Source organism: Kitasatospora sp. GP82, from assembly GCF_029892105.1.
Classification (GTDB): domain Bacteria; phylum Actinomycetota; class Actinomycetes; order Streptomycetales; family Streptomycetaceae; genus Kitasatospora.
The window spans coordinates 57,672-238,667 of the sequence record NZ_JARZAJ010000008.1 but is presented as its reverse complement, the minus strand read 5'-3'; the positions used below and the strand labels follow the sequence as shown (position 1 = coordinate 238,667).

The following is a 180,996-nucleotide window of genomic DNA, read 5'->3' as shown; positions in this document are numbered from 1 at the left end:
CCGGCGGGGGGGCCGTCAACCCCACAGATCTTCGGCCCTCCCGCGCCCGGCCCCGGGGGGGGCCCCCGCCCCGGGGAACAGCAGAGGCCGGGGTCGGCGGGAGCAAACTCCCGCCGACCCCGGCCCCAAGACTATTCACCCGACTCCGGGTCAGACGTTCACCCCGAAGTCCTGGGCGATACCGCGCAGACCGGAGGCGTAACCCTGGCCGATCGCACGGAACTTCCACTCCGCGCCATTGCGGTACAGCTCGCCGAAGACCATCGCCGTCTCGGTGGAGGCGTCCTCGGAGAGGTCGTAGCGGGCGATCTCGGCGCCGCCCGCCTGGTTCACCACGCGGATGTAGGCGTTGCGGACCTGGCCGAAGTTCTGCTGGCGGTTCTCGGCGTCGTAGATCGAGACCGGGAAGACGATCTTCGCCACATCGGCCGGCACACCGGCCAGGTTGACCTTGATGGCCTCGTCGTCGCCCTCGCCCTCACCGGTCAGGTTGTCGCCGGTGTGCTCGACCGAACCGTCCGGGCTCTTCAGGTTGTTGAAGAAGACGAAGTTGCCGTCCGAACCGACCTTGCCCCCCTCGTTGCAGAGCAGTGCGCTGGCATCGAGGTCGAAGTCGGCCCCGGTGGTGGTGCGGACGTCCCAGCCGAGGCCGACGACCACGGCGCTGAGGCCCGGAGCCTCCTTGGTGAGCGAGACATTGCCGCCCTTGCTCAGGCTGACACCCACTGGTCCTCCAAAAATCGTGCTTTCTCCGACAACGGCCCGATCGTAGGCCCGGTTCCCGTGCGGAACAGCGATCCGGCCCGGCGCGTCAGGGACGCAACGGGCCGGATCGCCACCGGCAGCCGCCGGACGCTCAGAGAGCGTCGATCGCGGCCAGGTACTCCTTCTCGTCCCGGGCGTCCGGAAGGCCGTTGACGATCGACCAGCGCACCACACCGGCCTTGTCGATCACGAAGGTGCCGCGCACCGCGCAGCCCTTCTCCTCGTCGAAGACGCCGTACGCCCTGGAGACCTCGCCGTGCGGCCAGAAGTCCGACAGCAGCGGGTACTCCAGGCCCTCCTGCTCGGCGAAGACGCGCAGGGTGAACGGCGAGTCGTTGGAGACCGCGAGGACCTGCACCGAGTCGTTCTGCAGACGGGGCAGCTCCTTCTGGATCGCGCACACCTCGCCGGTGCAGACTCCGGTGAAGGCGAACGGGTAGAAGACCAGGACGACGTTCTTCTCGCCCCGGAAGTCGGAGAGCTTGACCAGCTCGCCGTGCTGGTTCTTGAGCTCGAAGTCCGGAGCCAGGGTGGCGACCTCGATGGCCATGCTGAGACCTTCCTAACCGGATGCCGCGGCCCACACGGCCGCGCGACTAACGGCATCCTCGCATCCGCCGGGCGCGGTTCCGCCGTTCGGGTGAGCCCCGTCCCACCACGCGGGCCCGGTTTCGCCCTGGGTGAACACGGCGTCGGCCGTCGCCACAGTCCCGGCCGCCAAACGGCCGGGCCCCGCTGGAGAAAGCTCCAGCGGGGCCCGGGACAAGGCGAGGTGCCGAGATCAGCGCTTGCCGCCGGTCTTGGCCGACTTCGGCGAAGCCAGGCGGGTGCCCGACCAGTCCTTGGCCAGCGACACCGAGCTGGTGTGGGCCAGGCCGGCCGTCTTGGCGGCCTCGGCGATCTCGTGCGGCTCGACGTGGCCGTCGCGGCCCGTCTTCGGGGTCAGCAGCCAGATCAGGCCGCCCTCCGCCAGGTACTCCAGCGCATCGACGAGGACGTCGGTGAGATCGCCGTCCTCCTCGCGGTGCCACAGCAGGACGCCGTCGGCGACGTCGTCGTAGTCCTCGTCGACGAGTTCCTCGCCAGTGATCTCCTCGATGCCCTCGCGGAGCTCCTGGTCACAGTCTTCGTCGTACCCGAGCTCCTGGACGATCTGGCCTGCTTCGAAGCCGAGGCGGTGCGCCGGGTTGGACTTGTCCGCGGGGTCCGCGGTCGCGCTCACGGGAATAACCTCCAGTATTCGGCTCGGCATTCATGCCGAGGCTGTGGCCGTAGTCCACACGTGCGCGGCGGTTCGCGCAAGTACCCGACCCCCGATCCCACCCAAAGGTTGACGTGTCGGGGCGGGACACGCCGTGGAACGTGTCGGTAATCACACCGATTTGCCCTTTTCTGCACGCCCCGGGGATGCTGCGGGTCGGGCGGCCGCGCCCGCCCAGAGAGATGACCGAGATGCGAACGCATTTCGGGGTATCCACCCTGGCGGGCGTAGAGTCTCCTGTTGGCCCTCAACCCGATCGGCCGCCATCGGACGGTCGGGCATCAAGGTCGGACCACCTCTTCGTAACACCCGGTGGTGCGCGACGCAGGCAGCGATGCCCGCGCCACACACCATCCGACCTGACCGCCCTAGGGAAATCAACCCCTGGAACGGAATGGTTACCGATCGGTAGAGATGACGGATCTCCGAGTTGCGGTACACGATGGAGGCGGCGCGACACACCTCAGTTACGACCGACAGTGAAGGAACAGCGTGGCTTCCGGATCCGATCGCAACCCGATCATCATTGGCGGCCTTCCGAGTCAGGTCCCGGACTTCGATCCCGAGGAGACCGCGGAATGGCTCGAGTCGCTTGACGCGGCCATCGACGAGCGGGGGCGTGAGCGCGCCCGCTACCTGATGCTCCGCCTGATCGAGCGCGCCCGCGAGAAGCGTGTCGCCGTGCCCGAGATGCGCAGCACGGACTACGTCAACACCATCGCGACCAAGGACGAGCCCTTCTTCCCCGGCAACGAGGAGATCGAGCGCAAGATCCTCAACGCGACCCGCTGGAACGCGGCCGTGATGGTCTCGCGCGCGCAGCGCCCCGGCATCGGCGTCGGCGGCCACATCGCCACCTTCGCCTCCTCCGCGTCCCTGTACGACGTGGGCTTCAACTACTTCTTCCGCGGCAAGGACGCCGAGGGTGAGTCCGGCGACCAGATCTTCTTCCAGGGTCACGCCTCCCCCGGCATCTACGCCCGCGCCTTCCTCCTGGACCGACTGACCGAGCAGCAGCTCGACGCGTTCCGCCAGGAGAAGTCGAAGGCGCCGTACGGCCTGTCCAGCTACCCGCACCCGCGGCTGATGCCGGACTTCTGGGAGTTCCCGACCGTCTCGATGGGCCTCGGCCCGCTCGGTGCGATCTACCAGGCCCGGATGAACCGCTACCTGGAGCACCGCGGCATCAAGGACACCTCCGACTCGCACGTCTACGCCTTCCTCGGCGACGGCGAGATGGACGAGCCCGAGTCGCTCGGTCAGCTCTCGCTGGCCGCCCGTGAGGGCCTGGACAACCTGACCTTCGTGGTCAACTGCAACCTGCAGCGCCTCGACGGCCCGGTCCGCGGCAACGGCAAGATCATCCAGGAGCTGGAGTCGCAGTTCCGCGGCGCCGGCTGGAACGTCATCAAGCTGGTCTGGGACCGCAGCTGGGACCCGCTGCTCGCGCAGGACCGCGACGGCGTCCTGGTGAACAAGCTGAACACCACGGTGGACGGCCAGTTCCAGACCTACGCCACCGAGACCGGCGCGTACATCCGCGAGCACTTCTTCGGCGGCGACCTGCGCCTGCGGCAGATGGTCGAGTCCATGACCGACCAGCAGATCCAGCACCTGGGCCGTGGCGGCCACGACCACAAGAAGATCTACGCGGCGTTCAAGGCTGCCCGCGAGCACAAGGGCCAGCCGACCGTCATCCTGGCGCAGACCGTCAAGGGCTGGACGCTGGGCCCCAACTTCGAGGGCCGCAACGCCACCCACCAGATGAAGAAGCTGACGGTCGAGGACCTGAAGCGCTTCCGCGACCGTCTGCACCTGCCGATCACGGACAAGCAGCTCGACGAGGGCTACCCGCCCTACTACCACCCGGGCCGCAACTCCGAAGAGATCCAGTACATGCACGACCGCCGGAGCGAGCTCGGCGGTTACGTGCCGACCCGCAAGGTGCGGCCGCGCAAGCTGGAGCTGCCGGGCGACGACGCGTACAAGGCGGTCAAGAAGGGTTCCGGCAACCAGACCATCGCCACCACCATGGCGTTCGTCCGGGTACTCAAGGACCTGATGCGCGACAAGGGCATCGGCAACCGCTTCGTGCCGATCGCCCCGGACGAGTACCGCACCTTCGGTATGGACTCGCTCTTCCCGTCCGCCAAGATCTACAACCCGCTCGGCCAGACCTACGAGTCGGTCGACCGCGAGCTGCTGCTGGCGTACAAGGAGTCCCCGACCGGCCAGATGCTGCACGACGGCATCTCCGAGGCGGGCTGCACCGCCTCGCTGATCGCCGCCGGTTCGTCGTACGCGACGCACGGCGAGCCGCTGATCCCCGTCTACGTCTTCTACTCGATGTTCGGGTTCCAGCGCACCGGCGACCAGTTCTGGCAGATGGCGGACCAGCTGGCCCGCGGCTTCGTGATCGGCGCCACCGCCGGTCGCACCACGCTGACCGGCGAGGGCCTCCAGCACGCCGACGGCCACTCGCAGCTGCTCGCCTCGACCAACCCGGGCGTCGTCGCGTACGACCCGGCGTACGGCTTCGAGATCGCGCACATCATGCAGGACGGCATCCGCCGGATGTACGGCTCCAGCGCCGAGCACCCGCACGGCGAGGACGTCTTCTACTACATCACCGTGTACAACGAGCCGATCCAGATGCCGGCCGAGCCGGAGAACGTCGACGTCGACGGCATCCTCAAGGGTCTGTACAAGTACAAGGACGGCGAGGCGGGCCAGATCCCGGCGCAGATCCTCGCCTCGGGTGTGGCGGTGCCGTGGGCCCTGGAGGCCCAGCGCATCCTCGCCCAGGAGTGGAACGTCAAGGCCGATGTCTGGTCGGCGACCTCCTGGAACGAGCTGCGTCGCGACGCCGTCGAGGCCGAGGAGTTCAACCTGCTGCACCCGGAGGAGCCGCAGCGCGTCCCGTACGTGACGGCCAAGCTCCAGGGCGCCGAGGGCCCGTTCGTCGCCGTGTCCGACTGGATGCGTGCGGTGCCGGACCAGATCTCGCGCTGGGTGCCGGGTCAGTGGCAGTCGCTGGGCGCCGACGGCTTCGGCTTCGCCGACACCCGTGGTGCGGCCCGTCGCTTCTTCCACATCGACGCGCAGTCGGTCGTCCTCAGCGTGCTCACCGAGCTCGCCAAGCAGGGCAAGATCGAGCGTCACGTGCTGAAGGACGCGATCGACCGCTACCAGCTGCTCGACGTGACCGCGGCCGACCCGGGCGCGGCCGGCGGCGACGCCTGATCCGCCGACGGCAGACAGCCGTAAGCCCGAGGGCCGGACTCCTGCGAAGGGGTCCGGCCCTCGGGCGTTCCTGCACGAGGAACCGGGACGCACCGGGGTTGACCGGTCGAAGCCCTCATCGGGTTCAGGGGCAACGACGTTGCCGGTTCCCGGAGTTCGAGCCTGACGAGCGGGCCTCGGCCACACGGCCAGGGGCGCGGGGCTCTGTCGGTCGACAGAGCCCCGCGCCCCTTGGACCGACCGGTAATAGGGCACGCGGCGTCGCGCTCCCTATTGCCGGTCGGTCTTATTCCCTCGGGACCGCCGTCAGATGTGGACGGCGGGGCCCGCGTCCGTGGCGCCCCGCTTGGTCAGCAGACCGAGGACGGCGGCGGCGAAGGCGACCACGGCGGCCACCGCGAAGGCCATCGACATCCCGCTGACGAAGGAGGAGTGCACGGCGTTCGCCATCGCGTGCACCACCGGCTCCGGGGTGCCCTGCGGGGCCGGGGAGATGCCGAGCTGGGCAGCCTGCTTGAGCTGCTCGGCCTGGGCGCCCTCGACCGGCGGCAGACCGGCCTTGGCCCAGTTGCCCGGCAGCACACCGGTGACCTTGGAGGCCATCACAGCGCCGAGCACGGCGGTGCCCAGACTGCCGCCGACCTGCATCGCGGCCTGCTGAAGACCACCGGCCACACCGGACAGCTCCAGCGGGGCGTTGCCGACGATGACCTCGGTGGCACCGACCATGACCGGGCTGATGCCCAGGCCCATCAGGACGAACCAGAGCGACATGATGCCGGTGCCCGAGTCGGTGCCCAGGGTGGACATCCCGTACATCGCGACGGTGGTGAGCAGCATGCCCGTGACGATGGGGATGCGCGGGCCGACCTTGCCGATCGCGGCTCCGGCCGCCGGGGCACCGACGATCATCATCCCGGTCATCGGCAGCAGGTGGACACCGGCCTGGACCGGGGTCATCGCGTGCACGTTCTGCAGGTAGAAGGTCACGAAGAAGATCGCGCCGAAGAAGGCGAAGGCCATCAGGACCATCAGCAGGGTGCCCGCCGACAGCGGCACGGAGCGGAACAGGCCGAGCGGGATCAGCGGCTCCTCGGCCCGGTTCTGCCAGAACGCGAAGGCCACCATGGCGAGTACGGCGCCGCCGAGGAAGAGCAGTGTGGCGGGGTCGCCCCAGCCCCAGGTCGGGGCCTTGATGATGCCCCAGACCAGCGCGAACATCGCAGCCGAGAGCAGCAGGATGCCGGGGATGTCGAACGACTTGGCGGCGTTCTCCGCCCGTACGTCGCGCAGGATCCACAGGCCGAGTGCCAGTGCGACCGCGCCGACCGGCACATTGATGAAGAAGACCGACTGCCAGCTGACGTGCTCGACCAGCAGGCCGCCGACGATGGGCCCGGCGGCGGTGGAGGCACCGATCACGCCCGCCCAGATACCGATCGCCATGTTCAGCTTCTCCGCCGGGAAGGCGCCGCGCAGCAGGCCGAGCGCGGCGGGCTGGAGCAGTGCACCGAACAGGCCCTGGAGGACGCGGAAGGCGATCACCGTCTGGATGTTGGTGGCGAAGCCGATCGCGGCCGAGGTGGCGGCGAAGCCGGCCGCGCCGACCAGGAAGGTCGCCCTGTGGCCGAAGCGGTCACCGATCTTTCCCGCGGTGATCAGGAAGACCGCGAGCGCCAGCAGGTAGCCGCTGGTGACCCACTGGATGTCGGCGGGCGAGGCGCCGAGGTCGGTCTGGATGGCCGGGTTGGCGATGGCGACGACGGTGCCGTCGAGGGCCACCATCATCACGCCGACGGCGACGGTGAGCAGGGTCAGCCAGGGATGGCCCCGCAGGCCGCGCCGCTCCCCGGGCGGGCCGCTGCACTGCGGCGGCAGGTCCGCCTTCTCGGTGTTGACGACGGACTGACTCATAACCGGCCCTCCGGAGCCCAGGAGACATGGCAAGTGGCGCCCCGGCCCACCCGTCCCCACGAGTCGTCCGGCCCGACGGGCGCCACCGTCAGTGAGATTATGACAGTCACTGACATTCGGCAAACAGTGCCTTGTGCGCATACCTGACATTTGGCAGAACGCTATCGTGGTGATGCCGGCCACTCCCCTCCCGTCGAAAGGCACCCACGTATGCCCGCCCAGCTCACCGAAGCGACCACCGCCCCCGGTTGCCGGGTCCTCGGGCTGCGTGAACGCAAGAAGCAGCGCACCAGGGACTCGCTCGTCGACGCGGCCCACCGCCTCTTCAGCAGCCAGGGCTACGCCCGCACCACCGTGGACGAGATCGCCGCCGCCGTGGACGTCTCCCAGCGCACCTTCTTCCGCTACTTCGAGAACAAGGAGGAGGTCGCACTGGCCGTCATGGCCGATGCCGAGGACTTCTTCATCGACTGCCTGCGCCGGCGCCCCGCCGAGGAGAACCCGCTGCAGGCCATGCGCGCCTCCATCACCGAGGCCTGGCGCAGCCTCGGCGGCATGGAGCAGGTCGGCCCCGGCAGCGTCACCGCCGCCCTGGAGCTCTTCGAACTCATCGAGACCACCCCCACGCTGCTCGCCGCCCACCTGCGGCGCACCACCGAGCAGGAGCGCGTGGTGGCCGGCATCCTCGCCGAGCGCGAAGGGCTCGACCCCGCCACCGACCTGCGCCCGCGCGTGCTGGCCGCGGTCTTCGGCGCGGTGGTCCGGATCTCCCACCTCTCCTGGACCTCGGACGCCGCCGCCCACGAGGCCGGTCCCGACGGCATGATCGCCCTGATCGAGCGTCACTTCGACCAGCTCGGACCCGCCCTGGCCGGCTCCTGGCAGCGCTGAACCCGGCCTCGGCCAGGACCGGGTCATACCCAGGTACTACGAGCAGGACAGCTCTCCCGTACGACGCCCTCGCACCGCCGCGCCCCTACCCTGGGCCAGGATGAAAAGCCGACTGCCCGCCTCCGTTCCGACCACCGTGACCGCGGTGCGCTCCGCCCTGACCGCCGCCCTGCGCGCGCTCGGACTCGCTCTGGCCTCGCTCGGTCCCGACCTGGTCACCTCCAGCAGCGACCACGCCCCCCTGCTCGGCGGCTCGTCCCGCCGCTGGGTACGCATGGCGCCGTACGGCGTGGCGCTCGCGACCGTCGCGACCCTGATCCCGACCGGCATCGTGCACCTGCACACCGCGTACGGCGTCAGCGCGCCGATCGCGGCGGCGCTCGCCATCGCCCAGTGCGTACCACTGCTCGCGGCGGTCACCCGGCCACTGGCGGCATGGTGGGTGATGTTCCCCGCCGCCGTCGCCGGGGCCGTCATGACCGTGGACACCCCGTCGGGCGCCGGCCCCTGGCCGTGGCCGGTCACCACGCTGATCGGATACCTCTTCCTGATGCTGGCGCTGGCACTGCGCGAGAGCGGGCGCACCCTGCTGGCCGTCTGGCTGGTCACCATGCTGGCGACCGCAGGGACGGGCGCCGCCTTCACCCGGGTCGGCGGGGCCGGCGGGCCGCTGCCGGTCGTGCTCTGCGGCGCGGTACTGGTGCTCGGCTGGAGCCTGCGCGGACGCGGCGAGGCCCGGCGGCTGCTCGCCGAGCAGGAGCAGATCAGCGAGGCCGAGCGCGGTCGGCGCACGCTCCTGGAGGAGCGGGCCAGGATCGCCCGCGAGCTGCACGACGTGGTGGCGCACCACATGTCGGTGATCACCGTGCAGGCCGACAGCGCGCCGTACCGGATCACCGGGCTGCCGCCCGAGGCGGCCGAGGAGTTCGGCACCATCGCCGCCGCCGCCCGCAGTTCGCTCGCCGAGATGCGGCGCCTGCTCGGCGTACTGCGCAGCGAGGAGAGTACTCCCGACCGCACCCCGCAGCCCGGCCTGGACCGGATCCCCGAACTGGTAGACACCGTTGCCCGGGCCGGGGTGCAGGCCGAGCTGACCGTCGCCGAGGAGGTCGGCGCACTCGGCGAACTGCCGCAGGCCGTGGGCCTGTCCACCTACCGGATCGTGCAGGAGGCCCTGGCCAACGTGGTCCGGCACGCGCCCGGATCGACGGCCTGGGTCTCACTCGCCGCCGAGGACGACACCCTGCGGATCACCGTGGTCAACACCGCCCCGCCGCACGGCGCGACGGAGGGCGGCATCGAGGCCGCGGAGGGCACCGGGCACGGGCTGGTGGGGATGCGTGAACGCGTCCGCCTGCTGGGTGGCAGGCTGGACACCGGACCGCTGCCGGACGGCGGCTTCCGAGTGGCCGCCGTCCTGCCCGTCAACCAGCTTGAGGAGAGCCCCACATGACCATCCGCGTACTCATCGTCGACGACCAGGCGATGGTGCGGGCCGGGTTCGCGGCGCTGCTCAACGCGCAGAGTGACATCGACGTCGTCGGCGACGCGGCCGACGGGAAACAGGCCCTGGAGGTCAGTGGGCGCACCCACCCCGACGTGGTCCTGATGGACGTCAGGATGCCCGAGATGGACGGCCTGGAGGCTGCCCGCAGGCTCCTCGACCCCCCACGCGGAGTCGTCCACCGCCCCAGGGTCCTGATGCTGACCACCTTCGACGTCGACGACTACGTGTACGAGGCGCTGCGCGCCGGGGCCAGCGGCTTCCTGCTCAAGGACGCGCCACCCGCCGACCTGATCGCCGCCGTCCGCGTGGTCGCGGCCGGCGAGGCCCTGCTGGCGCCGTCCGTCACCCGCCGCCTGATCGAGGACTTCGCGCGCAACCGACCCGCGCCCCGCCGCGACCCCCGGCTGCGCCTGAGCGGACTCACCCCGCGCGAGACCGAGGTCCTCGAACTCATCGCCCGCGGCCTCTCCAACCAGGAGATCGCCGACCGCCTGGTCGTCGCCGAACAGACCGTCAAGACCCACATCGGCCGCATCCTCGCCAAACTCGACCTCCGCGACCGCGCCCAAGCCGTCGTCCTCGCCTACGAATCCGGCCTGGTAACCCCGGGTCAGTAACCCACCCCCGCCCAACCACCCCAGGTGCGCGAGGGGTCGCTTTCCAGGAGCGCGGGGAGCTGCGCCGCTACTCGTGAGGCGCGAGCAATGGTTTCCCGCGCCCCTGAGAAGCAAGCCCTCGCGCCCCGCAAGAGCCGCGCCCGCCGAAAAGCAACCCCACGGTATGACGCCGTAGTTGGCCCTGCGGTGTGATGCCTGACGAGGCGTCGCGTTCCTACCTTCCTCTCCGTCCGACCACAGGAGAGGGAGCGGAAGATGCTGGGGCGTTTCAGGCGGGGACTGGTGGCGGCTGCGGTGGCGGCCGCGGTGCTGGCAGGGGCAGGCGGGTGGGCGGCAGCGGACAGTCAGACGCCGGTGACCGGGCCGCCGGAGGGAAGTGCGGCCTGGATGGCCGACGGGGTGCTGGGGGTGCGGCTGCCGGACCCCGGGAGGGCCTCGGCCAGAGAGGTCGCGCGGTTCTTCGCGGACCTGACCGAGGCCCAGCGCCTGGCGCTGGCCGAGCGCCACCCGCTGGTCGTGGGCAATCTGGACGGCGCGCCGGTCGAACTGCGCTACCGGGCCAACACGCTCGCCCTGGCCGAGGAGCGGCGCCGTGAGCTGGCCCGGGCGGCCGACCCCGCACTCGGCCCCCAGGAGCAGCGGGCCGCCGCCGGACGGGCCCGGCGCTACGCCTCTCTCGCGGACCGTCGGATTCTGGCCTTCGACCCGCGCGGCCGGGGCCAGATCGCCGAGGTGTACGGGGATCTCACCAAGGCCACCCGTACGGCGGTGGTGGTCCCCGGCTCGGACGTCGACCTGATGTCCTTCGACCGCGCCGGCGACCCGTACGGCACCCCGGCCGGGATGGCCGGGGCCCTGCGGCAGGCCACCGGCGACCGGGTCGCGGTGGTCGCCTGGACCGGGTACACCACGCCGGTCGGGGTCGGGATCGACGCGGCGACCACCGGGCTGGCGCAGGCGGGCGCGTCCCGGCTGAGCAGCTTCCTGGACGGGCTGGCGCCGGTCACCGGACCGGTCTCGCTGTTCTGCCACAGCTACGGCTCGGCGGTCTGCGGGCTGGCCGGGCCGAGCCCGGCGCAGGTCTCGGACCTGGTGGTACTCGGATCGCCCGGGATGGACATCGCCGACGCCCGGGCCCTGCGGGTACCGCTCTGGGCCACCGAGCGCAACGGCTCGGACTGGATCGGCAACGTCCCCCATGTCTCGGTGCTCGGCCTCGGCCACGGCGCCGATCCGACTGCCGCGGACTTCGGCGCCCGCGTGGTCGGTTCGGCCGGCTCGCACGGCCACAGCGGCTACTTCGCCCCCGGGACCGCCTCACTCGCCAACTTCGCCGCCATCGCACTCGGCGAGCCCGCGCAGGTCCGCTGCGCCGACACCGGCCGGGAGTGCCGCGATGCCCGCTGACCGCGACCCCCACCGGCCCGAGAGCCACCGACCCGAGTACAGCAGGCCGACACCCGTCAGGAGCGTCCCCATGCTCGTCGTCCACCGCCTTCGCCGGACGGCCGCCCAGGTGGCGGCCGGGACCCCCGCCGACCGCGACCGTGCCCTGGACGGGCTGCGCGCGCTCGCCCTGCTCGCCGTCCCCCTCGGCCACTGGATGCTCGGCGGGCTCACCCCGGGCGGCGGTGTGCTGCACAACACCAGCCCGCTCGCGACGCTCGGCTTCTTCGCCCCGCTCAGCTGGGGGCTGCAACTGCTCGGCGTCTTCTTCCTGGTCGGCGGCTACTCCTCGGTGCGCTCGCTGGAGCGGGCCCGAGCACGCGGGGTGGGCACGCTCGGCTGGCTGCGCGGCCGCTCGGTACGGCTGCTGCGCCCGGTGCTCGGGGTGGCCGCAGTCTGGGCGGCCCTGATCCCGCTGCTGGGCGCGCTCGGCGTGCCGCAGGGCACGGTACGGACCGGAACGGTGCTGGTGGTGCAGCCGCTCTGGTACATCGGGGTGTATCTGGGGCTGACCGCCCTCACCCCGTACTGCGTGGCCGCCGGGCGGCGGCTGGGCGGCTGGGCGGCCGCGCCGCTTCTGGCCGTCGTCGCGGTGGTGGACCTGCTGCGGTACGGGTCCTGGGCCGAGGCGATGCCCTCCTGGCTGGCGCTGGTGAACCTGGTGCCGGGCTGGATGTTCGGCTACCAGTTGGGCGTGTGCTGGGCGCAGGGCCGGATCGGGCGGGCCGGGGCCCGGACGCTGCTGCTGGGCGGGGCGGCGCTGTTCGCCGTACTGCTGCTGCTCTTCCACTACCCGGCCAGCATGGTGGGCGTCCCCGGCCAGGAGCGGACCAACTCGCACCCGCCGTCCCTGCTGGTGCTCGCGCTGGCGGCACTCCAGTGCGGGGCCGCGATGCTGCTGCGCGAGCGGATCGCGCGGCTGCTGCGGCGGCCGCTGCTCTGGCTGCCCGTGGTGGTGGTCAACCTCTCCGCGATGACGATCTTCTGCTGGCACCAGACCGCGATGTACTCGGTCGCGCTGACCGGTTCGCTGCTGGGCGGCGTACCCGGGCTGACCACCGCGCCGGACTCCCTCGGCTGGGCGCTGGCCCGACTGGCCTGGCTGCCGGTCTTCGGCCTGGTGCTGGCCGTGATCGGACGGTACGCGCGGCGCTTCGACGGGCCGTGGGGGTGGCGAGGGCCGCTCAAGGCGGCCGCCGGCGCGGGGGCCGCGCTGTTCGCGGTGTACGCCCTGGGGGTGGTCTGAGGCGATGCCCTCGGCCGTTGTCAGTAGTCCCGCCTACGCTGGCGCAATGGTGACGTTCGATCAGTTCCTGAAGCTGGGCCTGGCCCTTCCGCACACCACCGAGCGGCTCACTTGGGAGACGGAGGTGACGCTGCGGGTCGGCGAGAAGATCTTCGCCATGGGCAACCCCGACAGTGGCTCGGTCTGCGTCAAGGCCCGCAAGGAGGACCAGGCCGAGCTGCTGGCCGCCGACCCCGGGACGTACTCGGTGGCGCCCTACGTCGGACGCCACGGCTGGGTGCTGGTCCGCCTCGCCACGGTGGACGCGGAGGAGCTGCGCGACCTGATGACGGACGCCTGGCGAAGCATCGCCCCGAAGCGACTGATCAAGGATTTCGAGGCGGAGAACGGGGCCATGTGATTCATCGCACAGTTTGGACTCTGCACACCCTTCGCTCCGAGCCCCTAACCTGGCTGCTGACGAGTAGTTGGCGGTCGTTCCACCATCGGGCCCGGCCCGCTGTGACGGTCACGGGTCCGAGGGAGTTGACGCCATGCGGCGCAGGCTGACAAAGCGCAGGCTCGCCCAGTACACGGCAGCGCGCCGTAGGCGTATCAAACGTGTGCTGATAGGAGCCTTCGCGGGCTGCGCCGTCCTGGTGGACGCCGGAGCGGCGGCGGCGCAGGCTGCCGCCGCCAACGAGCAGCTGGCCATCTCCACGCCACCGGCCGGCAGTGCCGAGTGGGTGGCCGACCACTCGCTGGGCCGGGCCCTGCCCGACCCGGCCACCGCCGACGCCCGTACGGTCTCGGCCTTCTTTGCCTCGCTCACACCCGAGCAGGCCACCCGGCTCGTGGTCCGCTACCCGCTGGTGATCGGCAACCTCGACGGTGCGCCGCTCAAGCTGCGCTACCAGGCCAACCGGCTGGCCATCACCGCCGAGATGGACAGGGCCCGCAACCGCGCCGACGACCCGAAGCTGAGCGAGAGCGACCGTGCCATCGCCAAGTCCCGGGCCGACAACAGTGCGGAGCTGCTGGCACCCGGCCGCCAGATCCTGGCCTTCGACCCCCGCGGCCGCGGCCTGGTCAGCGAGGTCTACGGCGACCTCGCCTCGGCCGACCGGATCGCCGTGCTGGTCCCGGGCTCGGACGCCGACCTCGCCCACTTCGACCAGCCCACCGATCCGCTGCGCTCCCCCTCCGGGATGGCCCGCGCCCTGCTCGACGAGGAGCACAAGCAGTCCCCCGACTCCCGGACGGCCGTGATCGCCTGGACGGGGTACGTCACCCCCTCCGGCCTCGGTCCGGACGCCGTCACCTCGCGTCTCGCCGAGGTTGCCGCCCCCCGGCTGGAGCGCCTGCTCGACGGCCTGGGCGCGACCAGCCACCCGGTTGCCCCGCCGGCGCTGTTCTGCCACTCGTACGGATCGGTGGTCTGCGGCATCGCCGCGCCGAAGATCCATACGGACCGGACGACCGACATGGTCGTCTTCGGCAGCCCCGGGATGGGCGTGCAGAAGGCCTCCGAGCTGGGCAGCGGCGTCCGGCTCTGGGCGGCCCGCAACCCCACCGACTGGATCGGCAACGTCCCGTACCTGGAGGTCGGTGGTCTCGGCCACGGGGCCGACCCGACCGGCGAGGACTTCGGCGCGATCCGGATCGCCTCCACCGGTGCGGCCGGCCACACCGGCTACTTCGCGCCGAACACCTCCAGCCTGCACAACTTCGGCGACATCGCCCTCGGCCTGTACGGCAGCGTCAGCCACCCGCCGACCACGGCCTGACGCTCGGTCACATACCGCCGGGGCGGGGGCCGTAGAGCTCGGCGATCTCTGCGGCCGCCCGGGCGAGTTCGGCCCGGGCCTCGGGCGGGGCGAGCACCTCGACCTCCGAGCCGAAGGCGAGCAGCGAGCGCGCCTCGGCCAGTGTGCGAAAGCCCAGCTCCAGCTCCGTCCACTCGCCGTCGGCCGTCGCCGGGGAGCCGATCAGCTCGGGATCCAGCAGCGCGGAGCCGATCAGCTGGGTGGGGACCACCTGGGCGCCGTGGATCTGCTGGAGCTGCTCCAGCCGTCGCCGGTGCACCCGCACGGCGACCCTGACCTCGATGGCCGGCCGCTCGACCTGCTCGCGCAACGCACTCCAGACCTCCGCCAGGGCGAGCTCGGGCCGCCGCCGCACCGGCTCCTCCAGGGTCTCCGCCGCCAGCACCCGGCAGACCCGGAAGAGCCTCGGCTCGGCGGCGAGATCGGCGATCAGATACCAGACCCCCGCCTTGTTCACCAGCCCGTACGGGTCGACGGTGTACTCGCTCGGCCCGTCCGCGCCGCTGTGCCCGTAGGCCAGTCGGAGCCGCCGGTCGGCGAAGACCGCGCGCTGCAGCTCGGCCAGGTCCACGGTTGCGGGCTCACCCCGCATCCAGTGGGTGGGGTCGACCAGGATCCGCTCGAAGGTCCGTTCCGCAGCCGGGCGGTGGACGGACGGCAGAGCAGCCATCACCTTGCGCAGCGCCGAGCCGAGCGCGGTGCCCAGACCGAGGGCGTCGTGCGCGTCCGGCGCGAGCAGCACGAAGAGCGCGCGGGCCTCCTCGGCGGTGAGCCCGGTGACATCGGTGCGGTAGCCCTGGATCAGATTGACCCCGCCGTGCCGCCCGCGCTCCGACCAGACCGGCACCCCGGCGGCCGACAGCGCCTCCACGTCCCGGTAGATGGTGCGGATGGACACCTCCATCCGCTCGGCCAGCTCGGCCGCCGGGATCCGGCCCCGGGTCTGGAGCAGCAGCAGTATCGAGAGCAGCCGGTCAGCCTTCACGGCGCCAGAGCCTATCCAGGCCGGACATAAATCCTGACAGTGGGTGTCAGGATTCCCCGGGAGAGTGCCCTCGATACGTATAACCTCCGACGAACGGATCCGCCCGCATGGACTCCACCGACGATCCCCGCCTGCTCTACCAACGCGCCCTGGACCAGCTGGAGAAGCTGTTCCCGGTGGTGACGGCGGAACTGCTCGCCTCGCCGACGCCGTGCAGCGAGTACGACCTGCGGGCGCTGCTGGGCCACACCGTCGGCGGCATCCACCGGATCGCGTACGTCGGTGAGGGCGGGCGCGCCGAGGAGGTGCCCTCCTCGGCGGAGGGGATCGAGGACGCCGAGTGGGCGGACGCCCTCATGCTGGCGCGGGCCCGGTTCACCGCCGCCTGGGCGGACGACTCGGCGCTCGACCGGATCGCGGTGGTGCCCTGGGACGAGCTGCCCGGCCGGGCAGCTCTGGACGGGTACATGGTGGAGGCCACCGCCCACTCCTGGGACATCGCCCAGGTCGTCGCACCCGGAATCGCCCTGGACGAGGGGCTCGCCCGCGCCGCCCTCCCCCTCGCCCGCCGCTTCGCCCCTGGCGAACGACGCGGCGGCAAGGCCCCGTTCGGCCCGGTCCAGGCCGTCCCGCCCGGCGCCGGGGCCTACACCCGCCTGGCCGCCTGGCTGGGTCGCCGGACCTGACGCCGCGACCCTGAAGCGGCGCCAAAGAGGACACATCCCCTGAATACCCACCAGAACCGATACAGCCAGGGAGCTTTGGCGACATATCGCTTATCAAATCGGGATCTGACGAGCCGAAATTATGTTGAACAGGCAAATCAAGTTCAGCTAAAGTGCGTTGCCGTGCCACGGTGGGACGATCGGATATCCGAAGTCAGTGGCCGCAGCACAAAGGGGGCTGGCATGCGACCGGGCGCCATCACGGCAGCAGTCGACATCGCCGTCCTCGCACTCGGTCGGGCCGCGCCTGCGCAGGCCCCGCCGACGGCGTACGCGCGGATGTGACGACGCTCCCATCCGCCCGACCCGCCACCGAGCCGACCTCGCCAAGTCCATCGGCGAGACCACCGCTTCCACCACGGCGGGCGGATCACCCGCCCCCTTCGACCGACACCTTGAGGGCAACCTGTCACTCTGACTGGTTGTCATACGCGGTGCCGGTGAAACGATTCGGCAAATATCGCGGCGCAGTCCATCCGACGTGCCGCACCTTTTCACCTATTACGGGAGAACTGCGTGGCCCTTTTTTCTGGTCGTATGAGCAGCCGTGTGCTGGCCGGGCTCGCGACCGCAGTGCTCGCCGCCACCGTGGCCGGTGCAGCTGATGGAACCGCCGTGGCAAGCACCCACTCGCCGGAGCAGGGTGCGGCGACGAAGGACTTCGCCTCCCGCCTGCACACGGCCCCGAAGGCCGCCGCCGCTCCGCGGGCCGCCGTGGCCGGAGACGTCAACACCCCGACGTTCGCCATGGGCGCCGTTGACTACGACGGAAGCCTGTTCGTCTACGCCCCGGACGGCAAGGGCGGGCTCCAGGCCCGCAAGAAGGTCTTCGACGGCGCCGACGTCCAGGCGTACAAGTACCTCACGACTGCGTCGGAGGTCGACAACAACAAGGACGGCCGGTCGGACGGGCTTTACACCTGGTGGCCCGACGGCAACATGGACTTCACCTCCACGCTGAGCGGGTCGGCGCAGACCATCACCGTCGGCAGCGGCTGGGAGATCTACGACATGGTCCTGTCGCCGGGCAACCTGGCCGGCGGCAAGGAGTCCGACATCATCGCCCGTGACAGCGACGGTGTGCTGTGGCTCTACCTGGCCTACCCCGACGGCCGGGTCACCCCGCGAATCAGGATCGGCAGCGGCTGGGACGCCTACACCCAGATCGCGGGCCAGGGCGACCTGACCGGTGACGGCAAGGCCGACATCGTCGCGCGCGACAAGTCGGGCGTGCTGTGGCTCTACAAGGGAACCGGCGACTACCGCGCTCCGTTCGAGCCGCGCCAGCGGATCGGCGCCGGCTGGAACATGTTCGACAAGCTGGTCTCCATCGGCGACATGGACGGCGACGGCAAGGCCGATCTGCTGGCCCGCACCCCCAGCGGCGACCTCTACTTCTACAAGGGCACCGGTAACGCGAGCGCTCCGTACGCCCCGGCTGTCAAGATCGGCTGGGGTTACGACACCTACCGTCTGCTGCTGCCCTGAGCCTGGGACCTGCCGAGCCGGTGGCTCGACCCGGTCGGCCGACCGGGTGACTGATACATCGGCTGTCGCCCAGCAGTGAGCGGGGGACGTCCAGGAGATCAGGCGGATGCGCGAGCGCATCCGATCCGATCGTCCCTGGACGTCCCCCGCTCGCCTGGGGGCTCCCGGAGGAGCCGTCCCTCACTCCCGTCCGGCGGAGGTGAAGGTCATGTCGGCATAGCGGTCACCCGTGACCCGTCCGGCGATCGGCTCCAGCTCGGCGAGCTCCTCGGAGGTGAGCCGCAGGGTCGCGGCGGCGGTGTTCTCGGCCAGCCGGGTGCGCTTGCGGGTGCCCGGGATCGGTACCACGGTCAGCCCGTGCACCTCGGCCCGCTGGTGCACCCAGGCGAGCGCCACCTGTGCCGCGCTGACACCGCGACCGGCAGCGATCTTCTGGATCGGCTCGACCAGGGCGGCGTTCCGGTCCGCGTTGGCCCCGCTGAACTGCGGGTGGGAGCGCCGGTAGTCGCCCTCCGCGAGCTGCTCGGCAGCCTTGAACGCCCCGGTGAGGAAGCCCCGGCCGAGCGGCGAGTACGGGACGAAGGCGACCCCGAGCTCGGCGGCGGCGGGCACGGCGGTCCGCTCGACGTCCCGGGAGAAGATCGACCACTCCGACTGCACGGCGGCGATCGGGTGTACCCCGTACGCCTCGCGCAGCTCGTCGCCGGTCACCTCGGAGAGCCCGAGGTGCCGTACCTTCCCGGCCTGGACCAGCTCGGCCATCGCACCGACCGACTCGGCCAGCGGGACGTTCGGGTCGCGGCGGTGCATGTAGTACAGGTCGATGACGTCCACACCGAGGCGGCGCAGCGAGGCGTCCACGGCGGCGCGGATGTACGCCGGGTCGTTGCGGACGCCCCGGTAGGCGGGGTCGTCGGCACGGCGCTCGATGGCGAACTTGGTGGCGAGCACCACCTTGTCGCGATTGGCCCTCACGAAGGGGCCGATGAGTTCCTCGTTCTGGCCGGCTCCGTAGATGTCGGCGGTGTCGAAGAGGGTGACCCCGAGGTCGAGGGCGGCGTCCAGGGTGGCCAGCGCCTCGGCGGTGTCGGTGGGTCCGTAGAACTCGCTCATGCCCATGCAGCCGAGGCCCTGGATGCCGACCACGGGGCCGTTGGTGCCGAGAACAGTGGTGGGGAGAGTCATGCGCTCTGCTTCTTCCTGTCGTTCTGGTCGGTCTGGTGGTTCTGCCTGCTCACGTCGCCCGGCTCGGGCGCGCCGCCGCGGTCACCGAGGTCACCGAGGTCGCTCTCGTAGAGCCGCGAGTAGAGGTCGATCTTGTGGTCGAGGACCGCGAGGGTCGCGTGCAGATCGGAGATCTTCTGCCGGACCTCCTCGCGGTGGTCGAGGAGGATGTCGCGCCGGTCCGCGCGGGTGTGCTCACCGGCCCGGACGAGCTCCACATAGCGGAGCATGTCGGCCACCGGCATCCCGGTCAGCCGCAGCCGGTTGAGGAAGCCCAGCCTGCTCAGGTCCGCGTCGCTGTACCTGCGCTGCCCGGAGTACGTGCGGTCGATCGGGTCCAGCAGGCCGATCCGCTCGTACCAGCGCAGCGTGTGGGCGGTCAGTCCGCTGGCGACGGCGACCTCGCTGATGGTGTGCCGTGGGGTGCGGTCGGGTTCCGCGCTCACCACTCGGTATGCGCCGCCACAGCTGCTCGGATCGGCTTTGATCGGTGCGAGCGTTGCCATTGGTTGCCCCCGGTGGTCGGCGATGACTACGAAGTTAGCGAGTTGGAGTGCACTCCAAGCAAGCCTCCCACGTCGCCTCCTGGCCCGGGTCGTTAGAGTCGGCGCATGCAGAGCTTGCGGATGATCGAGGACTGGCCGGTGCCGAACGCGGCAACCGCCGTGGTGCGCGGCGCGGACGGCGCCGTGCTGGGCGAACACGGGGCGCAGGAGCGGCTGTTCCCACTGGCCTCGGTGACGAAGCTGCTCACCTCGTACGCGGTGCTGGTCGCGGTCGAGGAGGGCGTCTTCGAGCTGGACGACCCGGCCGGGCCCGAGGGTTCGACGGTCCGGCACCTGCTGGCGCACACCTCCGGGCTGGCCTTCGACGAGCACCGCACCATGGCGGAGCCCGGCACCCGGCGGCTCTACTCCAATGCCGGGTTCGACGTCCTGGCGGACACCCTGACCAAGGCCGCCGGGATCAACTTCGCCCAGTACGCGGCCGAGGCCGTGTTCGAACCGCTGGGCATGCGGGAGACACTCATCAACACGGCGCACCGCTCCCCTGCCGGTGCCGGCGGCCTCTCCACGGCGGCCGATCTGGCCCGCTTCGCGGCCGAGTTGCAGGCGCCCACGCTGCTGGACCCGTCCACCGTCCGCGCGGCCACCCGCGAGGTCGCGTACCCGGGCCTGAGCGGTGTCCTGCCGGGCTTCGGCCATCGCCGCCCCAACGACTGGGGCCTCGGCTTCGAGATCCGTGGCGAGAAGTCCCCGCACTGGACGGGCACCGCCAACTCTCCTGGTACCTTCGGCCACTTCGGCCAGTCGGGCACTTTCCTCTGGGTCGACCCGGTCGCGGGCGTGGCCTGTGTCGCCTTGACGGACCGTGACTTCGGTCCGTGGGCCGCCGAGGTCTGGCCGCTGTTCAACGACGCCGTTCTGGCCGAGCTCCGGGGCTGAACCCACTCCTGTCAGCATCCCCGAGCAAACGGAATCCGGGTCGGCCGCGCCCCAACCAGCCCGGGCCGACCCGGATTCCACTCCTTCGAGCACGTCGGTCAGCGCCGGACCACAGCCAGGCGGTCGCCGAACGCCGCGCCGATGACTCCCGCCGAAGCGGACGCCGACGTTTCGGCGGACGTCGAGGCCGACACCGACGTCGAGGCGGACGCGGACGCGGAGGGGGACGCGGAGGAGGAGGCGGACGCCGACGGCGACGGCGACGGCGAGGACGGAGACGGAGACGGGGAGGACGACGACGGGGCCCCGGACGCGGAGGACGACGGCATCGCCGGGAGCGAGAAGACGTTGCCCGGCGTCACGATGCCGGTGATCGCCTGGCCGAAGAGCGTCGAGTTCTCCGAACCCTGGTAGCCGACATCGGTGTTGGTGAGGACCACCAGGCTGGCCTTCACGGAGGGCAGATAGAGAACCAGGCTCTGGTAGCCGGGCAGCGAGCCGTTGTGCCCGATCCAGCCGTGGTCGATGAACAGGCCGAGGCCGTAGCCGGTGTCCGGGTAACCGGTCGGCAGCGCGTTCAGCCGCTGCGCCTGGGTGGCGGGACTGAGCAGCGCGCCCGTGGCCAGCACTCCGGCCCAGTTCTGGAGATCCGCCAGATTGGAGATCATCGCCCCGGCCGCCCACCCCCAGGACGGGTTCCAGTCGGTCGCGTCCACGATCGCGCCGTTCGACGTCTGGTTGGTGTAGCCGCGCGCATGCGGGTCGGGGAAGGTCGCGTCGGTCGGAAGGACGGTGTGCCGAAGACCCGCCGGGGCGAACACCTGCTGCTGCAGGTAGTCCTGGAGGGCCTGGCCGCTGGCCTTCTCCACCACCAGGCCGAGCAGCACGGCGTTGGTGTTGGAGTACTGGAACTGCGCCCCCGGGTCGAACACGACGGGGTGCTTGAAGGCGTAGGCGAGCAGTTCCTGCGGTGTGAACGACCTCTTGGGGTCCGAGATCAGGGCCTGGGCGAAGTCCGGGTCGTTGGAGTACGAGTAGAGGCCGCTGCGCATCTCCGCCAGCTGCCGCAGGGTGATCCGGTCACCGTTGGGCACATTGGAGACGTACTTGCCGACGGGGTCGTCGAGCGCCACCTTGCCCGCGTCCACCAGACGCAGCAGCGCGGTGACCGTGAAGGTCTTGGTCTCGCTGCCGATACGCATGTTCAGGCCGGTGGACATCGCCGTGCCGGCGGTGCGGTCCGCGACTCCGAAGGCCCGTGTGTAGGTTCCGTTGCCCGGAATCGACAGGCCGACGATGACGCCGGGCACATTCGCCTGCTTGAGCACCCGGTTGATCGCGGTGTCGAGCTGCGCGGCCACGGCGGGCGTCAGCTGCACTGCGGAACCACTGCTGGAGCCGGACGCCGAAGCCGAGCCGGAGCCGTAGCCGGAGGTGGCAGCCTCAGGCGCGGCTTCCACCGTGTCCGTTGCGCTGCAGCCCGCGCTCGCCACGAGCGCTCCGACGGCGAGCGCTGCCGCGCATATCCTGCGCCGTGTTCCGTGTACACAGCGTCGCTGATAGGTGTCCGCCATGTCGAAGCGCCTCTCTGGGCGGGGGTGGGGGACGGCCCAGGACTCCGATCCCGACGGGGGACGGTTCGGACCAACGCCAACGTAAGCCACCACCACCCCACCCGCGACGCCATCGCCCCACCACTCCCCCGTTCGGATTCCCCGGGCGTGTGATCAGCCATGCGCCCCGGGGCGGCGGGTGGACGATCGGGGGCGCGGGGCCGGCGTCAGCCGTAGGTGAGCGGCGAGTGCATCTCCCAGAGCAGCAGCTCGACGCCGTCCGGCCCGGCGGTCGGGTCGGCGAAGGCGCCGCCGGTGGCCCGCACGCTGTCCCCGGGCTCCATCGAGCGGCCGCCGCCCTGCGGACCCGGGACGGTGCGGTAGCCGAGCGAACCGACCGTCAGATGTGCGTACCGGTAAGGGGCTTGAGGAAGTTCGGGCAACGGCTGCCAGGGCCCGGCGGTGACCAGGTAGAGGGCGGCGTCGCTGCGGCGCAGCCTGAGCGCGGGCGAATCGATGTCCCGCTCCAGGCCGGAGGCGAGCAGGGTCAGCCCGTCGGGGGCGGGATCGACCCGGCGCAGCCCGTACGCGGGCGGGGTGTCGAAGGTGTCCGGCTGGAGCCACATCTGGACGAAGCGCACCGGGACTTCGGCGCCGCCGACGTTGCGCTCGGTGTGGGTGACGCCCGAGCCCGCACTGAGGTGCTGGACCATCCCGGGGCGGACCACGCCCGCGTGGCCGTCGCTGTCGCGGTGGGCGAGGGCGCCCTCGACGACCCAGGTGAGGATCTCGGTGTCCCGGTGGCGGTGCTCGTCGAAGCCCGCGCCGGGGGCCAGGGTCTCCTCGTTGCAGGCCAGCAGAGCGCCGAAGTGGGTGTTCTTCGGGTCGTAGTGCCCGGCGAAGGAGAAGGCGTGCCGGGTCTCGATGCCTTCGGCCGGAGTTGAGCGGTAGCGCTCGGCGGCTCGGCGCTGGTCGGCACGGGGGCGGGTGGCGGCGTCGGTCACGGCTGACACCGTAGCGGGTGTGACGGGGGCCACCGTCGCAACCGGTGGGGGTGTGCACGAGCACCTTGCGGCGTGAGGCAGGCTTGTCCTGTGCCAGCCGCTTCAGCGAATTCCGACAAGAAGTCCGGGGCCACGAAGGCCGTACCCGCGAAGGCCGCGACCGGGGGGGCCGCCGCGCCCGCGACCGCGCCCGAGGACACCGGGCCCGCGAAAGCCCCTGCCAAGGCTGCCACCAGGGCCACCGCCAAGGGTGCCGAGCGTGCGCGGGCCGGCCGCAGCGGCCGACTGACCGCCCAGGAGCGCAAGCTGGCCGTCGAACGGGCCGAGTTGCGCGCCGCGACGCTCAAGCGCCTGGAGAAGTCCTCGGGCAAGCTGGCCAGCGCCGCGATCGCCCGGATGGACGACCAGCTCGGCTGGTACCGGCGGATGCCGCCGGAACACCGTTCCTGGATCGGCCTGGTCGCACAGGCGGGTATCGCCGCCTTCACCGAGTGGTACCGCCATCCCGAGGCTCCGCAGGCGATCAGCACGGACGTCTTCGGCACCGCGCCGCGCGAGCTGACCAGGGCGATCACCCTGCGCCAGACCGTGGAGCTGATCCGCACCACCATCGAGGTGATGGAGGAGGCCATCGAGGAGGTGGCCGCCCCCGGCGACGAGGCCGGGATGCGCGAGTCGGTGCTGGTGTACGCCCGGGAGATCGCCTTCGCCACCGCCCAGGTGTACGCGCAGGCCGCCGAGGCGCGGGGCGCCTGGGACGCCCGCCTGGAGGCGCTGGTCGTCAACTCGCTGCTCTCCGGCGACGCGGACGAGGGAGTGCTCTCCCGTGCGGCCGCGCTCGGCTGGGGTCAGCCGACCCAGGTCCGGGTGGTGATGGGCAGCGCCCCGGACGGGGACAGCGAGCTGGTGGTGGAGGCGATCCGCCGGGCTGCCAGATACGCCAAGCTGCATGTGCTGACCGGTGTGCTGGGCAAGCGTCTGGTCGTGGTGGTGGGCGGCGACAAGGAACCGGTGCACGCCGCCCGGGCGCTGATCGGGCAGTTCGCGCCCGGCCCGGTGGTGGTCGGCCCGACCGTCCCCGACCTGCTCTCGGCGACCAGGTCCGCGCATGCCGCGGCCGCCGGTCTGCGGGCCTGCGCGGCCTGGCCGGACGCCCCGCGCCCGGTGCTCGCGGACGATCTGCTGCCCGAACGGGCACTGGCCGGTGACCAGGCCGCCCGGCGGCAGCTGGTGGAGGAGATCTACACACCGCTGGACGAAGCGGGCTCGGCACTCCTGGAGACACTCAGTGTCTATCTGGAGCAGGCCTCCTCCTTGGAGGGAGCCGCCAGGATGCTCTTTGTCCACCCGAACACCGTGCGCTACCGGCTGCGACGTGTGACTGACGTCACCGGCTATGCTCCGTCCGACGTACGGTCGGCGTTCACCTTGCGCATCGCCCTTGCGCTGGGCCGTCTCGGATCGGTCGCCGAGCAGGGCTGACCGGCCTGTAGGGACTCCACAATCCCGCGTGCTTTTCTTCGTTACCGTCGCCTACCCGCCCCCGGGCGCCTGGCGAGAGAGGGTTGAACCGTGCTCGTAATCGTCGCCCCTGGACAGGGTGCCCAGACTCCCGGCTTCCTCAGCTCCTGGCTGGAGCTGGACGGCGCGGCCGACCAGCTCCAGCGCTGGTCCGCCGTGGCCGGGCTCGACCTGGTCAGATTCGGGACCGAGGCCGGCGAGGAGGAGATCAAGGACACCGCCGTCGCCCAGCCCCTGCTGGTCGCTGCCGGACTGCTCACCTCGCGCCGGCTGTTCGACGGCGCGGCCGAGACGCACAAGCTGATCGGCGCGATCGCCGGACACAGCGTCGGTGAGATCACCGCCGCCGCCCTCGCCGGGGTTCTCAGTGAGGACGAGGCGCTGGCCTTCGTCCGCGAGCGCAGCCTGGCCATGGCCGAGGCCGCCGCCACCACCGCGACCGGGATGGCCGCCCTGCTCGGCGGCGACCCCGAGCTGGTCGCCGCGAAGCTGGCCGAACACGGCCTGACGGCCGCCAACAACAACGGCGGCGGTCAGCTCGTCGCGGCCGGCACCCTGGAGCAGCTGGCCGCGCTCAAGGCCGACCCGCCGGCCGGTGCCCGGCTGATCCCGCTCAAGGTCGCCGGTGCCTTCCACACCGAGCACATGGCCCCCGGTGTGGAGCGCCTCGCCAAGCTGGCGCCCACCCTGACCGTGGCCGACCCGAAGATCGCGTACATCTCCAACAAGGACGGCGAGGTCGTGGACACCGGGGCCGAGGTACTGTCCCGCCTGGTGTCCCAGGTCTCCAACCCGGTCCGCTGGGACCTGTGCATGGAGACCCTGCAGCAGCTCGGCGCCACCGCCGTCATCGAGCTCTCCCCCGCCGGCACCCTCACCAACCTGGTCAAGCGCAACCTCAAGGGTGTGGCGACGCTGGCCCTCAAGACCCCCGCCGACCTCGACAAGGCCCGCGCGCTGGTCGCGGAGCACGGCGGTCAGGAGCTGAACGCATGAGTCTGCCGCAGATCCGGCCCACGACGGGCGCCGCGTACTCACGGATCCACGGTGTGGGCGGCTACCGCCCGGTCCGGGTGATCCCGAACGAAGAGGTGCTGCAGTGGATCGACTCCTCCGACGAGTGGATCCGCACCCGTAGCGGTATCGCCGAGCGCCGCTGGGCCGGCCCGGAGGAGACCGTCGCCGAGATGTCGGTGCAGGCGGCCGGCAAGGCGATCGCCCACGCCGGGATCTCCCCCGACCAGATCGGCGGTGTGATCGTCGCCACCGTCTCGCACCTCAAGCAGACCCCGGCCATCGCCACCGACATCGCCGAGCGGCTCGGCTGCGGCACCGCCCCGGCCTTCGACATCTCGGCGGCCTGCGCGGGCTTCGGCTACGGCCTGAACCTGGCGGACGGCATGGTGCGCGGCGGCAGCGCCGAGTACGTGCTGGTGATCGGGGTGGAGCGGCTCAGCGACCTGACCGACACCTCGGACCGCTCGACCGCCTTCATCTTCGGTGACGGCGCCGGCGCGGCCGTGGTCGGCCCGTCCGACACCCCTGGGATCGGCAAGGTCATCTGGGGCTCGGACGGTTCGCAGAAGGACGTCATCTCGCAGACCCAGGCGTGGGACACCGCCTTCGCCAAGGACGACGCCGTCAACGGTGTCGGCGACGAGGTGAAGTGGCCCGCGCTGCGGATGGAGGGCCAGACGGTCTTCCGCTGGGCCGTGTGGGAGATGGCCAAGGTCGCCCAGCAGGCGCTGGACGCCGCCGGGATCACCGCCGACCAGCTCGGTGCGTTCATCCCGCACCAGGCCAACATGCGGATCACCGATGCCATGATCAAGGCGCTCAAGCTGCCCGACTCGGTCCCGGTGGCCCGCGACATCGTCGAGACCGGAAACACCTCCGCCGCCTCCATCCCCCTGGCGATGGAGCGGATGCTGGAGGCCGGTGAGGCGAAGAGCGGGGACCTCGCACTGATCATCGGCTTCGGGGCGGGTCTGGTCTACGCGGCTGCAGTCGTTACTCTCCCCTAGGCAACATCACCGCCAGTTGCACCACCGTGACCCGCACCCGTGGGCACGGCAATGAAAACCTGCCGACTGTCCGCCGGGCAGTGGGTAATCCACAGTGAAGAGGAGCAGCCACTATGGCTACCAAGGACGAGGTCCTGGAAGGTCTCGCTGAGATCGTCAACGAGATCGCCGGTATCCCGGCCGAGGACGTCGAGCTCGACAAGTCCTTCACCGATGACCTGGACGTCGACTCGCTGTCCATGGTCGAGGTCGTTGTGGCCGCCGAGGAGAAGTTCGACGTGAAGATCCCGGACGACGAGGTCAAGAACCTCAAGACCGTCGGCGACGCGGTGAACTACATCCTTGAGCACCAGGAAGCCTGACCGTTCCTGGTCTCGTTGATTCGGTCCTGGTGACCGAACCGGTCGGCCGGGGCGCCCTGCGCGTCCCGGCCGGCCACCCCCTCCCCCTCCCGGCTGCCGCAGTGGCACCCCCCTCGGCCCGCCCCTCCCCCGCACAACGTGAGAGAAGAAGAAACCAGTGACCGCTGAAAATCGCACCGTGGTCGTCACAGGTATCGGCGCCTTCACGCCGCTGGGCGGCACCGCCGCCTCGTTCTGGGAGGGCCTGCTCGAGGGCCGTTCCGGTGTGGTCGAGCTGACCGAGGAGTGGGCCGCCGAGCTGCCCGTCCGGATCGCCGCCCGCACCGCCGTGGAGCCTGGCGAGGTCCTCCCCCGCCCGCTGGCCCGCAAGCTGGACCGCTCGGCGCAGTTCGCGCTGATCGCGGCCCGCGAGGCCTGGGCCGACGCCGGCTACGAGACCCCTGCCACCGACGAGTCGTCCAAGCTGGCGCCCGAGCGCCTGGGCACCGTGATCGCCTCCGGCATCGGCGGCGTGACCACCCTGCTCGACCAGTACGACGTCCTGAAGGACAAGGGCGTCCGCAAGGTCTCCCCGCACACCGTCCCGATGCTGATGCCCAACTCCCCGGCGGCCAACGTCGGTCTGGAGGTCGGCGCCCGCGCGGGTGTGCACACCCCTGTCTCCGCCTGTGCCTCCGGCGCCGAGGCGATCGGCTACGCGATCGAGATGATCCGCAGCGGCCGCGCCGACGTCGTGGTGGCCGGCGGCACCGAGGCGGCGATCCACCCGCTGCCGATCGTGGCGTTCGCCAACATGATGGCGATGTCCAAGAACAACGACGAGCCGCAGCGCGCCTCCCGCCCGTACGACAAGGCCCGTGACGGCTTTGTGCTGGGCGAGGGTGCGGGCGTGGTCGTACTGGAGTCGGCCGAGCACGCCGCCGCCCGTGGCGCCCGCGTGTACTGCGAGGCCGTCGGCCAGGGCCTGTCCTCGGACGCCCACCACATCGCCCAGCCGGAGCCGACCGGAGCCGGTATCGCCCAGGCGCTGGCCGGCCTGTTCGAGCACAACGACCTCGACAAGGCCGAGGTGGTGCACGTCAACGCGCACGCCACCTCGACCCCGCAGGGCGATGTCGCCGAGATCAAGGCGCTGCGCAAGGAACTCGGCGACCACGTCGACCACATCGCCGTCTCGGCCACCAAGTCGATGACCGGCCACCTGCTGGGCGGCGCCGGCGGCATCGAGACCGTCGCCACCGTGCTCGCCCTGCACAACCGCCTGGCCCCGCCGACCATCAACGTCGACGACCTGGACGACGACGTGGACGCGGACATCGTGCGCATCGAGCCCCGCAAGCTGCCCGAGGGCCGGATCGCCGCACTGAACAACTCCTTCGGCTTCGGCGGCCACAACGTGGTGCTGGCCTTCCGCACCATCTGACACACCATCAGCACCCAGGGGCCGTACCGGAATTACCCGGTGCGGCCCCTGGCCGTTCCACCAGCCGTCCAGGCCCACGACGGCTTGCGCCTGACCGCCCCAGTAGTCGCCCCGCACCTCCAACTCGCACCGATACGGGTGGAACACAAACCTGACGCACGGTCATTCCACAGTCTCAATACGTTAGGAGTCCTAAGAGCACCGCAAGCACCTCGCAGCGTCTAGACCACCTGGTGCAGCCAGCGGACCGGGGCGCCCTCGCCCGCGTAGCGGAAGGGTTCGAGCTCGTCGTCCCACGGCTTGCCGAGCAGCCGGGCCAGGTCGGCCTCCAGGTCGCTGCCCTCGGTCTTGGCCCGCAGCAGCACGGCCCGCAGCCGGTCCTCCGGAATCAGGATGTCGCCGTGGATTCCGGTGACGGCATGGAAGATGCCGAGCGTGGGCGTGCTGCTGTAACGCTCGCCCTCCGCGGTCGCACAGGGCTCGCTGGTCACCTCGTAGCGGAGCAACTGCCAGCCGCGCAGGGCGGATGCCAGCTTCGACGCGGTGCCGGGCTCACCCTGCCAGGAGAACTCGACGCGCCAGTGCCCGGGCGCGGCCGGCTGGCGGATCCAGTCGAGGCTGACCCGCACACCGAGCACGCCCGCGACCGCCCACTCGACGTGCGGGCACAGCGCGCGGGGCGCGGAGTGGACGTACAGGACTCCACGTGTCGTCACCGGGACCTCCAGGCTGTGGACGAGGGTCGCCTTCCCCAGCTGCCTCGTGCTCGTCGCCGGTCCTGCTCCGCCACCTGACCAGTTCCTGCCCCCATGGCACTCAACTTATTCGACATTAGGTCATCAAGTTGAGCAAAACGGACAAGCTCTCGCTCAATGCTAGCCAGATCCGCCACGAGGTCTACCCCTCCTTGGGATCTCTCCCCCGAACGGCCCCATCCAGGACGGATCCACCGTAGCCGCCCCGCCCCGAGCCCGGGTGACGGTCCGTCGAAAAGGCCGGATTCATACACAGAACGCCCCCATGGACGGGATCCATGGGGGCGCCGCGAACCGACGGGGCGTCAGGCGCCCAGCCGGACCACCATCTTGCCGGTGTTGTCACCGCGCAGCAGGCCAAGGAAGGCCTCGGCGGTGTTCTCCACGCCGTCCACCACGGTCTCGTCGTAGCGCAGGCCGTTGCCGTTCTTCAGCCAGCCGGCCACCTCGGCGACGAACTGCGGCTGGAGCGCGGCATGATCGGAGACGATCATGCCCTGCAGGCGCAGCCGCTTTCCGATGGCGAGCACGAGGTTGCGCGGGCCCTCCGGGAGGCCGGTGGCGTTGTACTGCGAGATCGCGCCGCAGAGGGTGGCCCGGCCGTGCACCTTGAGGGAGTAGATCGCGGCCTCCAGGTGGTCACCGCCGACATTGTCGAAGTAGACGTCGATACCCTCGGGCGCAGCCTTGGCCAGCTGCTCGCGGACCGGACCTTCCTTGTAGTTGAAGGCGGCGTCGAAGCCGTACTCGTCCACCAGCTTGGCGACCTTCTCGGCCGATCCGGCCGAGCCGATCACCCGGGCGGCACCCTTGAGCCTGGCGATCTGGCCGACCAGCGAGCCGACCGCACCGGCCGCTCCGGAGACGAAGACGGTGTCGCCCGGCTTGAAGCTCGCGACCTCCAGCAGTCCGGCGTAGGCGGTCAGGCCAGGCATGCCGAGGACGCCCAGGTAGTACGAGAGCGGGGCGAGCTCGGGGTCCACCTTGATCGCGTACTTGGCGTCGAGGGTGGCGTACTCGCGCCAGCCGAGGTCGTGCAGCACCGCATCGCCCGGCTCGAAGCCCTCGGCCTGCGAGGCCACGACATAGCCGACCGCGCCACCGGTCATCGGCCGGTCGAGCTGGAACGGCGGAACGTACGACTGGCTGTCGTTCATCCGCCCCCTCATATAGGGGTCGACCGACAGGTAGGCGTTGCGAACCAGGATCTGGCCCGGACCCGGCTGCCGGATCTCGGCCTCGACCAGCGCGAAGTCGCTGGGCTTGGGCCAGCCCTCCGGCCGGGCGACCAGGTGCCACTCGCGGCTGGTGGTGGGCATTGCCTGCTCTGACATGGTGCACTCCCTAGGACTGTCGCCCCCGTTGCCTGAACCGGCCCACCTGAAAGGTTGACCAGATAAAGCAATCGTGGACATGAAAGGTTCACGTTGTCAACTGTTCAGCTAGACTGGGAACCATGGAGAAGCAACCGCACCCGGTCGCCCCACCGCCCGCCGACGCGATCACCCGCGAGGTCGTGGACCTCATGGCAAGCCTGGTCGCGCTCTTCCACCGCGAGTACGAGGAGGCCGCCGCCGCCCGCTCGCTCACCGGCGCCCAGGCGAAGGTGCTCGCCCTGCTGCGCCGCGGCCCGATGCCGATGCGCCACATCGCCCAGACGCTGAGCTGTGAGCCATCCAACATCACCGGCATCGTGGATCGTCTGGAGAACCGCGGCTTCGTCACCCGCCAGGCGGATCCGCAGGACCGCCGGGTGAAGCTGGTGGCCGCGACCGACTCCGGCCAGGACGCCTCGGAGGAGCTGCGCGAGTCGCTCAACTTCGCCCGCGAGCCACTGGCCGCCCTCGACGAGGAAGAGCGGGCCCAACTGCGCGATCTGCTGCGCCGGATGCTCGAAGGCGCCGGTCCGGCAGGCCCCGCCGCGGAGGTCACCGCCCCCGAGGCCACCCAGCTCTGAGGCCCTCTCGCCCCCAGGGGGGTCGCGCGCATGCCGACCCCCCTTGCTAGGGTGCGCACTCGTGTAACCGGACGCCTCGCCGAACCGTCTATCTGGTGAGAGCCGCACCAGCCAGCCGGACTCCCCCGAGCGGCCGTACAGAGAGTGCTGACCATGACTGACGTCAAGAGCCGTCCCGCGAAGGGCACTCCCTCGCCCCTCCGGGTACGACTCGCCAGAGCCGCCGGCGCCTCAGCCGCCGTCCTCGTCCTGGCCACCGCCGGCGGTGGGGCCTGGTTCTACTGGCACCTCGACCACAACATCAGCACCTTCGACGCCGACGGTATCGCCCCCAGCCGCCCGCCGGCCGCCGCTCCGGCACCCGGTGGCGGACGTCCCGTCAACGTCCTCGTCCTCGGCTCCGACACCCGGGACAACGGCAACGACAGCCTCGCCGGCGGCGAGGGCGGCGTCGGCAACTCCGACACCGCGATGCTGCTGCACATCTACGGCGACCACCGGCACGCCGTCGGGGTCTCGATACCCCGCGACACCCTGGTCACCATCCCGCCCTGCAAGCTGTCCAACGGCAAGTGGACCACCCCGCACGCCAACCAGATGTTCAACTCTGCCTTCACCATCGGCGAGTACCCGCAGGGCAACCCCGCCTGCACCCAGAACACCGTCGAGGCGCTCACCGGCCTGCGCGTCGACCACACCGTCGTGGTGGACTTCAAGGGCTTCGCAGCGATGACCGAGGCGGTGCACGGGGTAGACGTGTGCGTCCCCAACGACGTGGACTCGTACGGGATAAAGCTCGCCAAGGGCCGGCAGACCGTCTCCGGGCAGCAGGCGCTGGACTACGTCCGCGCGCGGCACGGCTTCGGCGACGGTTCCGACATAGGCCGGATGAAGCGCCAGCAGGCCTTCCTCTCCTCCCTCATCAAGAAAGTCCAGGGCGAGGGCCTCAACCCCGCCACCCTGCTGCCGCTGGCCGACGCCGCGACCAAGTCGCTGACCGTCGACCCCGACCTCGGTACGGCCATGAAGCTCGCCGACTTCGCGCAGTCGCTGCAGAACATCAAGCTGAAGGACATCAGCTTCGTCACCGTGCCCTGGCGCTACTCGGGCGAGCGGGTCGCCCTGGTCCATCCGGATGCCGAGCAGCTCTGGAACCTGCTTCGGCAGGACGACACCCTCGACGGCCACAGCACCGGCCAGCTCGCCGCGAGCCCGTCGTCGGCCACCTCCGCGTCGGCCTCCCCAGCGGCCTCCCCGTCCTCCGCACCGACGGCCGACCTGCCGGTGACCGTCCTCAACGGCTCGCGGACCGGCGGACTCGGCAAGCAGGCCGCCGACGCGCTCCGGGCGAAGGGGTACCAGAACGTCACCCTCGGCCCCGACGCCACCGGCCGCCGCACCACCCTGATCGGTTACGCCGCCGACCAGCAGGGCGCCGCCGAGCAGCTCGCCCAGTACTTCCCCGGCGCCGAACTCCGGGCGGACGCCTCCGCCGACGGTGTCACCGTCACCCTCGGCCGGGACTACGCACCGGACGACACCGCATCCGCCGCCCCGAGCGCGCTGCCCACAGCCATCCCGACCACGATCGCCGAGAACACCCGCAGCGCCGACAGCGACCTCTGCTCCGACCTCTCCTTCGGCTAGTAGTGCTCTGTCAGGTCGGGGCTGGGGCGGGCTCGGCCACCTGTCGAGGATCCGCCGGCCGAACCTACGCCGCCACCGGATCCGGCAGCCCGGTGACCACCACGGTCACCCGGGTTCCGGGCGCCAACTCCCCTGCCGCGGCCAGGTCGTGGACGGCCAGCAGGGTCTTGGCCACATAACGGCGCTCCACCGGGACACCGTGCCGCTGCTCGAACTCGGCTGCGAACGTTTGGACTTCGGCCGGAACCCTGCCGTAGCCGCCGCCGTGGTGGCCGTGGTGGATCCGCCAGTTGTCGAACTCCCGCCCATAGGCGGCAAGCTGAAGATCTGTCACTTCACGTTCCAGATAGCCCTCACCGCGCAGCACGGCCACCCCGAGAGCCCTCGCACCGGGCGGCAGCCCGGCGGCGATCCCGGCCAGTGTGCCGCCGGTGCCGACCGGGCAGCAGAGCAGATCCCGTTCGCCGAGGCCGGGGATCTCCGCCGGGATCTCGGCCGCGCCCCGGACGGCCAGTGCGTTGGACCCGCCCTCGGGCAGCACCAGACAGCGCCCCCAGCGCCGCAGCAGCTCCCCGTGCTCCCCTGTCGCCAGCGCCCGGTACGCCGCCCGGGAGACGAACTCCAGCTCCATCCCGGCCGCCTCGGCCGCCCGCAGCGACCAGTTGCGCGGTGCCATCGCCAGTTCGTCGCCCCGGATCACCCCCGTGCTGGCCAGCCCAAGCGCCTGCGCGGCCGCCGCCACCGCCCGGACGTGCGTCGAGTACGCGCCGCCGAAGGTCAGCAGCCGGGTGTGCCCGTCGGCGACCGCCCCGTCCAGGTTCGGCGCCAGCTTGCGCCACTTGTTGCCGGGCACCGCAGGGTGCGCAAGGTCGTCCCGCTTCAGCCGAAGCTCGACCCCCGCCCGGGCTGCCACCGGGTCGGCGAGCACCTGGAGCGGGGTCGGCAGGACGGCGGGAGCGAGCATCCGGCCAGCATACGGAACGCTCGCGCCGAGGCGGCGGCTCAGGCTTTCCGGGAGGACTGGAGGTGGGCGAAGACCACGACGTTGTCCGTGTAGTCCTTCAGCTTGCGGTCGTAGGAGCCGCCGCAGGTGATCAGGCGCAGCTGGGCATCGGGGGTGTCGGCGTACACCTGGGCGTCCGGGAAGCCGTTCTTGGGGAAGCTCTGCACCGAGTCCACCGCGAAGACCGCCACGGTGCCGTCGGCCCTGATGATCTCCACGGTGTTGCCGGGGAGCAGGCGGTGCAGCATCAGGAAGACGGCGGGGCCCTTGGCGGTGTCCACGTGTCCGGCGACCACCGCGCTGCCGCGTTCGCCCGGTGTGGGGCCGCCCCGGTACCAGCCGACCAGATTGGGGTCGTCGGCGCGCGGGGCCTCCAGTGCGCCGGTCGCGTCCAGCCCCAGCTCGGTGAAGGGGGCTTCGATGACGATCTGCGGGATCGAGATCCTGGTCGGCTTGGAGCGGGGCATCGAGGGCGCGGCCCTGACCGGTGCGGCGGCTCCGGGGGTGGTCGCAGCGGGTGCCTTCCCGGCGACCCGTTGACCGGCGGCCCCGGCGACGGCGGCCGGCGGCGGGACGGGCGCCATCCGCTGGTCCACGGACTGGTAGATCATCAGCAGTCCAAGGGTTGCCGCGCCCGCCCCCCACCGGAGGGGCCGCAGGCCGCCCGAGCGCCGTGGCTCGGACTCCATCGGAGACATCCCATCGGCCATCGGGCCCCGCTCCTCTTCTCTCGTCCGGTCCGGTCTCGCCCCGGCAGGGCTCACCGGGACTGCCGTTCGCTGACAGGCTCGGCCGCCGGGCAGGCCCTGACGCGGCTGGACATGCCGACGCACCGTCGTGGCCGACACCGGGAGGGCATCGGCCACGACGGGCCCGGAATGTCGGGCAGTCCTCAGACCACGCCGCCCGCCACCTTGCGGCGGCGCAGGGTGTACGCACCGACGGCCAGGCCACCGCCGAGCAGGGCCACGCCGGATGCCAGACCACCGGAGGCGGACAGGCCGCCACCGCCGGTGTGCACGCCACCGCGCGGCTTGCGGCCCTCCTCGTGGGAGCCGTCCCCCCTCCGGCCGTCTTCCCTCCGGCCGTCCTCCCTGCCGTCGCCCTTGCGCCCGTCCTCCCGGCGGTCGTCCTTCCTGCCCCGCTCCTCCCAGACCTGCTGGTCGTCGGCGGCCCCGGGACCGCCCGGTGCCGCCTTCCGGTCGGACGGGGAGGCCAGGCCGGTCACCGCGTTGACGGCGGGGGAGCCGAAAACGAGAACGGTTGCGACGGCCGCCCCGGCGACAAGGGTGCGCTGCACACGCATGTGGCTGTTCCTTCCGGCACGTCCGGACGACCGCCGACTCTGCCGTCGGCTCGGGAAATCGCGGACTCACGCCTCCATTACCGTCGGTCACGACCCGGTCACTCGCCACCGGTCGCTCTCATCCGGGTGAGGGTCCAGCGCGGCGGACCCCGACAGCGCCCACGGATGGCCGATTCAAGCTGACGTCGATTCAGCTGTTGGGGTGGTACTCGGCCCCGGTGCGACCCTTCACAGCGTGGCGCCGCCGGGACCGAGGGAGACATTCGTCATGCTGTCACACCATCAGATGATGTCCCGCCGACTGCTCCTGAATGTCGCGGGAGTGACCCTGCTGTCGGCCGGATCCTGCCACGCACCGGTGGAGACCCCGAGCGGTGCCGGGCACCCCGGCGCCTCCTCACCACCGCTCCCGCCCGCCAGGAAGTCCGGCGGGCAATCCCCGTCCCCGGCGACGAACCCGCCGGGGCCGCCCCCGACCCCGGGGCGCCCCGCACCGCGCCCCGTCACGGCTCCGCTCTTCGAGCTCGACTCCTCGGAGAAGCTGATCGCACTCACCCTCGACGACGGCCCCCACCCCGCCCACACCCCGGTCGTCCTGGATCTGCTGCGCCGGCACGGAATCCGGGCCACGTTCTTCCTGATCGGCGAGAACGCGGTCAAGCATCCCGGACTGGTCCGGGCAATCGCCGACGAGGGCCACTACATCGCCAACCACACCTGGACCCACCCCGACCTGCGCCACCTGCCGGAGTCCCAGGTGCGCGACGAGCTGGAGCGCACCTCGGACCTGCTCCAGGCGACCTCCGGGAAACCCGTCACCTGGTTCCGCGCGCCAAGCGGCGACTGGTCGGACGTCTCGTTGCGGACCTGCGCGGAGCTCGGCATGCGCCCGATGGGCTGGTCGGTCGACCCGCGCGACTGGTCCCGGCCCGGCACCTCGAAGATCACCAGCTGCGTACTGGAGGCCGTCCGCCCCGGCTCGATCGTTCTCAACCACGACGGGGGCGGTGATCGCTCCCAGACCGTCGAGGCCCTCCGCACCTACCTGCCGGTACTGATCGGCGAGGGCTACCGCTTCACCGCACCGCGGTGAGTGCGACCGTGCATCCCAGGACCGGACGAACCGTCAAGTCGCCGTTCCCAAGGTGCTCCCGGACGAGTGAATCTCGGCCCGTCGGCTCTCGACCCGGCTCCGCCTGCTCTACAGTTCATCCAGGTGAGCTCTGATTTTGCGGTGGGGCGGGTGGGACTCGAACCCACGACCAAGGGATTATGAGTCCCCTGCTCTAACCGGCTGAGCTACCGCCCCGGCTTGCGTACAACCGGCAACGACCGGTGCAGCAGACGGCCCCTCAGGGCCGTCCACGGCAGCATAGCTGGTCGATCAGCCCCGGTGCGCGCCCGGGGGCTCATCCGAGTGCGCCGACGTGTGCGCCGCTCCGTCCGGGGGAACCTCTGTGGCGGCAATCCGCCCGATGGGTGAGGCTGGGGAGTCGGCACGGGGCGGTTCGAGTGACGCCCGTGACACGGACGGACCAGGGCGGTGTCGGGTGGCGGTTCGCAGGCGGAGCAGGTGGCGGGTGTGGGCGGCGGCCGCTGCCCTCGGGCTGGCGGCCACCGGCTGCGCAGCCCCCTCGGACACGGCGGGCAGCGCGGGTACGCCGAACAACTCCGCCGGCCGGACCTCTGCGCGCCCGAGCACCAGCGCCGGCGCGCACGGCTGGAGCAGGGACCGCCTGCGCGCCGCGATCGCCAAGCACGCCGGGACCGCCCACACCGCCAAGGCCACCCCGCTCAACGCCCAGGTCGGCGCCGTCTTCACGCACAACGCGGAGGGCGACCACTTCTGCACCGCCAGCGTGGTGGACAGCGCCGGGCAGAATCTGATCGTGACCGCCGCGCACTGCGTCTACGACCCCACAACCGGGCAGCGCAGTGATCTGGTCTTCGTCCCCGGCTACCGCACCGGAGAGTCACCCAACGGCGTCTGGCCGCTGGTCTCGATCACCGTGGACCAGAGCTGGAAGGACGACGGCAACGAGGACATGGATGTGGCCTTCGCCATCGTCCAGCCGCAGAACGGCCGGCAGATCCAGCAGGTGCTCGGCGCCAGCAGGCTGGGGATCAACAAGGGCTACCAGCTGCCGGTGAGGATCACCGGCTACCCCAGCAGCGTCGACGCGCCGATCACCTGCGCCAACAACACCACCGAGCAGAGCACCACCCAACTGCGCATCGACTGCTCCGACTACACCGGCGGGACCAGCGGCAGCCCCTGGGTCACCGACCTCGACCCGAAGACCCGGACGGGCACGGTGGTCGGCGTGATCGGCGGCTACCAGCAGGGCGGGGACACCCCGGACATCTCGTACAGCAGCTACTTCGGTGACCAGGTCCAGGCACTCTACGACCGGGCCACGGGCTAGCGCTCCGGGTCTCTCGCCTGGTAGATCTTGCTCCCGAGCCCGCCCGGCGGCGGGCCTTCGGGAGAGAGAGACCGGTTCATGGCACGCGTACGGCAGTCCGACGGCACCTCGGCACGGCGGGGGCCGACCGCGCCCGCTGCGCTGCTGGCCGTCCTGCTGACGGCCACCGGCTGTGCGTCGAACTCCGGCACCCCGGACAGCGCCAGCACCCCCTCCTCGCAGCCGGCCCCCGAGAACGGGCCCAGCAAGCGGATCGGCGCACTCTTCGTCGGCGACCTGAGCGGCCAGCGGGCCTGCACCGCCAGCATCGTGGACAGTCCGCACCGCAACCTGCTGGTGACCGCCGCGCACTGCGTCTACACCAGTGAGCTCGGCCGGCTGGACAATCTGGTATTCGCCCCCGGATACCGCAACGGCCAGGCTCCGTACGGGACTTGGCCGCTCGCCTCGATCACCATAGATCCGCACTGGACCACCGACGAGGACCCCGAGTACGACGTCGCCTTCCTCACCGTGGCCCCCGTGAACGGCAAGGAGATCGAGGACGCGTTCGGCGGCAACCCGATCGGCACCGACCAGGGCTTCGACCTGCCCGTCTCGATCACCGGCTACCCGAACGACCACGAGGACCCGATCACCTGCTCCGGGCGCACCAGGAAGTTCAGCGCCACCCAGGAGCGCTTCGACTGCTACGGATACACCAACGGCACCAGCGGCAGCCCCTGGCTGACCACCGCGGGCAAGGTGATCGGCGTGATCGGCGGCTACCAGCAGGGCGGGGACACCGATCAGACCTCCTACAGCATCACCTTCGACTCCCGGGTCGCCGAGCTGTACCGGAAGGCGACCGCCTGAGCTGTCCGGCCAGGAGCAGCAGCGGCAAGGTGCGGGGAACAAGAAGGCGCGGGAAACACGAAGGCCCTCCGGTCGACCGGAGGGCCTTCGCTCTGCGCTGCTCACCTCAACTAGCGGTGAAGCTCCCCCAATTGGACTCGAACCAATAACCTGCCGATTAACAGTCGGCTGCTCTGCCAATTGAGCTATGGGGGAATGCACACAGCCGGACGGCCTTTGGCGGGCTGTCCGAAGCTCCCCCAATTGGACTCGAACCAATAACCTGCCGATTAACAGTCGGCTGCTCTGCCAATTGAGCTATGGGGGAATGAGCTTCCGCCTCGATCTCCGGGATCTTCCCGGCCTCTCGGCGCTCGCTGCGGGACATACATTAGCGCACTCAGGGGGGTGGTCCGCCAATCCGTATCCCGCCGCCCGTCCCCGGAGCCCCGGCGCGCGGCCCGGCGACCGCGCCGGGGCCCTCCCGGCGCGCCCGGCGCGCGGCCGTACGTCCGGCCGGGGATGCTGGTGGACGGCGGGCGCAGCTGGCCCGGACCCGCCACTGTCCGCGTGGTTCACCATCGGGCAGGACGGGTAGGGCAACGCGGCAGGAACCGTGAGGAAGGGTGGAGGCCGAGCATGTGGAAGGTGACATTGGTCGTGGGGGTCGGGCTCGGGTACGTCCTGGGCGCGCGCGCCGGACGGCAGCGCTACGAGCAGATCGCCAAGACGGCCCGGCAGATCGCACAGAACCCCCGGGTGCAGGACGTCGCGGGCAAGGCCAGGCAGCAGGCGGGTGCGGTGGCCGGCAAAGCCGCGGGCGCGGTGGCCGACCGGGTCGGTGACCGGCTGCCGGACGCGCTCACCGACCGCGTCCCGTACCTGAACCGGCACCGCGTCGAGGACGACAGCTGGGGCACCGTCCGCCCGTAGACACACAGGCACGCGCCCCTGATGAGCCACCCGACCCCTCGGGACCGCCCCGCAGCCGTACCGAGTGGGCAACACTTGGGCGGCCCGGCTCCGTCATGGGCGTCGGCTGAGGCATGATCTCGGCATGGCCATCGTCGCGGGGATCGACAGCTCCACCACCCGAACCAGGATCGTCGCGTGCGACGCCGACACCGGCGCCGTGCTGCGGGACGGCCGGGCGCCCCATCCACTGCCCGAAGGCGCGGGCGCCAGGACCACCGAGACCGACCCGCAGTACTGGCTGCACTCGCTCGGCGAGGCGGCCACCGGCGGGCTGCTGGAGAGCGTCCGGGCGATCGGCGTGTCCGCCCAGCAGCACGGCCTGATCGGCCTGGACGCGGGTGGCGTCCTGGTCCGCCCCGCGCTGCTGTGGAACGACCCCCGCTCGGCCGGGGCCGCCGCCGCGCTGATCGACGCGCTCGGCGGCACCACCCCCTGGGTCGAGGCGATCGGCTCCGTCCCGCTGCCGACGTACACCATCGCCAAGCTGCGCTGGCTGGCCGAGTTCGAACCGGCCTCGGCGAAGCGGATCGCCGAGGTGCTGCTGCCGCACGACTGGCTGGTCTGGCAGCTGCTCGGCCACCCCAGGCGCCGCACCACCGACCGGGGCGACGCCTCCGGCACCGGCTACTGGTCGCCGCTCACCGGCGAGTACCGGCAGGACCTGGTGAAGCTGGCCCTGGGTCACGAACTGCGGCTGCCCGACGTGCTCGGCCCGGCCGAGCCGGCCGGGCACACCCCCGAGGGACTGCTGATCTCCGCCGGGACGGGCGACAACATGGCCGCCGCCCTCGGTCTCGGCCTCGTCCCCGGCGACGCCGTGGTCTCGCTCGGCGGCAACGGCACCATCTTCGCGGTGCACGAGCAGGCCGTGGTGGACACCTCGGGCGCCGTCTCCTCGTACGCCGATGCCACCGGCCGCCACCTGCCGATGGTCGGCACCCTCAACGCCGCCCAGGTGCTGCGCTCGACGGCCGCCATGCTGGGCTGCGACCTGGCCGGGCTGAGCGAGCTGGCCCTGCAGTCCTCCCCCGGCTCCTACGGTCTGGTGCTGCTGCCCTACCTGGACGGCGAGCGGACCCCCAGGCTGCCGCACGCGGCGGGCACCCTGACCGGTCTGCGCGCCGAGTCCATGGCCTCTCAGCACCTCGCCAGAGCCGCCGTCGAGGGCATGCTCTGCAACATCGCGGACGCCCTGGACGTGCTGCGCGCCAAGGGCGTCGCCGTCCGCCGGGTCTTCCTGCTCGGCACGGTCGGGCGGCTGCCCGCCGTACGCAGGATCGCACCGCTGCTCTTCGGCCTGCCGGTGGTGATACCGCCCGCCGGTGCCCATGCGGCGCGCGGCGCGGCCAGGCAGGCCGCCTGGGCCCTGGCGGGCACTCCCGAGCCGCCGCAGTGGGAGCTGCCCGAGGCGACCACGTACGCGCCCGACCAGGAGCACGACCTCGCCGTCGGGCGTGCGGTCCGCCAGCAGTACGGCACCGTACGGGAGCAGATGCACCCGGAGACGAAGTCCGAGGCAAACTGACCACTGCCGAGACGCGCGTCTTGCAGGTGGCCGACCCGGTCGCGATGGCAGCGTGGGACATTCCGGCACTCCAGTGAAGGGATGTCTGCGCATGGCGCTGCACAAGGGAAGCGGCAGGGATCGCCGACTGGCCGTCAGCCCGCTGTTCGGCACGGCGGACCCGCTCGGTGCGATGAAGCTCGCCCCGCCGCTGCACCGCCTCTCGGACGGCTCGATCCCCCCGCCCAGCGCCTACCAGCTCATCCACGACGAGCTGATGCTGGACGGCAACGCCAGGCTCAACCTGGCCACCTTCGTCACCACGTCGATGGACGAGCACGCGACCCGGCTGATGACGGAGTGCGTCGACAAGAACATGATCGACAAGGACGAGTACCCGCAGACCGCCGAGCTGGAACGGCGGTGCGTGGCCATCCTGGCCGACCTCTGGCACGCCCCCGACCCGGACCAGGCGGTCGGCTGCTCCACCACCGGCTCCAGCGAGGCCTGCATGCTGGCCGGACTGGCCCTCAAGCGCCGCTGGATGCAGCGCAATCGGGACCGGTACGCGGCAGGCGCCCGGCCCAACCTGGTGATGGGCATCAATGTGCAGGTCTGCTGGGAGAAGTTCTGCAACTTCTGGGAGGTGGAGGCACGGCTGGTGCCGATGAGCGGCGAGCGCTACCACCTCGACGCCGAGCAGGCGGTGGCCCACTGCGACCAGGACACCATCGGTGTGGTCGGCATTCTCGGCTCGACCTTCGACGGCTCCTACGAGCCGGTCGCCGAAATCTGCGCCGCCCTGGACGAGTTGCAGCAGCGCACCGGACTCGACGTACCCGTGCATGTGGACGGTGCCTCCGGCGGCATGGTGGCCCCCTTCCTCGACCCCGAACTGCTCTGGGACTTCCGGCTCCCCAGGGTCGCCTCGATCAACACCTCGGGCCACAAGTACGGTCTGGTGTACCCCGGTGTGGGCTGGGCGCTCTGGCGGGACCACGAGGCGCTGCCCGAGGAACTCGTCTTCAAGGTCAACTACTTGGGCGGCGAGATGCCGACCTTCGCCCTGAACTTCTCCCGCCCCGGCGCCGAAGTGGTCGCCCAGTACTACACCTTCCTGCGGCTCGGCTGGGAAGGCTTCCGGGCCGTCCAGCAGGCCTGTCGGGACGTCGCCACGTATCTGGCCACCGAGATCGAACAGTTGGGGTGCTTCCGCCTGCTCACCCGGGGGGACCAGCTGCCCGTCTTCGCGTTCACCACCACCGATGACGTCCCGTTCGACGTCTTCGACGTCTCCCGCCGGCTGCGCGAGCGCGGCTGGCAGGTCCCCGCGTACACCTTCCCGGACGACCGGAGCGACCTGTCCGTACTCCGGGTGGTCTGCCGCAACGGCTTCTCGCAGGACCTGGCCGACCTGCTGCTCGCCGACCTGACCCGGCTGCTGGACGAACTCAGGCTCCAGCCGAGGCCGTTGGCCGAGCTGGGAATGCCACCGAGGACCGGCTTCCACCACTGAGGCACGCCGCCCGGGGCCGCCGGTCCCGGAGGGCCTCAGTCGAGATAGCCGCGCAACTGGTCGGCGAAGGCGTGGCCGCGCAGTTTGGAGAGGGTCTTGGACTCGATCTGGCGGATCCGCTCGCGGGTGACGCCGAAGAGGTTGCCGATCTCCTCCAGGGTGCGCGGCCGCCCGTCGTCCAGGCCGTAGCGGAGCTGGACGACCTGGCGTTCGCGCTCGCCCAGGGTGGCCAGCACCGTCTCCAGGTGCTCGCGCAGCAGCAGGAAGGACGCGTTCTCCACCGGCGAGACCGCGTCCGCGTCCTCGATCAGGTCGCCGAGCGCGACATCGTCCTCCTCGCCGACCGGGGTGTGCAGCGAGACCGGCTCCTGGGCCAGGCGCAGCATCTCCCGCACCTTGCCCTCGGAGAGCTCCAGCACCGCGCCGACCTCTGCCGCGCTGGGCTTCGCCCCGTTCTCCTGCAGCATCGCCCGCTGCACCCGCAGCACCCGGTTGATCAGCTCCACCACATGCACCGGCACCCGGATCGTCCTGGCCTGGTCGGCGAGCGCCCGGCTCATCGACTGCCGGATCCACCAGGTCGCGTAGGTGGAGAACTTGTAGCCACGGGCGTAGTCGAACTTCTCCACCGCGCGGATCAGGCCGAGATTGCCCTCCTGGATCAGGTCGAGCAGGGTCAGGCCGCGGCCGACGTACCGCTTGGCGACGGAGACCACCAGCCGCAGGTTGGCCTCGATCAGGCGGCGCTTGGCGAGCCTGCCGAGCACCACCAGGCGGTCCAGCTCGCCGACGGGGCACCCGGCGGCTCCGTCGGCCCCCCGGAGGTCCAGGGCCTCCTCGGCGAACAGGCCCGCCTCGACCTGACGGGCCAGCTCCACCTCCTCGACCGCGGTGAGCAGCCGGATCCGGCCGATCTCGCGCAGGTACTGGCGCAGCAGGTCGGCGGCCGGGCCGCCGCCCTCCTCCGGGACGGGGGGCGCGTCCAGGGCGGGGGCCGCGTCCGGGCCGGGGACCGCGTCCGGCTCGGAGGTTTCGTCGAGCGCGCAGGTGAGGTCGGTGGCGGCCTCGGGCAGGTCCGGTGGCCCCGGCAGGTCGGGTACCTCCGGGAGGTCCGGCGGATCGGGCAGGTCCGAGGTGTCCGGCAGCTCTCGCAGGGCCTCGGGGTCCGGGGGTTCTGCGGTGTCGGGGCGGGCGTCCGTCGGGCCCTGCACGGGCACTCGGACGTCCTCGGGCGGCGGGGCGGTGTCCCGGCCGTGACGGATGCCGTCCTCGAACAGGACGGCCTGACGCGCAGTGGCAAGCTCCACGGGCATCCCCCTCTGGGCCGCGCGCGGCTCGTGCGGAGAACCGCGCCACACGGACTGGGATACCCACCAGTGTGGGGTACGCCACACCCGGGGGCCGAGAGGCGGGTGGCGACTTTCTTCGTCCCGTGTCGGCGCGCACGTGGCGTGCGGGCGACCCGGCAGAGCCTCGCGCCCCTGAAGGGTCGCCCCCTGCCGCCGAAGGGTCCGCCCGTGCCCCGGCCCTACAGCCCGGCCGCGCCCTTGCTCCGCAGTTGCTGTGCGTACTGCTGGAGCGCCCAGAGCTCGGCCTGGACCGGACCCGACTCCTCGGTGGTGGCCCGGTTGCCGAGTCGCTGAAGGTGGGTGCGGACCTCGGTGACCCGGCGGTCCACGGCCTGCAACCGCAGCTTGACCAGGAACTCGCCCGCGTAGATGGCGTCGGCCGCGCGCCGGGTGCGCAGCGGCTCGACCGTCAACTCGGTGACCAGGCCGCGGACTTGATCGTCCGGGCAGGCATCGCGTGCGACTGCGGTGAAGTCCGGCAGGCTTGCGCCGTATCCGGTGCCGCCGGCCTGGCGGATGGCACGGCGGACGGCGGTGTACGGCGGGGTCGGGAACTCTTCGTCGCCGAAGTTGTCGAAGGCCGGGCTGACCAGCTCGGGGTGCTGAAGGGCGAGTTTGAGCAGCTCGCGCTCGACGAACTGCGCGGGGTCGCGCGGATTCAACCGGTGGACGGGACGCGACGGTTCGACGGGCTGCTGGTTCTCGGCGCGCCGGAATGCCTGGCCGCGCGACTGCTGCTGGCTGTGCCGATCGGAGGCTTGGGCCCGCTGCCAGCGGGCGAGCTGGCCGATCCGACGGACCACGAACTGCTCGTCCAGGATGCCCAGCATTCCGGCGAGTTGGACGGCGTACTCGTGCTGGATCGAGCGGTCCTTGATCTTCACAATGATCGCCGCCGTCTCTTCGAGCGCGGCAGCGCGCCCTTCGGCGGTGTCGACACGGTGCCGGGCGACGGCCGAGCGGAGGGCGAACTCGAAGAGCGGGACGGGGTGTTCGATGAGTTCACGGACGGCGTCGTCGCCCTTGGCGAGGCGCAGTTCGCACGGGTCCATCCCGCCGGGGGTGATGGCGATGGAAGTCCGGGCGGCGAACTTCTGGTCGTCCTCGAAGGCACGCAGGGCGGCCTTCTGACCGGCGGCATCGCCGTCGAAGGTGAAGACGGTCTCGCCACGGTAGGTCGAGGTGTCCATCAGCAGCCGACGGATGATCTTGATGTGGTCCTCGCCGAAGGCGGTACCGCAGGTGGCCACCGCCGTGGTGACACCGGCGAGGTGGCAGGCCATCACATCCGTGTAGCCCTCGACCACGACGGCCCGACCGCTCTTGGCGATCTCCTTCTTGGCCAGGTCGATGCCGTACAGCACCTGGGACTTCTTGTAGAGCGGGGTCTCGGGGGTGTTGAGGTACTTGGGCCCGTTGTCGTCCTCGCGCAGGCGGCGGGCGCCGAAGCCGACCACCTCGCCCGCGGTGTCCCGGATCGGCCAGACCAGCCGGCCCCGGAAGCGGTCGATCAGACCGCCGCGCTGCCCCTGCGAGGCCAGGCCGCCGACCAGGATCTCCTTGTCCGTGAAGCCCTTGCCGCGCAGATAGCGGACCAGGTGCTCCCAGCCCGCCGGGGCGTAACCGACGCCGAAGTGCTGGGCCGCGGCCTCGTCGAAGCCCCGCTCGGCCAGGAATCGGCGGCCGATCTCGGCCTCCGGGGATGCGAGTTGCTCCTGGAACCAGGCCGCGGCCACCTTGTGGGCCTCGACCAGTCGGGTGCGCTCGCCCTGCTGGTGCCGCGGGCTGTAGCCGCCCTCCTCGTAGCGCAGGGTGATGCCCGCCTGCGCGGCCATCCGCTCGACCGCTTCGGCGAAGGAGAGGTGCTCGATCTTCATCAGGAAGGAGATCGTGTCGCCGCTCTCGCCGCAGCCGAAGCAGTGGTAGACGCCCTTGCCCGGGTGCACGTAGAAGGAGGCGGACTTCTCGTCGTGGAACGGGCAGACGCCCTTGAGCTGCGCACCGCCACCGTTGGCGAGCTGCACGTAGTCGCCGACGACCGCGTCGATGGGCAGTGCGTTGCGCACCGCCTGTACATCCTCGTCCCTGATCCTGCCTGCCACCCCGGAAGTCTACGGCCCTGGCGCTCGGAACCGGCCCTCGTTACCTCCCCTCCACCAGACGTGCGTGCAGCGCGAGGGCGGAGGCGTCGGTGAGGGTGGCGATCTGGTCGATCACCGCGCGCAGGGCGGCCCGGTCGTCCTCGGCGTTCTCGTAGAGCGCGGCGAAGACCGGATCAAGGCCGTACGGGGCGGCGCCGATCAGGCTGTCGGCCAGCTCGGCGATCACGATCCGCTGCCGGGTGCGCAGCTGGGCCTGCTCGTCCCGCTGCATCACGTACCGGACGGCGACGGCCTTCAGCACCGCGCATTCCAGGCGCACCCCGCGCGGGACGACCAGCTCGGCGGCGTACCGGGTGAGCGGCCCAGGGCCGTAGCGGGCCCGGGTGGCCTGCTCGGCGGCCAGACAGAAGCGGCCGATCAGCTGGCTGGTGAGGTCCTTCAGCCCGGCGCGGGCGCGGGCCGATCCGTCGTACCCGCGGGGCCACCACTCCTGCGCCTGGAGCCGGTCGAGGGCCTCGCCCAGCTCCTCGGCGCCCGCGTCGGCGGCGTACCGCTCAGCGATCTTGAAGAGCTCGGTGCGCTCCTCGCCGGAGTGCAGGGCCGCCGGGTCGATGTGACCGGCCTGCAGGCCGTCCTCGACGTCGTGGGTGGAGTACGCGACGTCGTCGGACCAGTCCATGACGGTGGCCTCGAAGCACTTGCGGTCGGCGGGCGCGCCGGTGCGCAGCCAGCGGAAGACCGGCAGGTCGTCGGCGTAGACCCCGTACTTGGTCGACGCCGGGTCGGTGGGGTGGCCACCGCGCGTCCACGGGTACTTGGTGGCGGCGTCCAGGGCGGCGCGGGAGAGGTTGAGGCCGACGCTGCGGCCCGGCCACGGCGCGAGCCGGGCAGGCTCCTCGTCCGAGGGAGCGAAGCGCTTGGGCTCCAGGCGGGTCAGGATGCGCAGCGACTGCGCGTTGCCCTCGAAGCCGCCGCAGGCGACGGCGGCCTGGTCGAGCGCCTCCTCACCGGTGTGACCGAACGGCGGGTGCCCCAGGTCGTGCGCCAGGCAGCCCGTCTCCACCAAGTCCGGGTCACAGCCGAGCGAGGCGCCGAGCTCGCGGCCGACCTGGGCGCATTCGAGCGAGTGCGTCAGCCGGGTGCGCGGGAAGTCGCTGCGCATTGGGGCGACGACCTGGGTCGTGCCCGCCAGCCGGCGCAGCGCGGCGGAGTGCAGCACGCGGGCGCGGTCACGCTGGAAGGCCGTCCGGCCCGGCCGCTTGTCCGGCTCCGGCACCCAACGGGCCTCGGCGGACGGGTCGTACCGGGACGGATCGCGCCGGGGGGCGCTGGGCTGCGGAAGATCGAACGGAGCGGAGCGGTGCGCGGTGTCGTCCATATAGCTGTCACCGTACGCCGTTGGGCCGACATTCCTCTGCCCCGCCGCGCTCGGATGCCCGTCCGCGCGCAGCCTGTCCCACGGCGTGCAACAGGCCGGGCGGGTGGCCTCCTCACCCGGCGGCGGGGTGACCGCCCACCACCTCGCCGGCCGAGCCGGGTCACGGTCTGCCGGAGGGGCAGCGCGAGGCTGCTCAGGCCCGGACCGCCTGGAGCACCGCCGCCGCCATGGCCTGCTGCCCGGCCGCGTTGGGGTGCACCGGGGCCAGCCCGGCGGCCGGGAGCGGCGGTTCGATCCAGCGGGTCGTCTCCCCCGCGCACATGTCGTGCCCGGCCGACGGGGCGTACGTGTCCACGAACCCGGCTCCGGCCGCCTCGGCCCGCTGTCGGAGCATGGCGTTGAGCTGCCGCTCCTTCTCGGCCAGGAAGCCGATGTCGCCGGCGGCCACGCTCCGGCCCAGCACCGCCGTACACGACGCCGGGTCGGTCGGCAGCAGCTCCGGGTAACCGACCACATAGACCCTGGCCTGCGGGGATCGGCGCTTCACCTCCTGCAACAGGTCGCCCAGCCGCTCGCCCGCCGCCTCGACCCTGCGCTGCACCTGGTCCTCGCCGCCACCTGCGCCACCTGCGCCACCTGCGGAGTAGTAGGAACGGCAGGGCGAGTCGGCGGCCGGGGCGCCGGTGAAACCCGCGAACAGGCTCTGTTTGACGCCCTCCTCGGCGCAGCGGCCGAGCACCTCCACAAACCCGGCGTCGTTTCCGCCGATCCCGAGCGTGACCAACCTGGTGGCCGGGGACAGCGCGTCCAGCTGCGGCGGATTGGTGCCGTCCTCGGTCTGCTGGGCTCCCGTCAGGTCGCGGGTGGTGGCCCCGCTGCAGCTCACGTCGGTGAAGGCCGTCCCGCTCAGCCCGAGTGCCTTCGCAACCAGCGACGGGTAGTTCACCCCCGACCGGGCGCACCCGGCCGGGGTACCGACCTGCGGTGTGATCCGCAGCCCGGCGGTGTACGAGTCGCCGAGCGCCACATACGGACCCACCGGGCGCGCGGCCGTGGCCGCTGCGGCGGACGGGGACCCGTCCGCCGCAGGCCGGGCGTCGCCCGCGCTGCAGCCGACCGTCAGCACCAGACCGGCCATACCCAGCAGCACTCCCGTACGCCTGACGTCCACACACACTCCCGGGGTCGGACCCACCATGTCTTCGACGGCCCGTCCCCCGGGCGCCTGTGACCCCCAACGAGCGGACACGGCCGATGTCTCCCGCAGACGCATGTGATCAGCCGAACACTGCTCAGGGGTGCGGGGCTCCGCCTGACCGACCGCGCGCACGAACAGCCGGCACCGACGTGCAACGCCCCTTGCGCAGGCCCGTTTCCGGCGCAGTCGCAGTCGCAGTTGCCGTCGCAGTCGTCGTTGCCGTCACCCCGGAGACCGCCTGCCCGGAATCCGGCGGGCGGCCCTACTCCGCGCCGCGCTCCTGCTCCGCCAGGAATTCCTCGAAGCGCCGCCCCAGCTCATCCGCCGAGGGGAGGTCGGCGGCCTCGGCCAGCAGGCTCTCGCGGCTCTCCGCGCCCGCCACCGCGTCGTACTGGCCCTCCATGCCCCGGATCGCCGAGCGCAGCTCACTGTCCCCCTGGGCCAGCTGCTCCTCGATGTCCGCGTACACCTCGCCGACCCGGTCGCGCAGCCCGGTACCCGGCAGCACCAGGCCGCTGGCCGACTGGACGGCCTCCAGGATCATCACGGCCGCCGCCGGGTACGCGGAGCGGGCGACGTAGTGCGGCACATGGGCCGCGAAGCCCAGCACGTCGTGCCCGGCCTGCGCCAGGCGGTACTCCAGCAGGGACTGGGCGCTGCCGGGCACCTGGGCCTGTTCGAACCAGCGGGGGTAGCCGGCAGCCAGGTCGACCCGGTTGCCGTGCGGGGTGAGCCCGACCGGGCGGGTGTGCGGGACGCCCATCGGGATGCCGTGGAAGTCGATGGTCAGCCGGACCGCGAAGCGCTCGACCAGCTCGCGCACGGCGGCCGCGAACAGCTCCCACTCGGTGTCCGGCTCCGGACCGGTGAGCAGCAGGAACGGCGTGCCGACCGAGTCCCGGACCAGCTGGAGCAGGATCTCCGGAGGCTCATAGGCCGTCCAGCGATCGCGGTCGAAGGTCATCGCCGGACGGCGGGCCCGGTAGTCGACCAGACGGTCGTGGTCGAAGCGCGCCACGATCTGCGGCGAACCGTGCTCCTGCAGATGGGCCACCACCTGGCCCCCGGCCTCGCCCGCGTCCATGAAGCCCTCGAAGTGATGCAGGAGCACCAGACCGGCGACACCGGCGGCGCCCTCGGCCTCCGGGCCGGCGGCGGCACAGGCTGCGGTCAACGCGTCCACGCCCTGCCGCTCCAGCTGATACAGCTCCTTGGGATCACGCACCGCGCACCCAACCCCGTTCCGTCTCGTCGCTCGTCGTCGGCCCGGCCGACCGGACCCTGCCCCCGTACCCAGATAGTGCACCCTGAGTCCGACGTACCGATGTCCGGTCTACTGCTGTCCTGTCCCGGCCGACCGGTTCCTGACCGGTCCAGCGTGCAACAGCCCTCGGACATTCCCGGACCGCCGAGCCTGTGTCAGCTCACCTGCCGGACCGTGCCCCGCGGGCAGCGGCCGGCAACAGGCCGGCGCGACCGGACGAGCATCATCGCACCCCAGCACGAATCCGCAGGTAGGAACCCTTCCCGCAGTCCCACACCCGCCCTTGGACGGCCTTTCCGACGCCCGCTGTCGATCTCCGCGGAGGGCCTCGGCAGCGGCCCCGGAACAGCTGTGTGCCGCCGATCGCGTGCCGCGAAGTGACGCACCGCCTTCTTGCAGGTATGGTCCTCTCGCTGCCTCGCATCGCCGCGTCGTCGCCACGCCGTCTGTCACGTCGTGCGCCCGTCCCGGCCCAGTGCGCGGACAGCCACTCCCAAGACACCTTGCCTTCACCTGGCCGCCTGCTTCCCTTCGCGCTCTCATTCCCCCCTCGGCCATTTCTCGGACGCACACTGTCCTTTCTCTCATCCGCCGGACGCGGCCGTAGACCCGTACCCGCCTGCCGACGCGCTGAGAGATACCGCCTTCGTGCCGCATCCTGGTTCGAAGGTCCCTCCGACCGCCGAAGGACCGAAGGATCCGTGCCCGTACCCGTAACCCTTGTCGGCCGTACCGTGCGGCTGGAGCCCCTCGCCGAACACCACGCCGAGGCACTGGCCGAGGCTGGCGCCGAGGACCGTACGACCTATGCCTTCACTCCCGTACCGCACGGCCTGGAAGCCGCCCGGGAGTACATCGGCCGTGCCCTCGCCGACCAGTCCGCAGGCAGGTCGCTGCCGTTCGCCACGGTGAACGTCGCGGACAACCGGGTGGTTGGGTCCACCCGCTTCCTCGAACTCGACTACTGGCAGGGACCGCTGGTCTGGCCGCCGGTGCCCGGCGTGCCGCACGGCGACCCGCTGCACGCGGTGCCGGACGCCGCCGAGATCGGCAACACCTGGCTCTCGCCGCGCGCCCAGGGCACCGGCATCAACACCGAGGCCAAACTGCTGATGCTCCGCTACGCCTTCGAGACCTGGCGGGTCCAGCGGATCTCGCTCCGTGCCGATGCCCGCAACCTGCGCTCGCGCTCCGCGATCGAACGGCTCGGCGCCACCAGCGAGGGTGTCCGCCGTGCCCACTCCCGCGGCCTGGACGGGGTCGTCCGCAGCACCGCCTTCTACTCCATCCTCGACGAGGAGTGGCCGGCCGTCCGCGACATCATCGAGATCCGGATCGCCGCCGCGACCTCCCCGAGTGCCCCGGATCCGGCGATCAACCAGGAGTGCCTTAGACACGGCGGCCCGCTGATCCACGTCTGACCGCCGACCGACCGGCGTGCCGGTGCCCGCCGCCTGTACCAGCGGTACGAGTTGTACGTGCTGTACGGGCGGAGAGCACCTGGGCATTCACGCCGGTCCGGGCACTCCGGCCGTCAACCGGTCCCAGGCGACCTGGCCGACCACTCCGTCGACCTCGATCTCCTGGTCGCCCTGGAAGGCCCGCACGGCCTCGGCGGTGGCGGGGCCGAAGGCGCCGTCGGCGCCCCACGGATCGAGCCGGTCGCCGTAGCCGTGGTCGACGAGCGCCTCCTGAACGGCCGTCACCGCACCACCCCGGGAGCCGGAGCCCGCGGCCGGGCAACTGCGGGAGGCGCGGCGGGACTTCCGCGACCAGGAGCAGCGCGACTGGGAGTCGCTCGCCCTGGCCCGGCTGGCCGAGTGCCACCTGGACCTGAGCGAGTTCTCCGAGGCCGTCGACTGCGCCGACCGGGCACTGTGCTTGGCCGCCGAGCTGGGCAAGGCGTACTGCCAGGGCCTGGCGCACTCCACCCTCGGCCGGTCGCTGCCCCTCCTCGGACGGGCGGAGCAGGGGGGTCCGGCACCTGCGCTCGGCGCTGACGACCTTCGAGGCTCTGCGCGTGCCCGAGGCCGAGGATGTCCGGGCCGCCCTGCTCGACGCCGACGTGGCGATCGGGCCGGCGATCGGGCCGGCGTGAGACCTGCGCGGCCGCCCGGGTGGGGGCTCGCCCACCCCGGAGGCGGGGAGGGCACGAGGCGGGGAGCCGTTCCCCGGGCCACCGGAGTGTCAGCAGCGGGAGTCGATCTCCTGGAATGTGCCGTAGTGGTCGTCCGTCCAGTACTGCTCGCCATCGGTGCCGGTGACGACCCGTCGGGTACCCCGGTCGCCGGAGCCCGGGGTGACAACGGTGTACTCGTGGTAGTAGCCATTGGAGTGCCTGGGCAGACGGCTCTCCCGGTTCTCGAAGACCACGCCGTCGGTGCGGTAGGGGTACGGGCCGCCCTTGGCGATCAGTCCGAGGGTGTCGCGGGCCTGGGTGGGCAGCTTGCTGCGGCAGACGTCGGCAATGGCCGAGTTGGTGGGCACCCAGGTGCTGGAGCCGGACGGCTTCGGCGGAGCGGACGGCTTCGGCCCGCCCGAGGATCCTCCGACGGCCGGGGCGCCACTGGTCGTACCGGCGCCGGCCTTCGGGGAGTGGCTGCTGGTGGTGGCCGTTTTACCGGTGCCGAGCAGGGCGTAGACGGCTGCGGCGACGACGGCGCAGCAGAGGACGGCGACGACGGCGATCAGACGGTTTCGGCTGGTCATGGGCTCCAGCTTGCCCGGTACGGGTCCACCCCCGACACACCGGGTACCTCGCTCACCCGAACGGCCCAGGAGCTGTCCGGCCGATACCGGGCCGCGGACAGCCGTGCGCCCCGACTGTGCGCCCGGCTGTGCGCCCTGTGGAGCGCCGGCCGCCGACCGTCGACATCGAGCATCGCGCGCAGGGCGAGAACGCCGCCGGGGCGGGAACGGACGCCATTGTCCGTTCCTGCCCCGGCTGCTACGTACGGCGGCTCTCCTGCGCCGAGCTCCGCCGTACGCCCCTCCGGGCGGAGGGGGTGCGGTCAGCGATCGACCGTGCTTCGGGGACGCCCCGTCAGCGCGAGTCGCTGCCCGCCGTCTCAAGGGCGGCGCGGCCTGCCTCCAGGCGCGCCACCGGGATCCGGAAAGGAGAGCAGGATACGTAGTCCAGGCCCACCTCGTGGAAGAAGTGGACGGACTCCGGGTCACCGCCGTGCTCGCCGCAGACGCCGAGCTTGAGGTCGGGCCGGGTGGCCCGCCCTGCCTCGACGGCGTGCTTGACCAGGGAGCCGACACCGTCGCGGTCGATGGTCTCGAAGGGCGAGACCCCGAAGATGCCCTTCTCCAGGTAGGCGGTGAAGAAGCTCGCCTCCACGTCGTCCCGGGAGAAGCCCCACACCGTCTGGGTCAGGTCGTTGGTGCCGAAGGAGAAGAACTCGGCGGCCTCCGCGATCTGACCGGCCGTCACGGCCGCCCGGGGCAGCTCGATCATGGTGCCGAGCTTGATGTCCAGCGTGACGCCGGTGGAGGAGGCGACCTCGGCCAGCACGCGCTCGCACTCGTCGCGGACCAGCTCCAGCTCCTGGACGGTGCCGACCAGCGGGATCATCACCTCGGGGCGCGGATCGCCACCGGCCAGCCTGCGCTCGGCCGCTGCCTCGGCGATCGCCCGGACCTGCATCCCGAACAGGCCGGGGATGACCAGGCCGAGGCGGACACCGCGCAGACCCAGCATCGGGTTCTGCTCGTGCAGCCGGTGCACGGCCTGGAGCAGTCGCAGGTCGTTCTCGTTCGGGTCCTTGCGGGCCTCGGCGAGGGCGACGCGCACCGAGAGCTCGGTGATGTCGGGCAGGAACTCGTGCAGCGGCGGGTCGAGCAGGCGGACGGTGACCGGGAGGCCGTCCATCGCCTGGAAGAGCTCGACGAAGTCGCCCTTCTGCAGCGGGAGGAGGGCCGACAGGGCGGTCTCGCGGTCCTTGTCGTTGTCCGCCAGGATCAGGTGCTCGACCTCCTTTCGGCGCTCCTCACCGAGGAACATGTGCTCGGTGCGGCACAGGCCGATGCCCTGGCCGCCGTAGCGGCGGGCGCGCCCGGCGTCCTCGGCGTTGTCGGCGTTGGCGCGCACCGCCAGCCGACGGCGCACGTCGGCGTGCGACATCAGCCGGTGCACGGCCTGGACCAGACCGCCCTGGACGTCGGCCCCGGCGTGCAGGGTGCCCTCGAAGTACTCGACCACCGGGGAGGGGACGACCGGGACCTCACCGAGGTAGACCTTGCCGGTCGAACCGTCGATGGAGACCAGGTCACCCTCCTCCACGACCTGCCCGTCGGCGGTGGTGAAGCGGCGGCGCTTGGTGTCGACCTCCAGCTCCTCGGCGCCGCAGACACAGGTCTTGCCCATGCCACGGGCGACCACGGCCGCGTGCGAGGTCTTGCCGCCGCGCGAGGTCAGGATGCCCTCGGCCGCGATCATGCCGTCCAGGTCGTCGGGGTTGGTCTCGCGGCGGACCAGGATGACCTTCTCGCCGGAGCGGGACCACTTGACGGCGGTGTAGGAGTCGAAGACCACCTTGCCGACGGCGGCGCCGGGCGAGGCGGCGATGCCCCAGGCGACGCGCTTGGCGGTCTCGTCGGCGGCGAAGCGCGGGAACATCAGCTGGGCCAGCTGGCCACCGGTGACCCGCTGCAGCGCCTCGTCCAGGTCGATCAGGCCCTGGTCGACCAGCTGGACGGCGATCCGGAACGCGGCGGCCGCGGTGCGCTTGCCGATCCGGGTCTGGAGCATCCAGAGCTTGCCGCGCTCGATGGTGAACTCGATGTCGCACAGATCGCGGTAGTGCAGTTCGAGCTTGTGCATGATCGCCATCAGCTCGTCGTACGACTTCTTGTCGAGCTTCTCGAGCTCGGCCAGCGGAAGGGTGTTCCGGATACCGGCGACGACGTCCTCGCCCTGGGCGTTGGACAGGTAGTCGCCGTAGACGCCGACGGCCCCGGTGGAGGGGTCGCGAGTGAAGGCGACGCCGGTGCCGGAGTCCTCGCCGAGGTTGCCGAAGACCATGCTGCAGATGTTCACCGCAGTGCCCAGGTCGTTCGGGATGCGCTCCTGCCGGCGGTAGAGACGGGCCCGGTCGCCGTTCCAGGAGTGGAAGACGGCGTGGATCGCCAGGTCCATCTGCTCGCGCGGCTCCTGCGGGAACTCCCGGCCGGTCTCGCGGAGCACGATCGCCTTGAAGGTCTCGACCAGCTTCCTGAGGTCCTCGGTGGTGAGGTCGAGGTCGTTGGCGGTGCCCTTGGCCTGCTTGGCCTCGTCCAGCGCCTCCTCGAAGAGCTCGCCCTCCACGCCCAGCACGGTCTTGCCGAACATCTGGACCAGACGGCGGTACGAGTCCCAGGCGAAGCGCTCGTTTCCGGACTGAGCGGCAAGACCGGTCACCGAAGCGTCGGAGAGGCCGATGTTCAGGACGGTGTCCATCATGCCCGGCATGGAGAACTTGGCGCCGGAACGGACCGAGACCAACAGCGGGTTGTCGGGCTGGCCGAGCTGCTTGCCCATCTGCTGCTCAAGGGAGTCCAGGTGCTCGCTGATCTCCTTGTGGAGCGAGGCCGGCTCGCTGCCGGTCTCCAGGAAGACCTTGCACGCCTCGGTGGTGATGGTGAACCCCGGGGGGACGGGAAGGCCCAGGTTAGTCATCTCAGCGAGGTTCGCACCCTTACCGCCGAGTAGATCCTTCAGGTCCTTGTTTCCTTCGGTGAAGGAGTAAACAAACTTCTGCTGCGCCGCCACGGGTCGGTCTCCTCGCACACGGTTGCCCTGACGCCGGAGAACATACCCATTTCGAAGGCTCTTCCGCGCCGCCAATAGGCCGTACGCATCTCGGAGCCGGTTGTGACCCAACAGATCGAATGCCCTTTGGGGCGTTCACCTCTGTTGGTGAAATCGTCCGGCTGACGCTAGCAACCGTTCAAGTAGTGAACGTATGGAAACCCGAAGATCACACGAACCGGACACAGGGTAGCGACTGATCGACCGCCGTGTTGCCCCGGTTTGATTTCCTGCAGCCAGCTGCGCCGATCCGCCTCTGAGCCCCTTCGGGAAGCGATTCACACCTCGACAGCCCTGCGGACCCACCCGACCGGCCGTCAATCGCCACGATATGTGGCAAGCGTCACGGGTGCATCTCAGCTGTCGGGCGTAGAAGGGGTGCGTCATTCGTTGCACTGCGTCGACACATGACGCCTCTCTGTTATCGAAATCTGCCTTAAAGGAGCCCTCTTGGCCAGATTGTCCAAGAGGGCTGGGCCGCTTCGGCGCGTCAAGCGAGAACGACTATGTCACCTGAACGTCTAAGTCAGCCGCCAGATGTGTCCAGTTCGGCCTCAGCGCTGGGCAGGGCGCAGTCGTACGGATCGTCCAACCAGCCCTCCGGCAGCACCACCCGGTTGTTTCCGCTGGTCCGGCCACGCGGGCCGTCGGCACCGGCCGGCCAGCGCTGGTCCTGCTCGACCTGGGTGAGCGTCTCCGCCAACTCGGCCAGCGAACTGGACATCGCCAGCCGCACCCGCAGCTCTGAACCCACCGAGAAGCCCTTGGTGTACCAGGCCACGTGCTTACGGAAGTCGATGACACCCCGTGCCTCGTCCCCCAGCCACTCGCCGAGCAGCTGGGCATGCCGGACCATCGCCTGCGCCACGTAGCCGAAGGTCGGCCGGGCGTAGTCCACATCGCCCTCGAAGATCGAGACCAGGTCCTTGAACAGCCACGGCCGCCCCAGGCAGCCTCGGCCGACCACCACGCCGTTGCAGCCGGTCTCGCGCATCATCCGCACCGCGTCGTCAGCAGACCAGATGTCGCCGTTGCCCAGCACCGGGATCTCCGCCGGGACGGCCTCGCGCAGACGCGCGATGGCCGACCAGTCGGCGGTGCCGCCGTAGTGCTGGGCGGCCGTCCGACCGTGCAGGGCGATCGCTGAGACGCCCTCCTCCGCACCGATCCTGCCCGCGTCCAGGTAGGTCAGGTGATCGTCGTCGATGCCCTTGCGCATCTTCATGGTCACCGGCAGACCGCCCGCGTTGCCGACCGCCTCGCGCAGGATCTCGCGCAGCAGGTTGCGCTTGTACGGCAGGGCGGAACCGCCGCCCTTGCGGGTGACCTTCGGGACGGGACAGCCGAAGTTGAGGTCAATGTGATCGGCGAGCTTCTCCTCCGCGATCATCCGGGCAGCCCGGCCGACCGTCACCGGGTCCACCCCGTACAGCTGGATCGACCGCGGCTTCTCGCTCGGGTCGAACTTGATCAACTGCATGGTCTTGGCATTGCGCTCGACCAATGCCCGGGTGGTGATCATCTCGGACACATACAGGCCCTTGCCGCCGCTCTGCTCCCGGCACAGCGTCCGGAACGGAGCGTTGGTGATACCAGCCATCGGCGCCAACACGACCGGCGGCCACACCTGAAGCGACCCGATGTCCAGCGGCGCGAACTCGGGGCTGGGCGCAGGGGTGGGGGGCGCGACGGCAGAGGACGTGGCAGCTGAAGGCGTGGCCGCGGAGGGGCCGGCCGCAGCGGTGGGAGCGGCCGGCGCGGGGGCTGGGCGGGAGGCCAGTGCTGGCGCGGGCGTCCTGGCGGTGGCCGTGTCTGGCTGGACGGTGTCGGGCGTGGCGGTCATACGGGCGGAGTCCTCAGGGGGTCGGCGAGGGCGACGGTGCTTCGGCGCGGGCGGCTGTCCGAGACTCTCCATTGTCCCCCAGGCGATCCCCCGCCCGGCTCTGTGGTCGGACCTGGCGGGACTCCGGCCGGGCTCGGACGGGGCGCGTGCCGCGTCGGGGCTGGCCTGAGCTGAGCTGGGTTCCGGCCGAGTGCGAGCTGCGCTCGGGTGAGTTCGGGCTGCGTTGGGGCTGCGTGGGCTGCGTTCGGGCTGAGCTCCCCTCGGGCTTCGGTCAGCCTGGCGGCCGGAGCCGGCCCGGAGCCGAGGACTGCTCCTGGGACGAGGAATGAGCCGGGGACGAGGGGGTGAGCGCACCGGGGGTGGGCGGGACCGGCAAGGCGGTGGAGACCGAAGTAGTGGGGGCGGATGGAGTGGTCGGGGCGGGGCCGGAGCCTGCACCCGCCGGGGTAGAGGTCACTGCCACCGCACCGGACATGGTTGTGATGTCGATGGTGCGACCGGAGCTGCTGTCGCTCACATCAGGGTCGACACTCCAGGAGCCGGAGAGCCTGTGCCCGGACACCTGGTAACGCGTGCTCTCCACCGGGACTGCTATCGACACCGGACCGGAGGTCGTGGTCGCCGTCACCGATGTCGGCGGCCGGGCGAACGCCAGGGACACCTCGCCGGAGCTGGCCGCAGCCTGAACCACCGAGGATCCCAGCTCCTTGGCGATGATCTGCCCCGAGGAAGCCTTGGCCCAGACCTGGCCGCTCACGTACTCCAGCTGCAGCAGGCCGGAGGAAGTCCTCGACCGGATCTCCCCGGAGATCCCGCGTATGAGAGTGCTGCCGGAACTGCTCTGCGTGCGGATCTCGGTCGCCGCAGGAACCTGGATGTCGAGTGCCGCACCGCACCCGATCACCGCGATCGGCCCTCTGCAGGAGACGGAGACCCGGAGTGTGTTCCCGTCCGCCTCGGCCGTGACGGACGGCCGGCGCAGCGACCAGTCCAGGCTCTCCTTCACCGTGACCCGGTCGGGTGCGCCTGCCTCGATCAGCACCTGTGCGCTGCCGGAATCCACTTCCACAGTCTTGATCGACTGCCAGAAGGTGTGGTGCTCGGAGTGGCCCTGGTGCGCCAATTGGGACCAGGCTGCCGAGGCACCGGCCAGCAGCGCGACTACCAGCACCACGACACCGAGCAGCCGCCACCTCCTGGCGCTGCTCCCGCTCCCCGTCCGCGCCGCTCCGCCCTCCGCCTGGCCCCCGTCCTGCACGGCTACCCCACCTCCAGGAAGCGGAGCACGGCCAGCACCCGGCGGTGCGATGCATCGGCCGGCGGCAGGTCCAGCTTCGTGAAGATGCTGTTGATGTGCTTGGCGACGGCACTGTCACTGACTACCAGTGACTCGGCGATCGCCGTGTTGGATCGGCCCTCGGCCATCAGCGCGAGGACGTCCCGTTCCCGAGGGGTCAGACGCTCCAGCGGATCGCGATGGCGTCGCAGCAGCAGCTGGGCCACCACCTCCGGATCCAGCGCGGTACCGCCCTCGGCCACGCGTTGGAGCGCCTCCACGAAGTCGTCCACGTTGGCGACCCGTTGCTTGAGCAGATACCCGACACCGTTGGTGTTTCCGGTGAGCAGGTCTGCGGCGTAGCGCTCCTCCACGTACTGGGAGAGCAGCAACACCGCTGTCTCCGGCCATTGGCGGCGGATCATCAGGGCAGCCCGGACGCCCTCGTCGGTGAAGCCGGGCGGCATCCGGACGTCGGCGACGACGACATCCGGCGCATGCTCCTCGACAGCCGCGAGCAGGGCCTCGGCATCACCGACTGCCGCTGCGACCTCGTACCCGACTGCCTCCAGGACCTTGACCAGGCCCACGCGCAGCAGGACCGAGTCCTCGGCGATCACAGCTCGCATGGCAACTCCACGGTGATATTGGTCGGGCCCCCAACGGGGCTGGTGATGGCCAGGGTTCCGTCCACCGAAGCGGCACGCTTTCGCAACCCGATGAGCCCCGTGCCCCTGCTCGGATCCGCTCCTCCGACTCCGTCGTCGGTGATCACGATGCGCAGGCGGCCGGACTGCTGACATACCGACAGATCGACTCGGGAGGCTCGGGCATGCTTGGCGACATTGGCCAGGGCCTCCGAGACAGTGAAGTAGGCAACGGCTTCAACGGTCGGGTCGATACGGTTGGGAAGGTCTACCGTCAGGCGGACCGGGACGGGGGCCCTGGCGGCGATACCGGAGAGTGCAGCGTCCAGACCCCGGTCCTCCAGGACCACGGGGTGGAGGCCACGGACCAGGTCGCGCAGCTCGGCTATGGCGGCCTGGGCTTCCTGGTGCGCTTCGACGATCACTTGCATGGCCTCGGGTGGTATGCCCTTGAGGGTGCGCCGGGCGAGGCCGAGATTCATGGCCAGCGAGACCAGACGCTGCTGCGCGCCATCGTGCAAGTCCCGCTCTATCCGGCGGCGTTCGGCATCGGCGGCGTCGACCACGCCGGCCCTGCTCTCGGCGAGATCCTCGACACGGCGCTCCAGCACCTCCGCCCGGTTGGGCCCGAGCAGGGAACGGGCCGCCCGCTCGTCCAGTCTGGCCAGCCAGGACACCAACCAGGGCAAGGCCAGCAGCAGGACGAGACCGACCGCGCTGACCCCGGCATCGGTCACCGACCAGCCGATACCGGAACGGAGTGAACTGCCCCTCGGCATCAGGGACGCCCAGGCGTAGACCGTGGCCATCACCAGGCCGACGCCCCAGGCGGACAGCACCAGCAGGGAACCGACGGCGAGTGCTGGTGCGGCCAGCAGGTGGTACGCGGCCTGACGCCAGGTGAGTCCGGAACGCAGGCGCACCAGCCAACGGGCATCAGGTGCCGCCCGGCCCGGGATCTCCAGACCGCGCAACTCCCGAAAGCGACTGCGCTGGGTGATGGTCAGCAGATCGAGGCAGAGAACGGCCAGTGGGAACAGCACGCCCAACTTCGGCGTGATCAGAGCGAGGACAAGCGGAAGACCCAGCGGCACCCCGGCCGCGATGAATACCGCATCCCGCCGGGTGGCCGCCGACCACGGAACGTGCTCGGCGCCCCAGGCAGGCACGCGGCGGAAGGCGGAGATCATGCCGCACAGCCTATGGCCGCCCGAACGAGCCAATCCATGAAGGAGGCATCCGAATTGATGCTGCAGCTAGGTACACCCCGAAGACGGATGCGTGCGCTACCGACAGGCTGTCAGTTCACCACGAACCTTGACGCCATGACAGGAACAGGCCGCCTGGCGGCAGCAGGAGATCCGGCCGACTGCGGCACGGAGTCCGGCGCCGAGGAAGTGCATCTCGAGCTCACCGAAGCGGAGTTCGACAGCCCCGAGACAAAGCTCCGGAGCCCCGAGGCAGAGTTCGCGAGCTCCGCGGAACGGCCCTGGAGGGACAGGATGCAACAGCCGCGGCAGGTACTCCCGGGAGCCGTGCCAGGGTCGGCCGAGCCGGTCGCCGAATGGCACGGCGGCGTGGCCGCTGAAGCAGCGGGAGACGTCGCACATGTGGGTCCATGGTCGGTCAGGACAGGCCCTGCCAATCGGGGGCGTGCCTCACTCGAGGTCTACGAGCACGGAGAGTTGCTGGACGTGATGGTCGCCACCGTCCTCGGCGCCGATCAGATCCTGCGCGGGGCTCGACGCAGTGCCGGCGAAGGCGGTCCGACGGGCTTCGCCTGGGGGCGACTGCCGGCTGACGGCTCGCTGCCCGAAGTGGCCTTCACCAGTGGCCTGCTGAGTCGAAGCCATCGACCGGTGTACGTGGTTCCACTCGCCGAAGCGTTCTGGCTGGCCTGGTCCGACGGGCCGCCCTGCACCTCGGTACGGGCGCAAGTCCATCGCAGCGACGTGCCGTCGATCCGGCTTCGGGCTGGTCGGGCGTCATGAGCCTGCACTGGCTGCTGATCACCTGCGGTGCGGTGCTGCTGCCATGGGCGGCTCTGCTTTGCCGCGTCGCCGGGCCCCGCGCCCAGCTGGCCTTCGACCGGTCGGCCCCCGGTGCACCAGTCAGCGGCGCACCACTAAGCCGAGCGATCGGCGACGCAACAGCCAAGGGCACGCCGCCAGTTGGCCGGGCAGTCGGTGGTAGCGGGGTGACGCCCGGCGCCCGGGTACGCCGGGTGCAGCTTGCGAGTCCGGCGTCCAGTCTCTCGGGCGCGCACTCACTCCATCACCGCGAGGCGCTCCAGGCGAGCTCGGCTCTCCTCGTCCTGCGGGGTGTAGGCCACGAGCCGAGTGCGCGGTCGAGGGCCCAGCCACAGGTTCGTGTACTCGAAGCGGAGCAGACCGACCTCGGGGAGCAGGAAGCGCTTGAGGCCGTTGCCGGGGCCGTCCACCTCGTGTCGGTCCCAGACCGCCTCGAAGTCGGGGAAGGTCCTGCGCAGTCGCTGGAGAAGGTTCTTCCAGGCGGGTTCCGAGGAGTGCTCAGCCATCGCGGCGCGGAATCGGGCCACCACCGACTCTCGGGCCGCCTGGATATCTACCAGCACCGAGGCGAAACGGGAGTCGGCGAAGACCAGCCACAGCACGTTCCGGTCCTCGAACGGCATCGAGTCGAGATCACCGGCGATCCAGGTGTACGCGCGGTTGTACGCAAGGATGTCGTATCGGCTGTTGAGCACGACGGCGGGCATCGGGGCGAGCTGCTCCAGTACCAGCCGGACGGACGGCGTAATGGTGGGGCAGTCCTGTATCGGGGTCGGATCCTCCGAGCCTGCCAGGACGAAGAGGTGGGCCCGCTCGTTCCGGTCGAGCTGCAGTGTCCGGGCCACCGAGTCCAGCACCTGGGCAGAGACCTGGATGTCCCTCCCCTGCTCAAGCCACGTGTACCAGGTGACCCCGACAGCAGCGAGGTGGGCGACTTCCTCACGGCGCAACCCCGGGGTCCGACGGCGTCCGGTCGGGGGCAGACCGACCTGCTCCGGCGAGATCCGCTCGCGACGGCTGCGCAGGAAGGTCGCGAGCTCATGGCGGCGGCTGTCAACGGGCGCGGTGGTGGGCGTCATAAGGCCAAGGATGCGCGAAATCGGATCCTGTTGCCAGGTACTTCTTATACCTGGATAAACGATGTCTGGTACCAGGGTGGGCCAGGCCCGATCGTAGTAGTCGTGACCCAGCAACTCGCGACCCCGCGGACGACTTCATCGGCCCCACAGACCGCTGCCTCGGCACAGGCCGCTTCCCCAGCACAGCCCGCCTCCCCCACCCTCGGGCTGGCAGGTCTCGTCACCGTGCTGCTCGGCGCCTTCCTGCCGATGCTCGACTTCTTCATCGTCAACGTCGCACTGCCCACTATCGACCACGATCTGGCCGCCGGGCCCGCCGTCCTGGAGCTCGTCGCCGCCGGGTACGGCATCGCCTTCGCCGTACTGCTGGTGCTCGGCGGTCGGCTGGGCGACACCTTCGGCCGCCGTCGGCTCTTCATCGTCGGCGCGGCTGCTTTTGCCGTCACCTCGCTGCTCTGCGGCCTCGCCCCGACCGCCTGGACGCTGGTCGCCGCCCGAGTAGCGCAGGGCGCCTCGGCCGCGTTGCTGCTGCCGCAGGTGCTGGCCACGATCACCGCCGCCAGCAGCGGCCCGCAACGTGCCCGGGCCCTGAGCATCTACGGAGCCGTCGGCGGCATCTCCGTGGTCATCGGCCAGGTGCTGGGCGGAATGCTGGTCTCCGCCGACCTCTTCGGCACCAGTTGGCGGGCCGTCTTCCTGCTCAACGTGCCTTTCGCACTGCTCACCGCCCTCCTCGCGTTCCCGTACGTGCCGGAGAGCCGCTCGTCACACGCGGCCGGTGTCGATCTGCCCGGCACCGTGTTGCTGACGGCGGCACTGCTCTCACTCTTCCTCCCGCTGATGGAGGGGCGTGCGGCAGGCTGGCCGGTCTGGTCCTGGGTGCTGCTCGGCGCCTTCCCGTTTCTGGCCACCGCGTTCCTCTATGTGGAGCGGCGGGCGGAGCGAGCGGGCCAGGTACCGCTCGTACCGCTGTCACTGATGCGGATACCCGAGATGCGTCGGGGTCTTGGCGTCGCGGTGCCGTACTTCACGGGTTTCGGCGGATTCATGTTCGTCGTGGCCGTGATGCTGCAACAGGGCCTGCAGCTCGGGCCGGTCGCAGCAGGCTGGGCGCTGGTCCCGATGGCCGTCGGGTACTTCTTCGCCTCGCTGAGCGGGCCGCGTCTGATCGGCCGGTTCGGCAGCCGAGTGATCACCGCCGGGGCGGTCGTCCAGGGCCTCGGGCTCGCCACCCTGGTCGTCACGGTGCTGGCGGACTGGGCAGACTTCTCACCGTGGCGGATGCTGCCCGGTGTGGCGCTGGCGGGCATCGGCCAGGGCCTGATCGGGACGCCGCTGTTCCGGGTCGTGCTGTCCAAGGTCCCGATCGAGCGGGCGGGCGTCGGCAGCGGCGTGCTGGCGACGACCCAGCAGTCCAGCCTCGCGTTGGGGGTCGCCACCCTGGGGACGCTCTTCCTCGCTCTCTCACCCACAATCGGCATCGGCCACGCACTTGCGCTGGTGCTGAGCCTTCAACTGACCGGCTCCGCCGTCATCTTCTTCCTGAGCATCCGGCTGCCCCGCTCGGTCGCCTGAGGCAGGGCTGCTCGGCCCCACTTGATCGGCCCCCGCCACGGCTGCATTCACCGCCTCTGCCGCATCCGCCACCATGACTGCATCTACCACCACGGCTGCATCTACCACCACGACTGCCACGGCCGCCTAGGTCGGCATCGCCGCACGCCCGCCCAAGGCCGGGCCGCCATCCGTCGGCCGGTTAAATCCAGCGGTTGCCGTCAGCACTTTATGTCAGGATGACGATATGACGACTCAGCCCCGAACCCCGGCCGACACCCGCTCCCACGAGGAGCTCGCCGCTCTCGTGGCAGCGGGCGCCCAGCCCAAGTACCTGCTCTTCTGGGGGCACCAGCCACAGCGAGATGGCCGGGCGGGGTCGAGCTCGCTCAGTCAGTGGTGGCCCGCCGAGTTCACCGTGGACGGGGTGACGTACGCGACGGCCGAGCACTGGATGATGGCAGGAAAGGCCCGGCTCTTCGGGGAGGAGCAGATGATCCCCCGGATTCTGTCCGCACGCACACCCGCCGAGGCGAAGAAGCTCGGGCGGCTGATCAAGGGCTTCAACGAGGAGCGCTGGGCCGCCGAGCGATTCGAGCTGGTGATTCAGGGCAATGTGGCCAAGTTCGGTCAGGACGAGGCCCTGCGGGAGTATCTGCTCGGCACTGCCCAGCGAGTACTGGTGGAAGCCAGCCCGCTGGATCGGCTCTGGGGCATCGGCCTGGCAGCCGACAACGAGAAGGCGACCAAGCCCGCCGAGTGGCGCGGCCTCAACCTGCTGGGCTTCGCCTTGATGGAGGCCCGCGCCCGCCTGGCGGGCTGACGCCCCGGCGCACCGGCCCCCCGACAGCAGACAGCAGACAGCAGACAGCAGACAGCAGACAGCAGCACCCTCCCCCACGCCCCCCGCACAAACCACAAGCCCCCACGCGGAGCGAGCCGCGCGGGGGCTTGTGGTCAAGAAGAGGGACTGTCGGACGCCGAGATCAGCAGCCGATCAGGCGGGCGGCCAGGTAGGACTTCACCTGGTCGAGGGAGACTCGCTCCTGCGCCATGGTGTCACGCTCACGGATGGTGACCGCGTTGTCCTCAAGCGTGTCGAAGTCGACCGTGACGCAGAACGGCGTGCCGATCTCGTCCTGGCGGCGGTAGCGCTTGCCGATGGCGCCGGCGTCGTCGAACTCGACGTTCCAGGCCGTCCGCAGGTCGGCGGCCAGACCGCGCGCCTTCGGCGACAGGTCGGCGTTGCGCGACAGCGGGAGGACGGCGACCTTGACCGGCGCGAGGCGCGGGTCGAGCCGCATGCCGACACGCTTCTCCATGACGCCCTTGGCGTTGGGAGCCTCGTCCTCGAAGTACGCGTCCAGCAGGAAGGCCAGCATGGCGCGGTTCAGACCGGCTGCGGGCTCGATGACGTACGGGAAGTACCGCTCGCCGGACTCCTGGTCGAAGTACTTCAGGTCCTGACCGGACGCCTCGCTGTGCACCGCGAGGTCGTAGTCGGTGCGGTTGGCGATGCCCTCAAGCTCGGAGAACTCGGTGCCACCGAAGTTGAAGCGGTACTCGATGTCCACCGTGCGCTTGGCGTAGTGGGAGAGCTTCTCCTTCGGGTGCTCGAAGAAGCGCATGTTCTCGGTCCGCAGACCCATGTCCACGTACCAGTTCCAGCGCTGCTCGAGCCAGTACTCGTGCCACTTCTCGTCCTCGCCCGGCTTGACGAAGAACTCCATCTCCATCTGCTCGAACTCACGGGTGCGGAAGATGAAGTTGCCGGGGGTGATCTCGTTGCGGAAGCTCTTGCCGACCTGGGCGATACCGAACGGCGGCTTCTTGCGCGAAGTGGTCTGCACAGCCTTGAAGTTGGTGAAGATGCCCTGCGCGGTCTCCGGGCGCAGGTAGGCCAGGCCACCCGCGTCCTCGGTGACGCCGAGGTGCGTCTTCAGCATGCCCGAGAACTCCTTGGGCTCCGTGAAGGCGCCCTTGGTGCCGCAGTGCGGGCAGTTGATGTCGGCGAGGCCGTTGGCCGGCAGCTTGCCGTGCTTGGCCTCGTACGCCTCCTCCAGGTGGTCCGCGCGGAACCGCTTGTGGCAGGAGAGGCACTCGGTCAGCGGGTCGTTGAAGGTGGCGACGTGGCCGGAGGCCTCCCAGACCTCACGGGCCAGGATCACCGACGAGTCGAGACCGACGACGTCCTCCCGAGCGGTGACCATCGCGCGCCACCACTGGCGCTTGATGTTCTCCTTGAGCTCGACGCCCAGTGGTCCGTAGTCCCAGGCGGCACGGGTACCGCCATAGATCTCGCTGCAGGGGTAGACGAAGCCACGACGCTTGCTCAGGCTGACAATCGTGTCGATCTTGTCGGCGGCCACAGTGCTCTCTTCAGTACGACGTCAGGTTCGACGGCACGGTCAAGGCGCGGCTGGTTGCGCGCACCCGAATACCTCAGGTTACCGGGCCCGTGGGCGGGGGGTTCAAATCGGTATTTCGATTTGATCTTGCCGCCCATGCGGTTCATACGCCAATCGGGTGAGTTGACAATCATTTCCAGTTAAGATGACAATGGTTGTCATGATGCTGCGACGCCTTCCGGCCACCTCGATAGCCCTGACTGCCACCGCCGTCGTCGGCACCCTCGTCCTCTCCGCCTGCGGCGGTTCGAGCAGCGCCGGCAGCAAGGGCAGCGACGGCAAGCTGAGCGTGGTGGCGTCGTTCTACCCCATGGAGTTCCTCGCCGAGCAGATCGGCGGCAGCCATGTGAAGGTCACCGATCTCACCGCGGCAGGCGTCGAGCCGCACGATCTCGAACTCAAGGCCAAGCAGGTCGCGACCGTGCAGGAGGCGGACCTCGTGGTCTACCTCAAGGGCCTGCAGCCCTCCGTGGACAAGGTCGTCGAGCAGAGCCCCGTCAAGCACGTCGTGGACGCCACCGCCGCCTCGCCCCTGGTCGACCACCACCTGGACGAGGGCACCGCGAGCCACGACGGACACGACCACACTGATGCCGCCGGCGACCCGCACATCTGGCTCGACCCGACCCGCTACGCCGCCGTCGCCAAGAGCGTCGGCGCCGAGCTGGCCAAGGCCGACCCGGACCACGCCGGCGACTACCAGAAGAACACCGACGAGCTGGTCACCAAGCTGTCCGCCCTGGACAAGGACTTCCAGACCGGGCTCAAGGGCGCCAAGAGCAAGACCTTCGTCACCAGCCACGCCGCCTTCGGCTACCTCGCCGACCACTACGGCCTGAACCAGATCGCCATCAACGGTGTGGACCCGGAGGCCGAGCCGACCCCGGCCCGCCTCGCCGCGATCCAGAAGGCTGCCAAGGACAACGGCGTCACCACGATCTTCTTCGAGGCACTGGTCAGCCCCGATCTGGCCAAGACGGTCGCCAAGGACCTCGGTCTGAAGACCGCCGTACTCGACCCGATCGAGGGTGTGAAGGACCCGTCCGGCAACGACTACTTCTCGATCATGCGTCAGAACCTGACCAATCTGCAGGCCGCGCTCGGCACGAGCAGTTGAGAGCCCGACCGGCCGGCAGCCGAGCCGGGCGAGAACGTGATCGGCCGAGGACGAGACACCAAGAGGACACCCCACCCATGAGCTCTGTCATACCCGACACGGCGCAGACGGGCTCCGGCCAGGCGCGGCATCCGCTCACTGCGGACACCGCGCCTGCGGCCGTCCGGCTCAGCGACGCCGTCGCCTCCATCGAAGGCCGCCCGGTCCTGCGCGGCATCGACCTCACGGTGCAGCCCGGCGAGGTGGTCGCACTGCTCGGTGCCAACGGCTCGGGCAAGTCCACCACCGTCAAGACGGTGATCGGTTCGGTCCCCTTGGAGCGCGGTGGGCTGGAGCTGTTCGGCAGCCCGTACGCCAAGTTCAAGGACTGGCACCGGATCGGCTACGTTCCGCAGCGCACCACCGCCGCAGGCGGAGTGCCCGCGACGGTCCGTGAGGTGGTCTCGACCGGACGGCTGCCGCAGCACCGGCTGCTGCCCTTCCGCCGCAAGGACCGGGAGGCCGTCGACCGGGCGCTGGACGCCGTCGGGATGCTGGACCGCGCCGAGGACGGAGTGGCCAACCTCTCCGGCGGCCAGCACCAGCGGGTGCTGATCGCCCGTGCGCTGGTCGGCACCCCGGACCTGTTGATCATGGACGAACCGATGGCCGGGGTGGACATGGCGAGCCAGCAGATCCTCGCCGGCACCCTGCGCCACGAGGTCGGGCGCGGCGCCGCCGTCCTTCTCGTCCTGCACGAACTGGGCCCGCTGGAGCCGCTGATCGACCGGGCCGTGGTGCTCCGCGACGGCCGCGTCACCCACGACGGCCCGCCCCCGAAGGGCGCAGGGCAGCACGCCGCGCCCGGACACGAACCCGATTCTCTGGCACACCAAGGCTGTCACCCGCACGCGGACGACGACCACCTGACGACCCCGAGGCTGCTGGCATGATCGAGATGCTCAACTACGACTTCATGCAGCGGGCACTGATCGCCGCTGTCCTGGTCGGCATCACCGCGCCCGCCGTCGGCGTCTACCTGGTGCAGCGGCGGCAGGCCCTGATGGGTGACGGCATCGGGCATGTCGCACTGACCGGTGTCGGCCTCGGCTTCCTGTTCCAGACCAGCCCGATCTGGATGGCCGTGCTGGTCTGCGTGCTCGGCGCGATCGTGATGGAACTGGTCCGCTCCCGCGGCAAGCAGCGCGGCGACATCGCACTCGCGATGCTCTTCTACGGCGGTATGGCCTGCGGAAAGCTGCTGGTCAGCATGAGCGCCCAGGCCGGCAGCGGCAGTCTGGAGAGCTACCTCTGGGGCTCCATCCTGACCGTCTCCCCCTCGGATCTGACCACCATCGCGGTGCTCGGCATCGCGGTGATCGCGATCACCATCGGGCTGCGCCGCCAGCTCTTCGCGATCTGCCAGGACGAGGAGTTCGCCCGGGTCACCGGCATCCCGGTACGCGTCCTCAACCTGCTGCTCGCCGTGACCGCAGCCGTCACCGTGACCGTGGCGATGCGCGTGGTCGGGCTGCTGCTGGTGAGCGCACTGATGGTGGTCCCGGTCGCGGCGGCCCAGCAGCTCACCCGGTCCTTCGCCGCCACCCAGGCAGCCGCGATCGCCCTGGGGATCACCGTCGCGGTGGCCGGGGTGGCCGGTTCGTACCAGGCCGACGTGCCGTCAGGACCGGCCATCGTGCTGCTCGCCATCGCCATCTTCGCCGTCTTCAGCGCGATCGCCGCACCTCTGGCCCGCCGCCGCCACCGCGCCGCCGCCGAGCACGAGGTCCACGAGGTCCACGAGGTCCACGAGGTCCACGAGGTGGCACTCCCCACCCAGAGCAGTCACAAGCAGAGCGGTCACAAGCAGGGCGATCACAGCCGGAGCGCGGACGCACGGAGCGGCCACAAGCACAGCGACCAGACGCAGGAAGGCAGTGAGCGGACGCCCGGCAGGGAACCGAGTGCGAACGGAGCGCGGAAGAGCGACCCGATCGCCAGTACGGGGCTGGCACAATGAGGTGCGAGATGAACCCACCCCCAGGAGGACCCACGGTGACCACCGCAGGCCCGTCGCCGCGCGCCCGATCCACTCGGCAGCGAGCCGCCGTCTCGGCGGCCCTGGACGAGATCGAGGACTTCCGCAGCGCGCAGGAGCTGCACGACATGCTCAAGCACCGGGGCGACTCGGTCGGGCTGACCACGGTGTACCGCACCTTGCAGTCGCTGGCCGACGCCGGTGAGGTGGACGTGCTGCGCACCGCCGACGGCGAGGCGGTCTACCGGCGTTGCAGCAGCGGGCACCACCACCACCTGGTCTGCCGCGAGTGCGGCGCCACCGTGGAGGTCGAGGGGCCGGCGGTCGAGCGCTGGGCCAACACGGTGGCCGCCGAGCACGGTTACACCGATATCGCCCACACGCTGGAGATCTTCGGCCTGTGCGGGGAGTGCTCCGCCAGGAAGGGCTGAACACTCCGTAGGCAAGGCATGCGCAAGGGGCTCGGGAGCAGCTGCTCCCGAGCCCCTTGCGCATGTCCGTACGACTGTCCCACCGGCGTCAGCGCTGGGCAGGGACCTCGGCGGCGACCTCGTTGGGGATGGCACCGCCGAAGCGGCGGTCGCGCATCGCGAACTGCTCGCAGGCCCGCCACAGGTCCCGGCGGTCGAAGTCCGGCCAGAGCACGTCCTGGAAGACGAACTCGGCGTAGGCGCTCTGCCAGAGCAGGAAGTTGGAGGTGCGCTGCTCACCGCTGGGGCGCAGCAGCAGGTCCACGTCCGGCATGTCCGGGTGGTAGAGGTACTTGGCGATGGTCTTCTCGGAGATCTTCGCCGGGTCCAGCCTTCCGGCCGCCACGTCCCGGCCGATGGCCGCCGCGGCGTCCGCGATCTCGGCCCGGCCACCGTAGTTGACACACATGTAGAGGGTGACGGCGTCGTTCTGCTTGGTCTGCTCCTGGGCGACCTGGAGCTCCTGGACCACGCTCTTCCAGAGCTTGGGCATCCGCCCGGCCCAGCGGATCCGGACGCCCATGGCGTCCAGCTCGTCGCGGCGGCGGCGGATGACGTCCCGGTTGAAGTTCATCAGGAACTTCACCTCCTCCGGGGAGCGCTTCCAGTTCTCGGTGGAGAAGGCGTACAGCGACACGTTCTTCACACCGAGCTCGATCGCGCCCTTGAGCACGTCGAGGACCACCGACTCGCCGACCTTGTGGCCCTCGGTGCGCGGCAGTCCGCGCTCCTTGGCCCAGCGGCCGTTGCCGTCCATCACGATCGCGACGTGATTGGGGACAAGCTCACCGGGAAGCTTCGGGGGCCGGGCGCCGCTCGGGTGCGGGGCCGGGGGAACGTACTCGCGCTGCTTACCGCCGAAGAGCCGTCGCGCTGCCATGCTGCTCACTTCTCCACGTATCTCATCGAGCGGATTCCCCGCTCCAGGTGCCACTGCAGATAGGCGGCCACCAGCCCGCTGCCCTCCCGCCAGTACCGAGGCTCGCAGTTGTCCGCCGTCTGCCAGTCCCCTGACAGCAGCGAGCCGAGCAGTACCAGTGTCTCAGGGGAGGGTACGGCACTTCCAGGCACTCGGCAGTCCGCGCAGAGCACTCCGCCCGCCTGGAGCGAGAAGAAGCGGTTCGGTCCCGGCAGACCGCATTTGGCGCAGTCGGTGAAACTCGCGCCGTATCCGTTGACCGCGAGCGACCTCAGCAGGAAGGCGTCCAGCACCAGGTGCGACTCGTGCAGCCCGGCGGCCAGCGTGCGCAGCCCGCCGACCAGCAGCAGGTACTGCTGGACGGCGGGCTCGCCCTCGTTCTCGGCGAATCGTTCAGCCGTTTCCAGCATGGCCGTACCGGCGGTGTAGCGGCCGTAGTCGGTGACGATCGAACCACCGTACGGAGCGATCGTCTCCACCTGGGTGCAGAGCGGGAGGGTGCGGCCGATCAGGTCGGCGCCCCGGCTGAAGAACTGCACATCGACGTGGGAGAAGGGTTCCAGGCGGGCGCCGAACTTGGACTTGGTCTTGCGGACGCCTCGGGCCACCGCGCGTACCCGGCCGTGCTGGCGCGTGAGCAGGGTGATGATGCGGTCGGCCTCGCCCAGTTTCTGGGTGCGCAGAACCACGCCGTCGTCGCGGAAGAGACTCATCGACGCACCCCGGTACGGGAGTCGAACAGTGTGGCCATCCGACCATTCTCCCGCACTCGGGAGCAGCTTCGGAGCCGCTTCGGAGCCGGTGGGCCCGACCGCCCGACGGCAGCCGCAAGCCCGCACCCTGGTCCGGCGTGGGGCTGCCCTGCGCCGTCCTGGGCTGTCCTGGGCTGTCCTGGGCTGTCCTAGTGCGGTGCGCCCGCTGCGGCCCGCAGCAGTTCGCCGACCCGGCCCTCGCCGAGCTTGAGGCAGCGGCCGACGGCCGCCAGCGCGGCGCGTTCCTGCGGCAGGTAGCGCCCGTCCGCCAGCGCGACCGAGGCACCCTGGAGCACCAGGCGCTCGCGGCCCTGCTGAGCGAGGTGCGGAGCCAACGGCTCCAGTGCGGCGTGCAGTTCGATGGTGAGGCCGCTGCCGTGGCCGTCGAGGTCGAGCGGTCCCTCGCCGCTGAGGCCGGTGAGCGCGGCCAGAGCGGCCAGCACCTGGGCCTCGCCGCAGTCCTCGAAGCCGGCCTCGCGGATCGCCGTACAGGCGGCCTCGCGGGCGGCCCGGCCGGTCGTACCACCGGCGGCCAGCACGGCGAGCGCGACGGTGTACTGGGCGTCGCGGAGCATCGAGCCGAGGCGGACGCAGGTGACCTGCTCCAGGGTCTCGACGCCGTACCGGCCGTGGCAGCTGGTGCACTGCACGCTGCCGATCACGGGACCGAGCGGAAGCACCGGGGTCCCGAGCAGTCGCAGCCACCGCCGACCGTGCTGCCGACGGTAGTTGCGGTCCCCACCGCAGCCAGGGCAGAAGAAATCACCGAGGACGTCCGTCCGCCAACGAGGGCGGACACCCCACAACCCTGTCACGGCGCCACTCCCCAGACACGGCAGGCGGCCTGCGCATCAATGGGCAGGTCACGCGACCGGACGCCATGAGCCGTCCCACCGACCCCGGTTCCGGTGGATAGATGCTGCCATGGTTACGAGGATGTGTCAGCACCCCGAACGGGTAAAAATGTGGCGTGGAACACATCGTACGGGGGGCCACCGTTTCCGGTGCCCCCCGTACGAACTAGCCGCGCTGGGCCCGGTTGACGGCGCTGATCATCGCCTTCAGGGAGGCCAGCACGGTGTTTCCGTCGATGCCGACGCCCCACAGCACCTTGCCGTCCACCGCGCACTCGACGTAGGCGGCCGCCTGGGCGTCGCCACCCTCGCTCAGCGCGTGCTCGGCGTAGTCCAGCACCCGTACGTCCACGCCGATTCCGGCCAGGGCGTTGACGAAGGCGGAGACCGGGCCGTTGCCGGTACCGGCCAGGGTGACCGGCTGTCCGTCGACCACGGCCTCGGCCGACAGCGCGTCGCGGCCGTCCTCGGTGGTCAGGCTGCGCGAACCGCTCAGCGCGATGCGGCCCCACGCGTTGGCCGGGGTCGGCAGATACTCGTCCTGGAAGACCTCCCAGATCGCACCCGGGGTGACCTCGCCGCCCTCGGCATCGGTCTTGGCCTGGATGATCTTCGAGAACTCGATCTGCATCCGGCGCGGCAGGTCCAGCTTGTGGTCGTTCTTCAGGACGTAGGCGATACCGCCCTTGCCCGACTGGCTGTTGACCCGGATGACCGCCTCGTAGGAGCGGCCGACGTCCTTCGGGTCGATCGGCAGGTACGGGACGCCCCAGGTGTACTCGCCGACCGGAACACCGGCGGCCGCGGCGTCGGCCTCCAGTGCGTCGAAGCCCTTCTTGATGGCGTCCTGGTGCGAGCCGGAGAAGGAGGTGTAGACCAGGTCACCGGCGTAGGGGTGGCGCTCCGGTACGACCATCTGGTTGCAGTACTCGTAGGTACGGCGGATCTCGTCGATGTCGGAGAAGTCGATCATCGGGTCGACACCCTGCGAGAACAGGTTCATCCCGACGTTGACCAGGTCCAGATTGCCGGTCCGCTCGCCCTGGCCGAACAGGCAGCCCTCGACCCGGTCGGCACCGGCCATGATGGCCAGCTCGGCCGAGGCGACCCCGGTGCCCCGGTCGTTGTGCGGGTGCGAGGACAGGCAGACGAACTCGCGGCGGGACAGGTTCCGCGACATCCACTCGATCTTGTCGGCGTAGACGTTCGGAGTGGAACGCTCCACCGTGGTCGGCAGGTTGAGGATGATCTCGCGGCCCTCGCCGGGCTGCCAGACGTCCATCACCGCCTCGCAGACCTCCAGCGCGAAGTCCAGCTCGGTGTCGATGAAGATCTCCGGCGAGTACTCGTAACCGAGGACCATCCCCTCGCCCAGCAGCTTCTCGGCGTACTCCATCACCAGGCGGGTGCCGTCCACGGCAATGCCCTTGATGTCGTCCTTGCTGCCCTTGAAGACCACCCGGCGGAACAGCGGCGAGGTCGCGTTGTACAGGTGGACGGTCGCGCGGGGCGCACCGACCAGGGACTCCACGGTGCGCTCGATCAGGTCCTCGCGAGCCTGGGTCAGCACCGAGATGGTGACGTCCTCGGGGATGGCGTTCTCGTTGATCAGCGAGCGGACGAACTCGAAGTCGGTGGCCCCGGAGGAGGGGAAGCCGACCTCGATCTCCTTGTAGCCCAGCTTCACCAGCAGATCGAACATCTTGCGCTTGCGGGTCGGCGACATCGGGTCGATCAGCGCCTGGTTGCCGTCGCGCAGGTCGGTGGACAGCCAGCGCGGAGCCGCGTCGATGACCCGGCTCGGCCAGGTGCGGTCCGGCAGGTCGACGGCGCCGAACGGCACATAGCGGTGGAACGGCATCCCGGAGGACTTCTGCTGCACCGTGGCGGCGGTGATCGGGGTGGGGCGGTCGTTGAACGCGCGAGCGACGGCGGACTGCTCAGTCATGGAGGAGAGTCTCAGCTTTCCCGAATCGGTGGCGGGCTGGCCGGGGCGATCGACACCCGGTCTGGCCGACTACTGCGCCGCATCGGAGAACGGGCGCAACACAGCTCCCCGCGGCAAGGGAGCCGGCCTTCGTGGACTACAGGCCCTCGCCGCGGCAGCTAAGAAGAAGCAGCCCGTAACGCATGATGTTGCCCAATGTAGCCCAGGCGACCCCGTGCGGGCAGTGAAGCAGGCCACGATTCCATCCCTTGAGACGGACCGATCCCCGACAACCCCGTGACAACCAGTCATCGATGCCTCACCCTTGGTGACATGAGACCGGTAGCCCACTACTGCACGATCATCCCGCCCTACGTCCTCGACCAGCTCGCCGAGCAGGGCCACGAACCCGCCCAGCGCTCGCTGGCCCTGGACCTCGCGCACCGCGCCGCCCGGCTCCAGGCCATCGCGCCCACTCCCCCGGCCCACCACCTGACCCGCACCATCAGAGACGCCCACCACCTCCAGCAGGCCCCCGGCAAGCCGGTCCGCCTGGAGGGCCGGCCGCCGGCCAGGGACGGTTCCGTCAACCGCGCGTACGACGGCCTGGGCGCCACCTTCGCGCTCTACGAGAACATCTACTCCCGCAACTCCATCGACGGCAACTGGCTGCCGCTGGACGCCACCATCCACTACGGACAGCACTACGACAACGCCTTCTGGGACGGCTCCCAGATGGTGTTCGGCGACGGCGACAACGTGATCTTCACCGACTTCACCGCCTCCGTGGACGTGATCGGCCACGAACTCACCCACGGCGTCACCCAGTACACCGCCGCTCTCGACTACCACGACCAGCCCGGAGCCCTCAACGAGTCGGTCTCGGACGTCTTCGGCTCGCTGGTCAAGCAGTACGCCCTGGGCCAGAGCGCTGCCGCCGCGGACTGGTTGATCGGCGCCGGGCTGCTCGCCCACGGTGTCCAGGGCGTCGCACTGCGCTCGATGAAGGCCCCCGGCACGGCCTACGACGACCCCCGGCTCGGCAAGGACCCACAGCCCGCCCACCTGAACGACTACGTGGACACGAGCGACGACCAGGGCGGGGTGCACATCAACTCCGGCATCCCCAACCACGCCTTCTACCTGCTCGCCACCGCGCTCGGCGGCAACGCCTGGGAGCGGGCCGGGCAGATCTGGTACGACACCCTGACCGGCGGCCGGCTCACCCACGACGCCGACTTCACCGCCTTCGCCAAGGCCACCGTGGCCGCCGCCAAGGCCCGCTACCAGGACGAGTCGGTGGCCAACACCGTGACCGCCGCCTGGTCCCAGGTCGGCATCAGCACCACCTGACCCCTCCCCGCCGATCCCGCCGGGCAGCGGCCGCACCGAGTCGGCCAAAATGCAGCACATCCCACCGGCGCGTAGCAGACTGGCGCCATGCGTATCCAGGTGACCAGGACCGGCGGCCTGGCGGGCCGAACCCAGCGCGCAGGGTTGGACACCGCCGACCGCTCCGACGCGCCGCATGTCCACGCTCTCGCCCGCGAGGCCGTGGCCGGCGGCCTGCGCGCCCCCTCCTACGGGGTGCCGGACGGCTTCCACTACGAGATCACCGTGGACGGGCGCACCGTCTACTGCGCCGACCCCAAACTGACCGACTCCCAGCATGAACTGGTCTCACTGGTCCTGCGCGAGGGCACCGCACAGCCCGTCCAGCGCGGCCTGGCCGGCGGGAACTAGTGCCGTTCCCAACAGCCTTGGGCACGACGTCGGCCATGCGGCCCCTCAGGGAATTCCCGCGCCCGCGGACATCGCATGGCTGCGCTGGGGCGGCACGACCGGCGACTTGATGAGCTCGGCAGCCACCGCCTTGTTGACCGCGTCGATCCGCGAGACCGCACCCAGCTTCTCGAAGATGTTCCGCAGGTGCCGCTTGACCGTGCCCTCGGTGATGCCCAGCAGCACGGCGATCTGACGGTTGCTCAGCGCGGCGGCCACATGCTCCAGCACGCCGAGCTCACGCGAGGAGAGCCGGGCCACGGGCGGGGTGGGCTCGGCGGCCGGCGAGAAGCTGGTGCGGGAGACCGAGACCGTCACCTGGTGCTCGTCGGCCGCCGCCGTGCGGATGGTGGAGACCAGCGACTCCCGCGAGACGCTCTTGTGCAGATAGCCCCGGACCCCCAGGGCGAGCAACTCCTGTACCAGCGGCTGCCCGTCGTACATGCTGAGGATGATCAGACGCAGCCCGGGGAACCGGCTGAGCAGCGTCCGGGCCATGGTCTGCGGGTGGCTGCCCGGCATCTCCACGTCGAGCAGGACGACGTTCGGCCGGTACGCGGCCACCAGCTCGGGCAGCGCCACGCCGCTGCCGGTCTGCGCCACCACCTGCATGTCCTCCTCGGCATCGAGGAGTTGGCAGAGCGCGGTGCGCAGCAGCGTGTGGTCGTCGGCTGCCAGGATACGGATCGGCGACGTCCGGTTAGGCGGCATCGGCCCACCCCGGCAGCGGAATCGACATGGCGACCCTGGTCCCCACCAGCGGGATGCCGCAGATGGCGGCCATCCCACCGAGCAGCTCGATACGTTCGGTGATGGACGTCAGCCCGTTGGCACCGGCCTTGAGCGCGGCGGGGACGTCGAAGCCGACGCCGTCGTCCACCACGCTGACGGCGATCGAGTGCGCCGTGATGGCGATGTCCACCCAGATCCACTCCGCATGCGCATGCGCCAGGGCGTTGCGCAGGCACTCCCGTACGGCGAGGAACACCTCGTCCAGAACGTGCTGCGGCGCCCACGACTCGTCGCCGGTGATGTGCAGCTCGAACTCGGGGCGTGCGATCCCGGCCGAGGCGAGGAAGAGCTTGAGCGCCTGCTCCAGCGAGCCGGCCCGCTCCTCGCGCCGCAGAAAGGTGACGATGTCCCGGATCCGCTGCAGGGACTCGACCAACGATTCCTTGGCGGCGGCGAGTTGGGTGTCCGCGGGCCGGCTCTCGGCCGACCGGTCGGTGGCCGGACGCAGATGCTCGAACAGCTCCAGGTGGCGCATCGCCAGTGAGACGGTGTTGCCCAGCTCGTCGTGGATGACCCTGGCCAGCGAGCGCTGGGCGGTCTCCTGGGCCCGGTTGATCCGTTCCAGCAGCACCTGGTCGTGGCCGACCACCGCCGTCTCCAGTCGGGTGGCGATGCTCTGCTGCAAGGACCCGGTGGCGAGGGCCAGTTGGTCGATGCCGCCGGGCCGGCCGTCGGCGACGGCGGCCAGCTGCTCCAGCACGAGCCGGAAGAGTACGGACCCCGCCGCGACCGCGTACCGGGGGGAGATCCCGGCCGTGGCGCGACGGCGGTCCAGCTCGGTCGGCTGCGCGCCGCCCGCCCACTCCCGGGCCCGGCCCGACTCCAGGCTCAATTCGCAGTCGGCGATGACTTCCCGGGCCTGCTGCGCCGTCTCCTGCCAGACCTGCTCGTCGGCCACCAGCGGATTCCCGTTCCGGAACAGCTCGTCCCGGAAGCGGGTGAGAATGTGCGGTGCGCTCGCATCCAGTACGGACGCCATGGCCGAACCGACTTCTGTGCCTGTGTCACACCCCATGTCGAACCACCCCCAAGGCTCCACAGAATATCCCCGTTGTTCACCTGAGTACTGGTCGGCCAGACACCAATTCCCGGCACTGACCGCTGACTTCGCTGCCTCGGCAGCACAGTCCGGTTCTTCGCGCAGCTCCTCGGACGCGGGGGGAGATCCGAGAAGCGAATTGACACGGCCTGGCGACGAGAACAGCCGTACCGGTTTTCTACAGCCCCGTAGCATACCGTCGTATTGCTGTATCCCTGTAGTATTTGCGCGCTCAGGAGGACGGCGTGATGGGTAATCAGCGCATTCCACCCCTCCGCTCCCCATCATGTGGATAGCGGCAATTACCAAAACCCAGAATCACTATCCATCACTTCCGGGCAAGATCGCAACCCTGGTCCTACCCTGACCTGCCCCGGACGAACCCGCTCCCAACCTGCGCGGCGACGGCTGCGCGACTGCAGTCCACCGGTGCAGTCTGCCGCCCCGGGGCGGCCCGCCCCAGCGCTCATGACTGGAGAGGATCTCGTACTGGAGCTGCCGGATCTCCGGTGAGGGCTCGAGCCCGAGTTCGCGGTCGAGCAGCAGGCGGAGCTCGTCCACTGCCGCAAGCGCGTCGGCACGTCGGCCGGAGCGGTGAAGGGCGTCGATCAGGCGGGCGTGGTACCACTCGTTCAGCGGGTGGGCGGCGACCAGGTCGCGGAGTTCGGCGACCAACTCCCGGTGCCGGCCGAGGCGGAGGTCCACGTCGATACGCAACTCCAGGGCCTCGGTGTGGAGTTCGGCGAGCCTGGAGACATGTCCGGCCAGCTGCTGGCCGGACAGTACGTCGGCGAGCGGTCGGCCGCGCCAGAGCGCGAGCGCCTGGGCGAGCCGCGCACGCGCTTCGGCCAGACGGCGCTCCTCGATCAGTGCCCTGCCCTGGGCGACCAGCCGGCCGAAGTGCTGGAGATCCAGCTGGTTGTCTCCGAGCCGGAGCAGATAGCCGGGCGGGCGGGTGACGATCAGCTCGTCGGCCGGTCCGGCCCCCGCCGGATCGGCCTCGGCGAGCAGCCGCCGCAGGTGGTAGAGGTGCGTACGGACGGTGGACAGCGCCGCATTCGGCGGCTCACCGTCCCAGAGCTCCTCGGTGAGGGCGTCGACACTCACCAGCCGGTTGGCATTGAGCAGCAGTAGGGCCAGCACCTTGCGGACCTTGGGCCCCCGGGGCGTGCAGTCCGCCCCATCGGCCGTCAGTTCCAGGGCGCCGAGAACGCCGAAGTGAATCATCTCTCCCCCGTTGCAGTCGATCGACCGCGGTCGGCGCCGCCTGGCGCCGGACCCAGGCTAGGCAGCCCGAGGGCCGCACTGGCAAGGCCGGTTGAACGCAAGAGGGAGCACGCCATACCCCTTTGGAGACATGACCGGCCGGTAGGGGAACCTCCGGCGCCTACCCTGCGTAAGACTGTACGGATCCTGGTAATGTCCACTATCCGATAGTCGAGGTATCTATCTTTCGTCTCGGGTGGGGGCCATGATTGATCTGATGTTCGCCAAGGAGTTCTTCCGGACCCATCGGGAGACCGGTGCCATCGCGCCCAGCAGCAACGGCCTGGGGCGGGCCCTGGCGCGGTACGTCGACAGGAGCCGGGAACCGGGGAGGGCCTGGGGCGGCGGGAAGGGGCTCGGATTCGAAGCGGGCCGCGGGATCCTGGAGGTCGGGCCCGGCACCGGCACCGTGACCAGGCACATCGTCCGGGCGCTCGGCCCGGCGGACACCCTCGACCTGATCGAGGCAAACCCGCGCTTCGCCCGGCGGATGGCCGACGGCCTCAGCCGTGACCCGGTGCTGAGCCGTGCGGCCGACCGGGTGCGACTGCACTCCGGCTTCGTCCAGGACCTGACGCTCGGACAGTACGACGCGATCGTCTGCGGGCTGCCGTTCGCCAACTTCGACGCGGAGACCGCCGGCACCATCTTCGACCGGTTACTGGGGGCGCTGGCTCCGGGCGGGACGCTCTCGTTCTTCGCCTACGCGGGCGTGCCCGCACTGCGGCGATCCCTCACCACCGGGCCCAGCAGGATCCGCACACTCGGCGTCCAGTCGGTGCTGGACCGAGTGCTGACTGAGCATCGATTCGCGCAGGACTTCGTACTCGGCAATCTGCCGCCCGCACGGGTGCACCACCTCCGCGTCAGCACGGCACTCCTCCCCGCCGCGATCTGACGGTCGGCCGTCCGTACATCCGGGGGCGCTGAGGCGTTGCTTGACCGACTGCGGGCAGGCCCCGCGCCCCCGGGTTCGGTACGGGAAGGGATCAGCCGGCCGCCTCGGCCCCCTCGGTCGGGGCAGCCTCCGTGAACGAGCGGTGCGAGGCGTCCTCCTGGGTCAGCCGCCGCAGCGCGGCCATCAGCGCATCGCCGAGCACTGTCCCGAGCACCGCCCCCTCGACCTGGCTGTCCGGCTCGGAGCGGCCCGCGACCACCGCGACCTCGGCGGCCGAGAGGCGCTCGGCGGCCGACGCGTACTCGTCGAGGATGTCGAGCAGGTCCTCCTGGCCGAGGTCCTTGAAGGTCGCCACGATCTGGGTGAGCGTCAGCCAGGCCGGGTTGCTCGGCTTGACCCGCCAGCCCCGGTGCTCGATCAGCTCGGCCACCAGCTGGTCGGCCTCCTTCCAGGCCGTGTCCTCGCCGGCCGGGACCTTGGCCGTGACGGCGGACTGGGCGACCCCGAGCATCCCGTGCAGGGTGTTGCCCGGTGCGTCGATCGCGTTCAGCACCTCCCGGGTGGAGGCGATGGAGAGCTTCCCGACGTCGAGCATCGCCCGCACCAGCTTCAGCCGCCGCACATGCGCATCACCGTACTGGGCCTGATTGGGACTTGTCCGCTCACCGACCGGAAGCAGCCCCTCCCGCAGGTAGTACTTGATCGTGGGCACCGGCACACCGGTTCGGCTGCTCAACTCCCCGATTCGCATCGTCTCTCCTGTCCGGACTGTCCCGCTCCACCCGCCTGCCGGTACACCCGCTACAGGCCAGGCCATTATGGATAGCATATGTCTCCATACTGCGCCCGCTCCAGCCGTCTGCACCGGCGCCCACCGGACCCCGAGGTGGGCGCCGCTGCACGTCCCGGGCCGGTGCGACTGCTTTGATCCGGCTTGGACAGCGGGTTGACCCCCTTCGGCCAAGGTGGAGTCCGTAGCGAAGGGGCCCACTCCCGGAGGGAGCAGCAACCCATGCCCACAGAGCTCGAACCTGTTGTCCAGCCCACCGGGCTCAGCTTCGGCCGTACGGTCGAGCGCGCCCTGGTGCACCGCACGGCAGTGTCGGAGGTGTTCGTCACCGACGTCCAGCAGCTGGGTGAGTCGACCGTCCGGTCCGGAGCGCAACTTCCGCTCAACCACGGGTACTTCAGCGATCACCTGGCGCGTCCCGCGCTCTTCGACCCGCTGCTGCTGCTGGAGGCCGGCCGGCAGGCCGGGATCGCCGGCTCGCATGCGCACATGGGACTGAGGCCCGGTACGGCGATGATCGTCGACAACTTCACCCTTGCGCTGGACGAGCCTGCGGCCCTGCTGATCGGACGCGTCCCGGCCGAACTGCGGATCGACACCGAGTACTCGGGCAAGCGCTCGCGCACCGGTCGGGTCCGGCGTGGCCGGGTGGAGCAGCAGTTCTTCATCGACGACACCCGGGTGGGCGAGCATGCGATGGACGTGCTCTTCGTCAACCAGCACGAGCACGAGATACTGCGCCACTCCCAGCGCGGCACCCCCGCGCCGTACACCTCGGACTATCCCGACCTCGCCCCGCAGGGCCAGGTCGCGGCCGAGGCGGTCGGCCGGGCCAACCCGCTGAATGTGGTGCTGGCCCGGCCCCGGGTGGCGGGCGGCGTGCTGCACGCCCTGGTCACCCCGAGGTTCGGCAACCGCTCGCTCTTCGACCACGACTACGACCACCTGCCGGCCGCCGTGCTGGTGGAGGCCGCCCGACAGCTGGCACTGCTCGCGTTCGGCGAGTCCACGGGTCCGGCGGCGGTTCGCGAGACCCAGGTCGTCCGCCTGGACGCCTCGTTCGGCCGCTTCGCCGAGCTGGACACCCCGGTGACCGCCTCGGTGCGGCTCCCTTGCGGCGGCCCGCCCTCGGGCACCGGGCGCCGGGACTTCGCCGTCGGCTTCAGCCAGGCCGAAGAGCCGATCGCCTCGGTGACCATCACCCTGCTCGACTCCGCCCGGCTCGTCCAGGGCCCCGGCGGCGAACCCATGTCCCTGCCCGACACCCAGTGAGGAGGCGGCCGTGAGCAGCCAGGTTTCTTCTACGGCCCATGCCGTCTGGACCGACTTCGGCGGCGTGCTGACCCCGCCGCTGGGCCACACCTTCGGCAAGTTCTGCACCACCATGAAGCTCGATCCGGAAGCCTTGATGGCAGCCCTCGGCAAGGTCACCGCCCGGTACGGGACCGAGGACTTCATGCTCCCGATCGACACTCCGCTGGTCAGCGAGGCCGAGTGGCTGCGGGAGATCGGCGAGGTGCTCGCCGCCGAGCACGGCTACACCGCCGAGCTCACCACGCTGGCCGACATCTGGTTCGACGGCCGGGAGACCAACCACGAGTGGCTGGACCGGCTGGACGGGCTGCGTGCCGCCGGGACCTTCGTCGGAATGCTGTCCAACATGCCGCCCGCCTGGGACGCGCACTGGCGGCGGATGGTTGATCCGGACGAGCACTTCGACGCGGTGCTGCTCTCCTTCGAGGTCGGCCACCGCAAGCCGTCCGCCGGGATGTTCGAGCTGGCCGCCGCGCGGGCCGGGGTACCCGCCGAGCGCTGCGTGCTCATCGACGATCTGGCGCACAACATCGCCGGCGCGCGTGAAGCCGGTTGGCAGGCCGTGCAGTTCACCGATGCGGCGGCTGCCGGGGACGAGCTGGAGAAGCTCCTCGCGGGCTGAACCGCACCTACCCGGCGGAGGGCCGCCATCGCTTGGAGAGGAACAGAGTTGAGCCGTTCCGTACTGATCACCGGCGGGAACCGGGGTATCGGCCTGGCCGTGGCCCGCGCCTTCGCCGCACAGGGCGACAAGGTCGCCGTCACCTACCGCTCGGGAGAGCCTCCCGAGGGCCTGTTCGGGGTGCGCTGCGACGTGACGGACGCGGCGGCCGTCCGGGCGGCGGTCGAGGAAGTCCGGGTCCAGCAGGGGCCGGTGGAGGTGCTGGTGTCCAACGCCGGTATCACCAGGGACCAGCTGCTGGTGGCCATGGCGGACGAGGACTTCCGGGCGGTGATCGAGACCAACCTGATCGGCGCGGTCAACGTCGCCAAGGAGGTCACCACCGACATGGTCAAGGCCCGGTGGGGACGGATGGTCTTCGTCTCCTCGATGAGCGGCTTCACCGGAGCTCCGGGCCAGACCAACTACGCGGCGTCCAAGGCCGCGTTGATCGGATTCGCCCGGTCGCTCGCCCGCGAGGTGGGAAGGCGCCGGATCACCGTCAACGTGGTCACCCCCGGCCTGATCGAGACCGACATGGTCAGGGAGGTCACCGACGCCCGGCGCTCGTACGTAATCGGCCAGACCGCGCTGGGCCGTACGGGGACGCCCGAGGAGGTGGCCGCCGTGGTCCGCTTCCTTGCCAGCGAGGAGGCCGCCTACATCACCGCCGGGGCGATCCCGGTCACCGGCGGCGCCGGGGTCGGCCAGTGACGACAGGTCAATTCAGCAGCAAGTCAACGGAGAAGAGGAGGAGCGACATGCCCGAGAGCGTCCTTGAGATCGCCCACGAGATGGGGCGGATCTTCAACGACCTGGACGAGGAGGTCGCGTACAAGCTGGTCGCCCCGGAGTTCGTCGACTACGAGGCCCCGCCCGGAACCCCCGGCGGCCCCGGCGGCTACCTGGGCACCGCACGCTGGATGAACAGCGTCTTCGAGGGGGCCAACTGGGAGCACCTGGACAGCTTCGCGGACGGCGACAAGGCGGTGATCCGGGTCCGGTTCACCGGCAAGCACGTCGGCAACTTCCTGGGCGTGGAGGCCACCGGACGCCAGGTCAACATCGAGCACATCCACATCTACCGGGTCGAGAACGGCCTGGTCGTGGAGCACTGGGCCTGCCGGCAGGACCTCTTCCTGCTCGCCCAGCTCGGCGCGTTCGAGATCCAGCTGCCGCCCACCGCCGCCCCGGCCGCCTAGGCGGCACCCACCCCCGGCCGCACAAGCGGCGCCCGAGCCGGTCGGGTCGGCGGTACGCGCCGCCGCCGACCCGACCGATCACCCTCCGGCGTCCTCCGCTTGTCCACCCAATTTAGATAGCAGTAGTATCCGGTACCCGATAGCGGAGAGTCCTGGTGGCCGCTTCGGTACCCGCTTTGCTGGGCCGACAAAGGAGAGCAGGAGAGATGGCGAGCAACCGACCGGGGGCGCTGTGGGCCCTGGTGGCGACGTCCGTCCCGATGTTCATGGTGTCCCTCGACAACCTGGTTGTGACCAACGCCCTGGTGGACATGAGCAAGGACTTCCAGGTCCGGCAGTCCGAACTCCAGTGGGTGGTGAACGGCTATGTCCTGGCCTTCGCCGGGCTGCTGCTTGCCGGTGCCGCCCTCGGTGACCGCTTCGGCCGCCGCCGGGTCTTCAACTGGGGCATCGTGCTGTTCACCCTCGGCTCGGCCGCCTGCGGTCTGTCCGGTTCGGTCGGCCAACTGGTCGCCGCCCGGGTGGTGCAGGGTGCCGGGGCCGCGATGATCCTCCCGGTCTCGCTGACGCTGGCCGTGGCCGCCGTCCCGGCGGCGCGGCGGGCACTGGCGGTCGGCGTCTGGGGCGGCGTCAACGGCCTCGGTATCGCGGTCGGTCCGCTGGCCGGCGGTCTGGTCACCGAGGGCCTGGACTGGCACTGGATCTTCTGGATCAACGTCCCGGTCGGCCTGATCGCCGTACCGCTGGCGCTCTGGGCGATCCAGGAGAGCAGGGGCCGCGACCGCTCCCTCGACCTTGTCGGCATCGCCCTGATCACCGGCTCGGTGGTCGGCGCGGTCTGGGGCATCGTCGGAGCCGCCGACCAGGGTTGGGGCGCCACCCGTACGGTCGCCGGCCTCGGCGGCGCCGTCGTCCTGCTGATCGCCTTCATCGCGTACGAGCGGCGCTCCCCCCAGCCGCTGGTTCCGCTGACGATGTACCGGATCCGCTCGTTCATGCTGAGCAACGCCGTCTCGCTCACCATGTACTTCGGGGTGTTCGGCTCGATCTTCTTCCTGGCCCAGTTCATGCAGGGCCCGATGGGCTACTCCCCGTTCGCCGCCGGTCTGCGCACCCTGCCGTGGACCGCGGCGCCGATGGTCGTCGTTCCGATCGCGAGCATGCTGGTGGACCGGGTCGGCGGCGGCATCCTGCAGGCCGCCGGCTCCGCCCTCCAGGCGCTGGCGCTCGGCTGGATCGCCGTGATCGCCAAGCCCGACATCTCGTACGGCGCGCTGGTGCCCGCCCTGGTGCTGGCCGGGGTGGGAATGGGCCTGGTCTTCGCGGCCAACCCCGCCACCGTGATCAGCAGCGTGGCCGAGCACGAGCACAACAAGGCGTCCGGCGTGAACAACACCATCCGCGAGTTCGGCGGCGCGCTCGGCATCGCCGTGCTGACCACCGTCTTCACCCACGGCGTCGACTCCGAGACAGGCAGGGGCGGCAACGCCGGCCAGGCGTTCGTCCACGGTCTGCAACAGGCCATCTGGCTCGGGGTGGCGGTCGTGGTGGTCGGTGCACTCGGCGCCCTGTTCATCCGCAGGCCACAGCCCGCCACCGGGCAGCCGATCGCGGCCGAGCCGCAGCCGGCCCTGGTGGACTGACACCAGACCCACCTCTCCCCCACAGGGCCTGTGGGCCGCCGGGGCGACCCCGGCGGCCCTGCCACCCGTTCCCGAACATCCCTTCACTTCAGAGGAGTTCACCGTGCCTCGCACCCCATCCGGAGCGGCCGCGAGCGGTCGGCCGGCGCTCGGACTCTCGGCCGCCGTGGTCGCGACCGCCGCCGTCCTCGCGCTGACCTCCGCCGTACCCGCGTTCGCCGCACCGACCGCCGCCCCCGGATCGACCGCGGCGGCCGGGCACTGGCGGCTGCCCGGCTCGACGATCACCGCGCGCGGCGCCGACCTCTACCCGGAGAGCGTCGCCTGGGATCCGACCCGGCGGGCCTTCGTGGTCGGCTCGGTCCGCTACGGGACGCTCTCCACCGTCGCACCGGACGGCACCGTCAAGGAACTCGCCCCCGCCTTCGGCATGGTCTCGACACTTGGCGTCAAGGTGGACGTGCCCAGGGGCCGGATCCTGGTCGCCTACACCGACTTCTGGATCCGCCAGGCCACGCCGGTCGAGCAGCCACCCACCTCGGGGGTCGCCGAGTACGACCTCGCCACCGGTCGGCTGCTGCGCCGCACACCGCTGTTCGAGGGCGAGCCGGTCAGCTTCGCCAACGATCTCGCGGTGGACGACTCCGGGAACGTCTACGTCACCAACTCGGGCTCCGCGACCATCGTCAGGATCGACCCGGACGGCCATGCCGCGCCGCTGATCACCGATCCGCGCCTCACCCCCAGGGTGGTCGGCGACAACGGCATCGTCTGGCACCACGGCGGCTACCTGGTGGTGGGCCACTACGAGAGCGGCCGCCTGTTCCGGGTGACCACCAGGGGCACCCCGAAGCTGACCGAGGTCGCGCTGCCGAAGCCGCTCGTCGGCGCCGACGGCCTCACCCTGCGGCCGGACGGCAGCCTGGTGGTGACCCGCAACGCCAACGGCCGGATCTCGGGCATCCCGAACGGAGCCGACGCGGTCACGGTGCTCCGCTCCCACGACGGCTGGCGCAGCGCCCGACCGGTCCGCTCGACGGACCCGTGGCCGGTCGAGGGACCGACGGCCGCGGCCGCCACCCCGTTCGGCACCTACGTGCTGAGCGGGCACATCCCCGACCTTCAGACCGGTCACGGCCCGACGCCGACCTTCACCCTGCGCAGGCTCTGACCGCTGCCCCCCGCAGACGGACAGCAACCGTGCAATGCCCTTGAGGGCATTGCACGGTTGCTGTCCGCGGAGAACGTCCACTCAGACGCGGACGACCACCCTGGTCCTCGCCAGCACCTTCTCGCCACCGCAGCGGACCGTCAGCTCCAACCGCACCCGGGCCTCGTCCAGTACGGCGACCACCGAGCCGTCGACCGTCAGCTCCACACCCTCGTCGCTGTCCGGCACCACCACGGGACGGGTGAACCTGGTGCTGTAGTCGAGCACCGAACCGGGGTTCCCCGTCCACTCGTTGACCGCACGCAGCGAGGCACCCATGGTCAGCATCCCGTGCGCGATCACCCCGGGCAGCCCGACCCCGGCGGCCACCCGGTCACTGTGGTGGATCGGGTTGAAGTCCCCCGAAGCCCCGGCGTAGCGGACCAGACCGGCCCGGGTCAGCCGGAAGGAGAGCGGCGGCAGCGGGGTACCGACCGCGACAGAAGCCTTCCCGTTCACACGACCACCGCCCGTGACACCAGAGTCGACGTCGTCGTGCACACATGCTCCTGCCGCGCGTCGCGGATCTCGGCGCGCAGGGTCACCACGTCGTTGCCGTCCACGGAGGCCACCGCCGCAACCTCGACGGCCACCGTCAACCGGTCGCCGGCCCGAACCGGCCGGGAGTACTCGAAGCGCTGGTCCCGGTGGATCACCCGGCTGAAGTCGAAGCCGAACTCCGGGTCCAGGGTGACCTGTTCCTCCGCGTGCATGGACAGCACGATGGCGAAGGTCGGCGGTGCGATCACCTCCGGGTGGCCCGATTCCGCCGCTGCCGCCGCGTCCCGGTACACCGGGTGCGGCTCGCCGATCGCCCGCGCGAACTCCCAGATCTTCTCCCGGCCGACCTCGTACGGCTCCGTCCTCGGATACCGTCGGCCGACGTACGACGCACTCACAGCCATCACTCACCATCCGTTCCGATGCACTCGTCCGGGGCACCCGCGTCCGCAGAACAGCAGCGGCGCCCACGGGAAGGGGACTCCCGGGACGCCGCCGCTCACGGCCGGCCCCTCACCACTCGGGGAAGTTCGGCTCAAGGCCGCCGTACCACCAGGGCTCCGACGTTTCCGTCGTGCCCGATCGAGGTGACCAGACCGGTACGGGGTCCGGCCGGCTCCTGCGCCCAGAGCGCCAGCAGCGCCGCCAACTGCAGTGCTCCGGAGGCGCTGTACGTCTCGCCGAGCACCTCACCGACCCGCACCGGCGCAGGGAGGCCGCCGAGGGCGCTGCGCACCCCGCGCTCCTCCAGCCGGTTCAGGCCGATGTGCTGGGTGGCGCCGAGTGAGACGGTGTCCACCTCCTCGGGCCGTACCCCGCTGCGCTCCAGCGCCCGCTCGATCACCAGCGCCAGCCCACCGGCCAGCCCGTGCCGGCGGCCGGACGGTTCGGCGGACGGACCGAAGTAGGCGACCTCGCAGCCCAGCAGCAGAGCCAGCGGCGCACGTTCGCCCGGCTCCTCGACCACGAAGACCGCGCAGCCCTCGCCGAGCGCAGCCCGCTCGGCGAGCACACCGGTACGGTGCCAGGCCCAGGCCGCAGGTCCGCTCAACTCCTCGACGCCGCCGACCAGCAGGCGGTCGGCACGGCCGAGGGTCATGGCGATCCTGGCGTGCCGGAAGGCGAAGAGCCCGGCGCTCTGGCCGCCCGCCACGGTCGCGTTGAGGCCCTTGAGCCCGTTGCGGATGGCCACCTGCCCGGCGGCGCAGTTCATCACCGTGTTGGGGAACTGCGCCGGGTTGAGCTGGTACGGCTTCTCCTGCGCCAGTGTGTCGTGCAGCAGCGCGCTGTGGCTGGACACACTGCCGGTGTTGGTGGCCATGACCACGCCCGTCCTGGCCCGCTCCTCGTCCGTCTGCGGCGCGCCGGTCTCCTCCAACACCTGCTTGCAGGCGACCAGTCCGAAGGAGGTGAGGCGGTCCAGGTACCGGGTGCCCTTCTTGCCCAGGTGGTCGGCGACCCTGAAGTCCGCAACCGTCCTGACCGCCCGCGGCGGATAGTCCCCGGCCTCGGGAGCGACCGCGTCGACGGCCCCGCCGCGCAGCAGCTCGCCCAGCGGCGCCAGACCGTACCCGGCCGCCGAGACCACCCCGGCCCCGACCACCGCAAGCGGCTTGACCGCTACCGCCGTTGCCACTGCACCCTCCGCTGTGCCGGCCGTAGGGCGGCCCGTCATCCGAGCCTCCCCAGGATAGTGATCACGTTGTTGCCGCCGAAGGCGAAGCCGTGGTTCTGCAGGATGTTCAGCTCCGCGTCCCGTCCCCGTCCCGGTACGCAGTCCACCCCGGGGCCGAACGCCGGATCGACCTGCACCACATTGGCCGTCGGCGGCAGGAAGCCCTGCTCAAGTGCCTTGCAGCAGGCGATCGCCCCGAAGCCGCTGGCCGCGCCCATGGTGTGCCCTAGCATCGACTTGATCGAGCTGATCGGCGGGATCCTCTCGCCGAATGCCGCCCGTACCGCCTGCACCTCGGTGGCGTCGTTGGTCGGTGTGCCGGTGCCGTGGGCACAGATGTAGTCGATCTGGTCGGGCGTCACCCCGGCGTTGCGGTGGGCCGTGCGGATGCACTCCGCGATACTCGCCGCGTCCGGGTGCACCATGTGCTCGGCGTCGCAGTTGGCCGCGTAGCCCAGCACCTCGGCGTAGATCCTGGCCCCTCGGGCCCGCGCGTGCTCCAGCGGTTCCAGCAGCAGCGCGGCGCCGCCCTCACCGGTCAGGATGCCGGTGCGGTTGGCGTCGAACGGTCGGGGCAGATCCTCCGCCATCGCCCCGAGCGCGTAGAACCCGGCATGGGTCAGCCGGTTCACCGCATCCGCTCCCCCGGCCACCATGAACTCGGCCTCGCCGCTGCGCACCATGTCGTACGCGTACCCGAGCGCGTAGTTGCTCGCCGAACAGGCGGTCGGAATGGTCTGGGCATCGCCGGTGAGGCCCAGTTCACTGTTGACCGCGTTGGCGATCTGGCTGGCCGGCGCCTGTCTGACCAGCCGGGGCTCGATGCTCTTCAGGCCCTCGCCGATCCACTGGCCGGCCAGTTCCTGGAGCACCGCCGACTCACCGCTGGTGGTGCCCATAATGGATCCTGCCCGGCTGCGCGAGAGCAACTCCGGGTCCAGATCGGAGTCCTGGAGTGCGAGCCGGGCCGCCGCCGCGGCCAGCAAGCCACTGCGGCCCCAGTGCCGCAGGTCCAGATTGTGCAGGAGCTCGGACGGCTCGAAGTCGTGCACCTCGCCGGCCCGGCGGCTCGGGAACGCGCTCGCGTCGAAGCTGCGGATCTCCGAGGTGCCGTTGCGCCCCTCCCGGACGGCCGAGGCGAAGACGTCCGCCCCGATACCGACCGGACTGACCGCGCCGAGTCCTGTGATGACGACCCGACGGTGCGGCTGCTCAGCCATCCGTACGCTCCCCCGCGTACTTGGCGACGGCCTCGACCAGCAGCTTCAGGTTGACCAGCTCGCCGAGGTCGGTCTTGGGGATGGTCACCTTGAGCTCGCGCTCGATGCGGGCGACGACGGTGATGAGCGAGAGCGAGTCGCTGTCGTAGTCCTCGATGAAGTGGCCGGTGTCGGTCAACTCGTCGGGCTCCAGCTCAAGTTCCTCGATGACGATCGCGCCGACCTGCTCGCGGTAGTCGATGTCCTGCTCGACGGTCTGCTGGGTCATTCTCATTCCCTCTCGCGATTCGATGATTTCGATGATTTCGGCGACGGAACACAACGAAACGTACGAGTGGCATTACCGGCCCGACAAGGACGTCTGCACCAAAGAGGCACCGGGGGGACCGAAAGTGACATGCTTTTATCGGGATTCGATCCGGCTTTCAATAAGGTCTCGCACAATTTCTCGGAGGTTGTGCGTCGGACATCGAACGGGGAGACAGTGGGATGAGCAGCACACCGACGAGCAGTGCACCGAGACTGGCCCTGATGTTCCCCGGCCAGGGCTCCCAGCGACCCGGTATGGGACGCCCCTGGGCCGACCGTCCCGGCTGGGCGGCGGTGGAGCGGGCGAGCGAGATCAGCGGGCAGGACGTCGCCGCGCTGCTCCTGGACGCGGACGAGGAGACCCTGCGCCGCACCGACAACGCCCAGTTGGCCACCTTCGTCCTGGAGTGGGTGATCCTCGGCGAGCTGCGCGAGGAGATCCCCGCCGTGCTCACCCCGACCGCCTGCGCCGGGCACAGCCTGGGCGAGTACACCGCGCTGGCCGCCGCAGGGGTGATCGGCTTCGACGACGCGGTCCGCCTGGTCGCCGCGCGCGGCCGGGCGATGCGCGGCGCCTGCGCCGGCACACCCGGCACCATGAGTGCCGTACTCGGCCTGGACCTGGGCCGATTGGAGCAGGCCGCCGCCGAACTGCGCGCCGAGGGCGCCAGGGTGTGGGTGGCCAACCTCAACTCTCCGCAGCAGGCGGTACTCTCCGGCGACCCGGAGGGCGTGGCCCGCTGTGCCGAGGCCGCCGAACGGCTCGGCGCCCTGCGCGTCCAGCCGCTCACCGTGGACGGCGCCTTCCACACCCCGCTGATGCTCACCGCACTGCCCGCCTTCGGCCGGGTGGTGGACTCCGTACGCTTCGGCTCGGGCCGCGTCCCGGTGGTGGCCAATGTGGACGGCCGCCCGTACTGGAACCTGGCGCCCTGGCCCGAGCTGCTGAAGCAGCAGATGGTGAGCCCGGTGCGGTGGACCGACTCGGTGCGCACGCTGGTCGGCGAACTCGGCTGCGACCTGCTGGTCGAGATCGGCCCCGGCCGAGCGCTCGGCGGGATGGCCAAGGCGATCGCCCCCGCAGTCCCCAGGCTCTCCATCAGCGAGCCCTCGAAACTCGCATTGCTGCCGGCCTGACCGCGATTCGTCCCATTGAATTCCGAATTGAGCAGGGGGAAATCGTCGATGGCGGGAGAAGACCGCTGGGATGCCGTGGTCATCGGCTCCGGCGTGGGCGGACTGGTGTGCGCGGCCTATCTGGCCGTTGCCGGGCGGCGGGTCCTGGTGCTCGAACAGGCCCCGGTGGCCGGCGGCAACTCCCATGTCTTCCGGCGGCGGCGCGCCTACGAGTTCGACGTGGGCCTGCACTACCTCGGCGACTGCGGACCCGACGGGCTGCTCCCGGCCGTCCTCGGCGGCCTGGGCCTGCGCGAACGGCTGGACTTCCTGCCGATGGACCAGGACGGCTTCGACCGGATCGCGCTGCCCGGCGTCACCGTGGACGTACCCGCCGACCCGGAGGAATACCGCAGGCGGCTCGTCGCCGCGCTGCCCCGGGACGCGGCGGGCATCACCGGGGCCCTGGAGGTCATCACCGGCCTCGGCCGGGAGCGCCGGGACGCGATCACCGCCGCCGCCGACATCCCGATGGCCGAACTGCCCGAACGCTCCCCGCACACCGTCTCCTGGGGCCAGCGGCTCCTGGGCGAACTCTTCGACCACTTCGGCCTCTCCGCCCCCGCCCGCACCGCGCTCGCCGCGCTCTCGCCCAACTACGGCCTCGGCCCCGAGCAGGCCCCCGTCGCCACGCACGCCACCATGACCGACCACTACCTCAGGGGCGCCTACTACCTCAAGGGCGGCGGCCAGCAGCTGGCCGGCTCACTGCTGGAGGTGATCCGGGCGTACGGCGGCGAACTGCGCACCCGCAGCCGGGTGGAGCGCATCCTGGTGGACGGCCGACGGGTCACCGGGGTCGGACTCGCGGACGGCTCGACGGTCCCGAGCGAACTGGTGGTCTCCAACGCCGACTACCGCCGCACCGTCCTCGAACTGGTGGGCGCCGAACACTTTCCGCGCAAGCTGGTCGCCAAGACCCGGGACTCGGTGATGGCCCTGCCCTTCGCCACCGTGTACGTCGCGCTGGACACCGGCCTGTCCGACCGCCCCAACGCCAACCTCTGGTGGTACCGGGGCGACGACATCACCTCGTACTACCGGCAGTTGGCCGCGGACGAGCTCTACCCCGTCCCGTTCGTCTTCGCCTCGTACGCCTCGCTCAAGGACCCGCACTCGCGCCAGGTCTGCCCACCCGGCCACAGCAACTTCCAGCTGATGACGCTCTGCCCGCCCGGCACCGCCCGCTGGGGCGTGGCGGACGGTCCTTCCCGGGAGGGAAGCTACCGCCGCCAGGAGGCGTACCTGGCCGAGAAGAAGCGGTTCACCGAAGCCGTACTGGATGCCGCCGAGGAGGCGATGGGGCCGTTCCGCAGCCGGATCACCCACCTGGAGACGGCGACCCCGCTGACCCAGAAGCGCTACACCCGCTCGACCGGCGGCACACCCTTCGGACTCGCCGAGTGGGGCGGGCCCGGCAGCAGACCCCCCACCCGCACCTTCATCGAGGGCCTGCACGTGGTGGGCACCAACACCCGCTACGGGACCGGGATCACCGGCGCCGCGGTGAGCGGTATCGCCTGCGCGGCGCAGATCAACGGGGAGCGGCTGGTGCACCAGGTGCACTCCGGCCGGGTCCTCGGCGACCCCGCGCGACTGCCGGACCGGCCGGCCGACTGGGACGCACTCGCCTTCTCCCGCTGAACGGCGCCCCTCGGCGAATCCGGGCCCTGCCTCCGCACCCAGCGGGCGGCAGGGCCAGCGCATTTTTCCCCTCCCTCCAACGAGAAGGAATTGCAGGATAGTTGCTACTCGAATGTTCCAACTCCTAGAATTAGAGAGTCCCTTCTGTCGCGAGTGCGAGGAAGTCTCCATGCGCATCACTGTGCTCGGCGCCGGGGGAGCCACCGGCATCCGGATCGTCAACCTCCTGGTCGTGCAGGGAATCCGCCCCTGCGGAGCTGCCCGCACGGCCGGCCCCTGCGCCCGGCTGAAGGCTGCGGGAGCCGAACCGGCGGTGATCGACGTGACCGCCCCCGCCGACCTCCTGGAGCGGGCCTTCACCGGCACCGACGTGGTGGTGAACGCGGCGGCCGCCCGCAACGTCCTGCACGCCAAGGCCATCGACCGGGACGGCGTCATCGCCGCGATCGACGCCGCCCAGCGGGCCGGGGTCCGCCGCTGGATCCAGGTCTCCATGGCCGGAGTGGACGACATCGGCCAACTCCCCGGCGCATTGCGCGAGGTGGGCCTCGCCAAGCGGGACGCCGACGCCCACCTGGCCCGCTCCGCGCTCACCTGGACGGTGATCCGGCCGCCCTGGCTGACGGACACCGCGGGAACGGGCCGGGTCGAGATCGGAAGCATCGGCGAGGGCACCCTCCCCCGGGCCGACCTGGCCGCCGTCGTGGTCGACACGATCGGCCAACCCGCCACCCACCACCGGACCTTCGTGGTCAGCACCGGGCCCACTCCCATCCCCACAGCCCTGGCCACCCTGCCCCACTGAGCAGGAGGACCCGCGGGCGCAACCATGCAACCACCTCGGGGGTGCAACATTCGGGTTCCTTGCAACCGTCAGGCAGTGGGTGGTTGTTCGCGCACGCAGTTGATCAAGCAGAGCCCCGCGCCCCTAAAAAATACGCAGCGCCCCGCGCCCCCGGGGCAGTCACATGGCCGAGAACCTGCCGGAAGGCGCCGCCTCAGCCCTCCGCCAGCCCCTGCTGGATCGCGAGCACCGCCAGCCGTACCCGGTTCGGGCTGTCCGTCTTCGTCATCAGGTTCGACACATGCGTCTTCACCGTCGTCACCCCCACATGCATCCGCTCGGCGATCTCGGTGTTGGACAGCCCGGCCGCCACCAGCCGCAGCACCTCCTGCTCACGCCCGGTGAAGTGCACCGTCTCCCGCCGCCGGTCCCCCTCCCCCGTCCACGCGGACGAGGCCCTCGCCACCACCCGGTGCAGCACGCTCGGGCTGTACGGGCTCTCTCCGGCCGCCGCCCGCCGGATCGCATCGAGCACCGAGGCCGGTGACACGTCCTTGGCGAGGAAGCCGCACGCGCCCGCACTCAGCGCGGGGTACAGCCGATCGTCGTCGTCGAACGTCGTGAGCACCACCACCCGGGCGGAGGGCCGGATCGCGAGGATCTGCCGGGTCGCCGCCGTACCGTCCATCCCGGGCATATGAAGGTCCATCAGGATGACGTCGGGCTGCAGGCGCTCGGCCAGCCGCAGTGCCTCCGCGCCGTTGACCGCCTCCCCGGCCACCGTGATGTCGTCCGTCGATTCGCAGAGCATCCGTACGCCCGCCCTGACCAGCTGCTGGTCGTCGGCGATGAGCACACTGATCACGGTCAACTCCTGTCCGGTCCACTACCGTTGCCGCTGCCGTCTCCGCTGGCGTAGGCGTCGGCGGCCGGCAGGTCCGCCGTGAGCCGCCAGCCCTCGGGGGTCTTCCCCGCGTCGATGGTGCCACCGACCAGGGCGACCCGTTCTCTCATCCCGAGCAGCCCGTAGCCGCTCCCTTCGCCCTCCGGCAGGCCGAATCCGCGCAACCCGCCCGGCCCGCGCGGCAGATCGTTCGCCAGATCCAGGTGCAGAGCCCCGTCCTCCATGCCCACCCGCAGCCTTACCCTGGCGTACTGCCCGGCGTGCTTGGTCACATTGGCCAGGCCCTCCTGGACCAGCCGCAGCACGGTCAGGCTGCGGATCGCGTCCAGCTCCGCGATCTCGGGGCCGATCTCGGCGTCGACGCTCAGTCCGGCCTGCCGGGACTGCTCGACCACGCCCTGGACGGCGGCGGGCAGTGCCGTGGTCTCGGCGAGCAGCGGTGCCAGGTGCTGCGGCAACGAGTCCGGGGCGACGGGGTCGCGCAGCGCGGCCAGCAGCCGCCGCAGGTCGGTGAGCGCGGTGGTCGCGCTGGCGTGGACGTCGTCCAGCACCTCGGCCAGCCGCTGGTCGGTGCGGGGCAGCACATGCCGGGCCACGCCGACCCGCAGCACGGTGGAGGCGAGATGGTGCGCCACCATGTCGTGCAGCTCCCGGGCGATCGCCGCGCGTTCCCCCATCCTGGCCCCCCACTCGGCCAGATCGCGGCTGTGCTCGGCCTCCCTGGCCCGCTCGTGGGCCGTCCGCGCGGCCAGCTCGGCCGAGCGGATGTACCCGGCGAGCAGGACGGGTACGCAGACGATCACCGCCGCCCGGTAGAGCGCGGGCCCGACCTCCGCCGGTACGAAGCGCGAGCCCACCAGCTGAGCGGCCATCACCGCGCATCCCACCACCAGCGTGGGCCGCCCCCACCGTCGTACCGCGAGTTCGAACAGCGCAGCACTCGCCCCGACCTTGACCTCGACCATCACCGCGGGCGCGTACAGCTCCGCCAGCGCGAGCATCACGGCCTGGCCGAGCGCCACGGGTAACGGCCGGAAGCCGCCCAGCGAGGAGAGTCCCAGAACTCCGAGGCCGACGAACCAGTCCATCGCACCGAGCTGGGCGGGTTGCCGCAGCAGCAGCAGATAGCCAAGCCCGAAGGCCACCAGGGCGAGCCGCATCGGCCCGAACCGGCGGCCGAAGAGGCGTCTCGTCCACTCCCGCACCACACCTGCGACTGTACGGCGAACGCTGCTCGGCATGATCCTCCCCCGGTGGGAGGAGTGATCTCCTCCTTCAGGCCGCCGGATCCGGTCCTTCGGGCCACCAGGTCCGGCCGGTCGCCCGAGGCCCGCGGCCCATCCTGCCGGAACGCTGTACTCATGACCAAGGTTCAAGCCGGTGGCGTCCCGGCCAATGTGGCGCTGCTCCCCGTGCCGACCGGTGACGGGCCGGCGGGAGCCGGTTCCGCCGGAGGCCGGTTTCGCCGTCCGATGGCCGGCTATGTCTTCGCGGCCTCCGCCTCGGTGGTCGCGATCTGGACGGTGATGGTCGGCTTCTACGCGGAGCCCGACCGGCGGGTGCTCTGGGTCGGGTTCAACACCCTGCTGACCGCCACGATGGTGCTGGCCGCCCGGCTCGCCCTGCGCGCCGACTCGCGGGTGGCGCTGGCCGCCGCCGGACTGGCCGTCTTCATGGTCGCCGACGCCTGGTTCGACATCACCACCGCACCCTCGGACTACCTGCCGATGTCCCTGCTCACCGCCGTGTTCCTGGAGGCGCCGTTCGCGGTGGGCTGCATGCTCTACGCCCTGCGGGTGCACCGCCGTGCCACCGGCTGACTCCGTCCCCCAACCCCCTACTCTGAAGGAGCGTCAGACGTGATCGCGTCCATCGGGAGATTCTCCGCCGCACATCGGCGGTGGGTCGTCATCGGTGCGGTCCTGTTCACCCTGCTGGCCGGCGGCTGGGGCACCACGGTGTTCGGCGCCATCACGGGCGGGGCCGGGTTCGACGACCCGCACAGCCAGTCCACCAAGGCCGACACGGTGCTCGCCGGACCACTGGGCCGTCAGGCCGACGATGTCGTGGTGCTATACCGCAGCGCCGACCGTCCGGTGACGGACCCGGCGGTGGCCGGACCGATCCAGGCGGCGGTGGCCGCCGTGCCGCGTACCGACCTCGACCGGGTGGACACCTACTGGTCCACCGGCAACAACCCGGAGTTCCTCAGCAAGGACGGGCACTCCACCTATGTCGCCCTGCAGTTCAAGTCCTCGGACGACCAGGAGCGGGTGAAGGCGCTCCAGGCCGTCGAGAAGAACTTCGAGGTGCCGGGCACCGAGGTCCACTTCGGCGGCATCACCGCGATGACCGAACAGGTCAACGGGCTGACCGGCCAGGACATCGGACGCGCCGAGATGCTCTCGGTGCCGCTGCTGCTGATCCTGCTGGTGTTCATCTTCCGCAGCGCGGTCGCCGCCTCGCTGCCGTTGGCGACCGGCGCGGTGGTCGCGCTCGGCTCCTTCGCGGTGCTGCGGCTGCTCACCTTCTTCGTGCACATCTCCAGCAGCGTGATCAATGTGATCACCATCCTGGGGCTCGGACTGGCCATCGACTACGCCCTGTTCATGGTGAACCGGTTCCGCGAGGAACTCGCCGCCGGGACCTCGCTGGACGAGGCGGTCGCCCGTACCAGCGCCACCGCAGGCCGTACGGTCGCGTTCTCCGGACTCGCGGTGGCGATCTCCTTCGCCGGCCTGATCCTCTTTCCGTCCCGCTTCCTCAGCTCGATGGGGTACGCGGCGGTCTCGGTGGTGGCCTTCGCGGTGGTCGGTTCACTGACCCTGCTGCCCGCGCTGCTGCGGATGACCGGGCACCGCATCAACTCCCTGCGCGTACCCATGCCCTGGGACCGGCGCGGCGAGGGGCCGAAGCCGGAGAACCAGGGCCGCTGGTACCGGACGGCCAAGCTGGTGATGCGGCGCCCGCTGGTGGTCACGCTTGCCGTGGTCGCCCTGCTGGTCGGCCTCGGCTCGCCCTTCCTGGGCGTCAACTGGGCCCGTCCCGGCGACTGGGTGCTGCCAAGCAGCTCGGACGCCCGGGTGGTCACCCAGCACCTGGCGGCCGATTTCACCCAGGACCCGACCAAGACCGTCACCGCCGTGGTCACGCTGCCCGGTCCCGCGGACGGCGCGAGGGGCGCGCTCGACGAGTTCGCCAACCGGCTGGACTCCGTCTCCGGCGTGACGGGCGCGGCGGTCACCAACACCACCGGCAACCTCGCCCGGATCACCGCGCACTACTCGATGGACCCGATGTCGCGCGAGGCCCGCACGATGGTGGACGGCCTGCGTTCGCTCAGGGCGCCGGACGGCGGCACCGCCGCCTTCACCGGTATGCCGGCCTCCCGGGTGGACATCGTCCACATGATCGGCTCCCGGGCGGTCTGGATGGCGATCTTCGTGGCGGTGGTCTCCTCGCTGGTGCTCTTCCTGGCCTTCGGGTCGGTCACCATCCCGCTCAAGTCGGTGGTGCTGAACCTGCTCTCGCTCTCCGCCGCGTTCGGCGCGATCAAGCTGATCTTCCAGGACGGACACCTGCACAACCTGCTCGGCTTCACCCCGATCGGCGCGATCGACGCCAACTTCCCGGTGCTGATCGTCGCCATCGCCTTCGGCCTGGCCATGGACTACGAGGTCTTCCTGCTCTCCCGGATCAAGGAGAGCCACGACCTGGGCCACGACCCCGCCGAGTCCATCGCGATCGGCCTCCAGCGCACCGGGAAGATCATCACCAGTGCCGCCCTGCTGCTGGTGGTCGTCGTCTGCGGCTTCCTGACCTCCTCGATCGCCTTCATGCAGATGATCGGGGTCGGGCTGGTGATCGCCATCGTCGTGGACGCCACCCTGGTCCGGGCGATCCTCGTCCCGGCCACCATGAAGCTGCTCGGCCACCGCGCCTGGTGGGCCCCGGCCCCGCTCCGGCGGATCTGGCAGCGTGTCAATCTCGCCCACGGCGAGGCTGATTCGTCCCCCGCCTCCTCGCGGGTGGAGCAGCCGGCCAACGGCTGAGCCGGCCGCTCGGCGGCGACCGAGGCGCCCTCGCGCCCTCGCGCCCTCGCGCCCTCGCGCCCTCGCGCCCTCGCGCCCTCGCGCCCTCGCGCCTTCGCCCGGCCCGCGCCTGCCCTCACGCCCCGACCGCCCTGCCGGGGTAGTCTTCTGACCCGGTGGCTCAGGAGGTGTGATGGAGCAGCGCGGGCAGGCGGACGTGCGGGGGCGCCGTGCGATGCGCGCCGACTCCGAGCGTACGGTCAAGGCGATTCTGGCCGCGGCGGAGCGGGTCCTGCGCAGGGACCCGTCGGCCACCATCGAGCAGATAGCCGCCGAGGCCGGGGTCGCCAGGACCACCGTCCACCGCCGCTTCGCCACCCGCGAAGCCCTGATCGAGGCCCTCGGCGCGTGGGCCACCCGCGAACTCGCCCACGCCGTCGACCGCAGCCACCCCGAGCACCTGCCCCCGCTGGTCGCCCTCCACCAGGTGACGGCCAACGTCCTCGAGGCCAAGATCAGTTGGTCCTACGGCATGGGCCGCCCCACCGACCCCGAGAGCGACCGCATCCGCGCCGAGGTGCTGGCCCGCTGCGACGCCCTCTTCCACCGCGCCCGACAGTCCGGCCTCCTCAGACCCGACACCGACCTGGACTGGCTGCGCCGTGTCTACTACGTCCTGATCAGCGAGGCCGTCGAGGGCGACCCCACCAACCGCCCCCCGGCCGCGCTGGCCACCCTCGTCGTCAACACCCTCCTCCACGGCGCCGGCACCAACTCCACTGCCCTATAAGCAGATTACCGATCGGCCCAGCAACGATCCGCCCCTCCCGAGCACCCTCCGCCGACCGGCAGAAGCGCCCCCTGCGCGCCCTTTCACCCCCATCGCCGGACCAGGTCCGACACATGGCTGCGCGATCTTGTCGGATCAGCGCGCGGCGTTCGGCGCCCGGCTGGGCTTGCGACCGGCAGGAGCGACCGGACACGGCCTAGCGTCGGGGAAGCCGGCAGGAGCGGCCGGAGCCGCTCCTGCCGGGTGATCCTGTCGGACCCTCAGAAGCCCAGCTTGCGGAGCTGCTTGGGGTCGCGCTGCCAGTCCTTGGCGACCTTGACGTGGAGGTCCAGGTAGACCGGGGTGCCGAGGAGGGCCTCGATGTGCTTGCGGGCGGTGGTGCCGACGTGCTTGAGGCGGGAGCCCTTGGCGCCGATCACGATGGCCTTCTGGCTCTGGCGCTCGATGTAGACGTTGGCGTGGATGTCCAGCAGCGGGCGGTCCGCCGGGCGGCCCTCGCGCGGCAGCATCTCCTCGACCACCACGGCGAGCGAGTGCGGCAGCTCGTCCCGGACGCCCTCCAGGGCGGCCTCGCGGATCAGCTCGGCGACCATGATCTGCTCGGGCTCGTCGGTGAGGTCGCCGTCCGGGTAGAGCGGCTGGCCCTCGGGGAGCAGCTTGGTGATCAGATCGGCGGCCAGCTCGACCTGCTTGTCGCCGACGGCGGAGACCGGGATGATCTCGGCCCACTCGATGCCGAGTTCGATGCCGAGCTGGTGGACGGCGATCAGCTGCTCGGCCAGCCGCTTGGAGTCGACCAGGTCGGTCTTGGTGACGATGGCGACCTTGGGGGTCTTCTTGATCTCGGCGAGTTCCTTGGCGATGAACTTGTCGCCGGGGCCGAGCTTCTGGTCGGCGGGCAGGCAGAAGCCGATCACGTCGACCTCGGCCCAGGTGGAGCGGACGAGGTCGTTGAGGCGCTCGCCGAGCAGGGTACGGGGCTTGTGTAGACCGGGGGTGTCCACCAGGACGAGCTGCGAGTCGGGGCGGTGCACGATGCCGCGAACGGTGTGCCGGGTGGTCTGCGGACGGTCGGAGGTGATCGCGACCTTCGTCCCGACCAGCGCGTTGGTCAGGGTCGACTTGCCCGCGTTAGGACGTCCGACGAAGCACGCGAACCCGGAGCGGTACGGGGATGAAGGGGCACTCATGCCCACCATTCTCCCTGATCGCGTAAGCGCAGGCGGACACAGCATCCGAGCGCAGGCGGACAGGCCACCGTCAACGGGACTTACGGCCTCCGGTGAGCGCTCCGACGACCGTCAGCAGGAAGAGCGCGATCGAGCCGGCCAGCCACCACGGCGAGCCGGTCTCCTTCCAGCGGCCCATCCCCATCACGCTGAGCAGCAGCCCGGCGAAGAACGCCAGTGCCCCCATCGCACACCCCCTCGATCAGGGCCACCCTACCCGCGCCGGGGGGCCGGGGGAGGTACGGGCGCCCCGTCTCCCGGAGCACCCGTACCCACCCCGCCACAAGCCTCGGAGGGCCTTATCGCGCCTCGGCGGCGACCTTCAGAACACCGTCCGGACCGGCCAGCAGCACCGGCGTCCCGGCACCGCCCAGATCGCGCACGGCCGCCAGGTCGCCCTCGGCCGGCTCGGCCGCCTCGGAGACCACGGCGGCTGCCTCCAGGCCCTTCGCCCCGCTGGCCACGGCCATCGCGACGGCCGTCTGCAGGGCGCTCAGCCTCAGCGAGTCCAGGGCGACCGTTCCGGCCACGTACGTCCGGCCGGTCTCGTCGCGTACGGCGGCCCCCTCCGCCACGCCGTTGCGGGCCCGCGCGGAACGGGCCAGCGTGATGATCTTCTTGTCCTCAGGATCCAGTTCGGTCAGCTCACTCATGCCGCTGAGCATAGGCGGCGCCCCGGCCACGACTCGCTACCGTCCGCCCTGCCGCTCACCGGCCACCGCCCTCGGCCAGGATGGCGCCCCGGCCGACAGGCGTGAAGCCGTCCAGCGCCGCCGCGATCCGGCCCAGCGTCTGCGGGCTCAGCGCCACCTCCGCCGCCGCCAGGTTCTCGACGATGTGCGCGGGGGTACGGCTGCCGGGGATCGGCACCACATGCTCGTCCTGGTTCAGCAGCCAGGCCAGCGCCAGCTGCCCCGGCGTCAGTCCGAGCTCGGCCGCGATGGCGCGCAACGGGGCGTAGCGGTCGTTGTTGGCCCGCAGGTTCGCCTCGTCGTAGCGCTCCAGGTTGCGACGGAAGTCGCCCTCGGCGACCTGCTGCACGGTGCCGGTCAGGAAGCCGCCGCCGAGCGGGCTCCAGGCCACCAGGCCGACGCCGAGCTCCCGGGCGGTCGCCAACAGCGCGGGGTCGACCGGCTGCCACATCGACCACTGCACCTGTACCGCCGCCACGGGGTGCACGGCGTACGCCGCCCGCAGCTGCTCCGCCGTGACATTGGACAGGCCCAGCTGCCGCACCAGCCCGGCCCCGATCAGCTCGGCGACCGCACCGACCGTCTCCTCGAAGGGCACCTGCGGGTCGGGGAAGTGCGGGTAGTACAGGTCGATCGCCTCGATGCCGAGGTTGCGCAGCGACTGCTCGGCGTATCCCCGGACGTACTTCGGGTCGAGGTTGACGGCCAGCTCGCCGAACGCGGCCGCAACCGGGAAGCGGTGCGCCTCGGCACCCTCCGGGATCCGGAAGCCGAACTTGGTGGCGATCACCAGCTCGTCCCGGCGCCCGGCGATCGCCCGGCCGACCAGGCGCTCGTTGTGGCCCTCCGCGCCGTAGCCGTCGGCGGTGTCGATCAGGGTGGCCCCGGCATCGAGCGCCGCCCGCAGCGCGGTGGCACCGCGCTCGTCGTCGATCTCGCCGTACACGCCGGGCGAGAGCACCATCGCCCCGAAGCCGATCGGTGCGGTGCTCAGGCCACCCAGGGTGCGTACGCTCATCGTGGATTCCCTCCGTAGCATTGCGGACGCGACCCACACTCCCGTGCGACCTGACGTGGAGTCAAAAATGTCCCGCTGTCCGGCCGGTCGCACCGTCCCCGGCCGCCCTCAGGCCTGGCCACGACATGCGACAGCGGCCCGCAGGGAGAGATCCCTGCGGGCCGCTGTCGCATTGGGTCCCGCGAGACGGTTGCCCCTCTTCGGGGCGATCCGCTCAGTGGCCGATCGGGTTGGGCGGTCCCGGCTTGAGGATCTTCACCAGGGTCGACGGCCCGGACGGCTGCTGCTCGCCCCCGCCGTGGCGCTTGCGCCAGTACGGGTTGTCCTGCGGCAGATGGCTGCTCACCCGGCCGTACATGCCGAAGGTGAGCACCATGAGGCCCCAGATGAACGCGAACAGCACGTTGGCGATCCCGAAGTTGAGGATGTTGGCGTCCGGCCGGCCGAGCACGCACAGGCCGTAGAAGCCGGACAGCACGAACAGCAGGCCCGCGATCATGTTGAGGTTGGAGGCGAAGTTGCCGCCGATCACCATGCCGGCGATCAGCACCACGCCCATGATCACGGAGAGGATGCTCAGCGCGCCGTTGGTGGACATCCCGGCGACGCTCGGGCCGTGGGTGGACAGGATGCCCGGGTGGTCCAGCAGCCCCAGGATGCCGAAGACCAGCAGGAAGATCCCGCCCAGTCCGGCGCCGATCCGGTAGACCAGCGCAAGCCGATGATCCACGGGCAGTTCGTCTTTCAGTTTCATGGTGACCTCCACCGCCCCCGGCGAAAGTAGCTTCACGCTACTCCTGATCCCGCTATCTGGGTGATCTCTCCCAGTCGGCCGGGTGGAACGGAACCTCGTGGATGTAGAGCGAGCCGCACTGCTGGCAGCCCCGCAGCCCGGTCCCCCACTCCTCCTCCGGTTTGGTATCGGCGTCCTCGCCCATCCTGCGGCCGCACAGCGCGGTGGTCAGGTCGGTGTCCCGGACGACGTGCCACATCCGGATGCCACCGGACCGACCCTCAGCGCCGTACTCCGCGCGCAATTGGTGCGTCATGCCTCACATGGTCGGAGCCAACTCAGGGCCCGGCAACTCCTGCGGGGCCCTGAGCGGCCTCGGACGACCGGACGGCACCCGGTGGGCGGCCGGTCTCACTCGCTCTCGACGGCGGCCGTCTCCCCGGGCCGTACGGGCGCGGCGACCACGGTGCCGATCCGGTTGCGGCGGCCCGCCGAGCTCTCGGCGGTCAGCCGGATCGCCACCAGCTCGCGCGGGGCATCCTCCGGTATCGGCACCTCGCAGGAGGAACCGGGGATGGGCACCCGGCCGAGGTTCTTGGCCAGCAGCCCGCCGACGGTCTCGACGTCCTCGTCCTCCAGCTCGATCCCGAACAGTTCGCCCAGGTCCTCGACCAGCAGCCGGGCGGTGATCCGGTACGAGCCGTCGCCGAGGTCCTCCACCGGGGCGATCTCCCGGTCGTACTCGTCGGTGATCTCGCCGACGATCTCCTCCAGGATGTCCTCGATGGTGACCAGCCCCGCGGTGCCGCCGTACTCGTCGATCACGATCGCCACGTGCGAGCGCATCTGCTGCATCTCGCGCAGCAGGTCGGTGGCGGGCTTGGAGTCCGGGACGAAGACCGCCGGGCGCATCACCGAGGAGACCGGCTCCAGCTCCGCGTCCCGGTTGATGTGGGTGCGACGGACCAGGTCCTTGAGGTAGACGATGCCGACCACGTCGTCCTCGTTGTCCCCGACCACCGGGATCCGGGAGAAGCCGGAGCGCAGTGCCAGGGTGAGCGCCTGACGGACCGTCTTGTGCCGCTCGATCATCACCAGATCGGTACGCGGCACCATCACCTCGCGGACGATGGTGTCGCCGAGTTCGAAGACCGAGTGCACCATCCGGCGCTCCTCGTCCTCGATCAGGTCGTCCTTCTCGGCCAGGTCGACCAGGGCCCGCAGCTCTGCCTCGGAGGCGAACGGGCCCTCCTTGTACCCCTTGCCGGGGGTCAGCGCATTGCCGAGCAGGATCAGCAGCTTGGGGATCGGGCCGAGGATCCTGGCCAGCGGCAGCAGCACGAAGGAGGACGCCGTGGCCGTGGTCAGCGGGTGCTGGCGGCCGATCGTACGGGGCGAGACGCCGACCGCCACGAAGGAGACCAGCACCATCACACCGAAGGCCAGCAGCACCGCCTGCCAGGTCTCGTGCAGATTCCGCACGCAGACCACGGTGACCAGGACGGCCGCCGCCATCTCGCTGGCCACCCTGATCAGGGTGGCCAGGTTGAGATAGCGGATCGGGTCCTTGGCCAGGGTCAGCAGCCTGGAGGCGCCGCGCCGCCCGGCCCTGACGGCCTCCTCGGCGCGGAACCGGGAGATCCGGGAGATGCCGGCCTCGGCACAGGCGGCGAGCCAGCCGAGGACCACCAGTGCAAGAGCCCCGATCAGGAAGCTCGTACTCTCACCACTCACAGGGGGCCGACCCTCAGTGGGTGGTCGGCGCCGGGGAGATCCCCGCCAGACCGCGGCCGGACCGCCAGTCGTCCAGGATCCGCTTCTGCAGCGCGAACATCTCGCGCTCCTCGTCCGGCTCCTCGTGGTCGTAGCCGAGCACATGCAGCACACCGTGGACGGTGAGCAGCTGGAGCTCCTCGTCCGTGGAGTGCTTGGAGGGCGCCGCCTGGCCCTGCTTCTGGGCGACCTCCGGGCAGAGCACGATGTCACCGAGCAGGCCCTGCGGCAGCTCCTCGCCCTCCTTCCCCGGGCGCAGCTCGTCCATCGGGAAGGACATCACATCGGTGGGACCTGGCAGGTCCATCCACTGGATGTGCAGCTCCTCCATGGCGGCACTGTCCACCAGGATCACGGACAGCTCGGCCTGCGGGTGGATCCGCATCTTGTCGAGGGCGAATCGGGCGACGTCGAGGATGGAATCCTCATCGACGTCCCAGCCGGACTCGTTGGCGATGTCGATCGACATGGAAGGCTTGGTACTCAGCTTTCGGTGCGATGGGACTGTCGGGGTGCGCGGGCCGCGCCGGTCTTTCCGGTGCGCCGCTGGGTGGGCTTACGGCTCGGAGCGCCGCTCCCGGCCTCCTGCTGGGCGTCCCAGCGCTCGTACGCGTCCACGATCCGGCCGACCAGCTTGTGGCGGACCACATCGGTGCTGGTCAGAACGGAGAAGTGGATGTCGGGTACATCCTCCAGGATCTCCTGGACGACCTTGAGGCCGCTCCTGGTGCCACCCGGGAGGTCGATCTGGCTGGTGTCGCCGGTGACGACCACGCGGGAGTTGAAGCCCAGCCGGGTGAGGAACATCTTCATCTGCTCGGGCGAGGTGTTCTGGGCCTCGTCCAGGATGATGAAGGCGTCGTTGAGGGTGCGGCCGCGCATGTACGCGAGCGGTGCGACCTCGATGGTCCCGGCGGCCATCAGGCGCGGGATGGAATCCGGGTCCATCATGTCGTGCAGCGCGTCGTAGAGCGGGCGCAGATAGGGGTCGATCTTCTCGTAGAGGGTGCCGGGCAGGAAGCCGAGCCGCTCGCCGGCCTCGACGGCCGGGCGGGTCAGGATGATCCGGTTGACTTCCTTGTCCTGCAGGGCCTTCACGGCCTTGGCCATCGCGAGGTAGGTCTTGCCGGTACCGGCGGGACCGAGCGCGAAGACGATGGTGTGCTTGTCGATCGCATCGACGAAGCGCTGCTGGTTGAGGGTCTTGGGGCGGATGGTGCGGCCCCGGTTGGACAGGATGTTCGCCGTGAACACCTCGGACGGGGCCGGGTGGGCCGGGTTCTCGGCGGCGCTCCTGAGCATGGCGATGGAGCGCTCCACAGCGTCCTCCGTCAGGGGTTGGCCGGTGCGCAGCACCAGCATCATCTCGTTGAACAACTGCTGGACGAGGGCGACCTCGGCGCGGTCGCCGGTCGCGGTCACCTCGTTGCCGCGCACGTGGATGTCGGCGGCGGGAAAGCCCTGCTCGATCACCCGCAGGAGGGAGTCGGAGGCGCCGAGGAGGGTGACCATCGGGTGCCGCTCAGGGATGACGATCCGGGCGCTTGCCGTGCCGGGGCGCTGCTGTCCGTTGGTGGGGTTCTGCGAAGTCTCACTCATGGGTCGGCGCTGCGGCCTGCCTCATCCCATCCGTCGTCTCGTGGGGTGCCACTCGGGCTCTCCGGGTCACCAGGGTACGCCGCGCAGGTGTTCGCCGTGGCGGCGCGGCACCGTGGTCGGCGGTATTCGATGCTGGGGCAGATCGCCCGCCGATGCGAGCGCTTTTTCGAATCCGCCGGCCGGTCATCCGCGCGGCGGCACTGGCACTCTCATCAGGTCCTCGGCGATCACCAGCTCGCCGTCGAAGTGCTCGCGGGCCTCGGCGAGGTGCCCGTCCAGGTCGGGGTAGCGCTGGGAGAAGTGGGTCAGTACGAGGGTCCGTACGCCCGACTCGGCGGCGACCCTGGCGGCCTGGGCGGCGGTGAGGTGGCCGTGCTCCTCGGCGAGGTGGGCGTCGGCCTCCAGGAAGGTCGCCTCGATCACCAGCAGGTCGGCCGTCTCGGCCAGCTCGTACACCCCGTCGCACAGGCGGGTGTCCATCACGAAGGCGAAGTGCTGGCCCGGCCTCGGCTCGCTGACCTCGGGCAGGGTGATCCTGCGGCCGTCCAGTTCGATCGACCCCTCGCGCTGGAGCCGGCCGACGTCCGGGCCGCGTACGCCGAGGGCGGCCAGGCGTTCGGGCAGCATCCGGCTGCTGTCGGGTTCGGTGAGCCGGTAGCCGAAGGAGTCCACCGGGTGCGAGAGCCGGCGGGCCGCAAGCGCGAAGGGCGCGCCCGGGGCCTCGAGCGGCCCGGGACCGCTGATCGGGCGGGGGCGCAGCTCGGCAGTCTCGTAGTAGGCGGTGGAGTGCCGCAGCCGCTCGAAGTAGACCTCGCCGCTGGCCGGGTAGTAGGCGTCCACCGGGTGCGGGACGCGGTCCAGGTTGATCCGCTGGATCACCCCCGCCAGGCCCAGGCAGTGGTCGCCGTGGAAGTGGGTCACCCCGATCCGGGTGATCTGGGTGGCCGAGACCCCGGCGTGCAGCATCTGCCGCTGGGTGCCCTCGCCGGGGTCGAACAGCAGGCCCTCGCCGTCCCAGCGGAGCAGGTAGCCGTTGTGGTTGCGGTGCCTGGTGGGCACCTGGCTCGCAGTGCCGAGGACGACGAGTTCGCGCTGTGACACGGGTCAGACCATGTTCTCGTTCATCGGCTTTCCGCCCAGCACGTGGACATGGGCGTGGAAGATGGTCTGGCCCGCGCCCGCACCGTTGTTGAAGATCAGCCGGTAGCCGGACTCGACGATCTTCTCGTCCGCCGCGACCTCACCGGCCTCGGCGAGCAGTTCGGCCGCGATCCGGGGCTCGGCGACGGCCAGGGCGGCGGCGTTCGGGTAGTGCACCTTGGGGATGACCAGGACGTGCGTGGGGGCCTTCGGGCTGATGTCCCTGAAGGCGACGGTACGTTCGGTCTCCCGGACCACGGTCGCCGGGATCTCGCCCGCCACGATCTTGCAGAACAGGCAGTCGGGCTGCGGCTCGCCGGCCATCTCGCTCTCCTCGTACTGAACGGTTGCTGAACGGTCATCACTACGGCCCGCAGCCTAGCCCAGGCGGGCGACCCCTCAGGGGCGCGGGGAACCCGACCGACCATGCAGCCCGACCGACCATGCAGCCCGGTCGACCGGGCGGAGCCCCGCGCCCCCGTGGCCGCCTCTACAGCTCCGGGATCGGCGGAGCCGTGCGGGCCGGGTTCCCGGCGAGGGTGGCGAGGGCGATCCGGACGCCTTCGGCGAGCTGCGGGTCCTCGTCGGCGGCCCAGTGGTGCGGGGCCATCGGCACCTCGACGTCCGGGTCCACCCCGTGGTTCTCCAGTCCCCAGCCGTAACCCTCCATCCAGGTGGCGTACTTGGGCTGGGTGACCAGGGTGCCGTCCACCAGGTGGTACTTGCCGTCGATGCCGATCACACCGCCCCAGGTGCGGGTGCCGACCACGGGGCCGATCCCCAGGGCCTGGATGGCGGCGTTGACGATGTCCCCGTCCGAGCCCGACATCTCGTTCGCCAGGGCCACCACAGGACCGCGCGGGGCATTGTCCGGGTATGAGCCCGCTGTGGCGATGTCCCGGGCGACGTCCCAACCGATGATCTTCCGGTTGAGCTTCTCGATGATCAGCTGGGAGGTGTGGCCGCCCCGGTTCTCCCGGATGTCGACGATCACGCCCTCCTTGGCCATCTCCACCCGCAGGTCCCGGTGGAACTGCGCCCAGCCGAGGCTCTGCATGTCCGGGAGGTGCAGATAGCCGAGCCGGCCCTGCGACAGCTCCCGGACGGCCGCGCGGCGCCCGGCCACCCAGTCGTGGTAGCGCAGCGGCTCCTCCTCGGCCAGCGGGACGACCACCGGATAGCGCTCGGCGCCGTCCTTCCCGGCCACGGTCAGCTCCACCGGCTGACCGGCGGTGCCCGCGAGCAGCGGCGCCGGTCCGGTGACCGGGTCGACCGGACGGCCGTTGACGGCGAGGATCGCATCCCCGACCCGGACGGCAGCGCCGGGTGCGGTCAGCGGCGAGCGGGCGCGCGGGTCCGAGGACTCACCGGGCAGGATCCGGCCCACCCGCCACAGCTCGCCGTCCTTGACCAGGTCCGCGCCGAGCAGGCCTTGGCGGCGGGCCGCGTGGGCGCCCCTCCCGGGCGGCAGCACATACGCGTGCGAGGTGCCCAACTCGCCGATGGTCTCCCAGAGCAGGTCCACCAGGTCGTCGTGGGAGCCGCAGCGGTCCACCAGCGGGCGGTAGCGCTCCAGCGTCCCGGCCCAGTCGTGGCCGCCCAGGTCCGCACGCCAGAAGTTGTCGCGCATCAGGCGGCCGTTCTCGTCGAACATCTGGCGCCACTCGGCAGCCGGGTCCACGGTGACCCGGATCCGGTCGAGGTCCACGTCGAGATCCTCGTCATCACCCGCCTTGTGGTCGGCCGGAACGGTCCGCAGCCCGCCCTGGTCCAGCACGGCGACCCGGTTGCCGTCGCCGCTCACCGCGAAGCCGTCCAGCTCGGCGACCAGTTGCTCGGTGCGCAGCTTCTTGAAGTCGAAGCGCTCCAGCACCGCGCGCGGCTGCTCGTCCTCCAACGAGGCTGCGGTGTCGCCGAGTTGACCGAGCAGCGGCAGCCTGGTCCAGAGCACGCCGTCCTTCGCCGCCTGCAGGCTGCCGAAGCTGCCGCCCTCGACCGGGAAGGGGATGATCCGCCCGGCGATGCCCTCCAGGTCGACCCGGGTGACGGGCACGGAGTCCTCGCCGTCCTTCGCACCGTCCTGCTTGGACTCCTCCTCCCCGCCGACCGCCCGCCCGGCGCGCTGCGGGCCGAAGGGCGACGGGGTGTCGGCGGCAAGGGTGATCAGGTAGGGGCGGCAGCCGGTCGGGAAGGACAGGTCGAAGACGTGCGCGTCGTAGACCGGGTCGAAGTTGCGCACGGAGAGGAAGGCCAGGTGCCTGCCGTCCGCCGTGAAGGCCGGCGAGTAGTCCGTGAAGCGCTGCGGGGTGGCCTCGCTGACGGTACGGTCCGCCAGGTCGGCGAGCATGATCTGCCGCAGCCCCATGGGACCGAGAGCCGGCTGGGACCAGGCCAGCCAGCGAGAGTCCGGGGCGAAGACCAGACCGGTGGCCTCGCCGTCCACGCTGCGGGACAGCTCGTGCACCGCGCCGTCGGCCAGGGTCACCAGCAGCACCCGTCCGTCGTGCGAGGCGACCGCGGCCCGACTGCCGTCCGGGGAGACGGCGAGGTCGTCGACCCGGCCGAGCTGCCCGGCGGCCAGCCGGCGGCGTTCGGCGCCGAGCACGTCGGGGGTGTACTCCAGCACGTCGTCGCCCTCGGCGTCGGTGGCCCAGAGCGCACCCTGCGCACCGTCCGCCCCCGGCACCACCCGGACCAGGCGGGCTCGGACGCCCGGGACCTCGGCCAACACGCGGGAAGGCCCCTGACGGTGGGTCAGCCAGTGTGCGCTGCCGCGCACCACCACGGCGCTGGCCCGTCCGGTGCGGTCGGGAGCGACGGTCTCCAGCTGCCCGACGGCCGGGGTGGGCTGCGGGGCGCGGCCGGGGCGCGGCCCGGCGAGCCGGATGTCGAGTCGGCGCGGCACGGCGCCTTCCAGGTCGTCCAGCAGCCACAGGTCACCTGCGCTGTGCCAGATGACCCGGGTGCCGTCCGTGGTGGCATTGCGTGCGTAGAAGCCCTGATCACCAGGGGCGACCTCGCTGTGACGGCGCAGGTCGCCGCCGTCCGGGAGGCTGGAGTACAGCTGCGCGACACCCTCGTGGTCGGAGAGGAAGGCGATCCGCCCACCCACCCAGAGCGGGGAGTCGATACTGCCGTCCAGCTCGGTGTGCACCCGCGAGAACTCCTGCTCGCCGATCCACAACTTGCCTGCCCGGCCGCCCCGGTAGCGCTTCCACCAGGCGGGCTCACGGTTGGAGGAGGTGGCGATCAGCGTCCGCTCGCCGTCCGGCTCGAAGGCGAGCGCGCCGATCGGGCCGTACGGGAGGCGGGTCGCCTCGCCCCCGTCCAGCGGGATCGCGAACGCCCAGGTCCGGCGGAGGGTCGCCTGGCCCGCACTGCTGACGGCCACCGGGCGGCCGTCCTCGGTCCAGCCGCGCAGCAGGGTCTGGCTGCTGCCCCAGTACGTCAGCCGACGGGCCTGGCCGCCCTCGGCGGGGGCGACATGGATCTCGGGCGCGCCGTCCCGGGCGGACGTCCAGGCGATGTGCTGCCCGTCCGGCGAGAACCGGGGGTGGCTGACGGGAGAGTGGTCGGCCGTCAGCCGCCAGGCCCGGCCACCGTCGATCGGAGCGAGCCAGACGTCGTCCTCGGCCACGAAGGTGACGAGGTCGCCGTGGAGGTGGGGATGGCGCAGATAGGCGCCTGCAGAGGTGCTCTGAGCATCGGTCACGGGCGCCACCCTATGCAGGGGGCCCCTCCCCGTGCGACGGGTTTCTTCCGAAGCGAACCCGGCAACTTCGAAGCGCGGCAAGCCCCTTCGGACGGACTCCCGGGCAATTGCCTCATGGCGGAAAGGAACTGCACAGACCGAAAGGGCACCAGCGCCGCACCCGCCTTCGGACGGCAACCTGGCAACGCCCCGGGGGCGCGGGGCTGATCGGGTGCACAAACTTCCCGGCGGGGCGCCCTCAGGACCAGCGGCCGGTGCGCCCCAGCAGCAGGGCACCCGCCGCCACCCCTGCGGTGGAGGTGCGCAGCACGGACGGGCCCAGCCGGTACGGCTTCGCCCCGGCCTCGGCGAAGGCCGCCAGCTCGTCCGGCGAGACCCCGCCCTCGGGGCCGACGATCAGGACGATGTCCCCGCTGTCGGGCAGCGGCGCGCTCGCCAGCGGTTCGGCGCCCTCCTCGTGCAGGACGGCGGCCAGCGCCGCCCGGCCGAGCAGTGGCGCCAGCTGACGCGTCGTCATGAGCTCGCGGACCTCGGGAAAGCGCAGCCGCCGGGACTGCTTCCCGGCCTCCCTGGCGGTGGCCCGCCACTTGGCGAGGGCCTTGGCACCGCGGTCGCCCTTCCACTGGGTGATGCAGCGGGCGGCGGCCCAGGGGATCACCACGTCCACGCCGACCTCGGTCATGGTCTCGACGGCGAGTTCACCCCGGTCGCCCTTGGGCAGCGCCTGGACGACCACGATCCTGGGCGCGGGCTCGGGCTCGCGCCGGACGGCCTCGACCGTCACCTCCAGTGCGTCCTTGCCGTGCACCGCCGTGACCGTGCCGTCCACGCCGAGCCCGAGCCCGTCCGCGAGCGTCACCGTCTCGCCGGTCTCCAGCCGCTTCACGGCGACGGCGTGCCGCCCCTCGGGCCCGTCGAGGCGGACTACCGCGCCGGGCGCGGCACCGGCCAGCAGGTCGGTCTCGACGACGAAGACGGGCGCGGTCATGGCAGATTCCCTGGGAGTAGTGCGGTGGTACGGCAGCGCCCGGTGCACCCCGTGACGGGGTGCACCGGGCGATCACGGCTCAGCGGCCGTTGAAAGCGTCCTTCAGGCGGGAGAACAGCCCCTGCTGGCCCGGCGCGAACTGGCCGGAGGGCCGCTCCTCGCCGCGCAGCGCCGAGAGGCGCCGCAGCAGATCCTCCTGCTCGGGGTCGAGCTTGGTGGGCGTCTGCACCTCGACGTGCACTATCAGGTCGCCCCGCCCGCCACCGCGCAGATGCGTCACACCCCGGCCGTGCAGCGGAATGGACTGGCCGGACTGCGTACCGGGCCGGATGTCCACGTCCTCCAGGCCGTCCAGGGTCTGCAGCGGCACCTGGGTGCCGAGCGCGGCGGCCGTCATCGGGATGGTGACGGTGCAGTGCAGGTCGTCCCCGCGCCGCTGGAAGGTCGGGTGGCTGGTCTCGGCGATCTCGACGTAGAGGTCGCCGGCGGGGCCGCCGCCGGGGCCGACCTCGCCCTCGCCGGCCAGCTGGATCCGGGTGCCGTTGTCGACACCGGCCGGGATCTTGACGGTGAGCGTACGGCGGGCGCGGACCCGGCCGTCACCGGCGCACTCGGGGCACGGGGTCGGGACGACCGTGCCGAAGCCCTGGCACTGCGGGCAGGGGCGGGAGGTCATGACCTGGCCCAGGAAGGACCGGGTGACCTGGGAGACCTCGCCCTTGCCGCGACACATGTCACAGGTCTGGGCGGAGGTTCCGGGGGCTGCGCCCTCGCCGCTGCAGGTGGTGCAGGTGACGGCGGTGTCGACCTGGAGTTCCTTGGTGGTGCCGAAAGCGGCCTCCTCCAGGGTGATCTCCAGCCGGATCATGGCGTCCTGGCCGCGCCGTGTCCGCGAGCGCGGGCCGCGCTGGCCGGAGGCCGCACCGAAGAAGGCGTCCATGATGTCGGAGAAGCCGAAACCCGCCGCGCCCGCGCCGAAGCCGCCCGCGCCACCGCCGCCGCCGTTTGGCGAGAGCGGGTCGCCACCGAGGTCGTAGACCTGCCGCTTGGCGGGGTCGGAGAGCACCTCGTAGGCGGCGTTGATCTCCTTGAACCGCTCCTGAGTCTTCGGGTCCGGGTTGACGTCCGGGTGCAGTTCGCGTGCCAGGCGCCGGAACGCCTTCTTGATCTCGTCCTGCCCCGCATCCCGTCGGACGCCGAGTACCGCGTAGTAGTCCGTGGCCACCAAATGCTCCGCTTGTTCCGCCTCTTAGAAGTGCTTGCGACTGCTCACCGCTGGTCCGACCAGCGGGCTCTGCTACGACTCGGCCAGGATCTGACCCACGTACCGTGCCACCGCTCGCACCGCCCCCATTGTGCCCGGGTAGTCCATCCGGGTCGGGCCGATCACTCCGAGCTTTGCCACACTCTGGTCGCCGGAACCGTAACCGACCGAGACGACGGAGGTGGAATTGAGCCCCTCGTACTCGTTCTCGTGGCCGATCCGGACCGTCATCCCCGCATCCGCCGTCTCACCCAACAGACGGAGCAGGACGACCTGCTCCTCCAGCGCCTCCAGCACCGGCTGGATGGTGAGCGGGAAGTCGTGCCCGAAGCGCGTCAGGTTGGCCGTGCCGGCCAGCATGATCCGCTCCTCGTTCTGCTCGGCCAGAGTCTCGAACAGCGTGGCGAGCACCACACTGACCGTCGGGCGGTCGGACGGCTCGAAAGCCGCCGGGAGCTCCTCCAGCGCACCCGGCACCTCGGGCAGCGGTCGGCCGACCGCGCCTGTGAGGAGCCGGGACCGAAGATCGGCCAGAACGCTCTCGCCGACCGTGCCCGGGCAGTCCACCAACCGTTGCTCGACCCGGCCGGTGTTGGTGATCAGTACCAGCATCACCTTCGCCGGGGCGAGGGCCACCAGCTCGATGTGCCGCACCGTGGACCGGGACAGCGAAGGGTACTGGACCACCGCGACCTGTCTGGTCAGCTGCGCCAGCAGCCGGACCGTACGGGCCACCACGTCGTCCAAGTCCACCGCGCCGTCCAGGAAGTGCCGGATCGCCCGGCGCTCCGGCGCGCTCATCGGCTTGACCTCGGCCAGCCGGTCGACGAACAGGCGGTAGCCCTTGTCCGTCGGGATCCGGCCGGCGCTGGTGTGCGGCTGGTGGATGAAGCCGTCGTCCTCCAGGGCCGCCATGTCGTTGCGTACGGTGGCCGGGGAGACGCCCAGATTGTGCCGCTCCACCAGGGCCTTGGAGCCGACCGGCTCCTCCGTCCCGACGTAGTCCTGCACGATCGCGCGCAGCACGGCCAGCCTGCGCTCGTCCAGCGGACGGATCTCGCGACGGTCGAGGCGGCGCGCGTCTGCTTTGCGCTCGTCAGCACTGCGCTCGCTGTACACGGCACGCACCTCCGTCTTCGTCCGTTGAACCGATAGCCGCCCGGCCCCTTGGCACTCTGGAAGGCAGAGTGCCAGAACCGTACCTGCCAGTGTACGGCCAGGGTCCGACGGCAGGAACGGGCCGCCCCGGTGATCCTTGGCGGATCGCGGGTCCGCGGTCGGTGCTCAAGGGCGCAGCGAGTGGCAGCATCGAAGGCGAGCGAGGTTACTTAAGGAGCAGCGATGTCGGCTTCATCCCAGCACTCCCGTTTCGCGCCCGACCGCGGCTTGACCGGGCGGATGGTCACCACGATGTTCTTCATCGGGTTGCTCTATGTCGGGTTCACGGGAGTACTGATCGTCCTGCTGCGCGGAGCGTGGCCGCTGATCATCCTGATCTCCGGCGGACTCTTCGTGGCCCAGTTCTGGTTCAGCGACAAGATCACCGAACGGGCCATGGGCGCCCGGGCGGTGACCCCCGAGCAGTACCCGCAGCTGCACGGCACCATCGACCGGCTCTGCGCCCTGGCCGACATGCCCAAGCCCCGGGTCGCCGTCGCCGACAACGACATGCCCAATGCCTTCGCCACCGGCCGGAACCCGCAGAACGCGGTGGTCTGCGTCACGACCGGGCTGCTGCGGCGACTGGAGCCGGAGGAGCTGGAGGGCGTGCTCGCACACGAACTCTCGCATGTCGCCCACCGGGACGTCGCCGTGATGACGATCGCCGGGTTCCTCGGCGTGCTGGCGGGCATGATGACCAGGATCGCCCTGTACGGCGGCTTCCTCGGCGGCAACAACCGCAACAACAACGACAGCAACGCCGCCATCGCCATGCTGATCATCCCGCTGGTGAGCATGGTGGTGTACGCGATCAGCTTCCTGCTCACCCGGCTGCTCTCCCGCTACCGCGAGCTGGCGGCAGACCGGGCCGCCGCCCAGCTCACCGGCCGGCCAAGCGCGCTGGCCTCGGCCCTGACCAAGGTGACCGGACAGATCGCGGCGATCCCCAGCAAGGACCTGCGCCAGGCGCAGCCGTACAACGCCTTCTACTTCGCGCCCGCGCTGAGCGCCCGGGAGGCCGCGAGCCAGCTGATGTCCACCCACCCGTCGCTGGAACAGCGCCTCGCCCAGCTTACCAAGATCTCCGCCCAGCTCGGCCACTGACCCGCTTTCCGAGAGGACCACCGTGGGATTCCTGGACACCCTGTTCGGCCGGACCAAGCCCGTCAAGCCCGATCTCGACCAGCTGTTCGCCGTGCCCTCGGCGGCGCTCACCCTGGAGGCGGCGGCGGACTTCCGGCCGACCGGTCTCGGCTCGGTCTGCTTCGCGGCGGTGGAGGGCGGCGCGTTCGGCGAGGTGGAGCGGCAGGTCCGGGCCCTGCTGGACGCCGACACCGACCGCGGCGGCGCCCCCGTCGAGGCCAGTCAGGACTCCTACGGCTACTCCTGGCTGCTCGCCCGCCACACCCCGGAGGAACTGCCGGACCTGGTCAACGACCTGCACGCCGTCAACAGCGAGCTGGAGGCCAACGGCTTCGGCCCCCAGCTCCTCTGCTCGATCGTGGCCTTCCGCAACCGGGCCGGTCAGTCCCTCGGCCTGGTCTACCTCTACAAGCGCGGCACCTTCTACCCCTTCGCGCCCCTCCCCGGCGAGAAGCGCAACAACCCGCTCGAACTCCAGGTCAAGGCGATGCTCGCCAACGACCTGCGCATCGAACCCGACCTCTCCCGCTGGTTCCCCGTGTGGGGCGCGCCGGGGCTGTGACCGCCCTGCTGACGCCGCCTCGGATTTCATATAGTCGCGGCATGCGCAGCAGGCAGTACGGACCAGACCTGACCCCGCCGTGGAAGCGGCAGCAGCCCGCGCCCGAAGTGGCCGCCGAGCGCGACCTGGTGGTGGAGGAGGTGGGTACGGGGTTCTGTGGGGCCGTGGTGCGGTGCGAGAAGACCGCCGAGGGGCCGACCGTCACCCTGGAGGACCGTTTCGGCAAGCACCGGGTGTTTCCGCTGACACCGCGTGGTTTCCTGCTGGAGGGCAAGGTGGTGACGCTGGTTCGCCCCAGCGCGCCCGCCCCCGCGCGGACACCCGGGCGGACGGCCTCCGGTTCGGTCGCCGTGCCCGGGGCGCGGGCCCGGGTGGCCCGTGAGTCGCGGATCTATGTCGAGGGACGGCACGACGCGGAGCTGGTCGAGCGGGCCTGGGGCGACGACCTGCGGATCGAGGGCGTGGTCGTGGAGTACCTGGAGGGCATCGACGACCTTCCCGCGATCGTCGCCGACTTCGCCCCCGGCTCGGGCCGCCGCCTGGGCGTGCTGGTCGACCATCTGCTGCCCGGCACCAAGGAGCACCGCATCGCGGCCCAGGTCACCGACGAGTCGGTCCTGGTCGTCGGCCACCCCTACATCGACATCTGGCAGGCCGTGAAGCCCGGCAGCGTCGGCATCCCGGCCTGGCCCGCAGTCCCGCGCGGCGAGGTGTGGAAGGAGGGCATCTGCCGCCGCCTCGGCTGGCCCGTCGACACCCCCGCCGCCTGGAAGCGCATCCTTGCCTCGGTCGACTCCTACAAGGACCTCGAACCCCAACTCCTCGGCAAGGTCGAAGAATTGATCGACTTCGTCACAGCAACCTCTTAGGCAAGCGGTAGCTCCTCAGGGGGCGCGGGGCTCCGTGTGGTTGCCCCTTGCCCGTCGGGGGGTCTGCCTGGCTAGTCGACCAGGTCGCGGACCACCGCGTCTGCCAACAGCCGTCCCTGGAGGGTGAGTACCGCGCGGCCGGACGCGTATGCCGCCCGGTCGAGCAGGCCGTCGGCCAGGGCGCGTTCGGCGGCGCGCAGGCCTGCGGGGGCGAGCAGCGAGAGCGGGCAGCCCTCGCGCAGGCGCAGTTCCAGCAGGATGCGCTCGACCCGGCGGTCCTCGGTGGGGAGGACTTCGCGGCCCTGGGCGGGGGTGCGCTGCTCGGCGAGGGCCTGGGCGTAGGCGGCGGGGTGCTTGGCGTTCCACCAGCGGACGCCGCCGACATGGCTGTGGGCGCCGGGGCCCGCGCCCCACCAGTCGGCACCGGTCCAGTAGAGCTCGTTGTGGCGGCAGCGGCCCTCGGGGGTGGTGGCCCAGTTGGAGACCTCGTACCAGGCGTACCCGGCGGCGGCGAGTGCCTCCTCGGCGATCAGGTAGCGGTCGGCGTGGACGTCGTCGTCCACCATCGGCAGCTCGCCGCGCTTGATCCGGGCGGCCAGCTTGGTGCCGTCCTCGACGATCAGCGAGTACGCGGAGACGTGGTCGGGCCCGGCGCCGATCGCGGCGTCCAGGGAGGCCCGCCAGTCGTCGTCGGACTCACCGGGGGTGCCGTAGATCAGGTCGAGGTTGACGTGCTCGAAGCCCTCCGCCCGCGCCTCGGTGACACAGGCCTCGGGGCGGCCCGGCGTGTGGTGCCGGTCGAGCAGCGTCAGGACGTGCGGGCGGGCGCTCTGCATGCCGAAGGAGATCCGGTTGTAGCCGCCCTCGCGCAGTTCGCTCAGATAGGCGGGGTCGACCGACTCGGGGTTGGCCTCCGTGGTCACCTCGGCGTCGGCGGCCAGCCCGAACTCGTCCCGGATCGCCGCCAGCATCCGCACCAGGTCCCGCGCGGGCAGCAGGGTCGGCGTACCGCCGCCGAGGAAGACGGTCTGCACCGGCAGCTCGACGTCCCCCAGCACCCGCCGGGCGAGCCGGATCTCGGCGATCAGGTTGTCGGCGTACGTCTCCTGCGAGGCGACGGTTCCCGACGATCGGAGCTCGGTGGCGGTGTAGGTGTTGAAGTCGCAGTACCCGCAGCGGGTGGCGCAGTAGGGGACGTGCACATAGAAGCCGAAGGGACGCTCACCCAGACCGGCAAGGGCGTGGTCGGGCAGGGAACCGTCGGACGGCACGGGTTCACCGTCGGGAAGTGCGGAGGGCATGACCCCATTGTCCCGTACGGCCCGAGTGATCCACCCGGGCCGTACGGGACGGCGGCATCACGCCTCGTTGGCGCCCGCGTACATCTCGGCGACCGCGTCCGCGTACGTCCGCTCGACCACCGGGCGCTTGATCTTGAGGCTCGGGGTCAGCTCGCCGTGCTCGATGTCCAGGTCGCGCGGGAGCAGCGTGAACTTCTTGATCGTCTGCCAGCGCTGCAGCTCGGCGTTGACCTTGCGGACGTAGCCGTCCACCAGCTCCTTGGCCTCCGGGCTGGCGACCACCTCGGCGTACGACCTGTCGGCCAGGCCGTGGTCGCTCGCCCAGGGCATGAGCACCGCCTCGTCCAGGCCGATCAGCGCGGTGCAGTAGTTGCGTCCGTTGCCGATCACCAGGATGTTGCTGACGAAGGGGCAGATCGCCTTGAACTTGCCCTCGACCTCGCTGGGTGCGACGTACTTGCCGCCGGAGGTCTTGAAGACGTCCTTCTTGCGGTCGGTGATCCGCAGATAGCCGTCCTCGACCAGCTCGCCGATGTCGCCGGTGTGGAACCAGCCGTCCGACTCCAGCACCTCGGCGGTCTGCTCGGGCAGGTCGTGGTAGCCGCGCATGACGCCGGGGCCGCGCAGCAGGATCTCGCCGTCCTCGGCGATCCGCACCTCGGTGCCCGGCAGCGGCAGGCCCACGGTGCCGACCCGGAAGTCCTCGGCGCGGTTGACGGTGGAGCCGGCGCTGGTCTCGGTCAGGCCGTAGCCCTCCAGGACCGGCACGCCCGCGCCCTTGAAGAAGAACCCGATCTCGGGGGCGAGCGCAGCGCTGCCGGAGACCGAGCCGCGCAGCCGCCCGCCGAAGGCGGCACGGATCTTGGCGTAGACCAGCTTGTCGGCCACGGTGTGCTGCAGGCTCAGCGCGAAGGGGGCGCTCTCCCGCCCGGTGGCGACCTGGTTGGCCTGGGTGGTCCTGGCGTAGTCACGCGCGACCTTGGCCGCCCAGAGGAAGATCTTGTACTTGGCGCCGCCCTCGGCTCTGGCCTTCCCGGCGATGCCGTTGTAGACCTTCTCGAAGATGCGCGGCGCGGAGGCCATCAGGGTCGGCCTGATGACCGGCAGGTTGTGGACGATCCGGTCCACCCGGCCGTCCACGGCCATCACATGGCCGGTGGCGATCTGGCCGGAGATCAGGGTCTTGCCGAAGACGTGCGAGAGCGGCAGCCACATGAACTGCACATCGTCGGCGCGCAGCAGCCCGCTCTCCTGCTGGGCCACCCCCTCGTACGACCAGCAGTCGTGCACCAGCCGCACGCCCTTGGGGCGTCCCGTGGTTCCGGAGGTGTAGATCAGGGTGGCCAGCTGCTCCTTGTCGAGCGCCTCGACCGCCTTGGTGACGGCATCAGGGTGCTCGGCCAGGTACTCGGCGCCGCGCTCCTCCAGTTCGGCCAGGGTGAGGACCTCCAGGCCCTCGGCCTCGGGGCGCTCGGCGGTGTCGTCGAACAGGACGACGGTCCGCAGGGCGGGCAGCTGGGCCCGCTCGGCAACGGCCTTGGCGAGCTGGCCCGCGTTCTCGGCGAACAGGGCCTTGCTGGCGGAGTTCGCGAGGATGAACGCCGTCTCGTCGGCGTTGGTGCTGGGGTAGACCGTGGTGGTCGCGGCACCGGCACACATGTTGCCCAGGTCGGCAATGATCCACTCGACCCTGGTGGAAGAGGCGATCGCCACCCGGTCCTCGGCCTCGATGCCGAGCGCCATCAGCCCGGCCGCCACCGCCTTGACCCGCTCGGCCGTCTGCGCCCAGGTCAGCGAGCGCCACTGCTCGGCACCGGGCGCGCCGTCCGCCGCGTGCTCGTCCACAGGCGCCGGGAAGCGGTACGCCTCGGCGTGGGGGGTGGCCTCCACCCGGTTCAGGAAAAGGTGGGCCACAGAGGGCGGACGGCTCTCGATCATGGACTGCGCGGTGCTCAACGAGGACCTCCGGGGGCGGGTGGTCGAGGGTGAGGTCGGTTGGCCGTGGGGGCAGCCGACCGGCCCGCCTTATTAACCAGCGAGTAACAAGAGGGCAATACGCAGCCTAGGGGCTACCGGGCCGTTCCGTAAGGGGGTACCGGCAGCTGGCACACTGGTGAACCCGCAGTGCAGACCCGCAGCAGACCGACGGTGCGGGACCCACACGAAATCCGCCCGCCCCGGCAGCGTCAAAGCCCCGCACTCGTCTGTGGGAGAGCTGAAAATAGGGTGCGAACACCCAAGCCGAGAACGAGAGTGTCCAGGTGCTGCTCAAACTCCTGCGTGCCCATCTGGGCCGCTACTCCAAACCGATTTCACTGCTCGTCCTGCTCCAACTCGTGGCGACCATCGGGGCGCTGTACCTGCCGACGCTGAACGCCGACATCATCGACAGCGGGGTAGTGAAGGGCGACACCGGATACATCCTGCGGATCGGCGGGGTGATGATCGCCGTCACCATCGCCCAGGCCGCCTGCTCGATCGGCGCCGTGTACTACGGGGCGCGCACCGCGATGGCGGTCGGACGGGACATCCGCGCGGCCGTCTTCGACCGGGTGCAGAGCTTCTCCGCCCGGGAGATGGGCAGCTTCGGAGCCCCCTCACTGATCACCCGCACCACCAATGACGTCCAGCAGGTCCAGATGGTGACCCTGATGGCCTTCACGCTGATGGTCGCCGCCCCGATCATGTGCATCGGCGGCATCGTCATGGCGCTCAACCAGGACGTGCCGCTCTCCGGCCTGCTGCTGGTCGTGGTGCCCGTCCTGGGCGTCGTGGTGACTCTGCTGGTCCGGCGGATGCGGCCGCAGTTCCGCACCATGCAGACCCGGATCGACACCGTCAACCGGGTCCTGCGCGAGCAGATCACCGGTATCCGGGTCATCCGGGCCTTCGTCAAGGACGGTCACGAGCAGGACCGATTCGCCGGTGCCAACACCGAGCTGACCGCGGTCTCGCTGCGGGTCGGCCGGCTGATGTCCTTCATGTTCCCCACCGTGATGATGGTGGTGAACGTGTCCAGCGTCGGCGTGATGTGGTTCGGCGCGCACCGCATCGACAGCGGCGGGATGCAGGTCGGCGGGCTGACGGCCTTCCTCTCCTACCTGATGCAGATCCTGATGAGCGTCATGATGGCCACCTTCATGTTCATGATGGTGCCGCGCGCCGAGGTCTGCGCCGAGCGCATCGGCGAGGTCATGGCGACCGAGTCCAGCGTCGTACCGCCCGCCAGCCCGGTCACCGAGCTGCTCCACCGGGGCCACCTGGAGCTGCGCAACGTCGAGTTCTGCTACCCGGGTGCCGAGGCCTCCGTGCTGCGCGGCATCGACATCCTGGCCCGGCCCGGCGAGACCACCGCCGTGATCGGGTCCACCGGCAGCGGCAAGTCCACCCTGCTCGGTCTGGTTCCCCGGCTCTTCGACGCGACCGGCGGGCAGGTGCTGGTGGACGGCGTCGACGTCCGCGAGCTCTCCCCCGCCCTGCTCGCCGAGACGGTCGGGCTGGTCCCGCAGAAGCCGTACCTGTTTTCCGGGACGGTCGCCAGCAACCTCCGCTACGGCCGCCCCGACGCCACCGACGAGGAGCTCTGGCAGGCCCTGGAGATCGCGCAGGCCAAGGACTTCGTCGAGAAACTCACCGAGGGCCTCGACGCCCCGATCGCCCAGGGCGGCAGCAATGTCTCCGGCGGTCAGCGCCAGCGCCTGGCCATCGCCCGCGCCCTGGTCCGCCGTCCGGAGATCTACCTCTTCGACGACTCCTTCTCGGCCCTCGACTACGCCACCGACGCCAGGCTGCGCAAGGCGCTCGCCCGGGAGACCGCCGAGGCGACAGTGGTGATCGTCGCCCAGCGGGTCAGCACCATCCGGGACGCCGACCGGATCATCGTGCTGGACGAGGGCGCCGTGGTCGGCAGCGGCACCCATCAGGAACTGATGGCCGACAACCCGACATACCGGGAGATCGTGCTCTCCCAGCTCACCGAGCAGGAGGCGGCGTGACCACCGCTGAGACACCACAGAAGGACGGCCACAACTCCACCTCCCAGGAGGCCGCCGCCCGACGCGGACCGGCCGGACCAGGCCGGTTCATGGGCGGCCAGGGGCAGGAGAAGTCGCTGGACTTCAAGGGCTCCGGCAAGCGTGTCCTGCACCTGCTGCGCCCCGAGCGGGCCACCCTCACCGCCGTTCTCGCCCTCGGCGTGCTCAGCATCAGCTGCGCCGTGGTCGGGCCCAGGGTGCTCGGCCACGCCACCGACCTGATCTTCGCCGGGGTGATCGGCCGCCAGTCCCCCGCCGGGGTCTCCAAGGACCAGGTGATCGAGGGCCTGCGGCACGAGGGCAAGGGCCGCATCGCCGACATGCTCGCCTCGGTGGACTTCACTCCCGGCCACGGCATGGACTTCGGCGCGATCGGCACCGTGCTGCTCTGGGTGCTGGCGATCTACCTGGCGTCCGCCTGTTTCGGCATCGTCCAGGGCCGGCTCGCCGCCAGCGCGATCAACAAGACCGTCTACCGGCTGCGTGAGTCCGTCGACGCCAAGATCTCCCGGCTGCCGCTGAGCTACTTCGACAAGCAGCCACGCGGCGAGGTGCTCAGCCGGGTCACCAACGACATCGACAACATCGGCCAGTCCATGCAGCAGACCATGGGCCAGGTGGTGAACTCGCTGCTCACCATCGTCGGTGTGCTGGCGATGATGTTCTGGATCTCGCCGCTGCTCGCCCTGGTCGCCCTGATCTCGGTACCGGTGTCGGTGATGGTCGCCGCCAAGGTCGGCAAGCGGGCCCAGCCGCAGTTCATCACCCAGTGGAAGACCACCGGCGCACTGAACGCGCACATCGAGGAGATGTACACCGGCCACTCGCTGGTGAAGGTCTTCGGCCGCCAGAAGGAGGCCGCCGAGACCTTCCGTCAGGAGAACGAGGCGCTCTACGCCTCCAGCTTCAAGGCCCAGTTCATCTCCGGCATCATCCAGCCCTCGATGATGCTGATCGGCAACCTCAACTACGTGCTGGTCGCGGTCATCGGCGGTCTGCGGGTGGCCAGCGGTGCACTGACGATCGGCGATGTGCAGGCGTTCATCCAGTACTCCCGGCAGTTCAGCCAGCCGCTCACCCAGGTCGCCTCGATGGCCAACCTGGTGCAGTCCGGGGTCGCCTCCGCCGAGCGGGTCTTCGAGCTGCTGGACGCCCCCGAGCAGACGCCCGAGCCCGCGATGCCCGAGCGTCCGGCCGAGCTGCGCGGGCGGGTCGCCTTCGAGGAGGTGTCCTTCCGGTACGACCCGGAGAAGCCGCTGATCGACGGCCTCTCGCTCAAGGTCGAACCCGGCCACACCGTGGCCATCGTCGGTCCGACCGGCGCGGGCAAGACCACCATGGTCAACCTCCTGATGCGCTTCTACGAGGTCAGCGGCGGCCGGATCACCCTGGACGGGGTGGACATCGCCGCGATGTCCCGCGAGGAACTGCGTTCCGGCATCGGCATGGTGCTCCAGGACACCTGGCTGTTCGGCGGCACCATCGCGGACAACATCGCGTACGGCGCCCAGGACACCACCCGCGAGCAGGTCGTCGCCGCCGCCAAGGCGGCCCATGTGGACCGCTTCGTGCGCACCCTGCCCGACGGATACGACACCGTCATCGACGACGAGGGCACCGGCGTCAGCGCGGGCGAGAAGCAGCTGATCACCATCGCCCGGGCCTTCCTCGCCCAGCCCAGCATCCTGGTCCTGGACGAGGCGACCAGCTCGGTGGACACCCGTACCGAGGTCCTCATCCAGCGGGCCATGGCCCGGCTGCGCAGTGGACGGACCAGCTTTGTGATCGCCCACCGCCTCTCCACCATCCGGGACGCCGACGTGATCCTGGTGATGGAGAACGGCTCGATCGTCGAGCAGGGCTCCCACGACGACCTGATCGTCGCCGAGGGAGCCTACGCCCGCCTCTACCAGGCCCAGTTCGCTCAGGCGGTCGCCGAGGTGGACTGACGGTCCCGCTCGGGCGCGGTGAGGGGGAGCTCCGGCTCCCCCTCACCGCTTTTCCGGGCCGTGGCACGCTTCTGACCGAGCACCGTGCTGCCCAGTGCGATCGCCATACCGAGCAGCTGGATCACCGTCAGGGACTGGCCGAGGGCGACCCAGCCGATCACGGCGGCGGAGACCGGGCTCAGCAGGCCGAGGAAGGCGACCGAGGTGGCGGGCAGTCGGCCGATGCCACGGAACCAGAGCCAGTACGCGAGGGCCGTGTTGAGCACCGCGAGGTAGCCGTAGCCGAGCAGGTTGGCGCCGGTCAGCGCGGGCGGTGCGCCCTCCGCAAGCAGCGCGACCGGGAGCAGCAGCAGACCGCCGGCCGTCAGCTGCCAGCCCGTCAGAACGAGCGGACCGACACCCTCGGGACGGCCCCAGCGCTTGGTCAGCACGGTGCCGGCCGCCATGCAGGCCGCCCCGCCGAGCCCGGCCAGGACGCCGATGGTGTCCAGCTCCGCGGTGGCCCGCAGCACCACCAGGGCGACTCCGAACACCCCGGCCAGCCCGGCGGTCACCGCCCGGCGACCGGCCCGCTCCCCCAGCAGCGGCACCGCGAGCCCGGCCGCCAGCAGCGGCTGCACGGCCCCGAGCACGGCCGCTACCCCGCCCGGCAGGCGGTAGGCGGCGACGAACAGCAGGGCGAAGAACACCCCGATGTTGAGCGCCCCGAGCAGCGCCGCCCGCCACCACCAGACGCCCTGCGGCAGCCGTCTGCCCACCGCCAGCAGCACCAGCCCGGCCGGCAGCGCCCGCAGGGTGGCGGCGAGCAGCGGCCGCTCGGCGGGGAGGTACTCGGAGGTCACGAAGTAGGTGGAGCCCCAGGCCAGCGGGGCGAGGGCGGTGAGCACGACGGTGCGCGTCGACACGGATAGCATGTAAATAACTTAGCGCTAAGCAACTTACTGTCAATTAACTTTCTGTCGGCCGATGCCGTGCGAGACTGGCCCCATGGACCGAAAGACCACCGCCGCCCCCGATGCCGTCGATGCCATCACCGCCCAGTGGGCCCGGGTCCGGCCCGATCTGCAGACCGAGGCGATGGCCGCGTTCGGCCGGATCTTCCGGATCTCACGGCTGATGGGCGACCGGATGGAGGCCGCTTTCGCCGCCTTCGGCATCGGCCGCGGCGAGTTCGACGTGCTGGCCACCCTCCGCCGGTCCGATGCGCCGTACACCCTCTCGCCCCGCGAGCTCACCGCCACCCTGATGCTCACCACCGGCGGGATGACCGGCCGCCTGGACAAGCTGGAGCGGGCCGGCCTGGTCACCCGCTCCCCCGACCCGAGCGACCGGCGCGGCCTGCGGATCACCCTCACCGACACCGGCCTCGACCTGGTCGACCGCGCCGTCGGCGTCGGCCTCGGCCTCCAGCAGGAGGCCCTCGCCACCCTCACCCCCGAGGAGGCGCAGACCCTCAATCAGCTGCTGCGCCGAGTCATGACCACGGCCAGCCACCCATAGGCCCTTGACCTCAGGGGCCGAAACGAACCCGATCAGCCACGTCCCGCGCCTCCGGGCAGTGCAAGTTACGCGAACAGTTCACACCTGAGGCGGTGCATGGTTGGCCGCGCACGAGGTTGAGCGAGCAGAGCCCGCACCCATGAGGAGCCGCTCTGACGCGCTACGGTGTTCGGGTGAGTGACGAAGGCTCAGCCACTGGCGCGGACGCATACCAGGCCAACCGGCGCTACCTGGGCTCGGTCGCGTACCGGCTGCTCGGCTCGGTCACGGACGCCGAGGACGTACTGCAGGAGACCTGGCTGCGCTGGCGTGCGGTGGACCAGTCCCAGGTGGCCGACCCGCGCGCCTACCTGACCACCATCGTCACCCGGCTCTGCTACGACCAGCTGGGCTCGGCCCGGGTCCGCCGCGAGTCGTACTACGGCGAGTGGCTCCCCGAACCGCTGCTCACCGACGAGCACACCCCCGACCGGCTCGCCGAGCTCGGCGAGGAGGTCTCGCTCGCACTGCTCGCCGTGATGGAGCAGCTCACCCCGGCCGAGCGCACCGCCTTCGTCCTGCACGACGTCTTCTCCATCGGCTTCGACGAGATCGCCGCCACCCTCGACCGCACCCCCGACGCCACCCGCCAGCTGGCCTCCCGGGCCCGACGGCGGGTCAAGGCCGGGAACGGGCGCGGCGGCCGGGTGAAACCGGCCGAGCACCGGCAGGCGGTGCACGCCTTCGCCGCCGCCACCGCGAGCGGCGACATCCAGGCGCTGCTCGCCGTCCTCGACCCCGACGTGGTCTGGCACTCCGACGGCGGCGGCGTCGTCTCGGCCGCGGTCCGTCCCATCCTCGGCGCGGACAAGGTCTCCCGCCTGGTGCTGGGTCTGGCCGGAAAGTGGCTCGGCGCGGCCAAGGCCGGCGTACTGGACTTCGTCCTGGTCAACGGCGAGCCCGGTCTGGCGCTTGCCACCGAGTCGGGCCAGGTCACCGGCGTGGTGGCCTTCACCGTGGCGGGCGGACGGATCACCGAGGCGTACGTCGTGGTCAACCCGGAGAAGCTCGCCCATCTGGCGTGACACAGGTCATGGTCACACTCGGGCGGGCTGCTCCGTCCTCCTCGCGAATGCGCGGCATCCGCGCACAGGGCAACCGCATCGCGGGAGGATGCCATGACCGGCAAGCAGATCGTCGTACTGGGCGCGGGCTACGCAGGCCTCGCCACCGCCACCGAGGTGGGCCGGCAGCACCGGGCCATGCTGGTCGCCCCCGAGGGCCGCTTCGCCCACCGGATCCGCCAGCACGAGACGGCCGCAGGCCACGGCGCACCGTGGCCCACCATCGCCCAGCTGCTGCGCGGCCGCCAGGTGGAACACCGTCAGGCTCGCGCCACCGAGATCGACCTGACGGGTCGAAAGGTCTGCCTGGACTCCGGCGAGACCGTTCCGTACGACACCCTGGTCTACGCGCTCGGCAGCCGGACCGCCTGGCACGGTGTCCCCGGCGCCGCAGAGCACGCCTACTCGGCCGAACGCGCCGCCGAACTGCACCGGCGGCTGACGGCGGCCGGACGGCCCGGCACCGTGGCCGTGGTCGGGGGCGGCGCCACCGGTATCGAGCTGGCGGCCGAACTCGCCGAGGCGTACCCGCGGTGGCAGGTGCGGATCGCCGCGGCCGGCCAGGTCGGCGGCTGGTTCTCGCCCAAGGGCCGTGCGCACATCCTGCGGGTCTTCGGGCGGCTCGGCGTCCATGTGGACGAGCACCAGCCGGTGACCGCCGTGACCGAGCGAGGGCTGCGCACCGATCGGGGAACGATCGACGCCGAGATCACCGCCTGGGCCGCCTCGCTGGAACCGCTCCCACTGGCGGCCGACGCCGGGCTCGCCGTCGACGCCCAAGGGCGCGCGGTGGTGGACGAGTACCTGCGTTCCACCTCGCACCCGGACGTCCATGTGATCGGCGACGCCGCCTCGGCCACCGTGCCGGGCATCGGCACCCTGCGGATGGGCTGCGCCACCGCCCTGCCGATGGGCCGGTACCTCGGCAGGCTGCTCACCGGCCGGACCACCGAGCCCTTCGACTTCCGCTACGTCGTGCAGTGCCTGAGCCTCGGGCGCCGGGACGGCCTGCTCCAGCTCGTCCACCCGGACGACTCGATGCGGCCGACCGTCCTCACCAGGGCGGCAGGGCGGCTGGCCAAGGCGGCGATCGTCGGCGGGGTGCTCGGCGCCCTGCGGTGAGCGCACGCGAACGGGCCCGGAGCTGCTGCTCCGGGCCCGTCTGCCGTGGCGCTACTTCTTCTCGCTCTTCGGGGCGTCCGCGTCGGTGGACAGAGCGGCGATGAAGGCCTCCTGCGGGACCTCCACGCGGCCGACCATCTTCATCCGCTTCTTGCCCTCCTTCTGCTTCTCCAGCAGCTTCCGCTTACGCGAGATGTCACCGCCGTAGCACTTGGCGAGGACGTCCTTGCGGATGGCGCGCACCGTCTCACGGGCGATCACCCGGGAGCCGATGGCCGCCTGGATCGGCACCTCGAACTGCTGGCGCGGGATCAGCTTCTGCAGCTTCCCGGCCATCATCACGCCGTAGTTGTACGCCTTGTCCTTGTGCACGATCGCGGAGAAGGCGTCCACCGCGTCACCGTGCAGCAGGATGTCCACCTTGACCAGGTTGGCGCTCTGCTCGCCGATGGGCTCGTAGTCGAAGGAACCGTAGCCGCGGGTCTTGGACTTCAGCTGGTCGAAGAAGTCGAAGACGATCTCGGCGAGCGGCAGGGTGTAGCGCAGCTCGACCCGGTCCTCGGACAGGTAGTCCATGCCCTGGAGGTTGCCGCGGCGGGCCTGGCAGAGCTCCATGATCGCGCCGACGAACTCGTTCGGGGCGAGGATGGTGCCGCGCACGACCGGCTCGTACACCTCGGCGATCTTGCCGGTCGGGAACTCGCTCGGGTTGGTGACGGTGTGCTCGGTGCCGTCCTCCATCACCACCCGGTAGATCACGTTGGGGGCGGTGGAGATCAGGTCGAGGTTGAACTCGCGCTCCAGGCGCTCCCGGATGATCTCCAGGTGCAGCAGGCCGAGGAAGCCACAGCGGTAGCCGAAGCCGAGCGCGACCGAGGTCTCCGGCTCGTAGACGAGGGCGGCGTCGTTGAGACGCAGCTTGTCCAAGGCGTCGCGCAGCAGCGGGTAGTCGGAGCCGTCCAGCGGGTAGAGGCCGGAGAACACCATCGGACGCGGGTCCTTGTAGCCGCCCAGCGCCTCGGTCGCACCCTTGTGCATCGAGGTGATGGTGTCACCGACCTTGGACTGCCGGACGTCCTTCACACCGGTGATGATGTAGCCGACCTCGCCGACGCCGAGGCCCTCGGCGACCTTGGGCTCGGGCGAGATGACGCCGATCTCCAGCAGCTCGTGGGTCGCGCCGGTGGACATCATCGCGATCCGCTCACGCTTGGTGAGCTGGCCGTCGACCACACGGACGTAGGTGACCACGCCACGGTAGGAGTCGTACACCGAGTCGAAGATCATCGCGCGGGCCGGGGCGTCCTTGACGCCGACCGGGGCGGGGATCTTGTCGACCACGTGGTCGAGCAGATCCTCGACGCCGAGGCCGGTCTTGGCGCTGACCTTGAGGACGTCCTCCGGGTCGCAGCCGATGATGTGCGCGAGCTCGGCCGCGTACTTCTCGGGTTGGGCGGCAGGCAGGTCGATCTTGTTGAGGACCGGGATGATCGTGAGGTCGTTCTCCAGCGCCAGGTACAGGTTGGCGAGGGTCTGCGCCTCGATGCCCTGCGCGGCGTCCACGACCAGGATGGTGCCCTCGCAGGCGGCGAGGGAGCGGGACACCTCGTACGTGAAGTCCACGTGGCCCGGGGTGTCGATCATGTTGAGGATGTGGGTCGTACCCACGTTCTCACCGGTCTTCGGGGCCCACGGGAGGCGGACCGCCTGCGACTTGATGGTGATGCCGCGCTCGCGCTCGATGTCCATCCGGTCGAGGTACTGAGCGCGCATCTGGCGCGGGTCCACCACACCGGTGATCTGCAGCATCCGGTCGGCGAGCGTGGACTTGCCGTGGTCGATGTGGGCGATGATGCAGAAGTTGCGGATCACCGCCGGGTCGGTACGGCTGGGCTCTGGCACATTGCTGGGGGTCGCGGGCACCTTGGTCCGATTCTCCGTTGGTCCGGGGGCCGGGGTGTCCGGGTCATCGCTGACCGGCTTCCCGGGGACCGGACGGTCTCGTCCGATCGAAATGGTTCCATCCATCTTCCCACGAGCCCGGACCTGCGCGCCGTCCAGCTCTTCCCTGCAAGCCCCGGACGCGGAAGAGGATCGATGCCCATGATCCTGGAGAATGGGCCGCTGGATGTCCCGCCCGGCCGGGCGGAGGAGTTCCTCGCCGCGTTCACCCAGGCCAGGTCGCTGCTCAGTGCCCGCTCAGTGCCCGCTCGGCACCTGCTCGGCGCCCGAGCGGGCTGCCGGTTTGGGCCGATCCCGGAGCCCCTGGTAGCGTGGGGCGCTGCATCTGCCCTCGGCATGCCCTCTCAGCAGACCTTAGGCACTCCAGGTGCACACTCAAGACCGATCCATCACAGACTGAGGCTCCTTCGTGGCGAACATCAAGTCCCAGATCAAGCGCAACAAGACCAACGAGAAGGCGCGCCTGCGCAACAAGGCCGTCAAGTCCTCGCTGAAGACCGCCCTGCGCAAGGCCCGCGAGGCCGCCGCCGCCGGTGAGACCGAGAAGGCCGTCGAGCTCGCTCGCGCCGCCTCCAAGGCTCTCGACAAGGCCGCGAGCAAGGGCATCATCCACAAGAACCAGGCCGCCAACAAGAAGTCCGCGATCACCAAGCGCGTCGCTGCCTGATTCGACTCCGGGCCCCGCCCGGACCGGTCGGCGCGAACCGGCGGCCCTCTACCCGCCTCCCGCACGACCAATCTCCTCAGCTCGCGAACCGGCCCTCTACCCGGTGCGCTGAGGCGACAAGACTCCGTACCGCACGCGGCCTGCGTTCGCCACGCGGGTGCGGTACACAGCAGGACCGACAGGCGTCACAGCCGAGCCCTTCCCCGGGCAGCTGTGGCGCCTGTCGGCGTTTTCGGCCCGCTGCCGTCCGTGCGGTCCACCGCCACCCCGCCCGCAACTCACCGCCCCCGGCCGCGTTCTCACTCTTTGCAATCGCTTGTTCACCGATATCGTTCGGTGGACCGACCACGCAGCACACCCTCTGGGGGCGCATCAGATGTCCACGCCGACAGACGCCGGGCCCGGATACGGATACGGATACCCAGGACCGGTGGCCGCCTACGGACCGCCACCGTCCACGCTGCCCCAGCAGCCGCCCCCGCCCGGGCTGCCGCCCGCGCCGGTCCCCGGGCCTGCGGCCGCACCCACGGGCAGGGGTTCACGCAGGGGGCTGTGGTGGGGCGTGGCCGGAGCCCTGGTGGCCTCGGCGGTGTGGGCGGCTGCGGTGATCACCGTCCCCGGCCTGGTGAGCAGTGGCGCCAAGGCGCCGAGCCTGAGCGGCTACCACCTGGTCGACGACCTCTGCGCCACGGCCCGGCTGAACCGCTTCACCCAGCTCTACCCCGCGCAGTCCGGCACGCCGTACCACTACTCGACCCGGCACTCCGCGCTCGACGACATGTACTGCAGCGAGTACCTGAAGAAGAGCAGCGGCGAGAGCGAGTACTCCTCGCTCTATCTGGAGGCTCAGCTGCACAAAGTGACCGACCCGCGCCCGGAGTTCGCGGCTCAGCGGTCGAGCCTCCAGCAGCGCCGGTACACCATCACCGAGGTGCCCAACCTGGGCGACGAGGCGTACATCGGCTATCTGGACGACCCCAGCAGCACGGACCGGACCTGGCACTACCTCACCCAGGTGCTGTACGTCCGCGACGGCGGGTTGACGTACTACCTGAGCTGGTCGGGCTCGTACCAGGCGGGCAAGACCAACCCGCCGGACCAGGACACCATCCGGCAGGCTCTGCTGATGGACAGCCGGGACGTGCTCAAGTCGATCGGCGGGACCTGATCCTCGGTCCCGGCAGGGGAGTTGCCCAGGGACCGATCGCGCCGCCCGCCGCGTAGGCGTTGCCCCGAACGGCGACCGCTCAGGGCGACCGCTCAGTAAGGGCGGCCGCCGGAGCGGGCGGCCCGCGCCACGGCGACCACGGCCCGCTCCAGCGCATACGCCGGGTCGTCCGAACCGCCCTTGACCGCGGCGTCCGCCTTCGCGATCGCGGTCAATGCGGTGGCCACGGCATCGCCCGTCCAGCCACGCATCTGCTGGCGGACCCGCTCGACCTTCCACGGTGGCATGCCCAACTCGCGGGCCAGATCGGCCGGACGCATGTTCCGGCCGGTCGTGGCCAGCCGGCCGATGCTGCGGACCCCGGAGGCGAGGGCGTAGGTGATGCCGGTGGGCGGCTGGCCGACCGCCAGCGCCCAGCGCAGCCGCTCCAGCGCCTCCGCGGCCCGGCCGGTGACCGCCAGGTCGGCGACCTCGAAGCCCGTCGCCTCGGCCCGGCCGCTGTAGTAACGCGCCACAACCGTCTCGTCGATGGTGCCTTCGACATCGGCGGTGAGCTGACTGCACGCGGCGGCCAGCTCGCGCAGGTCACTGCCCAGTGAGTCCAGCAGGGCCTGGCACGCCTCGGGCGTCGCCGAGCGGCCGAGAGTGCGGAACTCACCCCGGATGAAGGCCAACTTGTCACCGGCCTTGGCCAGCTTGGCGCACTGCACCTCGCGGCCACCGGCCTTGCGACCGGCGTCCAGCAGGCCCTTGCCCTTGGCGCCACCGGCATGCACCAGCACCATGATCACCTCATCGGCCGGTGCCTCGATGTACGCCTTGACCTCCTTCACCGAATCTGCGGAGAGATCCTGCGCGGCCCGGACCACGATGACCTTCCGCTCGGCGAAGAGCGAGGGTGTGGTCAACTCGGCCAGACTGCCGGGCTGGAGAGCACCGGGGGGGAGATCGCGCACATCGGTGTCCGGATCCGCTGCCTTGGCGGCGGCCACCACTTGGGCGACCGCGCGGTCCAACAGCAGCTCCTCCTGGCCGACCACAAGGGTCAGCGGGGCGAGCAGGTCGTCGGGTGCACTCTTCCTGGCCATCGCCTACCAGGATCGCACGGGGCGCCGACAACGACGGCCGGACCCGCTCTCCACAGCGGCCCCGGCAATCTGCACAATGGTGCGGTGACCACGAATTTCACCCGTCAACTCCTCGTTCTTCCCGATCGCGACGCCGCCGACGAGGTGGCCGAGGAGCTCTCCGCCCGCTGGCCCGACCTGGGCGAACTCGAAGTCGTCCGGGACTCGCTGGCCGGCGAGGACGACGCCGAGGACGCCCAGTGGCTGGTCGTCGTGGATCCGCCGGAGGAGACCGGCTGGACTCCCGAGCTGCTCTCCGCACTCGACACCCTCGCCGCCGACCAGGACGGCTGGCGGGAGGAGGGCTGAGGCCCAGGGGCAACCCCAGCGCCGGGGAGGCGCGAGGCCGCGAGGGCCACGAGGGCCATGGGGCGCAAGGGGATTGGCCTTCCGTGGCTCCGTGCTCTCACTCCAGCACTCCCTTCCACTTGAACAGACCGCCTGTCCGGATCCGCTACGCGCTGTGCCGGGGAAGCCCCCTGGCACAGCGCCCCCAGGGATCTCGACTACTGCGAGCCCTCCGGGCGATCAGCACCGCACGGTTCAGCCCCGATGAGCAGTTCGTCCCCAGGAGGGCGGAGCACGGGCCGACCGGGCGAGGGCTGCGGGGCCGTGGGGGTGCGTTGCCGCTCGGAGAGTGGCAGGGGTGCCGAGAACGGCGATGTCTCCAACCTGGTCGGTACGGAGGACGGTTGTGCCCAGAGACCGCAGGTGGGCGACGGTCTGGGCGGCGGGATGCCCGTACGGGTTGTCGGTCCCGCAGGAGATGAGGGCCAGGTGCGGGTGCAGCGCGTCGGTGAGATCCCCGTCCTGATGACCCGAGCCGTGGTGGGCCACCTTGAGGACGTCCACCCGCGGTGGTGTCATCCGGGCCCGGAGGGCGGCCTGGGCCGGAGGTTCGAGATCGCCCAGCAGCGCGATGCTCAGCGGGTCCGAGCGCGGGCCGGCCGAGGCCAGCAGGGCGATGCTGGCGTTGTTCGCGCCCGGGGTACCGGGGCCGAGGGTGTCGTCGGGCCATAGGACGTCCCAGGAGAGCTCGGCCCCGGCGAAGCGGTGTTCGCCGCGCTGGGCCCGCAGAATGGGAACGCGGGCGGCTGCGGCCCAGGCGAGTACCCGGGCGTACTCCCCCACCGGCGTTTCCAGAGTGGTGACTTGGAGCGCCCCCACCCGACGGCCGCGAAGAACGCCGGGCAGACCCTCGGCGTGGTCCGCGTGGAAGTGACTCAGGATCAGCAATGGCACCCGTGTGATACCGAGTTCACGCAGGCAGGTGTCGGCGGCGTGCGGGTCGGGTCCGGTATCCACCACGATCGCACTGTCCGGCGTGTCCTCGCCCGTGGAACGGATGGGCAGCACGGTCATATCCCCCTGACCGATGTCGCACATGACCAGCTGCCAGCCCTTCGGCGGCCAGCCGGTGGCGAGTCGGGTGAGCAGGGGCGGACGCAGTAGGACGGCCAGGATCGTCAGGCCGAGGACCGCCGCCAGAGCGGCCCTGAACCGGTGGGCGGCGGGCCTGGCCCGGCGGGCGGCGGCGGGTGACAGCAGAAAGGGGCGGACCGCCCAGGCCAGTGCGAGCGTCGCGACGGCGAGCAGGGCGGCACCGAACGGGCCTTCGGGCCAGGCCAGTTGCGCACCCGGGAGCGCAGCTCCGTACCGGGCGACACCCGCCAGCCAGGCGACGGGAAGTGCGGCCAGGCCGACCAGGAAGCCGGCAGCGGTATGGGAGAGGGGGTCAACCACCAGGGCGGCGAACCCGAGGAGGGTGGTCGGTGCGACGGCGGGCTCGGCCAGCAGATTGCAGGGGACGGCGACCAGGCTCACCCGGGGCGCCAGCAGGATGGTGACCGGGGCACAGAGCGCCTGGGCGGCGGCGGTGGCGGCGACCGCCGTGGCGAGGTGGTGCGGCCAGCGCCGTTCCGTCAGGGCGGCCGTCCAGCGCGGACCGAGGGTGAGCAGCCCGGTGGTGGCCAGGACGGAGAGTACGAATCCGTAGGAACGGGCGAGGTACGGGTCGAGGAGGACCAGACCGAGGACGGCTGCGGCCAGCGCCGGGAGCGCCTGCCGTGGTCGCCCGGTGCCGAGGGCCAGGAGCCCGACCAGCCCGGTGGCGGCCGCCCGGAGCACGCTGGGGTCGGGCCGGCAGACGGTCACGAACGCCAGGGTGAGCACGGTGCCAAGTACCGCCGTGGTGCGCAGCGGCAGGCCGAGGCGCCCGGCCAGCCCACCGCGTCCCGGCGTGCCGGCCTGTCCGGGCATTCCGATCAGGACGGTCAGCACGATCATGAGGTTCGCGCCGCTGACGGCGGTCAGATGCCCGAGGTCCGTGGCACGGAAGGCCTCGTCCAGGTCGTCCGGGAGCCGGGAGGTGTCACCGACGACGAGGCCGGGAAGCAAGCCCCGGGTATCGGCGGGCAGGTGGTCACAGGCAGCGCGAAGGCCCGATCGCAGTCGGCTGGCCAGCCGCTGCGGCAGGCTCGGCGGGGCGAGCAGCTCCGGACTTCCGCGTGCCAGCAGGACGGCGGCGGCGGTCTGCACACCCTCGTGGGTCGGGGTCACCCGCACGTCGGCGCGCAGTCGGGTGGAGGGGATCAGATCGCGCCAGCCGTCGGCATCCTGGGCACGGACCATGACGGTGACGGGAGTCCGGGTCCGGACGGTACGGAGAGCGGGCGGCTCCGGGGGCGCGTTCGGGGAGGTCCCCGGGGAGGCGTTCAGGGGCTGCGGGAGGGTGACGCTGTCGACGACGGCGCTCACGGTGAGCAGGGACTGGCCCGGGGCCGTACCGCGAGAGTGGGAGGTGTGGGCCTTGGGGTCGCCCGCGATGGTGAGGCTGACGGTGAGTTCGGGAGAGCTCTCGGTGGGGGCGGGCGCATGAGCGAGGGCGGGCAGCGGGCCTCGGTGGAGGTCGGCCGTGTGCAGCAGGGTGGTGACTGTCGCGGCGGCGCCGGTGAGCAGGGTGGCGGCGAGCAGGAGGGCGGTGCGGCGGCGGCGCTGGGCGGGGACGGCAAGGAGCAGCAGGGCGAGGGCAGCCGCCAGCCCCGCCAGGGGTGGGAGCAGCGGACGGTGATCCGGTGCCAGGCCGAGGACGGTGAAGGCGGCCGCCCAGGCGGAGACGGCCGGGAGAACGAGACGCAGATCGGCAGGTTCACGGCTGCCGGAGACTCGGGACAGCACGGCGGCTTCGGACAGGGCCATCGTGGCGCACCTCCCTCGGTCGGCGACAACAGGACGGCAAGTCCGTGGACGGCGGTGTGTCAGAGGGTGAGCAGAGCTCGGAGGTCCCCGAACTTGCGCGCGCCGATGCCGCTGACCTGACGGAGCTGGTCGAGGGAGCGGAAACCGCCGTGCTCCTGGCGGAAGTGGACGATCCGCTGGGCCAGCGTGGGGCCGACGCCGGGCAGTGCGTCGAGCTGCTCGACGGTGGCCTGGTTCAGGCTGAGCGGCGCCTTCGGCCCGGCGGCGGCGACCGGGGGCGGCTGCCCGGCCGGTGCGCCGACCACGACCTGCTCGCCGTCGGCCAGTAGTCGAGCCAGGTTGAGACCGGCGGTGTCGGTGTCGGGCAGCGGGCCGCCCGCTGCGCTCAGGGCATCGGCGACCCGGGCGCCGCTGGGCAGCGTTCGCAGCCCGGGATGCTGGACCTTTCCCGCTACCTCCACCACCACAACCGCCCCTGGCGGCCCCGCAGAGGGCGAGAGCGGGGGATCGCTTCCCCCGTGCACCGCCGCCGCAGGACTGGCAGTGCCGGCCGTCACGGTCGGAATCGTGACCGGCTGCGGACGGCCGAGCCAGAAGTGCTGCACGGCATAACCAACGGCGAGCACGAGCAGCACCGCCAGCCCGAGGATCGCCCGTCGGTCGAGCACCAGGCCTGGGTGGAGGGCCGGCAGCACCGCACGCCGTCGCCGCAACCGCGACGGGTGGACGGCCACCTCGGACGGACGGCGCGCAGCGGCCGACGCCCTGCCCGGGGTGTCCTGCTCGACCGACAACGGCTCTTCGGCGGCTTCGGCCGCCTCCACCTCCTCGTCGTCGAGCTCCTCGGCCGCAGCCGGGGCATGGGCATGGGCACCGAACGGGGCCTCAGGCGGCCTGGCGGCGGCCCGTTCGTACAGCCGCAGCAGCTCGCGGTTACGCCCCGGCGGGACGGCTTCGGCCCCAGGCCCGGATCCGGCGTCGGCGTCGTACTCGGACTCGGCGTCGTACTCGGACTCGGACTCGGACTCGGACTCGGGCTCCCCCGGCGGCCCCTTCGGGAGAGAGTCGGGCCGAGGCGGTGAGACCACCCGCCGGGTGGCCCGGGGCGCCGCCTCGGCTTCAGGGCGGCTCCTGCCCGAAGCGGGCGGCGGCCGATGGTCGGTCAGGAACAGGTTGGCCATCCGGTCCCGGACGGCGTCGGTGGTCTCTCGGCGTCGGGCTGCGCCCGGTGTCATCGTCCTCATGCCGAGGACGGTAGGAGCAGATCGGCAAGCCACCCACGAGCAACCGAAATCCTGTGGACAACCCGGGGTTGTGGATAACTCTTGTCCCTCGAACGAGCGAGTTTCAGCCGACGAAGCATCAGCGACGGCCGCCGGTGCGGCCCTCAGCGCGGCCCTCAACGCGGCCCTCAGCGCGGCGAGACGACCACCGCGAGCAGCCCGGGGCCGACATGTGCACCGATCACCGCGCCGACCTCGCCGACGTAGAGGTCCTTGAGACCGGGTACCCGCTCCCTCAGGCGTTCGGCCAGCGGTTCGGCCCGCTCCTCCGCCGCCAGGTGGTGCACGGCGATGTCGACGTCCGCCTCCCCTGCCCGCTCGACCGCGATCTCCTCAAGTCTGGCGATCGCCCGGGAAGCCGTCCTGACCTTCTCCAGCGGCTCGATCCGGCCGCCGGAGAGGTAGAGCAGGGGCTTCACCGCAAGTGCCGAGCCGAGCAGCGCCCGTGCGGCGCCGATCCGGCCGCCGCGCCTGAGGTGTTCCAGGGTGTCCACGTAGAAGAAGCCGCTGGTCCCAGCCGCGCGGGCGATGGCGGCGGCCACCGTCTCGTCCAGGCCGAGACCCGCCTCGACGGCCTGGGCGGCCGTCAGCACGGCGTGTCCGAGGGCCATGCCGACCAGTCGGCTGTCCACCACCCGGACCGGGATCCCTACCTCGGTGGCGGCGAGGCGCGCGGCCTCGTACGTACCGGAGAGCTCGCCCGAGATGTGCACCGAGACGATCCCGGTGGCACCCGCCTCGGCGGCGGCGCGGTAGGCCGCGGCGAAGGTCTCGGGGCTGGGGCGGGAGGTGGTGACCCTGCGCTTGGCCCGCAGGGCCTCGGCGACGTCCTTGGGAGAGATCTCCACGCCTTCGGCCAACACCTCGTCGCCCACGGCGACGCTGAGCGGGACCACCGCGATCCGGTGCCGGTCGATGGCTTCCTGCGGCAGATAGGCCGTCGAGTCGGTGACGAGTGCGAGGCGGTCGGGCATGAGCCGGAGGTTACTCCCCGTCCGGCTCATAAGACAGCGCCCCACCTGCGGACAGTCCGCGGACGGCGACCACGGCACCTCAACAGCAAGGGGCGAGGCAACCGACGGCCTCTGCGGGGTCAGCCGGCCGACGAGCTCCCGGCAGAGGGCTTGCGGAGACGCTGAGCGAGCCTGGCCAGCGGTTCGGCGGCGAGCCCGAGCACCTCCTCGGCGCTCGGCTGACGCCCCGCGCCCAGGCCCTTGCGGTCCGCATCGGACGCCGCCTGCCCCGAAGCGGAGTACACCGTACCGGCAGACCGCTCCGCTGAACCGGCCGACGCCGACTCCCAGTGCCGCAGCGAGCCCGCCTCCGTCTCGCACGCCTCGCTCAGCCGCGCGAGCTCGTCGTCGGCGAATCGGTGCATCCGGTCCTGCGCGGCCCAGCGCATCGATTCCGCGGAGTGGGTGATCCGCTCGGCCCGCTCGGTGAGCTCGGGCAGCTTGGCGGCGACCCTGGCCTGATCGGGCTCCCGCTCCAGGATCCGCAACTCGCCGTCCAGCTCGGCCGCATGTGCGTCGAGCCTGGTCAGCAGCTGGAGCGCCTCGGCGAGCTGGCTGTCCTCCGGCAGCCCGGCCTCCAGCACCTTCCTGGTGCTCTCCAGCGAGGTCCGCAGCGAGAGGCGGACGGCGGAGATCCTGCCCACGGGACCGGGCTTGGTGAAGGTCTTCGCCTTCAGTGCGGCGTTCTCGACAGCGCGGCGTGCGTTCGCCTCGTGCTCGCCGACCTTCGCCGCCACCCGTCTGGTGGCCTTCACCGCCGCGACCACCAGCATGGCCAGTGCGGCCACCACGAAGAGCAGAACCAAGCCGAACACCACACCGACCGCGTCCATCGCCAGCCACCTTCCCATGTCCGCCGAGAGCTCCACCGTATCCGTACCCGCCACCGCGCGGATCCCCGAAACGGCCGATCCCACCCGAGATCAGGGAAGCCTCAGGGATATCCCCCAATGCCCCAGCAGAGCGGAGAGAGCAGAAAAGCAGGGTGGCCCTTCCCGGAAGCCGAACACCCCGGGAAGGGCCACCCGTCACAAGCGGGAACAGCGAGCCGAAGCCGCCGTCAGCCGTCAGCCGTCAGCCGTCAGCCGGTAACGATGTTCACCAGCTTCGGTGCCCGCGCGATGACCTTGCGCACTGGCGCGTCGCCGATCGCCGCGACGACGGCCGGGTCGGCCAGTGCCAGGGCCTCCAGCTCGGCGTCGGAGATCGACGGCGCGACCTCGAGCCGGGCCTTGACCTTGCCCTTGATCTGGACGACACAGGTGACCGTCTCGTCCACCACGTACGCGGGGTCGGCGACGGGGTAGTCGGTGTAGGCGAGCGAGCCGCTGTGGCCCAGCCTGCGCCACAGCTCCTCGGCGATGTGCGGGGCCAGCGGGGCGACCAGCAGGACGACCTGCTCGGCCACGGAGCGAGGCGTGGAACCGCGCTTCACCAGGAAGTTGTTCAGCTCGATCGCCTTGGCGACGGCGGTGTTGAAGCGCAGCCCGGCCATGTCGCCGCGGATGCCGTCGATCGCCTTGTGCAGCGCGCGCAGGGTCGCCTCGTCGGGCTCCTCCTCGGTGACCACCAGCTCGCCGGTGCTCTCGGAGACGATGTTGCGCCACAGCCGCTGCAGGAAGCGGTACGAGCCGACCACGGCACGGGTGTCCCACGGGCGGGAGACGTCCAGCGGGCCCATCGACATCTCGTACAGGCGCAGCGTGTCGGCGCCGTACTCGTCGGCGATCTCGTCGGGGGCGACGGCGTTCTTCAGGGACTTGCCCATCTTGCCGGCCTCGCGCTTGACCGGCTCGCCCTGCCAGAAGTACTTGCCGTCCCGCTCCTCGACCTCGGCGGCCGGGACGGGGAAGCCGCGCTCGTCCCGGTAGACGTCGGCGGTGATCATGCCCTGGTTGAACAGCTTGTGGAACGGCTCGATCGAGGAGACGTGCCCCAGGTCGTGCAGCACCTTGTGCCAGAAGCGGGCGTACAGCAGGTGCAGCACCGCGTGCTCGGCACCGCCGACGTACAGGTCGGCGCCACCGGCGGGCTTCTGCTCCGTCGCGCCCAGCCAGTACTTCTCGTTGGCCGGGTCGACCGCCCGCTCACCGTTGACCGGGTCGACGTAGCGCAGCTCGTACCAGCAGGAACCGGCCCAGTTGGGCATGGTGTTGGTCTCGCGGCGGTAGGTCTTGACGCCCTCGCCCAGGTCCAGCTGGACGGTGACCCAGTCCTCGTTGCGGGACAGCGGGGTCTTCGGCGAGGAGGTGGAGTCGAACGGGTCGTAGGTGTGCGGCGAGTAGTCGTCGACCTCGGGGACCTCGACCGGCAGCATCGACTCGGGCAGCGCGTGCATCACGCCGTCCTCGTCGTAGACGATCGGGAAGGGCTCGCCCCAGTACCGCTGACGGCTGAACAGCCAGTCACGCAGGCGGTAGTTGACGGTTCCCTCGCCGATGCCCTGCTCGGTCAGCCAGGCGGTCGCCGCGGCCTTGGCCCCGACGACGCTCATGCCGTTCAGGGACAGGCCGTCGTGCGCCGAGTTGACGATGACGGAGTCGTAGGTGTCGAAGGCGTCGTCCCACTCGTGCGGGTCCTCGCCGCGGCCGTCGGTCGGCTGGACGACGCAGGTCATCGGCAGCGAGAAGGCGCGGGCGAAGGCGAAGTCCCGGTGGTCGTGGGCGGGCACGGCCATGATCGCGCCGGTGCCGTAGCCCATCAGCACGTAGTCGGCGATGAAGACCGGCACGGGCTTTCCGGTGACCGGGTTGGTCGCGTACGCGCCGGTGAAGACACCCGTCTTGACCTTGGCGTCCATCTGGCGCTCGACGTCCGACTTGGCGGCGGCCGCCGCCCGGTAGGCGGCGACGGCCTCGGCCGGGCTGTGGGCGCCGTTCTTCCAGTCGTTGTGGGTGTCCGACGGCCAGGCGGCCGGGACGATCGAGTCGACCAGCTCGTGCTCGGGCGCCAGCACCATGTAGGTGGCGCCGAACAGGGTGTCAGGACGGGTGGTGAAGACGGTGATCGCCTGGCCGTCGCCGGCGGCGAAGTCCACGCGGGCACCCTCGCTGCGCCCGATCCAGTTGCGCTGCTGCAGCTTGATGGCCTCGGGCCAGTCCAGCAGGTCCAGGTCCTTGATCAGGCGGTCGGAGTACGCGGTGATCCGCATCATCCACTGGCGCAGGTTCGACTTGAAGACCGGGAAGTTGCCGCGCTCGGAGCGGCCGTCCGCGGTGACCTCCTCGTTGGCCAGTACGGTGCCCAGACCGGGGCACCAGTTGACCGGCACCTCCTTGGCGTACGCCAGGCGGTACTCGCCCAGCACCTCGTCGCGCTCGGCGCCCGACAGCGACGCCCAGTCACGGCCTCCGGGCACGGCACGCGAGCCGTCCTCGAACCGGGCGATCAGCTCGGCGATCGGGCGGGCCTTGGCCGCGTCCTCGTCGTACCAGGAGTTGAAGATCTGCAGGAAGATCCACTGCGTCCAGCGGTAGTACTCGGGGTCGATCGTGGAGATCGACCGGCGCGAGTCGTGGCCCAGGCCCAGACGGCGCAGCTGCTGGCGCATGTTGGCGATGTTCGCCTCGGTGGACACCCGGGGGTGGGTTCCGGTCTGTACCGCGTACTGCTCGGCGGGCAGGCCGAAGGCGTCGTAGCCCAGGGTGTGCAGCACGTTGTGGCCGGTCATCCGCTGGTAGCGGGCGTACACGTCGGTGGCGATGTAGCCCAGCGGGTGGCCGACGTGCAGACCGGCGCCCGAGGGGTACGGGAACATGTCCATGATGAAGCTGTGCGGCTTCGCGGCGACGTCACCGGCGGTAGGGTCGGCCAGCGCACCCACCGGGTTGGGGGCGTTGAACGTCCCCTCCTTCTCCCAGACGTCCTGCCAGCGGGACTCGATCTCCGCGGCCAGGGCCGCGCTGTACCGGAAGGGCTCGCCGGCAGCCTCGACGGCGGCGGAAGCAGGTGTCGTCTCGCTCATGGTCCTTCAAGCTCCATCGGATGTCAGTTAGCGAATCGTCAGCCGGGCCGGGCCCGGCGAAGCGGGCAGCGCCGCAAAACAAAAAAGCCCCTCGCAGGAGGGGACGCCACGCCGACTCCGGCACCGCCCGAGGGCTCAGCCGGTCCTGGTCAGCGCGGCCGGCTAAGGAGCAGGCGCACGGTTCGCATGGGCTCAGGGTACCGCACCGTCAAGCGGCACCCGGCGGTTATCCGGCCTTGACCGCCGCGTCGAACTCGCGCAGCGCGGCGGCCACTCGCACCGACTGCATCCCGGCCGCCAGCAGCCGGGCCTCGTCGGCCGTCCCGGCGGCCGAATCGTGCTCGCCGGTCCTGCGGTAGGAGTCGGCGAGCCGGACCATCAGCAGCGCCTTCGTTCTGGCCCGCTCCGGCGCGAGGGCGGTGATCGCCGAGGAGAGCAGGACGCGGGCCCGCTCGTGGTCGCCGAGGAAGAGGTAGCCCTCCCCCACCATTCCCTCCAGGTCGGCCCGTTCCTGGGTGTGGTTCTCGTCCCCCGCCACCTCGTCCAGTGCCTCGAAGGCCCGGTCTGCGACCGCCTCGGCGCTGATCTGCTCACCCTTCTTGCCGTGTGCACGGGCGATCCGGCCGAGCTGGAGCGCCCGCTCGGCCGGGGCCAGCACCTCGTCGGCGGCGCGCAGCGCGGTGGAGAGCATCGCGACCGGGTCCAGGCCCCGACCGCCCGCGTTGTGGGTGGCCTGCGCGGCCAGGCAGCCGACCACGCTCACGCCGAGCCGGGGGTCGCCGGAGACATGGGCCGCCCGCAGCGCGGCGACGAAGGCCCGCTGGGCGGCGGCGTCGTTGCCCATGTCGTAGTTGGCCCAGCCGACCAGCCGGGCCAGACGACCGGCCACGCCGTACAGCTCCCGCCCCAACTGCTCACCGTACGAGCCGAGTTCCAGCAGCTTTCCGGCCATCTCCAGCTCGGCCTTGGCCAGACCGAGGATCAGCCCGCCGCCGTAGGTGCGTTCCAGGCGCTGCTTGCTGTCGTAGGAGATCCGCAGATCGGCGATCTGCTCGGGGGCGATCCGCAGGGCGCCTTCGCCGCCGGTGACCTCGGGCGGCGGGGAGGCCCAGTGCCGGGCGGCCTGTTCGAGTTCGGCGCCCCGGAAGAGATCGGTGAGCCGGACGGGCACGGCGTCGGCGCCCGCCTCGCGCAGCGCGGTCTGGGCGGTGTCGGCGGTCCACGGGTCGGTGAGCAGCCGGGGCGAGAGGATCTTGGCCCCCCGGCCGCTGCCCATCCGGCCCCAGAGCTGTTCGTACGTCACCGCGATGCCGACGGCCCGGCTGAGCACCTCGCAGACCGTCTGGTCGTGCGGCGACCTGGGGACCATGCCCCGGTCGCGCCACTTGTAGGGGGCTGTCGAGCTGATCGCCAGCTGGGCGGGGAGGCCGGTGTTGACCTCGCGGGCGAGGCGTTCGGGGCTCCAGCCGAGCTGGTGGAGTATCCGGGCCAGTTCTTCGTTCCGCTTGCGCGCCAGATCCGCCATGGCACGACCGTAACCGCCGGGCCGGGCAACCGGGTAGGGCAGCGGCCGGCTGAACGCCGGGGTGCGATACGGGACTTCAGCGGGGTTCAGGACGGCACGGCGCCACCGGACACGCAGAAGACCGCCTCCCGATACGGGAGGCGGTCTTCTTTCCTGTGGAGCTACGGGGAATTGAACCCCGGACCTCTTGCATGCCATGCAAGCGCTCTACCAACTGAGCTACAGCCCCGTGTCCTTCTCGCGTCACCTGCGGTTTCCCTTGCGGTCTCCCTCGGCGACATGGACAACTGTACATGCTCTGGCGGGCAGTCCCCTAATCCGCTCTTCGGCCCGCTTTCCGCCGACGCCGGCGCCGGAGCACCGCCCGGACCAGGCCGGCTTCGATCGCCAGGAGCATCGCGTTGACGAACCACGCGGCCGGGTCGCCCACCGACTGCTTGTCCATGGTGAGCAGCACCAGCAGCGTGATGCCGCCCCACAGCCAGGCCAGGACGGTGAACACCGCCAGCAGGACGCGCTGCCCGCGGCCGAACACGGGTGCCGGCTCGGCCGGTGCGGCGGCAGGCTTGGGCGCGGGCGCCGACGGACGCGGCGGCCTGGGCGCCCGGGGCGGCATCCGTACCACCGCCTGCGGCGGCACCGCGGAGTCCACCGTGGCCAGGGTGTGCGCGTCGACCTCGAAGTCCTCCGGCTCCAGCGCCACGGTGATGCCGTCGGCACCGATCAGCCGCCGCCCGCCGTCCGGCCAGCTGAGCATGGCCGCGCACTCCCGGTAGCGGACGGTCGCCAGCTCGTCGCCGCACACCAGGCTGACACCCTCGGCGCCGACGACCAGCTCGGGGCCGCCCTCCTCCCGGGCGCTGTGGCCGGTGCCGTGCACGGCCGACTCGGACCCGAGCGGCGCGGCCGCGTACCCGGCCCAGTCGGCCCGGCGCCCGGCCGGGACGCGCAGCAGGCCGCTCGCCTGCGCCTGCCTGGCGGCCTCGTGGACCTCGCCTGGGGTCACCGCCCACAGCTCGGCGCGCAGTTCCTCGGCGCTGCGCAGCGGCAGCCCGCCGAGCAGGTCGGCGGCGTACCCGGGCAGGCGGCCCGCGTCGGCCTCCGGCGAGGTGTACGCCTCGTCGGCCCGGCCGCGCACCGTGTCGAGCTCGTTCTGCGGGATGCCGACGGCGGCCAGCCTGGCCAGGACGTCCACAAAGCCGCCGAGCACCGCGTCCTGCTGCTCGCCGAGGGCGTCGGCGAGTCCGGTGACCACGCTCCAGCCGTCGCCCCGGTGCGCACAGGCGGCGGTGGCGGTGTAGGAGTGACCGCCCTCCTGGCGCAGCTCGCGGAAGAGCTCGCGCTCCAGGCACAGGGCGTACAGCGAGGTGGCGGCGGAGCGGGGCAGGACGGCGTTGAAGAGCACCTGGCCCTGGCCCTCGGCGAAGTACGCGGGCGTCTGCGGCAGAGCGGAGGTCGCGGCCGGTACGGGCATCCGGCGGCCCGGGTGGAGCGGCAGCCGCAGGCCGGCGGGAAGGTACTCGCCCGAGACCCAGAGCGCGGCGTTGCCCTGGGTGAACCAGGTGTCGGCCCACTGCTGGACGGTCTGCGGATCGAGTCCCGGCACGCCCCACTCGGGGTAGCTGACCAGGCCGTGACCCTGCGCCCCGTACCGCCAGACGCCGAAAGCCTCGGCGGGGCCCGGGCCGCGTCCGGACTCCTCGGTCCGCAGAATCGACTTCTCGGTCTCCAGCCGTTCCATCGGCAGGGCGGTGAGGGACTGACAGACGCTCAGCAGGAAGGAGCTGACGTCCTGTTCGGTGCCTTCCAGATGGAAGTGGGTGTACAGGGCGCCGGTCGCGCCGTTGAAGTGGTGGTCGGCGACGCCGCTGCGGTGCAGGGCGAGGTGCTCGACGAGATGGGTGATGCCCGCCCTGGCCAGGGGCTCGTCGGCCTGGCCGACCCGGAAGACCAGCCCGGCCGCGAGCCGTCCGGGGCGCTGGGCGAAGACGCCGGGGACGCCGTCGACCTCGAAGTGGTGGATCACGGGTCAGCCCTTCGCCAGTGCGCGATCGCGGTGTTCGGCGAGGGTCTCGGCCGAGTCGCCGAGGTACCCCCAGGGGTAGGTGCTGCCGTACGGGCCCATGGCGCGGAAGTGCACGGCGGCGGTCGCATGGTCCTCGGCGAGCGACGCGAGCATGGCGAAGGTGCCGTGCGCGGTGATCAGCCCGTAGCGGGCCCGGCAGTCGGGGTGCAGTACGGAACCGGCAGCCGCCTGGGCGAGCTCCTGGCGGACCTGCGGGCGGTGGACGTACTCGCGCCGGGCCGCGGCGTTCAGCTCCAGCCACTGCTCCACGTGGTACTCGGCGAGCAGAGCGCCGCTCAGACTGCCGGGCGGGCCGGCCTGGAAGCTGTCCCTGGCGAAGCTGTACGCCTCTTCCCAGCTGCCGCCCCACTTGGGGAGCAGTTGCTGGAGCAGCCGGCTCTGGCCGACGAAGTGGTGCGGGGCCACCTGGTCGAGCCTGCGCCGACGGCGTCGGGCCTCACTGAGGCCGAGCGAGAGGCCGCGGGCGGTGTCCAGTCGCATCACCCAGGCCAGGGCGTACTCGGGGAGGTGCGCGGTGACCTTGATCAGCAGCCGTTCGGCCTGGTTGAGCCGGTCCCGGAAGACCGCCCACTGCGCGGGGGTGACCTTCGAGGCCCGGGCGCCGGTGCGGGCCTCCCAGCCGAGGTGGATGTGACAACCCGCCAGCAGGACGGCGGCCAGCGGGTCGCCGGGGTACTGCTCGACCGCCTGGAGCAGCAGCAGCTCGGCGCCGGGCGCCTCGGCGAGAATCCGGGCCGCCACCACCCGGCCGTGCTCGTCGCCGATCGGAGCGAAGGCGGCGTGCACGGCCCGCCAGTCGGCACTCGCTGCGGCCTGCCGTATCGCGGCCAGCTCGGGGAGGCCGGCCACCGGATCGAAATCCGGGGCGGGCAACTGCTGGGTGGGGAGCATGGCGGCGATCCTAGGCAGCCCCTCCGACAGGAGAACCGGGGCGGATCAGGACAAGTCGCCCATCATGATCAAAGATTTACGGAGGCTTGCCTTCCGCATATCCGCAGACACCCCCCGGTGCCTCGGCACTTCAGGACCGCTCATGCGGCAGCGCCGGGGCGCGGGGGAACTGCAGGGCCGGCCGCGCGCCTCGGTTCCCGTCAGGCGACGACCCGCCGGGTGCGCAGCGAGAAGGTGGTGGCCAGCGCGAAGGCGACCGCGATCACCGCCGAGGTCACCAGCAGCGCGTGTCCCGAAGTACGGGCCACGGCCGGGTAGTCGACCTCTCCCAGGAAGACCGTGCCGAGCAGGGCCACCCCGACCACCTGGCCGAGCTGGATCAGCGTCACCATCACGCCGCTGCCGTCGGCCGCGTCCGCCGGGTCGACCCGGCTGAGCGCCCGGGCGAACAGCGGGCTGTACGCGCACCCGGCCGCCAGGCCCACCGCCGTCAGCACCAGCTCGGTACCCACACCGATCTCGCCGCCGCCGCGCAGCAGCAGCCCGAAGACCAGGTAGCCGGGCGCCACCACGGCCAGCGCGAGCGTCGGCAGCGGACGGTGCAGCCGCTGCGGCAGCCGCTGCCAGTGCAGGCTGGAGAGGCCGAAACCGACCGCGACCGGACCGGAGAGCAGCCCGGCGCGCAGCGCACTGTGGCCGAGCCCGGCCTGCTGGTGCAGGGCGAAGGCGAACATGAAGCCGGAGAAGCCCGCCATGATCAGGAAGATCGCCCCGGCGGCCGGGAGCAGTCCGGGGGCGCGCAGCACCCTGGCGGGTATCAGCGGCTGGCCTCCCCGCGCGGAGATCCGCCACTCGACCAGGCCGAACAGCCCGAACATCAGCACGCTGCCTGCCAGCATCACCCAGCTCCAGACCGGCCAGCCCAGCTCGTGCCCGAGCACCAGCGGCACCACCAGCAGCCCGAGCGCCGCCGCTAGCACCACCAGACCCGCCACATCGAAGCGCCGGCCGGCATCTCCCTGCAGCACCGGCAGCAGCCTGCGGCTGAGGACCAGCAGCACCAGACCGATCGGCACGTTCACGAGGAAGACCGGCCGCCAGCCGGTGCCGAACAGGTCAGCGCTGACCAGCACCCCGCCGAGTACCTGCCCGATCGCCATGCCACCGGCCAGCACCGCCGAGTACAGGCCGAGCGCCCGGGTGCGGGCCGCGCCGGTGAACGTCCGCTGGATCAGGCTCATCACCTGGGGCACCATCAACGCGGCCCCGATCCCCTGGAGCAGCCGGAAGCCGATCAGCGCACCGGTGTCCGGGGCGAGACCGCAGGCCAGCGAAGCGGCGGTGAAGCCCACCAGGCCGTACTGGAACAGCTTGCTGTAGCCGAAGCGCGCGCCCAGCCTGGCACCGGTGATCAGCAGCACCGCGTACGCGATGGTGTATCCGGCGATCACCAGTTGAAGGGCCGCGCCGGAGGCGTGCAGGTCCGTGCGGATGGTCGGCACGGCTACGTTGACGATGGAGACGTCGAGCAGGGCCATGAACTGCCCGGTGAGGACGAGGGCCAGCAGCAGGCCCGGACGGGCCGTGCCTCTCGGGGCCGCGGTCGCGGCGATGGTGTCTCTGGTCTGGAGGTCCGTCATGGATACCAGCGTGGGGGCCCTCGGATACTGGTGGTTAGAGCCTGCTGATCCTGGTACTGGCAGCACCCGGCAACCAGGCTGCCGCCGGCCCCGGGGATCCGTCACGATGGGGGAATGACCGTGCTGGACACACGTACCGAAACCGCCTCGGCCGCCAGCGGCCGGGACCGACGCCGCTCCGAGCTGGCCAACTTCCTCAAGGCGTGCCGGGCCCGGGTCACCCCCGAGGCCGTCGGCCTGCCGCCCGGGGTGCGCCGCCGCACGCCGGGCCTGCGCCGCGAGGAGGTGGCGCAGCTCGCCGGGGTCGGGGTGACCTGGTACACGTGGCTTGAGCAGGGGCGGCCGATCAACGCGAGTGAGCAGGTGCTGGAGGCGGTGGCCCGTACACTGCGGCTGGACAGCACCGAGCGCGAGCATCTGTTCCGGCTGGCCGGCCTCACCCCGAGCCGACCCGACGAGCTGCCCTGCCCCCTCGTGGACCCGGTCAGCCAGGTGATCCTGGATCAGCTGGACCCGCTGCCCGCGGCGATCTGCAACAGCCGCTACGACCTGCTGCGCTTCAACGGCGCGTACGACGCCCTGTTCCCCGGCGCGACCCGCCCGACGGCGCCGAACCGCCGCCGCAACAGCATGTGGTGCGCCTTCACCGTCCCCGCCTGCTGCAACCCCTTCCTGAACCGGGACGAGGAGCTGCCCCGGATGGTCGGCGTGCTGCGCGGCGCGTACGGGCGGCACATCGGGGAGCCGGCCTGGGAGGAGTACATCCGGGACCTGGCGGCGGCCAGCACCGAGTTCCGCGAGCTGTGGGCCCGCCAGGAGGTCGCTCCGCCCCGGACCTCGCGCAAGGTCTTCCGGCATGCCGCGGTGGGCGAGATGCGCTTCCAGGCCTCCTACCTGACCATCCCGGCGACGCCCGAGGCCTACATGGTGGTCTACACCCCCGAGCGCCCGCTCGACCGGGAACGGATGGAACGTCTCGCCGCGGACCCGGGCGCCCCGAGCGTCGATCAGGGCCACGTCCACACCCCCTGAGCAGGCCCGGCAGCCGACCGGGCCCGGCAACGCCGAAGGGCGCCTTCCGGATTCGGAAGGCGCCCTTCGACGTCTGTTGTGGAGCTACGGGGAATTGAACCCCGGACCTCTTGCATGCCATGCAAGCGCTCTACCAACTGAGCTACAGCCCCGCGGACCGAGCGGCCCTTGCGGACCGCCGATGCGGAGTGGAGCTACGGGGAATTGAACCCCGGACCTCTTGCATGCCATGCAAGCGCTCTACCAACTGAGCTACAGCCCCTCGGAGGACTCTCCCGCCTCCCTCCCGGGCGGCGTTCTTTCCTGCGAACGAGGAAGACTCTAGCTGGTCAGGCCCGGAACTGCGAAATCCCGCCCTACGGACACCTTCGTCAGGTCTCGTCCCCGATCACCGGCTGCGGCAGGGTGCCCGCGTTGTGCTCCAGCAGACGCCAGCCGCGTGCACCCCGGCCCAGGACCGACCAGCAGCAGTTGGAGAGGCCGCCGAAGCGCTCCCACTGCTCCGCCTCCATACCGAGCAGTCGGCCGATCATGGTGCGGATGGTGCCGCCGTGGCTGACCACGACCAGCGTGCCGTCCTCCGGCAGCTTCTCGACCGCAGACAGCACCACCGGAACGGAACGGTCCGCCACCTCGGTCGCCAGTTCGCCACCGCCGCGCCGGACCGGCTCGCCCTGCGCCCACGCCTCGAACTGCTCCGGGAAGCGTGCCCGGATCTCGGCGTTGGTCAGCCCCTGCCACTCGCCCGCATACGTCTCCCGCAGGCCCTCGTGGTGGTGCACGTCCAGGCCGGTGACCTTGGCGAGCTCGGCGGCGGTGCGCCGGGCCCGCTTGAGGTCCGAGGACACCAGCAGATCGGGACGGAGGCCGGCGAGCAGCTTGGCCGCCCGCCGGGCCTGGAAGATGCCCTGATCGGTCAGGTCGATGTCGGTCGTGCCCTGGAACCTGGACTCCAGGTTCCACGAGGTCTGGCCGTGCCGCCAGAAGACGATGCGCGGGCCCCGCGCGGCGCCGCTCAGTGCTCGTCCTCGGCGACGGCGTTGCCCTGGGCGTCGGTCACCGCGTTCTCCGGGCGGTTGCGGGTGGCCAGCGCGTCGGCGGGCAGCGGCAGCTCGGGGCAGTCCTTCCAGAGCCGGTCGAGGGAGTAGAAGGAGCGCTCCTCGGAGTGCTGGACGTGCACCACGATGTCCAGGTAGTCGAGCAGGATCCAGCGGCCCTCGCGCTCGCCCTCACGGCGCACCGGCTTGATGTCCAGCTTCTCGCGCAGCTGGTCCTCGATCTCCTCGGCGATGGCCTTGACCTGGCGGTCGTTGGCGGCCGAGGCGATCAGGAAGGCGTCGGTGATCGACAGCACCTCGCTGACGTCGAAGGCGATGATGTCGTGGGCCAGTTTGTCGGCCGCCGCCTGGGCGGCGACGGTGATCAGTTCCTGGCTCCGGTCAGTGGCAGTCACGGTGTTCTTCCCGCTAGATGTACACAGATACGGTTTCCAGGATCTCATGAACGCGAGGAGGCCCCGGAGGGATTCTCCGGGGCCTCCTCGCGACGCGGGGCTACTGAGCCTTGGACGGCTGGTAGTCCTTGCCCAGGACCACCACCAGGTCGGCGTTCTGCGAGTCGGTGGTCTTCTTCACCGCCGTCTCCTTCAGACCGAGCGAGATCGCCAGCGACTTCGCCACGGCCAGCCTGGCGTCGTCGGTGTAGCGGATCTCGCTGAGCGCCTGGGTGCCGCTCACCTTGCTGCCGCTCGGGACGGGATCCAGACCGGAGTTGGTGACCTGCACCAGCGCCGAGCTCGCCAGCTGGTCGTTGCCCGAGGCGTTCACGATGCTGACCCGGGCCGTCTTGTTGGTGCCCTGGGCCTTGTGCACCGCACCGCCGAGCACCTCCTTGACCTGCGCGCCCGCGGTGGCGTCGTCCAGGGTGCCGTCGGGCTGCACCTTGAGGGTACCGACAGCGAAGTTCCCGTCCTTGGCCAGCTGGGCGAGCTGGGCCAGCACCCCGGCCAGGGCCTGCTCGGGCAGCGAGGGGTCGAGCACCGCGTTCATCCGGTGCACATCGTCCTGCGCCTCGGGCAGATCGGTCGGCATGGTCCGCACCAGCGCCTCCAACACCTGTCCGAACCGGGCCAGTTGGGCATCCCGGCCCTCCCCCGGCGCCTGGTAGGTGGCGTACGCGACGGCCGCCTCACCGGTCAGCGAGATGCCCTTGCCCGCCGGGGCGAGCACCTTGCCGTCCGAGGCCTTCACCTCGGCGTTGGTGTCCACCTTCACACCGCCGAGCTGGGCGACCAGCAGCCGCAGGTAGGGCGTGTCCAGTCGCCAGGTGCCCGCCACGGTGGCGCCGAGCACGGTGCTGAGGCCGTCCCGGGTGCTGGACGGGCCGATCGCCTCCATCGCCTGGCCGAGCGGTGCGGTCGAGGAGTCCCCGCTGCTGGGCAGCTTCAGGGTCTCGGGCAGCAGCAGGATCGAACCCTTGTGCCCTGCCGCGTCGTTGACCAGGAGCGCACTGCTGACCTTGCCGTCCAGCTCCCGCAGGTGCACCACGTTCACCTGCCGGGCCCCGGCCGCCGCCGCAGCGGTCCTGGGACCGGACGCGCCGCTCCACCACAGATAGCCGGCACCGCCGCCCGCGAGCACGACGAGCGCCACCACGACGGCGATCAGCCTGTTCCGCAGCCTGCGCTTGCGCTCGTCCCGGCGCTCGGTGCGCGACTCGGCGAACTTCAGCCAGTCGATGACGTCCTCGGTCTCCTCCGCCGGTTCGTCGACGAAGGTGAACTCGCCCGTCGCGTAGTCGTCCAGGGCCGGCTCGGAGTGCTCCGGCTGCGGCTTCGCCGACGGCCGGGCGGGCTGCCTGACCTGCTGCGGGATCTGCTGCTGGGCCTGCTGCTGCAGCGGCTCGGCCGAGCGGGGAGGCGGCGGAGCGACCGGCTGGGCAACGGCCTGGACGACCGGCTGCTGCTGGTAGTAGTACTCCTGGAGCTGCTGGGGCTGCTGCGCCTGCCCGTACGGGTCGTAGCCCGACTGCTGCGGCTGCGGCTGCTGCGGCTGCTGCGGCTGCTGCTGGTAGTAGCCCTGCTGCTCATAGGGCTCGTACGGCTGCTGCTGATAGCCCTGCTGGTACTGGTCCTGGACGTACGCCTGCTGCTGCCCGTACTGGTACTGGCCCTCGGGCTGCCCCTGGGCCTGGCCGTGCTCCGGCCGACCGTACGCGTCGTAGCCCGGCTGCGGATACCAGCCGTCGCCCGTGGGCCCCCTGCGGTCTGACGTTCCGGTCACGCCGTCCCTCCCGGGATCAAGGCTGCTGGGCCGGCGCGTACAGCGCCCGCTTGTGGATGTAACGGACCACGCCGTCCGGGACGAGGTACCAGACCGGCTCGCCCTTGGCGACCCGTATCCGGCAGTCCGTGGAGGAGATGGCCAGCGCGGGCACCTCCACCAGGGAGACCCCGCCCACCGGGAGCCCGGCATCCGACAGGGTGTGCCCGGGGCGGGTGCATCCGATGAAGTGGGCGAGCTCGAAGAGCTCCTCCGAATCGCGCCAGGACAGGATCTGGGCGAGTGCGTCGGCGCCGGTGATGAAGAACAGCTCGGCGTCCGGGTGCAGGGCCCGCAGATCGCGAAGGGTGTCCACGGTGTAGGTGGGGCCCTTGCGGTCGATGTCGATCCGGCTGACCGAGAACTGCGGGTTCTCCGCGGTGGCGATGACCGTCATCAGATAACGGTCCTCGGCGGACGTCACATCGCGGTGGCTCTTCTGCCACGGCTGCCCGGTCGGTACGAAGATCACCTCATCGAGGTGGAATGCACTCGCCACCTCGCTGGCGGCTACCAGGTGCCCGTGGTGGATCGGGTCGAAGGTGCCACCCATCACGCCGAGGCGCTTCTTCACCGGTCCGCCGGGGGTCTCGGCCTGCTGTCCCATGCCGCCACACCTTACGCGACGTCCCTTACGGGCGGACAAACCCGGATATCGGCAGGGAGCGCCCGGCAGTTGGCCGAGCGCTCCCCGTCACCGATCAGTGGTACCGCGCTGCTCAGCGGTCGCGGTTGAAGCGCGTGGTCACGTAGAGCAGCAGCAGGAGGATGAGGAACGCACAACCGCCGGTCACGAGCGGGTTGAGGCTCTCGTGGTTGCCACCGCCCTCGGCGATCCGGGCAACGGTGGGCAGAACGTTATTGCTCATGGTCGGCGGGACCTTCTCGGCTCGGTGAGGGACCAGGATGCGGGCCGGTGACGGCCTGCGTTCCTATCGTACGGGTGGCCCAGTGGCAACCGCGCGGCGGCCCACCGCGTCTGACCCCCCGTAGGCGCCCGCCGGATCCCGGGCCGGACGGCGGACGGCGGACGGTCTCAGTCGTTGCGGAAAGCCCGCGCCATGATCCAGACCAGCAGGCCGACGCCCACGAACGAGGCGACCAGGACGATCCGCAGGAACAGCCCAGGACCCGGCTCGGTGGAGATGGGACCGGCCAGCTGCGTCAGACCGTCGACAGGGGACATGGTGGGCTCCTTGGGACTGGGTCCGGCCCCGCAGGACCGCCTTGTGGAACCAGCCTAGACCGCGGTCTTCGGGCGGGCGGACAGCACCCCCGGCGTACTGTGGGCGCCGGGGACGAGTACGGACGAACAGGCGTTGTAGCCAGTAGCAGCGGGGGCCGGGCGGGAACCGGTGCCGGCATCGACCAGGAGGTACTCACCAATGACCGACATGACCAAGCCGAACACCCCGAGCCGCCGCCGCGAGCGCTTCCCCGGCATCTCCACCCGCGCCTGGGAGCACCCGGCCGACCGCTCCGCGCTGGTCGCCCTGCGCAAACTCTCCGGCTTCGACGAGATCCTCAGGAAACTGGCCGGCCTGGTCTCCGAGCGCAGCGTCCGGCTGATGTTCCTGGCCACCGCGGTACGGACCGGTGAACGGCAGTTCCCCGAGCTGCACGCCATGGTCCAAGACGCCGCCCGCGTACTGGACCTGGAGCGGGTGCCCGAGCTGTACGTGACCCAGGACCCGGCGGTCAACGCCATGTGCATCGGCATGGACACCCCGATCATCGTGGTCACCAGCGGACTGGTCGAGCTGCTCGACGAGGAGGAGCTGCGGGCGGTGATCGGACACGAGGTCGGACATGCGATGTCCGGCCACGCGGTCTACCGGACGATGCTGCTCGTCCTCACCAACATCGCCACCCGGGTCGCCTGGATTCCGCTCGGCAACCTGGCCATCACCGCCGTGATCACCGCGCTCAAGGAGTGGTTCCGCAAGGCCGAGCTCTCCTGCGACCGGGCCGGACTGCTGGCCGGACAGGACCTCCAGGCATCCATGCGCGGCCTGATGAAGCTGGCCGGCGGGCACAACCTCGCCGAGATGAACGTGGACGCCTTCCTGGAGCAGGCCGAGGAGTACGACAAGGCCGGTGACCTGCGCGACGGTGTGCTGAAGCTGCTCCAGGTGCTGCCGCAGACCCACCCGTTCGCGGTGGTGAGGGTGGCCAAGCTGAAGCAGTGGGCCGAGAGCGAGGAGTACCGCTCGATCCTGGCCGGTGCCTACCCGCGCCGGGCCGACGACCAGGACACCTCGGTCGGCGAGCAGTGGAGGGCCGCCGCCGACTCGTACTCCAGGAGCGTCAAGGAGAGCAAGGACCCGCTGATGGGCCTGCTGCGCGATGTGGCGGGCGGGGTCGGCACGGTCGGCGGCAAGCTGCGCGACACCTTCACCGGCGCCCGCGGTACGGGCGGCCCCGAGCAGCAGCCGCACGACAAGGACTGACCCGGCGCCGCTCTGCGGGGTGACTCACTGGCTGGTGGTGATCGGTCCGAGCACCCCGCAGAGCTGCCAGGCGGGTACGGAGTGGTCGGCCGGGTTCACCACGGGCGGCGTGCCGGCCGCCTGCCCGGGCAGCAGCGGCTGCAGGTGGTCGGCCTGCTGCACACCGCAGCCGGCGGGGCCGTCCTGCAGGACGGAGTCGACCAGCCGCACCCGGGCGGCACCGATGTCCGTGTGGTCGAACTCGAAGCGCAGTTCGCGGCGGACGCTGAACAGGCTGACCGGGGCGGAGGTGTCCGTACCCGCGGGCCGCAGCGCATAGACGAAGGTGTGGTCGGTGGCGATCTCCAGCGTCGCACTGTCCGCTTCGGTGACCCGCATGGAGCCGCTCACCTTGACCGTGTCGGCGGCCAGCTCCACCTTGCCCGGGTCGAAGCGGACCAGCCAGCCGACGGCGACGTGGTGCTGGTCGTCGCTCGGAGAGTTGAGGCTCTGGTCGTACTGGGCCTGCTCACCGGGTGTCACCAGACTGCGGACATCTCCCGTCTGCCCCTGCACCAGGGCCGCCTGGGAGAGCGAGGAGGCGATCAGGTAGCGCTGGACGGTGTCCAGCGCCCGGGTGACCTCGACCCTGCTGAAGTGGGCCGTGGCCGCGGCCGCCGGAGTGGCCAGCCCGGCCGCTCCGTCGCTGTACCCCGGGGGCAGCGCGGCGAAGGGGCTCTTCGGATCGGCCACCGCGAGCACCGGCGAACTCGGGCCGAGTGCCACCACACTGACGGTCAGTTGGTTTCCGGTCGGCTGGACGCCCAGTCGGCGCGGTGAGCTCACACCGAAGTAGACGGCCGCCGCGAAGGCCATCGCGACGAGCAGCAGCAGCGCCACCGCCTGCCGGGGCAGCGAACCGAAGTGACCGAACCCGAGCCGCGGCCGCACTCCGCGCGAGTAGCCGCCGAGCCGCTCACTGGCCGACAGCTCCTGGATCCGGGCAGCCCGGACGAACGACTCGTCGAATACGACGGATCGGTACTCGTCGTCGTTTCCGGAACCGCCATCGGGCGTACCCTCCGGAGGTTCACGCGGGTCACCCATAACACCAGGGTAAGACCGGGATACGGCCTGCTTCGAGGGCTTGGGCAGAACTTCTGCCTGGCGGGCGGTGACCGCCCCGAGCGATATGCGTCACCCGGTCTGCAACGCCATCGGTGGGGAGCCGGCCGGGACACTCGGAGGCAGGCCCGGGCTGCTCGTGCCGGTCTCCGGACGGCGGGGCGACTCGGCCGCCCCGGTGCCCCGGTAGATCGCGGCTACCGCCACGGCCGCCACTCCGACCACCATCACCACCGCGAGCACCCAGGCCACCGGACGGTGCCAGCGCTGCTGCGCAACGTACCGGCCGCGGGCCGCCCGCCCGGGGTCGTACCCGAAGGAGCGGGTCTGGCGCCGCCACCGCGCGACACGCCCGGCCCGGCCGGGGGCCGACCACGGGTCGGGGTACAGGCCCTCGTCGTCCAGACCGCCCGGGTGCGGGCGCAGCTCGAGCGGGAGCCCCTCACCACTGACGGTCAGCTCGTAGCCACGGCCGAGCGTCCCGGTGTCCGGTTCGAACCTCGCCTCGGCCGCGGCCAGCTGGCGTTCGCTGGCGCTCGGCTCGTGCACGGCGGCGGACCGGACGAATGCCTCGTCGAGCACCACGGTGGCGAACTCGTCGTCCGCACCACCGTGGTCGGCGCCGTCGGGGTACGGCGAGCCCCCCACATCCTCAGCCACGCACTCAATGTATTACCGGGCGCGCCGTTTGTCTGTGGCTCCGGTCAGTTGGCCCCGAACGATCCGGCGGGGCTCAGCCTTCGGTCGCGCCGACGGTCTGCGTCGCCTCGCCACGGACATGGCCGTCACCAGTGACGATGTACTTGGTGGAGGTCAGCTCGGGCAGGCCCATCGGGCCCCGGGCGTGCAGCTTCTGAGTGGAGATGCCGATCTCGGCGCCGAACCCGAACTCACCCCCGTCGGTGAACCGGGTCGAGGCGTTGACGGCCACCGTGGTGGAGTCGACCAGCTGGGTGAAACGGCGGGCGGCAGCCTGCGAGGTGGTCACGATCGCCTCGGTGTGGCCCGAGGACCAGCGGCGGATGTGCTCCACCGCCGCCTCCAGCGAGGGAACGACCGCGGCGGCGAGGTCCAGGGAGAGGTACTCCGTCTCCCAGTCCTCCTCGGTGGCCGGAACGACGGTGGCACTACCGCCCTCGGCCGCCTTCAGCACCGCCTCGTCACCGTGCACGGTGACCCCGGCCGCGGCGAGGGCTTCGAGCGCGAGCGGCAGGAAGGCGTCCGCGACGTCCTGGTGGACCAGCAGCGTCTCGGCGGAGTTGCAGACGCTGACCCGCTGGGCCTTGGAGTTGAGCAGGATGCCGACGGCCATCGCCAGATCCGCCCGGGCGTCCACGTAGACATGGCAGTTGCCGGTGCCCGTCTCGATCACCGGCACGGTGGAACCCTCCACGACCGTACGGATCAGCGAGGCGCCACCGCGCGGGATCAGTACGTCGACCAGCCCGCGCGCCCGCATCAGCTCCTGCACCGAGTCCCGGCTCTCCCCGGGGACCAGCTGGATCACATCGGCGGGCAGCCCTGCGGCGGCCACCGCGTCCCGCAGCACGGCGACCAGCGCGGTGTTGGAGCGGTAGGCGGAGGCCGAGCCACGCAGCAGGACGGCGTTGCCGGACTTCAGGCAGAGTGCGGCGGCATCCACGGTGACATTGGGCCGGGCCTCGTAGATGATGCCGACCACGCCGAGCGGGACCCGGACCTGCCGTACGTCCAGGCCGTTGGGCAGGGTGTACCCGCGCACGACCTCGCCGACCGGGTCGGGCAGCCCGACCACGTCCCGGACGTCCGAGGCGATCGCGGCGATCCGCTCCTCGGTCAGAGTGAGCCGGTCGATCACCGACTCGGCCGTACCGGCCTCACGGGCCCGGGCCACGTCCTCGGCGTTGGCCGCGGTGATCTCGGCACTGCGGGCCACCAACGCATCGGCGATCGCCAGCAGCCCCGCGTCCTTCGCCCTGCGCGGCAGCGGAGCGAGCACGGCGGCCGCGGCACGGGCGCGGCGCGCAACGGCGAGAACAGGGCTGTCGGCGATGGCGTGGTTGCTGCTCATGCGCCCAAGGTTAGCGACTGCCGACCCCCCAAACGCCCGCAATTCCACCCGCTGAGACACCGAACCTCGGCAACCGGGCAACCACCGGACTCCGAGGCAATCGGGCAACCTCCAGAGGCGCTGGGCAATCGGGTAACCCCAGGGCCCTGGGCAAGCGGGCAACCTTCAGGGGCCGCGGGGCTCTGCTGGAAAAGGGCCCTCAGTACGGGTGCACGCCACCCAGGTGCGGGGGCGGGTCCCCGAAGCCCTCGGCGACTCGTTTGTGGTAGGTCGGCCGGTCCACGACCTCCAGGCCGACGATCTCCCATGGCGGCAGCTTCGCCGAGACCTTGTGCTCGCCCCACAGCCGCAGCGCGATCGCCGCCGCATCGTGCAGGTCGCGCGCCTGTTCCCAGTAGCGGATCTCGGCATGGCCGGCGGCGTAGCGGGCCGTCAGAAAGAAGGAGTGGTCGTGTGCCAGGCGTTCGAGCGCGGCGCGCAGTTCGGTCAACGGGGTCACCTGACCGGCCACGCTGAGCACCACGTGCCAGAGCCTGGCCTGCTCCGCCTCGGGGCCGTCGTCGACGTCCGAATACCTCGTCAAGTCCGGTTCGGTGTCGGATCGTTCCTCCACCGAGGTGCCCTCGGACCGGCCGCCCGCGATGCTGGTCAGCCTCCGCTGGGGCGTGTCTTCGGGCAGCGCTCCGCGCCTGCGTCCCACCGGCGGCCTCCTGTTCGGCATCGTGTCCGGGCCGAACAGGCCCGGTCCTCCCCCTGGCGGGAGCCGCCCGTGGACGGCGCGCAGGCCCACTCGGAGCGGTCAGCCGCGCAGGATGACCAGGTCGTCGCGGTGGATGACCTCACGCTCGTAGGCGGCACCGAGCTCCTGGGCCAGTTCCCGGGTGGACCGGCCGAGCAGACGGGGCAACTCCCTTGCATCAAAGTTGACCAGCCCACGGGCGACGATGTGGCCGTTTTCGCCAAGAAGGTCCACCGGATCACCGGCGGTGAAGTCGCCGTCCACCCGGGTGACCCCGGCGGGCAGCAGCGATTTCCCGCCCGAGACCACGGCCTCGACCGCCCCGGAGTCCAGTTGCAGGGCGCCTCGGGGGGTGCTGGCGTGCTCCAGCCAGAGCAGCCGGTCGGCGGAGCGGCTGCCGGTGCGCAGGAAGAGCGTGCCGGTGGGGCGTCCGGCCAGAGCGTCGGCGGCCTGGCTGGCGGCGGTAAGCACCACGGGGATGCCCGCGCCGGTGGCGATCCGGGCGGCCTCCACCTTGGTGACCATGCCACCGGTACCGACTCCGGCCTTGCCCGCGCTGCCGATCTCCACACCGTCGAGGTCGTGCGGGCCGCCGACCTCGGCGATCCGGCTGGTGCCGGGCCTGCTGGGGTCGCCGTCATAGAGCCCGTCCACGTCGGAGAGCAGGATCAGCAGGTCGGCCCGGACGAGATGGGCGACCAGCGCGGCCAGCCGGTCGTTGTCGCCGAACCTGATTTCGGCGGTGGCGACGGTGTCGTTCTCGTTGACGATCGGCATCGCGCCCATCGCCAGCAGCTGATCGAGCGTCCGGTACGCGTTGCGGTAGTGCGCGCGGCGGCTGGCGTCCTCGGCGGTCAGCAGCACCTGGCCGACGCGTACGCCGTACCGGGCGAAGGAAGCGGTGTAACGGGCCACCAGCAGGCCCTGGCCGACGCTGGCGGCGGCCTGCTGGCGGGCCAGGTCGTGGGGGCGCCGGTCCAGGCCGAGCGGGGCGAGGCCGGCCGCGATGGCGCCGGAGGAGACGAGCACGATCTCGGGCCCGTCGGGACCCTTGCGGGCCTTGGCGAGGGCGTCCACCAGTGCGTCCACCCGGTCGGCGTCCAGGCCTCCGGCGGCGGTGGTGAGCGAGGAGGAGCCGACCTTGACCACGATCCGCCGGGCGGTCAGGACTTCCTGCCGCAGTGTCTGATCGGTCATCACTGTCCTCCACTGGTGCATGCGGCGGGCCCGCCGCCGGATCGTAATCTACGCGATCCGGACAGCGGGCCCGTACTGACTTCCAGCCCGTGGACCAGGCTCGGGACTCATTGCCCTCGGGGCTCAGCGCCCTGGGGACTCAGTAGTCCTCGTCGTCTCCCTCGACCGCGGGGCGGTTGCTGGAGAGCGCCTCGAAGGCCAGGAACTGCTCCTCGGCGGCGTCCTTGCCCTTCTGCTTCTCGCGGCGGCGGTCGACGGCCGGACGCTGGGTCTCGAAGCGGTGGTCCTCGCCACGGCGGCCGAGCATCTCCGCACCGGCAGCCATGGTCGGCTCCCAGTCGAAGACCACGGCGTTCTCGTCGGGGCCGATGATGACGGTGTCGCCCTCCTTGGCACCGGCCTTCCACAGCTGGTCCTCGACACCGAGCCGGGCGAGCCGGTCGGCGAGGTAGCCGACGGCCTCGTCGTTGGAGAAGTCGGTCTGGCGGACCCAGCGCTCGGGCTTGATGCCGCGCACGCGGTAGTCGCCGTCCTCCTCGGTGACGGTGAAGCCGGCGTCGTCCACGGCCTGCGGCCGCAGCACGATCCGGGTCGCCTCCTGGATCGGCTTGGCAGCGCGGGCCTCGGCAACGATCTGCGCCATCGCGAAGCTCAGCTCGCGCAGGCCCTTGCGGGAGGCGGCCGAGACCTCGAAGACGCGGTAGCCGCGCTCCTCCAGGGAGGCGCGGGTGAGGTCGGCGATGTCCTGGCCGTCCGGCACGTCGATCTTGTTGAGAGCGACCAGGCGCGGCCGGTCCTCCAGACCGCCGTACTGGGCCACCTCCTCCTCGATGGTCTCCAGGTCGGTGAGCGGGTCGCGGCCCGGCTCCAGGGTGGCGCAGTCGAGGACGTGCACCAGCACCGAGCAGCGCTCCACGTGCCGCAGGAACTCCAGGCCCAGGCCCCTGCCCTGGCTGGCGCCCGGGATCAGACCCGGCACGTCGGCGACGGTGTAGACCGTCTCACCGGCGGTGACCACGCCGAGGTTGGGGATCAGGGTGGTGAAGGGGTAGTCCGCGATCTTCGGCTTGGCAGCGGAGAGCACCGAGATCAGCGAGGACTTGCCCGCGCTCGGGTAACCGACCAGGGCGACGTCGGCGACGGACTTGAGCTCCATCACGATGTCGCGGGCCTCGCCGGGCTCGCCGAGCAGCGCGAAGCCGGGGGCCTTGCGGCGGGCGGAGGCCAGCGCCGAGTTGCCGAGGCCCCCACGGCCGCCGGCGGCGGCGACGAAGCTGGTGCCGTGGCCGACCAGGTCGGCGAGCACATTGCCCTGCTTGTCCAGCACGACGGTGCCGTCCGGCACGGGAAGGACCAGGTCCTCGCCGGTGGCGCCGGTACGGTGACCGCCCGCGCCCGGCTTCCCGTTGGTGGCCTTGCGCTTGGGCGAGTGGTGGTACTCGAGGAGGGTGGTGATGTTGGCGTCGACGGTGAGGATGACGCTGCCGCCCTCGCCGCCGTTGCCGCCGTCGGGTCCACCCAGCGGCTTGAACTTCTCCCGGTGCACGGAGGCGCAGCCGTGGCCCCCGTTACCCGCGGCGACGTACAGCTCGACGCGGTCCACGAAGGTGGTCATTGGTGTGCCTCCAGAGCAAAGAAAGAATTGTTGACCTGCGGTAAAGCATGAAGGGTGGACCGGAACATTCCGGTCCACCCCTCACAGAGAGTCTTGACGCTGCGTCAGAGAACTCAGGCCTCGACAGCCACGATGTTCACAACGCGACGGCCGCGACGGTTGCCGAACTGCACGGCGCCGTCGGTCAGCGCGAACAGGGTGTCGTCGCCACCGCGACCGACGCCCGCACCCGGGTGGAAGTGGGTGCCACGCTGGCGGACGATGATCTCGCCGGCGCTGACGACCTGACCGCCGAAGCGCTTCACGCCGAGGCGCTGGGCGTTCGAGTCACGGCCGTTACGGGTAGAGCTTGCGCCCTTCTTGTGTGCCATCTCGCTATCCCCTTACTTGCTGACGGAGTCGATGCTCGTGATGCGCACAGCGGTGTGCTGCTGGCGGTGACCCTGACGACGGCGGTAGCCGGTCTTGTTCTTGTAGCGCAGGATGACGATCTTGTCGCCCTTGGTCTGGTCGACAACCTCGGCGTGCGCCTTCACGCCGCCGAGCACCCACGGGTCGGAGGTGACAGCGTCACCGTCGACGACCAGGATGGTCGAGAGCTCCACCGAGTCACCCGGCTTGGCGTCGATGCGGTCAATCTCCAGCACGTCGCCGACGGCGACCTTGTGCTGGCGGCCGCCGGCGCGAACGATCGCGTACATGCGGTACCTGCTTTCCATACTCGGTTCGGAACTCTCGATGCCAGCCACCTGGGTACGGACACAGGGGCCTCCCCCGATCCTTCTTGCGAAGATCCGGGAGGTGATGTGCTCGGGAGCATGGCGTAGACACGCCGAAGGTCAAGAATACGGACCGGCCGCCGCAGGGGCAAACCGGACCCGTACGCGCCCGGGGGGACGGGCCGCAACCCGCCCCCCGGACAGTGGGCTTCACTCAGCCGCGCCATCACTTTCGGCGGCTGCTGCCTTCTTGGCCGCCGCGCTGGTCCGCTTGGTCGCGGTCTTGCGGGCGGTGGTCTTCTTTGCCGCTGCCGTGGTCTTCTTGGCGGCGGTCTTCTTCGCGGCCGTCTTGCGAGCGGCCCGCTTCTTCGGCGCAGGTGCCTCGGCCTCAACCTCGGCCTCGGCCACCGGCTCGACAGCCTCGGCCTCGACGGCCGGGGTCTCGACGGCCGGAGCCTCGACAGCAGGCGCCTCCTCGGCCGCAGGGGCCTCGACGACAGCCTCCGGCGCTTCGGCGGCCCGGGGGGCCTCCTCGGCGGCGGCCTCTTCCTTGGTGCCCACCTCGGCGGCGGCCAGGGCGGCCTCCACCACGGCCTCGGCACGGGCCTGGAGCACCACGATCTCGGCCTCGCCCGGCGTGCCGGCCGGAGCCGTTGCCTTGCGCACCGCGCGGCGGCGGGGACGGCCCGCCGGAGCCGCGGCAGGGGCGGCCGGGATCTCGACCAGGCTCGGCTGCGCCTCGGGCTCGGCAGCGGCCACCGGCTCGGCGACCTGCTCCGGAACGGCGATCTCCAGCTGCTCGGCACCCTCGACCGCTGCCTCGGCCTCGATCGGCTCGACAGCCTCGGCGGCCTCGGCCGGCTGAACCGCCTGCGGCTCCTCGTGCCCGGCGCCACCCTTGCCCCGGCGACGGCGCTTGCCGCCGGCCGCGACGGCCTCACCGGTCACGGCCACCGCCGCGCCGCCACCACCGTGGACGTGCGGCTGGTCCATGTGGACGATCACGCCACGGCCGTTGCAGTGCACGCACGGCTCGGAGAAGGACTCCAGCAGGCCCTGGCCGACCCGCTTGCGGGTCATCTGCACCAGGCCCAGCGAGGTGACCTCGGCCACCTGGTGCTTGGTCCGGTCCCGGCCCAGGCATTCGAGCAGACGCCGCAGCACCAGGTCGCGGTTGGACTCCAGCACCATGTCGATGAAGTCGATCACGATGATGCCGCCGAGGTCGCGCAGCCGCAGCTGCCGGACGATCTCCTCGGCCGCCTCGATGTTGTTCCGGGTGACGGTCTCTTCCAGGTTTCCGCCCTGGCCGACGAACTTCCCGGTGTTGACGTCGATGACGACCATCGCCTCGGTCCGGTCGATCACCAGCGAGCCGCCGCTGGGCAGCCAGACCTTGCGGTCCAGCGCCTTCATCAGCTGCTCGTCGATCCGGTACGTGGCGAACACGTCCACATCCGACGTCCACCGCTGCAGCCGCTCGGTCAGGTCCGGGGCCACGTTGGAGACGTACTCGTGGATGGTGTTCCAGGCGTCGTTGCCGCTGACGATGACCTTGGTGAAGTCCTCGTTGAAGATGTCGCGGACGACCCGGACGGTCATGTCCGGCTCGCCGTAGAGCAGCGCCGGGGCGTTGCCGGTGGCGGCCTTCTTCTGGATCTCCTCCCACTGTGCCTGGAGGCGCTGCACATCACGCGTCAGCTCGTCCTCGCTGGCGCCCTCGGCGGCGGTGCGCACGATGACACCGGCGTCGTCCGGGACGATCTTCTTGAGGATCTGCTTCAGGCGGGCGCGCTCGTTCTCCGGCAGCTTGCGGCTGATACCGGTCATCGAGCCCTCGGGCACGTACACCAGGTAGCGGCCAGGCAGGGAGATCTGGCTGGTCAGGCGGGCGCCCTTGTGGCCGATCGGGTCCTTGGAGACCTGCACCAGCACGGACTGGCCGGACTTCAGCACGGACTCGATCCGGCGCGGGCCGCCGTGGCCGCCCAGCGCGCCGAAGTTGACCTCACCGGCGTAGAGCACCGCGTTGCGGCCCTTGCCGATGTCGACGAAGGCGGCCTCCATCGACGGCAGCACGTTCTGGACCTTGCCCAGGTAGACGTTGCCGACGTAGGAGGTGGCCTGCTCCTTGTTGACGTAGTGCTCGACGAGCACGCCGTCCTCAAGGACGCCGATCTGGGTCCGCAGGCCGTTCTGGCGCACCACCATCACGCGCTCGACCGACTCCCGGCGGGCCAGGAACTCGGCCTCGGTGATGATCGGCACCCGGCGGCGGCCCAGCTCGCGGCCCTCACGGCGGCGCTGCTTCTTGGCCTCCAGACGGGTGGAGCCCTTGATGGACTGCACCTCGTCCGGGTCGAAGGACGGCTCGGTGGAACGGCGGCGCGGCTCGCGCACCTTGACCACCGTACGGACACCGTCTTCGGTGGTCTCGGCAGCGACCTCGACGCCCGCCTCACCGGTGCGGCGACGACGGCGGCGACGACGGCGGGAGGAGCTCAGGCCCGCGGCCAGCTCGTCCTCCTCGTCCTCCTCCGCCTCGGCGACGGGCTCCTCCTCGGCGGGCTGGTCGGCCTCGGCCTGCGTCGGCTCCGCCTCGAACTCCTCGGCCTCGCCACGGCGGCGACGACGGCCACCCCGACGGCGGCGGCGGGACGGACGGTCGTCCTCCCACTCGGTCTCGGCCTCGGCCTCGACCTCGGGAGCTGTGGCGGCGACGGCAGCGGCTTCCTCGGCCGGCTCCTCGACCGCGACCGGCTCGGGCCGGGCGGCGGGACGGGCCGCAGCACGGCCGGCCCCACGGGTCGGGGTGCTCACCCGGACGGGCGTACGGACGCGGCGACGGCGGCCGACGCCGCTGTACTCGAACTCGTCCTCGCGCTCCCCCGCCTCGACCGCCGGCGCGGCCGGGGCCGGGGCCGGGGCCTGAGCCGGGGCCGGGGCCTGCGCGGGGGCCGGTGCCTTGGCCGGTGCGGGGGCCGGTGCCTTGGCCGGTGCCGGGGCGACATACGGGGCCGGCTCCTGGAAGACCGGGGCCTGGAAGATCGCGGTGGACGGGCGCACGGCACGGCGGCGGGCCCGAGGGGCGGACGGCTCCTCCGCCACCGGCTCGGGCTTCGGCGCCTCGGCCGGGGCCGTCTCGACAGCCGCAGGGGCCTCCTCGGCCTCCTCCTCCGGCTGCTCGGGAGTCTCCTCGACGGCGACCGGCGCGGGCTCGACCACCCGGCGGGCGCGGCGACGGCGCGCGGGCGCGGCGGGCGCTTCCTCGACAGCGGGCGTCTCGACCGGCGCGGGGGCCTCGACGGCCACCACGGTCTCGGCGGCGGCCTGCTCGGCGGCCTCGGGCGCACCGGCCGGGGACTCGACGCGCTTACGGGTACGGCGGGCGCGCACCGGCTTCTCGGCCTTCTCGGCCACCGGCTCGGCGGGCGTCTCGACCGGCGCGGGGGCCTCGACGGCCTCCGGGGCGCTCACGACGACCTCGGCGGCCTCGGGCGCACCGGCCGGGGACTCGACGCGCTTACGGGTACGGCGGGCCCGTACCGGCTTCTCGGGCTTCTCCGCCACCGGCTCGGCGGCGGGGGCCTCGGAGGTGTGGTTCTCGGCGGGCAGTACGGTCTCGGCCGACTCGGCGGCCGCGCCCTGCGGCGCACCGGCCGGGCGGGACACCGCCCGGCGACGGCGGCGCCCAGGCGCGGCGGAGCCGTCGGCCTCGGAACTTGCCGCTGCGGCGGACTGCTGCGGTTCGGTGTTATCGAGCATGCGGGTGGATCTCCCGTCAGGCCCCCGGGCTCCGCATCCGGGCACGGCGCGGCACCGCTGTTCCGGTCGGCCTCGGTAATGGCGGGCCGACTTCCACGATGCCGCCGTGCGGACACAGAGCCGCACAGGGGCTCGTAGTCTCGCTCGGCGCCCCGCACGCTGCGGGGTGTCGAAAGTCTTCTGGTCTGACCAGTGTTCTCAGGTTGTCCCAGGCCGGGCCGGTCCCCCCGACCCGGTTGGCTGCCGGGCGGGCGGCTCCCACCCGTTGCCGGGGGAGGAACGGGCCCCTCCTGCCCGCTGGCGGGCAGGGAGTGGGCGGGTCCTCTGGGCCGCCGGCCATCGGGGCCGGCGGGCCGCAAAGGGCTGGCCTGTGTGCGACGGCGCTCGCTCCCCTGGGGAGCCGCGGGGGCCAGGAGAACCTCGGCCCGGAATCCTCCGGGCCCGTTCCCCTCCCGCTAGGCGGACGCAGGTGCGCGCGGCCCGGCAGCCGCTACAGGCCGGCCGGGGCCGCTGCGCGGTCGAGCGCCAGCGGGTCGGTCACCGTGCCGGTCTCCTCGTCGAGCGGCCCCTGCGCCAGCCTGGTCACCTCAGCGGGGACCGGCGGCGCCAGGTCGGCCGTCGCACGGAGACCGGACAAAACGTCGTCGGGTCGTACGGCGGGTGTGGCGTGTCGTACTACCAGCCGCAGTATCGCACAGGGATTGCCCGTACGAACATCGCCGGTCTCCTCCGTGGCAGTGTCGTTACCGTCACCGACCCGCGGTGGGAGAAGTTCCATCGCGGCGACGGCGCCGCGCGCGTCGAAGACGCGGACTCCGTTCTTGGTGAGCCGCTGCACTTCGACCTGTTCGGCGGCCAGGAAGGCCTCGATCGCGCGGGCCGCGTCCTCGGCGGTGACCCCGGCCAGCCGGAGCTGCCACTCGGAGGCCTCGAGGCGCTCCACGAAGTTCGGGGTGCGGACCTCGACGGCGTCGATGATGTCCAGACCGGTGGGCAGCGACTCGTCCAGCTGGGCGCGCAGCGCCTCCGGGTCGCGGGCCTCGGCCAGGCCGATCTCCAGGTACTCGGCCTCGCTGGCCACCCCGGTCGGGGCGGCATTCGCGTACGAGACCTTCGGGTGAGGGGTGAAGCCGGCCGAGTAGGCCATCGGAACCGCCGAGCGGCGCAGTGCCCGCTCGAACGCCCGCTGGAAGTCGCGGTGGCTGGTGAAGCGCAGACGGCCGCGCTTGGTGTAGCGGAGACGGATGCGCTGCACCGTCGGCGCAGGCGGCGGACCGTCGGGCGTACGGCGTGCCAGGGTCGCTCAGTCCTTAGTCAGTATTTCCATCCGGCGGTGTACCTGGCCGGACTCTGTCAGGACAAGGGTACGCGCCCGTTCAGCCCAACAGTGCCTGCCGGACCTCCCACAGCACCCGTCGGACCTCCGCCTTCACCGGCCACCAGACCTCACGCCGCACCCAACGGCACGGCCGCACCACCAGAAACCCCCAGACCCGCCCGGCCACACGCCAGGCCCAGACCACCGCCCGCCCCAGCTCGCGCAGCACCGGACACAGCAGCACCCGCCACAGCCACACCGCCGGGATCGCCACCAGATACCGAAACAGCCAGAGCACCGCCAGCCCGGCCGGCGTCAGCACATACCGCCACAGCGCCCGCAACGGCACCACCACCAGGTAGCGCCAGAGCCCCTGCAGCGGCACCACCACCAGGTACTGCACCACCCAGACGAAGCCCCGCAGCAGCGGGACCAGCACCCACTCGCCCAGCCACCGCCCGACCGGGGCGAGCACATTCCGCCACAGCCACACCACGGGTGCGACGATCAGCACCCGCCCGACCGGCGCCAGCACGTACCGCCACACCATCTCCAGCGGCCACACGAACACGGCGTACAGCACCATGCCCACAGCCCGCCCCACGGCAGCGAGGATCTCCCACAGGAACCGCAGCGGCACCACGACCACCAGGGCGACCGCCCGCGCAACCCCCGTCAGACAGCCCGTCGGCCGGTCCCCCACTTGCTCCCCCGCATGTCGTGCCGTCAGTCGATCGACCCGGCCCCGCCGGCCAACGGGCCTTCAGGTCCGTGTGTCCAGCGGTGGTTTCGAAGTCGTGATCGTAGTGCAGCACCGCCGGCCCGTGATGCACGGCCGTGACGGTCACCGGAAGGAACGCACTCCGGACACACGGATGCCCCTGCCGGATATCTCCGGCAGGGGCATCCCGATGTATCGAACTACTGGTTGACCACCGTCAGCGGCAGCAGCTTCTTGCCGGTCGGGCCGATCTGGATCTCGGTCTGCATCTGCGGACAGACACCGCAGTCGAAGCACGGGGTCCAGCGGCAGTCGTCGACCTCGACCTCTTCGAGGGCGTCCTGCCAGTCCTCCCAGAGCCAGTCCTTGTCGAGGCCGCTGTCCAGGTGGTCCCAGGGCAGCACCTCCTCGTAGGTGCGCTCGCGGGTGGTGTACCAGTCGACGTCGACGCCGGTGTCCGCGAGGGCCTTCTCGGCGCTGGTGATCCAGCGGTCGTACGAGAAGTGCTCGCGCCAGCCGTCGAAGCGGCCGCCGTCCTCGTACACCGCGCGGATGACCGCGCCGACGCGGCGGTCGCCGCGGGAGAGCAGGCCCTCGATGATGCCGGGCTTGCCGTCGTGGTAGCGGAAGCCGATGTTCTTGCCGTACTTGCGGTCGCCGCGGATGGAGTCGCGCAGCTTGGCCAGCCGGGCGTCGGTCGCCTCCGCGGAGAGCTGCGGGGCCCACTGGAAGGGCGTGTGCGGCTTGGGGACGAAGCCGCCGATCGACACCGTGCAGCGGATGTCGTTCTGACCGGTGACCTCGCGGCCCTTCTGGATGACGTTCTTGGCCATCACGCCGATCTGGAGCACGTCGTCGTCGGTCTCGGTGGGCAGGCCGCACATGAAGTACAGCTTCACCTGGCGCCAGCCGTTGCCGTACGCGGTGGAGACCGTGCGGATCAGGTCCTCCTCCGACACCATCTTGTTGATGACCTTGCGGATGCGCTCACTGCCGCCCTCGGGGGCGAAGGTGAGGCCGGAGCGGCGACCGTTGCGGGTCAGCTCGTTGGCGAGGTCGATGTTGAAGGCGTCGACTCGGGTCGAGGGCAGCGAGAGGCCGATCTTGTCCTCGGTGTAGCGGTCGGCCAGGCCCTTGGCGATCTCGCCGATCTCGGTGTGGTCGGCGCTGGAGAGCGAGAGCAGGCCGACCTCCTCGAAGCCGGTGGCCTTCAGGCCGCGCTCGACCATCTCGCCGATGCCGGTGATGCTTCGCTCCCGCACGGGGCGCGTGATCATGCCGGCCTGGCAGAAGCGGCACCCTCGGGTGCAGCCTCGGAAGATCTCGACGGACATCCGCTCGTGCACCGTCTCGGCGAGCGGGACCAGCGGCTGCTTGGGGTACGGCCACTCGTCCAGGTCCATGACGGTGTGCTTGGAGACCCGCCACGGCACGCCCGGGGCGTTCGGCACGACGCGGCCGATCCGGCCGTCGGCCAGGTACTCGACGTCGTAGAAACGCGGGACGTAGACGCCACCGGTCTTGGCCAGGCGCAGCAGCAGCTCGTCGCGGCCGCCCGGCTGCCCCTCGGCCTTCCAGGCGCGGATGATCTCGGTGATGTCGAGCACGGCCTGCTCGCCGTCACCGATCACCGCGCAGTCGACGAAGTCCGCGATCGGCTCGGGGTTGAAGGCCGCGTGGCCGCCCGCGAGGACGATCGGGTCGTCGACGGTCCGGTCCTTGGCCAGCAGCGGGATACCCGCCAGGTCGAGCGCGGCCAGCATGTTGGTGTAGCCGAGCTCGGTGGAGAAGGACAGGCCGAAGACGTCGAAGGCCCGGACCGGGCGGTGGGCGTCCACGGTGAACTGGGGGACGCCGTGCTCGCGCATCAGCGCTTCCAGGTCCGGCCAGACGCTGTAGGTGCGCTCCGCGAGCACGCCCTCCCGCTCGTTGAGCACCTCGTAGAGGATCATGACGCCCTGGTTGGGCAGGCCGACCTCGTACGCGTCGGGGTACATCAGAGCCCAGCGGACGTCACAGGAGTCCCAGTCCTTGACGGTCGAGTTGAGCTCGCCACCGACGTACTGGATCGGCTTCTGGACGTGCGGGAGGAGGGCTTCCAGCTGAGGGAAGACCGACTCGACAGTCATGCACTAGGACCTTTACGGAGAAAACAAGGTGACCCTCAAGAGTAGCCGAACGCTGCGGTCGCCAGCAGCGCCGCCCGCGAAGGGGCCGCCGACGGCCGCTGCGGGTACGAGCCGCCCGGCGGCCCCCGCAAAGGGGCCGGTCAGATCCCTATCGGACGCTGGGAGCGGACGGACTGGAGCAGGCCGATCGCGATCCACACGGCGAACATCGAGGAGCCGCCGTAGGAGACGAAGGGCAGCGGGATGCCCGCGACCGGCATAATGCCGAGGTTCATACCGATGTTCTCGAAGGCCTGGAAGGCGAACCAGCTGATCACCCCGGCGCAGACCACCGTGCCGAACAGGTCGGTGGCCTGGCGGGCGATCCTGCAGGCTCGCCAGAGCACCACCCCGAGCAGCCCGATCAGGGCGAGGCCGCCGACGAAGCCGAGTTCCTCGCCCGCGACCGAGAAGACGAAGTCGGTCTGCTGCTCGGGGACGAACTGCCCTATGGTCTGGGTGCCGTGGAACAGGCCCATACCGGTCAGCCCGCCGGAGCCGATGGCGATCCGGGCCTGGGCGGTGTTGTAGCCGACACCGGCCGGGTCGAGGGCGGGGTTGGCGAAGGCGGCGAAGCGGTCGATCTGGTACTTGCTGAGGATGCCGAGCTGCCAGACCGCGATGGATCCCGCCGTACCGGCGACGATCAGGCCGAAGACCCAGCGGTTGGCCGCGCCGGAGGCCAGCAGGATGCCCAGGATGATGACGGCCATGACCATCACCGAGCCGACGTCGGGCATCAGCAGCACGAGCCCTATCGGAACACCGGCCACCGCCAGCGTCTGGAGCACGCTGCGGTCGGAGGGGATCTCCCGCTCGCCCGCGTCCACCTGGGCGGAGAGCAGCAGCGCCATCCCGAGCACGATGCCGAGCTTGGCGAACTCGGCGGGCTGGATGGAGAATCCGCCGCCGAACTGGATCCAGGAGTGCGCGCCGTTGATGGTGGAGCCCAGTGGACTGAGCACCGCCATCAGCATCAGCAGCACGGCGACGTAGACGACCGGGACGGCGGTGCGGACCCGGCGGTTCCCTATCGCGATCACCGTGCCGCAGAGCACCAGGCCGATCAGCAGATTGGTGAGGTGCCGGTACAGGAAGTACTGCGGGTCGCCGTGGGTGAGCGAGTCCCGTCCCCGGGTCGCCGACCAGACCAGCAGCGAACTGCCCAGCGAGAGCGCCAGCGCGGCCAGGATCATTATCCAGTCGAGCCGCCGCAGCGGAGAGTCCTTGGCCAGTACCCGGGCCAGCGAGCCGCGCCGCGGCGAGAGCCGGATCGGGCGGTACGAGCCGTAGGAGGTCATGCCCGGCCCCTTCCGGTGGAGCGGGTGGGTTCGAGCGCGGCCAGCGCCACGGTGAGCGGCGCCTGGGCACCGGTCGGCGGGGTCGGGTCCAGGAAGGAGGATCCGGCCGGGTAGGAGGCCGGCTTGATGATGGCGGTGCCGTCCGGGTTGAACGAGGGCAGCTCGGCCTGCGGCTTGGGCAGCAGGGCCTTGGAGTTGTCGATGTCGCCCTTGTCGTCCACGCCGTACAGCGCCTGGTAGATCCGTCGCACCGAGTCACCGGAACCGCCGGAGCCGGTACCGCCCTGGCTGATCGTCATCACGACCGCGTAGTCGTGGCTGTACGTGGTCAGCCAGGAGGTGGTCTGCTTGCCGTTGACCTCGGCGGTGCCGGTCTTGGCGTGCAGCTCGATCTTGCCCTGCGGCCAGCCCGCGCCGACGAACTTCCAGGCCGCGGTACCGCTGGTGATGACGCCCGCGGTGGCCTGGTCGATGTAGCTGAGCAGCTTGTCGTCGGCGGGCAGCTTGCCGTCCACGTGCGGGGCGATCTCGCGCACCGGCTTGCCGTCCGGGCTGACCACGGCCTTGCCGATGGTCGGCCGGTAGAGCGTGCCGCCGTTGGCGAGGGCGGAGTAGATCCGGGCCATCTGGAGCGGGGTGACCAGGGTGTCGCCCTGACCGATGGCGTAGTTGACCATGTCACCGGCGCGCATCACGTTGCCGTCGACGCAGTTCTCGCGGGCGATCTCGTCGGCGTACTCGTGACCGCCCTTGGCGGCCTGGGCGCACCAGGCGTCCTTGTTGGCGTCGTAGAAGGACTGCTTCCACTGCCGGTCGGGCACCCGGCCGGTGACCTCGCCGGGCAGGTCGACGCCGGTCTTGGCGCCGAGGCCGAACTGGTGGGCGGTCTTGAAGAACCAGTCGGCCGGGTCCTTCTTGGGCTTGATGCCGCCGTCCTTCAGCCACTGGTCGTACCCGAGCCCGTAGAAGACGGTGTCGCAGGACTTCTCCAGGGCCATCTCCAGCGAGATGTCGCCGAAGCTCTCGCTCTCGAAGTTCTTGAACTCGCGGCCGCCGATGGTGAGGCTCTTCGGGCACGGGTAGTGACCGTCGAGCGAGTAGCCGGCCTGGACGGCCGCGGTGGTGGAGATGACCTTGAAGGTGGACCCCGGCGCGGACTGACCCTGTATGGCCCGGTTCAGCAGCGGGTAGTTGGAGTCCTTGCCGGTCAGGTTCTGGTAGTCCTTGGCCGAGATGCCGCCGACCCAGAGGTTGGGGTCGAAGGTCGGGGCGCTGGCCATCGCGACGATCCGGCCGGTGTGCACGTCCATCACCACGGCGGCACCGGAGTCGGCCTCGAAGTTCTTCTGGGTTTCCTTGTCGTAGGTCTTGCGGGCGTCGGACATGGCCTGCGCCAGCTGGTCCTCGACCACCTTCTGGACCCTGGCGTCGATACTGGTGACCAGGTTGTTGCCGGGCTGGGCCGGGGTGCGGCCCGCGCTGCCGATGACCCGGCCGAGGTTGTCGACCTCCAGCTTGTCGACACCGGTGGTGCCGCGCAGGTCGTTGTCGTAGACCGACTCAAGACCGGCCCGGCCGACCTGGTCGGAGGGCTGGCGGCGCTCCCGGCCCGACTTGTCGGCGCTCTTGGCGACCTCCTCGTCCGTCACCGGGGAGAGGTAGCCGAGCACCTGGGCGGCGTTGGCGCCCTCGGTGCCGGTGTAGCGGCGGAGGGCGGTGGACTGCGCGGTGACGCCGGGGAAGTCCTCGCGGCGCTCCATTATCTGCATCGCCTGCTGGGTGGTGGCCTGCTGGGTGACCGGGATCGGCTGGTACGGCGAACCGTTCCAACAGGGCTGCGGCGTCTTGGAGTCGCAGAGCCGCACCTTGTCCTGGACGTCCTTGACCGGCGTGCCGAGCACCTCGGCGAGGCGGCCGAGCACGGCCTTGCCGTGGTCCTTCTGCTGGAGCAGAGCGGTACGGCTGACCGAGACGACCAGCTTGGTCTCGTTCCCGGCGAGGATCCGCCCGGAGGCGTCCAGGATCTCCCCGCGCACCGCGGGTTCCACCACCTCGCGGATGTGGTTGCCCTGGGCCTTGGCGGCGTACTCGCTGCCGTTACGGATCTGCAGGTACCACAGGCGCCCGCCGAGGGTGGCGAGCAGCGACAGCACCAGGATCTGCAGGACGACCAGACGGATCGTCACCCGGCGGGTGCGTCCGGTGTCCGGAATGTTGCTCACGTGCGGTCGCTCCTCACGGGCGCTTGGCGAGGCCGGGCAGGCGCTTCTTCTTGTACGAGGGCACTGGCGAGGACTCGCGGGTGGTCCGGTAGCGGGTCAGGCTGCCGAGTCCGGAGCTGCGTCCGTCCTCGGACTCGACCGGGCTGCGCTCGCCGTCGAAGCGGCGGGCCAGCAGCATCACGGCGGGGACCACGAAGGGCGCCAGCAGCAGGTCGTAGAGCAGAGCGCTGAACACCAGGCCAGTCAGGCCGACATGGCGGGCGGCGCTGTCACCGACCAGGGCGCCGACCACCGCGTACAGCAGGGTGGAGAGCACGGCGGCGCCCGCGACCACGAGCAGCGCGCTGACCGCCGAGCGCTGGCGGCCGCCGTCGGGGCGGAGCAGCCCGGCGGCGTAGCCCATCAGGCAGAGCACCAGGGCGTAGCGGCCGATGGCATGGTCGGAGGGCGGTGCGACATCGGCGAGCAGGCCGGCGGCGAAGCCGACCAGGCAGCCGCCGGTCGGGCCGTAGACCAGAGCCAGGCCGACCACCATCAGCAGCAGCAGATCGGGGGTGGCGCCGGGGAGTTGGAGTCGGCCGAGCACGCTGACCTGGATGACCAGGCCGATCATCAGCAGGACGGCGGCGAGTGGGATGCGACTGAAGCGCATGGGTCAGTTCCCCCCTGTGGGACTGGGGTTCGCCCCCGCGGGGCTGGAGCCGGCCCCGCCGGGGGTGGGGCTCGCTCCGGCGGCGCCGGGTGCGGCGGAGGCTGCGGCGGTGGTCGAGGGGGCCGCCGGGGCCGCCGGGGCCGCGGGCTGGGTGGGCGCCGGGGACGGCGGCAGTACGGCGTCCCGCGGGTCGGCGCGCGGCGGGACGACCACGACGCCGACCAGATCGAGCCGGGTGAACTGGACGTACGGCTCGACCAGGATGGTCTTGGTGAGCTGACCGGGCGTCGCCTCGACCTCGACCACGGTGCCGACCGGCACGCCGGGGACGAACGGGCGGCCGCTCTGCGATCCGAAGGTCACCACCCGGTCACCCGCCTTGACCTGGGCCCGGCCGTTCAGCAGCGAGATGCGCATCGGGCCGTTGCCCTGGCCGTTGGCGAAGCCGATCTCGTTGCTGCCCTCCAGCCGGGTCCCGGCGGTGAAGCCCGGGTCGGAGGCGAGCAGCACGGTGGCGGTGGTCGGGCCGACGGTGGTGACCCGGCCGACCAGGCCCTGGCCGTTGATCACCGTCATGTCGCGGGAGAGGCCGTCCTCGCTGCCCGCGTCGATGGTGATGGTCCAGGAGAAGCCCTGGGCGGCGCCGATCGCAATCACCTGGGCGGCCTTGATGGTGTAGCCGCCCGCCCCGGCGGTGCGGAGCATGTCGTCGAGCTGCTTGGTGCGGCCTGTGGCGGTGTCGGAGGACGCCAGGCGCTGGCGCAGTTCGGTGTTCTCGCGGGTGATCTGGTCGAGCCGCTGCTGGTGGGTACCGGCGTCACGGATCGCCCTGACCGTGCCGGCCACCGGGTCGACGGCGCCGGAGGCGGCTCGCTCGACCGGTCCGAGGACGCTCGCGGCGACCCGCCGGGCACCGCCAAGCGGAGAGCTCTCACCGCCCCTGATGTCCACGGTGATCAGTGCGAAGGCGACGGCGACCAGCAGGATGAGCAGTAGCCGGCTCTCTCGGGTGTCCCTCACGGTGCTGGAGCTGCCCCTTCAGTTCCTGACCTCGCCTCGTGCCGTGGGGCACGAGGCGAGGACCGTTCAGTTGAAAGACTGTCAGAAATAGGTGTGTCAGCGACGCGGCTGGGCGTCGAGCACCTGCTGGAGCGCCTCGAACTCCTCGACGCACTTACCGGAGCCGAGGGCCACGGAGTCCAGCGGGTTCTCCGCGATGTGGATCGGCATGCCGGTCTCCCGGCGCAGCCGCTCGTCGAGACCGCGCAGCAGGGCGCCGCCGCCGGTGAGCACGATCCCACGGTCCATCACATCGCCGGCCAGCTCGGGCGGGCACTGGTCGAGGGTGGTCTTGACGGCGTCGATGATGGAGTTCACCGGCTCGTCGATGGCCTCGCGGACCTCGGCGGCCGAGATGACCACCGTCTTCGGCAGGCCGCTGACCAGGTCCCGGCCGCGGATCTCGGCATGCTCATCCTTCTCTCCCTCCAGGGCGAAGGCGGAGCCGATGCTCATCTTGATCTGCTCGGCACTGCGCTCGCCCAGGAGCAGCGAGTACTCCTTCTTGATGTGCTGAACGATCGCGTTGTCCAGTTCGTCACCCGCCACTCGGATGGACTGCGCGGTGACGATGCCGCCGAGCGAGATCACGGCGACCTCGGTGGTGCCGCCGCCGATGTCCACCACCATGTTGCCGGTGGGCTCGTGGACCGGCAGTCCGGCGCCGATCGCCGCCGCCATCGGCTCCTCGATGATGTGCACCTGGCGCGCGCCCGCCTGCGAGCTGGCCTCGATCACGGCACGGCGCTCGACCCCGGTGATACCGGAGGGCACGCAGACCACGACCCGGGGCCGGGCCAGGTAGCGGCGCCGGTGGATCTTGAGGATGAAGTAGCGGAGCATCCGCTCGGTGATCTCGAAGTCGGCGATCACGCCGTCCTTCAGCGGGCGGATGGCGACGATGTTGCCGGGGGTCCGGCCGATCATCCGCTTGGCCTCGGAGCCCACCGCCAGGATCCCACCGGTGTTGGTGTTGACCGCCACGACCGACGGCTCGTTGAGAACGATCCCCTTGCCCCTGACGTACACCAGCGTGTTGGCAGTACCAAGGTCGATCGCCATGTCACGGCCGATGAACGACAGATTGTTGGCCATGGGGTGTGGAGTGCCTTCCCGAACTCGGAATCAGATGGCGGGGAGTGGGCCGGTCACGCTCGCCCACTGCAGGGCGGAGATCAGCTGAGCAGCCGTACCGGGCCCATGAGTTGTGTCCATCGTAGCCACGCCGGTCAGCACGAGCGGCGAGCAAGGTATGCCGCCCATTCTCCGGGGACTCGATGGCTTCTTCCTGGATTGGGACGCCGTGTCGAGGTCCGGAGTTCCGTTATTTGAGGATCAAAAGCTGAGATTCACCTGGTCGGGCCAGATCGGTCGACAACCGGCCCGACCAGGGCGGATCGCACTGCGGCGAATCGAGTCTCAGGCGTGGGCCGGGAAGAAGATCTTGATCTCGCGCTCGGCGGACTCCGGGGAGTCCGAGGCGTGGATCAGGTTCTCGCGGGTGATGGTCGCGAAGTCGCCGCGGATGGTGCCGGGGCCGGCCTGCAGCGGGTCGGTCGCACCGGCCAGCGCGCGGATGCCCGGGATGACGTTCTCGCCCTCGACGATCAGCGCGATCGACGGGCCCGAGGTCATGAACTCCAGCAGCGGCTCGTAGAACGGGCGGCCGACGTGCTCCGCGTAGTGCTGCTCCAGCGTCGCCCGGTCGAAAGTGCGCAGCTCGACAGCGGAAAGCTGCCAACCGGCCTTGCGCTCGATACGGCTGATGATCTCGCCGGCCAGGCCGCGCTTGACGGCGTCGGGCTTGAGCAGGACGAGAGTGCGCTGGGACACGGTGCGGCTCCAGGGGATTCGGTAGGGCATGGTGTATGCGGCCTTGCCCAGAGATTACCTTGGGTGAGCAGCCCGCCCGTGCGCGCGGGGCTGCTCACCGCAGGTCAGGCAGTGGCAGCCGCGCGGGCGGCCTTGATCTCGTCGATCTTGCGGCCGTAGTGCACCGAGCACCACCACAGGCCCGCGAAGACCGCGCCCAGGCCGAACATGGTCGGCAGGACGAAGCCGCTGGCGATCAGGCCGAGCTGGAGCGCCCAGCCGACGGCGACCGCGCCGGGGCGGGTGATCGCGCCGCAGAGCAGGACGCACAGCAGCATCGCGATGCCGCTGACCGTCCAGATGGTCGCGGCGGAGACGTGGCTGAGCTGCATGGCCACCAACGCGGCGAAGAGCAGCAGCAAGGCCTCGCCGATCAGCGTCGAGGAGCACAGGGTCCGCATGACTACTTCCTCCCGAGCAGCAGGCGGGCCTCGCCCACCGTGATGACCGAGCCGGTGACCAGGACGCCGACACCGCCGAGGTCCTCCTCCTCGGCGAGGGTGACGGCCGCGTCGATGGCGTCGTCCAGGCGCGGCTCCACCTGAACCCGGTCCTCGCCGAAGATCTCCACGGCCAGCGCGGCCAGTTCGTCCACCGGCATCGCGCGGTGGGTGGAGTTCTGGGTGACGACCACCTCGGCCAGGACCGGCTCGAAGACCTCCAGCAGCCCGGCGACGTCCTTGTCGCCGCTGGTGGCGATCACGCCGACCAGCTTGCTGAAGCCGAAGGACTCGCCGATCGCGGCGACGGTGGCCTCGGCGCCGTGCGGGTTGTGCGCGGCGTCCAGGATCACGGTGGGGCTGCGGCGGACGACCTCGAGTCGGCCCGGCGAGCGGACACCGGAGAACGCCTGGCGCACCTTGTCCGCGTCCAGGTTCCCGCCGCGCGCGCCGCCGACACCGAAGAACGCCTCCACGGCCGCCAGCGCGAGGGCCGCGTTGTGCGCCTGGTGGGCGCCGTGCAGCGGGAGGAAGATCTCCTCGTACTCGAAGCCACCGAGCCCCCGCAGCGTCACCATCTGCCCGCCGACCGCGACCTCACGGTGGATCACGCCGAACTCCATGCCCTCGCGGGCCACGGTGGCGTCCACCTCGACGGCCCGCTTGAGGATCGTCTGGGCGGCGTCCAGCGGCTGCTGGGCGACCACGGCGAGCGCGCCCTGCTTGATGATCCCGGACTTCTCGACCGCGATCTCGCCCGGCGTCTCGCCCAGCTTGTCGGTGTGGTCGAGGCTGATCGGGGTGATCACCGACACGGCGGCGTCGATCACGTTGGTGGCGTCCCAGGAGCCGCCCATGCCGACCTCGACGACGGCCACGTCCACCGGGGCGTCGGCGAAGGCCGCGTACGCCATGCCGGTCAGCACCTCGAAGAAGGACATCGCGACCGACTGCTGGGCATCGACCATCTGCAGGTACGGCTCGATGTCGCGGTAGGTCTCGACGAACTTCTCCACCGAGATCGGGACGCCGTCCAGGCTGATCCGCTCGGTGACGGACTCCACGTGCGGGCTGGTGTAGCGGCCGGTGCGCAGCTCGAAGCCGTTCAGCAGCTGCTCGATCATCCGGGCCGTCGAGGTCTTGCCGTTGGTGCCGGTGATGTGGATCGAGGGGTAGGAGCGCTGGGGCTGGCCGAGGATGTCCATCAGCGCCTCGATCCGGTCGAGCGAGGGCTCCAGCTTGTTCTCCGGCCAGCGCTTGGCCAGCTCGGCCTCCACCTCGCGCAGTCCGGTCGCCGGATCGGCGGGGTCGTTGGTGGTGGGGCGGATCGTGTACGGGTTCTGCTCGGCCTTGTCGCTCACGTCCTCAGTCTACGGAGGGCGCGTCGGCCGATGTGCGCAGGCAGGTCCGAGCCCGCACCGAACGCCGCCCGGGGCAGGCCAAGCGAGAGTCGCCACTTTGCAAAGACAGGATAAATACGGTCATTTACCATCGAATCATGCCATCTATGCACATAGATGCCCTCGAATCAAAGCCGTCAGGAGCGCTTGGTGCGCAACTTCTTCGTCGCCCACGAGGCGATCGACGCCGGGTTCGCCGCGCTGGTCGCGCCGGGCCCCGAGCCCGGCACCCTCGCCGAGGAGTGGCTCGCGGACACCCGGAGTCGCCTGGCCCGCCTCGCCCGGACCCCAGCCCCTACGGCGACGGCCTCGCCTCGACCCGCATCGCCCACCTGACCACCATCCTGCCGACATCGGCCGCGCCGGCCGCCTGAACCTCAGGGCAAGGGGTGAGCCACTCAGGGGCGCGAGGCCTTGACAGCGGGAATGGTCTACTCCACCTTGTGAATCAAGTCCCG

Annotated in this window: 160 protein-coding genes and 6 tRNA genes; 61 read left to right on the top strand and 105 right to left on the bottom strand. The window is 70.9% G+C overall.

Annotation, left to right across the window (positions count from 1 at the left end; genetic code table 11):
* Positions 1-150: 150 nt before the first annotated feature.
* The 3 genes from P3T39_RS11265 to P3T39_RS11255 form a co-directional block, all read right to left on the bottom strand.
* The gene (locus tag P3T39_RS11265) at positions 151-726 is read right to left on the bottom strand and encodes a TerD family protein (protein ID WP_280697318.1); all 576 of its coding nucleotides are present in this window, start codon (positions 724-726) and stop codon (positions 151-153) included.
* Between the two features lie 130 nt (positions 727-856).
* Positions 857-1,315, bottom strand: coding sequence for a peroxiredoxin (locus tag P3T39_RS11260; protein WP_280697317.1), 459 nt, complete (start codon positions 1,313-1,315; stop codon positions 857-859).
* Between the two features lie 231 nt (positions 1,316-1,546).
* A complete protein-coding gene (locus P3T39_RS11255) occupies positions 1,547-1,987 on the bottom strand; it encodes a DUF3052 domain-containing protein (RefSeq protein ID WP_280697316.1) in 441 nt (146 codons plus the stop codon).
* Between the two features lie 531 nt (positions 1,988-2,518).
* Here P3T39_RS11255 and aceE point away from each other — a divergent pair.
* Positions 2,519-5,269 carry a pyruvate dehydrogenase (acetyl-transferring), homodimeric type gene (gene aceE / locus P3T39_RS11250; RefSeq protein WP_280697315.1) on the top strand — a complete coding sequence of 917 codons (2,751 nt, stop codon included), beginning with the start codon at positions 2,519-2,521 and terminating at the stop codon, positions 5,267-5,269.
* A gap of 306 nt (positions 5,270-5,575) precedes the next feature.
* On the opposite strand, the gene P3T39_RS11245 is transcribed toward aceE, so the two are convergent.
* Positions 5,576-7,183 (bottom strand): MFS transporter, encoded by a 1,608-nt coding sequence (locus P3T39_RS11245; protein ID WP_280697314.1) that lies wholly within the window; start codon positions 7,181-7,183, stop codon positions 5,576-5,578.
* A 210-nt stretch (positions 7,184-7,393) separates the two neighbouring features.
* On the opposite strand from P3T39_RS11245, the gene P3T39_RS11240 reads away from it, so the two are divergent.
* The 7 genes from P3T39_RS11240 to P3T39_RS11210 all read left to right on the top strand — a co-directional run bounded on the left by P3T39_RS11240 (position 7,394) and on the right by P3T39_RS11210 (position 14,656).
* On the top strand, positions 7,394-8,074 hold the full coding sequence (locus P3T39_RS11240) for a TetR family transcriptional regulator (protein ID WP_280697313.1): 681 nt from the start codon (positions 7,394-7,396) through the stop codon (positions 8,072-8,074).
* Positions 8,075-8,174: 100 nt separating this feature from the next.
* The gene (locus P3T39_RS11235; protein WP_280697312.1) at positions 8,175-9,527 is read left to right on the top strand and encodes a sensor histidine kinase; all 1,353 of its coding nucleotides are present in this window, start codon (positions 8,175-8,177) and stop codon (positions 9,525-9,527) included.
* Positions 9,524-10,198, top strand: coding sequence for a response regulator transcription factor (locus tag P3T39_RS11230; RefSeq protein WP_280697311.1), 675 nt, complete (start codon positions 9,524-9,526; stop codon positions 10,196-10,198). The genes P3T39_RS11235 and P3T39_RS11230 overlap by 4 nt, the downstream gene beginning before the upstream one ends.
* Before the next feature lie 255 nt (positions 10,199-10,453).
* A complete protein-coding gene (locus P3T39_RS11225) occupies positions 10,454-11,605 on the top strand; it encodes an alpha/beta hydrolase (protein WP_280697310.1) in 1,152 nt (383 codons plus the stop codon).
* Between the two features lie 70 nt (positions 11,606-11,675).
* A complete protein-coding gene (locus P3T39_RS11220; protein ID WP_280697309.1) occupies positions 11,676-12,890 on the top strand; it encodes an acyltransferase in 1,215 nt (404 codons plus the stop codon).
* Positions 12,891-12,936: 46 nt separating this feature from the next.
* The gene (locus tag P3T39_RS11215; protein ID WP_280697308.1) at positions 12,937-13,290 is read left to right on the top strand and encodes an MmcQ/YjbR family DNA-binding protein; all 354 of its coding nucleotides are present in this window, start codon (positions 12,937-12,939) and stop codon (positions 13,288-13,290) included.
* Between the two features lie 133 nt (positions 13,291-13,423).
* Complete coding sequence (locus P3T39_RS11210) at positions 13,424-14,656, top strand: alpha/beta hydrolase (protein ID WP_280697307.1); 1,233 nt, start codon at positions 13,424-13,426, stop codon at positions 14,654-14,656.
* A 7-nt stretch (positions 14,657-14,663) separates the two neighbouring features.
* Here P3T39_RS11210 and P3T39_RS11205 read toward each other — a convergent pair whose 3' ends face one another.
* Complete coding sequence (locus P3T39_RS11205) at positions 14,664-15,680, bottom strand: WYL domain-containing protein (RefSeq protein WP_280697306.1); 1,017 nt, start codon at positions 15,678-15,680, stop codon at positions 14,664-14,666.
* A 107-nt stretch (positions 15,681-15,787) separates the two neighbouring features.
* Here P3T39_RS11205 and P3T39_RS11200 point away from each other — a divergent pair, with 107 nt between their 5' ends.
* On the top strand, positions 15,788-16,366 hold the full coding sequence (locus P3T39_RS11200; RefSeq protein ID WP_280697305.1) for a TIGR03086 family metal-binding protein: 579 nt from the start codon (positions 15,788-15,790) through the stop codon (positions 16,364-16,366).
* Positions 16,367-16,942: 576 nt separating this feature from the next.
* Positions 16,943-17,893, top strand: coding sequence for a VCBS repeat-containing protein (locus tag P3T39_RS11195; protein ID WP_280697304.1), 951 nt, complete (start codon positions 16,943-16,945; stop codon positions 17,891-17,893).
* Between the two features lie 180 nt (positions 17,894-18,073).
* Here the strand turns inward: P3T39_RS11195 and P3T39_RS11190 are convergent, their stop codons facing one another.
* On the bottom strand, positions 18,074-19,078 hold the full coding sequence (locus P3T39_RS11190; RefSeq protein WP_280697303.1) for an aldo/keto reductase: 1,005 nt from the start codon (positions 19,076-19,078) through the stop codon (positions 18,074-18,076).
* A complete protein-coding gene (locus P3T39_RS11185; RefSeq protein ID WP_348534328.1) occupies positions 19,075-19,563 on the bottom strand; it encodes a MerR family transcriptional regulator in 489 nt (162 codons plus the stop codon). The genes P3T39_RS11190 and P3T39_RS11185 overlap by 4 nt, the downstream gene beginning before the upstream one ends.
* A gap of 165 nt (positions 19,564-19,728) precedes the next feature.
* Between P3T39_RS11185 and P3T39_RS11180 the strand changes: the two genes are divergently transcribed.
* Entirely contained in the window at positions 19,729-20,562 is an 834-nt protein-coding gene (locus P3T39_RS11180; RefSeq protein WP_280697302.1) for a serine hydrolase domain-containing protein, read from the top strand.
* Positions 20,563-20,660: 98 nt separating this feature from the next.
* Here P3T39_RS11180 and P3T39_RS11175 read toward each other — a convergent pair whose 3' ends face one another.
* Positions 20,661-22,022, bottom strand: coding sequence for a serine hydrolase domain-containing protein (locus tag P3T39_RS11175; protein WP_348534327.1), 1,362 nt, complete (start codon positions 22,020-22,022; stop codon positions 20,661-20,663).
* Positions 22,023-22,342: 320 nt separating this feature from the next.
* Entirely contained in the window at positions 22,343-23,119 is a 777-nt protein-coding gene (locus P3T39_RS11170; protein ID WP_280697301.1) for a pirin family protein, read from the bottom strand.
* Between the two features lie 306 nt (positions 23,120-23,425).
* Here P3T39_RS11170 and P3T39_RS11165 point away from each other — a divergent pair, with 306 nt between their 5' ends.
* The 5 genes from P3T39_RS11165 to fabF all read left to right on the top strand — a co-directional run bounded on the left by P3T39_RS11165 (position 23,426) and on the right by fabF (position 28,449).
* On the top strand, positions 23,426-24,601 hold the full coding sequence (locus P3T39_RS11165; RefSeq protein WP_280697334.1) for a helix-turn-helix domain-containing protein: 1,176 nt from the start codon (positions 23,426-23,428) through the stop codon (positions 24,599-24,601).
* A gap of 90 nt (positions 24,602-24,691) precedes the next feature.
* Positions 24,692-25,636, top strand: coding sequence for an ACP S-malonyltransferase (locus tag P3T39_RS11160; RefSeq protein ID WP_280697300.1), 945 nt, complete (start codon positions 24,692-24,694; stop codon positions 25,634-25,636).
* A 2-nt stretch (positions 25,637-25,638) separates the two neighbouring features.
* Complete coding sequence (locus P3T39_RS11155; protein WP_280697333.1) at positions 25,639-26,664, top strand: beta-ketoacyl-ACP synthase III; 1,026 nt, start codon at positions 25,639-25,641, stop codon at positions 26,662-26,664.
* A gap of 113 nt (positions 26,665-26,777) precedes the next feature.
* The gene (locus tag P3T39_RS11150; RefSeq protein ID WP_280697299.1) at positions 26,778-27,026 is read left to right on the top strand and encodes an acyl carrier protein; all 249 of its coding nucleotides are present in this window, start codon (positions 26,778-26,780) and stop codon (positions 27,024-27,026) included.
* Between the two features lie 157 nt (positions 27,027-27,183).
* Complete coding sequence (gene fabF, locus P3T39_RS11145; RefSeq protein WP_280697297.1) at positions 27,184-28,449, top strand: beta-ketoacyl-ACP synthase II; 1,266 nt, start codon at positions 27,184-27,186, stop codon at positions 28,447-28,449.
* 221 nt (positions 28,450-28,670) lie between these two features.
* On the opposite strand, the gene P3T39_RS11140 is transcribed toward fabF, so the two are convergent.
* Positions 28,671-29,165, bottom strand: a complete 495-nt coding sequence (locus P3T39_RS11140) for a DUF3145 domain-containing protein (RefSeq protein ID WP_280697296.1) — start codon at positions 29,163-29,165, stop codon at positions 28,671-28,673.
* Between the two features lie 344 nt (positions 29,166-29,509).
* Complete coding sequence (locus P3T39_RS11135) at positions 29,510-30,538, bottom strand: NADP-dependent oxidoreductase (RefSeq protein ID WP_280697295.1); 1,029 nt, start codon at positions 30,536-30,538, stop codon at positions 29,510-29,512.
* 122 nt (positions 30,539-30,660) lie between these two features.
* Here P3T39_RS11135 and P3T39_RS11130 point away from each other — a divergent pair, with 122 nt between their 5' ends.
* Positions 30,661-31,161: a MarR family transcriptional regulator gene (locus P3T39_RS11130; protein WP_280697294.1), complete on the top strand. Its 501-nt coding sequence runs from the start codon at positions 30,661-30,663 to the stop codon at positions 31,159-31,161.
* A gap of 153 nt (positions 31,162-31,314) precedes the next feature.
* Complete coding sequence (locus P3T39_RS11125; RefSeq protein ID WP_280697293.1) at positions 31,315-32,808, top strand: LCP family protein; 1,494 nt, start codon at positions 31,315-31,317, stop codon at positions 32,806-32,808.
* Between the two features lie 64 nt (positions 32,809-32,872).
* Here the strand turns inward: P3T39_RS11125 and P3T39_RS11120 are convergent, their stop codons facing one another.
* From P3T39_RS11120 to P3T39_RS11110, 3 genes are all read right to left on the bottom strand, one after another.
* The gene (locus P3T39_RS11120) at positions 32,873-33,772 is read right to left on the bottom strand and encodes a pyridoxal-phosphate dependent enzyme (protein WP_280697292.1); all 900 of its coding nucleotides are present in this window, start codon (positions 33,770-33,772) and stop codon (positions 32,873-32,875) included.
* Positions 33,773-33,810: 38 nt separating this feature from the next.
* Positions 33,811-34,422, bottom strand: a complete 612-nt coding sequence (locus P3T39_RS11115; protein ID WP_280697291.1) for a class F sortase — start codon at positions 34,420-34,422, stop codon at positions 33,811-33,813.
* A 281-nt stretch (positions 34,423-34,703) separates the two neighbouring features.
* Positions 34,704-35,117, bottom strand: coding sequence for a hypothetical protein (locus tag P3T39_RS11110; RefSeq protein WP_280697290.1), 414 nt, complete (start codon positions 35,115-35,117; stop codon positions 34,704-34,706).
* Between the two features lie 268 nt (positions 35,118-35,385).
* Between P3T39_RS11110 and P3T39_RS11105 the strand changes: the two genes are divergently transcribed.
* The gene (locus P3T39_RS11105; RefSeq protein WP_280697289.1) at positions 35,386-36,210 is read left to right on the top strand and encodes a polysaccharide deacetylase family protein; all 825 of its coding nucleotides are present in this window, start codon (positions 35,386-35,388) and stop codon (positions 36,208-36,210) included.
* Between the two features lie 142 nt (positions 36,211-36,352).
* Here the strand turns inward: P3T39_RS11105 and P3T39_RS11100 are convergent.
* A tRNA-Ile gene (locus tag P3T39_RS11100) sits at positions 36,353-36,426 on the bottom strand.
* Positions 36,427-36,667: 241 nt separating this feature from the next.
* Here P3T39_RS11100 and P3T39_RS11095 point away from each other — a divergent pair.
* Both P3T39_RS11095 and P3T39_RS11090 read left to right on the top strand, forming a co-directional pair.
* On the top strand, positions 36,668-37,543 hold the full coding sequence (locus P3T39_RS11095) for a trypsin-like serine protease (protein ID WP_280697288.1): 876 nt from the start codon (positions 36,668-36,670) through the stop codon (positions 37,541-37,543).
* 78 nt (positions 37,544-37,621) lie between these two features.
* Positions 37,622-38,398, top strand: coding sequence for a trypsin-like peptidase domain-containing protein (locus tag P3T39_RS11090; protein ID WP_280697287.1), 777 nt, complete (start codon positions 37,622-37,624; stop codon positions 38,396-38,398).
* 122 nt (positions 38,399-38,520) lie between these two features.
* Here P3T39_RS11090 and P3T39_RS11085 read toward each other — a convergent pair.
* Both P3T39_RS11085 and P3T39_RS11080 read right to left on the bottom strand, forming a co-directional pair.
* Positions 38,521-38,593: transfer RNA gene (locus P3T39_RS11085), tRNA-Asn, on the bottom strand.
* Between the two features lie 39 nt (positions 38,594-38,632).
* Positions 38,633-38,705 (bottom strand) — tRNA-Asn (locus tag P3T39_RS11080).
* Positions 38,706-39,016: 311 nt separating this feature from the next.
* Here P3T39_RS11080 and P3T39_RS11075 point away from each other — a divergent pair.
* From P3T39_RS11075 to P3T39_RS11065, 3 genes are all read left to right on the top strand, one after another.
* Positions 39,017-39,310, top strand: a complete 294-nt coding sequence (locus P3T39_RS11075) for a hypothetical protein (protein ID WP_280697286.1) — start codon at positions 39,017-39,019, stop codon at positions 39,308-39,310.
* A 124-nt stretch (positions 39,311-39,434) separates the two neighbouring features.
* Positions 39,435-40,877, top strand: coding sequence for an FGGY family carbohydrate kinase (locus P3T39_RS11070; RefSeq protein WP_280697285.1), 1,443 nt, complete (start codon positions 39,435-39,437; stop codon positions 40,875-40,877).
* 91 nt (positions 40,878-40,968) lie between these two features.
* Positions 40,969-42,372 (top strand): glutamate decarboxylase, encoded by a 1,404-nt coding sequence (locus P3T39_RS11065; protein ID WP_280697284.1) that lies wholly within the window; start codon positions 40,969-40,971, stop codon positions 42,370-42,372.
* A gap of 35 nt (positions 42,373-42,407) precedes the next feature.
* Here P3T39_RS11065 and P3T39_RS11060 read toward each other — a convergent pair whose 3' ends face one another.
* From P3T39_RS11060 to P3T39_RS11040, 5 genes are all read right to left on the bottom strand, one after another.
* A complete protein-coding gene (locus P3T39_RS11060; RefSeq protein WP_280697332.1) occupies positions 42,408-43,463 on the bottom strand; it encodes an RNA polymerase sigma factor in 1,056 nt (351 codons plus the stop codon).
* A gap of 437 nt (positions 43,464-43,900) precedes the next feature.
* Positions 43,901-45,823 (bottom strand): DNA primase, encoded by a 1,923-nt coding sequence (gene dnaG, locus P3T39_RS11055; RefSeq protein ID WP_280697283.1) that lies wholly within the window; start codon positions 45,821-45,823, stop codon positions 43,901-43,903.
* A gap of 40 nt (positions 45,824-45,863) precedes the next feature.
* Positions 45,864-47,201 (bottom strand): deoxyguanosinetriphosphate triphosphohydrolase, encoded by a 1,338-nt coding sequence (locus P3T39_RS11050; RefSeq protein ID WP_280697282.1) that lies wholly within the window; start codon positions 47,199-47,201, stop codon positions 45,864-45,866.
* Between the two features lie 193 nt (positions 47,202-47,394).
* A complete protein-coding gene (locus P3T39_RS11045; protein ID WP_280697281.1) occupies positions 47,395-48,372 on the bottom strand; it encodes an SGNH/GDSL hydrolase family protein in 978 nt (325 codons plus the stop codon).
* 289 nt (positions 48,373-48,661) lie between these two features.
* Complete coding sequence (locus tag P3T39_RS11040) at positions 48,662-49,624, bottom strand: PAC2 family protein (protein ID WP_280697280.1); 963 nt, start codon at positions 49,622-49,624, stop codon at positions 48,662-48,664.
* A 740-nt stretch (positions 49,625-50,364) separates the two neighbouring features.
* Here P3T39_RS11040 and P3T39_RS11035 point away from each other — a divergent pair.
* Positions 50,365-51,084, top strand: a complete 720-nt coding sequence (locus tag P3T39_RS11035) for a GNAT family protein (protein WP_280697278.1) — start codon at positions 50,365-50,367, stop codon at positions 51,082-51,084.
* An 87-nt stretch (positions 51,085-51,171) separates the two neighbouring features.
* On the opposite strand, the gene P3T39_RS11030 is transcribed toward P3T39_RS11035, so the two are convergent.
* From P3T39_RS11030 to P3T39_RS11000, 7 genes are all read right to left on the bottom strand, one after another.
* Entirely contained in the window at positions 51,172-51,369 is a 198-nt protein-coding gene (locus P3T39_RS11030; RefSeq protein ID WP_280697277.1) for a peptidoglycan-binding domain-containing protein, read from the bottom strand.
* A 481-nt stretch (positions 51,370-51,850) separates the two neighbouring features.
* Positions 51,851-52,372, bottom strand: a complete 522-nt coding sequence (locus tag P3T39_RS11025) for a ribonuclease (RefSeq protein ID WP_280697276.1) — start codon at positions 52,370-52,372, stop codon at positions 51,851-51,853.
* A 334-nt stretch (positions 52,373-52,706) separates the two neighbouring features.
* Entirely contained in the window at positions 52,707-55,433 is a 2,727-nt protein-coding gene (gene ppdK / locus P3T39_RS11020) for a pyruvate, phosphate dikinase (RefSeq protein ID WP_280697275.1), read from the bottom strand.
* A gap of 547 nt (positions 55,434-55,980) precedes the next feature.
* On the bottom strand, positions 55,981-57,297 hold the full coding sequence (dusB, locus tag P3T39_RS11015) for a tRNA dihydrouridine synthase DusB (protein WP_280697274.1): 1,317 nt from the start codon (positions 57,295-57,297) through the stop codon (positions 55,981-55,983).
* Positions 57,298-57,568: 271 nt separating this feature from the next.
* The gene (locus P3T39_RS11010) at positions 57,569-58,555 is read right to left on the bottom strand and encodes a DUF4097 family beta strand repeat-containing protein (RefSeq protein WP_280697273.1); all 987 of its coding nucleotides are present in this window, start codon (positions 58,553-58,555) and stop codon (positions 57,569-57,571) included.
* 2 nt (positions 58,556-58,557) lie between these two features.
* Positions 58,558-59,202 (bottom strand): response regulator transcription factor, encoded by a 645-nt coding sequence (locus tag P3T39_RS11005; protein ID WP_280697272.1) that lies wholly within the window; start codon positions 59,200-59,202, stop codon positions 58,558-58,560.
* Positions 59,190-60,410 carry a sensor histidine kinase gene (locus tag P3T39_RS11000; protein WP_280697271.1) on the bottom strand — a complete coding sequence of 407 codons (1,221 nt, stop codon included), beginning with the start codon at positions 60,408-60,410 and terminating at the stop codon, positions 59,190-59,192. The genes P3T39_RS11005 and P3T39_RS11000 overlap by 13 nt, the downstream gene beginning before the upstream one ends.
* 495 nt (positions 60,411-60,905) lie before the next feature.
* Here P3T39_RS11000 and P3T39_RS10995 point away from each other — a divergent pair, with 495 nt between their 5' ends.
* Positions 60,906-61,211, top strand: a complete 306-nt coding sequence (locus P3T39_RS10995; RefSeq protein ID WP_280697270.1) for a hypothetical protein — start codon at positions 60,906-60,908, stop codon at positions 61,209-61,211.
* Positions 61,212-61,486: 275 nt separating this feature from the next.
* On the opposite strand, the gene P3T39_RS10990 is transcribed toward P3T39_RS10995, so the two are convergent.
* Complete coding sequence (locus P3T39_RS10990; protein WP_280697269.1) at positions 61,487-62,329, bottom strand: helix-turn-helix transcriptional regulator; 843 nt, start codon at positions 62,327-62,329, stop codon at positions 61,487-61,489.
* A 207-nt stretch (positions 62,330-62,536) separates the two neighbouring features.
* Here P3T39_RS10990 and P3T39_RS10985 point away from each other — a divergent pair, with 207 nt between their 5' ends.
* Together P3T39_RS10985 and P3T39_RS10980 are read left to right on the top strand one after the other, a co-directional pair.
* Positions 62,537-63,904 carry an MFS transporter gene (locus P3T39_RS10985; protein ID WP_280697330.1) on the top strand — a complete coding sequence of 456 codons (1,368 nt, stop codon included), beginning with the start codon at positions 62,537-62,539 and terminating at the stop codon, positions 63,902-63,904.
* Positions 63,905-64,130: 226 nt separating this feature from the next.
* Entirely contained in the window at positions 64,131-64,706 is a 576-nt protein-coding gene (locus P3T39_RS10980) for an NADAR family protein (RefSeq protein ID WP_280697268.1), read from the top strand.
* A 163-nt stretch (positions 64,707-64,869) separates the two neighbouring features.
* On the opposite strand, the gene P3T39_RS10975 is transcribed toward P3T39_RS10980, so the two are convergent.
* On the bottom strand, positions 64,870-66,252 hold the full coding sequence (locus P3T39_RS10975) for a glycine--tRNA ligase (protein WP_280697267.1): 1,383 nt from the start codon (positions 66,250-66,252) through the stop codon (positions 64,870-64,872).
* A 199-nt stretch (positions 66,253-66,451) separates the two neighbouring features.
* Here P3T39_RS10975 and P3T39_RS10970 point away from each other — a divergent pair, with 199 nt between their 5' ends.
* From P3T39_RS10970 to P3T39_RS10955, 4 genes are all read left to right on the top strand, one after another.
* Positions 66,452-67,408, top strand: coding sequence for a metal ABC transporter substrate-binding protein (locus tag P3T39_RS10970; protein ID WP_280697266.1), 957 nt, complete (start codon positions 66,452-66,454; stop codon positions 67,406-67,408).
* Positions 67,409-67,485: 77 nt separating this feature from the next.
* Positions 67,486-68,340, top strand: a complete 855-nt coding sequence (locus tag P3T39_RS10965) for an ATP-binding cassette domain-containing protein (protein WP_280697265.1) — start codon at positions 67,486-67,488, stop codon at positions 68,338-68,340.
* Positions 68,340-69,407, top strand: a complete 1,068-nt coding sequence (locus P3T39_RS10960) for a metal ABC transporter permease (RefSeq protein ID WP_280697329.1) — start codon at positions 68,340-68,342, stop codon at positions 69,405-69,407. Before P3T39_RS10965 ends, P3T39_RS10960 begins: the two co-directional genes overlap by 1 nt.
* Before the next feature lie 35 nt (positions 69,408-69,442).
* The gene (locus tag P3T39_RS10955) at positions 69,443-69,856 is read left to right on the top strand and encodes a Fur family transcriptional regulator (protein ID WP_280697264.1); all 414 of its coding nucleotides are present in this window, start codon (positions 69,443-69,445) and stop codon (positions 69,854-69,856) included.
* An 88-nt stretch (positions 69,857-69,944) separates the two neighbouring features.
* Here the strand turns inward: P3T39_RS10955 and P3T39_RS10950 are convergent, their stop codons facing one another.
* The 4 genes from P3T39_RS10950 to leuA form a co-directional block, all read right to left on the bottom strand.
* Positions 69,945-70,775, bottom strand: a complete 831-nt coding sequence (locus P3T39_RS10950) for an isoprenyl transferase (protein ID WP_280697263.1) — start codon at positions 70,773-70,775, stop codon at positions 69,945-69,947.
* Positions 70,776-70,780: 5 nt separating this feature from the next.
* On the bottom strand, positions 70,781-71,527 hold the full coding sequence (gene recO, locus P3T39_RS10945) for a DNA repair protein RecO (RefSeq protein ID WP_280697262.1): 747 nt from the start codon (positions 71,525-71,527) through the stop codon (positions 70,781-70,783).
* A gap of 188 nt (positions 71,528-71,715) precedes the next feature.
* Positions 71,716-72,228: a TerB family tellurite resistance protein gene (locus P3T39_RS10940; protein ID WP_348534326.1), complete on the bottom strand. Its 513-nt coding sequence runs from the start codon at positions 72,226-72,228 to the stop codon at positions 71,716-71,718.
* Between the two features lie 358 nt (positions 72,229-72,586).
* Positions 72,587-74,368, bottom strand: a complete 1,782-nt coding sequence (gene leuA / locus P3T39_RS10935) for a 2-isopropylmalate synthase (RefSeq protein ID WP_280697260.1) — start codon at positions 74,366-74,368, stop codon at positions 72,587-72,589.
* A 312-nt stretch (positions 74,369-74,680) separates the two neighbouring features.
* Here leuA and P3T39_RS10930 point away from each other — a divergent pair, with 312 nt between their 5' ends.
* Both P3T39_RS10930 and P3T39_RS10925 read left to right on the top strand, forming a co-directional pair.
* Positions 74,681-75,700 (top strand): M4 family metallopeptidase, encoded by a 1,020-nt coding sequence (locus P3T39_RS10930; protein WP_280697259.1) that lies wholly within the window; start codon positions 74,681-74,683, stop codon positions 75,698-75,700.
* 87 nt (positions 75,701-75,787) lie between these two features.
* Positions 75,788-76,090 (top strand): protealysin inhibitor emfourin, encoded by a 303-nt coding sequence (locus P3T39_RS10925; RefSeq protein WP_280697258.1) that lies wholly within the window; start codon positions 75,788-75,790, stop codon positions 76,088-76,090.
* Positions 76,091-76,135: 45 nt separating this feature from the next.
* On the opposite strand, the gene P3T39_RS10920 is transcribed toward P3T39_RS10925, so the two are convergent.
* The 3 genes from P3T39_RS10920 to P3T39_RS10910 all read right to left on the bottom strand — a co-directional run bounded on the left by P3T39_RS10920 (position 76,136) and on the right by P3T39_RS10910 (position 79,187).
* The gene (locus tag P3T39_RS10920) at positions 76,136-76,840 is read right to left on the bottom strand and encodes a response regulator transcription factor (RefSeq protein WP_280697257.1); all 705 of its coding nucleotides are present in this window, start codon (positions 76,838-76,840) and stop codon (positions 76,136-76,138) included.
* A complete protein-coding gene (locus tag P3T39_RS10915) occupies positions 76,830-77,900 on the bottom strand; it encodes a histidine kinase (protein WP_280697256.1) in 1,071 nt (356 codons plus the stop codon). Before P3T39_RS10915 ends, P3T39_RS10920 begins: the two co-directional genes overlap by 11 nt.
* Before the next feature lie 381 nt (positions 77,901-78,281).
* Entirely contained in the window at positions 78,282-79,187 is a 906-nt protein-coding gene (locus P3T39_RS10910; RefSeq protein WP_280697255.1) for an AfsR/SARP family transcriptional regulator, read from the bottom strand.
* Between the two features lie 244 nt (positions 79,188-79,431).
* Between P3T39_RS10910 and P3T39_RS10905 the strand changes: the two genes are divergently transcribed.
* Positions 79,432-80,124 (top strand): methyltransferase, encoded by a 693-nt coding sequence (locus P3T39_RS10905; protein ID WP_280697253.1) that lies wholly within the window; start codon positions 79,432-79,434, stop codon positions 80,122-80,124.
* A 91-nt stretch (positions 80,125-80,215) separates the two neighbouring features.
* On the opposite strand, the gene P3T39_RS10900 is transcribed toward P3T39_RS10905, so the two are convergent.
* Complete coding sequence (locus tag P3T39_RS10900; RefSeq protein ID WP_280697252.1) at positions 80,216-80,875, bottom strand: MerR family transcriptional regulator; 660 nt, start codon at positions 80,873-80,875, stop codon at positions 80,216-80,218.
* A 261-nt stretch (positions 80,876-81,136) separates the two neighbouring features.
* On the opposite strand from P3T39_RS10900, the gene P3T39_RS10895 reads away from it, so the two are divergent.
* From P3T39_RS10895 to P3T39_RS10870, 6 genes are all read left to right on the top strand, one after another.
* The gene (locus tag P3T39_RS10895) at positions 81,137-82,186 is read left to right on the top strand and encodes an AfsA-related hotdog domain-containing protein (protein ID WP_280697251.1); all 1,050 of its coding nucleotides are present in this window, start codon (positions 81,137-81,139) and stop codon (positions 82,184-82,186) included.
* Between the two features lie 10 nt (positions 82,187-82,196).
* Positions 82,197-82,850: an HAD family phosphatase gene (locus tag P3T39_RS10890; RefSeq protein WP_280697250.1), complete on the top strand. Its 654-nt coding sequence runs from the start codon at positions 82,197-82,199 to the stop codon at positions 82,848-82,850.
* Positions 82,851-82,898: 48 nt separating this feature from the next.
* A complete protein-coding gene (fabG, locus tag P3T39_RS10885) occupies positions 82,899-83,603 on the top strand; it encodes a 3-oxoacyl-ACP reductase FabG (RefSeq protein ID WP_280697249.1) in 705 nt (234 codons plus the stop codon).
* 47 nt (positions 83,604-83,650) lie between these two features.
* A complete protein-coding gene (locus P3T39_RS10880; protein ID WP_280697248.1) occupies positions 83,651-84,091 on the top strand; it encodes an ester cyclase in 441 nt (146 codons plus the stop codon).
* A gap of 206 nt (positions 84,092-84,297) precedes the next feature.
* Complete coding sequence (locus tag P3T39_RS10875) at positions 84,298-85,734, top strand: DHA2 family efflux MFS transporter permease subunit (RefSeq protein WP_280697247.1); 1,437 nt, start codon at positions 84,298-84,300, stop codon at positions 85,732-85,734.
* Between the two features lie 103 nt (positions 85,735-85,837).
* Positions 85,838-86,905: a hypothetical protein gene (locus P3T39_RS10870; RefSeq protein ID WP_280697246.1), complete on the top strand. Its 1,068-nt coding sequence runs from the start codon at positions 85,838-85,840 to the stop codon at positions 86,903-86,905.
* A gap of 81 nt (positions 86,906-86,986) precedes the next feature.
* Here P3T39_RS10870 and P3T39_RS10865 read toward each other — a convergent pair whose 3' ends face one another.
* The 5 genes from P3T39_RS10865 to P3T39_RS10845 form a co-directional block, all read right to left on the bottom strand.
* Complete coding sequence (locus P3T39_RS10865) at positions 86,987-87,403, bottom strand: MaoC/PaaZ C-terminal domain-containing protein (RefSeq protein ID WP_280697245.1); 417 nt, start codon at positions 87,401-87,403, stop codon at positions 86,987-86,989.
* Positions 87,400-87,849, bottom strand: coding sequence for a MaoC family dehydratase N-terminal domain-containing protein (locus P3T39_RS10860; protein WP_280697244.1), 450 nt, complete (start codon positions 87,847-87,849; stop codon positions 87,400-87,402). The genes P3T39_RS10865 and P3T39_RS10860 overlap by 4 nt, the downstream gene beginning before the upstream one ends.
* Positions 87,850-87,980: 131 nt before the next feature.
* Positions 87,981-89,081, bottom strand: coding sequence for a beta-ketoacyl synthase N-terminal-like domain-containing protein (locus P3T39_RS10855; RefSeq protein WP_280697242.1), 1,101 nt, complete (start codon positions 89,079-89,081; stop codon positions 87,981-87,983).
* Positions 89,082-89,116: 35 nt separating this feature from the next.
* Positions 89,117-90,340, bottom strand: a complete 1,224-nt coding sequence (locus P3T39_RS10850; RefSeq protein ID WP_280697240.1) for a beta-ketoacyl-[acyl-carrier-protein] synthase family protein — start codon at positions 90,338-90,340, stop codon at positions 89,117-89,119.
* On the bottom strand, positions 90,333-90,608 hold the full coding sequence (locus tag P3T39_RS10845; protein WP_280697238.1) for an acyl carrier protein: 276 nt from the start codon (positions 90,606-90,608) through the stop codon (positions 90,333-90,335). The genes P3T39_RS10850 and P3T39_RS10845 overlap by 8 nt, the downstream gene beginning before the upstream one ends.
* A gap of 221 nt (positions 90,609-90,829) precedes the next feature.
* On the opposite strand from P3T39_RS10845, the gene P3T39_RS10840 reads away from it, so the two are divergent.
* The 3 genes from P3T39_RS10840 (at position 90,830) to P3T39_RS10830 (ending at position 94,274) form a co-directional block, all read left to right on the top strand.
* A complete protein-coding gene (locus P3T39_RS10840; RefSeq protein WP_280697237.1) occupies positions 90,830-91,786 on the top strand; it encodes an ACP S-malonyltransferase in 957 nt (318 codons plus the stop codon).
* A gap of 48 nt (positions 91,787-91,834) precedes the next feature.
* Positions 91,835-93,469 carry an NAD(P)/FAD-dependent oxidoreductase gene (locus tag P3T39_RS10835; RefSeq protein ID WP_280697236.1) on the top strand — a complete coding sequence of 545 codons (1,635 nt, stop codon included), beginning with the start codon at positions 91,835-91,837 and terminating at the stop codon, positions 93,467-93,469.
* Between the two features lie 169 nt (positions 93,470-93,638).
* The gene (locus P3T39_RS10830; protein ID WP_280697235.1) at positions 93,639-94,274 is read left to right on the top strand and encodes an NAD(P)H-binding protein; all 636 of its coding nucleotides are present in this window, start codon (positions 93,639-93,641) and stop codon (positions 94,272-94,274) included.
* Positions 94,275-94,467: 193 nt separating this feature from the next.
* Here P3T39_RS10830 and P3T39_RS10825 read toward each other — a convergent pair whose 3' ends face one another.
* Complete coding sequence (locus P3T39_RS10825; protein ID WP_280697233.1) at positions 94,468-95,118, bottom strand: response regulator transcription factor; 651 nt, start codon at positions 95,116-95,118, stop codon at positions 94,468-94,470.
* A 2-nt stretch (positions 95,119-95,120) separates the two neighbouring features.
* The gene (locus P3T39_RS10820; RefSeq protein WP_280697232.1) at positions 95,121-96,398 is read right to left on the bottom strand and encodes a histidine kinase; all 1,278 of its coding nucleotides are present in this window, start codon (positions 96,396-96,398) and stop codon (positions 95,121-95,123) included.
* A gap of 120 nt (positions 96,399-96,518) precedes the next feature.
* Between P3T39_RS10820 and P3T39_RS10815 the strand changes: the two genes are divergently transcribed.
* From P3T39_RS10815 to P3T39_RS10805, 3 genes are all read left to right on the top strand, one after another.
* Complete coding sequence (locus P3T39_RS10815) at positions 96,519-96,977, top strand: hypothetical protein (protein ID WP_280697231.1); 459 nt, start codon at positions 96,519-96,521, stop codon at positions 96,975-96,977.
* Between the two features lie 39 nt (positions 96,978-97,016).
* On the top strand, positions 97,017-99,209 hold the full coding sequence (locus tag P3T39_RS10810) for an MMPL family transporter (protein WP_280697230.1): 2,193 nt from the start codon (positions 97,017-97,019) through the stop codon (positions 99,207-99,209).
* Positions 99,210-99,381: 172 nt separating this feature from the next.
* Positions 99,382-99,978: a TetR/AcrR family transcriptional regulator gene (locus P3T39_RS10805; RefSeq protein WP_280697229.1), complete on the top strand. Its 597-nt coding sequence runs from the start codon at positions 99,382-99,384 to the stop codon at positions 99,976-99,978.
* A gap of 260 nt (positions 99,979-100,238) precedes the next feature.
* Here P3T39_RS10805 and era read toward each other — a convergent pair whose 3' ends face one another.
* The 15 genes from era to hrcA form a co-directional block, all read right to left on the bottom strand.
* A complete protein-coding gene (gene era / locus P3T39_RS10800; protein ID WP_280697227.1) occupies positions 100,239-101,168 on the bottom strand; it encodes a GTPase Era in 930 nt (309 codons plus the stop codon).
* Positions 101,169-101,238: 70 nt separating this feature from the next.
* Positions 101,239-101,394 carry a hypothetical protein gene (locus tag P3T39_RS10795; RefSeq protein ID WP_280697225.1) on the bottom strand — a complete coding sequence of 52 codons (156 nt, stop codon included), beginning with the start codon at positions 101,392-101,394 and terminating at the stop codon, positions 101,239-101,241.
* Positions 101,395-101,506: 112 nt separating this feature from the next.
* A complete protein-coding gene (locus P3T39_RS10790) occupies positions 101,507-101,872 on the bottom strand; it encodes a cytidine deaminase (protein ID WP_280697224.1) in 366 nt (121 codons plus the stop codon).
* Between the two features lie 43 nt (positions 101,873-101,915).
* Positions 101,916-102,917 (bottom strand): aldo/keto reductase, encoded by a 1,002-nt coding sequence (locus P3T39_RS10785; RefSeq protein ID WP_280697223.1) that lies wholly within the window; start codon positions 102,915-102,917, stop codon positions 101,916-101,918.
* 214 nt (positions 102,918-103,131) lie between these two features.
* Positions 103,132-103,671 (bottom strand): DUF4383 domain-containing protein, encoded by a 540-nt coding sequence (locus P3T39_RS10780; RefSeq protein ID WP_280697221.1) that lies wholly within the window; start codon positions 103,669-103,671, stop codon positions 103,132-103,134.
* A gap of 52 nt (positions 103,672-103,723) precedes the next feature.
* Positions 103,724-103,966: a hypothetical protein gene (locus tag P3T39_RS10775; RefSeq protein WP_280697219.1), complete on the bottom strand. Its 243-nt coding sequence runs from the start codon at positions 103,964-103,966 to the stop codon at positions 103,724-103,726.
* Between the two features lie 95 nt (positions 103,967-104,061).
* The gene (locus P3T39_RS10770; protein WP_280697217.1) at positions 104,062-105,384 is read right to left on the bottom strand and encodes a hemolysin family protein; all 1,323 of its coding nucleotides are present in this window, start codon (positions 105,382-105,384) and stop codon (positions 104,062-104,064) included.
* 13 nt (positions 105,385-105,397) lie between these two features.
* The gene (gene ybeY, locus P3T39_RS10765) at positions 105,398-105,892 is read right to left on the bottom strand and encodes an rRNA maturation RNase YbeY (protein WP_280697215.1); all 495 of its coding nucleotides are present in this window, start codon (positions 105,890-105,892) and stop codon (positions 105,398-105,400) included.
* A gap of 14 nt (positions 105,893-105,906) precedes the next feature.
* Entirely contained in the window at positions 105,907-107,022 is a 1,116-nt protein-coding gene (locus tag P3T39_RS10760; protein ID WP_280697213.1) for a PhoH family protein, read from the bottom strand.
* 183 nt (positions 107,023-107,205) lie between these two features.
* Positions 107,206-108,123: a ribonuclease Z gene (locus P3T39_RS10755; protein WP_280697211.1), complete on the bottom strand. Its 918-nt coding sequence runs from the start codon at positions 108,121-108,123 to the stop codon at positions 107,206-107,208.
* Positions 108,124-108,126: 3 nt separating this feature from the next.
* The gene (locus P3T39_RS10750; RefSeq protein ID WP_280697209.1) at positions 108,127-108,486 is read right to left on the bottom strand and encodes a histidine triad nucleotide-binding protein; all 360 of its coding nucleotides are present in this window, start codon (positions 108,484-108,486) and stop codon (positions 108,127-108,129) included.
* Between the two features lie 166 nt (positions 108,487-108,652).
* Positions 108,653-111,874 carry a S41 family peptidase gene (locus tag P3T39_RS10745; RefSeq protein ID WP_280697208.1) on the bottom strand — a complete coding sequence of 1,074 codons (3,222 nt, stop codon included), beginning with the start codon at positions 111,872-111,874 and terminating at the stop codon, positions 108,653-108,655.
* 238 nt (positions 111,875-112,112) lie between these two features.
* Positions 112,113-112,862: a 16S rRNA (uracil(1498)-N(3))-methyltransferase gene (locus tag P3T39_RS10740; protein ID WP_280697207.1), complete on the bottom strand. Its 750-nt coding sequence runs from the start codon at positions 112,860-112,862 to the stop codon at positions 112,113-112,115.
* A gap of 79 nt (positions 112,863-112,941) precedes the next feature.
* Complete coding sequence (gene dnaJ, locus P3T39_RS10735) at positions 112,942-114,087, bottom strand: molecular chaperone DnaJ (protein ID WP_280697206.1); 1,146 nt, start codon at positions 114,085-114,087, stop codon at positions 112,942-112,944.
* Positions 114,088-114,159: 72 nt separating this feature from the next.
* The gene (gene hrcA / locus P3T39_RS10730; RefSeq protein ID WP_280697328.1) at positions 114,160-115,173 is read right to left on the bottom strand and encodes a heat-inducible transcriptional repressor HrcA; all 1,014 of its coding nucleotides are present in this window, start codon (positions 115,171-115,173) and stop codon (positions 114,160-114,162) included.
* Between the two features lie 294 nt (positions 115,174-115,467).
* On the opposite strand from hrcA, the gene htpX reads away from it, so the two are divergent.
* The 3 genes from htpX to P3T39_RS10715 are packed head-to-tail and all read left to right on the top strand — an operon-like array spanning position 115,468 to position 117,861.
* Positions 115,468-116,391 (top strand): zinc metalloprotease HtpX, encoded by a 924-nt coding sequence (gene htpX, locus P3T39_RS10725; RefSeq protein ID WP_280697205.1) that lies wholly within the window; start codon positions 115,468-115,470, stop codon positions 116,389-116,391.
* Positions 116,392-116,413: 22 nt separating this feature from the next.
* Positions 116,414-116,992 (top strand): hypothetical protein, encoded by a 579-nt coding sequence (locus tag P3T39_RS10720; protein WP_280697203.1) that lies wholly within the window; start codon positions 116,414-116,416, stop codon positions 116,990-116,992.
* A gap of 41 nt (positions 116,993-117,033) precedes the next feature.
* Positions 117,034-117,861 carry a DUF3097 domain-containing protein gene (locus P3T39_RS10715; protein ID WP_280697202.1) on the top strand — a complete coding sequence of 276 codons (828 nt, stop codon included), beginning with the start codon at positions 117,034-117,036 and terminating at the stop codon, positions 117,859-117,861.
* A 71-nt stretch (positions 117,862-117,932) separates the two neighbouring features.
* On the opposite strand, the gene hemW is transcribed toward P3T39_RS10715, so the two are convergent.
* Together hemW and P3T39_RS10705 are read right to left on the bottom strand one after the other, a co-directional pair.
* Positions 117,933-119,162: a radical SAM family heme chaperone HemW gene (gene hemW / locus P3T39_RS10710; protein WP_280697201.1), complete on the bottom strand. Its 1,230-nt coding sequence runs from the start codon at positions 119,160-119,162 to the stop codon at positions 117,933-117,935.
* Between the two features lie 57 nt (positions 119,163-119,219).
* Positions 119,220-121,118: a long-chain fatty acid--CoA ligase gene (locus P3T39_RS10705; RefSeq protein WP_280697200.1), complete on the bottom strand. Its 1,899-nt coding sequence runs from the start codon at positions 121,116-121,118 to the stop codon at positions 119,220-119,222.
* A gap of 305 nt (positions 121,119-121,423) precedes the next feature.
* On the opposite strand from P3T39_RS10705, the gene P3T39_RS10700 reads away from it, so the two are divergent.
* Together P3T39_RS10700 and P3T39_RS10695 are read left to right on the top strand one after the other, a co-directional pair.
* Positions 121,424-123,157, top strand: coding sequence for an ABC transporter ATP-binding protein (locus P3T39_RS10700; RefSeq protein WP_280697198.1), 1,734 nt, complete (start codon positions 121,424-121,426; stop codon positions 123,155-123,157).
* A gap of 89 nt (positions 123,158-123,246) precedes the next feature.
* Positions 123,247-125,145: an ABC transporter ATP-binding protein gene (locus P3T39_RS10695; RefSeq protein ID WP_280697327.1), complete on the top strand. Its 1,899-nt coding sequence runs from the start codon at positions 123,247-123,249 to the stop codon at positions 125,143-125,145.
* Here P3T39_RS10695 and P3T39_RS10690 read toward each other — a convergent pair.
* Complete coding sequence (locus P3T39_RS10690) at positions 125,121-126,059, bottom strand: EamA family transporter (protein WP_280697196.1); 939 nt, start codon at positions 126,057-126,059, stop codon at positions 125,121-125,123. The two genes, P3T39_RS10695 and P3T39_RS10690, sit on opposite strands and share 25 nt — an antisense overlap.
* A gap of 73 nt (positions 126,060-126,132) precedes the next feature.
* Between P3T39_RS10690 and P3T39_RS10685 the strand changes: the two genes are divergently transcribed.
* From P3T39_RS10685 to P3T39_RS10675, 3 genes are all read left to right on the top strand, one after another.
* Positions 126,133-126,645 carry a MarR family transcriptional regulator gene (locus tag P3T39_RS10685; RefSeq protein ID WP_280697194.1) on the top strand — a complete coding sequence of 171 codons (513 nt, stop codon included), beginning with the start codon at positions 126,133-126,135 and terminating at the stop codon, positions 126,643-126,645.
* Positions 126,646-126,818: 173 nt separating this feature from the next.
* Positions 126,819-127,709 (top strand): RNA polymerase sigma factor SigJ, encoded by an 891-nt coding sequence (gene sigJ, locus P3T39_RS10680; RefSeq protein ID WP_280697193.1) that lies wholly within the window; start codon positions 126,819-126,821, stop codon positions 127,707-127,709.
* 93 nt (positions 127,710-127,802) lie between these two features.
* Positions 127,803-128,870: an FAD-dependent oxidoreductase gene (locus tag P3T39_RS10675; protein WP_280697192.1), complete on the top strand. Its 1,068-nt coding sequence runs from the start codon at positions 127,803-127,805 to the stop codon at positions 128,868-128,870.
* 51 nt (positions 128,871-128,921) lie between these two features.
* Here the strand turns inward: P3T39_RS10675 and lepA are convergent, their stop codons facing one another.
* Entirely contained in the window at positions 128,922-130,793 is a 1,872-nt protein-coding gene (gene lepA / locus P3T39_RS10670; protein ID WP_280697191.1) for a translation elongation factor 4, read from the bottom strand.
* A gap of 448 nt (positions 130,794-131,241) precedes the next feature.
* Between lepA and rpsT the strand changes: the two genes are divergently transcribed.
* Together rpsT and P3T39_RS10660 are read left to right on the top strand one after the other, a co-directional pair.
* Positions 131,242-131,499: a 30S ribosomal protein S20 gene (gene rpsT, locus P3T39_RS10665; protein WP_045302106.1), complete on the top strand. Its 258-nt coding sequence runs from the start codon at positions 131,242-131,244 to the stop codon at positions 131,497-131,499.
* Between the two features lie 376 nt (positions 131,500-131,875).
* Complete coding sequence (locus tag P3T39_RS10660) at positions 131,876-132,667, top strand: hypothetical protein (protein WP_280697189.1); 792 nt, start codon at positions 131,876-131,878, stop codon at positions 132,665-132,667.
* A gap of 92 nt (positions 132,668-132,759) precedes the next feature.
* Here P3T39_RS10660 and holA read toward each other — a convergent pair whose 3' ends face one another.
* Complete coding sequence (holA, locus tag P3T39_RS10655) at positions 132,760-133,755, bottom strand: DNA polymerase III subunit delta (protein WP_280697187.1); 996 nt, start codon at positions 133,753-133,755, stop codon at positions 132,760-132,762.
* Positions 133,756-133,839: 84 nt separating this feature from the next.
* Between holA and P3T39_RS10650 the strand changes: the two genes are divergently transcribed.
* Positions 133,840-134,103 carry a hypothetical protein gene (locus P3T39_RS10650; RefSeq protein WP_231591133.1) on the top strand — a complete coding sequence of 88 codons (264 nt, stop codon included), beginning with the start codon at positions 133,840-133,842 and terminating at the stop codon, positions 134,101-134,103.
* Between the two features lie 234 nt (positions 134,104-134,337).
* Here the strand turns inward: P3T39_RS10650 and P3T39_RS10645 are convergent, their stop codons facing one another.
* The 10 genes from P3T39_RS10645 to P3T39_RS10600 form a co-directional block, all read right to left on the bottom strand.
* Positions 134,338-136,992 carry a ComEC/Rec2 family competence protein gene (locus P3T39_RS10645; protein ID WP_280697185.1) on the bottom strand — a complete coding sequence of 885 codons (2,655 nt, stop codon included), beginning with the start codon at positions 136,990-136,992 and terminating at the stop codon, positions 134,338-134,340.
* Between the two features lie 59 nt (positions 136,993-137,051).
* Complete coding sequence (locus P3T39_RS10640) at positions 137,052-138,236, bottom strand: ComEA family DNA-binding protein (protein ID WP_280697183.1); 1,185 nt, start codon at positions 138,234-138,236, stop codon at positions 137,052-137,054.
* A gap of 167 nt (positions 138,237-138,403) precedes the next feature.
* A complete protein-coding gene (locus tag P3T39_RS10635) occupies positions 138,404-139,249 on the bottom strand; it encodes a DegV family protein (protein ID WP_280697182.1) in 846 nt (281 codons plus the stop codon).
* A 119-nt stretch (positions 139,250-139,368) separates the two neighbouring features.
* Positions 139,369-140,175 carry a hypothetical protein gene (locus P3T39_RS10630; RefSeq protein WP_280697181.1) on the bottom strand — a complete coding sequence of 269 codons (807 nt, stop codon included), beginning with the start codon at positions 140,173-140,175 and terminating at the stop codon, positions 139,369-139,371.
* 194 nt (positions 140,176-140,369) lie between these two features.
* On the bottom strand, positions 140,370-143,252 hold the full coding sequence (leuS, locus tag P3T39_RS10625; protein WP_280697180.1) for a leucine--tRNA ligase: 2,883 nt from the start codon (positions 143,250-143,252) through the stop codon (positions 140,370-140,372).
* A 226-nt stretch (positions 143,253-143,478) separates the two neighbouring features.
* Complete coding sequence (locus tag P3T39_RS10620) at positions 143,479-144,777, bottom strand: hypothetical protein (protein WP_280697179.1); 1,299 nt, start codon at positions 144,775-144,777, stop codon at positions 143,479-143,481.
* 156 nt (positions 144,778-144,933) lie between these two features.
* Positions 144,934-145,006, bottom strand: a tRNA-Ala gene (locus P3T39_RS10615).
* Positions 145,007-145,090: 84 nt separating this feature from the next.
* Complete coding sequence (locus P3T39_RS10610) at positions 145,091-146,803, bottom strand: insulinase family protein (protein ID WP_280697178.1); 1,713 nt, start codon at positions 146,801-146,803, stop codon at positions 145,091-145,093.
* A 3-nt stretch (positions 146,804-146,806) separates the two neighbouring features.
* Positions 146,807-147,754 carry a hypothetical protein gene (locus P3T39_RS10605; RefSeq protein ID WP_280697177.1) on the bottom strand — a complete coding sequence of 316 codons (948 nt, stop codon included), beginning with the start codon at positions 147,752-147,754 and terminating at the stop codon, positions 146,807-146,809.
* Between the two features lie 200 nt (positions 147,755-147,954).
* Positions 147,955-149,394 (bottom strand): MFS transporter, encoded by a 1,440-nt coding sequence (locus tag P3T39_RS10600; protein ID WP_280697176.1) that lies wholly within the window; start codon positions 149,392-149,394, stop codon positions 147,955-147,957.
* 114 nt (positions 149,395-149,508) lie between these two features.
* Here P3T39_RS10600 and P3T39_RS10595 point away from each other — a divergent pair, with 114 nt between their 5' ends.
* The gene (locus P3T39_RS10595; RefSeq protein WP_280697174.1) at positions 149,509-150,426 is read left to right on the top strand and encodes a helix-turn-helix transcriptional regulator; all 918 of its coding nucleotides are present in this window, start codon (positions 149,509-149,511) and stop codon (positions 150,424-150,426) included.
* A gap of 79 nt (positions 150,427-150,505) precedes the next feature.
* On the opposite strand, the gene P3T39_RS10590 is transcribed toward P3T39_RS10595, so the two are convergent.
* The 9 genes from P3T39_RS10590 to P3T39_RS10550 form a co-directional block, all read right to left on the bottom strand.
* A tRNA-Ala gene (locus P3T39_RS10590) sits at positions 150,506-150,578 on the bottom strand.
* Between the two features lie 37 nt (positions 150,579-150,615).
* A tRNA-Ala gene (locus P3T39_RS10585) sits at positions 150,616-150,688 on the bottom strand.
* A gap of 109 nt (positions 150,689-150,797) precedes the next feature.
* Positions 150,798-151,445 carry a histidine phosphatase family protein gene (locus P3T39_RS10580; protein WP_280697326.1) on the bottom strand — a complete coding sequence of 216 codons (648 nt, stop codon included), beginning with the start codon at positions 151,443-151,445 and terminating at the stop codon, positions 150,798-150,800.
* Positions 151,442-151,879: a ribosome silencing factor gene (gene rsfS, locus P3T39_RS10575; RefSeq protein WP_280697173.1), complete on the bottom strand. Its 438-nt coding sequence runs from the start codon at positions 151,877-151,879 to the stop codon at positions 151,442-151,444. Before rsfS ends, P3T39_RS10580 begins: the two co-directional genes overlap by 4 nt.
* 100 nt (positions 151,880-151,979) lie before the next feature.
* Positions 151,980-153,707 (bottom strand): LCP family protein, encoded by a 1,728-nt coding sequence (locus tag P3T39_RS10570; protein WP_280697172.1) that lies wholly within the window; start codon positions 153,705-153,707, stop codon positions 151,980-151,982.
* Between the two features lie 16 nt (positions 153,708-153,723).
* A complete protein-coding gene (gene nadD, locus P3T39_RS10565; RefSeq protein WP_280697170.1) occupies positions 153,724-154,353 on the bottom strand; it encodes a nicotinate-nucleotide adenylyltransferase in 630 nt (209 codons plus the stop codon).
* 112 nt (positions 154,354-154,465) lie between these two features.
* Complete coding sequence (locus tag P3T39_RS10560; RefSeq protein ID WP_280697169.1) at positions 154,466-154,615, bottom strand: hypothetical protein; 150 nt, start codon at positions 154,613-154,615, stop codon at positions 154,466-154,468.
* A 167-nt stretch (positions 154,616-154,782) separates the two neighbouring features.
* Positions 154,783-154,932, bottom strand: a complete 150-nt coding sequence (locus P3T39_RS10555; RefSeq protein WP_280697168.1) for a hypothetical protein — start codon at positions 154,930-154,932, stop codon at positions 154,783-154,785.
* A gap of 54 nt (positions 154,933-154,986) precedes the next feature.
* Positions 154,987-155,142 (bottom strand): hypothetical protein, encoded by a 156-nt coding sequence (locus tag P3T39_RS10550; protein ID WP_280697166.1) that lies wholly within the window; start codon positions 155,140-155,142, stop codon positions 154,987-154,989.
* Here P3T39_RS10550 and P3T39_RS10545 point away from each other — a divergent pair.
* Complete coding sequence (locus P3T39_RS10545) at positions 155,132-156,196, top strand: M48 family metallopeptidase (RefSeq protein WP_280697165.1); 1,065 nt, start codon at positions 155,132-155,134, stop codon at positions 156,194-156,196. The two genes, P3T39_RS10550 and P3T39_RS10545, sit on opposite strands and share 11 nt — an antisense overlap.
* Positions 156,197-156,220: 24 nt before the next feature.
* Here the strand turns inward: P3T39_RS10545 and P3T39_RS10540 are convergent, their stop codons facing one another.
* From P3T39_RS10540 to P3T39_RS10445, 20 genes are all read right to left on the bottom strand, one after another.
* Entirely contained in the window at positions 156,221-157,282 is a 1,062-nt protein-coding gene (locus tag P3T39_RS10540) for a hypothetical protein (protein ID WP_280697163.1), read from the bottom strand.
* A 90-nt stretch (positions 157,283-157,372) separates the two neighbouring features.
* Positions 157,373-157,960, bottom strand: coding sequence for a hypothetical protein (locus tag P3T39_RS10535; protein ID WP_280697162.1), 588 nt, complete (start codon positions 157,958-157,960; stop codon positions 157,373-157,375).
* A 73-nt stretch (positions 157,961-158,033) separates the two neighbouring features.
* Complete coding sequence (locus P3T39_RS10530; protein ID WP_280697161.1) at positions 158,034-159,350, bottom strand: glutamate-5-semialdehyde dehydrogenase; 1,317 nt, start codon at positions 159,348-159,350, stop codon at positions 158,034-158,036.
* Positions 159,351-159,549: 199 nt separating this feature from the next.
* The gene (locus P3T39_RS10525; protein ID WP_280697160.1) at positions 159,550-160,071 is read right to left on the bottom strand and encodes a hypothetical protein; all 522 of its coding nucleotides are present in this window, start codon (positions 160,069-160,071) and stop codon (positions 159,550-159,552) included.
* Positions 160,072-160,149: 78 nt separating this feature from the next.
* Entirely contained in the window at positions 160,150-161,286 is a 1,137-nt protein-coding gene (gene proB, locus P3T39_RS10520) for a glutamate 5-kinase (protein WP_280697159.1), read from the bottom strand.
* A gap of 139 nt (positions 161,287-161,425) precedes the next feature.
* Positions 161,426-162,901, bottom strand: a complete 1,476-nt coding sequence (obgE, locus tag P3T39_RS10515) for a GTPase ObgE (protein ID WP_280697158.1) — start codon at positions 162,899-162,901, stop codon at positions 161,426-161,428.
* A 113-nt stretch (positions 162,902-163,014) separates the two neighbouring features.
* Positions 163,015-163,272, bottom strand: a complete 258-nt coding sequence (gene rpmA, locus P3T39_RS10510) for a 50S ribosomal protein L27 (protein ID WP_280697157.1) — start codon at positions 163,270-163,272, stop codon at positions 163,015-163,017.
* Positions 163,273-163,284: 12 nt separating this feature from the next.
* Positions 163,285-163,602: a 50S ribosomal protein L21 gene (gene rplU, locus P3T39_RS10505; RefSeq protein ID WP_280697156.1), complete on the bottom strand. Its 318-nt coding sequence runs from the start codon at positions 163,600-163,602 to the stop codon at positions 163,285-163,287.
* Positions 163,603-163,830: 228 nt separating this feature from the next.
* The gene (locus P3T39_RS10500) at positions 163,831-167,385 is read right to left on the bottom strand and encodes a ribonuclease E/G (protein WP_280697155.1); all 3,555 of its coding nucleotides are present in this window, start codon (positions 167,383-167,385) and stop codon (positions 163,831-163,833) included.
* 490 nt (positions 167,386-167,875) lie between these two features.
* Positions 167,876-168,640: a TIGR03936 family radical SAM-associated protein gene (locus P3T39_RS10495; protein WP_280697154.1), complete on the bottom strand. Its 765-nt coding sequence runs from the start codon at positions 168,638-168,640 to the stop codon at positions 167,876-167,878.
* 121 nt (positions 168,641-168,761) lie between these two features.
* Entirely contained in the window at positions 168,762-169,406 is a 645-nt protein-coding gene (locus tag P3T39_RS10490) for a hypothetical protein (RefSeq protein ID WP_280697153.1), read from the bottom strand.
* A 218-nt stretch (positions 169,407-169,624) separates the two neighbouring features.
* Positions 169,625-171,553, bottom strand: a complete 1,929-nt coding sequence (locus P3T39_RS10485; protein WP_280697152.1) for a TIGR03960 family B12-binding radical SAM protein — start codon at positions 171,551-171,553, stop codon at positions 169,625-169,627.
* A gap of 140 nt (positions 171,554-171,693) precedes the next feature.
* The gene (gene rodA / locus P3T39_RS10480; protein ID WP_280697151.1) at positions 171,694-172,893 is read right to left on the bottom strand and encodes a rod shape-determining protein RodA; all 1,200 of its coding nucleotides are present in this window, start codon (positions 172,891-172,893) and stop codon (positions 171,694-171,696) included.
* Entirely contained in the window at positions 172,890-175,115 is a 2,226-nt protein-coding gene (gene mrdA, locus P3T39_RS10475) for a penicillin-binding protein 2 (protein ID WP_280697150.1), read from the bottom strand. Before mrdA ends, rodA begins: the two co-directional genes overlap by 4 nt.
* Before the next feature lie 13 nt (positions 175,116-175,128).
* On the bottom strand, positions 175,129-175,767 hold the full coding sequence (mreD, locus tag P3T39_RS10470) for a rod shape-determining protein MreD (protein WP_280697149.1): 639 nt from the start codon (positions 175,765-175,767) through the stop codon (positions 175,129-175,131).
* A 3-nt stretch (positions 175,768-175,770) separates the two neighbouring features.
* Positions 175,771-176,787, bottom strand: coding sequence for a rod shape-determining protein MreC (gene mreC / locus P3T39_RS10465; protein ID WP_280697148.1), 1,017 nt, complete (start codon positions 176,785-176,787; stop codon positions 175,771-175,773).
* Between the two features lie 96 nt (positions 176,788-176,883).
* Positions 176,884-177,909: a rod shape-determining protein gene (locus tag P3T39_RS10460; protein WP_280697325.1), complete on the bottom strand. Its 1,026-nt coding sequence runs from the start codon at positions 177,907-177,909 to the stop codon at positions 176,884-176,886.
* A gap of 336 nt (positions 177,910-178,245) precedes the next feature.
* Positions 178,246-178,659, bottom strand: coding sequence for a nucleoside-diphosphate kinase (gene ndk / locus P3T39_RS10455; protein WP_280697147.1), 414 nt, complete (start codon positions 178,657-178,659; stop codon positions 178,246-178,248).
* Between the two features lie 104 nt (positions 178,660-178,763).
* Positions 178,764-179,099 (bottom strand): DUF4233 domain-containing protein, encoded by a 336-nt coding sequence (locus P3T39_RS10450; RefSeq protein WP_280697146.1) that lies wholly within the window; start codon positions 179,097-179,099, stop codon positions 178,764-178,766.
* A gap of 2 nt (positions 179,100-179,101) precedes the next feature.
* Positions 179,102-180,466: a folylpolyglutamate synthase/dihydrofolate synthase family protein gene (locus tag P3T39_RS10445; protein ID WP_280697323.1), complete on the bottom strand. Its 1,365-nt coding sequence runs from the start codon at positions 180,464-180,466 to the stop codon at positions 179,102-179,104.
* A gap of 222 nt (positions 180,467-180,688) precedes the next feature.
* Between P3T39_RS10445 and P3T39_RS10440 the strand changes: the two genes are divergently transcribed.
* Positions 180,689-180,874 carry a hypothetical protein gene (locus P3T39_RS10440; RefSeq protein WP_280697145.1) on the top strand — a complete coding sequence of 62 codons (186 nt, stop codon included), beginning with the start codon at positions 180,689-180,691 and terminating at the stop codon, positions 180,872-180,874.
* The last annotated feature ends 122 nt before the right edge of the window (positions 180,875-180,996 follow it).

Coding starts and splice junctions, on each gene's coding strand:
- P3T39_RS10690 (WP_280697196.1), bottom strand. CDS start 126,059: ATGCTATCCGTGTCGACGCGCACCGTCGTGCTCACCGCCCTCGCCCCG.
- P3T39_RS10740 (WP_280697207.1), bottom strand. CDS start 112,862: ATGACCGCGCCCGTCTTCGTCGTCGAGACCGACCTGCTGGCCGGTGCC.
- ybeY (WP_280697215.1), bottom strand. CDS start 105,892: ATGTCGATCGACATCGCCAACGAGTCCGGCTGGGACGTCGATGAGGAT.
- P3T39_RS11135 (WP_280697295.1), bottom strand. CDS start 30,538: ATGTCAGAGCAGGCAATGCCCACCACCAGCCGCGAGTGGCACCTGGTC.
- P3T39_RS10990 (WP_280697269.1), bottom strand. CDS start 62,329: ATGACGCCCACCACCGCGCCCGTTGACAGCCGCCGCCATGAGCTCGCG.
- P3T39_RS10950 (WP_280697263.1), bottom strand. CDS start 70,775: ATGGCAGCGCGACGGCTCTTCGGCGGTAAGCAGCGCGAGTACGTTCCC.
- P3T39_RS10915 (WP_280697256.1), bottom strand. CDS start 77,900: ATGGCGTCCGTACTGGATGCGAGCGCACCGCACATTCTCACCCGCTTC.
- P3T39_RS11225 (WP_280697310.1), top strand. CDS start 10,454: ATGCTGGGGCGTTTCAGGCGGGGACTGGTGGCGGCTGCGGTGGCGGCC.
- mreD (WP_280697149.1), bottom strand. CDS start 175,767: ATGCGCTTCAGTCGCATCCCACTCGCCGCCGTCCTGCTGATGATCGGC.
- P3T39_RS11210 (WP_280697307.1), top strand. CDS start 13,424: ATGCGGCGCAGGCTGACAAAGCGCAGGCTCGCCCAGTACACGGCAGCG.
- P3T39_RS10760 (WP_280697213.1), bottom strand. CDS start 107,022: ATGAGTGAGACTTCGCAGAACCCCACCAACGGACAGCAGCGCCCCGGC.
- P3T39_RS10785 (WP_280697223.1), bottom strand. CDS start 102,917: ATGAGCGTACGCACCCTGGGTGGCCTGAGCACCGCACCGATCGGCTTC.
- P3T39_RS11075 (WP_280697286.1), top strand. CDS start 39,017: ATGTGGAAGGTGACATTGGTCGTGGGGGTCGGGCTCGGGTACGTCCTG.
- P3T39_RS10875 (WP_280697247.1), top strand. CDS start 84,298: ATGGCGAGCAACCGACCGGGGGCGCTGTGGGCCCTGGTGGCGACGTCC.
- P3T39_RS10820 (WP_280697232.1), bottom strand. CDS start 96,398: ATGCCGAGCAGCGTTCGCCGTACAGTCGCAGGTGTGGTGCGGGAGTGG.
- P3T39_RS11120 (WP_280697292.1), bottom strand. CDS start 33,772: ATGCTCGCTCCCGCCGTCCTGCCGACCCCGCTCCAGGTGCTCGCCGAC.
- P3T39_RS10600 (WP_280697176.1), bottom strand. CDS start 149,394: ATGACGGACCTCCAGACCAGAGACACCATCGCCGCGACCGCGGCCCCG.
- P3T39_RS11230 (WP_280697311.1), top strand. CDS start 9,524: ATGACCATCCGCGTACTCATCGTCGACGACCAGGCGATGGTGCGGGCC.
- P3T39_RS10910 (WP_280697255.1), bottom strand. CDS start 79,187: ATGATTCACTTCGGCGTTCTCGGCGCCCTGGAACTGACGGCCGATGGG.
- leuA (WP_280697260.1), bottom strand. CDS start 74,368: ATGACTGAGCAGTCCGCCGTCGCTCGCGCGTTCAACGACCGCCCCACC.
- P3T39_RS10675 (WP_280697192.1), top strand. CDS start 127,803: ATGACCGGCAAGCAGATCGTCGTACTGGGCGCGGGCTACGCAGGCCTC.
- P3T39_RS10840 (WP_280697237.1), top strand. CDS start 90,830: ATGAGCAGCACACCGACGAGCAGTGCACCGAGACTGGCCCTGATGTTC.
- P3T39_RS11065 (WP_280697284.1), top strand. CDS start 40,969: ATGGCGCTGCACAAGGGAAGCGGCAGGGATCGCCGACTGGCCGTCAGC.
- hemW (WP_280697201.1), bottom strand. CDS start 119,162: ATGCCCTCCGCACTTCCCGACGGTGAACCCGTGCCGTCCGACGGTTCC.
- P3T39_RS11130 (WP_280697294.1), top strand. CDS start 30,661: ATGGAGAAGCAACCGCACCCGGTCGCCCCACCGCCCGCCGACGCGATC.
- P3T39_RS10805 (WP_280697229.1), top strand. CDS start 99,382: ATGGAGCAGCGCGGGCAGGCGGACGTGCGGGGGCGCCGTGCGATGCGC.
- P3T39_RS10835 (WP_280697236.1), top strand. CDS start 91,835: ATGGCGGGAGAAGACCGCTGGGATGCCGTGGTCATCGGCTCCGGCGTG.
- P3T39_RS11105 (WP_280697289.1), top strand. CDS start 35,386: ATGCTGTCACACCATCAGATGATGTCCCGCCGACTGCTCCTGAATGTC.
- P3T39_RS11180 (WP_280697302.1), top strand. CDS start 19,729: ATGCAGAGCTTGCGGATGATCGAGGACTGGCCGGTGCCGAACGCGGCA.
- P3T39_RS10635 (WP_280697182.1), bottom strand. CDS start 139,249: ATGCCCGACCGCCTCGCACTCGTCACCGACTCGACGGCCTATCTGCCG.
- rodA (WP_280697151.1), bottom strand. CDS start 172,893: ATGACCTCCTACGGCTCGTACCGCCCGATCCGGCTCTCGCCGCGGCGC.
- rpmA (WP_280697157.1), bottom strand. CDS start 163,272: ATGGCACACAAGAAGGGCGCAAGCTCTACCCGTAACGGCCGTGACTCG.
- P3T39_RS10925 (WP_280697258.1), top strand. CDS start 75,788: ATGCGTATCCAGGTGACCAGGACCGGCGGCCTGGCGGGCCGAACCCAG.
- P3T39_RS11200 (WP_280697305.1), top strand. CDS start 15,788: ATGGACTCCACCGACGATCCCCGCCTGCTCTACCAACGCGCCCTGGAC.
- holA (WP_280697187.1), bottom strand. CDS start 133,755: ATGGCCAGGAAGAGTGCACCCGACGACCTGCTCGCCCCGCTGACCCTT.
- P3T39_RS10595 (WP_280697174.1), top strand. CDS start 149,509: ATGACCGTGCTGGACACACGTACCGAAACCGCCTCGGCCGCCAGCGGC.
- P3T39_RS11195 (WP_280697304.1), top strand. CDS start 16,943: ATGAGCAGCCGTGTGCTGGCCGGGCTCGCGACCGCAGTGCTCGCCGCC.
- P3T39_RS11125 (WP_280697293.1), top strand. CDS start 31,315: ATGACTGACGTCAAGAGCCGTCCCGCGAAGGGCACTCCCTCGCCCCTC.
- P3T39_RS10620 (WP_280697179.1), bottom strand. CDS start 144,777: ATGGCGGATCTGGCGCGCAAGCGGAACGAAGAACTGGCCCGGATACTC.
- P3T39_RS10550 (WP_280697166.1), bottom strand. CDS start 155,142: ATGTCGGTCATTGGTGAGTACCTCCTGGTCGATGCCGGCACCGGTTCC.
- nadD (WP_280697170.1), bottom strand. CDS start 154,353: ATGGGACAGCAGGCCGAGACCCCCGGCGGACCGGTGAAGAAGCGCCTC.
- P3T39_RS11115 (WP_280697291.1), bottom strand. CDS start 34,422: ATGATCTACCAGTCCGTGGACCAGCGGATGGCGCCCGTCCCGCCGCCG.
- recO (WP_280697262.1), bottom strand. CDS start 71,527: ATGAGTCTCTTCCGCGACGACGGCGTGGTTCTGCGCACCCAGAAACTG.
- P3T39_RS10790 (WP_280697224.1), bottom strand. CDS start 101,872: ATGCTCAGCGGCATGAGTGAGCTGACCGAACTGGATCCTGAGGACAAG.
- P3T39_RS10930 (WP_280697259.1), top strand. CDS start 74,681: ATGAGACCGGTAGCCCACTACTGCACGATCATCCCGCCCTACGTCCTC.
- P3T39_RS10900 (WP_280697252.1), bottom strand. CDS start 80,875: ATGCGAATCGGGGAGTTGAGCAGCCGAACCGGTGTGCCGGTGCCCACG.
- P3T39_RS10895 (WP_280697251.1), top strand. CDS start 81,137: ATGCCCACAGAGCTCGAACCTGTTGTCCAGCCCACCGGGCTCAGCTTC.
- P3T39_RS11000 (WP_280697271.1), bottom strand. CDS start 60,410: ATGATCTCCGCCTTCCGCCGCGTGCCTGCCTGGGGCGCCGAGCACGTT.
- P3T39_RS11245 (WP_280697314.1), bottom strand. CDS start 7,183: ATGAGTCAGTCCGTCGTCAACACCGAGAAGGCGGACCTGCCGCCGCAG.
- P3T39_RS10500 (WP_280697155.1), bottom strand. CDS start 167,385: ATGCTCGATAACACCGAACCGCAGCAGTCCGCCGCAGCGGCAAGTTCC.
- P3T39_RS10920 (WP_280697257.1), bottom strand. CDS start 76,840: ATGCCGCCTAACCGGACGTCGCCGATCCGTATCCTGGCAGCCGACGAC.
- P3T39_RS10880 (WP_280697248.1), top strand. CDS start 83,651: ATGCCCGAGAGCGTCCTTGAGATCGCCCACGAGATGGGGCGGATCTTC.
- P3T39_RS10555 (WP_280697168.1), bottom strand. CDS start 154,932: ATGTCCCCTGTCGACGGTCTGACGCAGCTGGCCGGTCCCATCTCCACC.
- P3T39_RS10830 (WP_280697235.1), top strand. CDS start 93,639: ATGCGCATCACTGTGCTCGGCGCCGGGGGAGCCACCGGCATCCGGATC.
- P3T39_RS10970 (WP_280697266.1), top strand. CDS start 66,452: ATGATGCTGCGACGCCTTCCGGCCACCTCGATAGCCCTGACTGCCACC.
- P3T39_RS11190 (WP_280697303.1), bottom strand. CDS start 19,078: ATGACTCTCCCCACCACTGTTCTCGGCACCAACGGCCCCGTGGTCGGC.
- P3T39_RS11235 (WP_280697312.1), top strand. CDS start 8,175: ATGAAAAGCCGACTGCCCGCCTCCGTTCCGACCACCGTGACCGCGGTG.
- P3T39_RS11110 (WP_280697290.1), bottom strand. CDS start 35,117: ATGCGTGTGCAGCGCACCCTTGTCGCCGGGGCGGCCGTCGCAACCGTT.
- P3T39_RS10845 (WP_280697238.1), bottom strand. CDS start 90,608: ATGACCCAGCAGACCGTCGAGCAGGACATCGACTACCGCGAGCAGGTC.
- htpX (WP_280697205.1), top strand. CDS start 115,468: ATGTCGGCTTCATCCCAGCACTCCCGTTTCGCGCCCGACCGCGGCTTG.
- P3T39_RS11090 (WP_280697287.1), top strand. CDS start 37,622: ATGGCACGCGTACGGCAGTCCGACGGCACCTCGGCACGGCGGGGGCCG.
- P3T39_RS10850 (WP_280697240.1), bottom strand. CDS start 90,340: ATGGCTGAGCAGCCGCACCGTCGGGTCGTCATCACAGGACTCGGCGCG.
- P3T39_RS10685 (WP_280697194.1), top strand. CDS start 126,133: ATGGACCGAAAGACCACCGCCGCCCCCGATGCCGTCGATGCCATCACC.
- P3T39_RS10605 (WP_280697177.1), bottom strand. CDS start 147,754: ATGCTCCCCACCCAGCAGTTGCCCGCCCCGGATTTCGATCCGGTGGCC.
- P3T39_RS10750 (WP_280697209.1), bottom strand. CDS start 108,486: ATGGCCGGCGAGCCGCAGCCCGACTGCCTGTTCTGCAAGATCGTGGCG.
- P3T39_RS10640 (WP_280697183.1), bottom strand. CDS start 138,236: ATGAGGACGATGACACCGGGCGCAGCCCGACGCCGAGAGACCACCGAC.
- P3T39_RS10560 (WP_280697169.1), bottom strand. CDS start 154,615: ATGAGCAATAACGTTCTGCCCACCGTTGCCCGGATCGCCGAGGGCGGT.
- P3T39_RS10980 (WP_280697268.1), top strand. CDS start 64,131: ATGACGACTCAGCCCCGAACCCCGGCCGACACCCGCTCCCACGAGGAG.
- P3T39_RS10965 (WP_280697265.1), top strand. CDS start 67,486: ATGAGCTCTGTCATACCCGACACGGCGCAGACGGGCTCCGGCCAGGCG.
- P3T39_RS11050 (WP_280697282.1), bottom strand. CDS start 47,201: ATGGACGACACCGCGCACCGCTCCGCTCCGTTCGATCTTCCGCAGCCC.
- P3T39_RS11070 (WP_280697285.1), top strand. CDS start 39,435: ATGGCCATCGTCGCGGGGATCGACAGCTCCACCACCCGAACCAGGATC.
- P3T39_RS11005 (WP_280697272.1), bottom strand. CDS start 59,202: ATGCGAGCTGTGATCGCCGAGGACTCGGTCCTGCTGCGCGTGGGCCTG.
- P3T39_RS10545 (WP_280697165.1), top strand. CDS start 155,132: ATGACCGACATGACCAAGCCGAACACCCCGAGCCGCCGCCGCGAGCGC.
- P3T39_RS10775 (WP_280697219.1), bottom strand. CDS start 103,966: ATGACGCACCAATTGCGCGCGGAGTACGGCGCTGAGGGTCGGTCCGGT.
- obgE (WP_280697158.1), bottom strand. CDS start 162,901: ATGACCACCTTCGTGGACCGCGTCGAGCTGTACGTCGCCGCGGGTAAC.
- P3T39_RS10485 (WP_280697152.1), bottom strand. CDS start 171,553: ATGACTGTCGAGTCGGTCTTCCCTCAGCTGGAAGCCCTCCTCCCGCAC.
- P3T39_RS10660 (WP_280697189.1), top strand. CDS start 131,876: ATGTCCACGCCGACAGACGCCGGGCCCGGATACGGATACGGATACCCA.
- P3T39_RS10695 (WP_280697327.1), top strand. CDS start 123,247: ATGGGCGGCCAGGGGCAGGAGAAGTCGCTGGACTTCAAGGGCTCCGGC.
- P3T39_RS11150 (WP_280697299.1), top strand. CDS start 26,778: ATGGCTACCAAGGACGAGGTCCTGGAAGGTCTCGCTGAGATCGTCAAC.
- P3T39_RS10715 (WP_280697202.1), top strand. CDS start 117,034: ATGCGCAGCAGGCAGTACGGACCAGACCTGACCCCGCCGTGGAAGCGG.
- P3T39_RS10540 (WP_280697163.1), bottom strand. CDS start 157,282: ATGGGTGACCCGCGTGAACCTCCGGAGGGTACGCCCGATGGCGGTTCC.
- proB (WP_280697159.1), bottom strand. CDS start 161,286: ATGACCGATCAGACACTGCGGCAGGAAGTCCTGACCGCCCGGCGGATC.
- P3T39_RS10450 (WP_280697146.1), bottom strand. CDS start 179,099: ATGCGGACCCTGTGCTCCTCGACGCTGATCGGCGAGGCCTTGCTGCTG.
- P3T39_RS11215 (WP_280697308.1), top strand. CDS start 12,937: ATGGTGACGTTCGATCAGTTCCTGAAGCTGGGCCTGGCCCTTCCGCAC.
- rplU (WP_280697156.1), bottom strand. CDS start 163,602: ATGTACGCGATCGTTCGCGCCGGCGGCCGCCAGCACAAGGTCGCCGTC.
- P3T39_RS10905 (WP_280697253.1), top strand. CDS start 79,432: ATGATTGATCTGATGTTCGCCAAGGAGTTCTTCCGGACCCATCGGGAG.
- P3T39_RS10530 (WP_280697161.1), bottom strand. CDS start 159,350: ATGAGCAGCAACCACGCCATCGCCGACAGCCCTGTTCTCGCCGTTGCG.
- leuS (WP_280697180.1), bottom strand. CDS start 143,252: ATGAGCGAGACGACACCTGCTTCCGCCGCCGTCGAGGCTGCCGGCGAG.
- era (WP_280697227.1), bottom strand. CDS start 101,168: ATGAGTGCCCCTTCATCCCCGTACCGCTCCGGGTTCGCGTGCTTCGTC.
- P3T39_RS11025 (WP_280697276.1), bottom strand. CDS start 52,372: ATGACCAGCCGAAACCGTCTGATCGCCGTCGTCGCCGTCCTCTGCTGC.
- P3T39_RS10815 (WP_280697231.1), top strand. CDS start 96,519: ATGACCAAGGTTCAAGCCGGTGGCGTCCCGGCCAATGTGGCGCTGCTC.
- P3T39_RS10525 (WP_280697160.1), bottom strand. CDS start 160,071: ATGCCGAACAGGAGGCCGCCGGTGGGACGCAGGCGCGGAGCGCTGCCC.
- P3T39_RS11240 (WP_280697313.1), top strand. CDS start 7,394: ATGCCCGCCCAGCTCACCGAAGCGACCACCGCCCCCGGTTGCCGGGTC.
- P3T39_RS10860 (WP_280697244.1), bottom strand. CDS start 87,849: ATGGCTGTGAGTGCGTCGTACGTCGGCCGACGGTATCCGAGGACGGAG.
- P3T39_RS11220 (WP_280697309.1), top strand. CDS start 11,676: ATGCTCGTCGTCCACCGCCTTCGCCGGACGGCCGCCCAGGTGGCGGCC.
- P3T39_RS10795 (WP_280697225.1), bottom strand. CDS start 101,394: ATGGGGGCACTGGCGTTCTTCGCCGGGCTGCTGCTCAGCGTGATGGGG.
- P3T39_RS11260 (WP_280697317.1), bottom strand. CDS start 1,315: ATGGCCATCGAGGTCGCCACCCTGGCTCCGGACTTCGAGCTCAAGAAC.
- dusB (WP_280697274.1), bottom strand. CDS start 57,297: ATGACCGCCACGCCCGACACCGTCCAGCCAGACACGGCCACCGCCAGG.
- P3T39_RS10780 (WP_280697221.1), bottom strand. CDS start 103,671: ATGAAACTGAAAGACGAACTGCCCGTGGATCATCGGCTTGCGCTGGTC.
- P3T39_RS10645 (WP_280697185.1), bottom strand. CDS start 136,992: ATGGCCCTGTCCGAAGCCGCCGTGCTGTCCCGAGTCTCCGGCAGCCGT.